The 229063-nt window shown below is 62.5% G+C and carries 209 protein-coding genes, 2 tRNA genes, 1 other RNA gene and 1 CRISPR repeat array (1 of these 213 cut by a window edge); of the genes, 118 read left to right on the top strand and 94 right to left on the bottom strand.

From position 1 onward, the window contains the following. The 4 genes from BC443_RS06210 to smpB form a co-directional block, all read right to left on the bottom strand. A protein-coding gene (locus BC443_RS06210) for a hypothetical protein (RefSeq protein WP_071230965.1) crosses the window boundary here: on the bottom strand, positions 1 to 145 show its beginning. The gene continues 455 nt to the left of window position 1, outside the view; only the first 145 of its 600 coding nucleotides appear in the window; the start codon lies at positions 143 to 145; the stop codon falls past the left edge of the window. After that, positions 142 to 1371: a tyrosine-type recombinase/integrase gene (locus BC443_RS06205; RefSeq protein ID WP_071230964.1), complete on the bottom strand. Its 1230-nt coding sequence runs from the start codon at positions 1369 to 1371 to the stop codon at positions 142 to 144. Before BC443_RS06205 ends, BC443_RS06210 begins: the two co-directional genes overlap by 4 nt. Positions 1372 to 1536: 165 nt before the next feature. Next, positions 1537 to 1916: a transfer-messenger RNA gene (ssrA, locus tag BC443_RS06200) on the bottom strand. Between the two features lie 83 nt (positions 1917 to 1999). Next, positions 2000 to 2479 carry an SsrA-binding protein SmpB gene (gene smpB / locus BC443_RS06195; protein ID WP_071230963.1) on the bottom strand — a complete coding sequence of 160 codons (480 nt, stop codon included), beginning with the start codon at positions 2477 to 2479 and terminating at the stop codon, positions 2000 to 2002. Positions 2480 to 2700: 221 nt separating this feature from the next. Here smpB and BC443_RS06190 point away from each other — a divergent pair, with 221 nt between their 5' ends. Both BC443_RS06190 and BC443_RS06185 read left to right on the top strand, forming a co-directional pair. Then, the gene (locus tag BC443_RS06190) at positions 2701 to 3135 is read left to right on the top strand and encodes a type II toxin-antitoxin system RatA family toxin (RefSeq protein ID WP_071230962.1); all 435 of its coding nucleotides are present in this window, start codon (positions 2701 to 2703) and stop codon (positions 3133 to 3135) included. 11 nt (positions 3136 to 3146) lie between these two features. Further along, on the top strand, positions 3147 to 3443 hold the full coding sequence (locus BC443_RS06185) for an RnfH family protein (RefSeq protein WP_071230961.1): 297 nt from the start codon (positions 3147 to 3149) through the stop codon (positions 3441 to 3443). A gap of 32 nt (positions 3444 to 3475) precedes the next feature. Here BC443_RS06185 and BC443_RS06180 read toward each other — a convergent pair whose 3' ends face one another. Next, positions 3476 to 3898, bottom strand: a complete 423-nt coding sequence (locus BC443_RS06180; RefSeq protein WP_071230960.1) for an outer membrane protein assembly factor BamE — start codon at positions 3896 to 3898, stop codon at positions 3476 to 3478. Positions 3899 to 3970: 72 nt separating this feature from the next. Here BC443_RS06180 and fur point away from each other — a divergent pair, with 72 nt between their 5' ends. Further along, on the top strand, positions 3971 to 4420 hold the full coding sequence (gene fur, locus BC443_RS06175) for a ferric iron uptake transcriptional regulator (RefSeq protein ID WP_071230959.1): 450 nt from the start codon (positions 3971 to 3973) through the stop codon (positions 4418 to 4420). A 154-nt stretch (positions 4421 to 4574) separates the two neighbouring features. On the opposite strand, the gene recN is transcribed toward fur, so the two are convergent. Continuing rightward, entirely contained in the window at positions 4575 to 6248 is a 1674-nt protein-coding gene (recN, locus tag BC443_RS06170; RefSeq protein WP_071230958.1) for a DNA repair protein RecN, read from the bottom strand. Between the two features lie 231 nt (positions 6249 to 6479). Here recN and grpE point away from each other — a divergent pair, with 231 nt between their 5' ends. From grpE to BC443_RS06150, 4 genes are all read left to right on the top strand, one after another. After that, the gene (gene grpE / locus BC443_RS06165) at positions 6480 to 7112 is read left to right on the top strand and encodes a nucleotide exchange factor GrpE (RefSeq protein WP_071230957.1); all 633 of its coding nucleotides are present in this window, start codon (positions 6480 to 6482) and stop codon (positions 7110 to 7112) included. Positions 7113 to 7280: 168 nt separating this feature from the next. After that, positions 7281 to 9221, top strand: a complete 1941-nt coding sequence (dnaK, locus tag BC443_RS06160) for a molecular chaperone DnaK (RefSeq protein ID WP_071230956.1) — start codon at positions 7281 to 7283, stop codon at positions 9219 to 9221. A 95-nt stretch (positions 9222 to 9316) separates the two neighbouring features. After that, positions 9317 to 10459, top strand: coding sequence for a molecular chaperone DnaJ (gene dnaJ, locus BC443_RS06155; RefSeq protein ID WP_071230955.1), 1143 nt, complete (start codon positions 9317 to 9319; stop codon positions 10457 to 10459). A gap of 116 nt (positions 10460 to 10575) precedes the next feature. Then, the gene (locus BC443_RS06150) at positions 10576 to 11196 is read left to right on the top strand and encodes a LysE family translocator (protein WP_071230954.1); all 621 of its coding nucleotides are present in this window, start codon (positions 10576 to 10578) and stop codon (positions 11194 to 11196) included. Here the strand turns inward: BC443_RS06150 and BC443_RS06145 are convergent. From BC443_RS06145 to BC443_RS06130, 4 genes are read right to left on the bottom strand one after another with little or no spacing between them, the layout of a single operon-like run. Continuing rightward, positions 11193 to 11471: a formate dehydrogenase subunit delta gene (locus tag BC443_RS06145; protein ID WP_071231166.1), complete on the bottom strand. Its 279-nt coding sequence runs from the start codon at positions 11469 to 11471 to the stop codon at positions 11193 to 11195. The genes BC443_RS06150 and BC443_RS06145 overlap by 4 nt on opposite strands. 55 nt (positions 11472 to 11526) lie before the next feature. Beyond that, on the bottom strand, positions 11527 to 14421 hold the full coding sequence (gene fdhF / locus BC443_RS06140) for a formate dehydrogenase subunit alpha (protein ID WP_071230953.1): 2895 nt from the start codon (positions 14419 to 14421) through the stop codon (positions 11527 to 11529). Positions 14422 to 14423: 2 nt separating this feature from the next. Continuing rightward, positions 14424 to 15980 (bottom strand): formate dehydrogenase beta subunit, encoded by a 1557-nt coding sequence (locus BC443_RS06135; protein ID WP_071230952.1) that lies wholly within the window; start codon positions 15978 to 15980, stop codon positions 14424 to 14426. Then, positions 15980 to 16486: a formate dehydrogenase subunit gamma gene (locus BC443_RS06130; RefSeq protein WP_071230951.1), complete on the bottom strand. Its 507-nt coding sequence runs from the start codon at positions 16484 to 16486 to the stop codon at positions 15980 to 15982. The genes BC443_RS06135 and BC443_RS06130 overlap by 1 nt, the downstream gene beginning before the upstream one ends. Positions 16487 to 16683: 197 nt before the next feature. On the opposite strand from BC443_RS06130, the gene BC443_RS06125 reads away from it, so the two are divergent. After that, positions 16684 to 17763 carry a substrate-binding domain-containing protein gene (locus tag BC443_RS06125; protein ID WP_071230950.1) on the top strand — a complete coding sequence of 360 codons (1080 nt, stop codon included), beginning with the start codon at positions 16684 to 16686 and terminating at the stop codon, positions 17761 to 17763. A 55-nt stretch (positions 17764 to 17818) separates the two neighbouring features. On the opposite strand, the gene BC443_RS06120 is transcribed toward BC443_RS06125, so the two are convergent. Continuing rightward, entirely contained in the window at positions 17819 to 19477 is a 1659-nt protein-coding gene (locus BC443_RS06120) for an OFA family MFS transporter (RefSeq protein WP_071230949.1), read from the bottom strand. Between the two features lie 318 nt (positions 19478 to 19795). Here BC443_RS06120 and dapB point away from each other — a divergent pair, with 318 nt between their 5' ends. From dapB to greA, 4 genes are all read left to right on the top strand, one after another. After that, positions 19796 to 20605 (top strand): 4-hydroxy-tetrahydrodipicolinate reductase, encoded by an 810-nt coding sequence (gene dapB / locus BC443_RS06115; RefSeq protein ID WP_071230948.1) that lies wholly within the window; start codon positions 19796 to 19798, stop codon positions 20603 to 20605. 324 nt (positions 20606 to 20929) lie between these two features. After that, complete coding sequence (gene carA, locus BC443_RS06110) at positions 20930 to 22084, top strand: glutamine-hydrolyzing carbamoyl-phosphate synthase small subunit (RefSeq protein ID WP_071230947.1); 1155 nt, start codon at positions 20930 to 20932, stop codon at positions 22082 to 22084. 80 nt (positions 22085 to 22164) lie between these two features. Further along, positions 22165 to 25398, top strand: a complete 3234-nt coding sequence (carB, locus tag BC443_RS06105) for a carbamoyl-phosphate synthase large subunit (RefSeq protein ID WP_071230946.1) — start codon at positions 22165 to 22167, stop codon at positions 25396 to 25398. Beyond that, entirely contained in the window at positions 25391 to 25867 is a 477-nt protein-coding gene (gene greA, locus BC443_RS06100; RefSeq protein ID WP_071230945.1) for a transcription elongation factor GreA, read from the top strand. The genes carB and greA overlap by 8 nt, the downstream gene beginning before the upstream one ends. Before the next feature lie 133 nt (positions 25868 to 26000). Here greA and yhbY read toward each other — a convergent pair whose 3' ends face one another. Next, complete coding sequence (gene yhbY, locus BC443_RS06095; protein WP_071231165.1) at positions 26001 to 26327, bottom strand: ribosome assembly RNA-binding protein YhbY; 327 nt, start codon at positions 26325 to 26327, stop codon at positions 26001 to 26003. 253 nt (positions 26328 to 26580) lie between these two features. On the opposite strand from yhbY, the gene rlmE reads away from it, so the two are divergent. The 21 genes from rlmE to hemG all read left to right on the top strand — a co-directional run bounded on the left by rlmE (position 26581) and on the right by hemG (position 49592). Continuing rightward, a complete protein-coding gene (rlmE, locus tag BC443_RS06090) occupies positions 26581 to 27258 on the top strand; it encodes a 23S rRNA (uridine(2552)-2'-O)-methyltransferase RlmE (RefSeq protein ID WP_083387242.1) in 678 nt (225 codons plus the stop codon). 90 nt (positions 27259 to 27348) lie between these two features. Beyond that, positions 27349 to 29316 carry an ATP-dependent zinc metalloprotease FtsH gene (gene ftsH / locus BC443_RS06085; RefSeq protein ID WP_071230943.1) on the top strand — a complete coding sequence of 656 codons (1968 nt, stop codon included), beginning with the start codon at positions 27349 to 27351 and terminating at the stop codon, positions 29314 to 29316. A 130-nt stretch (positions 29317 to 29446) separates the two neighbouring features. After that, on the top strand, positions 29447 to 30331 hold the full coding sequence (folP, locus tag BC443_RS06080; RefSeq protein ID WP_247643232.1) for a dihydropteroate synthase: 885 nt from the start codon (positions 29447 to 29449) through the stop codon (positions 30329 to 30331). Further along, positions 30328 to 31713 carry a phosphoglucosamine mutase gene (gene glmM / locus BC443_RS06075; protein WP_071230941.1) on the top strand — a complete coding sequence of 462 codons (1386 nt, stop codon included), beginning with the start codon at positions 30328 to 30330 and terminating at the stop codon, positions 31711 to 31713. Before folP ends, glmM begins: the two co-directional genes overlap by 4 nt. 79 nt (positions 31714 to 31792) lie before the next feature. Beyond that, positions 31793 to 32542 carry a triose-phosphate isomerase gene (tpiA, locus tag BC443_RS06070; protein WP_071230940.1) on the top strand — a complete coding sequence of 250 codons (750 nt, stop codon included), beginning with the start codon at positions 31793 to 31795 and terminating at the stop codon, positions 32540 to 32542. Positions 32543 to 32546: 4 nt separating this feature from the next. Further along, positions 32547 to 32927: a preprotein translocase subunit SecG gene (gene secG, locus BC443_RS06065; RefSeq protein WP_071230939.1), complete on the top strand. Its 381-nt coding sequence runs from the start codon at positions 32547 to 32549 to the stop codon at positions 32925 to 32927. 82 nt (positions 32928 to 33009) lie between these two features. Next, positions 33010 to 33096 (top strand) — tRNA-Leu (locus tag BC443_RS06060). 134 nt (positions 33097 to 33230) lie between these two features. Continuing rightward, a tRNA-Met gene (locus BC443_RS06055) sits at positions 33231 to 33307 on the top strand. Between the two features lie 176 nt (positions 33308 to 33483). Next, entirely contained in the window at positions 33484 to 33945 is a 462-nt protein-coding gene (gene rimP / locus BC443_RS06050) for a ribosome maturation factor RimP (protein WP_071230938.1), read from the top strand. Positions 33946 to 34051: 106 nt separating this feature from the next. Further along, entirely contained in the window at positions 34052 to 35545 is a 1494-nt protein-coding gene (nusA, locus tag BC443_RS06045) for a transcription termination factor NusA (protein ID WP_071230937.1), read from the top strand. Positions 35546 to 35572: 27 nt separating this feature from the next. Then, the gene (infB, locus tag BC443_RS06040) at positions 35573 to 38104 is read left to right on the top strand and encodes a translation initiation factor IF-2 (protein ID WP_071230936.1); all 2532 of its coding nucleotides are present in this window, start codon (positions 35573 to 35575) and stop codon (positions 38102 to 38104) included. A 67-nt stretch (positions 38105 to 38171) separates the two neighbouring features. Next, positions 38172 to 38609, top strand: a complete 438-nt coding sequence (rbfA, locus tag BC443_RS06035) for a 30S ribosome-binding factor RbfA (protein WP_071230935.1) — start codon at positions 38172 to 38174, stop codon at positions 38607 to 38609. Further along, positions 38609 to 39541 carry a tRNA pseudouridine(55) synthase TruB gene (truB, locus tag BC443_RS06030; RefSeq protein ID WP_071230934.1) on the top strand — a complete coding sequence of 311 codons (933 nt, stop codon included), beginning with the start codon at positions 38609 to 38611 and terminating at the stop codon, positions 39539 to 39541. Before rbfA ends, truB begins: the two co-directional genes overlap by 1 nt. A gap of 150 nt (positions 39542 to 39691) precedes the next feature. Then, positions 39692 to 39961: a 30S ribosomal protein S15 gene (gene rpsO, locus BC443_RS06025; protein ID WP_071230933.1), complete on the top strand. Its 270-nt coding sequence runs from the start codon at positions 39692 to 39694 to the stop codon at positions 39959 to 39961. Between the two features lie 199 nt (positions 39962 to 40160). Beyond that, the gene (locus BC443_RS06020; RefSeq protein WP_071230932.1) at positions 40161 to 41597 is read left to right on the top strand and encodes an ethanolamine ammonia-lyase subunit EutB; all 1437 of its coding nucleotides are present in this window, start codon (positions 40161 to 40163) and stop codon (positions 41595 to 41597) included. Further along, complete coding sequence (gene eutC / locus BC443_RS06015) at positions 41594 to 42412, top strand: ethanolamine ammonia-lyase subunit EutC (RefSeq protein ID WP_071230931.1); 819 nt, start codon at positions 41594 to 41596, stop codon at positions 42410 to 42412. The genes BC443_RS06020 and eutC overlap by 4 nt, the downstream gene beginning before the upstream one ends. Before the next feature lie 129 nt (positions 42413 to 42541). Next, positions 42542 to 44056, top strand: coding sequence for a choline-sulfatase (gene betC, locus BC443_RS06010; protein WP_071230930.1), 1515 nt, complete (start codon positions 42542 to 42544; stop codon positions 44054 to 44056). 184 nt (positions 44057 to 44240) lie between these two features. Beyond that, on the top strand, positions 44241 to 45830 hold the full coding sequence (locus BC443_RS06005) for an ABC-F family ATPase (protein WP_071230929.1): 1590 nt from the start codon (positions 44241 to 44243) through the stop codon (positions 45828 to 45830). A gap of 179 nt (positions 45831 to 46009) precedes the next feature. Further along, a complete protein-coding gene (gene rnk / locus BC443_RS06000) occupies positions 46010 to 46423 on the top strand; it encodes a nucleoside diphosphate kinase regulator (protein ID WP_071230928.1) in 414 nt (137 codons plus the stop codon). A 292-nt stretch (positions 46424 to 46715) separates the two neighbouring features. Then, positions 46716 to 48059, top strand: coding sequence for an aryl-sulfate sulfotransferase (locus BC443_RS05995; RefSeq protein WP_071230927.1), 1344 nt, complete (start codon positions 46716 to 46718; stop codon positions 48057 to 48059). Between the two features lie 105 nt (positions 48060 to 48164). After that, the gene (hemG, locus tag BC443_RS05990; RefSeq protein WP_071230926.1) at positions 48165 to 49592 is read left to right on the top strand and encodes a protoporphyrinogen oxidase; all 1428 of its coding nucleotides are present in this window, start codon (positions 48165 to 48167) and stop codon (positions 49590 to 49592) included. Between the two features lie 44 nt (positions 49593 to 49636). Here the strand turns inward: hemG and BC443_RS05985 are convergent, their stop codons facing one another. The 5 genes from BC443_RS05985 to BC443_RS05965 all read right to left on the bottom strand — a co-directional run bounded on the left by BC443_RS05985 (position 49637) and on the right by BC443_RS05965 (position 54768). Next, positions 49637 to 50434, bottom strand: coding sequence for an HAD-IIA family hydrolase (locus tag BC443_RS05985; protein ID WP_071230925.1), 798 nt, complete (start codon positions 50432 to 50434; stop codon positions 49637 to 49639). Between the two features lie 125 nt (positions 50435 to 50559). Continuing rightward, positions 50560 to 51492: a glyoxylate/hydroxypyruvate reductase A gene (locus tag BC443_RS05980; protein WP_071230924.1), complete on the bottom strand. Its 933-nt coding sequence runs from the start codon at positions 51490 to 51492 to the stop codon at positions 50560 to 50562. 20 nt (positions 51493 to 51512) lie between these two features. Further along, a complete protein-coding gene (locus BC443_RS05975; RefSeq protein ID WP_071230923.1) occupies positions 51513 to 53150 on the bottom strand; it encodes a gamma-glutamyltransferase in 1638 nt (545 codons plus the stop codon). Beyond that, positions 53147 to 54232: a serine hydrolase gene (locus BC443_RS05970; protein WP_247643231.1), complete on the bottom strand. Its 1086-nt coding sequence runs from the start codon at positions 54230 to 54232 to the stop codon at positions 53147 to 53149. Before BC443_RS05970 ends, BC443_RS05975 begins: the two co-directional genes overlap by 4 nt. A gap of 71 nt (positions 54233 to 54303) precedes the next feature. Continuing rightward, positions 54304 to 54768 (bottom strand): DUF2501 domain-containing protein, encoded by a 465-nt coding sequence (locus BC443_RS05965; RefSeq protein ID WP_071230922.1) that lies wholly within the window; start codon positions 54766 to 54768, stop codon positions 54304 to 54306. A 281-nt stretch (positions 54769 to 55049) separates the two neighbouring features. On the opposite strand from BC443_RS05965, the gene BC443_RS05960 reads away from it, so the two are divergent. The 10 genes from BC443_RS05960 to BC443_RS05915 all read left to right on the top strand — a co-directional run bounded on the left by BC443_RS05960 (position 55050) and on the right by BC443_RS05915 (position 64603). Beyond that, positions 55050 to 55238, top strand: coding sequence for a hypothetical protein (locus BC443_RS05960; RefSeq protein ID WP_071230921.1), 189 nt, complete (start codon positions 55050 to 55052; stop codon positions 55236 to 55238). Between the two features lie 208 nt (positions 55239 to 55446). Continuing rightward, on the top strand, positions 55447 to 56655 hold the full coding sequence (gene ubiM, locus BC443_RS05955; protein ID WP_210766251.1) for a 5-demethoxyubiquinol-8 5-hydroxylase UbiM: 1209 nt from the start codon (positions 55447 to 55449) through the stop codon (positions 56653 to 56655). 79 nt (positions 56656 to 56734) lie between these two features. Continuing rightward, positions 56735 to 57637 carry a phosphogluconate dehydrogenase (NAD(+)-dependent, decarboxylating) gene (gene gnd, locus BC443_RS05950; protein WP_071230920.1) on the top strand — a complete coding sequence of 301 codons (903 nt, stop codon included), beginning with the start codon at positions 56735 to 56737 and terminating at the stop codon, positions 57635 to 57637. Between the two features lie 347 nt (positions 57638 to 57984). Beyond that, the gene (nrdH, locus tag BC443_RS05945) at positions 57985 to 58209 is read left to right on the top strand and encodes a glutaredoxin-like protein NrdH (RefSeq protein ID WP_071230919.1); all 225 of its coding nucleotides are present in this window, start codon (positions 57985 to 57987) and stop codon (positions 58207 to 58209) included. Between the two features lie 95 nt (positions 58210 to 58304). Next, positions 58305 to 58709 (top strand): class Ib ribonucleoside-diphosphate reductase assembly flavoprotein NrdI, encoded by a 405-nt coding sequence (nrdI, locus tag BC443_RS05940; protein ID WP_071230918.1) that lies wholly within the window; start codon positions 58305 to 58307, stop codon positions 58707 to 58709. Further along, complete coding sequence (gene nrdE / locus BC443_RS05935) at positions 58691 to 60868, top strand: class 1b ribonucleoside-diphosphate reductase subunit alpha (protein ID WP_139284247.1); 2178 nt, start codon at positions 58691 to 58693, stop codon at positions 60866 to 60868. Before nrdI ends, nrdE begins: the two co-directional genes overlap by 19 nt. Positions 60869 to 60975: 107 nt before the next feature. Further along, entirely contained in the window at positions 60976 to 61956 is a 981-nt protein-coding gene (gene nrdF, locus BC443_RS05930) for a class 1b ribonucleoside-diphosphate reductase subunit beta (RefSeq protein WP_071231161.1), read from the top strand. 342 nt (positions 61957 to 62298) lie between these two features. Then, on the top strand, positions 62299 to 63060 hold the full coding sequence (locus tag BC443_RS05925; RefSeq protein WP_071230917.1) for a hypothetical protein: 762 nt from the start codon (positions 62299 to 62301) through the stop codon (positions 63058 to 63060). Between the two features lie 166 nt (positions 63061 to 63226). Then, positions 63227 to 63847: an NUDIX hydrolase gene (locus tag BC443_RS05920; protein ID WP_071230916.1), complete on the top strand. Its 621-nt coding sequence runs from the start codon at positions 63227 to 63229 to the stop codon at positions 63845 to 63847. A gap of 108 nt (positions 63848 to 63955) precedes the next feature. Continuing rightward, positions 63956 to 64603 (top strand): tellurite resistance TerB family protein, encoded by a 648-nt coding sequence (locus tag BC443_RS05915; RefSeq protein ID WP_071230915.1) that lies wholly within the window; start codon positions 63956 to 63958, stop codon positions 64601 to 64603. A 22-nt stretch (positions 64604 to 64625) separates the two neighbouring features. Here the strand turns inward: BC443_RS05915 and BC443_RS05910 are convergent, their stop codons facing one another. Then, positions 64626 to 65879: a methyl-accepting chemotaxis protein gene (locus tag BC443_RS05910; RefSeq protein WP_071230914.1), complete on the bottom strand. Its 1254-nt coding sequence runs from the start codon at positions 65877 to 65879 to the stop codon at positions 64626 to 64628. A 93-nt stretch (positions 65880 to 65972) separates the two neighbouring features. Between BC443_RS05910 and BC443_RS18480 the strand changes: the two genes are divergently transcribed. Next, positions 65973 to 66206, top strand: a complete 234-nt coding sequence (locus BC443_RS18480) for a hypothetical protein (protein WP_139284246.1) — start codon at positions 65973 to 65975, stop codon at positions 66204 to 66206. Here BC443_RS18480 and BC443_RS05905 read toward each other — a convergent pair. Beyond that, a complete protein-coding gene (locus BC443_RS05905) occupies positions 66203 to 67438 on the bottom strand; it encodes an MFS transporter (RefSeq protein WP_071230913.1) in 1236 nt (411 codons plus the stop codon). The genes BC443_RS18480 and BC443_RS05905 overlap by 4 nt on opposite strands. 129 nt (positions 67439 to 67567) lie before the next feature. On the opposite strand from BC443_RS05905, the gene BC443_RS05900 reads away from it, so the two are divergent. Then, on the top strand, positions 67568 to 68128 hold the full coding sequence (locus BC443_RS05900) for a TetR/AcrR family transcriptional regulator (RefSeq protein ID WP_071230912.1): 561 nt from the start codon (positions 67568 to 67570) through the stop codon (positions 68126 to 68128). A 177-nt stretch (positions 68129 to 68305) separates the two neighbouring features. Here BC443_RS05900 and BC443_RS18475 read toward each other — a convergent pair whose 3' ends face one another. Beyond that, positions 68306 to 68524, bottom strand: a complete 219-nt coding sequence (locus BC443_RS18475) for a hypothetical protein (protein WP_110633982.1) — start codon at positions 68522 to 68524, stop codon at positions 68306 to 68308. On the opposite strand from BC443_RS18475, the gene mntP reads away from it, so the two are divergent. From mntP to BC443_RS05885, 3 genes are all read left to right on the top strand, one after another. Next, positions 68523 to 69104, top strand: a complete 582-nt coding sequence (mntP, locus tag BC443_RS05895) for a manganese efflux pump MntP (protein WP_071230911.1) — start codon at positions 68523 to 68525, stop codon at positions 69102 to 69104. The two genes, BC443_RS18475 and mntP, sit on opposite strands and share 2 nt — an antisense overlap. Positions 69105 to 69204: 100 nt before the next feature. Beyond that, entirely contained in the window at positions 69205 to 69357 is a 153-nt protein-coding gene (gene arfA, locus BC443_RS18130; RefSeq protein WP_083387240.1) for an alternative ribosome rescue factor ArfA, read from the top strand. Positions 69358 to 69553: 196 nt separating this feature from the next. Continuing rightward, positions 69554 to 70165, top strand: coding sequence for a cyclodeaminase/cyclohydrolase family protein (locus BC443_RS05885; protein ID WP_071230909.1), 612 nt, complete (start codon positions 69554 to 69556; stop codon positions 70163 to 70165). A 29-nt stretch (positions 70166 to 70194) separates the two neighbouring features. Here the strand turns inward: BC443_RS05885 and BC443_RS05880 are convergent, their stop codons facing one another. The 3 genes from BC443_RS05880 to rhtA all read right to left on the bottom strand — a co-directional run bounded on the left by BC443_RS05880 (position 70195) and on the right by rhtA (position 72767). After that, positions 70195 to 70800 (bottom strand): LysE family translocator, encoded by a 606-nt coding sequence (locus tag BC443_RS05880; RefSeq protein WP_071230908.1) that lies wholly within the window; start codon positions 70798 to 70800, stop codon positions 70195 to 70197. 116 nt (positions 70801 to 70916) lie between these two features. Then, complete coding sequence (locus tag BC443_RS05875; RefSeq protein ID WP_071230907.1) at positions 70917 to 71753, bottom strand: AraC family transcriptional regulator; 837 nt, start codon at positions 71751 to 71753, stop codon at positions 70917 to 70919. Positions 71754 to 71873: 120 nt separating this feature from the next. Next, positions 71874 to 72767 carry a threonine/homoserine exporter RhtA gene (gene rhtA / locus BC443_RS05870; protein WP_071230906.1) on the bottom strand — a complete coding sequence of 298 codons (894 nt, stop codon included), beginning with the start codon at positions 72765 to 72767 and terminating at the stop codon, positions 71874 to 71876. On the opposite strand from rhtA, the gene BC443_RS05865 reads away from it, so the two are divergent. Both BC443_RS05865 and ampC read left to right on the top strand, forming a co-directional pair. Further along, positions 72766 to 73437 carry an XRE family transcriptional regulator gene (locus BC443_RS05865; RefSeq protein WP_247643230.1) on the top strand — a complete coding sequence of 224 codons (672 nt, stop codon included), beginning with the start codon at positions 72766 to 72768 and terminating at the stop codon, positions 73435 to 73437. The genes rhtA and BC443_RS05865 overlap by 2 nt on opposite strands. A gap of 142 nt (positions 73438 to 73579) precedes the next feature. After that, positions 73580 to 74752, top strand: a complete 1173-nt coding sequence (gene ampC / locus BC443_RS05860) for a class C beta-lactamase (RefSeq protein ID WP_071230904.1) — start codon at positions 73580 to 73582, stop codon at positions 74750 to 74752. A 122-nt stretch (positions 74753 to 74874) separates the two neighbouring features. Here the strand turns inward: ampC and mqo are convergent, their stop codons facing one another. Next, complete coding sequence (mqo, locus tag BC443_RS05855; protein ID WP_071230903.1) at positions 74875 to 76479, bottom strand: malate dehydrogenase (quinone); 1605 nt, start codon at positions 76477 to 76479, stop codon at positions 74875 to 74877. Between the two features lie 196 nt (positions 76480 to 76675). Here mqo and BC443_RS18780 point away from each other — a divergent pair, with 196 nt between their 5' ends. The 6 genes from BC443_RS18780 to BC443_RS05835 all read left to right on the top strand — a co-directional run bounded on the left by BC443_RS18780 (position 76676) and on the right by BC443_RS05835 (position 79891). Further along, positions 76676 to 76816 carry a hypothetical protein gene (locus tag BC443_RS18780; RefSeq protein WP_170835850.1) on the top strand — a complete coding sequence of 47 codons (141 nt, stop codon included), beginning with the start codon at positions 76676 to 76678 and terminating at the stop codon, positions 76814 to 76816. Then, positions 76813 to 77337, top strand: coding sequence for a DUF6438 domain-containing protein (locus tag BC443_RS05850; RefSeq protein WP_071230902.1), 525 nt, complete (start codon positions 76813 to 76815; stop codon positions 77335 to 77337). The genes BC443_RS18780 and BC443_RS05850 overlap by 4 nt, the downstream gene beginning before the upstream one ends. A gap of 131 nt (positions 77338 to 77468) precedes the next feature. Continuing rightward, complete coding sequence (locus tag BC443_RS18775) at positions 77469 to 77642, top strand: hypothetical protein (protein ID WP_157957066.1); 174 nt, start codon at positions 77469 to 77471, stop codon at positions 77640 to 77642. Between the two features lie 198 nt (positions 77643 to 77840). Then, the gene (locus BC443_RS05845) at positions 77841 to 78377 is read left to right on the top strand and encodes a gamma carbonic anhydrase family protein (protein ID WP_071230901.1); all 537 of its coding nucleotides are present in this window, start codon (positions 77841 to 77843) and stop codon (positions 78375 to 78377) included. 203 nt (positions 78378 to 78580) lie between these two features. Continuing rightward, complete coding sequence (locus BC443_RS05840) at positions 78581 to 78907, top strand: thioredoxin family protein (RefSeq protein ID WP_071230900.1); 327 nt, start codon at positions 78581 to 78583, stop codon at positions 78905 to 78907. Positions 78908 to 78958: 51 nt separating this feature from the next. Beyond that, positions 78959 to 79891: a DUF808 domain-containing protein gene (locus BC443_RS05835; RefSeq protein WP_071230899.1), complete on the top strand. Its 933-nt coding sequence runs from the start codon at positions 78959 to 78961 to the stop codon at positions 79889 to 79891. 42 nt (positions 79892 to 79933) lie between these two features. Here BC443_RS05835 and BC443_RS05830 read toward each other — a convergent pair whose 3' ends face one another. Then, positions 79934 to 80509: a gamma-glutamylcyclotransferase gene (locus BC443_RS05830; RefSeq protein ID WP_071230898.1), complete on the bottom strand. Its 576-nt coding sequence runs from the start codon at positions 80507 to 80509 to the stop codon at positions 79934 to 79936. A gap of 206 nt (positions 80510 to 80715) precedes the next feature. On the opposite strand from BC443_RS05830, the gene BC443_RS05825 reads away from it, so the two are divergent. Beyond that, the gene (locus BC443_RS05825) at positions 80716 to 81366 is read left to right on the top strand and encodes a hypothetical protein (protein WP_071230897.1); all 651 of its coding nucleotides are present in this window, start codon (positions 80716 to 80718) and stop codon (positions 81364 to 81366) included. Between the two features lie 4 nt (positions 81367 to 81370). Here BC443_RS05825 and BC443_RS05820 read toward each other — a convergent pair whose 3' ends face one another. The 3 genes from BC443_RS05820 to BC443_RS05810 all read right to left on the bottom strand — a co-directional run bounded on the left by BC443_RS05820 (position 81371) and on the right by BC443_RS05810 (position 83682). Then, on the bottom strand, positions 81371 to 81643 hold the full coding sequence (locus tag BC443_RS05820) for a hypothetical protein (RefSeq protein WP_071230896.1): 273 nt from the start codon (positions 81641 to 81643) through the stop codon (positions 81371 to 81373). Between the two features lie 100 nt (positions 81644 to 81743). Then, entirely contained in the window at positions 81744 to 83129 is a 1386-nt protein-coding gene (locus BC443_RS05815) for a nucleobase:cation symporter-2 family protein (RefSeq protein WP_083387238.1), read from the bottom strand. Positions 83130 to 83235: 106 nt separating this feature from the next. Continuing rightward, entirely contained in the window at positions 83236 to 83682 is a 447-nt protein-coding gene (locus tag BC443_RS05810; RefSeq protein ID WP_083387237.1) for a YkvA family protein, read from the bottom strand. Between the two features lie 315 nt (positions 83683 to 83997). Here BC443_RS05810 and BC443_RS05805 point away from each other — a divergent pair, with 315 nt between their 5' ends. Then, a complete protein-coding gene (locus BC443_RS05805) occupies positions 83998 to 85233 on the top strand; it encodes an MFS transporter (protein WP_139284244.1) in 1236 nt (411 codons plus the stop codon). Positions 85234 to 85371: 138 nt separating this feature from the next. Then, entirely contained in the window at positions 85372 to 87036 is a 1665-nt protein-coding gene (pgm, locus tag BC443_RS05800) for a phosphoglucomutase (alpha-D-glucose-1,6-bisphosphate-dependent) (RefSeq protein ID WP_071230894.1), read from the top strand. A 98-nt stretch (positions 87037 to 87134) separates the two neighbouring features. On the opposite strand, the gene BC443_RS05795 is transcribed toward pgm, so the two are convergent. Together BC443_RS05795 and stpA are read right to left on the bottom strand one after the other, a co-directional pair. After that, positions 87135 to 88583 (bottom strand): NAD-dependent succinate-semialdehyde dehydrogenase, encoded by a 1449-nt coding sequence (locus BC443_RS05795; protein WP_071230893.1) that lies wholly within the window; start codon positions 88581 to 88583, stop codon positions 87135 to 87137. Between the two features lie 48 nt (positions 88584 to 88631). Then, positions 88632 to 89954: a glucosylglycerol 3-phosphatase gene (gene stpA / locus BC443_RS05790; protein ID WP_071230892.1), complete on the bottom strand. Its 1323-nt coding sequence runs from the start codon at positions 89952 to 89954 to the stop codon at positions 88632 to 88634. 252 nt (positions 89955 to 90206) lie between these two features. On the opposite strand from stpA, the gene BC443_RS05785 reads away from it, so the two are divergent. Next, complete coding sequence (locus BC443_RS05785; protein WP_071230891.1) at positions 90207 to 90695, top strand: pyridoxamine 5'-phosphate oxidase family protein; 489 nt, start codon at positions 90207 to 90209, stop codon at positions 90693 to 90695. 113 nt (positions 90696 to 90808) lie between these two features. Then, a complete protein-coding gene (locus tag BC443_RS05780) occupies positions 90809 to 91846 on the top strand; it encodes a CNNM domain-containing protein (protein WP_071230890.1) in 1038 nt (345 codons plus the stop codon). A gap of 28 nt (positions 91847 to 91874) precedes the next feature. Here the strand turns inward: BC443_RS05780 and phnE (BC443_RS05775) are convergent, their stop codons facing one another. The 4 genes from phnE (BC443_RS05775) to phnD form a co-directional block, all read right to left on the bottom strand. Then, a complete protein-coding gene (gene phnE, locus BC443_RS05775) occupies positions 91875 to 92687 on the bottom strand; it encodes a phosphonate ABC transporter, permease protein PhnE (RefSeq protein ID WP_071230889.1) in 813 nt (270 codons plus the stop codon). After that, positions 92684 to 93502: a phosphonate ABC transporter, permease protein PhnE gene (gene phnE, locus BC443_RS05770; protein ID WP_071230888.1), complete on the bottom strand. Its 819-nt coding sequence runs from the start codon at positions 93500 to 93502 to the stop codon at positions 92684 to 92686. Before phnE (BC443_RS05770) ends, phnE (BC443_RS05775) begins: the two co-directional genes overlap by 4 nt. Continuing rightward, positions 93499 to 94296 (bottom strand): phosphonate ABC transporter ATP-binding protein, encoded by a 798-nt coding sequence (phnC, locus tag BC443_RS05765; protein ID WP_071230887.1) that lies wholly within the window; start codon positions 94294 to 94296, stop codon positions 93499 to 93501. The genes phnE (BC443_RS05770) and phnC overlap by 4 nt, the downstream gene beginning before the upstream one ends. A gap of 66 nt (positions 94297 to 94362) precedes the next feature. Next, on the bottom strand, positions 94363 to 95373 hold the full coding sequence (gene phnD, locus BC443_RS05760; RefSeq protein ID WP_071230886.1) for a phosphate/phosphite/phosphonate ABC transporter substrate-binding protein: 1011 nt from the start codon (positions 95371 to 95373) through the stop codon (positions 94363 to 94365). Between phnD and BC443_RS05755 the strand changes: the two genes are divergently transcribed. From BC443_RS05755 to BC443_RS05745, 3 genes are all read left to right on the top strand, one after another. Beyond that, on the top strand, positions 95372 to 95707 hold the full coding sequence (locus tag BC443_RS05755) for a hypothetical protein (protein ID WP_071230885.1): 336 nt from the start codon (positions 95372 to 95374) through the stop codon (positions 95705 to 95707). The two genes, phnD and BC443_RS05755, sit on opposite strands and share 2 nt — an antisense overlap. A 76-nt stretch (positions 95708 to 95783) precedes the next feature. Then, positions 95784 to 97109: a methyl-accepting chemotaxis protein gene (locus tag BC443_RS19200; RefSeq protein ID WP_071230884.1), complete on the top strand. Its 1326-nt coding sequence runs from the start codon at positions 95784 to 95786 to the stop codon at positions 97107 to 97109. Between the two features lie 161 nt (positions 97110 to 97270). Next, on the top strand, positions 97271 to 98374 hold the full coding sequence (locus BC443_RS05745; RefSeq protein ID WP_071230883.1) for an NADH:flavin oxidoreductase/NADH oxidase: 1104 nt from the start codon (positions 97271 to 97273) through the stop codon (positions 98372 to 98374). 33 nt (positions 98375 to 98407) lie between these two features. Here BC443_RS05745 and BC443_RS05740 read toward each other — a convergent pair whose 3' ends face one another. The 9 genes from BC443_RS05740 to BC443_RS05705 all read right to left on the bottom strand — a co-directional run bounded on the left by BC443_RS05740 (position 98408) and on the right by BC443_RS05705 (position 107385). Beyond that, the gene (locus BC443_RS05740; protein WP_071230882.1) at positions 98408 to 100330 is read right to left on the bottom strand and encodes a propionyl-CoA synthetase; all 1923 of its coding nucleotides are present in this window, start codon (positions 100328 to 100330) and stop codon (positions 98408 to 98410) included. A gap of 148 nt (positions 100331 to 100478) precedes the next feature. Then, complete coding sequence (locus BC443_RS05735; protein WP_071230881.1) at positions 100479 to 101174, bottom strand: SDR family NAD(P)-dependent oxidoreductase; 696 nt, start codon at positions 101172 to 101174, stop codon at positions 100479 to 100481. A 67-nt stretch (positions 101175 to 101241) separates the two neighbouring features. After that, positions 101242 to 101415 (bottom strand): hypothetical protein, encoded by a 174-nt coding sequence (locus tag BC443_RS18770; RefSeq protein WP_170835847.1) that lies wholly within the window; start codon positions 101413 to 101415, stop codon positions 101242 to 101244. A gap of 205 nt (positions 101416 to 101620) precedes the next feature. Beyond that, positions 101621 to 102490, bottom strand: coding sequence for an aldo/keto reductase family oxidoreductase (locus tag BC443_RS05730; protein ID WP_071230880.1), 870 nt, complete (start codon positions 102488 to 102490; stop codon positions 101621 to 101623). Positions 102491 to 102748: 258 nt separating this feature from the next. Further along, entirely contained in the window at positions 102749 to 103591 is an 843-nt protein-coding gene (locus BC443_RS05725; RefSeq protein WP_071230879.1) for a metal ABC transporter permease, read from the bottom strand. Then, positions 103588 to 104538 carry a metal ABC transporter permease gene (locus BC443_RS05720; RefSeq protein ID WP_083387265.1) on the bottom strand — a complete coding sequence of 317 codons (951 nt, stop codon included), beginning with the start codon at positions 104536 to 104538 and terminating at the stop codon, positions 103588 to 103590. The genes BC443_RS05725 and BC443_RS05720 overlap by 4 nt, the downstream gene beginning before the upstream one ends. A gap of 14 nt (positions 104539 to 104552) precedes the next feature. Further along, positions 104553 to 105488, bottom strand: a complete 936-nt coding sequence (locus tag BC443_RS05715; protein WP_282097193.1) for a manganese/iron ABC transporter ATP-binding protein — start codon at positions 105486 to 105488, stop codon at positions 104553 to 104555. After that, on the bottom strand, positions 105485 to 106426 hold the full coding sequence (locus BC443_RS05710) for a metal ABC transporter substrate-binding protein (RefSeq protein ID WP_282097192.1): 942 nt from the start codon (positions 106424 to 106426) through the stop codon (positions 105485 to 105487). Before BC443_RS05710 ends, BC443_RS05715 begins: the two co-directional genes overlap by 4 nt. 332 nt (positions 106427 to 106758) lie before the next feature. Continuing rightward, a complete protein-coding gene (locus tag BC443_RS05705; protein ID WP_071230878.1) occupies positions 106759 to 107385 on the bottom strand; it encodes an HAD family hydrolase in 627 nt (208 codons plus the stop codon). Positions 107386 to 107578: 193 nt separating this feature from the next. On the opposite strand from BC443_RS05705, the gene BC443_RS05700 reads away from it, so the two are divergent. Next, the gene (locus BC443_RS05700; RefSeq protein WP_071231156.1) at positions 107579 to 107821 is read left to right on the top strand and encodes a plasmid stabilization protein; all 243 of its coding nucleotides are present in this window, start codon (positions 107579 to 107581) and stop codon (positions 107819 to 107821) included. Positions 107822 to 108285: 464 nt separating this feature from the next. Further along, on the top strand, positions 108286 to 109317 hold the full coding sequence (locus BC443_RS05690; protein ID WP_071231155.1) for a histone deacetylase family protein: 1032 nt from the start codon (positions 108286 to 108288) through the stop codon (positions 109315 to 109317). Positions 109318 to 109342: 25 nt separating this feature from the next. Here BC443_RS05690 and BC443_RS05685 read toward each other — a convergent pair whose 3' ends face one another. After that, on the bottom strand, positions 109343 to 109897 hold the full coding sequence (locus BC443_RS05685; RefSeq protein ID WP_210766250.1) for a flavin reductase family protein: 555 nt from the start codon (positions 109895 to 109897) through the stop codon (positions 109343 to 109345). Between the two features lie 212 nt (positions 109898 to 110109). Here BC443_RS05685 and BC443_RS05680 point away from each other — a divergent pair, with 212 nt between their 5' ends. After that, positions 110110 to 110319, top strand: a complete 210-nt coding sequence (locus BC443_RS05680) for a hypothetical protein (protein ID WP_071230877.1) — start codon at positions 110110 to 110112, stop codon at positions 110317 to 110319. Positions 110320 to 110501: 182 nt separating this feature from the next. Continuing rightward, positions 110502 to 111362, top strand: coding sequence for a glycine betaine ABC transporter substrate-binding protein (locus tag BC443_RS05675; protein WP_071230876.1), 861 nt, complete (start codon positions 110502 to 110504; stop codon positions 111360 to 111362). A 140-nt stretch (positions 111363 to 111502) separates the two neighbouring features. Here BC443_RS05675 and BC443_RS05670 read toward each other — a convergent pair whose 3' ends face one another. Next, positions 111503 to 112198, bottom strand: coding sequence for a peroxiredoxin (locus BC443_RS05670; RefSeq protein ID WP_282097191.1), 696 nt, complete (start codon positions 112196 to 112198; stop codon positions 111503 to 111505). A gap of 147 nt (positions 112199 to 112345) precedes the next feature. Next, positions 112346 to 112915, bottom strand: a complete 570-nt coding sequence (locus BC443_RS05665) for a C40 family peptidase (RefSeq protein WP_083387235.1) — start codon at positions 112913 to 112915, stop codon at positions 112346 to 112348. A gap of 226 nt (positions 112916 to 113141) precedes the next feature. On the opposite strand from BC443_RS05665, the gene gloA reads away from it, so the two are divergent. Continuing rightward, on the top strand, positions 113142 to 113675 hold the full coding sequence (gloA, locus tag BC443_RS05660) for a lactoylglutathione lyase (RefSeq protein ID WP_071230874.1): 534 nt from the start codon (positions 113142 to 113144) through the stop codon (positions 113673 to 113675). 54 nt (positions 113676 to 113729) lie between these two features. Here the strand turns inward: gloA and BC443_RS05655 are convergent, their stop codons facing one another. After that, positions 113730 to 114986, bottom strand: a complete 1257-nt coding sequence (locus tag BC443_RS05655) for an alpha-hydroxy acid oxidase (RefSeq protein WP_071230873.1) — start codon at positions 114984 to 114986, stop codon at positions 113730 to 113732. Positions 114987 to 115238: 252 nt separating this feature from the next. Here BC443_RS05655 and BC443_RS05650 point away from each other — a divergent pair, with 252 nt between their 5' ends. Continuing rightward, on the top strand, positions 115239 to 116888 hold the full coding sequence (locus BC443_RS05650) for a glucan biosynthesis protein (RefSeq protein ID WP_071230872.1): 1650 nt from the start codon (positions 115239 to 115241) through the stop codon (positions 116886 to 116888). A 168-nt stretch (positions 116889 to 117056) separates the two neighbouring features. Here the strand turns inward: BC443_RS05650 and BC443_RS05645 are convergent, their stop codons facing one another. The 3 genes from BC443_RS05645 to BC443_RS18885 all read right to left on the bottom strand — a co-directional run bounded on the left by BC443_RS05645 (position 117057) and on the right by BC443_RS18885 (position 119582). Next, positions 117057 to 118265, bottom strand: coding sequence for a sulfotransferase (locus tag BC443_RS05645; protein WP_210766249.1), 1209 nt, complete (start codon positions 118263 to 118265; stop codon positions 117057 to 117059). Further along, the gene (locus tag BC443_RS05640) at positions 118262 to 118990 is read right to left on the bottom strand and encodes a hypothetical protein (protein WP_071230871.1); all 729 of its coding nucleotides are present in this window, start codon (positions 118988 to 118990) and stop codon (positions 118262 to 118264) included. Before BC443_RS05640 ends, BC443_RS05645 begins: the two co-directional genes overlap by 4 nt. A 229-nt stretch (positions 118991 to 119219) precedes the next feature. Beyond that, positions 119220 to 119582 (bottom strand): hypothetical protein, encoded by a 363-nt coding sequence (locus tag BC443_RS18885; RefSeq protein ID WP_071230870.1) that lies wholly within the window; start codon positions 119580 to 119582, stop codon positions 119220 to 119222. Between the two features lie 352 nt (positions 119583 to 119934). On the opposite strand from BC443_RS18885, the gene BC443_RS05630 reads away from it, so the two are divergent. Together BC443_RS05630 and BC443_RS05625 are read left to right on the top strand one after the other, a co-directional pair. Continuing rightward, positions 119935 to 121293, top strand: a complete 1359-nt coding sequence (locus BC443_RS05630; protein WP_071230869.1) for a Na+/H+ antiporter family protein — start codon at positions 119935 to 119937, stop codon at positions 121291 to 121293. Positions 121294 to 121427: 134 nt separating this feature from the next. Then, entirely contained in the window at positions 121428 to 122564 is a 1137-nt protein-coding gene (locus BC443_RS05625) for a M42 family metallopeptidase (protein ID WP_071230868.1), read from the top strand. 89 nt (positions 122565 to 122653) lie between these two features. Here BC443_RS05625 and BC443_RS05620 read toward each other — a convergent pair whose 3' ends face one another. The 4 genes from BC443_RS05620 to BC443_RS05605 all read right to left on the bottom strand — a co-directional run bounded on the left by BC443_RS05620 (position 122654) and on the right by BC443_RS05605 (position 126802). After that, positions 122654 to 123598, bottom strand: a complete 945-nt coding sequence (locus BC443_RS05620; protein WP_071230867.1) for an efflux RND transporter periplasmic adaptor subunit — start codon at positions 123596 to 123598, stop codon at positions 122654 to 122656. Positions 123599 to 123611: 13 nt separating this feature from the next. After that, positions 123612 to 123827, bottom strand: a complete 216-nt coding sequence (locus BC443_RS05615) for a DUF1656 domain-containing protein (protein WP_071230866.1) — start codon at positions 123825 to 123827, stop codon at positions 123612 to 123614. Next, complete coding sequence (locus BC443_RS05610) at positions 123817 to 125898, bottom strand: FUSC family protein (protein WP_071230865.1); 2082 nt, start codon at positions 125896 to 125898, stop codon at positions 123817 to 123819. Before BC443_RS05610 ends, BC443_RS05615 begins: the two co-directional genes overlap by 11 nt. A 307-nt stretch (positions 125899 to 126205) precedes the next feature. Then, entirely contained in the window at positions 126206 to 126802 is a 597-nt protein-coding gene (locus BC443_RS05605) for an OmpW family outer membrane protein (protein ID WP_247643237.1), read from the bottom strand. A gap of 252 nt (positions 126803 to 127054) precedes the next feature. On the opposite strand from BC443_RS05605, the gene BC443_RS18765 reads away from it, so the two are divergent. From BC443_RS18765 to BC443_RS05570, 8 genes are read left to right on the top strand one after another with little or no spacing between them, the layout of a single operon-like run. Next, the gene (locus BC443_RS18765; RefSeq protein WP_170835849.1) at positions 127055 to 127225 is read left to right on the top strand and encodes a hypothetical protein; all 171 of its coding nucleotides are present in this window, start codon (positions 127055 to 127057) and stop codon (positions 127223 to 127225) included. A gap of 47 nt (positions 127226 to 127272) precedes the next feature. Further along, the gene (locus BC443_RS05600) at positions 127273 to 128415 is read left to right on the top strand and encodes a transporter substrate-binding protein (RefSeq protein WP_071230863.1); all 1143 of its coding nucleotides are present in this window, start codon (positions 127273 to 127275) and stop codon (positions 128413 to 128415) included. Next, positions 128412 to 128999 carry an ANTAR domain-containing protein gene (locus BC443_RS05595; RefSeq protein ID WP_071230862.1) on the top strand — a complete coding sequence of 196 codons (588 nt, stop codon included), beginning with the start codon at positions 128412 to 128414 and terminating at the stop codon, positions 128997 to 128999. Before BC443_RS05600 ends, BC443_RS05595 begins: the two co-directional genes overlap by 4 nt. Next, positions 128996 to 129844, top strand: coding sequence for an ABC transporter permease (locus BC443_RS05590; protein ID WP_071230861.1), 849 nt, complete (start codon positions 128996 to 128998; stop codon positions 129842 to 129844). The genes BC443_RS05595 and BC443_RS05590 overlap by 4 nt, the downstream gene beginning before the upstream one ends. Beyond that, complete coding sequence (locus BC443_RS05585) at positions 129844 to 130770, top strand: ABC transporter permease (protein ID WP_071230860.1); 927 nt, start codon at positions 129844 to 129846, stop codon at positions 130768 to 130770. Before BC443_RS05590 ends, BC443_RS05585 begins: the two co-directional genes overlap by 1 nt. Positions 130771 to 130789: 19 nt before the next feature. Then, complete coding sequence (locus BC443_RS05580) at positions 130790 to 132406, top strand: ABC transporter substrate-binding protein (protein ID WP_071230859.1); 1617 nt, start codon at positions 130790 to 130792, stop codon at positions 132404 to 132406. Beyond that, positions 132406 to 133353 (top strand): acetamidase/formamidase family protein, encoded by a 948-nt coding sequence (locus BC443_RS05575; protein ID WP_071230858.1) that lies wholly within the window; start codon positions 132406 to 132408, stop codon positions 133351 to 133353. The genes BC443_RS05580 and BC443_RS05575 overlap by 1 nt, the downstream gene beginning before the upstream one ends. 4 nt (positions 133354 to 133357) lie before the next feature. Next, positions 133358 to 135136: an ABC transporter ATP-binding protein gene (locus BC443_RS05570; RefSeq protein WP_071230857.1), complete on the top strand. Its 1779-nt coding sequence runs from the start codon at positions 133358 to 133360 to the stop codon at positions 135134 to 135136. A 39-nt stretch (positions 135137 to 135175) separates the two neighbouring features. Here the strand turns inward: BC443_RS05570 and BC443_RS05565 are convergent, their stop codons facing one another. From BC443_RS05565 to BC443_RS18760, 5 genes are all read right to left on the bottom strand, one after another. Continuing rightward, a complete protein-coding gene (locus BC443_RS05565) occupies positions 135176 to 136438 on the bottom strand; it encodes a crosslink repair DNA glycosylase YcaQ family protein (RefSeq protein ID WP_071230856.1) in 1263 nt (420 codons plus the stop codon). 209 nt (positions 136439 to 136647) lie between these two features. Then, a complete protein-coding gene (locus BC443_RS05560; RefSeq protein ID WP_071230855.1) occupies positions 136648 to 137655 on the bottom strand; it encodes a zinc ABC transporter substrate-binding protein in 1008 nt (335 codons plus the stop codon). Positions 137656 to 137689: 34 nt separating this feature from the next. Next, on the bottom strand, positions 137690 to 138574 hold the full coding sequence (locus BC443_RS05555; protein WP_071230854.1) for a metal ABC transporter permease: 885 nt from the start codon (positions 138572 to 138574) through the stop codon (positions 137690 to 137692). Continuing rightward, positions 138571 to 139269: a metal ABC transporter ATP-binding protein gene (locus BC443_RS05550; RefSeq protein ID WP_071230853.1), complete on the bottom strand. Its 699-nt coding sequence runs from the start codon at positions 139267 to 139269 to the stop codon at positions 138571 to 138573. The genes BC443_RS05555 and BC443_RS05550 overlap by 4 nt, the downstream gene beginning before the upstream one ends. An 11-nt stretch (positions 139270 to 139280) precedes the next feature. Beyond that, on the bottom strand, positions 139281 to 139427 hold the full coding sequence (locus tag BC443_RS18760; RefSeq protein WP_167404608.1) for a hypothetical protein: 147 nt from the start codon (positions 139425 to 139427) through the stop codon (positions 139281 to 139283). Between the two features lie 173 nt (positions 139428 to 139600). On the opposite strand from BC443_RS18760, the gene cas1f reads away from it, so the two are divergent. The 7 genes from cas1f to BC443_RS05515 all read left to right on the top strand — a co-directional run bounded on the left by cas1f (position 139601) and on the right by BC443_RS05515 (position 156046). Next, the gene (cas1f, locus tag BC443_RS05545) at positions 139601 to 140584 is read left to right on the top strand and encodes a type I-F CRISPR-associated endonuclease Cas1f (RefSeq protein ID WP_322528133.1); all 984 of its coding nucleotides are present in this window, start codon (positions 139601 to 139603) and stop codon (positions 140582 to 140584) included. Then, positions 140581 to 144006: a type I-F CRISPR-associated helicase Cas3f gene (gene cas3f / locus BC443_RS05540; protein ID WP_071230852.1), complete on the top strand. Its 3426-nt coding sequence runs from the start codon at positions 140581 to 140583 to the stop codon at positions 144004 to 144006. Before cas1f ends, cas3f begins: the two co-directional genes overlap by 4 nt. A gap of 402 nt (positions 144007 to 144408) precedes the next feature. Further along, positions 144409 to 145761: a type I-F CRISPR-associated protein Csy1 gene (csy1, locus tag BC443_RS05535; RefSeq protein WP_071230851.1), complete on the top strand. Its 1353-nt coding sequence runs from the start codon at positions 144409 to 144411 to the stop codon at positions 145759 to 145761. Beyond that, positions 145758 to 146768 (top strand): type I-F CRISPR-associated protein Csy2, encoded by a 1011-nt coding sequence (gene csy2, locus BC443_RS05530; protein WP_071230850.1) that lies wholly within the window; start codon positions 145758 to 145760, stop codon positions 146766 to 146768. The genes csy1 and csy2 overlap by 4 nt, the downstream gene beginning before the upstream one ends. A gap of 19 nt (positions 146769 to 146787) precedes the next feature. Continuing rightward, positions 146788 to 147819: a type I-F CRISPR-associated protein Csy3 gene (gene csy3, locus BC443_RS05525; protein ID WP_071230849.1), complete on the top strand. Its 1032-nt coding sequence runs from the start codon at positions 146788 to 146790 to the stop codon at positions 147817 to 147819. 3 nt (positions 147820 to 147822) lie between these two features. After that, entirely contained in the window at positions 147823 to 148392 is a 570-nt protein-coding gene (gene cas6f / locus BC443_RS05520) for a type I-F CRISPR-associated endoribonuclease Cas6/Csy4 (RefSeq protein ID WP_071230848.1), read from the top strand. A gap of 130 nt (positions 148393 to 148522) precedes the next feature. Continuing rightward, positions 148523 to 155514: direct repeats of the CRISPR family, unit length 28 nt; unit sequence GTGCGCTGCCGCCCAGGCAGCTCAGAAA. Positions 155515 to 155671: 157 nt separating this feature from the next. Beyond that, the gene (locus tag BC443_RS05515) at positions 155672 to 156046 is read left to right on the top strand and encodes a hypothetical protein (RefSeq protein WP_071230847.1); all 375 of its coding nucleotides are present in this window, start codon (positions 155672 to 155674) and stop codon (positions 156044 to 156046) included. Positions 156047 to 156263: 217 nt separating this feature from the next. Here BC443_RS05515 and BC443_RS05510 read toward each other — a convergent pair whose 3' ends face one another. Beyond that, the gene (locus BC443_RS05510; protein WP_071230846.1) at positions 156264 to 157382 is read right to left on the bottom strand and encodes an NAD-dependent formate dehydrogenase; all 1119 of its coding nucleotides are present in this window, start codon (positions 157380 to 157382) and stop codon (positions 156264 to 156266) included. A 434-nt stretch (positions 157383 to 157816) separates the two neighbouring features. Here BC443_RS05510 and BC443_RS05505 point away from each other — a divergent pair, with 434 nt between their 5' ends. Continuing rightward, positions 157817 to 158191 (top strand): hypothetical protein, encoded by a 375-nt coding sequence (locus BC443_RS05505; RefSeq protein ID WP_071230845.1) that lies wholly within the window; start codon positions 157817 to 157819, stop codon positions 158189 to 158191. Positions 158192 to 158344: 153 nt separating this feature from the next. Here the strand turns inward: BC443_RS05505 and BC443_RS05500 are convergent, their stop codons facing one another. The 4 genes from BC443_RS05500 to BC443_RS05480 all read right to left on the bottom strand — a co-directional run bounded on the left by BC443_RS05500 (position 158345) and on the right by BC443_RS05480 (position 161505). After that, positions 158345 to 159727, bottom strand: coding sequence for a trehalose-6-phosphate synthase (locus BC443_RS05500; protein ID WP_071230844.1), 1383 nt, complete (start codon positions 159725 to 159727; stop codon positions 158345 to 158347). A gap of 217 nt (positions 159728 to 159944) precedes the next feature. After that, positions 159945 to 160748, bottom strand: a complete 804-nt coding sequence (gene otsB / locus BC443_RS05490) for a trehalose-phosphatase (protein ID WP_083387230.1) — start codon at positions 160746 to 160748, stop codon at positions 159945 to 159947. A 198-nt stretch (positions 160749 to 160946) separates the two neighbouring features. Further along, positions 160947 to 161123, bottom strand: a complete 177-nt coding sequence (locus BC443_RS18755) for a hypothetical protein (protein WP_170835848.1) — start codon at positions 161121 to 161123, stop codon at positions 160947 to 160949. Between the two features lie 76 nt (positions 161124 to 161199). Further along, the gene (locus BC443_RS05480) at positions 161200 to 161505 is read right to left on the bottom strand and encodes a hypothetical protein (protein ID WP_071230841.1); all 306 of its coding nucleotides are present in this window, start codon (positions 161503 to 161505) and stop codon (positions 161200 to 161202) included. 249 nt (positions 161506 to 161754) lie between these two features. Between BC443_RS05480 and BC443_RS05475 the strand changes: the two genes are divergently transcribed. Further along, positions 161755 to 162957, top strand: a complete 1203-nt coding sequence (locus tag BC443_RS05475; RefSeq protein WP_071230840.1) for an ABC transporter substrate-binding protein — start codon at positions 161755 to 161757, stop codon at positions 162955 to 162957. Between the two features lie 148 nt (positions 162958 to 163105). Here the strand turns inward: BC443_RS05475 and BC443_RS05470 are convergent, their stop codons facing one another. From BC443_RS05470 to typA, 5 genes are all read right to left on the bottom strand, one after another. Beyond that, positions 163106 to 164431, bottom strand: a complete 1326-nt coding sequence (locus BC443_RS05470) for a branched-chain amino acid ABC transporter permease (RefSeq protein WP_071230839.1) — start codon at positions 164429 to 164431, stop codon at positions 163106 to 163108. Further along, positions 164431 to 165429, bottom strand: a complete 999-nt coding sequence (locus tag BC443_RS05465) for a branched-chain amino acid ABC transporter permease (protein ID WP_071230838.1) — start codon at positions 165427 to 165429, stop codon at positions 164431 to 164433. Before BC443_RS05465 ends, BC443_RS05470 begins: the two co-directional genes overlap by 1 nt. Before the next feature lie 100 nt (positions 165430 to 165529). Continuing rightward, on the bottom strand, positions 165530 to 166234 hold the full coding sequence (locus BC443_RS05460) for an ABC transporter ATP-binding protein (RefSeq protein ID WP_071230837.1): 705 nt from the start codon (positions 166232 to 166234) through the stop codon (positions 165530 to 165532). Positions 166235 to 166322: 88 nt separating this feature from the next. Then, a complete protein-coding gene (locus tag BC443_RS05455) occupies positions 166323 to 167093 on the bottom strand; it encodes an ABC transporter ATP-binding protein (RefSeq protein WP_071230836.1) in 771 nt (256 codons plus the stop codon). Between the two features lie 312 nt (positions 167094 to 167405). Further along, positions 167406 to 169259, bottom strand: a complete 1854-nt coding sequence (gene typA, locus BC443_RS05450) for a translational GTPase TypA (protein ID WP_071230835.1) — start codon at positions 169257 to 169259, stop codon at positions 167406 to 167408. A 280-nt stretch (positions 169260 to 169539) separates the two neighbouring features. On the opposite strand from typA, the gene BC443_RS05445 reads away from it, so the two are divergent. Beyond that, positions 169540 to 170145 carry a nucleotidyltransferase family protein gene (locus BC443_RS05445; protein WP_247643229.1) on the top strand — a complete coding sequence of 202 codons (606 nt, stop codon included), beginning with the start codon at positions 169540 to 169542 and terminating at the stop codon, positions 170143 to 170145. Between the two features lie 53 nt (positions 170146 to 170198). Here BC443_RS05445 and BC443_RS05440 read toward each other — a convergent pair whose 3' ends face one another. After that, positions 170199 to 171194 (bottom strand): hypothetical protein, encoded by a 996-nt coding sequence (locus BC443_RS05440; RefSeq protein WP_071230833.1) that lies wholly within the window; start codon positions 171192 to 171194, stop codon positions 170199 to 170201. A 421-nt stretch (positions 171195 to 171615) separates the two neighbouring features. Here BC443_RS05440 and glnA point away from each other — a divergent pair, with 421 nt between their 5' ends. From glnA to BC443_RS05415, 5 genes are all read left to right on the top strand, one after another. Further along, a complete protein-coding gene (gene glnA / locus BC443_RS05435; RefSeq protein ID WP_071230832.1) occupies positions 171616 to 173022 on the top strand; it encodes a glutamate--ammonia ligase in 1407 nt (468 codons plus the stop codon). A gap of 151 nt (positions 173023 to 173173) precedes the next feature. Continuing rightward, positions 173174 to 173743 (top strand): DUF4124 domain-containing protein, encoded by a 570-nt coding sequence (locus tag BC443_RS05430; protein ID WP_071230831.1) that lies wholly within the window; start codon positions 173174 to 173176, stop codon positions 173741 to 173743. A gap of 141 nt (positions 173744 to 173884) precedes the next feature. Continuing rightward, positions 173885 to 174928 (top strand): nitrogen regulation protein NR(II), encoded by a 1044-nt coding sequence (glnL, locus tag BC443_RS05425; protein WP_071230830.1) that lies wholly within the window; start codon positions 173885 to 173887, stop codon positions 174926 to 174928. A 216-nt stretch (positions 174929 to 175144) separates the two neighbouring features. Continuing rightward, positions 175145 to 176554, top strand: coding sequence for a nitrogen regulation protein NR(I) (gene glnG, locus BC443_RS05420; RefSeq protein WP_071230829.1), 1410 nt, complete (start codon positions 175145 to 175147; stop codon positions 176552 to 176554). Between the two features lie 87 nt (positions 176555 to 176641). Continuing rightward, on the top strand, positions 176642 to 178384 hold the full coding sequence (locus tag BC443_RS05415; RefSeq protein WP_071230828.1) for an alpha-amylase family glycosyl hydrolase: 1743 nt from the start codon (positions 176642 to 176644) through the stop codon (positions 178382 to 178384). Positions 178385 to 178442: 58 nt separating this feature from the next. Here BC443_RS05415 and BC443_RS05410 read toward each other — a convergent pair whose 3' ends face one another. Beyond that, positions 178443 to 179555, bottom strand: a complete 1113-nt coding sequence (locus BC443_RS05410; RefSeq protein WP_071230827.1) for a cobalamin-independent methionine synthase II family protein — start codon at positions 179553 to 179555, stop codon at positions 178443 to 178445. Between the two features lie 355 nt (positions 179556 to 179910). On the opposite strand from BC443_RS05410, the gene BC443_RS05405 reads away from it, so the two are divergent. The 5 genes from BC443_RS05405 to BC443_RS05385 all read left to right on the top strand — a co-directional run bounded on the left by BC443_RS05405 (position 179911) and on the right by BC443_RS05385 (position 187617). Next, the gene (locus BC443_RS05405) at positions 179911 to 180774 is read left to right on the top strand and encodes an oxaloacetate decarboxylase (RefSeq protein ID WP_071230826.1); all 864 of its coding nucleotides are present in this window, start codon (positions 179911 to 179913) and stop codon (positions 180772 to 180774) included. A gap of 254 nt (positions 180775 to 181028) precedes the next feature. Further along, complete coding sequence (locus tag BC443_RS05400; RefSeq protein ID WP_071230825.1) at positions 181029 to 182363, top strand: deoxyguanosinetriphosphate triphosphohydrolase; 1335 nt, start codon at positions 181029 to 181031, stop codon at positions 182361 to 182363. A 787-nt stretch (positions 182364 to 183150) separates the two neighbouring features. Next, positions 183151 to 185214, top strand: a complete 2064-nt coding sequence (betT, locus tag BC443_RS05395; protein ID WP_071230824.1) for a choline BCCT transporter BetT — start codon at positions 183151 to 183153, stop codon at positions 185212 to 185214. A gap of 149 nt (positions 185215 to 185363) precedes the next feature. Continuing rightward, positions 185364 to 186989, top strand: a complete 1626-nt coding sequence (locus tag BC443_RS05390; RefSeq protein ID WP_071230823.1) for a sodium:solute symporter — start codon at positions 185364 to 185366, stop codon at positions 186987 to 186989. After that, on the top strand, positions 186982 to 187617 hold the full coding sequence (locus BC443_RS05385) for a hypothetical protein (protein WP_071230822.1): 636 nt from the start codon (positions 186982 to 186984) through the stop codon (positions 187615 to 187617). Before BC443_RS05390 ends, BC443_RS05385 begins: the two co-directional genes overlap by 8 nt. On the opposite strand, the gene BC443_RS05380 is transcribed toward BC443_RS05385, so the two are convergent. Together BC443_RS05380 and BC443_RS05375 are read right to left on the bottom strand one after the other, a co-directional pair. Continuing rightward, complete coding sequence (locus BC443_RS05380; protein WP_071230821.1) at positions 187614 to 188594, bottom strand: sugar kinase; 981 nt, start codon at positions 188592 to 188594, stop codon at positions 187614 to 187616. The genes BC443_RS05385 and BC443_RS05380 overlap by 4 nt on opposite strands. Positions 188595 to 188719: 125 nt before the next feature. Next, positions 188720 to 189643 carry a nuclease-related domain-containing protein gene (locus BC443_RS05375; protein ID WP_071230820.1) on the bottom strand — a complete coding sequence of 308 codons (924 nt, stop codon included), beginning with the start codon at positions 189641 to 189643 and terminating at the stop codon, positions 188720 to 188722. 221 nt (positions 189644 to 189864) lie between these two features. On the opposite strand from BC443_RS05375, the gene BC443_RS05370 reads away from it, so the two are divergent. Then, the gene (locus BC443_RS05370) at positions 189865 to 190725 is read left to right on the top strand and encodes an NAD-dependent protein deacetylase (RefSeq protein WP_071231149.1); all 861 of its coding nucleotides are present in this window, start codon (positions 189865 to 189867) and stop codon (positions 190723 to 190725) included. A 55-nt stretch (positions 190726 to 190780) separates the two neighbouring features. Here the strand turns inward: BC443_RS05370 and BC443_RS05365 are convergent, their stop codons facing one another. The 13 genes from BC443_RS05365 to BC443_RS05305 all read right to left on the bottom strand — a co-directional run bounded on the left by BC443_RS05365 (position 190781) and on the right by BC443_RS05305 (position 203815). Then, positions 190781 to 191773 (bottom strand): aldo/keto reductase, encoded by a 993-nt coding sequence (locus BC443_RS05365; RefSeq protein ID WP_071230819.1) that lies wholly within the window; start codon positions 191771 to 191773, stop codon positions 190781 to 190783. An 88-nt stretch (positions 191774 to 191861) separates the two neighbouring features. After that, entirely contained in the window at positions 191862 to 192281 is a 420-nt protein-coding gene (locus BC443_RS05360) for a YbaY family lipoprotein (RefSeq protein ID WP_071230818.1), read from the bottom strand. A gap of 130 nt (positions 192282 to 192411) precedes the next feature. Continuing rightward, positions 192412 to 192786: a translation initiation factor Sui1 gene (locus tag BC443_RS05355; protein ID WP_071230817.1), complete on the bottom strand. Its 375-nt coding sequence runs from the start codon at positions 192784 to 192786 to the stop codon at positions 192412 to 192414. Between the two features lie 210 nt (positions 192787 to 192996). Continuing rightward, positions 192997 to 193677 (bottom strand): HAD family hydrolase, encoded by a 681-nt coding sequence (locus BC443_RS05350; RefSeq protein ID WP_071230816.1) that lies wholly within the window; start codon positions 193675 to 193677, stop codon positions 192997 to 192999. Positions 193678 to 193933: 256 nt separating this feature from the next. Beyond that, entirely contained in the window at positions 193934 to 195241 is a 1308-nt protein-coding gene (locus BC443_RS05345) for a TRAP transporter large permease (RefSeq protein ID WP_071230815.1), read from the bottom strand. Next, positions 195238 to 195846, bottom strand: coding sequence for a TRAP transporter small permease (locus tag BC443_RS05340; RefSeq protein ID WP_071230814.1), 609 nt, complete (start codon positions 195844 to 195846; stop codon positions 195238 to 195240). The genes BC443_RS05345 and BC443_RS05340 overlap by 4 nt, the downstream gene beginning before the upstream one ends. 12 nt (positions 195847 to 195858) lie before the next feature. After that, complete coding sequence (locus tag BC443_RS05335) at positions 195859 to 196857, bottom strand: TRAP transporter substrate-binding protein (RefSeq protein ID WP_071230813.1); 999 nt, start codon at positions 196855 to 196857, stop codon at positions 195859 to 195861. Continuing rightward, positions 196854 to 197912, bottom strand: coding sequence for a LacI family DNA-binding transcriptional regulator (locus BC443_RS05330; RefSeq protein WP_071230812.1), 1059 nt, complete (start codon positions 197910 to 197912; stop codon positions 196854 to 196856). Before BC443_RS05330 ends, BC443_RS05335 begins: the two co-directional genes overlap by 4 nt. 556 nt (positions 197913 to 198468) lie before the next feature. Further along, positions 198469 to 199455 carry a D-glycerate dehydrogenase gene (locus BC443_RS05325; RefSeq protein WP_071230811.1) on the bottom strand — a complete coding sequence of 329 codons (987 nt, stop codon included), beginning with the start codon at positions 199453 to 199455 and terminating at the stop codon, positions 198469 to 198471. A 211-nt stretch (positions 199456 to 199666) separates the two neighbouring features. Beyond that, positions 199667 to 200305 carry a protein-methionine-sulfoxide reductase heme-binding subunit MsrQ gene (gene msrQ, locus BC443_RS05320; RefSeq protein ID WP_071230810.1) on the bottom strand — a complete coding sequence of 213 codons (639 nt, stop codon included), beginning with the start codon at positions 200303 to 200305 and terminating at the stop codon, positions 199667 to 199669. Then, positions 200305 to 201336 carry a protein-methionine-sulfoxide reductase catalytic subunit MsrP gene (gene msrP / locus BC443_RS05315; RefSeq protein ID WP_071230809.1) on the bottom strand — a complete coding sequence of 344 codons (1032 nt, stop codon included), beginning with the start codon at positions 201334 to 201336 and terminating at the stop codon, positions 200305 to 200307. The genes msrQ and msrP overlap by 1 nt, the downstream gene beginning before the upstream one ends. 154 nt (positions 201337 to 201490) lie before the next feature. Continuing rightward, entirely contained in the window at positions 201491 to 202870 is a 1380-nt protein-coding gene (locus tag BC443_RS05310; RefSeq protein ID WP_071230808.1) for an SLC13 family permease, read from the bottom strand. 75 nt (positions 202871 to 202945) lie between these two features. After that, positions 202946 to 203815, bottom strand: a complete 870-nt coding sequence (locus tag BC443_RS05305; protein ID WP_071230807.1) for an EamA family transporter — start codon at positions 203813 to 203815, stop codon at positions 202946 to 202948. 210 nt (positions 203816 to 204025) lie between these two features. Between BC443_RS05305 and BC443_RS05300 the strand changes: the two genes are divergently transcribed. Further along, positions 204026 to 204850, top strand: coding sequence for a sugar phosphate isomerase/epimerase family protein (locus tag BC443_RS05300; protein WP_139284242.1), 825 nt, complete (start codon positions 204026 to 204028; stop codon positions 204848 to 204850). A 17-nt stretch (positions 204851 to 204867) separates the two neighbouring features. Here the strand turns inward: BC443_RS05300 and BC443_RS05295 are convergent, their stop codons facing one another. Further along, positions 204868 to 205809, bottom strand: coding sequence for an AEC family transporter (locus tag BC443_RS05295; RefSeq protein ID WP_071230805.1), 942 nt, complete (start codon positions 205807 to 205809; stop codon positions 204868 to 204870). Positions 205810 to 205904: 95 nt separating this feature from the next. After that, positions 205905 to 206690: an IclR family transcriptional regulator C-terminal domain-containing protein gene (locus tag BC443_RS05290; protein WP_071230804.1), complete on the bottom strand. Its 786-nt coding sequence runs from the start codon at positions 206688 to 206690 to the stop codon at positions 205905 to 205907. A gap of 344 nt (positions 206691 to 207034) precedes the next feature. Between BC443_RS05290 and BC443_RS05285 the strand changes: the two genes are divergently transcribed. From BC443_RS05285 to BC443_RS05240, 10 genes are all read left to right on the top strand, one after another. Further along, positions 207035 to 207886 carry a CoA-transferase gene (locus tag BC443_RS05285; RefSeq protein ID WP_071230803.1) on the top strand — a complete coding sequence of 284 codons (852 nt, stop codon included), beginning with the start codon at positions 207035 to 207037 and terminating at the stop codon, positions 207884 to 207886. After that, positions 207883 to 208689, top strand: coding sequence for a CoA-transferase subunit beta (locus BC443_RS05280; RefSeq protein WP_071230802.1), 807 nt, complete (start codon positions 207883 to 207885; stop codon positions 208687 to 208689). Before BC443_RS05285 ends, BC443_RS05280 begins: the two co-directional genes overlap by 4 nt. Then, entirely contained in the window at positions 208686 to 209891 is a 1206-nt protein-coding gene (gene pcaF / locus BC443_RS05275; protein ID WP_071230801.1) for a 3-oxoadipyl-CoA thiolase, read from the top strand. Before BC443_RS05280 ends, pcaF begins: the two co-directional genes overlap by 4 nt. Positions 209892 to 209953: 62 nt before the next feature. Then, positions 209954 to 210976, top strand: coding sequence for a TRAP transporter substrate-binding protein DctP (gene dctP, locus BC443_RS05270; protein WP_071230800.1), 1023 nt, complete (start codon positions 209954 to 209956; stop codon positions 210974 to 210976). A 45-nt stretch (positions 210977 to 211021) separates the two neighbouring features. After that, on the top strand, positions 211022 to 211549 hold the full coding sequence (locus BC443_RS05265; RefSeq protein WP_071230799.1) for a TRAP transporter small permease subunit: 528 nt from the start codon (positions 211022 to 211024) through the stop codon (positions 211547 to 211549). 1 nt (position 211550) lies between these two features. Continuing rightward, positions 211551 to 212861 carry a TRAP transporter large permease gene (locus BC443_RS05260; RefSeq protein ID WP_071230798.1) on the top strand — a complete coding sequence of 437 codons (1311 nt, stop codon included), beginning with the start codon at positions 211551 to 211553 and terminating at the stop codon, positions 212859 to 212861. A 10-nt stretch (positions 212862 to 212871) separates the two neighbouring features. Then, entirely contained in the window at positions 212872 to 213504 is a 633-nt protein-coding gene (locus BC443_RS05255; RefSeq protein WP_071230797.1) for a glutathione S-transferase family protein, read from the top strand. Between the two features lie 3 nt (positions 213505 to 213507). Next, on the top strand, positions 213508 to 214077 hold the full coding sequence (locus BC443_RS18120) for a carboxymuconolactone decarboxylase family protein (RefSeq protein ID WP_083387228.1): 570 nt from the start codon (positions 213508 to 213510) through the stop codon (positions 214075 to 214077). Further along, entirely contained in the window at positions 214077 to 214949 is an 873-nt protein-coding gene (locus BC443_RS05245; protein ID WP_071230795.1) for an amidohydrolase family protein, read from the top strand. Before BC443_RS18120 ends, BC443_RS05245 begins: the two co-directional genes overlap by 1 nt. A gap of 56 nt (positions 214950 to 215005) precedes the next feature. Continuing rightward, positions 215006 to 215806, top strand: a complete 801-nt coding sequence (locus BC443_RS05240) for an SDR family NAD(P)-dependent oxidoreductase (protein ID WP_071230794.1) — start codon at positions 215006 to 215008, stop codon at positions 215804 to 215806. Between the two features lie 303 nt (positions 215807 to 216109). Here BC443_RS05240 and BC443_RS05235 read toward each other — a convergent pair whose 3' ends face one another. The 6 genes from BC443_RS05235 to BC443_RS05210 form a co-directional block, all read right to left on the bottom strand. Further along, positions 216110 to 217609, bottom strand: a complete 1500-nt coding sequence (locus BC443_RS05235; RefSeq protein WP_071230793.1) for a sodium:solute symporter family protein — start codon at positions 217607 to 217609, stop codon at positions 216110 to 216112. Between the two features lie 2 nt (positions 217610 to 217611). Further along, positions 217612 to 217848 (bottom strand): hypothetical protein, encoded by a 237-nt coding sequence (locus BC443_RS05230; RefSeq protein WP_071230792.1) that lies wholly within the window; start codon positions 217846 to 217848, stop codon positions 217612 to 217614. Between the two features lie 222 nt (positions 217849 to 218070). After that, the gene (gene shiA / locus BC443_RS05225) at positions 218071 to 219372 is read right to left on the bottom strand and encodes a shikimate transporter (RefSeq protein ID WP_071230791.1); all 1302 of its coding nucleotides are present in this window, start codon (positions 219370 to 219372) and stop codon (positions 218071 to 218073) included. A 153-nt stretch (positions 219373 to 219525) separates the two neighbouring features. Then, positions 219526 to 220566 carry an ABC transporter substrate-binding protein gene (locus tag BC443_RS05220; RefSeq protein ID WP_071230790.1) on the bottom strand — a complete coding sequence of 347 codons (1041 nt, stop codon included), beginning with the start codon at positions 220564 to 220566 and terminating at the stop codon, positions 219526 to 219528. Beyond that, positions 220563 to 221981, bottom strand: coding sequence for a sensor histidine kinase (locus tag BC443_RS05215; protein WP_071230789.1), 1419 nt, complete (start codon positions 221979 to 221981; stop codon positions 220563 to 220565). The genes BC443_RS05220 and BC443_RS05215 overlap by 4 nt, the downstream gene beginning before the upstream one ends. Beyond that, on the bottom strand, positions 221978 to 222682 hold the full coding sequence (locus BC443_RS05210; RefSeq protein WP_071230788.1) for a response regulator transcription factor: 705 nt from the start codon (positions 222680 to 222682) through the stop codon (positions 221978 to 221980). The genes BC443_RS05215 and BC443_RS05210 overlap by 4 nt, the downstream gene beginning before the upstream one ends. A 189-nt stretch (positions 222683 to 222871) precedes the next feature. Here BC443_RS05210 and BC443_RS05205 point away from each other — a divergent pair, with 189 nt between their 5' ends. The 6 genes from BC443_RS05205 to BC443_RS05180 all read left to right on the top strand — a co-directional run. Further along, the gene (locus tag BC443_RS05205) at positions 222872 to 223861 is read left to right on the top strand and encodes a tripartite tricarboxylate transporter substrate binding protein (RefSeq protein WP_071230787.1); all 990 of its coding nucleotides are present in this window, start codon (positions 222872 to 222874) and stop codon (positions 223859 to 223861) included. Beyond that, positions 223858 to 224316, top strand: coding sequence for a tripartite tricarboxylate transporter TctB family protein (locus BC443_RS05200; protein ID WP_071230786.1), 459 nt, complete (start codon positions 223858 to 223860; stop codon positions 224314 to 224316). Before BC443_RS05205 ends, BC443_RS05200 begins: the two co-directional genes overlap by 4 nt. Then, positions 224317 to 225822, top strand: a complete 1506-nt coding sequence (locus BC443_RS05195; protein ID WP_071230785.1) for a tripartite tricarboxylate transporter permease — start codon at positions 224317 to 224319, stop codon at positions 225820 to 225822. A gap of 288 nt (positions 225823 to 226110) precedes the next feature. Continuing rightward, on the top strand, positions 226111 to 227139 hold the full coding sequence (locus tag BC443_RS05190; RefSeq protein WP_071230784.1) for an Ldh family oxidoreductase: 1029 nt from the start codon (positions 226111 to 226113) through the stop codon (positions 227137 to 227139). 27 nt (positions 227140 to 227166) lie between these two features. Next, a complete protein-coding gene (locus tag BC443_RS05185; RefSeq protein ID WP_071230783.1) occupies positions 227167 to 228051 on the top strand; it encodes a LysR family transcriptional regulator in 885 nt (294 codons plus the stop codon). A 164-nt stretch (positions 228052 to 228215) separates the two neighbouring features. Then, the coding region (locus BC443_RS05180; protein WP_083387227.1) for a tripartite tricarboxylate transporter substrate-binding protein at positions 228216 to 229063 on the top strand (848 nt) is incomplete at its 3' end.

Below are 229063 nucleotides of genomic sequence, written 5' to 3'. Positions count from 1 at the left end.
GACTTTGCTTGCCTTGCCAAGAGAAATTCCAGTTATGCAGCGAGCGGACTACGAAGTCCCGAAGCTGGGGAGAATCCTTTAACTCTGAGCTGCGATAGTCGTCAAAGAAGCGAGCTAAAAAATCGTTCTCAATGGTTAATCTCATGCCCGCCTCACCAGTTCCACGACATTGCCTTTCTCTAGTTGATCCAGATGGTCGGCGTACCACTGAACCATGTGGCGGCGCTGCTCCAGATAGACCGCCTTGTTATAGACACCAGCCACACCATCCTTGACGTGGGATAGCTGCGCTTCGATGTGATCGGCGTTGAATCCCTGCTCATTCAAGATCGTACTGGCGATATGTCGGAAGCCGTGGCCTGTCTGGCGCCCCTGATAGCCCAGACGGCGCAATGCCATGATGAAGACGGTATTAGAGCGGGGCGTCGTCTTGTCGTTACGACCGGGGAATAGTAGTGGCTGGTAGCCGGTCAAGCGCTGGAGATGCTGGAGAGCGTCAATCGCCTGCTCTGGCAATGGTACGACATGTTCGCGGCGGCGCTTCATGCGGTGCGCGGGTATTGTCCACAGCGCCTTGTCGAAGTCGAATTCATCCCAGCGGGCTTCGCGTAGCTCAGATGGCCGAACGGCCAGGCGGGACAGCAGAAACAGACCTAGACGCACGTCATCGGCGTGTGGGTAGGCGGAGATGGCGCGCAGCAAAGCGGGCAACTCGTCACGGCTGACGTGGGAATAGTTCTCTGCTCGCCGTGTGGTGAGGTGCTTGTGCAGCCCCTCAAGCGGATTGTAATCGGCGCGGCCAGTCACCCAAGCAAGATCATAGACATCCTTGCAGATACCACGGATGCGGCTGGTCTGCTCGATGATGCCGGTCCTCTCCAGTTCGCGCAGGAACTCCAGCCATTCCATCGGCTTGATCTCACGATAGGCACGCTTACCGAACACAGGGAAGACATGCTTCTCCAGTGCTCCTTGCACTCTACTGGATGTGCCATCGCTCCAGCTCTGGCGTTTGCCTTGATACCACTCGATAGCGATAGCCTCGAAGGTGCTATTGCTGGCTTCCAACTCTCGGGCCTTGCGTTCCTGCTTCGAGATGATGGGATTCTCGCCGTTGGCTGCGTCTGCCTTGGATTCCGCCGCCTTCTCACGTGCCGCGCTACCGCTGACATCGGGGTAACTGCCCAGACCAATCCACGACCATTTGCCATCCGGCTTCTTGTATCGCAGCTCCCACGACTTCAAGCCGTTGGGCTTCACGCGAAGATAGAGGCCGTTCCCGTCATGCTCACGGTAAACCTTCGCTTCCGGCTCCAGTGCGGCCAGCACGGTATCTGCCAAGGGGCGACGCTTGATCTGGGATCGCTTCATGCCTGTATGCTCGTGGTTCTATTATTCTTGAAGCATACGCCACGGCATACACGAAGGGCAAGATATACGTCAGCACTGGTAAGCACTAGAAAACAAGAAGCCCCGCACAGGGCGGGGCTTTGAAGGGGATTCAGAGGCGTTGGTAAGCATCTGAATTTTGGTGTTTGGTGGAGGCGGGGGGAATTGAACCCCCGTCCGCCGGCACTCGCCCATCAGCTCTACATGCTTAGTTCCGTCTTTTGATTTAACGCAGTGCACTCCGACGGGCAGGATGGCACCTTGCGATCTCTCTAAGGTTTAACGAATGTCAGGAGAGCGCTGACATCCGCGGTCCCATCAGCTTTAGCTCGTATCCCCGCCACGATGAATGGGCACATCGCTTTGGGGCCAGGCTAACAACTAGCAGTTTTTACGCTGCCAGTGCGCCCTGAGCGTAGTTTTCGTCGTTTGCGACTATTCAATTGCAACGTTGGATTTACGAGATACGTTACGCTCTCGGCATGCACCTCAGGGATTGTCACCGGCGTCGAAGCCATGTCGCCCCCGTACAACTCTTTCATTCTACCAGATGGTGGCGACCCCACGCCATATCAAGTGCAATCTCGAACATTCAGGGTAAATATCATGCTCAAGCGTGATCTCGCATGACCCGTGCCTTTTCGCGATTCCAGTCGCGCTCTTTCTCGGTGGCACGCTTGTCGTGAAGTTGCTTGCCGCGTACCAGGGCCAGTTCGCATTTGACCAGGTTCTGCTTCCAGTAGAGCTTGAGCGGCACGCAGGTGTGGCCCTTTTCCTGCGTCTTCGAGAAGATCTTGGCAATCTCCTTGCGATGCAGGAGCAGCTTGCGTGTCCTGGTCGGGTCCGCCAGAACGTGGGTGCTCGCCGTATTGAGCGGCATGATATGGCTACCCAGCAACCAGGCCTCTCCATTCTTGACCAGAATGTAGGTGTCGGTCAGTTGAGCCTTGCCGGCGCGCAGACTCTTGACCTCCCAGCCTGCCAGTGCCAGGCCGGCTTCGAAGGTTTCGTCGATGTGATACTCGAACCGAGCCTTCTTGTTCTGGGCGATCGTGTTGCTGCTTGGCGCGTTGCCTTTTTTCTTACCCATGACACCTCTTTACGGCGATATCCGGTATGCCCTCGGGCGGTATGATGAATGGCTGCACTCTGGCACGCCGCGTTCTGCGCTTCATGACGCCAGACGCCAGAGAGCGGCATTGGCGAGTATCGTGTGAAGCCTGGTTATGAGGGCAGCCGTGATACCATTCAAGCATCGAAAACGGTGCCCCATGATACGCATGTCGGGGCGATAAATCAGTGGAGACCTCTATGCCCAATGTGAATCGGTCTGCATTCGTTCGGCATACACCGGAACAGATGTTTGAACTGGTCAATGATTTCGAACGCTATCCCGAGTTTCTGCCCGGATGCCGGCGAGCCAGCGTCGTCGAGCAGGGAGAGGACTACCTGGTCGGTCGAATGACCCTGGCCAAAGGCGGTGTGGAGCAGAGCGTGACGACCCGCAACGATCTCGAGCGTCCCGAACGCATCGATCTGTCGCTCGTCGATGGCCCCTTCAAGCGGCTGAGCGGCTGCTGGTACTTCCGTGCGATGGGAGAGGATGCCTGCAAGATAGAGCTCGAAATGAGTTTCGAGTTCAGCAATCGGCTGCTGGGCATGGCGTTTGGCCGGTTGTTCCAGCAGGTGGCGGGCCAGCTCGTCGACGCCTTCACGCGGCGTGCCGATCAGATCTACGGGCGTTAGGAGGCAATCTGATGACGAATGTCGAAGTCGCGTTCGCGACGCCGGAACATCAGATCATCGTGCGGCTCTCGCTCGAGCCTGATATGTCCGCCAGGCAAGCAGTCATGCTCGCCGACTTGCCGACCAGACACTCGGCATGGGCAGGCTTCGACTTCGCGACGGCACCGCTGGGCATATTTGGCGAGCGCCTGCGAGCACCGGAAGACTATTCGCCGCTCGAGGGAGAACGGATCGAAGTCTACCGGCCGCTCGAGATCGATCCCAAGCAGGCAAGACGCGAGCGGGCAGCCAGCGTGACTTCACGCTAGCCGCCCATTCATTGCCGGGAATCGTCAGCGCTTCAGATGCCGCTAGGGCCGATCTGCGGTACCGGTGCGCCTTCGCCGGCTCCTTCGACTGCCGGCCCGGGGCCGCCGTCCTGGTTCAGTTCGACGTCCGAATCCATATCGCCGGACTTGGCGATATCGGTCAGTTGGTCGTTCTGGAACGTCAGCGTCAGGCGTTTCTGCACGGTGCCGCCGTAGGCTTTGTCGAGGTAGAAGACGTAGTCCCACTGATCCGACGAGAACGGGGCTTCCATCAGAGGCGTACCCATGATGTAGGCGACCTGTTCACGGCTCATGCCGGTGTGCAGTTGCGACACCATATCCTGCGTGATGAGATTGCCTTGCGGGATGTCCCTCTTGTAGACGCCCAAGTAGCTGCAGCCTGCGACGAGAGAGACTGCGAGGAGGAGTACGACCGTGCTGATCAGTTTTTGCATTTGAGTCCGTCTTTCACTATCGTTGCGTGGATTGATCATACCCGACACAAGACGCTACTGCGAAGAGCGACCATGGCCGACGAAAACCAAGAATTGCGTAAGGCAGGCCTGAAGGTCACGCTGCCGCGCGTCAAGATTCTGCAAATCCTCGAAGCGACTCGCATGGAAGAAGAACTCCATATGAGTGCAGAGGACGTCTACAAGGCGCTGCTGGAGTCGGGTGAAGATGTCGGACTGGCCACGGTATACCGTGTCTTGACGCAATTCGAGGCGGCTGGGCTGGTCGTGCGACATAACTTCGACGGCGGTCACGCGGTTTTCGAGATGTCCCAGGAAGAGCACCATGATCATATGGTGGATCTGGAGTCGGGAGAGATCGTCGAGTTCTATGACGAAGAGATCGAGCGTCGTCAGCGCGAGATCGTCGAGGAACACGGGTACGAACTGGTCGAGCACGCGCTGGTGCTTTATGTTCGCCCCCGCGGCTCCAAGGCCACGCGCCAGGATGGCATCAAGAAGTAAGACTGTCAGACCGTATTGCAAGACGCCGACCCGAGGGTCGGCGTTTTTCGTTTGGGTGTCTGTACAAGCCCATGTTCGGGTTGGTGTCCGGCTGCCGCCGATACCGGGTCGAATCAGTGCCTGACGGAGCGGTGTGTGACTCGCAACGTGCGAGTCAATGCGTCGAGCCTTGGCTGGCCGCCAGCATTTCGCGCGCGTGAGCCAATGTCTGGTTGGAAAGCTTCACTCCGCCCAGCATTCGCGCCAGTTCGCGGACCCGCCCGGCATCGTCGAGCTGGAACATTTGAGTCCGGGTCTCGTTGTCGCTGGAGCGCTTTTCGATATGCAGGTGCTGATGCGCCTGCGCGGCGACTTGCGGCAGGTGAGTCACGGTCATGACCTGGGCATCGCTCCCCAGCCGGCGCAGCAACTGGCCGACGATTTCGGCGGTCGCGCCGGAGATGCCGACATCGACCTCATCGAAGACCAGCGTTGCCAGCGTGCTGTGACTCGCGGCCACGACCTGGATCGCCAGGCTGACGCGCGAGAGCTCGCCGCCGGACGCCACCTTGGCCAGCGGGCGCGGGGGCTGCCCCGGGTTGGCGCTGATCTGCAGACTGACCCGATCCAGGCCGTGGGGCTGGGGTGTTTCCAGCGGCGTGACATCGACGGCGAAGCGAGCCTTGTCCATGCCCAGGAACGCCAGTTGCTCCTGAACCTGCTGGGCGAAAGCCGTGGCGGTGCGCTGGCGTGTTTCGCTGATCTGCTTGGCGGCGTCGCGGTACTGCTGGCGCAGGTCGTCGAGCCTGGCTCTCAGCGTTTCGAGATCGTCGCCGCCGCTATCGAGCGCTTCCAGCTCGCCGCTCAGCCGGCGGTGCAGGTCGTGCAGCTCTTCCGGCATGACGTGATGCTTGCGGGCGATACGATGAATCTCGCCGAGCCGTTCGTCGACCCAGGCCAGGCGCTGCGGGTCGAGCTCGGTCGACTCGACATAATAATGGAGCTCGCGAGCGGCCTCCTCGAGCTGGATCTGTGCATCGTTCAGCATCACCAGGGCCTCGGACAGGCTGCCACGGTCGCTGCCAGGCACCCGGGATAGCCGCTGGGTCGCCTGGGACAAGAGAGTCAACGCGCCGCTCTCGTCGTGATCGCAGCTGTCGGCGGCGAACTGCGCCTCGCGCAGGCTCTCCTCGAGATGCGCCAGCGTCTCCTGCTCCTGTTCCAGGCTCCCCAGCTCGTCGGCCTGCAGATCGAGCTGATCGAGCTCCTCGACCTGATAGCGCAGCAACTGGCGCTTGGCCTGACGTTCCTCGTCGTTCTCGCTACGCTCGCGATACTGTCGGCGCAATGCGTGCCATTGACGGTGCAGCTCGCCGAGCTCGGCCACCGCCTTGTTGTGACCTGCCGCATCGTCGAGCAGGCGGCGGTGAGTGTCCTCGTTGAGCAGCGCCTGGTGCGCATGCTGGCTATGCACGTCGATCAGGCATTCGCCGAGTTCGCGCAGATCCGCGATGGTACAGGGCTGGCCGTTGATCCACGCCTTGGAGCGTCCGCTGGCGGTGACGACGCGTCGCAGCAGGCAGTCGTCCGTGGCGAGCTCCCGCGCCGCCAGCCAGGCCTTGGCGTCTTCCCGCGCGGTGATATCGAAGCGGGCGCTCAGATCGGCACGGTCGGCACCATGGCGAACGCCGCCGGCGTCGGCGCGCTCTCCCAGGCAAAGCCCCAGCGCCCCGAGCAGGATCGATTTGCCGGCGCCAGTCTCGCCGGTGATGGCGGTCATGCCGGCCTGAAACTCCAGGTCCAGAGCGTCGACGATAGCGAAGTCACGAATGGCGAGTTGGATCAGCATGCTGCCTCCCGAGGTCGATGGCGGCCATACGGTGTCTGGTCGTTGAGGTGTGATCACTGACGGTCTGGTTGTTTATACAGTAGTCCAAAAACCCCTTCAATGGCTCCTGTGATCCGCTATGCGGTCGGCGCTTGAGATCTGAATCGATAGCCCCATATAGGCAGACAACTCCGACGCTTGCCGAATCACGCTTGTCGAACAATTGTCACAACACCTTGCCAGGAGAGACTCATGGCTAGAGATCCGCAGAATCCCGTAGACGAAGAACTCGAGCGCGCCGAACGCGACGGTGAACCGCAACAGCAGACTACCAATGAGGCATTGGACGGTGACCTGGAGCAGTTCGCGGAATCGCTCGAGCACGAGGCGGATGACATCGAAGGCCAGGCCAATCCCGAAGCCGAAGTGCTGGCGGCCAGAGTCGAGGAGCTCGAGCAGGCGCTGGCGGAGGCCAAGGATCAGTCGATGCGCGCCGCTGCCGAGGCCCAGAACGCTCGCCGTCGGGCAGAGCAGGACGCCGACAAGGCAAAGAAGTTCGCGCTTGAGAAGTTCGTCAAGGAGCTGCTGCCGGTGGTCGACAGCCTGGAGAAAGGGCTGGAAAGCATGCAGGAGGTCGACGAAACGCACCGCGAAGGCGTCTCCATGACGCTCAGGATGCAGCTCGACGCGCTGAGCAAGTTCGGTGTCGAGCAGCTCGATCCCCAGGGCGAACCGTTCGACCCGCAGTTCCACGAGGCGATGACGATGGTGCCCAATCCGGAGCTGGAGCCCAACACCGTGATGGACGTCATGCAGAAGGGATACACCCTGAACGGTCGATTGATCCGGCCGGCGATGGTGGTGGTCAGCAAAGCAGCAGGCTGAGACAACAGGCCGGAGAGCTGCCATCGGTGCGAGGCGATGCCATATCGGAATCGCCGAGCAAGGACTTGAAAGGCGCTTAGCAGCCCCCACATAGCAGTCAATCGCGCAGCAAAGCGCCGTCATCAAAACGAATTCAGTCGTCAACGAATAGTTATGAGGTGAGGAATTATGGGACGCATCATTGGCATTGACCTGGGTACGACCAACTCCTGTGTCGCCGTACTCGATGGTGACAAGACCCGCGTGATCGAAAACGCCGAAGGCGGCCGCACGACGCCTTCCATCATCGCTTACACCGAAGACGGCGAAACGCTGGTCGGTCAGGCGGCCAAGCGTCAGGCGGTCACCAACCCCAAGAACACGCTCTACGCCATCAAGCGTCTGGTTGGCCGCAAGTTCAAGGACGACGTCGTCCAGAAAGACATCAAGATGGTGCCTTACGAGATCGTCGAAGCCGATAACGGCGATGCCTGGGTCAAGGTCAACGACAACAAGCTGGCGCCGCCGCAGGTCAGCGCCGAAGTGCTGAAGAAGATGAAGAAGACCGCCGAAGACTATCTCGGCGAGGAAGTGACCGAGGCGGTCATCACCGTTCCGGCCTACTTCAACGACTCTCAGCGCCAGGCGACCAAGGACGCGGGCCGTATCGCCGGTCTCGAGGTCAAGCGCATCATCAACGAGCCGACGGCTGCCGCGCTGGCCTACGGCATGGATCGCTCCACCGGTGATCGTACCATCGCGGTCTACGACCTGGGTGGCGGTACTTTCGATATCTCGATCATCGAAGTGGCCGATGTCGACGGCGAGAAGCAGTTCGAAGTACTGGCGACCAACGGCGACACCTTCCTCGGCGGCGAAGACTTCGACCTCAAGCTGATCGACTATCTGGTGCAGCAGTTCAAGAGCGACTCCGGTATCGATCTGTCCGGCGACAGCCTGGCCATGCAGCGCCTGAAGGAAGCTGCCGAGAAGGCCAAGATCGAGCTCTCTTCCGCGCAGCAGACCGAAGTCAACCTGCCGTACATCACGGCTGACAACACCGGTCCCAAGCACCTGGCGATCAAGGTGACGCGTGCCAAGCTGGAATCGCTGGTCGAAGATCTGGTTCAGCGTTCGCTCGGCCCGTGCAAGACCGCCATGGAAGACGCTGGTCTCTCCAACAGCGAGATCCACGACGTGATCCTGGTCGGTGGTCAGACCCGCATGCCGCTGGTTCAGCAGAAAGTCGCGGAATTCTTCGGCAAGGAAGCGCGCAAGGACGTCAACCCGGACGAAGCCGTGGCCATGGGCGCCGCGATTCAGGGTGGCGTGCTCGGCGGTGACGTGAAGGACGTGCTGCTGCTCGACGTCACGCCGTTGACGCTGGGTATCGAGACGCTGGGCGGCGTGATGACCCCGCTGATCGAGAAGAACACCACGATCCCGACCAAGAAGACGCAAACGTTCTCGACCGCCGAGGACAACCAGACGGCCGTGACCATTCACGCGCTGCAGGGCGAGCGCAAGCAGGCGGCGCAGAACAAGTCGCTGGGTCGTTTCGATCTGGCTGACATTCCGCCGGCGCCGCGCGGCGTGCCGCAGATCGAGGTCGCGTTCGACCTGGACGCCAACGGTATCCTCCACATCACGGCCAAGGACAAGGCGACCGGCAAGGAACAGTCGATCGTGATCAAGTCCTCCGGCGGTCTCTCGGACGAAGAGATCGACCAGATGGTCAAGGATGCCGAAGCGCACGAAGCCGAGGACAAGAAGTTCGAAGAGCTGGTCCAACTGCGCAACCAGGCCGACGGCATGATCCATGCGTCGCGCAAGACGCTCGAAGAAGCCGGCGACAAGGTCGATGCCGAGGAGAAGAGCAAGATCGAGACCGCAATCAGCGAGCTCGAGGAAGCGCTCAAGGGCGATGACAAGGATGCCATCCAGGCCAAGCTGGATGCCTTGACCGAAGCCTCCGGCAATCTGGCCCAGAAGATGTACGCCGAGCAGGGCGAAGGTGCTGGCGCGCAGGCGGGTCAGCCTGGCGACGATGCCCAGTCCAGCGGTAAGAAAGAGGATGACGTGGTTGACGCCGAGTTCGAAGAAGTCAACGACGATCAGAAAAAGCAATAACCACGACGTCTGACGCCGTGTGATCGGCAGTAGCGCGGGAGCCAGAACTCCCGCGTTGCTGTTTGCACGGCGCCGACACGGAGGCGGACTCAGTAATGTCCCAACGTGACTATTACGAAGTATTGGGCGTCGACAAGAGCGCCGACGGCAAGGACATCAAGAAGGCCTATCGTCGGCTGGCGCAGAAGTACCACCCGGACCGCAATCCGGACGACCAGCAGGCAGCGGAGAAGTTTCGCGAGGTCTCCGATGCCTACGAAGTGCTCTCCGACGACCAGAAGCGCGCGGCCTACGATCAGTTCGGTCATGCCGGCGTCGACGGCCAAGGCGGCGGGTTCGGCGGAGGCTTCGGCGGTGCCGGCGCTGGTGGCTTCAGCGATATCTTCGGCGACGTGTTCGGCGATATCTTCGGTGGCGGCGGTGGGCGTCGCAATCCGAACGCGCCGCAGCGCGGCAGCGACCTTCGCTACAACCTCGAACTCGATCTCGAGAACGCGGTGTTCGGCACGACTGTCGATATCCGTGTGCCGCGCCACGTCGAGTGCGGGCACTGCGACGGCAGCGGCGCCGAACCGGGTTCCAGCAAGGAGACCTGCCCGACCTGCCACGGCCAGGGCCAGGTACGGATGCAGCAGGGTTTCTTTGCCGTGCAGCAGACCTGTCCGACCTGTCATGGCAGCGGCCAGAGCATCAAGGTGCCGTGCCGCAAGTGTCATGGCGAAGGCCGCGTCCGCGAGACGCGCACGCTGTCGGTGAAGATTCCGGCGGGGGTCGATACCGGCGACCGCATTCGGCTCAACGCCGAGGGCGAATCCGGGCTCAACGGTGGACCTGCGGGCGATCTCTACGTCCAGGTCGAGATCAAGGCACACCCGATCTTCGAGCGCGACGGCCGGCACCTGCACTGCGAAGTGCCGATCAACTTCGTCGACGCGGCGCTGGGTGGCGAACTGGAAGTGCCGACGCTGGAAGGCCGGGTCAAGCTCAAGATCCCGCCCGAAACCCAGACCGGCAAGCTGTTCCGGCTACGCGGCAAGGGCGTCAAGCCCGTGCGCGGCGGCCCGGCCGGCGATCTGCTCTGCAAGGTGGTGACCGAGACTCCGGTCAATCTCAACGAAGAGCAGAAAGATCTGCTGCGCAAGTTCCAGGACAGCCTGGGTAGCGCCAGCCGCCACTCGCCCAAGAAAGAGGGCTGGTTCGACGGCGTGAAGCGCTTCTTCGAGGATATGAAGCCGTAACGTTCCAGAGCCGGCGTTTTGATACGAGCCCAGTCCGGTATTGCCGGGCCGGGCTTCGTTTTTATACAAGCTCGCGTTAGGCTCAAAGTCACACCCTCTCGCTCGGAAATGCTTGCATGGACCTGCTGACCTTCGTTCTAGCCGCGCTCGGTTTCGCTTATCTGCCCGGGCCGGCGATGCTGTACACCGCAGCACAGACGTTGGGGCGGGGCCGCCGGGCGGGCTGGCAGGCGGTGTTGGGCGTGCATCTTGGCTGCTATGTGCATGTGGTGGCGGCGACGCTGGGACTGGCGGCGCTGTTCGCGGCGGTGCCACTGGCCTACGTGGCGATGAAGGTGATTGGCGGGATTTATCTGCTCTGGGCGGGCGTACGGCTGTGGCGTCAGGGCCTGGGCGAGGCGCCGCAGCTCGAATCACGCGCCTCCGCACGGCGAGTGCTGCGTGACAGTTTCCTGGTCGAGGTGCTCAATCCCAAGACCGCGCTGTTCTTCGTCGCCTTCCTGCCGCAGTTCGTGCAGCCCCAGGCCGATTTCGCCATGACCTGGCAGCTGCTCTGCCTGGGCGTGGTCACCAACCTGATCTTCTCCTCCGCCGACGTCGTTACCGTACTACTGGCCGCACCGCTGCGACGATGGCTCACCGCCGACCGCCGCGGCGGTTCGCGCTGGCTGCAGCGGCTCGGTGGCGGTGTGCTGGGCGGTCTGGGCGTCAATACCCTGATCCACGCCAGCCGCTAGCCCGCGTCGGAGGTCTCCTCCCAGTCCTTGACGGTCGATGACATGGTCTTCAGCCGAGCGATCGCGAGACGCGATACCGGGCTCAACTCGCCGCCATCCGTGCCGGCATAGTCGATGATCTGGCGCTTCATGCTGCGTGCCCAGAATTTCTTGAGGTGCGCGGCGACCAGATCGGCCGCCTGGGCGTCATCACCATGGTGCAGATTGTTGGCGCTGATCTGATTGACCATCTTGATCAGCGGCGTGGTTGGCCCGCCATGACCTGAATCATTCATGCTCGAATCGCTCATCTTGCGAGCTCCCTGAGGTCGAAAGAGTGGCCGACGGCGCTCATTTGAGCGCCGCCTCGGCGGATTCCAGATAACCCTGCTGACGTTCGTCGAACCGCCGGAAATGCCGCTGCCAGGACGAGGGCTGGGAGACCTTTTCCACCTGCACCGCCGTCACCTTGTATTCCGGACAGTTGGTGGCCCAGTCGGAGTTGTCGGTGGTGATCACGTTGGCGCCGCTGCCCGGATGGTGGAAGGTGGTGTAAACCACGCCCGGCGCCATGCGATCGCTGACACGGCAGCGCAGTACCGTGCGCCCGACGCGGCTGCTGATGCCCAGCCAGTCGCCGTCGCGCAGGCCGCGAACCTCGGCATCCGAAGGATGGATCTCCAGCACGTCTTCATGGTGCCACAGGCTGTTCTGGGTACGCCGGGTTTGGGCACCCACGTTGTACTGGCTGAGAATCCGGCCGGTAGTGAGCAGCAGCGGATAGCGGCGGCTGGCACGTTCCTCGGTGGCCACGTACTCGGTGATGGCGAAGTGGCCCTTGCCGATAGGAAAGTCCCGCTCGTGCATGGTTGGCGTTCCCTCCGGGTGCGCGTCGTTGCAAGGCCACTGGATGCTGCCCAGCTCGTCCAGTTTCTTGTAACTGACCCCGGTAAACGTCGGCGTGAGCTGGGCGATCTCGTCCATGATGTCGGAGGGATGGCGGTAGTTCATTGGGTAGCCCAGGGCGTTGGACAGATCCTGTGTGACTTCCCAGTCTTCTTTCCCGGCCAGCGGCGGCATCACCTTGCGCACCCGGTTGATGCGACGTTCGGCGTTGGTGAAGGTGCCGTCCTTCTCCAGGAAGGTGGAACCGGGCAGCAGCACATGGGCGTACTTGGCCGTCTCGTTGAGGAAGATGTCCTGCACGATCAGGCAGTCCAGTGCGGACAGCGCCGCTTCCACGTGCTGGGTGTTGGGGTCGGACTGGGCGATATCCTCGCCCTGAACGTAAAGCCCCTTGAAGGTGCCGCTGATGGCGGCATCGAACATGTTGGGGATGCGCAGCCCCGGTTCGTCGTCGATCCTGGTGTGCCAGATCGCTTCGAACTTTCCACGTACCGCAGGGTTGGACACATGCTGGTAGCCCGGCAGCTCGTGGGGGAACGAGCCCATGTCGCAGGAACCCTGCACGTTGTTCTGGCCGCGCAGCGGGTTGACGCCTACGCCTTCACGGCCGAGATTGCCGGTGGCCATGGCCAGGTTGGCGATCCCCATGACCATGGTGGATCCCTGGCTGTGCTCGGTAACGCCCAGGCCGTAGTAGATCGCGCCATTGCCAGCGGTGGCGTAAGCGCGGGCAGCTTCGCGTATTTGAGCTGCCGGGACGCCGGTCTCGGCCTCCAGCGCTTCCGGCGCGTTGCGCTGTTCGCTGATGAATGCGCGCCACTGCTGGTAGGCTTCGGGCTCGCAGCGCCGGGTGATGAAATCGTGATCTTCCAGGCCTTCGGTGACTACCACATGGGCCAGTGCGTTGACCAGCGCCACGTTGGTGCCTGGCTTCAGCGCCAAGTGCATTGCCTTGCCGCCATGGGGCGTTTTGAGCAGATCGATGCGGCGCGGATCGGCGACGATCAATGTGGCACCCTGGCGCAGCCGACGGCGCATTTGCGAGGCGAATACCGGGTGAGCATCGGTCGGGTTGGCGCCGATCACAAGAATGGTGTCCGCCTTCATTACCGAGTCGAATGTCTGGGTGCCGGCAGACTCGCCCAAGGTGGTTTTCAAGCCGAATCCGGTGGGCGAATGGCAGACTCGGGCACAGGTGTCGGTGTTGTTGTTGCCGAATCCGGCGCGGATCAGCTTCTGGACCAGATAGGTCTCCTCGTTGGTGCAGCGGGACGAGGTGATTCCGCCAATGCTCTCGCGGCCGTACTTCGCCTGTGTCTCTTTCAGGCGCTTGGCAGAAAACTCGATAGCCTCTTGCCAGGACACGGTACGCCAGGCCTGGTCGATGGATTCGCGAATCATCGGCGCCTTGATGCGATCCTTGTGGGTGGCATAACCGAACGCGAAGCGACCCTTCACGCAGGAATGGCCGTGGTTCGCGTCACCACCCTTGTACGGCACCATCCGCACCAGCTGGTTGCCTTTCATCTGGGCCTCGAACGAGCAGCCCACGCCGCAGTAGGCGCAGGTGGTGATCACGCTGTGCTCCGGCACGCCCTGGTCGATTACGCTCTTTTCCATCAGCGTCGAGGTGGGGCAGGCCTGAACGCAGGCGCCACAGGAAACGCATTCGGAGTCCATGAATGGCTCGTGCTGGCCGGCGACAATCTTGGAATCGAAGCCGCGCCCGTCGATGGTCAGCGCAAAGGTGCCCTGGACTTCCTCGCAGGCCCGCACGCAGCGGGAGCAGACGATGCACTTGCTGGGATCGAAGCTGAAGTACGGGTTGGAGTCGTCGGTTTCCGCATCCAGGTGGTTGGCGCCATCGAAGCCATAGCGCACCTCTCGCAGGCCCACCGCGCCGGCCATGTCCTGTAGCTCGCAGTCGCCATTGGCGGGGCAGGTCAGGCAATCCAGCGGGTGATCGGAGATGTAGAGCTCCATGACGTTGCGGCGCAGCTTGGCGAGTTTGCCGTTCTGGGTGGTGACCGCCATGCCTTCGGTGACCGGCGTGGTACATGAGGCCGGATAGCCGCGCCGGCCCTCGATCTGCACCGCGCACAGGCGGCAGGAGCCGAAGGCTTCCAGATTGTCCGTGGCGCACAGTTTAGGGATGGTGATGCCGGCCAGTGCGGCGGCACGCATCACCGAGGTACCCTCCGGCACGGTGACGGCTTGGCCGTCGATGGTCAGCTCGACCTGTGTTGCCGATAGCCGGGCCGGCGTGCCCAGATCGCGGTCGAACCGTCTAGGATCGAACTGTCCCGGATCGAGCTGTCTCGGATCGAAATGCTGCAGCATGACTACCTCCCGCCTTCGGCTTGTCGCAGTGTCAGATCATCGGGGAAGTGCTTCATCACGCTCTGGACGGGGAACGGGGTCATGCCGCCCATGGCGCAGAGCGAACCGTCGACCATGGTTTCGCACAGATCGGCGAGCAGCGCGAGATTGGCTTTGGCATCGTCGCCGGCGCGGATACGGTCGATGACCTCCACGCCGCGCACAGCGCCGATTCGACACGGCGTGCACTTGCCGCAGGACTCGACGCTGCAGAACTCCATGGCAAAGCGGGCCTGCTCGCCCATGTCGACACTGTCGTCGAACATCACCACGCCGCCATGGCCCACAACGCCGCCGAACGCGGCGAAGCCTTCGTAGTCGATCGGCGTATCCCACTGGCTCGCGGGTAGATAGGCGCCCAGCGGGCCACCGACCTGCACGGCCTTCAGTGGCTGGCCGCTCAGGGTGCCGCCGCCGAAATCTTCCATCAGTTCCCGCAAGGTGGTGCCGAAAGCCAGCTCCACCAGGCCGCCGCGCCTGACATTACCCGCCAGCTGCAGCGCCAGCGTGCCGCGCGACTTGCCCATGCCGTAATCCGCATAGGTTTGTGCGCCCCGATCGAGAATGAACGGGATGGCGGCCAGAGTCAGTACGTTGTTGACCACGGTGGGGCGACCGAACAGGCCCTTGATCGCGGGAAGCGGTGGCTTGGCGCGGACCATGCCGCGCTTGCCCTCGAGACTGTCCAGCAACGAGGTCTCCTCGCCGCAGATGTAGGCACCGGCGCCGAGTCGGACTTCCAGGTCGAAGTGCTTGCCGGTGCCGAGAATGTCGTTGCCCAGGTAGGCGGCCTGGTAAGCGCGCTCGAGCGCGTCGTTGAAGATACGATGGGCGAGCGGATATTCCGAGCGCAGGTAGACATAGCCCTGGGTCGCGCCAACGGCCAGCCCGGCAATGGTCATGCCTTCGATCAGCAGATAGGGATCGCATTCCATCACCAGGCGGTCGGCGAACGTGCCGGAGTCGCCCTCGTCTGCATTGCAGACGATGTATTTCTGGCCGGCCGGCTCGTCGTGAACGGTCTGCCACTTGATCCCGGTGGGAAAGGCGGCGCCGCCGCGTCCGCGCAGGCCGGCATTCTTCACTTCATCGATAATGGCCTGGGTTTCCATCTCGAGGGCCTTTTCCAGCCCGGCGAAACCGCGATGGGTCCGGTAGTCGTCGAGAGAGAGCGGATCCGTGATGCCGATGCGCGAGAAGGTCAGGCGTTGCTGGCTCTTCAGGTAGGGGATTTCATCGGTCAGCCCCTGAGCCAGCGGGTGTTCCAGCTTGCCGTCGAACAGCCCCGATTCGACCAGGCCGGCCACATCGGCCGGCTCCACCGGGCCATAGGCCACACGGCCTTCTACCGTTTCGATCTCGACCATCGGTTCCAGCCAGAACAGGCCGCGGGAACCGTTGCGGATCAGCTCGATATCCAGCTGGCGATTCCTCGCCTGCTGCTCGATCAGTGCGGCCACGTCGTCGGCGCCCATGGCCAAGGCGGTGGTGTCGCTGGGCACGTAAACCGTCACGGTCATCACTGCACCTCCAGGACCGAGGTAGTGAGCCGTTCCACTAGGTGGTCGAACTTTTCGGCGGTGACCCGGCCATGGATATCGTCATCCACGCGGATGGACGGGCCGCAAGCGCAGTTGCCCAGGCAATATACCGGCTCGAGGGTGAATTCTTTGTCACGACTGGTCTGGTGGTAATCCGCCCCCAGCCGCGCCTTGACATGGGCCTCGAGCTGGCGGCTACCCACGGCCTGACAGGCTTCGGCACGACACACCTGTATGACATGGCTGCCCGCCGGGTGTCGGCGAAAGTGATGATAGAAACTGATGATGCCATGAACCTCGGCGCGAGTATGGCGCAACGTTTCAGCGATGATCGGTACGGCGGCGTCGGGTATGTAACCGAAGCGATCCTGGATAGCATGAAGTATCGGCAGCATGGCCCCGGGCTTTTCCTTCAGCGCATCGACTTCTCGCTGAAGTGATTCGTGGGTCCATGCCTGCGGCTGGCGTGTGCCGGAAGGCGTCATGGCTAGGCTCTCATCTGTTTATTGTCAGTCAGGGAAACATTGCCCAGGGCCAGCGTGAATCGCCGGTTGCGTCGTGCGCGTGTCACTGGGCGACTGTGCCGGAGCAATTTATGAACGAGCTTGCTTAATTGTCATCGCCTCAATAGGCTTTTTGTTGAAAGTAGCACGCTTGAAAAGCCTCCTGAATATGAAAAACGATGCATAAAAGAAAGCTGCAAATATCTCCGGTATGGCACTTCAAGACCGATACCGGCGAGCTACTCGATCCCGTTCTCTTTTGCCTGCTCAAGAGCGTGCGCGATAGCGGGAAGCTGACTCTGGCTGCAGAGCAGGCGGGAATTTCCTATCGGCATGCCTGGAACCTCTTCAAGCGCGGCAACGATTTCTTCGGCTTGCCACTAGTGGTGATGCGCAAGGGGCACGGTACTCAGCTGTCGCCGCTTGGAGAAAAGCTGCTGTGGTCCGAGCAGCGGATCAAGGCGCGCCTGGGCCCGCAGATCGACAGCATGGCTTCCGAGCTCAACATCCAGCTCCAACAACTGCTTGCCGGCGCCCATCCCGTGCTGCATCTTCACGCCAGTCACGGCTATGCGGTGGCATTGCTGCCGAAGTTTTCCGATTGGGTCGAACTGGATCTGCAATACACCAATCCGGCGGATGCCTTGAGCGCGCTGGCCTCGGGCGAGTCCGACCTGGCCAGCTTCCACTTTCCGGCCTGCCCGCGGTTGGCGAAACAGATCATGGAAATTTACAAGCAGCAGCTCGATCTCAAGAATCTGCGGGTGATCCGTTTCGTGACTCGCAAGCAGGGGCTGATCGTTCGCAGCGACATTCGCGAGGCAATCATCGGGCTGGAGGAGCTCACCAGGCCAGACATCCGCTTCATCAACCGCAACCGGCGCTCGGGAACGCGTATCCTGTTCAACCTGCTGCTCGATGAGCATGGCATCACCGAGCGTCAGATCCGTGGCGCCCAGCACGAGGAATTCACCCACACTGCGGTGGCCGCCTACGTTGCCGCCGGGATGGCCGATGCCGGGTTTGGCGTCAAGGCTGCTGCCGCTCAGTTCGGTCTCGAATTCCTCGATCTGACCACTGAACATTACCTGCTGGTATGTCGCGAGGAGCGCCTCCAGCAGCAAAACATCCGTCAACTGCTTTCGCTGATGACCTCGCCGCAATTTCTAGCGGAGATCGATAAGCTGCCGGGCTATGCGCCGGACCGCTGCGGCGAGATCTGCACCTTTGCCGAGTTGCTCGACAGCGATCGGCATTGACGGCCGGGCGCTGCCAAGGCGCCCGGCTTCCTCCCGGACAGCGTTGCCGTCTTTCTCAAAAGAGCGCTGCCGCTTTGGCCAGCGCGATATACAGCCCGATCAGGAAGGGCACGCCCACGCCCAGCCAGGCCAGTATGCCACCGATACCGAAGTTGCCCCGCGCCGCGGTTTGCGCATTGCCGGGGAGGCTGCTGTCGTGCTGCAGAGAACGCTCGTGCTCCACTTCCTCGTCGGTCATTTGATCCGACTCCTTTACCGGTCGTACCAGGGCGTTGCAGATCAAACCCAGAAACAGCAGGCCGGCCATGATATAGAGGGTGCGGTCATACACTTGGCTGGGGGCCAGACCGGCGTTGAGCTGGGCTTCACGCAGAGCGGCGATGATCAGTGGCCCCACGATCCCTGCCGCCGACCACGCCGTCAGTAGACGGCCGTGAATGGCGCCCACCATCTGCGTACCGAAGATATCGGCCAGATACGCCGGCACCGTGGCAAAGCCGCCGCCATACATGCTCAGAATGATGCAGATGGAAATGACGAACATCGCCGGCATGCCCAGATGCCCCCAGGTGGGGAGCAGGCAATAGACGATGATGCCGAGAACGAAGAACGTGTAGTAGGTGTTCTTGCGGCCGATCTTGTCCGACAGGGAGGCCCAGAAAAGACGGCCGATACTGTTGAACAGGCTGATCAGGCCCACCAGGCCGGCAGCGGCTGCCACGACGGCGGCTTTCTGCGCATCCGTCAGTCCCGCGGCTGTGTCCTGAATACCCACCAGCGCGCCGCCGAAGACATCCTGCAGCATCGGGCTGGCCATGGAGATGACCGCAATGCCGGCGGTCACGTTCAGAAACAGCACGCCCCAGATCAGCCAGAACTGCCTGGTCTTCCAGGCCCGGTCGAGGTGGACATGACGGCGGGTAATCATGCCGCTGCCGTGATCTTCTTCTGGCGGCGTCCAGCCTTCCGGTTTCCAGCCATTGGGCGGAACACGGAAGCCGATGGCGCCGGAAGCCATGACGACCATATAGAGTGCCCCCAGCACGATCAGGGTCATGGCGACGCCGGTGCCGTCGGTGCCGCTGAAATGACCCATCAGCAGTACCGCTAGCGGAGCGCCGACCATTGCGCCACCGCCGTAACCCATGATGGCAAAGCCAGTGGCCATGCCACGGCGATCCGGGAACCACTTGATCAGCGTGGATACCGGCGTGATGTAGCCCAGCCCCTGGCCGATACCGCCGAGAACGCCTGCGCCCAGATAAACCAGCCACAACTGGTGCATCATCACGCCGATGCCGCCAACGATCAGGCCGCCGCCCCAGCATAGCGCGGCGATGCAGCCGGCCTTGCGCGGACCGGCGTGTTCCAGCCAGCCGCCCCAGAGGGCGGCCGAAATCCCCAGCATGGCAATGAAGGTCTCGAAGATATGCGTGACCTGCGGCACCGTCCAGTTACAAGTCGTGGTGAAAAGCGCCTGAAAAAAGCCGATGTCGCCACACATCGCCGCGTCGGTATTCGCCAGGATATGGGTCATCGGCAGCCAGAACACCGAAAAACCATAGGCCATGCCGATACACAGATGGATCGCCAGAGCCGCCGTGGGCACCAGCCAGCGATTGAAGTTAGGTCCCGCTATCGTTCTTTCGCGAGAAAAGAACCCCGCGGGGTTGCCGCCACCGCTTTCCAGGACGGTCTGATCGATTCCATTCATCCGAATCCCCTTACTGGTGTCGTGTCGTTATTGTTCCAGTGATGCCGAAAGCGCGTGCTACGCCGGCCCAGAGGTTGCTATCTATGAATTGGCATTCTTGTTATCAGAGTCGTGTGCCAAGGAGGAGGAAACAGGATTGCAGTGTTCCAAGGCAACTAGCGAAAATAATTATGCTTCACCATTCCTAATTGACTGGCGGTTGCCGCAGGCGAGACAGGTGGCACCCGATGATGGCGTGTCCCTTTGATATACTGTTGATTAACGATGCCATTTGCGTAGCGCTGTTACGCAATTCGTAGCCAACGACGAGGGAAAAGCATGACGCGGATAGCCATCATGGGAGCGGCCGGTCGCATGGGCCGGATTTTGCTCGAGGCAACGCACAAGGACGAAACCGCCGAGCTGGGAGCGGCGATCGTACGCCCCGATAGTTCGCTCCTCGGGTGCGATGCCGGTGAAATGGCCGGGCTGGGCAAGCTCGACGTGACGCTGCATGGCTCGCTCGACGAGGTGCGCGACGATTTCGATGTGCTGATCGATTTCTCGACTCCCCAGTTGACCCTAGCCAACCTAGCCTGGTGCGCCGACAACGGCAAGGCGATCGTGATTGGCACGACGGGGCTCGACGAAGCGCAACTGAAGACGCTGGACAGCTATGCCGACCGTCTCCCGATGGTGTTCGCGGCCAACATGAGTACGGGCATCAACCTGACGGTGAACCTGCTCAAGACCGCTGCCAGGGCGCTTGGGGATGCCGGCTACGATATCGAAGTCATCGAGGCGCACCATCGTCACAAGGTGGATGCGCCTTCGGGCACGGCGCTGATGCTGGGCGAGGCGGTGGCCGAGCCGCTGGGCCGGGACCTGAAGACCCACGGCGTGTTCCAGCGCGTCGGACAGGTAGGGGCGCGAGATCCCAAGGAGATCGGCTTTGCCACGGTGCGCGGTGGCGATATCGTCGGCGAACATACGGTGCTGTTTGCCGCAGAAGGTGAGCGCATCGAAATTACCCACAAGGCCTCGAGCCGTCTGACCTTCGGCAAGGGTGCCGTGCGGGCGGCGGTCTGGTTGGCCGAGCGAAGCGCTGGTCGTTACGACATGCAGGACGTGCTGGGGTTGAAAGCGTAGCGTTGTCTAAATGCTGAACGCGGACATGCGGGCGCCGGGAAGCGCCGTTCAAGGCATCATTGGGTCGAATTGCGCTCGGTACTGGAGCCGGGCGTTGGTTTCCGGTATCATTTCATCAATTTGGCCGGGCCAGAGCCGTAGGCAATAGAGATTCGCCGCAGATGATGCAGCAGTCGGACAATAAGCGGGATGAAACCGGTTTTTCCGGATTTCGTCCCGCTTTTTTACGACCTTGCGGCGGCTCGCTCGGCCAATGCACGAAGCAGGGGCGTGATGCTAGACCTCGACGTAATGTGTTGATGACCAGTTAAGGAGGATGTTGCCTTGAACAGACCCGCGATACTGGCTCTCGAAGACGGCAGTGTGTTTTACGGTACTGCGATCGGAGCTGATGGGCAAACCAGCGGGGAGGTGGTCTTCAATACCGCCATGACCGGTTATCAGGAAATCCTCACCGATCCCTCCTACACCCGCCAGATCGTTACGTTGACCTACCCGCATATCGGCAATACTGGCGTCAATCTCGAGGACGTCGAATCGGATCGCATCTGTGCGGCCGGTTTGGTGATCCGGGACCTGCCGCTGATCGCCAGCAATTTCCGCAGCACGACGTCGCTTTCCGAGTATCTGACCGCGCAGAACGTCATCGGCATCGCCGACATCGATACCCGCCGCCTGACGCGCATTCTGCGCAACAAGGGGTCGCTGAATGGTGCGATTCTGGCCGGTGATGCCGCCCGGGGCGATGACGCCGTCGAGCGGGCGCTGGCGGCGGCCCACGACTTCCCGGGTCTCAAGGGGATGGACCTGGCCAAGGAAGTCTCGTGCGAGTCCACCTATGAATGGACCAAAGGCGAATGGACGCTGGGCCAGGGTTACGCCGATACCGCCAACGGTGAGCGGCCTTATCACGTGGTCGCCTATGACTACGGGATCAAGCACAACATCCTGCGCATGCTCGCCTCTCGCGGCTGCCGCCTGACGGTGGTGCCGGCCCAGACGCCGGCCAGCGAGGTGCTGGCGATGAACCCGGATGGCGTCTTCCTGGCCAACGGCCCGGGCGACCCTGAGCCCTGCGACTACGCGATCAGCGCGATCCGGGAAGTGCTCGAGACGGATATCCCGGTCTTCGGTATCTGCCTGGGCCATCAGCTGCTGGCGCTGGCTGCCGGCGCCAGGACGGTGAAGATGAACCACGGTCACCATGGCGCCAACCATCCGGTCCAGGATCTCGATAGCGGGCAAGTGATGATCACCAGTCAGAACCATGGTTTCGCGGTGGACGAGACCAGTCTGCCCGACAACGTGCGCGCCATTCATCGTTCGCTGTTCGACGGCACGCTGCAGGGCATCGAACTGACCGATCGTCCGGCGTTCAGCTTCCAGGGCCATCCGGAAGCAAGCCCGGGGCCTCAGGATGTCTCGCCGCTGTTCGATCGTTTCGTGACGATGATGCAGCGTCGTCAGCAAGCCGCTTGAGTCATCAGCAGCGGTTTGGAATTCAGTTTATCGGGTCGGCGCCAGCCGCCGACACCCTCATTTTCGACGAGTGTTAGCGCATGCCAAAACGTACGGATCTCGACAGCATTCTGATCATCGGCGCCGGCCCCATCGTTATCGGGCAGGCGTGCGAATTCGACTACTCCGGGGCCCAGGCCTGCAAGGCACTGCGTGAAGAGGGCTACCGCGTCATCCTGGTCAACTCCAATCCGGCGACCATCATGACCGATCCGGTGATGGCCGATGCCACCTACATCGAGCCGATCACCTGGCAGGCGGTGGAGCAGATCATCGAGAAGGAACGCCCGTCGGCGATTCTGCCGACCATGGGCGGGCAGACCGCGCTCAACTGCGCGCTGGAGCTCGACAAGCATGGCGTGCTCGAGAAGTACGGCGTGGAGATGATCGGCGCCAATGCCGATGCCATCAACAAGGCCGAAGATCGCGATCTGTTCGACAAGGCGATGAAGAACATCGGCCTCGAGTGTCCCAAGGCCAAAGTCGCCCATACCATGGACGAGGCGTGGGAAATCCAGGCTTCGCTCGGCTTCCCGGTGATCATTCGCCCCTCGTATACCATGGGCGGTTCCGGTGGTGGCGTGGCCTACAACAAGGAAGAGTTCGAGGAAATCTGCGGTCGCGGCTTCGAGCTTTCCAACAACCATGAGCTGCTGATCGACGAGTCGCTGCTGGGTTGGAAAGAGTACGAGATGGAGGTCGTTCGCGACAGGAACGACAACTGCATCATCGTCTGTGCGATCGAGAACTTCGACCCGATGGGCGTGCATACCGGAGACTCCATCACTGTCGCGCCAGCGCAGACGCTGACCGACAAGGAGTACCAGATCATGCGCAACGCATCCCTTGCGGTGCTGCGCGAGATCGGCGTCGAGACCGGTGGCTCCAATGTCCAGTTTGGCGTCGATCCGGACACCGGGCGCATGGTCGTGATCGAGATGAACCCGCGCGTGTCGCGCTCCTCGGCACTGGCTTCCAAGGCGACCGGCTTCCCGATCGCCAAGATCGCCGCCAAGCTGGCGGTGGGCTATACCCTGGACGAACTTCAGAACGACATCACCGGCGGCGCCACGCCGGCCTCCTTCGAGCCGTCGATCGACTACGTCGTCACCAAGATCCCGCGCTTCACCTTCGAGAAGTTCCCTCAGGCCAACGACCGCCTGACCACGCAGATGAAGTCGGTCGGCGAGGTGATGGCGATCGGGCGGACCTTCCAGGAGTCGATGCACAAGGCGCTGCGTGGCCTGGAAATCGGTGTCGACGGGCTCGATCCGAAGGTTACCGACTTCAACGCCGAGAACATGGCGCTGATCAAGGGCGAGCTGCAGGCTGCCGGTGCCGACCGGATCTTCTATATCGCCGACGCCATGCGCAGCGGCATGAGCGTCGACGAGGTCTTCGCGCTCACCAATATCGATCGCTGGTTCCTGGTCCAGCTCGAGGATCTGGTGCTGGCCGAGGCGGCCGTCGCCAAGCGCTCGCTGCACGACTTGAGCGCCGACGATCTCTACCGTCTCAAGCGCAAGGGCTTTTCCGACGCGCGTCTGGCATCGCTGCTGGGCGTCTCCGAGAGCGAGTTCCGCCAGCGGCGTCAGCAGCTCGACATTCGCCCGGTCTACAAGCGGGTCGACACCTGCGCGGCGGAGTTCGCCTCCGATACCGCCTACATGTACTCCACCTACGAGGAGGAGTGCGAGGCGGAAGTCAGCGATCGTCAGAAGATCATGGTGCTGGGCGGCGGTCCCAACCGGATCGGCCAGGGAATCGAGTTCGACTACTGCTGCGTGCATGCGGCGCTGGCCATGCGCGAAGACGGCTACGAGACCATCATGGTCAACTGCAACCCGGAGACCGTCTCCACCGACTACGACACTTCGGATCGCCTCTACTTCGAGCCGGTCACGCTGGAAGACGTGCTGGAAATCGCCGACAAGGAGAAGCCGGTCGGGGTGATCGTGCAGTTCGGCGGCCAGACCCCGCTGAAGCTGGCACGAGCGCTGGAGGCGGCCGGCGTGCCGATCATCGGCACCACGCCGGACGCCATCGACCGCGCCGAAGACCGCGAGCGTTTCCAGAAGATGATCGACAAGCTGGGTCTCAAGCAGCCGCCCAACGCCACTGCGCGCAGCTTCGAGGATGCCTTCGCCAAGGCCGAGAAGATCGGCTATCCGCTGGTCGTGCGCCCGAGCTACGTGCTTGGCGGCCGCGCCATGGAGATCGTCTACACCGCCGAAGAGCTCGAGCGCTACATGACTCACGCGGTCAAGGTCTCCAACGATTCGCCGGTGCTGCTGGATCACTTCCTCAATGCGGCGATCGAGATCGACATTGATGCGGTCAGCGACGGCGAGCAGGTGGTGATCGGCGGCATCATGCAGCATATCGAGCAGGCCGGCGTCCACTCCGGTGACTCCGCCTGTTCGCTGCCGCCATATTCGCTGCCTGCCGAGGTGCAGGACGAGATGCGCGAGCAGGTCAAGCGCATGGCGGTCGAGCTGGGCGTGGTCGGCCTGATGAACGTGCAGCTGGCCTGGCAGGATGGCGAGATCTACATCATCGAGGTCAACCCGCGCGCCTCGCGTACCGTACCGTTCGTCTCCAAGTGCATCGGTACCTCGCTGGCCCAGGTCGCGGCGCGCTGCATGGCTGGCAAGACGCTGGCCGAGCAGCAATTCACCCGCGAGATCATTCCGGGTTATTTCAGCGTCAAGGAAGCGGTGTTCCCGTTCAACAAGTTCCCGGGTGTCGATCCGATCCTGTCGCCGGAGATGAAGTCGACTGGCGAGGTGATGGGCAGCGGCACGACCTTCGCCGAAGCCTTCTACAAGGCCCAGTTGGGCGCAGGCGAAGCGATTCCGAAGCTGACCGGCGAGCGTCAGGCGTTCCTCTCCGTACGCGAGCCGGACAAGCAAGGTGTTATCGAGGTGGCGCAATCTCTGCTAGCCTTGGGCTTCAGTTTGGTTGCAACGCGTGGCACGGCCAGGGCTCTGGAAGAGGCTGGTCTGTCCGTTGCTGTCGTAAACAAGGTTTTTGAAGGCCGTCCGCATATCGTCGATCTGCTCAAGAACGACGAAATCGCCTATATCGTGAATACCACGGAAGGCCGCCAGGCGATCAACGATTCCTCGGTCATCCGGCGCACTGCGCTGGCCCGCAAGGTGCCCTATGCCACGACGCTGGCGGGAGCGCGGGCCGTGTGCATGGCGCTGGAATACGGTAACGAGATCACGGTGCGGCGGCTGCAGGAACAGCACGCAGGAGTAGTTCATGAATAAGGTCCCGATGACCGTCCATGGCGAGCAGGCCTTGCGCCAGGAATTGGAACAGCTGAAAGGCGTCGAACGCCCGCGGGTGATCAGTGACATCGCGGAAGCCCGGGAACACGGCGATCTCAAGGAGAACGCCGAGTATCACGCTGCTCGTGAGCAGCAGGGGTTCATCGAAGGGCGCATTCAGGAGATCGAAGGCAAGCTGTCGTCGGCACAGGTCATCGACGTGACCAAGATGCCGAAGACCGGCAAGGTGATCTTCGGCGTGACCGTCGAGCTGCTCAATCTCGAGACCGACGAAGAAGTGCGCTACCGGATCGTCGGCGAGGATGAAGCCGATATCAAGGCTGGCAAGATCTCGGTTACCTCGCCCATTGCGCGAGCGCTGATCGGCAAGCAGGAAGGCGATGTGGTCAACGTCCGCACGCCGGGTGGCGACGTGGAGTATGAAATTTCCAACGTCGAGCATCTTTGAGCTACGAGCTACGAGCTACGAGCTACGAGCTACGAGCTACGAGCCAAAAAAACCGCGACGATGTCGCGGTTTTTTCGTATGGAACGGTCAATGCTCATTTCGCGGCTCGCGGCTCGCGGCTCGCGGCTCGGCTTCAGTGCCGCCCGTGATGTTCTTCGGCGCGCTGGATGTTGGAAAGCTTGGGATTGACGTTGGGGTTGTGGCGATAGAGCAGTGCCACTTTGCCCAGTGTCTGGACCAGTTCCGCGCCGGAAAGCTCGACCAGTTCCTCGACCATGGCCTGGCGCTCCTCGCGCTCGGGGATCGCCAGCTTGACCTTGATCAGTTCATGATCGCGTAGCGCGCGCTCGAGTTCCTGCTGGGCGCCTTCGCTCAAACCGTTTTCACTGACGGTGACGATCGGCTGCAGGTGGTGGCCGATGCTGCGGAAGGCTTTCTTTTGTGCGGATGATAGGCTCATGATAGTCTGACCGTTGAACTTCGCGATAATTGTCAGCGGTGCTGCCATCGGTCTCACCACCGCACTGTCGAAACGCCTCATGGTACGGGTTTCGACCGCAACAGGAAAGATGTCGTCGGTTCAGAAGGCGTGTCCCGAAACCGGCAGGAATGTCCGGGACTTATGAAGGCAGCGCCTCTGGTTCTTTCGCTTCGGGCTTCGAGCCTCGCATCTCCGCTATACGTTCTTTGGCTATTCTTTCAGGTGATCATCAGTGGCGCGCTCTTCAAGCTCAGGCCCCAAATCCAGTCCCGACAAGACCGGTTCTTCTACCCGGCAGAGCAAAAGCAGCGCTGGCTGGTTGAAGGAGCATTTCGACGATCGCTACGTGCAGCAGTCATGGAAAGACGGTTATCGTTCGCGTGCAAGCTATAAGTTGCTGGAACTGGACGAGCGTGACAAGTTATTGCGCACAGGCATGACGGTGATCGATCTGGGTGCTGCTCCTGGCGGCTGGAGCCAGATTGCCGCGGAGAAGGTCGGCAGCGAAGGTCTGGTGATCGCCTCCGACATCCTGGAAATGGATGCGCTGGCGGGCGTCAGCTTCATCCACGGCGATTTCACCGAAGAAAGCGTGCTGGAATCGATTCTGGCAGAGCTTGGCGGACGCCCCGTCGATCTGGTGCTTTCCGACATGGCGCCGAACATGAGCGGCATGGCGGCGATCGACCAGCCACAGGCGATGTATCTGGTCGAGCTGGCGCTCGATCTCGCGAAACAGACATTGTCGCCCGGTGGCCATTTTCTGGCCAAGGTATTTCAGGGCGAAGGATTCGATGACTACCTGCGTGATCTGCGAGGCAGCTTCCGCAAGGTGGTAACGCGCAAGCCGGAGGCATCACGGGCCCGTTCTCGCGAAGTCTATCTGCTGGCGCAAGGATTTCAGGGCTAGGCTTGCAAGCGTGGTTGAACGCCCCCATCTGGTGTAGTGTCAGATCACGGCAAGCGCAGGCAGCAAGATTCGTACTACGAGGGTGGTGTCTTGAACGACATGGCGAAGAATTTAATTCTCTGGTTGGTCATCGCGGCTGTGCTGCTGACGGTGTTCAACAACTTTAGCGTCGATAGCTCGCCGCAGACGACGAGCTATTCACAGTTCGTGCAGCAGGTCCAGAACGACCAGGTGCGCAGCGTGACCATCGATGGCTACACCATCAATGGCGAGCGCAAGGACGGCACGCAGTTCCAGACGATCAGACCGGCGGCGCAGGATCCCAAGCTGATGGACGATCTGCTGGCGCATGACGTCACCGTGGTCGGCCAGAAGCCCGAAGAGCAGAGCCTGTGGACTCGCTTGCTGATCGCCAGCTTCCCGATCCTGCTGATTCTGGGCATCTTTATCTTCTTCATGCGCCAGATGCAGGGTGGCGGCAGTGGCCGAGGCGGCCCGATGAGCTTCGGCAAGTCGAAAGCCAAGCTGCTGAGCCAGGATCAGATCAAGTCTACCTTCGCCGACGTCGCGGGCTGTGACGAAGCCAAGGAAGAGGTCGTCGAGCTGGTCGACTTCCTCAAGGATCCGTCGAAATTCCAGCGCCTGGGCGGCCAGATTCCCCGCGGCGTGCTGATGGTGGGGCCGCCGGGTACCGGCAAGACATTGCTGGCCAAGGCGATCGCCGGCGAGGCCAAGGTGCCGTTCTTCAGTATCTCCGGCTCGGATTTCGTCGAGATGTTTGTTGGCGTGGGCGCTTCCCGCGTTCGTGACATGTTCGAACAGGCCAAGAAGCAGGCGCCGTGCATCATCTTCATCGACGAGATCGATGCCGTCGGTCGCCATCGTGGTTCCGGCATGGGCGGCGGTCACGACGAGCGCGAGCAGACGCTGAACCAGTTGCTGGTCGAAATGGACGGCTTCGAGGCCAACGACGGCATCATCGTCATTGCCGCTACCAACCGTCCGGACGTTCTGGATCCGGCGCTGCTGCGTCCCGGTCGTTTCGACCGTCAGGTCACCGTGCCGCTTCCCGACATTCGGGGGCGTGAGCATATTCTCAACGTTCATCTGCGCAAGGTGCCGATGGCCGATGGCGTGCAGGCGAGCATCATCGCCCGCGGTACGCCGGGCTTCTCCGGCGCCGACCTGGCCAATCTGGTCAACGAGGCAGCGCTGTTCGCGGCTCGCCGCAATCGCCGCACCGTCGGCATGGAGGAGCTGGAGCTGGCCAAGGACAAGATCATGATGGGCGCCGAACGTCGCTCCATGGTCATGTCGGAGAAGGATAAGCTGAACACCGCTTATCACGAGTCAGGGCATGCCATCATTGGCCTGATCATGCCGGAGCATGATCCGGTCTATAAGGTCACCATCATTCCCCGTGGCCGAGCGCTGGGCGTGACCATGTTCCTTCCCGAGGAAGATCGTTACAGCTACTCGCGCCAGCAGATCATCAGCCAGCTCTGCTCCCTGTTCGGCGGTCGTATCGCGGAAGAGATGACGCTGGGGCCGAATGGCGTGACCACCGGCGCTTCCAACGACATCAAGCGTGCTACCGAGCTGGCGCACAGCATGGTCGCCAAGTGGGGGCTGTCCGAAGAGATGGGGCCGTTGATGTACGACGAGGACGAGTCCCATCAGTTCCTCGGCGGGCCGGGCCAGGGTGGCGGCAAGCTGACCTCCGGCGAGACATCGACCCGTCTCGACAAGGAAGTGCGTCGCATCATCGACGAGTGCTACGCGATGGCGCGCAAGATCCTCGAGGACAACCGCGACAAGCTCGATCTGATGGCCGAGGCGCTGATGCAGTACGAGACCATCGATGCCGCGCAGCTCAAGGACATCATGGAAGGCCGCAAGCCGCGTCCGCCGAAGGATTGGGGCGACGACGGGCCGACTTCGGGTTCCGGCCGTCCTGTCGATGACCCGGAGCCGCAGCCGAGCGGTGAAGGTTCGCCGGATGACGAGTCGGGAAATCGACGGCCTTCGGATCCGCTGGGCGGGTCATCGGGGCTCTGATGTGGCCCATTGACGAAATGAAATGACAGACTTGCAGCGGGGCGTCAGAGATGGCGCCCCGCTGTATTTCGGACGGTTGCACAACACTCTCGGTCTGCCTAGAGTGAACGCTTTTTGAGCGACGACTCCCATGACAGATTCGGTATCCACTGGCGTCCAATTACGCTGTGGTCATCATCATCATCTCGACCTTTCACGCCCCCGCGTCATGGGCATTCTCAATGTGACGCCGGATTCTTTTTCGGATGGCGGTCGACACGACCGGCTGGATGCTGCTCGCCGTCATGCCGAGCGTCTGCTGCAGGAAGGTGCGGCCATCATCGACGTGGGCGGCGAGTCGACACGGCCGGGGGCCGAGCCGGTGACGCTGGAAACCGAACGGGAGCGCGTGTTGCCCGTGGTCGAGATGCTGGTGTCGGAGTTCGATGCGCTGGTCTCGGTCGACACCAGTGCGCCCGAACTGATGCGGGAAGTCGCCGAAGCCGGTGCCGGCATGATCAATGACGTGCGCTCGCTGACGCGCCCAGGCGCGCTCGAGGCGGCGGCGGACACTGGTCTGCCCGTGTGTCTGATGCACATGCTGGGAGAGCCGCAGACGATGCAGCAGGCGCCGCACTACGATCGCCCCGTCGAAGCGGCCGTCGGCGATTTCCTGCGCGAGCGTATCGCGGTTTGCGAGGCGGCGGGCATCGCGCGGGAGCGGCTGCTGCTGGACCCGGGTTTCGGCTTTGCCAAGACTCTGGAGCACAACCTGCGGTTGCTCAATCGCATGGATGCGCTGGAAGCGCTGGGACTGCCGTTGTTCGTGGGAATGTCGCGCAAGAGCATGATCGGACAGGTACTGGAGCGCCCCGTCGATCAGCGCTTGCCTGGCGGGCTGGCGTTGAGCGTGATGGCGGTCGAGCGGGGCGCTAGAATCATCAGAGTGCATGATGTTGCGCCCACGGTCGATGCCATCAATATGGCTTGGGCAGTACTTCAGGAACGACCAGCTTCAGGAGCGAGGCGATCATGAGTAGACGTTATTTCGGTACCGACGGGATTCGCGGCACCGTTGGAGAGTATCCCATCACCGCCGACTTCATGCTGAAGCTGGGCTGGGCCATGGGCCGAGTGCTGGCGCGCAAACTGAGCAGCCATCAGGCTCGGCAGAAGTCCGCCCAGTCGACGCGGCCCAAGGTGATTATCGGTAAGGACACGCGCATTTCCGGGTACATGTTCGAATCGGCGCTGGAAGCGGGGCTTTCGGCTGCCGGGGCCGATGTCTCGTTGCTGGGGCCGATGCCGACACCGGGCATTGCCTATCTGACACGCACGTTCCGAGCCGATGCCGGGATCGTGATTTCGGCATCGCATAATCCCTATCAGGATAACGGCATCAAGTTTTTCTCGGCGGAAGGGCTGAAGCTCGCCGACGAGGTCGAGACCGAGATCGAGAACGAGCTCGACAAGCCGCTGGAGACCATGGCGCCGAACCAGCTCGGCAAGGCGGTCCGTATCAATGACGCCGCCGGACGCTACATCGAGTTCTGCAAGTCCACGGTTCACAATCGCCTCGAGCTGCACGGTTTGCGAATCGTGCTGGACTGCGCCCATGGCGCGACCTATCACATCGCACCCAACGTCTTTCGCGAGCTCGGTGCCGATGTCAGCGTGATCGGCGGCGAGCCCGACGGTCTCAACATCAATCAGAACGTGGGCTCGACGCATACCGAACGCTTGAGCGAGGCGGTTCTGGCGCGCCAGGCCGACCTGGGTATCGCGTTCGACGGCGATGGCGATCGCGTCCTGATGATCGATCGGCACGGAAAGCTGGTAGACGGCGACGAGATCCTCTATATCATCGCTCGTGACCTGCACGCTCGCGGTAAATTGAATGGCGGCGTCGTGGGCACGCTCATGACCAATTTCGGCCTGGCGGCAGCCTTCGAGAAGCAGGGGATTCCCTTCGAGCGGGCCAAGGTGGGGGATCGTTATGTCGTCGAACGTCTGCTCGCCAACGACTGGCTGCTGGGAGGCGAGGCCTCCGGTCATATCGTCTGCCGCAACGTGCAGACCACTGGCGACGGTATCGTTTCCGCGCTGCAGGTGCTGGCAGTGATGGTGCGGGAAGAGGTGCCGCTGGAGCAGTTGCTGGAAGGCTTCGAAAAGGCACCGCAGTCGCTGGTCAACGTGCGCCTGCCGAGCAACTATGATGCCAGGACCTTGCTGGACAGCGAGGCGCTGCGCCAGACGGTGAGCTCGGTCGAGGATGAGCTTGGCGGCAGTGGTCGAGTGCTGTTGCGTCCTTCGGGCACCGAGCCGCTGATCCGAGTCATGGTAGAGGGGCGGCCGCGCTTCGACGTCCAGGCCATGGCGCAGCGAATTGCCGATAGTGTCGAAACTCTGATTGCCTGAGCCGACCAGATAGCCAAGAGCACTTGTTGTCTTGCTGTCAAGGCTCTTATACCATGTCGCACCACCGACAGGAGGTTGCATGCGCAAGCCGCTGATCGCGGGTAACTGGAAGATGAATGGCTCGGCGGAATTGATCGAGACGTTTGGCCGAGCATTTGCCGAGACGGATCTGGCGTCGTCGGTCGATGTCGTGATCCATCCTCCGTTTCCCTATCTCGATGCTGCACGCCGCGCCTTTGCGGATACGTTCGTCGGCCTGGGAGCGCAGACGCTCAATCCGTTGCATTCCGGTGCCCGGACCGGGGAAGTCAGCGGGCAGATGCTCAGCGAGTTCGGGGTCGAGTACGTATTGGTCGGCCATTCCGAGCGTCGCCAGCTCTATCATGAAAGTGATGAACAGGTTTACGAGCGCGTGATAGCGGCGCTCGGCGCAGGGCTCAAGCCGATTCTCTGCGTGGGTGAAACCCTTGAAGAACGTGATGCCGGCCGATCCGAGGATGTCGTGCTGCGCCAGGTGGGGTACGTCATGGCCCGGCTCGAGCCGGGGCAGCGCCAGCAGATGACGATCGCCTACGAGCCCGTCTGGGCCATCGGCACCGGGCGTACGGCGACGCCAGAGCAGGCTCAGCAGATGATGGCTGCGATTCGCGGCTATCAGGCCGGTTTCGATCGTGAACTGGCCGATGCATTGCGTCTGCTCTATGGCGGCAGCATGAATGCGGGTAACGCCCAGGAGTTGCTCGCGCAGCAGGATATCGACGGCGGCCTGATCGGCGGTGCGTCGCTCAAGGTCGACGATTTCATAGCGATTTGTCAGTCAGCAGGTTGATTTCATGCAGATAGCGATTTTGTTGGTTCACGTTCTGGCCGCCATTGCACTGGTGGTGCTGGTCCTGTTGCAGCAGGGCAAGGGTGCCGAGGCCGGTGCAGCTTTTGGTGGCGGATCTTCGCAGACCGTCTTCGGCTCACGCGGCAGTGGCGGGTTCCTGTCCAAGCTGACCGGCGGCCTGGCGGCGCTCTTTTTCGTCACCTCTCTGGGGTTGGCCTATTTCGCGACCAGCGCCAGCAGCGCGCCGCAGAGCGGTATTCCCGATGCGCAAGTGATCGAACAGCAACATAATGGTGCGCCGACCCTTGACGACGGCGACCAAAGCGGGAATAATGCTGCGCCAGCACTCGAGGAAGATGGCGGTCAGAAATCGTCAAATCCTTGAGTGGAAAGGAAATTCACAGCCTTCGATGAATCGGTTGAAAGCAGTGAATTGGTGTGGCGCCTAGGCGCTGCACGCCCCTGATGCCGAAGTGGTGGAATTGGTAGACACGCTATCTTGAGGGGGTAGTGACCTTACGGTCGTGCGGGTTCAAGTCCCGCCTTCGGCACCATCGTCAAGTCTTCCGGTCGAGCTGATTCGGACCTCTTAACGATACGCAAGACGATTCTTGTGAAAAGAATCAGGCGATATCGCGGCCTTCCTTGACCCATCCCAAGGTCGTTCCTATAATCGCCAACCTGATGTTGCGGGGTGGAGCAGTCTGGTAGCTCGTCGGGCTCATAACCCGAAGGTCGTCGGTTCAAATCCGGCCCCCGCTACCAAGTTTTTATGAAAGGCCCCTTCCTGAGAAGGGGCTTTTTGTTAGCAGCTTTGTCATTGTCAGCGCATTGTCGTTGTTAACGGCGCTGCTGACGTCATTGCCAGTCAGCCACCTAGCACCTTGCATTTCTCTCAACTCCCGGTCAGGTGCCTGATGCAACTGCTGTAGGAGTCGTTTGTGGTTACCAAGGACGCAGCACTGTATGCGATCATCGAGCCGGTGGTAACTGCCATGGGCTTTGAGTTGTGGGGCCTCGACTATCTGGCTCAGGGCAAGCATTCCAAGCTGATGATCTATATCGACAGCCCCAACGGGATCTCGGTTGACGATTGCGCCGACGTCAGCCGCCAGGTCAGTAGTGTCATGGATGTCGAAGATCCGATCTCGGGCAACTACAACCTGGAGGTGTCTTCTCCGGGACTCGATCGCCCACTCTATACGCTCGATCATTTTTCGCGCTTCAGCGGTCACGTGGTGCAGCTCAAGTTGCGCACGGCGTTTGACGGTCGACGCAAGTTCCAGGGGCGCCTGGCCGGCATCGACGGCGACGAAGTGCTGCTGCATATCGACTCGGAAGAGTACTGCTTTCCGATAGAAAGCATCGATCAGGCTCGTGTCGTCCCGCAGTTCGACGATTGATTCGACCACCTATCATTTGGTGACCCAGTTATTCGTGGCTGACTCAGGATTCGACACCGATTCAGTTATTCGAGATCAAGAACCGGTTTTTCGGCGAGGCATAGGCATGAGCAAAGAGATACTGCTGGTCGTTGACGCCATCTCCAACGAGAAGAGCGTGCCCCGAGACGTCATTTTCGAGGCTGTCGAAGCGGCGTTGGCCAGCGCGTCGCGCAAGCGTTTCGAAGGTCAGGACGTCAGTATTCGCGTCCAGATTGATCGCCGCACCGGCGAGTACGATACTTTCCGTCGCTGGATCGTGGTCGAGGACGAAGAGTACCTCAGCGAAGATCGTGAAATTCCGCTCTCCGAGGCAGAAAAGCGCGAGCCGCCGCTGGCGGTGGGCGATGCCGTCGAAGAACAGATCGAATCGGTGGCTTTCGGGCGTATCGCGGCGCAGACCGCCAAGCAGGTCATCGTGCAGAAGGTGCGCGAAGCCGAGCGTGCCCAGATCGTCAGGCATTACGCCGAGCGAGAAGGCGAACTGGTCGCGGGTATCGTCAAGAAAACGACACGTGACGGCCTGATCATCGACCTCGGCGAGAACGCAGAGGGCTTCTTGCCGCGGGGCGAGATGATCCCCGGCGAGCGCTACCGCATGAACGAGCGGGTACGGGCCCTGTTGTGGAAAGTCGATGCGGAAGCGCGCGGTTCCCAGCTCATCCTGTCCCGGACCAAACCGGGCATGCTGGTCGAGCTTTTCAAGATCGAAGTGCCGGAAATCGCCGAACAGCTGATCGAGATCAAGGGGGCCGCCCGCGATCCGGGGGCGCGCGCCAAGATTGCGGTCAAGACCAATGACAGGCGCATCGACCCGGTCGGTGCCTGTGTCGGCATGCGTGGTTCACGCGTGCAGGCGGTATCCAACGAGCTGCGTAACGAGCGCGTGGATATCATTTTATGGGACGACAACCCTGCGCAGTTGGTGATCAACGCCATGGCGCCGGCGGAAGTCGCTTCTATTCTCGTCGATGAAGATGCCCATTCGATGGACGTCGCCGTCGGCGAAGACAACCTCGCTCAGGCCATCGGTCGTAGCGGCCAGAACGTCAGACTCGCCAGCGAGTTGACGGGGTGGACGCTCAACGTGATGACCGTTGACGAAGCCGAGGGCAAACGCGAGCAGGAAGTCGACAGCCTGGTCGAATATTTCATCAACCATCTCGAGATCGACGAAGACGTCGCCCGTATCCTGGTCGAGGAAGGGTTCACGACGATCGAAGAGCTGGCCTACGTGCCGCTCGAAGAGATGCTGGAGATCGAAGAGTTCGATGAGGATCTGGTCGAGGAACTTCGTGCAAGAGCCAAGGATGAGCTTCTCAACTTGGCCATCGCGACGGAAGAGCAATTGGATGGCGCTCAGCCCGCCGAAGACCTTCTCACGATGGACGGCATGGACCGCCACCTGGCTTTCATTCTTGCCAGCCGTGGCATCGTCACCATGGAGGACCTCGCAGAACAGTCCATCGAGGATCTGAAGGATATCGACGACGTGGACGAGGAGCGCGCAGCGGCACTGATCATGACTGCCCGTGCGCCTTGGTTTCAGAGCGAAGAGTAACGTGGTCACGGGTTCAGGAGGGTCGTAATGTCAGACATGACCGTAAAAGAGTTTGCCGGCAAGGTGGGACGCGATGTGTCCCGCCTGCTTGAACAGATGAAGGATGCGGGTCTGCCGCATCAGAAGGAAAGCGACGCCGTCTCCGAAGAGGACAAGCAGCGTCTGCTCGATCACCTGACCAAGAGTCACGGTGGGGGACGCGGTCCGCGTAACCGCATCACATTGACGCGCAACACCCGCAGCAAGATCCGCTCGGGCGATCGCGGCAAGACCATTGAAGTGCAGGTGCGCAAGAAGCGTACCTATGTCAAGCGGGAAGAACCGGCCGAAGAAGCGCCGGTCGAAGAGACTGGTCCGCGTCAGTTGGTTGGCGACATGGCCGATCAGGCACAACAGCAGGCCGCCGAGCAGGCTAGTGCCCAGGCTGCGGCGGCGAGCGAAGCGGCTCAGAATCAGACCGCAGGTCAGGAAAGCTCCAACAAGGCTGCCGCGCCGGCGCCTCAGCCCCAGGCACCCGGGGATGACATTCCCGATGAGCCGCAGGTCGAGGACGACGAGCCGACTTCCAACAGTCAGCCGTTCGTCGAGCCGCCGCCCAAGGAGCCGCGCACCGAAAATCGTCGCGCCCATCCGAAGAAGGACAAGGAGCGTGATCAGGGTCGCCGTGGGCGCCGTGATGACGACGACGACCGTTCCGAGCGTCGCCGTGGCGGCGGGGCCAAGAAGGTCAAGCGTGCCGAGCGTCGCGGTAGCCGTCGTGGTCGTGGCGACAACCAGCACGGCTTCCAGAAGCCGACCCAGCCGATCGTGCGCGAAGTCGCGCTGCCGGAATCGATCAGCGTTGCCGAACTGGCCGACAAGATGTCGATCAAGGCCAACGAAGTGATCAAGGCCATGTTCAGCATGGGTGCGGCGGTGACCATCAACCAGACCATCGATCAGGATACTGCCGCGATCGTGGTCGAGGAGATGGGTCACAAGCCGAAGCTGGTCAAGGAAGATGCGCTCGAGACCGAAGTGCTCGAAGGCATCTCCTACGAAGGTGACGAAATCACCCGCTCGCCGGTCGTCACTGTCATGGGTCACGTCGACCACGGCAAGACCTCGCTGCTCGACTTCATCCGTCGCACCAAGGTCGCTACTGGCGAAGCCGGTGGCATCACCCAGCATATCGGTGCCTACCACGTCGAAGGCGAACATGGTGGCGTCACCTTCCTGGATACGCCGGGTCACGCAGCGTTTACCGCCATGCGTGCTCGTGGTGCCCAGGCGACCGATGTCGTCATCCTGGTGGTGGCCGCCGACGACGGTGTCATGCCGCAGACGATCGAGGCGATCGAGCATGCCAAGGCTGCCGGCGTACAGCTGGTCGTCGCGATCAACAAGATCGACAAGGAAGGTGCCGACCTCGACCGGATTCGCAACGAGCTGTCACAGCACGGCGTGATCTCCGAAGAGTGGGGCGGCGACACCCAGTTCGTTCCGGTCTCGGCGAAGACCGGCGAAGGCATCGATCAACTGCTGGAGTCGGTGCTGCTGGTCTCCGAAGTGCTTGAGCTCAAGGCCGTTCCGGAAGCGCCGGGTAAAGGCGTGGTGGTCGAGTCTCGCCTCGACAAGGGGCGCGGTCCGGTTGCTACCGTGCTGGTCCAGAACGGTACGCTCAAGCGTGGCGACATCGTCCTTGCCGGCCTGCACTACGGCCGTGTGCGGGCGCTGACCAACGAACTCGGCAAGCAGGTCGAGTCGGTCGGCCCGTCCATGCCGGTCGAGATCCAGGGTCTCGACGGCACGCCGGAAGCCGGTGAAGACTTCATGGTCCTGGCCGACGAGAAGAAGGCGCGTGAAATCGCCAACTTCCGTCAGGGCAAATACCGTGAAGTTCGCCTGGCGCGTCAGCAGAAGGCCAAGCTGGAGAACATGTTCAGCCAGATGGGCCAGGACGAAGTGGCCAAGGTCAATGTCGTCCTCAAGGCCGACGTCCAGGGCTCGCTCGAGGCGATTCGCGGTGCGCTGGAAGAACTTTCCACCGATGAAGTGCAGGTGGCGGTCGTCTCTTCCGGGGTCGGCGGTATCACCGGTACCGACGCCAACCTGGCGCTGGCCAGTGAAGCGATTCTGGTCGGCTTCAACGTCCGTGCCGATGCTTCCGCCCGTGAGATCGTCGAGCGTGAAGGGCTGGATCTGCGCTACTACAGCGTCATCTACCAGCTGATCGACGAGGTCAAGCAGGCCATGAGCGGCATGCTGGCGCCGGAGTGGAAGGAAGAGATCGTCGGTGTCGCCGAAGTGCGCGACGTGTTCAAGGCGCCGAAGATCGGTGCCATCGCTGGCTGTATGGTCATCGAGGGCTCCGTCCACCGCAACAAGAAGATCCGCGTCCTGCGCGACAACGTGGTCATCTACGAAGGCGAGCTGGAATCCCTGCGCCGCTTCAAGGATGACGTCAACGAAGTCCGCAACGGCATGGAGTGCGGTATCGGCGTCAAGAACTACAACGACGTTCAGGTCGGCGACAAGATCGAGGTCTTCGACCAGGTCAAGGTCGAGCGTACCCTGTAAGCGACAGGATCCCGCCGGCGTCTAGGTTTTCACGAAATAGGCGCCTGCGGGATCTCGAGAGGCAACGATGCGCGAATTCAAACGAACCGATCGGGTCGCCGACCAGCTGCAGCAGGAACTGGCCGTGCTGATCCAGCGCGAGATCAAGGATCCGCGTCTGGGGATGGTCACGGTCAGCTCGGTCACGGTCAGTCGGGATCTCGGCTACGCCGATATCTACGTGACGCTGCTGGGCGAGAACGATCCGGCTCGGGTCAAGGAAAACCTGGCCGTGCTCAAGCGGGCTGCCGGCTTTCTGCGTTCGCAGATCGCGCGCCGCATCAAGCTTCGTCACGTACCCGAGCTGCGTTTTCACTACGATGAAAGCGTGGTGCGTGGGCACAAGCTGTCGGCACTGATCGACGAGGCCGTCGCCAGCAACCGCCCGCAGGAGAGTGACGAAGCGGCGCCGCAGGATGAAGCGCGGGAAAGCGATCCTCGAAAAGAGGATGGAGAGCCACGCTGATGGCACGCCGTCGCAAGGGGTTGCCCATCAACGGCGTGCTGCTGCTCGACAAGCCCAAGGGCGTGTCGAGCAATCATGCGCTCCAGCGTGCCCGGCGGCTGTTTCAGGCGCGCAAGGCGGGCCATACCGGGACGCTGGACCCGATGGCGACCGGGCTGTTGCCGGTCTGCCTGGGTGAGGCGACCAAGTTCTCCGCCCATCTGCTCGAAGCCGACAAGGTCTACCGCACCCGGATCCAGTTTGGTGCAGTGACCGATACCGGAGACGCCGAAGGCGAAGTGGTGGAGCGTCGTCCGTTGCCCGAGACGCTGGATCGTGACGCCGTCGAAGCCGTGCTCGAACGCTTTCGCGGCGAGATCGAGCAGGTGCCGCCGATGTACTCGGCGCTCAAGCATCAGGGCCGCAAGCTCTACGAGCTCGCGCGCCAGGGTGAAACGGTAACGCGTGCGCCTAGGCGCGTGACGATATATGATATGCGCCCGCTCGAGTGGGAGTCCGATGGTGTCTGGTTGCAGGTTCGCTGCAGCAAGGGCACCTATATACGGACGCTGGCCGAAGATATCGGCGCAGCACTCGGCTTCGGCGCGCATATCACGGCATTGGAGCGCCTGGAAACGGGTCCCTTCGACAGTGCAGCGCGGCTCTCTTTCGAGACGCTCGAGGCGATGAGCGACGAAGAGCGGCTGGCGCAGCTGTTGCCGGTCGATGTCATGCTCGAGCATCTGCCGACGCTCAGCGTGGCGGAGACGGTGGCCCAGCGCTTGTTGCTGGGTCAGCGGGCATCGCTAGCGGATACCGAGCTGACGCCGGGCACGACGGCAAGATTGTATCGCGACGAATCCTTTCTGGGATTGGTCGAACTGACCGCGCCGGGGGAAGTCACTCCCCGGCGTCTGGTCGACACGACAGCATTGAATGCGGTTCAAGCCTGAGCCGGGATCGAAACCCGACAGGTGAAGCCGATCGATCTGTCAGCATCGGTTCGATGCACCCCGTCCCCGTGACGGTCAACCGGGAGGCTGCAAATATGCGTGGTCTCCGACATTCATCATTCAGGCATATTGCTTGCTGGAGAGTTTTTCATGGCATTGACTGCTGAAAAGAAAGCCGAGATCGTCAAAGAGTTTGGTCAGGGCGAAAGCGACACCGGTTCCCCGGAAGTCCAGGTTGCACTGCTGAGCGCCAACATCGACGGTCTGCAGAGCCACTTCAAGGATCACAAGCAGGATCACCACTCTCGTCGTGGCCTGATCCGCATGGTCAACCAGCGCCGTAAGCTGCTGGACTACCTCAAGGGCAAGGACTTCGATCGCTATCAGTCGCTGATCAAGAAGCTCGGCCTGCGTCGCTAAATCGCTCGGCCGTCGAATCCGGCGGCTCATGCATCCGCGACAACCGATGGCCTCGTGCCATCGGTGACAAAAGCCCTACCGACCCGTTCGGTAGGGCTTTTTCTTTGTCTGGGACTCCACATTTCCTGTCGCGAGCGAAGTCTTGCTCATGGCATAAACTGAGACGACCGTATAAAGACAACGATCACGGGGTTTCTCCATGGCCGAACATGCAATTGACATCGGCGGTCGTCGCTACCGCTTCGACAGCCTGGGCACGTTGATGGCCGCCGCTTCGCCGCGCCGTTCCGGTGACGAGTTGGCCGGCATCGCTGCCAGCAGCGCGGAAGAGCGGGTCGCCGCCCAGATGGCGCTGGCGGAACTGCCATTGACCACCTTTCTGGAAGAGCCGCTGATTCCCTACGAGGAAGACGAGGTCACGCGGCTGATTCTCGATCGTCATGATCGTGCCGCGTTCGCGCCGGTTGCCTCGCTGAGCGTCGGCGAATTCCGCAACTGGCTGCTCTCCGAGCAGGCTGATGGTGAATCGCTGAAGGCGCTGGCCTCCGGCCTGACGCCGGAGATGGTCGCAGCGGTCTCCAAGCTGATGCGCGTGCAGGATCTGGTGCTGGTAGGCCGAAAGTGCGAGGTCATCACGCGCTTTCGCAACACCATCGGCCTGCCCGGACGGCTGTCGACGCGGCTGCAGCCCAATCATCCCACCGACGACGCTTCCGGCATCGCGGCCAGCATCCTCGATGGCCTGCTTTACGCCAGCGGCGACGCCGTGATCGGCATCAACCCCGCCACCGACAATACCTCCACGGTGGTGACGCTGTTGAAGATGCTCGACGAGATCATCTCCCGCTACGAAATCCCCACCCAGAGCTGCGTGTTGACCCATGTCACCACCGCCATCGAGGCGATCGAGCGCGGCGCACCCACCGATCTGGTATTCCAGTCGATCGCCGGCACCGAGGCTGCCAACCGGGGTTTCGGCATCGACCTGGCCCTGCTGCGGGAGGGGCGCGAGGCGGCACTGTCGCTCGGTCGCGGAGGTCTGGACAGCAACGGCCTGGGCAATAACGTGATGTACTTCGAAACCGGGCAGGGCAGCGCGCTCTCCGCCTATGCGCACCACGGAATCGATCAGCAGACGCTGGAAGCGCGCGCCTACGCGGTCGCGCGGGAGTTCGAGCCGCTGCTGGTCAACACCGTGGTCGGCTTCATCGGCCCCGAGTATCTGTTCGATGGCAAGCAGATCATCCGCGCCGGGCTGGAAGATCACTTCTGCGGCAAGCTGCTCGGCGTGCCGATGGGCTGCGATATCTGCTACACCAATCATGCCGAGGCCGACCAGGACGACATGGACATGCTGCTCACCTTGCTGGGGGCGGCGGGCTGCAACTACATCATGGGCATTCCCGGCTCCGACGACATCATGCTCAACTACCAGACCACGTCGTTCCACGACGCGCTCTACCTGCGCCAGGTACTCGGTCTGCGCCCGGCGCCGGAGTTCGAGGCCTGGCTCGAGGCCAGCGGCATCTATCGCCACGACCAAGGCATCGCCTTCGATCGAGACTTGCCGTCACGCTTCCAGCACCTGTTGGGGTCAATGGGCTCGGGCACGGTTGATACGGGAACGGCACGATGAACGACGAGGATTTCCACGATGGCGATACGGATATCACCGTCATTAATCCTTGGCAGCGGCTACACGAGCTGACCGACGCCCGGATCGGATTGGGTCGAGCCGGCGGCAGCCTGCCCACGGCGGCGCAGCTGGCCTTTCAGCTCGACCATGCCCGCGCACGCGATGCCGTGCACATGGCGCTGGATACCGAACGCCTGATGCCGGAGCTGGACGCGCGCTTCCCGCTGGCGCTGCGTCTGCACAGCCGCGCCATTGACCGCGACGAGTACCTGCGCCGGCCGGATCTCGGCCGGCAGCTGTCCGAACAAGCGAAGCAGGAGCTTGCCCAGCTCTCGCTCGAACCCTGCGATGTCTCGATCTGCATAGTCGACGGCCTTTCCGCGCGGGCGATTCACGAGCAGGCCATCCCGTTTCTCGACGCCGCGCTACCGGAGATCGAACGGCTGGAGCTGTCGCTGGGGCCGGTCGCGCTGGTGGAGCAGGGCCGGGTCGCGATCGGCGACCCCATCGGCGAGGCGTTGGGCGCCCGTATGAGCGTGGTGCTGATCGGCGAGCGTCCCGGACTCAGCTCGCCGGACAGTCTCGGGCTCTATTTTACCTGGGCACCCCGGTCGGGCCGGCGCGACAGCGAGCGGAACTGCATCTCCAACATTCGCCCGCGCGGTCTGAGTTACGCCAATGCCGCCAGGCTGCTGGCTTATCTGATGCGCGAGGCACAGGTGCTGGGCGCCTCCGGCGTTGCATTGAAAGACGACAGCGAAGTCGACTCCCACCTCGGCGATGGTCGGCAGGGCAACTTCCTGCTGCCGCCCTAGACGTAGCCCGCGTTCAGCCCAAGCCTGCCTTGGCCTCAGGCGTCGAATTGATCGTTTGTGCTAATCCATGCGTGGCGCGCAAGCTGGGCGTATCTCGAATGTCCAATACAACGACGCAGGGAGGGGAGCATGACGCGACCGAATATTCTGGTGCTGATGGCGGATCAGGTGAACGGCACGCTGTTCAAGGATGGGCCGGCGGATTTTCTGCACGCGCCCAACCTGAAGAAGCTGGCCAGGCGGGCGGTCAATTTCAACAACACCTACACGCCGAGCTATCTGTGCGCGCCGGGTCGGGCGGCCTTCATGTCGGGCCAGTTGCCCTCGCGTACCGGCGTCTACGACAATGCCGCCGAATTTCGCTCCGCCGTGCCGACCTGGGCTCATCATCTGCGTCGCGCCGGCTACTCCACCTGTCTCTCCGGCAAGATGCACTTCGTGGGGCCGGACCAGTTGCACGGTTTCGAGACCCGGCTGACCACCGACGTCTATCCTGCCGACTTCGGCTGGACGCCGGACTATCGCAAACCCGGCGAGCGCATCGACTGGTGGTATCACAATCTGGGCTCGGTCACCGGCGCCGGCGTGGCCGAGATCTCCAACCAGATGGAGTACGATGACGAAGTCGCCTTTCATGCTGAGCAGAAACTGTTCGACCTCTCCCGCGGGCACGATTCGCGGCCGTGGGCGATGTGTGTGAGCTTCACCCACCCGCACGACCCGTATGTGGCGCGGCGCAAGTTCTGGGATCTCTACGAAGATTGCGAGCACCTTGATCCAGAGCAGGAGGTGGTGCCCTTCGACGAGCTCGACCCGCACAGTCGGCGGATCTTCGAGGCCAACGACTACACGAAATTCGATATCCAGCCTGAAGACGTGCGCCGGGCACGGCGGGGGTATTTCGCCAACATCTCCTACATCGACGACAAGGTCGGCTCGATTCTGGACGTGCTCGAGCGCACCCGGATGCTCGACGACACCATCATCGTGGTGACGTCCGATCACGGCGACATGATTGGCGAGAAGGGGCTGTGGTTCAAGATGAGCCCGTTCGAAGGCTCGTCGCGCGTACCGCTGATGATCGCCGCGCCGGGGCTGGAGCCGCGCTCGGTGGAGACGCCGGTGTCGACCATCGACATCAACGCGACGCTGGCCGACCTGGTGGGCATCGATCTCTCCGAGATCGAACCCTGGACCGACGGCGAGTCGCTACTGCCCCTGGCTCGCGGCGGTACGCGCGAGGCGCCGGTCTACATGGAGTACGCCGCCGAAGGCACGCAGGCACCGCTGGTGACGATTCGCGAAGGCAAGTGGAAGTTCAATCACTGCGAGATCGACCCGCCGCAGCTGTTCGATCTCGAGACCGATCCTCACGAGACCCGCAATCTGGCCGAGGACCCGGACTACGCCGAGACACTGGCGGAATTCCAGGCCAAGGTTCGCGAGCGCTGGGACATGCAGCGCTTCGATGCCGAGGTCCGCGAAAGCCAGGCGCAGCGGCTGATCGTCTACCAGGCGCTGCGCAACGGTCACTACTATCCGTGGGATCACCAGCCGTTGCAGGACGCCTCCCAGCGCTACATGCGCAACCATATGGATCTCAATATCGTCGAGGCGTCCCAGCGCTTCCCGCGCGGCGAGTGACATCGTGGCCGCCGGGTGCCGCGGCGTGAATCATTTCGCTCGCGGCGTATGAGCGGCCACCGCATCCGCGTATAATCCAGCTAATACGAACGTCCAAGAGGGAAGTCGAGCTCGCCTCGGCTTTCGTCGTTGTATCGATACTGTCGTCGCTCCATTCACGCCGTTTCCCGCGAGATTCCCCGCTGTGCTCTCTACTGCCAACATCACCATGCAGTTTGGCCCCAAGCCGCTGTTCGAAAACGTATCCGTCAAATTCGGCGGTGGTCATCGCTATGGCCTGATCGGCGCCAACGGCTGCGGCAAGTCCACCTTCATGAAGATTCTGGGCGGTGACCTGGAGCCGACCGGCGGTCAGGTGATGAAGGACGTCACCACGCGGCTGGGCAAACTGCGCCAGGATCAGTTCGCGTTCGAGAACGAGCGCGTGATCGATACCGTGATCATGGGCCACGAGGAGCTGTGGGGAGTCACGGCGGAGCGTGAGCGCATCTATTCCCAGGCGGAGATGAGCGACGAGGACGGCATGAAGGTCGCCGACCTGGAAGTGCGCTTCGCCGAGCTCGAGGGCTACACCGCCGAATCCCGCGCCGGCGAGTTGCTGCTGGGGCTGGGCATTCCGCTGGAGCAGCATTATGAGCCGATGAGCGTGGTGGCGCCGGGCTGGAAACTGCGTGTGCTGCTGGCCCAGGCGCTGTTCTCGGACCCCGACGTGCTGCTGCTCGACGAGCCCACCAACCACCTGGATATCAACACCATCCGCTGGCTGGAAGAGATCCTGCGGGCGCGCAGCTCGACGATGATCATCATCTCCCACGATCGCCACTTCCTGAACAGCGTCTGCACCCACATGGCGGATCTCGACTACGGCGAGCTGCGGCTGTTCCCGGGCAACTACGACGAGTACATGATCGCCGCGACCCAGGCCCGCGAGCGCCTGCACGCCGACAACGCCAAGAAGAAGGCCGAGATCGCCGAGCTGCAGCAGTTCGTCAGCCGCTTCTCGGCCAATGCGTCCAAGGCCAAGCAGGCCACCTCGCGCCAGCGCAAGATCGACAAGATCCAGCTCGAGGAGGTCAAGCCCTCCTCGCGTGTCAGCCCGTTCATCCGCTTCGAGCAGAGCAAGAAGATCCACCGTCACGCGCTGACGGCGGACAAGCTCTCCAAGGCGTGGGGCGACAACGTGTTGTTCGAGCGTTTCGGCCTGCAGGTCGAAGCCGGCGAGCGGGTGGCGATCATCGGCCCCAACGGCATCGGCAAGACCACGCTGCTCAACTGTCTGGTCGGCACGATGACGCCGGATGCAGGCGAGGTGAAGTGGACCGATGCGGCGGAAGTGGGCTACTTCGCCCAGGATCACGCGGCCGACTTCGAGGGCGGCGAGACGCTGTTCGACTGGATGCGCCAGTGGACCACCGAAGGCGAGCAGACCGTGCGCGGCGCGCTGGGGCGGATGCTGTTCTCCAACGACGATATCGGCAAGTCGGTGAAGGTGATCTCCGGTGGCGAGCAGGGGCGGATGCTGTTCGGCAAGCTGATCCTGCAGAAGCCCAACGTGCTGGTGATGGACGAACCCACCAACCACCTCGACATGGAGTCGATCGAGGCGCTCAACCTGGCGCTGGACAACTACCCGGGCACGTTGATCTTCGTCAGTCACGACCGGGAATTCGTCGGCTCGCTGGCCACACGCATCATCGAAATGAAAGAGGATGGTATCGTCGACTTCAGCGGCAGCTACGACGACTATCTGCGCAGCCAGGGTGTTTACGGCTAGGGGACGGGCCCTGGTGACAATGCTTTTGTAGACTTGACCAGCCGAGTCTTGCGGCATAGCTTCAACTCAATTTGACACGTAACGGTCCTCCGCTTTCGGGCGGAGGGCCTTTTTTATGGAACAAGGCCCTGCCCGTGACGAGGCCTTGATTCTGGCGCCGAAAGCAATGAGGTTTGCATATGTCGAGCGAGACTTATCTCATCATCAACCGGCTTGATGCCGAACGTTTGCGACGTTTGATAGAGCATGCCGATGACAAGGATCTCGAGGTGGCCGAATATCTCGATGCCGAGATCGAGCGGGGCGACGTGGTCGAACCGGAGGACGTGCCCCATGATGTGACGAGCATGAACAGCAGGATAAGCTTCACCGATCTCAGCCGCGGTACTCAATTGACCAGAACACTGGTTTATCCTCAATCGGTCGCCAAGCATGAGGATGGTCTGTCAGTGTTCGCCTCGATCGGCGCCGCGCTACTCGGGGTGCGGGTCGGTGATACCACCAAGGGGCCCCTGCCGGGTGGCCGCGAAGTTGAGCTACGGGTGGACGAGCTGCTTTACCAACCCGAGCGGGCAGGGGAATTTCACCGTTGAGCGAGCCAGGGGCGAGTCGTCGCAAGTATGGTTTCCAGCGGTGACTGGATCGCGAATCGACTATGTTGAGGCTTGATCGAAGCACTGACGCTGCAGGCCGGCTTTCTGCCCAACTGCTGCGTGGAATCGACCATGCGCACCGGCTACGAGAAAGGCCGTTAGCGATAGTTTGCTATCATCATCATCGGCCAAGCTGATATCGCCGACACACCGAAGTGTCGGCCAAACCCGCGCATGGCGGGACTCGACGAAGGAGCGACGAGCGATGATGTCACGGACAGGATCCGTTTCGATGTTACTGGGTGCCCTGTTGACGGCAACGGCAACCGCAGCGGTCGCCTTGCCCAGCAGCTTCCCCACCGGCACGACCTACTACGATCCCGAGCGGGCCTACAACGGCTTCGTGCTGTTTCCCGGCGGCGACGGAAAGACCCATCTGATCGACATGAACGGCAACGAGGTTCACCGCTGGGACTACGAAAGCTTCCCGCCGGTGGCCTTGAGTGCCGACCAGACCAACGGCGAAAAAGGCCGCCTGCTGGTGCAACTGGCACGGGCGAAAGAACTCCCGGAACACGCCAGCCCCGGCAATGGGCTGACCAACGCCTCGGTCGCCGAGGTGGACTGGGACGGCGAAGTGCAGTGGCAGTGGGGCAGCCAGCAGAACCCGGTCTATCAGCACCACGACATGCGTCGCCTGACCAACGGCAACAACCTGGTGATGACCGCCGAGATGCGCGAGCTCAACGGGTTCGACTACCCGATCATCGAAAACGGTATCGAGGAGGTCGACGACGATGGCCGGGTCGTCTGGGAATGGAAGGCGGGCGACCATCTCGACGAGATGGGCTTTTCCGACGCCGGCCTGCGGTCGCTCAAGGATTCCGAGGATCCCGACTTCCTGCATCTGAACACGGCGGTGCCCGTCGGGCCCAATCACTGGTACGACGCGGGGGACGAGCGTTTCGCGCCGGACAATATCCTGGTCAACTCCCGCAACGCCAACGTCACTTTCATCGTCGACCGGCAGAGCGGCGAGATCGTCTGGCGCATCGGCCCCGACCTGCCGGCACTACAGCTCAACGGCAAGCTCGGACGCCCCGTGGACCAGACCGTGGGCTCCCACGATGTTCATCTGATCCCTGAAGGGTTGCCGGGCGCGGGCAACATGCTGATCTTCGACAATCAGGGCAATGCCGGCTTTCCGCCTGCCAAGCAGGGGTTCTTCTCGTCCTCCCGCGTGATCGAGGTCGACCCGAGCAGCGGCAAGATCGTCTGGCAATACACCGGCAACATGTCGGGAGGTTCGCCGTATACCTTCTACAGCTCGTTCATCTCGAGCGCGCGGCGACTGCCCAACGGCAATACGCTGATCGATGAAGGCCAGAACGGCCGCCTGTTCCAGGTCACCCCGGAAGGCGAGATCGTCTGGGAGTACGTGAGCCCGTTCTTCGGCAAGTCGATGCCGAGCGACGACTACGTCACCAACCAGGTCTACCGTGCGCAGCTGGTCGATTACAACTGGGCGCCGGACGGCACGCCGCACGAGGAAACCGCGGTGAAGGCGGACTGCAGCCTCTATCCGGCGGCGCCTGGCTGCCATCCGGGCGAGTCCGACGATTCGTCCCACGGCTGAGCCGCGCGATCGGCTGGCGTGGCGGCAAGTCGTCGCATGCCGGCCGGATGCAGGTTGCGTGGTGTCTGCGTAGACTGCCAATGACATTTTCTCGTGCGAGTCATCATGGACAGTCAGGCTGCAGACGTTTCGACCGCGACGCCTCGTTCCCCCAGCGAGGCCCTTTCCGATACCTTGATCGTCGGCGCTGGCGCTACCGGGCTGGCGGCGGCCTGGGCGCTGGCCAGCCGTGGCCGGCGTGTCACCCTGCTGGAGAGCAACTCCCAGGTCGGCGGTAACCTTCGCACCGAGCGCGACGGCGAGTGGCAGATCGAACACGGGCCCAACACCGTCATCATGAAGCCACCGCTCTACGCGCTGCTGGACGAGCTCGATCTGCTCGACGAGGCGCAACCCGCCAATGCCGTTGCCAACAAGCGTTATGTCGTGATGAACGGCGAGCCGGTGGCGCTGCCGATGAAACCGCTCGACGCCCTGACCAGCCCGCTCATCGGCTGGCGTGGCTGGGCACGGCTGGCTCGCGAGCCGTTCATCGGCCGTTCGAGCGCGCAGGAGGAAACCCTGGCCGCCTTCGTCGAGCGGCGGCTCGGTCCACGGATTCTCGCGCGCATGGTCGATCCCTTCGTTTCCGGCGTCTATGCGGGCGATCCGCGCAGGCTGTCCGTTCAGGCCGCCATGCCGCGTCTGGCCGCCATCGAGCAGGAGCATCGCTCGCTGATCATCGGTGGGGTGACGCGCCTGCGGCAGTCGCGTCGCGACCCCGCGGGCGTTCCCGCCGAATGGTGCGGCAAGCTGGTGAGCTTCCCGCAGGGGCTGCAGCATCTGGCCGATAGGTTGGCGGAGCGCATCACGGCCCAGCCGACGGCCGCCATCCACACCGATTGCCCCGTGCAGAGCATCCGTCGCGACGGCGAGCAGTGGATCGTCACGGATGATCACGGCGGGGAGTGGCGAGCCAGGTCGCTGATGCTGGCGGTGCCCGCACCGGTCGCGGCCCGCCTCCTGCAGCCGCTGGACCCGGCGTTGGCGGAGCCGCTCCAGCGCATCGTCTATCCGCCGGTCAACGCCATCGCGCTGGGCTTTCGCGAGCAGGACATCGCCCATCCGCTGGACGGCTTCGGCGTGCTGATCCCACGCGCCGAAAAGCGGCGCACGCTGGGCGCGCTATTCTCGTCGACGCTGTTCCCTAACCGCGCACCGGCCGGACACAAGCTGCTCAATGTGTTCATCGGCGGGCGGCAGGATCCGTCGGCGGCGGACGGCGACGACGACACGCAGGTCGCGCGGGTGCTCGATGAGCTGCGCGATCTGCTGGGCATTCGCGGCGAACCGGTATGGCAGAAGGTGACGCGCTGGCCGCAGGCGATTCCGCAGTACGAGGTCGGCCATCTGGCCCGAATCGAGGCCTTGGACGATGCGCTGCGGGCGCATCCCGGCTTGCATCTGGCGGGCAACTGGCGCGGCGGTATCGCGGTGGGGGACTGCCTGGAGAATGGCCGACTGCTGGGTGAGCGTCTGCTGTCGGAGGCTTGAGCCGAGGCGGCGCGGGAAACGCCGCCTCGACTAGACAGCTAGCGTTACTTGTCCACCAGCTCCGCCACCGACGACAGGATCTCCTTGGGCCGGAACGGATAGCGCTCGATATCGGCCTTGTCGGCGATGCCGCTCAGCACCAGCACCGTGTGCATGCCTGCCTCGATACCGGCGACGATATCGGTATCCATGCGGTCGCCGATCATGCCGGTGCCATCGGAGTGCACGCCCAGCTTGTTGAGCGCCGAACGGAACATCATCGGATTGGGCTTGCCGACGATATACGGCTTGCGCCCCGTCGCTTCGGTGATCAGCGCGGCGACCGCCCCGGTGGCCGGCAGCACGCCTTCCTGGCTGGGCCCGGTGGCGTCCGGATTGGTGCAGATGAAGCGCGCACCCTGATTGATCAGGCGGATCGCCTTGGTGATCGCCTCGAACGAGTAGGAGCGGGTTTCGCCGATCACCACGTAGTCCGGCTTGGCATCGGTCATGATGAAGCCGGCTTCATGGATCGCCGTGGTCAACCCGGCCTCGCCGACGACGAAGGCCGAGCCGCCCGGTGCCTGGTCGCGCAGGAACGCTGCCGTGGCCAGCGCCGAGGTCCAGATCTTCTCCTCCGGGACTTCGAGGCCGCTGTGCCGCAGGCGCGCGCTGAGATCCCGCGGCGTGAAGATCGAATTGTTGGTCAGCACCAGGAACGGAATCTCCCGCTCCCGCCATTGGTTGATCAGGTCCGCCGCGCCGGGGATGGCCTTGTTCTCGTGCACCAGCACGCCATCCATATCGGTCAGCCACGATTTGATGTTGTGACGACTCGTGGTGTTGTCCTTTTTGCTAGCCATATGTCCCCTTAGCATGCGCGTGAAAGGTTGGTCGATATCCCGCTCATCTGTGGCGCCAGTTTAGCAAGTTGTCGCCTTGGCGTGCGGCCGAGGTTACTGCCGGCCACCGCTGATCGATGGCGCCATCAATATCCACGTTCGGCGTCGGCCAGATCCTCGACGTGCCCGGTCATCTCGAAGCGTTCGATATTGGCGGCGACGATGCGACTGCCGGTCGGCGCGTCGATCAGCGAGGCGATGTGCGGCGTGACCGTGATGGCGGGATGCGCCCAGAAGGGATGTTCGCTCGGCAGCGGCTCGACGTGGAAGACGTCCAGCGTGGCGTGGCTCAACTGGCCGCTTTCCAGCGCGTCGAGCAGGTCGTCTTCGACCAGGTGAGGCCCGCGACCGGCGTTGATCACGCTCGCACCCCGCGGCAGTCTGGCGAAAAGGTCGGCGTCGAGAATCCCCGTCGTCGCCTCGGTCAACGGCAGCAGGCAGACCAGGATCTCGCAGCGCGCGAGGAAGTCGGCGAACTCGGCTTGACCGGCATAGGTGGTGACCCCGTCAATCTCGCGCTTCGTGCGCGACCAGCCCAGCGTCTCGAAGCTGAGCGAGGCCAGCGTGCGCGCCGCAGTGCCGCCGAGATTGCCCAGACCCATGACGCCCACGCTGCGCTGCGTCGCTGGCGGCACCACCAGCTGTGCCCAGCGCCGCTCGCGCTGATTGGCGCTGATAGCCGGCATGTCGCGGTGGTGGCGCAGCACGTGCAGCGCCACGTATTCGCGCATGCGCTGGGTCAGATCCGTACCCACGGTGCGGATGATCGGCACCTGGCGCGGCAATTCGGCATCGGCCAGCACGTGGTCGATGCCGGCGCCCAGCGACACGATCGCCTTGAGATTGGGGAAGGGCAGGAAAGCGCCGGTTGCCGGCTTCCAAACCACGGCATAGGTGACTTTCTCGACATCACCCGGGTCGTGAATGGGGCGGATCGTCCAGCGCGGGAGCAGGGCCTGAAGCTGCTCGATCCACCAGTTCGTTTTATCCACACCCGGTATTGATACAACGATAGACATCTCGGAATCCTGGTAGTGAATCAGGGGCGCACGACCGGCTCGTCGTCGAGCGGTTCAATCTGAAACGGCGCCGGTGCGGCACCGCCGCCGATCGGCTGGGTCGGGTCGTTGATGCCGATGCACTCGCCGTTTTCGGAAGCTCGCGACACGGCCGACACGCAGGCGTAGAGCTTGGGAAATACCAGTTGCTGGGCGATCTCCAGCTCGAAGCGCTCGCCCAGCTTCGCCAGCGTCTCGGGATCGAAGCGCGGGTCGACACGGATCGAACCGCGATAGCTGGCGTCCAGGCGCGGATGATGCACGGCATCTTCCAGACTCATGTCGAAGTCCATCATCAGCGCGGCAACCTGGGTCACTGCCGGCATGATCAGGTTGCCGCCGGAGGCGCCCACCGAGAAACGTGCCTCGCCGCCCTTCACCGCTACCGTCGGGCACATGTTCGAGGAGTTGATGCGCTTGCCGCCTTCCATCGTCGTGGGATAGCCGGGGCGCGGGTCGAAGTAGCTGACGCTGTCGTTCATCAGCATGCCGGTGGAGGGCAGCGTGACGCCGGAGCCGAAGCGGTTGAGCAAGGTATAGGTGAGCGCCACCATGTTGCCTTCGGCGTCCACTGAGGACATCGACGAGGTACAGGCGCCATTCTCGATATCGATGCCACCGAAACCGCCATCCGTGGGCGACAGCACGCCGTTGCGAATCTTGTGCCGCTTCCAGCAGTGTTCCAGCGCCTCGGCGTAGGCGAGCCAGGTCTCCGGTGTCGGCGTTTCCGGCGGGGTCGGCATCGCCTCCAGCGCGTACGCCAGCATCTCGCGCTGGCGCAGGCCGCCGGAAACCTCGCCCGGCGTATAGAGCGTGTAGCCGCGATGCGCGGCGGCCATTGGCTCGTATTCGAACACCTCGTAGGCGGCAAGATCCTCCCGCGAGATGCGCGAGCCGCCCGCTTGCAGATCGCCAACGATCTTCTCGGCCAGGGCGCCGCGATAGAAGGTGTCGGCGCCGCTCTCGGCGATCTCGCGCAGGGTGTCGGCCAGTTGCGGAATGCGCAGCCGGCTCTCCGGCGTCGCCGGATGCCCGCCGGGCAGATAGATCGAACGTGATACCGGATCCCGGGCCAGCGTTCTGGCGCAGACGCCGATCTGCAGGCTGGTGAACCAGTCGACGTGCAGGCCCCGTTCGGCCAACTGGATCGCCGGGGCCATGACCTCGGCGCGCGGCTTCGAGCCGAAACGGGCGAGCGCATGCTCGAGCCCGGCCACGGCACCGGGGACGGTGATCGAGCGGTAGCCTTCGATATTGGCGTTGTCGACCACCCCAGGAAAACCCATCGGCGTCGCCGGCAGGGCCGGATCGACCGGATAGTCCTCGAGTCGCGTATCGCCGGCGAGCACGCCCTGGAAATCTAGCGCCACGGCGCGCTGCTCCTTCGCCAGCCAGATCACCATGAAGCCGGCGCCGCCGAGACCGCACATCCATGGCTCGACGGCATTGAGCGCATAGGCGGTGGCGACGATGGCATCGACGGCGTTGCCGCCGACGTCCAGTTGCGCCGCACCCGCCTGCGCCGCCATGCGGTGTTGCGAGGCCACCGCGCCGCGTGTCGATCGTGCGGCGGGTGTGGTCAGCGTCCAGTTGTCGCGTTCTCGGTGGGGATGTTTCACGTGGAGGTTTCCTGATTGGGAGGATTGGTCGCCTCGATCAACTCGGCAACCAGCGCTTCGACGTCGTCCAGATAGTCGCTGCCGCTGGAAGGCGGCGTCGGATCCGAAGTCATCACCACGGTCATGGCGCGAGACGGCATCACGTAGAGCAACTGGCCGCCGTAGCCCCAGCCATAGTAGACGGGCTGGCCGGCGATGCGGGTGATGAACCAGCCATAGCCGTAGTCGTCGCCGTTGAAGAACGAGCGGGTGCGCGGCTGCCAGGAGCGTTCGATCCAGTCGGTCGAGAGTACCGTGCGGTCGTCGGGGGTACCATGCTGGCGGATCATCTCGCCGAAGCGCAGTAGCGCCTGCGGTGTCAGGCCCATCTCGTTGCCGCCGAAATAGATGCCCTGCGGGTCCCGTGTCCAGGGAGGAATCGAGATGCCCAGCGGATCGCCCAGCCAGTCGCGTGCCAGTGCCAGGGTGCTGCGGCCGGTCGCTTCGGTGAGCGCCGCCGAGAGCAGGTGGCTGTTACCGGTAGAGTAGAGCATGCGTCCGCCGGGTTCGGCGACGAAGGGGCGTTCCAGCGCATCGGCGACCCAGTTCGAACTCGCCACCCAGGCGCCATAGTTGCCGCCGGAGGTGCGTTCGAGCCCCGCCTGCATCGAGAGCAGGTTGCCGACGGTGATATCGCTCACTCGTGGGTCGATATCCGTAGGAACCCGGTCGCCCAGCAGTTCGACCACCGGCTGATCGACGCTCTCGATCACGCCGCGGTCGATGGCCGCGCCGACCAGCGCCGAGATCAGCGTCTTGGAAAGCGACTTGATGTTGGCCGTCTCGTCCGTTTCGTGGCCGCGAAAGCCTTCGTCGATCACGGTGTCGCCATCGACGGCGACCAGCAGGGAGTGACTGCGCGGCAGAGTGCCCGCCTGCTCGGCGATGCTGTCGCGAGCGGCCTCGGGCAGCGGGGCGGCCAGGGCCGGCGACGCCAGCGTCGCCAGCAACAGGAAAACGGCGAAACGCCGCCCGCGGGAACGGGCGGCGACGGTCGGGAATCGAAACGAGGGCAGTATCGGCATGCGTCCAGTCTGGCGCATGCCGTGGCGTTCTTCCATGACGCCAGGGCCGTGGCGCCGGATTGCAGCAGCGTACGATGCGCCGGCGGGCATCAGCCGCCGAGGAAGGAGGACATGGCCTTGTCGGCAATCATGCCGCAGGCGCGCTCGCCGACCTGATCCTTGAGGTTGGTCAGGCTGAAGGTCTGGCCGTTGCCGCTATCGAGCAGCCCGCCCAGCCCCTTTTGGTAGCCGTCGCTCTCCTCGGCCTGGCTCTGGCCGCCGATCTGCTCGAGCAGGCGGTTCTTGACCTTGTCGGTGGTGCTTTCGGTATAGCCCTGTTCCTGGCAATAGCCGAGCACGCCGGCCACGTTCTGCATGCTGCCCAGGTTCAGGGAGCCGGAACTCAGCGCGCCGAGCAGCGAGGCGCCACCGGCGGACTCGGTGTCCTGAGAGGACTGGCCGGACAGCATTTCGCCGGCGCTCTTCTTGACGCTATCGAAGCTCACGGCCGCGGCCATCGGGGAGGCGACGACGGAAGCGGCCATCAAGGCGGCGGAAAGGAAACGAAGATTCATGAGTTAACACTCCTGGCGGAAAAGACACCCTGCAAGCGAGGGTTCGATGAAGCGATCCGCGAATGGTGACGACAGGGCGATGAGGCGCCGCGCTAGCGCCATCCTGCGCTAGGGTGACCATGGTCGGTGGTTCGGGGATGGGTAGCAACGGTCATTCTGTGACCGAATGACACGATGGCGAAACGCCGCCCGGCCTCATGGTCTAGTCTTGGGGTATCGGGAGGCGTTCGACGTTCCCTCGGACGTTTCCTCGAACCGTTCCCTCGAAAAAAGGAGAGGTCATGATCATTACCGTTGGCGAATTCAGGAAACTGCTCGAAGAGTACGATGACCAGCTGGAACTGAGCTTCAGCGGTCTGGAGTACCACCGCCTCCGAGCCAAGGGCGAAAAGCATCTGGAGGTCGAGTTCGAGGAGAAGGTTTTCAAGGACAAGCTGGGCCACGTCAAGGTTCACAGCGAAAAGCAGTGAACGCGCCTGTCGGCCTTGGAATCGCATCGGCTCGAACACCGCTGGCGTGAACACTGCCAGTTCGAACGCCGGTAGAGGCAATATGGGCCATCCGATGCCGAACCGGCGGGATGATGGCGGCGTTGACCCGGGATGCGACGGGTGAGGCTTCGCCGTGGCACCTTTTTCCGTTACCGTTACGCCCCATTGACGCTAGGGAGCGGCACGAATGGATGATTCAACCCCTGTGACGCAGGTCGACGTCGCCATTGTCGGTGCAGGGCCGATCGGCCTGTGTTTTGCCAATGCGCTGTCGCGTCATGGCGTGAGTTCGGTGCTGATCGATCGTCAGCCGCGGTCGGCGATGGTGGAGCCGGCCAGCGACGGGCGGGAGATCGCGCTGCCCCGGGCTTCCCAACAGATTCTCGACAAGCTCGGCGTATGGTCGCGAGTCGAGCCGGACGAACGCGCCCGGATGCGTGCCGCCAAGGTCTTCGATGGTCAGTCGCTGTTCGCGATGGAAATTGCGCCTGGCGCTTCTCGCAACGAGCCCCTCGGCTGCTTGGTGCCCAACCAGGTGATTCGACGTGCCGCCTATGCGGCGTTGCCGGCCGGCTCGGCGGGCGCGGGAGAGATCCTGTGGCGGGATGAACGGCAGATCGAGCGGTTCGAGGCCCGGGACGACGAGGTCGATATCACTCTCGCCGGCGGCGAGCGGCTGCAGGCCTCGCTGCTGGTGGCGGCGGACAGCCGCTTTTCCACCACCCGCCGTGCCATGGGCATCCCCGCCTATACCTACCAGCACGGTCAGCATATGCTGGTCTGCCGGATGCAGCATGAAGAACCGCACGACCAGACGGCCTGGGAGTGGTTCGGCTACGGCCAGACGCTGGCGCTGTTGCCGGTGGATACGCACTGCTCGTCGCTGGTGCTGACGCTGTCACCGGCAGAGATGGAGAAGCAGCTGTCATTGAGCGACGAGGACTTCAACGCCGATATCACGCGGCGCTTCGGTGGCCGGCTGGGCGCCATGCGCCGGGTCGCGGCGCCTCATCGCTATCCGCTGGTCAGTGTCTATGCCGAACGCTTCGTCGGGCACCGCCAGGCGCTGATCGGCGATGCCGCCGTGGGCATGCATCCGGTAACCGCACATGGATTCAATCTCGGGCTGCAGGGGCTGTCGCGACTGGCAGACCTGATCGGCGAGGCGCGAACGCGAGGGCAGGATATCGCCTCGCCAACGCTGCTGGCACGCTATCAGCGCGAGCAGCGTCTGGCGACGGCGCCGCTGTTCGCCGCCACGCTGGCGATCGTCGGCCTCTACACCGATGACCGCACCCCGGCCAGATGGCTGCGCAAGGCGGTACTGCGCGCCGGTGAAGCGGCCTGGCCGGCCAGACGCCTGATCGCGAGTCATCTGACACGCTCGATCGGCTAGCCTCACACGCCAACCGTAGGCGCCGAGCGCGAGGAGCATCTCGGCCAACGACGCCTTTCTCGACTCAGGAGGAGTTCGTATGGATCTTGCAATGGTGGGACTCGGGCGCATGGGCGCCAACATGGCGGAGCGCCTGGTGCGCGGCGGGCACCGAGTGGTGGGGCACGACCCCAGCGCGGAAGCGATGGCGAAGGCGGCGGAGAAAGGGATCGAGCCGTCGGACTCGCTGGCGGCGGCGATCGACGCCCTGCCGTCGCCCAGAATCGTGTGGCTGATGGTGCCGGCCGGCCCTCTGGTCGATACGCTCATCGGCGAGCTCGAACCGCTGCTGTCGAAGGACGACATCGTCATCGACGGCGGCAACTCGATGTACAAGGACACGGTGCGCCGGGCCGAGACACTGCGCGAGCGCCACCTTCATTATGTCGATGTCGGTACCAGCGGCGGTGTCTGGGGCCTGCAGGAGGGCTACAGCATGATGGTCGGCGGCGAGACGCCGATCGTCGAATCGCTCAGGCCGCTGTTCGAGCGTCTGGCGCCGGCCGCCGACAAGGGCTGGGGCCATGTCGGTCCCAGCGGCTCGGGCCACTTTACCAAGATGGTCCACAACGGTATCGAGTACGGCATGATGCAGGCCTATGCCGAAGGTTTCGCGATCATGGAGCGCAAGGATTTCGATCTCGATCTGCATCAGGTCGCCGAGATCTGGCGTCATGGCAGCGTAGTGCGCTCCTGGCTGCTGGATCTGACTGCCAACGCGCTGGAGAAGAATCCGTCGCTGGAGGGCATCGCGCCCTTCGTGTCGGACTCCGGCGAAGGACGCTGGACCGTGGCGGAAGCCATCGAGCTTGACGTCAGCGCACCGGTGATTACCCTGTCGCTGCTCGAGCGCCTGCGCTCCCGCGAGCAGGATTCCTATGGCGACAAGCTGTTGTCTGCCATGCGTAGCGAATTTGGCGGACACGCGATCAAGAAGGGGTGATCTGGGCTCTGCTGTCGATACCGGATCACTCCTTTCCTGCTACCACATAGTGTGTTTCGACGCGCCGGTTTGGCACAAGCCACCGGCGCGTTTCCGGTTACGGGGTGGGGCGTTTTTATCCTTGACATGACGGAAAGCGGGCTACCATGCGGGCTCCGCGAGGGTGAAAAGTTGTCTACAGGAAATTAACAGAAAAACAGCACATCTATGCTTGGAAAAAGACGCGGCTACCATATATAGTATTTTGCAGAAGCGGCGGACACGCGCAAAAACGCGTGATTCCCACGTCGCCCCCAAGCCAGCACCATCGATCTCGATGGCGTCTTTCCCAGTCAAGGATGGTTATCATGAGCATCACGATCTATAGCAAACCTGCCTGCGTCCAGTGCAACGCCACCTATCGCGCTCTGGACAAGCAAGGAATCGACTATACCGTGGTCGACCTGACGCAAGACGCCGATGCGATGCAGCGCGTCCAGAACCTGGGCTATCGCCAGGTGCCGGTCGTGGTCGCGGGTGAAGATCACTGGGCCGGGTTCCGCCCGGACAAGATCAGCACGCTGGTTGCCTGATCCGACGATTTCGAATTTTTTGACTCGAATCTTTCCGGCTGGCGCGGCATTCGAATCGCGCTGCCGAGAACCGCGCAGGGCGCAGGAGACTCGTCATGGCCGGGCTGGTCTACTTTTCGACCAAATCAGGCAATACGCGTCGCTTCGTCGAAAAGCTGGGTTTGCCGGCCAGCCGGATTCCATTGAACCGGAGCGACCCACCGCTGCGGGTTGAAACACCCTATATTCTCGTTGTACCGACCTACGGTGATGGCGACCCGCGTTCTGCGGTGCCGTCACCGGTCATTCGCTTTTTGAATGACGAACATAACCGGTCCCTGATTCGCGGCGTCATCGCTGGCGGCAACACCAACTTCGGTGCCTCCTTCGGGCTGGCCGGACGGGTCGTCGCGGAGAAATGTCAGGTACCGCTTCTCTACCGTTTTGAACTGATGGGCACCGTAGACGATGTCCACCGAGTCCTTTCAGGGGTGAACGAATTTTGGAAACGCTCAGCCTAGAGTCAGAGACGTCAGCACGCCCTGCTGCCGGCGCTGAACACAACGCCAAGACGCTCGACTATCACGCGCTCAACGCCATGTTGAACCTGTACGACGCCAATGGCCGTCTACAACTCGACAAGGATCGCGAAGCGGCGCGTCAATATTTCCTGCAGCACGTGAACCAGAATACGGTGTTCTTCCACTCGCTGAAGGAAAAGCTCGATTACCTGGTGGAAGAGGGCTACTACGAGCAGCAGGTGCTCGATCAGTACGACTTCAGCTTCGTCTCGGCGCTGTTCGATCAGGCCTACGCGGCGAAGTTTCGCTTCCAGAGTTTCCTGGGGGCGTTCAAGTACTACACCAGCTACACGCTCAAGACCTTCGATGGCAAGCGCTACCTCGAGCGCTTCGAGGATCGTGTCTGCATGGTCGCGCTGAGCCTGGCGCGAGGCGACGAGGTGCTGGCCAGACAGCTGGTCGACGAGATCATCCACGGCCGTTTCCAGCCGGCGACGCCGACCTTCCTCAACTGCGGCAAGCGTCAGCGCGGTGAGCTGGTGTCGTGCTTCCTGCTGCGCATCGAAGACAACATGGAGTCCATCGGGCGCTCCATCAACTCGGCGCTGCAGCTCTCCAAGCGCGGCGGTGGCGTGGCGTTCTCGCTCTCCAACGTGCGCGAATCCGGTGCTCCGATCAAGCGCATCGAGAACCAGTCCTCTGGCATCATCCCGATCATGAAGATGCTGGAAGACGCCTTCTCCTACGCCAATCAGCTGGGAGCGAGGCAGGGCGCGGGCGCGGTCTATCTCAACGCCCACCATCCGGACATCCTGCGGTTCCTCGATACCAAGCGCGAAAACGCCGACGAGAAGATCCGTATCAAGACGCTGTCGCTGGGCATCGTGATGCCGGACATCACCTTCGAGCTGGCCAAGCGCAACGAGGACATGTATCTGTTCTCGCCCTACGACGTGGAGCGCATCTACGGCGTGCCGTTCGGCGACATCAGCGTGACCGAGAAGTACGAAGAGATGGTCGCCGACGGGCGCATTCGCAAGAAGAAGATCAACGCCCGCGAGCTGTTCCAGACCATCGCCGAGCTGCAGTTCGAATCCGGCTATCCGTACCTGATGTTCGAGGACACGGTCAATCGTGCCAACCCGATCCATGGCCGGATCAACATGTCGAATCTCTGCTCGGAGATCCTGCAGGTCAACACGCCCACCGAATACGACGACGACCTCGGCTATCGTCACATCGGCGAGGACATCTCCTGCAACCTGGGCTCGCTCAACATTGCCAAGACCATGGACTCGCCGGACTTCGGCACCACGGTGGAGGCGGCCATTCGCGGTCTGACCGCGGTCTCCGAGATGAGCAACATCACCTCGGTACCGTCGATCGCCGAAGGCAACGCCAAGTCCCACGCCATCGGCCTGGGGCAGATGAACCTGCACGGCTATCTGGCGCGTGAGCACATTCTCTACGGTAGCGAGGAAGGGTTGGATTTCACCAACATCTACTTCTATACCATCGCGTTCCATGCCATCCGGGCGTCCAACCGCATCGCCATCGAGCGCAACCAGCGCTTCGCCGGCTTCGAAAAGTCGACCTATGCCAGCGGCGAGTACTTCGACAAGTACACCGAAAAGGCGTGGGAGCCGAAGACCGAGAAAGTGCGCGGCCTGTTCGAGAAGAGCGGCATCGAGATCCCGACCCAGGACGACTGGCGCGAGCTGAAGGCCTCGGTCATGGCTCACGGCCTGTTCAACCGTAACCTGCAGGCGATCCCGCCGACCGGTTCGATCTCGTATATCAACAACTCCACCTCGAGCATCCACCCGGTGACGGCCAAGGTCGAGATCCGCAAGGAAGGCAAGCTGGGGCGCGTCTACTACCCGGCGCCATACCTGACCGACGAGAACCAGGAGTACTACCAGGACGCCTACGAACTCGGCCCCGAGAAGATCATCGACACCTACGCCGAGGCGACCCAGCACGTCGACCAGGGGCTGTCGCTGACGCTGTTCTTCCGCGACACGGCGACGACTCGCGACGTCAACAAGGCGCAGATCTACGCCTGGCGCAAGGGCATCAAGACGATCTATTACATTCGTCTGCGGCAGGCCGCGCTGGAAGGCACCGAGGTGGAAGGTTGCGTTTCCTGCACCTTGTGACGCCTGTCTCTCGATAACGACCGACTTTGCGTGAACGCGCCGGGGCCCGATGTCTCATGAGGCATCACCCGCCCCGGCGCCAACCGAACGAGAACACTCCCATGGATATGCCCGCTACCGCCGCCGCCCGCCGTCTGAGCCGGGTCGACGCGATCAACTGGAACCGTCTTCAGGACGACAAGGATCTGGAAGTCTGGAACCGGCTCACCGGCAACTTCTGGCTGCCGGAGAAGATCCCGCTTTCCAACGACATCCCGGCCTGGAACACGCTGACCGAGCACGAACAGCAGCTGACCATTCGCGTCTTCACCGGCCTGACCCTGCTCGACACGATCCAGGGTACGGTGGGCGCGCCGACACTGATCGAAGATGCGGTCACGCCGCACGAAGAGGCGGTGTTTACCAACATCAGCTTCATGGAATCCGTTCACGCCCGCTCCTACAGCTCGATCTTCTCGACGCTGTGCGCGACTCGCGATGTCGACGACGCCTACCGCTGGAGCGAGGAGAACCCGTTCCTGCAGAAGAAGGCGGAACTGATTCTCGAGCGTTACCGCGCCGAGGACCCGCTGATGCGCAAGATCGCCAGCGTGTTCCTGGAATCGTTCCTGTTCTACTCCGGCTTCTACCTGCCGATGTACTGGTCCAGCCGCGCCAAGCTGACCAACACTGCCGACCTGATCCGCCTGATCATTCGTGACGAAGCGATCCACGGCTACTACATCGGCTACAAGTTCCAGCGTCAGCTTGCTCAGCTGCCGGCAGAGCGTCAGGAAGAGATCAAGATCTACGCCTACGAGCTGCTCCACGAGCTCTACGACAACGAGGTCAAGTACACCGAAGCGCTCTACGACGATGTCGGCCTGACCGAAGACGTCAAGAAGTTCCTGCACTACAACGCCAACAAGGCGTTGATGAATCTGGGCTTCGAAGCGCTGTTTCCGGCCAGCGTCACCGACGTCAGCCCGGCGATCCTCGCCGCGCTCTCGCCCGGTTCCGACGAGAACCACGACTTCTTCTCCGGCTCCGGCTCCTCCTACGTGATCGGCAAGACCGTCAGTACCGAGGACGAAGACTGGGCGTTCTGAGACACCTGGACGAACCGAAAATGCTGGCGAGGTCGATCAGGTTGGTTTTGCCACTCTAATGACGCCTGCCAGATGGTGCTGGACGACGGTCACCCGTGCCGGATCTTGCGTCAGGATGACGCAAGAGGCGCGTTGGGCAGGATGCCCTTTCGCGCCGACCCGAGCGCGGGCGATTGACGTTCAGGGTTCCGCTGTCTGTGGCGTTCTGCGCAGGCGGTTCCGTTACCCATCTTTTGACGATTTCGTGATTCAGGCTTCCTTGTTCGCTGCACACTGTCTGCAAGAAACAACGCGATAGTGTTCCTGCACCGCGTCTCGGTGCGCAACCAGGAGCGTGAAGTCATGAATTTTTCGAAAAAGAACCTGTTGGCGCTGGCCGTTGCTGCCTCCATCCTGTCACCGCTCGCTCAGGCCGCGCAGACCGAACAACCCCGACCGCCAGTTGCCCATGGTGAGTACAAGCCGCACGCCGATCCGCTCAAGGATGCCGTGGTCGCCAGCTGGAATCTCGATAAAGACCAACTGGCCAGCCTGGCGCAGGCCGACAGCGATTTCCGTACCGGCCTCCAGCAATTGCGTCATGACAGTGACGACAAGGCAGCGCCCGAACAACGTCGCGCCGCGATGGAGTCGCTGCTCGAGCAGCAGCGCGAGCAACTGGCCGACGTACTGACCGACGAGCAGTTGCACGCCTACCAGATGCTGGAGCGTCCGCGCCCGCCGATGATGCACCATCGCAGTGGCCCGAAGATGGACCCCGAGCGGATGACGGCCGGGTTGGAGGATCGCTACGCGCCGTTGTTCGCCACCTGGAACCTGAGCCAGGAGCAGAGTGCCGCCGTGCTGAATGCCGAGCGCACCTTCTTCGACGGGCTGCATCAGCTGAAGCGTCCCGATGGCAAGTCGGACGAAACGATAACGATGAAGGATTCACGAGGCGCGCAGTTCAAGCAGCTGCTGGAGCAACGTCACAGCGCACTCTCCGAGGTGCTCGACGACGAGCAGCTCGCCGCCTTCGAAGCGCTGACGAAACCGCCTCGCGGCATGCACAAGGGGCCTCGCCACGGTCCGCAGCCGGAAGGCGAAGCGCCCACGGCCGGCTGATACGGTCGAATGCCTCTTGCGTCGATCACACTGTATCGACGCGCACCACACGAGCCCTTCTCCGGAAGGGCTTTTTCGTGCCTGATGCCGCCACTGCCTGACGTTGTCGGCCGCAGTTGTTAGTCTTCAGGTGAACGTTACCTACCCCTGAATCGGAAACCGCCTCATGGAAGATCAATGGCTCGCCTGGGCCAAACGGCTCTCGGCACTCGCCGACACCGGGCTGCACTATTGCCGCGACAAGTTCGACCGCGAGCGCTATGAAGAGGTCGCCGAGATTTCGACGTCGATGATGGCGGTGCTGGGCGATATCCCCATCGGCCGCGTGAATCTGGCGCTGGGTGCCGGCGAAGGGCACGTCACGCCCAAGATCGACGTGCGCGCGGCGATCATCGACGACGGCAGGATCCTGCTGGTCAAGGAGAAGATGGACGGAGGCTGGACGATGCCCGGCGGCTATGCCGAGATCGGGCTGTCGGCGGTCGAAAACACGGTCAAGGAAGTGTGGGAAGAAGCCGGTGTCAGGGTCGAGGCCAGGCGGCTCTATGCCGTTCGCCACAAGGCCAAGCACGCCTACCCGGCGGACGTGCTCGATTTCTACAAGCTGTTCTTCCTCTGCGAGCGGCTCGATACCAAGCCGCTCGACCCCGGTCATGAAGTGCACGATGCGGCCTACTTTTCTCCCGATGAACTGCCGCCGCTCTCCGAGCCTCGAGTCATCGTGCGGGACATCTTTGATGCCTTCGCGTTTCACGCCGATCCCCGGCGCCCGGCACTGATCGATTGAGCGAATCGACGCCAAGCGTTAAACCTCCTCGCCCCGAGACGGTCTATAGCAGTGCGAGACGGTCTATAGCAGTGCGGAACATTCAGGCAACGGGGTAATGGAGGATCGATGAACGCGCAGAAAATTCTTTCGCAGATCATGAAACAGGCTGGCAGCAGCCGGAAAACGTCGTCGAGCGGTGGCGGTTTCGATGCCAAGTCGCTGCTGGGTGGCGGTGCGCTGGGCATGCTGGTTGGCAGCAAGCGGGGTCGCAGCATGGGCGGCAAGGCGATCAAGTACGGTGCGCTGGCCGGACTGGGGGCGTTGGCCTGGAAAGCCTGGCAGGCGCATCAGAATAAATCCGATGCGGCTTCCTCCGCTGGCGAAGCCGATCGGCCGCTGGAGCAGCTCTCCGGCGATCGGCAGGAGAGCCGCAGCCTGGTCATCCTGCGTGCGATGATCGCCGCCGCGCGGGCCGATGGTCATATCGACGCCGCCGAGCGGGCCGCACTGGCCGAGCAGATCGACGCGCTGGGCGCGGACGCCGAGCTGCATGCCTGGGTCGAGCAGCAGATGTCCGCGCCGCTGGACGCCGAGGCGATCGCCCGCGATACCGATTCGCCGCAGGCTGCGCGGGAAGTCTATCTGGCCAGCGTGGCGATCATCGACGAGCAGAACCCGATGGAGCGGGCCTGGCTCGATCAGTTGGCGGCGGCGCTCGATCTCGATGGCGATCTCTGCCGTACGCTGGAGCGCCAGGCGGCAGACGCTTCCTGAATCTGGGCGGGAAAGGCGGAGGCTAGAACGTCTCCCACTCGTCTTCTTCCTGACGCGCGCTGGCCGGCAGGGGTTGGTTGCCGGATTGGTTGCCGGGCTGGGGTCGTGTCGGCTGCGGCATCGCCGGAATGGCGGCGCCTTTGCTGGCGCTTTCGCTGGCGCTGAGCCGGAAGACCGCCACGGCGGCCTGCAACGCCTCCGACTCCCGCTCCAGCGCGCGGGCATTGTCGGCTGCCTGCTGTACCAGCGCCGCATTCTGTTGCGTGACCTGGTCCATCTGCGTGATCGCCTGGTTCACCTGGTCGATGCCATGGCTCTGCTCCTCCGAAGCCGTGGCGATTTCATGCATGATGGCGTCGACATTGCCAATGGCCGTGACGATCTCCTTCATCGTCGCCCCCGCCTTGTCCACCAGCCGGGCGCCATCCTCGACGCGCTCCGCTGAACGCTGGATCAGTTCGCGAATCTTCTTCGCCGCATCGGCGGAGCGGGTCGCCAGCGTCTGGACTTCATGGGCCACGACGGCGAAGCCGCGCCCCTGCGCTCCGGCCCGGGCGGCTTCCACCGAGGCGTTGAGCGCCAGAATATTGGTCTGGAATGCAATCGAGTCGATCGTATCGAGGATTTCCACCACCTGGCGCGACTGGTCGCTGATGTCATGCATGGTGGTGACCACCTTGCCCACCACATCGCCGCCCTCGCGAGCGACGGCCGAGGCATCGTCGGCCAACTGACTGGCCTGGCGGGCGTTATCGGTATTCTGGCGTACCGTCGAGGTCAGCTGCTCCATGCTTGCCGCGGTCTCTTCCAGCGCCGCCGCCTGCTGTTCGGTGCGCGCCGACAGGTCGGTATTGCCCTGGGCGATTTCTATGGCTCCCTGATGAACGTTGTCGCTGGCATCCCGGGTATTGCCGACGGTGTGCAGTAGATGCGCCTGGGTGCGCTCCAGTGCGGCGAACAGGCGGCCGATCTCGTTGTTGCCCCGGCTTTCGATCTCGCCGGAAAGATCGCCCTCGGCCAAGCGCTCGAAATGCTCGACCAGACGTTTCAGCGGTCGAATGACGTTGACGGCTACGCCCCAGAGAATGATCGCGACCAGAACCAGCGTGAACACGACGGCGGTGCCGATGGCGAGGTTCAACCAGCCCGTCGACACCGTGCGGCCAGCGTTGGCCGCATAGGCGGCAAGCCCGGCAACGCTGAGCACCAGGAAGGTAAAAGCCAATATCACCAGTAGCCAACTGGTTTTAACCGTCAGGTCGTCGAGTCGTTTCATGCGATAACATCCCAAGGAGTGGAAAGCCTGCCAGGCCATGCGTAGCCTGCCGGCACGATCGTTACACGCTGGTTACCTGACGAATTATCGGCATTGCCCGTGAAGACTTGCAACGAGTCTGGCGAGACCGGCGGCTTCGACCGCCTGGAGGGAGAGGGAGAGAGCGGTATTTTCGACGATTTTGGCAGGATATTGGCGCTGAAGAAGAGGATTCGTCGCGATTATGCGGCGCATCCGGGGCGACGAAATGTCACGGCACGGCGACTGATCGATGATTTTCGTCGTGTGCCGCAACGCCAGCGGAAGAGATTTGCAGATGCCGGTTAGGCGGGGGTGCGGCTGCAAGCCCGGGGCCGGGACTCGGGCTGGCGCTGCGTCAACGTGCCGACGAAGGCGGCGAGAGAGAGCAGGGCCACCAGGCTGCCGTAGACGTAGGTGGTGGGGATCAGCCCCAGATGCTGGGTCGCGATACCGCCGCACAACGCCAGCGTGCTCGCGGAGAGATAGCAGATCACGTAGAACGCCGCCATCAACGCCGAACGCTCGGTGGGTGGCGCCAGGGGCATGACGACGCGCATGGCGCCCATGAACGCGGCGCCGAAGCCGATACCAGCGATCGCCGTACCCGCCAGCAGGATCGCGACCGACTGCTGATGGACACCCAGCAGCAGCCCCAGCATGCCGACGATCAGGCAGGCGGTGCCGAGCAATACGGCCAGCCTTGGCGGCCTGGCGCGAAGCGTCAGCACGCTGATACCGCCGATGAAAGGCAGCAGGAAGGTAATCAGGCAACCGACCAGCGGATTGTGAACGCCGCTGATTCTCTCCACCAGCGTCGGCCCCAGCGACAGCGAAAAGCCGCCCAGCGCCCAGGAGGAAACCACCGCCGGGATGACACGAAACAGCGGGCCGCGCACTGCCGGTGGAATATGCGCGCGCGGACGCAACGCCGCCAGCGCACCGGGCCGCGGTGTCACGCTCTCCGGAATCCGCGTGAGCCATAGCCCCATCACGACGAGCAACACCATCAATATCAGATAGACCAGACGCATCGGCGCCGGTGCGTAAGCCACCAGCACGCCGGCGAACAGCGCCCCGATTCCCATGCCCGATAACGGCGCGATGCTTGCCAGTACCGGGCCGCGAGTATGGTCGCTGTCGAGCATCGCCGCTGCCAGCGCGCTGGTCACGATCCCGGTGGCCATGCCTTGCAGGATCCGGGCCGCCAGCACCCATGCCAGCCCGTCGGCAACCAGGAACAGCACCAGCGACAGGAGCTCGCCCACGATCGCCATGGCGACGACCGGCCGCCGGCCGATGTAGTCGGACAGCGAGCCGGTGGTCAGCAACGCCAGCAGCAGCGCGAACACGTAACTGGCGAACACCAGCGTCAACCAGGTGGTCGAGAAATGCCAGGTCGTCTGGTAGAGCTGATACAGCGGCGTGGGTGCGCTGGAGGCCGCAAGAAACGTCACCATCAAAATCGCGTAGTAAACCAGTGAACCGAGACGAGGAGACGGATAGACATTGGTCTTGGGCGCAGACGCGGGCGGTGACATCGAGGAATCCATTAATGCTAAAATTTTGCGTTAGCGGAGTTTGAGCTTAGCAGGCTCATAAAGCAAATATTTTGCGTTTGTGTCTTTCGCAGAGTCCTTTCGTATAGTTCTTTCGTGTAGTGGATAGTCATGCCGATCAAAGAAGCCGTCAGACCGGGCGGCCGCAGCGCCCGGGTGCAGGAAGCCGTTCACCAGGCCGTTCGCGAACTGCAGGCCGTGACGCCACGCGACGAACTGACGGTGCCCCGAATCGCGGAGCGAGCCGGTGTCACGCCATCGACGATCTATCGCCGCTGGGGCAACCTTTCGGAGCTGGTTGCCGATGTCTCGCTGGAGCGGATGCGCCCCGACGACGACCCCGTGGATACCGGTACGCTGGCCGGCGACCTGCAGGCCTGGGGCGAGCAGTATCTCGAGGAGATGACCTCGGTGCCGGGGCAGCGCGCGCTCAACGACGTCATGGCCAGCGCCGACGGCGGGCGCCGGGAGCGTTGCTATCGCTACGGCGAGTCGCTCATGGGCACGCTGCGAGAGCGGGCCCTGGTGCGCGGTGAAGGCGCGCCCTCGGTGGCACGGCTCATCGACGGCATCATCGCGCCGATGACTTATCGGCTGCTTTACGATCCGGAAGCGGCCACGACCGACAACCTGCAGCGATGGATCGCCGGCACGTTGACGAACGAGGAGTGAGTCGGCACCGAGACGGCCATCGCAGCATCCCAAGACCATGGCTCGCGGTCGTCCGGTTGCGCATCGGCGAGCCAGAACTGTCGAGTTGGCAACCCGGCGATCAAAGTCCAACCCGCGTTAACTTGATTAACGTCAACGACACGAATTAACCAGGGTGAATTTTTTCTTTAAATTCAATCATTTATTGATATCTGGCGGGCAGGCGTCTATAGTCTGAACCCTCCTTGGGGAGTAGCCGATCACCGCCGACCAGACCTCGGCGGTGATGTTCGTGTCAACATGCTCGGCGATGCCGTGGCACGAACGCCGGATCCGGTTGGCGAGACCATGGACATTCGCGGTGCAGAGTCGGGCACGGTGGATGTCGTGGTGATACCACCGGCTGGATAAAATCATGAACCCTGCTTCTCTCGTCATACTCGCCTTTGCCATGTCGACCGATGCGTTTGCCGCGTCGATCGGCAAGGGTGCTGCTCTCAGACGTACTCGCTTCCCCGAAGCGCTTCGTATCGGCGTCATCTTCGGCACGGTCGAAGCGATCACACCGGTCATTGGCTGGGCCATCGGGCTGGCGGCGACTCGCTTCGTCTCCGAGTGGGATCACTGGATCGCGTTCGTGCTGCTGGGCGCGCTCGGTACCCACATGATCTGGGAGGGGTTCAAGCCCGTCGAGCCAGAGGCGAACGACGAGCAGGCGCCGGAGCGAAAGTCGGTCTGGCTGCTCGCCGTCACGGCCCTGGCGACCAGTATCGATGCCATGGCGGTGGGAGTGACGCTGGCGTTCGCCGACGTGAATATCGTGGTGGCGGCGGTAGCGATCGGGCTGGCGACGACGCTGATGGTTACCATCGGCATCATGCTTGGCCGTGCGATCGGCTCGCTGATCGGCAAGCGCGCCGAAATCGCGGGTGGCGTGGTGCTGATCGCCATCGGCATCACGGTCGTCTACGAGCATCTGTTCGTCCAAGTGGGTTGAAGCGCCGCTTCCCGGCCCATACCTTCCTGCCACGGCCGCATGACCATGCGGTCGTGTCGTGTCTGATACTTCGACATTCTCCCGCTATTCAGGAGCCGATATGAAACCGCATCCCATCCGGGACAACGCGCTCAAGGCGGCGTTGCGCTCGCCTCAATTCCGTCAGCAGCAACAGAAGCCCAAGAAAGGCAAAGGCAGCTATTCGCGCAAGGGGCGTGCGCCTCGGGGAGGGCACTATCGCCAAGCGGCTTGAGGCAATTTCGGTCTCGGGCTGTTTCGCCATGGTGCCTTCCCCTCTCTCTTTTTCTGCTGCTATCTCTCCGTCCGCTTCCTCGTCATCTGCTACCGCTCCACCCGCGCTCTCCCGGCTCGCATTCACCTCCTCTGGATTTGCCATGCTTCGCGTGGCGGCGTCTATGCTGAGACATCGATCATCTCCGGGAGTCCCCATGTCGACCTCGTCTTCGCTCTGGCAGAGCTCGCTTGCCGATTTTCAGCACGCCGTCGAAACGCGCTCCACCCCGGGCTGTGGCGCCGCTGCGGCGCTGAATGGATGCCTGGGATTATCGTTGATCCTCAAGGGAGTACGGTTGCATCGCGGCGAATCCGACCGCGACCTTCACCGCCAGCGGGTCGCCGAGGGCGATGCGCTTCATAAAGCGTTGGCCAGCGCCGTGGATGACGATGCCGCGGCGTTTGCCGGCTATCTCGACGCGCAGCATCTGCCGCACGATACCGATGCCGAGGCGAGCCGGCGTGATTCGGCGCTGCGCGAGGCCCGCGACGCCTCGATCCGGATTCCGCTGGCTGCCGCCGAGCGGTGTCGTGACGGGCTGGCGCTGGCGGTCGAGGCGTTGCCTCTGACATCCAAGGCGATGCGCAGCGATACCCTGGCCGGCGCCACGATGCTCAGGGCGGCCCTGGAGGCGTTGGTGATCGGCGTGGAGGCCAACCTGGAAGCACTGGCCGACCAGGCGTCGCGCCGGGAGCTGGAGGCGCGCTGTGATGCGCTTCGTGCCGACGCTTGCGCCTACTGTCGGCGGCTGGGCCTGGATGCCTGATCGTGGCGTTGCGCTGTCGGCGATCTGTTTCAGCCCGGTATCGATACGCTCCACCACGCCACGCTCAACAGCAGAAAAGCCAGCCCCCGGTTGAACCATTGCCACTGACGCGAGGTGCGAAACAGCCGGCCGACGCCGCTGCCCATCAGCGCCCAGCACGCCAGACAAGGCACGGCGATGCCGCCGAAGATGAGCGCCAACACGGCAATATGTATCGTGCTGGTGGTGCCATCGGTGAACACGCCGACGACCGAGAACGCCATCATCCAGGTCTTGGGGTTGACCAGTTGCAAGCCGGCGGCCTGCAGGGCACCGAAATGCGGTGCCCGGCCAGATGCCTCGCTCTCCAGCGTCGGTGGCGGGCTGCGATAGAGCTTCCAGGCTAGCCAGCTCAGCCAGGCGACCCCGGCGATTGCCATGACTTGGCGAATGAGAGGGTAGGCAAGCAGGGTCTGCGCCAGGCCGCCGCCGACGACCAGCACGATCATCGCGGCCGCCAGGCTGGCGCCGAATACCGCGGGTAGTGCGCGCTGCCAGCCCCGGCGCGCGCCTTGCGTCAGGATCAACAGGTTGGTCGGCCCCGGCGTGATCGAGGCGACGAAGGCGAAAAGGGTGAAGGGCAACCAGGACGACATGACAACTCCTCGAAAGGCGGGAGCGTCACTATGACGTCGGCGGGCGTTGGCGTCTGGAAGGTTTGAGCAGCCGTGCGGCACGAGCGGGCTGAACGACTCGATCCCGTGAGCCATTGTCAGCGCGATGGCCGGCAACGACGGCGATAGTCGGCCGGCGTCAAACCGTAGGCGCGGCGAAACCAGCGGCCCAGATGGCTCTGGTCGGCGAACCCCAGTTGGCTGGCCACGATGGCGGGTGACTCGCCGGTGGCGAGACGCTGGCGGGCGAGACTCAAGCGCAGCTGGATCAGATAGGCATGGGGCGCCAGGCCGAAGGCAGCCTTGAAGGCGCGGGTCAGGCGGAAACGGTCGACGCCGCACTCTTCGGCGAGCGTCTGCAGACCGATATCGCTGTCACAATGGGCGTGCAGATACGCTTGGGCACGTCGCGCCACGCGGGGCAGGCGCGGGTCGTCGTCCCGGCGTCGCCGGCGCCAGCCCAGATGCGGAAGCATGCCCTGCAGCAGGGTGTCGAGCGCAGCGTCGCGCTGCAGCCGCGTGCCCGGCTCGCGCAGCGTGGTAAAGGCATGGGCGACGGCGGCGATCAATGGCGCGTCGTCGACCAGGGTCGTGGTAAAGCCCGGCTCCCCCGAGGCGAGGCCTGGCGTACCGAACTGGCGCAGTTCGCGTTGCAGCCAGGCCGCATCGATGTAGAGCATGGAGTAGGTGAAGCCGCCGCTGGCCGGTGCGTGTCCATCATGGATCTCCCCCGGCTCGACAAAGAAGAGGCGGCCCGGCGTGCTGTCGTGTCGCGAGTGTCGGCAGTGGAACTGCTGCACGCCCTGTTCGGTGAAGCCGACCAGGTAGCTGTCGTGCCAGTGCGGATCGTAGGCATGGCCCTCGAAATGGGCGCGGATCGTCTCGATGCCCGTATCGCCATCCTGTTGCAGGTCGATCCAGTTCGTCGATGTCATGCTGCCTCCCGCCCCACGGTCGATGCGGTATGCCGTCTCGATCCGTCAGCATGCCAGCACGAGCGATGCTTGTCTGGAACGTTCGTGCAGCTAAACCTTCGAGCCAGCTCCCGAGGCGCCTCAGTCCGGGGCCGGGGTCTCGAAGGTATCGCGTCGGCGCACCGTCAGCGTGGTGCCGATCGAGGCGACGATGATCAGGCCGATGGCCAGCCACTGCAGGCCGCTCAGGAGCTGGCTCAGGAACAGCAGGCCGGAGAGCGCGCCGATCGCCGGCTCCAGGCTCATCAGCGTGCCGAAAGTCTGGGTCGGCAGGCGCGGCAGCGCCACCATTTCGAGCGTGTAGGGCAGGGCCGTGGAGAGCACGGCGACGGCGAATGCCAGCGGGAGGACTTCCGGGGCGAAAATCGCCGGGCCGACGTCGATCAGGCCGACGGGGGCGATCACTATCGCCGCGATGGTGATGCCCAGCGTGGCGCTCTGGGCCCCGTTGATCGAGCCCGCCTTCTGGCCGAACAGGATGTAGAGCGCCCAGCAGACGCCGGCTCCCAGCGCGCAGGCCGCGCCGTAAGGGTCGACCGGGCCGTTGCTGTCATCGCCCAGCAGCAGGAGACACGCCAGGCCGAACACGGCGAATGCCACCCACAGCAGGTCCAGCCAGCGTCGCGAGGAGAGCAGCGCCACGGTGAGCGGCCCGGTAAACTCCAGCGCCACCGCGATCCCCAGCGGCACCGTCTGCAGCGCCTGGTAGAACAGCAGGTTCATGATGCCGAGCGCGACGCCATAGACGAGCGTCGACTTCCAGGCGCGGCGGCTCAGTGGCTGGCGCCAAGGCCGCATCACGATCAGCAGGATCAGCGCAGCGAGAATCAGGCGAATCGAGGTCGTGCCGGTGGCGCCGATGACCGGAAACAGCGATTTGGCGATGGACGCGCCGGTCTGGATCGAACACATCGCCACGATCAGCATGGCCACCGGCCAGGCTCTGGCCACGAATTCACGCATGGCGACTGACATGACACCTCCTGAGGTCTGCGGCATGATGGCTCGCCAGACGTTGCCACTCGCCGAACCGGCGGTCGAGGGGCATTCGACGAGAGCCGCAATTGTACGGATGGGCAATATATTGCACAAGTCTAGCGAGCGCCCCGACGTGCTGGTTCATGTGGCGGCCAACGTCCGGCGCCTGCGTCAGGCCGCGGGGCTGAGCCAGCAGGCGCTGGCGGATCAGGCCGGCGTGAGTCGGCGCATGCTGGTCAATATCGAGAAGGGCGATGTCAACGTCAGCCTGAGCACGCTGGATCGCCTCGCTGAAGCGCTGGGCGTGCTGTTCTATGCGCTGGTCCAGCCGCCGGGCAGCGAGGATTCGGCGCGCATCGACGAAGTCGCCTGGGTGGGACGTTTCCCCGAGAGTCATGCCCGGCTGCTGGCGAGCAAGCCGGCGCGGCAGGAGGTCGAGCTGTGGTCCTGGTCAATGGAGCCGGGGGAGGTCTACGAGTCGGCCGCCGACGACACCGGCTGGCACGAGATGCTGGTGGTGATCGAGGGCACGCTGACCCTGGAGCTGGACGATCGCTGCGTGACGATCGAGGCCGGCGACTTCCATGTCTATCCCAGCGACCAGTCCTACCGCTACCGCAATGAAGGGCCGGGTCGGCTGCGCTTCATCCGCAACGTGGTGCACTGAACAGCCAGCGCGCAGGCCGTGGAGGGTGTCGCTTTAGCAGGCTGGCGGTTCCGGTTCATGGCCTTTTCGCGCATGATGGGCGGCACCGTTTTTTGCGCCCGACGATGCCCGTCGGCGCACAGTGCCGAGGATCGAAATCGTCATGAAAGGAATCGTGCTAGGGGTGTCATTGTTGCTGCTGGGTTCGTCGGCCGCCGTATCGGCACAGAGCGACGGAGCGGATATCCGGGAAGCCGTCGATCCGGTCATCGAGTCGCTGATGCGCCAGCAGAGCATTCCCGGCATGGCGGTGGCGGTGATTCGCCCGCAGGGGACGCAGATCCTGAATTACGGCGTCGCCGACCGCGATGGCAGCACACCGGTCGACGATGACACCCTGTTCGAGCTCGGCTCCATCAGCAAGACCTTTACCGCGACACTGGCTTCGCTCGCCGCCGTCCAAGGCAAGCTCGACCTGGACGCGCCGGTCAGCCGTTATCTGCCCGAGCTCGAGGGCAGCGCCTTCGACGAGACCAGCGGGCGCAACCTGGGCACGCACACCACCGGCGGGCTGCCGCTGTTCGTGCCCGACGAGGTGACGGACCGCGACTCGCTGATGGCCTGGTATCGTCAGTGGCAGCCGACCGAGCCGATCGGCGAAAGCCGCACCTACTCCAACCTGGGCATCGGGCTGTTGGGCCTGGAAGCCGCCGCCAGTCTCGATCAGGCATTCGGGCCGGCGATGCAGGCTCGCGTGCTGGAGCCGCTCGGGTTGGCGCACACCTTCTACGATGTCCCCGAGGCGCAGATGGCGCATTACGCCATGGGCGAGGACAAGCAGGGCGAGCCCATTCGCGTGGCGCCCGGCGTGCTCGATGACGAGGCCTACGGCATCAAGACGACCGCCGGCGATCTGGCCCGATTGGTGCAGGCCAACCTCGGTCTGCTCGAGATCGATGACGATCTGCAGCGAGCGATTGATGCTACGCGCCAGGGTTATTTCCAGGTCGGCGACATGACCCAGGATCTGATCTGGGAGCAGTACCCGCTGCCGGTCTCGCTCGATACGCTGCTGGCGGGCAACGGCTACGACATGATCCTGAAGCCCAACGCGGCCGAGGCGATTCAACCACCGCAAGCGCCGCGCAGCGATGTCTGGATCAACAAGACCGGCTCCACCAATGGCTTCGGCGGCTACGTGGTCCTCGTGCCCGGCAAGCAGGTCGGATTGGTCATGCTGGCCAACCGGAACTATCCCAACGACGCGCGAGTGAAGGCGGCCTACGAGATGCTGTCGAAGCTGAATGTGATCGACGCCAGCAGCGCCATGGAATAGCTAGTCTCGGGACGTTGTGGGGGCGAGCCCGCCCGCAACGGAAACTCAGGTCTGCCAACGCAAACCGCCCGCCTCGGCTTGGCCGAGGCGGGCGGTCGTCGCTGCCGGAGACGCGATCCATATCAGCTGCCGCTGATTTCCGGCTCCGAGGTCGAGGCGGGGGTCGTGGTCAGGTCCGGCTCGCTCAGCTCCAGCAGCTCACGTGACATGGCGCGCACGTCGTAGAGCAACTGAGGATTGTCGGCCAGTGCCTTGCCGTAGGAGGGTATCATCGCCTTCAGCTTGGCCTGCCATTCGTCGCTGGCCACCTGTTCGGGGAAGACTTTCTCGAGCAGCGTCAGCATGATCGAGGGTGCCGTCGAGGCGCCAGGCGAGGCGCCCAGCAGCGCGGCGATGGAACCTTCCGCGCCGCTGACCAGTTCGGTGCCGAACTGGAGCGTGCCACCCTTGCCTTCGATGTCCTTGATCGTCTGCACCCGCTGGCCGGCGGTCCACAGCTTCCAGTCTTCACGGTTGGCTTGTGGATAGTAGTGCTGAAGCTCCTTGAACTGGCCGCTTTCGGACATGCGCAGCTGGCTGATCAGATACCGCACCAGATCCATGTTGTTGATGCCGACCTTGGTCATCGGCCACAGATTGTTGGGCGTGATCGAGCGCATCAGGTCGGTCCAGGAACCGTTCTTGAGAAACTTGCTCGAGAAGGTGGCGAACGGCCCGAACATGATCGCCGGAGTGCCGTCGAGAATGCGCTTGTCGATATGCGGTACCGACATCGGCGGCGAACCGGCGGGCGCCAGACCGTAGACCTTGGCGTCGTGCTTGGCGACGACTTCCGGATTGGTAGTGAAGAGGAACTGACCACCGACCGGAAAACCACCGTACTGCCGGGCTTCCGGAATGCCGGATTTCTGCAGCAGGCGCAGCGCCGCACCGCCCGCGCCGATGAACACGAAGCGGGCATTGACGGTGCGCTCGTTACCACCGTCGCTGGTGTTGGCCACGGTGACTTTCCAGGTGCCGTCCACGTTGCGCTCCAGGTCCTGCACCTGGGTATTGACGGACAGATGGAAGTTATCGCGGCGGGCCAGCGCGTTCATCATCTGGCGAGTAATCTCGCCGAAATTGACCTCGGTGCCGATCGGCATCCGCGTCGCGGCCACGGGCTCGCTGGTATCGCGCCCGGTCATGACCAGCGGTATCCACTCCGCGATCTTCTGGGGATCCTCGGAATATTCCATGCCGGCGTAGAGCGGGTTCTGGCGCATCGCCTCGAAGCGGGTCTTCAAGAACGAGACGCGCTCGCCGCTCCAGACGAAGCTCAGATGCGGTACGGTATTGATGAAGGAGCGCGGATTGGCCAGTACGCCTTCGCGAACCTGGCTCGCCCAGAACTGACGCGACACCTCGAACTGCTCGGTAATCTTGACGGCACGTTGAATGTCCACGCTGCCATCGGGCTGAGGCGAGGTGTAATTCATCTCGGCGAAGGCCGAGTGGCCGGTGCCGGCGTTGTTCCAGACGTTGGAGCTCTCTTCGGCTGCCTTGTCCAGACGCTCGTAGAGGTGGATGGTCCAATCGGGCTGCAGTGACTGGAGCAGGGTTCCCAGGGTGGCACTCATGGTGCCGCCGCCGATGAGGACGACGTCGACGTTTTGGGTGTCGCCGGATTCGGCTCCAGGCTGGGTCTGCAGGCTGGAACAGAATGTCATGCCGTGACGCAATTTCATGAAGGTTCTCTGTCTGATGGATACGGACAGGCGCGAACGCGACTAGGACGACAGTTTAATGAGGTCGTGGCGTTAGTGCCATGATTATGACGGCCCCGGTTTGGCGACGAGCGCGGTGTGAACTCCTTTTTTATCTTATCAATCAATAATCTATTGTTGAATTACGGAATTTTTACAACATTGAAAGGAGCGCGGGATGAAGACGGATCCAGACGGCTGGACGCTGGCGGACCCGGAGACGGCACCGAACGCCCGCATTGCCTCGTCGAATGCTGGCGCCAGCCGGAGCATGTTGATCGGGCTTCACATCATCGAAACGTCGAGGAAAACGCCATGACACGACAAGCGGCACGCTATCTGATGACGGCGATCACGATTCTGCTGGTTGCCGGATGCACCCAGTCGCGAACACTGCCGGACGGCGAAACGGCAGGTAGCCATCCGGCCCGCAGTGGTCAGGCCGTGACCAATATTCGTTACCAGCTCGGCCCCTGTCACGGCATGTGCCCGGTTTACGGCGTCGATATCAGCGAGGATGGCACGACCCGATTCACCGGGGAGCGGTTCACGGCCGTCGCGGGCGAGCGTGTTCGCATCAACGATCCCGAGCGATTCACGCTGGTCGAGAGGCGGCTCGCCCCGTGGCAGCCGGCGATGGGGACGACGACCGCCACGCCGGACTGCGGCCCGCGCGCGACGGATCTGCCCCATTACACCGTGACGTGGACGAATCGCGACGGAGAAACGGCGACCCTCGAGCATGACAGTGGCTGCCATTCGGCGGATGCTCGCGAGTTGACGCAGCAGCTTCGCGCTCTGCCCCAGGCGTTGGGCATCGAGTCCTGGGTCGAGCGCTGACCGACCATCGGGGAACGACGAGGCCAGAGACGCTACGACTATTCTGTGCTTGACGAGGGGATATTCGTTTAGCATGCTAATTAGGCGTCGCGACAAAACGTCGCAGGGAGTCCATTACCGAAGGAGTGGTCATGAAAGCGTTCAATAAATTGTTTTCGATGTTGGCCGCCATCGTCGTCTCCGCCGTGTTGCCGTTTTCCATGGCTGCGGAGAGCGAAGCCAGCCAGCACCAGAGTTCCTACAGCGGCACCAGCGTCAATTCCTCCGTGGTCAGCGAGGACAAGCAGGACGACGAGTCGGCCTGAATATCCCTGGATTCTGAATGCCGCGATGAAGTACCCGAATGACGACAAAGTCCCGATGTCGACACGATATCGGGGCTTTTCGTTTGCGCAGGATATGACGTGTGTCGCTATAAGGCAGATTCTCTGGGCCTAAAGTCGGCTGGCAGCCGATGCGGCCGCAGGCGAGGATGATGTCACCTTTCAGCCGGAGTCATGCCCATGCCTGTCTATGCCTATTTCGATGCAGTGCCGAATCTGCCGGACAAGGGGCGCTACTGGGTCGCGCCTAGCGCTCACGTCATCGGGCAGGTCGAACTGGGAGAGGACGTGGGCGTCTGGTTCAACGTGGTGATCCGGGGCGACAATGACCGGATCCTGATCGGCGAAGGCAGCAATATCCAGGAAGGCTGCATGCTGCACACCGATCCCGGCTTCGTGCTGCGCGTCGGCCGTGGCTGTACCATCGGCCACCACGCGATTCTCCATGGCTGTACCCTGGGCGACAACACGCTGATCGGTATGGGGGCGACCGTGCTCAATGGCGCGCAGATCGGCAATAATTGCCTGGTCGGCGCCAACGCGCTGGTGACCGAAGGCAAGTCTTTCCCCGACAATTCGCTGATCGTCGGCGCGCCGGCAAAGGCGGTGCGCACACTGGACGACAAGGCAATCGAGGGGCTGAAGGCCTCGGCAGCGCATTACGTCGAACGCTGGCAAGCCTTCTCCCGAGGTTTGAAACCGATCGACATCGATTGACATTCGAGGGCTATCCAGCCCCTGATCCAACCCCGATAAGCCTATTCCGCTTTCCTGCTTCTTCCCGAATATCGGCATGAAACCCTTGTCATCGGCGAGGGTTTTGTCATTTGCGACTATCTTGTATTCAACACGGCGAGCTTGTGTTCGACATAGCGAACTTGCGCTCAATATTGCGAGAAACCGGTTCCCAGGAGGATGCCATGACGAGCCAGTACACGACCGACGAACCCGCCCGGGAGGCGCTGTACGACATCGCCGGGCCCGCCGTGATCGAATTCGGCGCGCCCTGGTGTCCGTGGTGTCAGGCGGCCCAGCCGCTGATCGCCGAAGCGTTCGAAGGCGCGCAGGAGCTACCGTACTTCAGGATCGAGGATGGCAAGGGCCGGCCGCTGGGGCGGGCCTTTCGAGTCAAGCTCTGGCCGACGCTGGTCTTTCTGCGTGACGGCGAGGAGGTCGCTCGCTGTGTCCGGCCGGAGTCGACGGCGCCCTTGAAGCAGGCGCTGGCGAAAGTCGTCACGCCATCGTGAGGATTTCCGCTACGCTTGGCGCATTCCTGATTCACCGATAGAGGACTCTTCGTGGCCGCAGGCAGTCTACTGACACTACTCGACGATATCGCCACGTTGCTCGACGACGTTTCCCTCATGACCAAGGTGGCCGCCAAGAAGACGGCGGGCGTGCTGGGTGACGATCTGGCGCTCAACGCCCAACAGGTCACCGGCGTTCGCGCCAGCCGCGAGCTGCCAATCGTGTGGGCTGTGGCGAAAGGGTCGCTGCGCAACAAGCTGATTCTGGTGCCGGCGGCGCTTCTGATCAGCGTGATCGCTCCCTGGCTGATCACCCCGCTGCTGATGCTGGGCGGCGCGTTTCTCTGTTACGAGGGCGCGGAAAAACTGGCCCACAAGTTTCTGCACGGTGGCGCCGAGGCGAGCAAGGAAGATGTCCGCGCCGCCGCGAAGCTGAAGACGAAGGAGGAGCGGCTGGCGTTCGAGAAGGATAAGATCAAGGGCGCCGTGCGGACCGACTTCATCCTCTCGGCGGAAATCATCGCCATTACGCTGGGCACGGTGGCCAGCGCCAGTTTCACCCAGCAGGTCGTGGTCCTGGCGATCATCGCCGTCGCCATTACCGCGGCGGTCTACGGCCTGGTGGCCGGCATCGTCAAGCTCGACGATCTCGGCGTCTATCTCACCGAACGCTCGGCGAGCTTCGCCCAGTCGATCGGTCGCGGGATTCTGTGGGCGGCGCCCTATCTGATGAAGCTGCTGTCGATCGTCGGCACCATCGCGATGTTCCTGGTCGGCGGCAGCATCCTGACGCATGGCGTGCCCTTCATTCACCATGCCATCGAGAACCTCGCCGAAGTGCCGGCCGATATTCCCGGCGTGGGCGCGATCATCCAGCCGCTGACGCCCATGCTGCTCAACTTCGCTTGCGGCCTGCTGGCGGGAGCGGTGGTGCTCGGCGTGGTGCAACTGATCAAGAAGCTCCGGTCCGGCGGCGGCCACTGACAAGGCAAAGCGCTGCCCGTGAGAAGCGGGCGAACTCACGGATCAACCCGCGAGCAGGGCGCGCTCCAGGGCGAAGACATGGGCGTCCTCGAATCCCAGCTCGCGCAACGCGGCAGCCAGGTTGAGCAGGTAGTCGCGGTTGGGGCCGCTCGGGCCGTGAGACGCCGCGATCTGGCGCGCGATCTCGGCTTCCGAGGCCGGGCCGAGATAGGCAGCGTTGTCCTCTCCCGCCAGGTACACCACGCCCTCGGCACGGCTGGCATGACCCGAGGGCGCGTCCTCGAACTTCATCTCGGTAATGACGCGCAGATACCCGTTCTTCTCGCGGATATCCAGCGGTTCGAACACGCGGGGAGAGATGCGATAGGCCATGCCGTGGCAGATTGCATCGGCATCCGGCGTAAGCGTCACCACCCGCCCCGGCGCTTCCGGCGTGCCGCGATGATCGTGGGAGCCTTGCCAGAAGCGCCGCGTCCAGCCGCGAATCGAGGCCGGGCGGCGTTCTAGGTAGTCGAAATCCGCCTTCCAGATCAGCGAACCGTAACCAAATAGCCATACCGATTCGTGATCGTCGAAGTAGGTCATCCGGCGATTGTGGGCAGTGGTATCGAAAGACATGGGACTCCGGTGTTGAAGACTGGCGAACGGGCGTGTGCCGTGGCGGGGGAATAATATGCGGCGGCGCGCGGTCGATCTCAAGGCCGGCGGGGCGCGCGTTTCCGTCATTCGTCGTGGTGGTCCCTGCCGATTTGACAGTTGGCCCGGCGATGCCATGTTGAAGTTCCATCACCATTGAAATGCCGTCATCGCTCTCGGGAGTCATCATGGCCAGTCAAAAACGGATCATCGCGGCACTGATGCAGCGTCATGGACGCACCTTCGCCAGCGAACTGGGGATCGACCTGCGCAAGAACACGCCGTCGCCACTGTTTCGTCTGCTCTGCTATTCGCTGCTGACCAGTGCGCCGATCAGTGCCGAGCTGGCGATGCGTGGCGCCAGGGCGATGGCCGGGGCCGGCTGGACGACGCCGCAGAAACTGCAGGCGAGCGACTGGGAAACCCGAGCGCGGGTACTCAACGAGTCCGGTTACGCACGCGTCGACGAAAAGACCGCCACGCAGCTGGCGGACATGAACGCCGCACTGCTGGAGACCTACGGTGGCGATCTGCGCAAGTTGCGCGAGGCGGCGGGAGGTAGCCCCAAGGCGTTGCGGAAACGGCTCAAGGCCTTCAAGGGAATCGGCGGCACCGGTGCCGATATCTTTCTGCGCGAGATCCAGTTGGTGTGGGACGAATGCTACCCCTATGCTGACAAGGCCGCGCTCTCCGCGGCCGAGAAACTGGGGCTCAAGGCCAACGCCGACAAGCTGGCCGACAAGGTATCCCGCGAGGATTACCCCAGGCTGATGGCCGCGTTGGTGCGTTGCAAGCTGGAGAAGGATGTCCAGGGCGTGCAGGATGCGGCCAAGGGCTGAGCGTCTACCACTGGCGCTTCGGGTCGCTCAGCCACTTGCCCACCGGCCCGATCCCGTCCGTACACCAGGGCTCGCTCAGCCGGGTGATGAAAAAGCGGGGCTGCTTGCCGAACGCCCGGTTCAACCGCGAACGCAGAAACTCGATCGGATCGGTCGACTCGATCAGCCAGGTCGTGCGAAACAGCGGGATGGATTCGAACCGTCCGAGCATCGACTCCAGGCGATGGCTATCCATTCTTCCCAGCGGTCTGTCGAAGGTCAGGCAGTAAATGCCCATGGCATGCTCCTTGCTGCCGAATTAGCCAACTCTCATCCAGCGTAGACCGACCGGCGACGGCTTGTCCTTGTCCCCGATCGAATCCGTTGGTCATGGGCGCTCAGAATGCCGGATCATCCGCCTTTGCCGATTCGTCAGCGGCCTTTGGCAGGATCAGGTTGAGCACGATCGATACCAGCGCGCCGGGGATCAAGCCGGATTCCAGCAATACGCCGATCTGATCGGGCGCGCCCGCGTAGAGCCCGCTCTGGGCCGGCAAGCCGATGGCGACGGCCAGCGAGACGCCGACGATCAGCATGTTGCGCTTGTTGAACGCGGCATGGGAAAGCATCTTCACCCCCGCGCTGGCGATCATCCCGAACATGATGATCACTGCGCCGCCCAGCACCGCGGCGGGAATCGCCGAAACCACCGCGCCGAGCTTGGGAATCAGCCCCGCCAGCACCAGGAAGCCGCCGCCAATGGCGACCACGAAACGGCTGGCGACACCGGTCAGGGCAACCAGCCCGACGTTCTGGCTGAAGCTGATCTGCGGGAAGGCACCGAACAGTGCCGCGAAACTGCTGGAAAGACCGTCGGCCATCACGCCACCGGACAGCTCTCGCGGCGTGGCCTCGCGCTCGGCGCCGCCAATCGCCGTACCGGAAATGTCGCCGATCGACTCGGCGCAGGTCACTACCGCCATCAGCGTGATCGCCAGAATCGCCGCCGGATCGAAACTCAGCCCGATCTCGAAGGGGACCGGCAACTGGAACCAGCTGGCATCGGCGACCTTGGAAAAGTCGAGCAGGCCGAGCGGCGCGGCTACCGCACAGCCGACGAGGATGCCGATCAGCACGGCGGCCTCGGAGAGAAATCCGCGACAGAACTGATGAAACGCCACGGTGACGATGAAGACCAGCGCGGCCAGCAACAGATGATGCGGTGCCCCGAAGTCCTCGGCACCGACGCCGCCGCCGACATAGGCGAAGCCCACCGGCAACAGCAGGATGCCGATCAGCAGCACGAAGGTGCCCGAAACCACGGGCGGGAAGAACACGCTCAAACGCTTGTAGAAGACGCCCACCACTGCCATTGCCAACCCGCCGATCAGTGCGCCGCCGAAGACCGCCGGCAGCCCTTGGCTGGCAGCGATCGGAATCATCACCGGCACGAAGCCGAAGCTGGTGCCCATGACGATCGGCAGACGCGCGCCCAGCGGCCCGATCCCCAGCGTCTGGACCAGGGTGGCGATCCCCGCCACGAACATCGCCATCTGTACCAGGAAGACGGTATCCGCCCCTGAAAGGCCCGCCGCGCCAGCGATGATCAGCGGCACGGCGGCATTGCTGACGAACATCGCCAGCACATGTTGTATACCAAGTGGAACCGCCTTTCGGAGCGGTGGGAAGTAGTCGATATCGCGTAGCCGACTATCGTTTTCGTTGACGTGAAGGCGGCATTCTTCCTTGGAATGACGGCTTGCCGCGGTGGTGTCCTGATTCATCGAATACTCCAGAGTCCGTTGTTGTTGTCTACCTTTGTCGAACTACTCTAGAGCGTTTTTGTGTACAAAAAAACCGGTAAAGCGAAAGGCTTGGGCGACGCCGGCTTCAGTTCCCGTTGTCCTCCGGCCACCAGCGTGCCAGCGCGGACTCCGCCTGGCGCTTGATGTCCTCGTCGATATAGATCGATACGGCCACCAGCGCGGCGGCCAGTACGCTGGCGTCATCGGTATAGCCGACACCGGCGACGAAGTCGGGGATCGCATCCAGCGGCGAGATGAAATAGCCCAGCGCCCCGATGATCGTCGACTTCGCCCAGAGCGGAACATCGGGTCGCTTGAGCACGAAATAGAGCTGGAGCGCCTTCAGCGCCACCGCGCGCCCGGCGCGCTTGCCGAAGCGGGTCAGCTTGCGCCAGAAGCGCTCATCGCTGTAGCTGTCCTGGTGCTTGGCGGGTGCTTCGGAACCGGACGGTAATTCGACCGCCACGTCAGCGGGCAGATAAATGGTGTCGTCGTGCTCGATACGGCGGGAGTAGCGAGAGAAAATCTTCATGATCGGGCTCCGTCATTGCGGGCGGTATCCCAGTCTAGGCAGAGGATCGGCCGGCGCCCAGTCTCTTCGAGTGCCGTCTCTTCGAGTGCCGGCCGGCACGGGCGGAAGCCTCGAGGGCGATCCTCGGCCCAGACCCATGAGCCAGTCGCGCCAGAGTCTGGCGGCGACAGCGAGCGGCGGAAGCGTTCGACGAATGCCGAGCTGCATTTTCGGACTTTTGGTCAAACATGCCGGAGCTTTAGTGATAGAGGGTCTTGCGATACTACTTTAGTCTAGGCGCCATCCCAAGTCTTGATCGGAAATCTCGAAATGACGATGCAAGAACCTCGACACTCGACTCAGACGGTGCCAGAGCCCTCGCGCTGGATCGCCGTATTCTCGCTGACGATGGGCGTGTTCAGCCTGGTGATGGCGGAATTTTTGCCGGCCAGCCTGCTGACGCCGATGGCGGAGTCGCTCGCGATCAGCGAAGGGCAGGCCGGGCAGGCCGGGCAGGCCGTTACCGTAACGGCGATCGTGGCACTGCTTTCAGGATTGCTGGTGACGGCAGTGACCCAGCGGCTCGATCGCCGACATGTGCTGCTGGCGTTCTCCGTACTGATGATCGCCGCCAACCTGACGGTGGCGTTCGCGCCGCATCTGGCCTGGCTACTGCTCGGGCGGGTATTGCTCGGCGTGGCATTGGGTGGGTTCTGGGCGCTCTCGACCGCGACGGTCATGCGGCTGGTGGCCGAGCATGACGTGCCGCGCGCGCTGTCCGTGATCTTCACCGGCGTGCCCATCGCCACCATCAGCGCCGCGGCACTGGGCAGCTATCTCGGCGATGTGATCGGCTGGCGCAACGTTTTCCTGCTGGCGACGGCGCTCTCGGTGGCGACGCTGGTACTGCAGTATGTCACCTTGCCGCGGATGACGCCCGAGCGCCCGACACCGCTCGGTACCCTGGTCAGCGTTCTCAAGCGGCCGGGCATGGGCGCGGGCATCGTCGCCATCGTGCTGGTGTTCTGCGGTCACTTCGCTTTCTTCACCTACGTACGTCCGTTCCTCGAAGGCGTCTCGGGGATGGGGATCAACCAACTCTCCTCGACGCTGCTGGCCTTCGGCGTGGCGAACTTCGTCGGCACACTGGCTGCGGGATTTTTGCTCGAGCGCAGCCTGCGGCTGACGCTGCTGCTGATGCCGCTGGTCATGGGCGTGCTGGGCTGGATGCTGGCGACCCTGGGCGGTTTCTCGATGGGTACCGACGCCATCATGGTAGCGGTATGGGGCTTCGCCTTCGGCGCGGTGCCGGTCGCCTGGTCGACCTGGATCACCCGTGTCGTCCCGGACGAAGCCGAAAGCGGCGGCGGCCTCATCGTGGCCTCGATCCAGCTGGCGATCGCGCTGGGCGCTGCCGTCGGCGGCGTCATGTTCGATATCAGCGGGGTCCTGGGCGTCTGTGCGACGGCCGGCACACTGCTGCTGGCCGCTGCGGCGCTGATCCTGGTGGCGGTCAGGACGCGGCCGGAGGCGTCGGTCGATCGCGACGCCATAGCGGCAACCTGTCAGTAAAACGTGAAAGCATCGGCAGCCCGGCCGGCGGTGCCGGGGTATCGGTCGGGAGGATGGGCGAGCTCATCTTGCTTGTCGGGCAGAGATGATGGTCTGCTATAAGGAATCCGCCCCAAGGACCATCGAAAGGAACCGACGATGAGTATCGATCCCCAAGCAGGACGCTTGCCCGATGAACACAGTCTCGCCAATCTGCCGCGTCTGGTGTCGCGCTATTACAGCGAACGCCCGGACGCCAGCGATCCCGGCCAGCAGGTCGCCTTCGGCACTTCGGGCCATCGCGGCTCGTCGCTGAAGACGAGCTTCAACGAGTGGCACATCCTGGCGACGACCCAGGCGATCTGCGAGTACCGCGAGGCCCAGGGGATCGATGGGCCGTTGTTCATCGGCATGGATACGCATGCGCTGTCCGAGCCGGCATTCGTCTCCGCGCTGGAAGTGCTGGCGGCCAACGACGTCGAGACGCGGATCGACGCCGGCTGCGAGGAGACCGGCGGTGAGGTCGGTTACACGCCGACGCCGGCAATCTCCAACGCCATTCTGGTCTACAACCAGGGGCGCACCAGCGGTCTGGCTGACGGCATCGTGATCACGCCGTCGCATAACCCGCCGGTGGATGGCGGCTTCAAGTACAACCCCACCAACGGCGGCCCCGCCGACACCAATGTCACCAAGTGGATTCAGGAGCGCGCCAACGAGCTACTCGCCGGCGGGCTCGAGGGCATTCGCCGCGTCAGCTACGCCGAAGCGCTGAAGGCGCCGACCACCCAGCGCTTCGATTTCATCGACAGCTATGTCAGCGGATTGGACAAGGTCATCGACATGGCCGCGATTCGCGATTCCGGACTCAAGTTCGGCGTCGATCCGCTGGGCGGCGCCGGGGTGCACTACTGGCCGCGTATCGCCAAGCGCTACGATCTGCCGCTGGAAGTGATCTCCACCACCGTCGACCCGACCTTCCGCTTCATGCGCGTCGACTGGGACGGCAAGATCCGCATGGACTGCTCGTCGCCTCACGCCATGGCAGGGCTGATCGAGAACAAGGATCGCTTCGACGTCTCGTTTGCCTGCGACACCGACCATGATCGCCACGGCATCGTCGCGCGCTCGACCGGGCTTCTGAATCCCAACCACTACCTGGCCGTCGCCATCGAGTATCTCTTCACTCATCGTCCGGACTGGGGCGACAAGGCCGCCATCGGCAAGACGCTGGTGTCGTCGTCGATGATCGATTACGTCGCCGAAGGCCTGGGCCGGGACGTGGTCGAGGTGCCGGTGGGCTTCAAGTGGTTCGTCGATGGCCTGATCGAGGGCACTCTCGGCTTCGGCGGCGAGGAATCCGCCGGCGCCTCGTTCCTGACGCGGGACGGCAAGCCCTGGTCCACCGACAAGGACGGCATCATCCTCGGCCTGCTGGCCGCCGAGATCACCGCCGTGACCGGCAAGGATCCGGGCGAGCGCTATCAGGCGCTCACCGAGCGCTTCGGGGCGCCGGTCTACGAGCGCGTGGACGCGCCGGCCAACCGCGAGCAGAAGGCCAAGCTCGGCAAGCTCTCGCCGGAACAGGTCACCGCCGATACGCTCGCCGGCCATCCGATTACCCGCAAGCTGACCGAAGCGCCTGGCAACGGCGCCGCCATCGGTGGTTTGAAAGTAGTCACCGACGCCGGCTGGTTCGCCGCGCGCCCCTCCGGCACCGAGGACGTCTACAAGATCTACGCCGAAAGCTTCGAGGGCGAGGAGCATCTCAAGCGGATTCAGGAAGAGGCCAAGGCGCTGGTCGACCAGGTACTGGCGGGCTAGATCCGGCGACGAGACGACCCTGCAGGAAAAACAAGAGCGGGCTGCGCATGCAGCCCGCTCTTTTTTGCGTTTAAACCCTACCCATCACGTCATGCCAATCACCCCATATGGGTGACCAGCTTGGTGGTGAGATAGGCTTCCAGCGCTTCGCTGCCGCCTTCGGAACCGTAGCCGGAATCCTTGATGCCACCGAAAGGAAGTTCAGGCAGCGCGATGCCCAGATGGTTGATGGTCAGCATGCCCGCCTCCAGCCGGTCGCTGAGCGCCTGGGCGGTCTTCGACGAGGCGGTGAAAGCGTAGGCGGCCAGCCCGAATGGCAGGCGGTTGGCCTCGGCCAGTGCCTCTTCCAGATCGTCGAACGGAACCAGCAGTGCCAGCGGGCCGAACGGTTCTTCGTTCATGGCACGCATCTGCGGCGTCAGCCCGGTCAGTACCGTCGGTTCGAAGAAATAACCGGGGCCGTCGGAGCCCTTGCCGCCGAGCTGGACGGTCGCGCCCTGGCTGCGGGCATCGTCGATCAGGGCTTCCAGTGCCGGACGACGGCGCTCGTTGGCCAGCGGCCCCATGGTCACGTCGGGGTCGAGTCCGTTGCCGACCTTGATCTCGCGGGCCAGAGCGACGAAGCGTTCGAGGAAAGTTTCGAACACGCCGCGTTGAATCAGGAAGCGGGTCGGCGAGACGCAGACCTGACCGGCATTGCGGAATTTCGAACCGACCAGAAGCCGTGCGGCCTGTTCGACATCGGCATCGTCGAAGACCAGCGCCGGCGCATGGCCGCCCAGCTCCATGGTCGCGAGCTTCATGTGCTCGCCGGCCATGGCGGCCAGTTGTTTGCCGACCGGGGTGGAGCCGGTGAAGGTGACCTTGCGGATCGTCGGATGAGGAATCAGGTAGCTGGAAATTTCCGACGGTACGCCGTAGACCAGACCGATGACGCCGGCCGGTACGCCGGCATCGGCGAAGGCGCGAATCAGCTCGGCGGGAGAGGCGGGGGTCTCTTCCGGCGCCTTGACGATGATCGAACAGCCGGTGGCGAGCGCCGAGGAGAGCTTGCGAACCACCTGGTTGATCGGGAAGTTCCACGGCGTGAAGGCCGCGACCGGGCCGACCGGCTGGCGGACGATACGCTGCTCGACGCCGGCTGCCCGGGCCGGCACGATGCGCCCGTAGGTTCGGCGGCCTTCCTCCGCCAGCCAGTCGATGGTATCGGCGGCGGCCAGGGTTTCACCGCGTGCCTCGGCCAGCGGCTTGCCCTGTTCCTGGGTCATCAGCCGTGCGATGCCATCGGCGCGTTCGCGCAGCAGCTCGGCCGCCTTGCGCATGATCTTGTAGCGCTCGAACGCGGAAGTGGCGCGCCAGGTCTGGAAGCCGCGTTCGGCGGCGGCCAGGGCAGCGTCGAGATCGCTGGTGGCGGCATGCGCGACCCGGCCGATCACCTCGCCGGTAGCGGGATTGATCACATCGATCTGGCGACCATCCTGGCCTTCGCGCCATTCGCCGTCGATATAGAGTCTTACGTCGGAGTAGGATTGTGTTTCGAGGGACATGCGATGCTCCTTGTGGATGTGTTGTTTGTCGGTGCCATGTGTCGCCGTTCAGCCATCATAACCGCTTGGCGCCGGCTGCGGAGCCGTGCTTGCCCAGCGTGCGGTCAGCGTACAAAAGAAGTCGATGTACTGGCTGTGGCCGTGGGGAAAGATTACGTCCAGCGTCAGCGGATCGTCGGCATCGCTGATCCCTTCCAGTGCCGGCCAGACATCGATATCCGGATTCTCGGCATGGCGTGACAGCCGCTCGATATCCACCCCGGCGCGCCGCACCTCGCCGCCGCTGCTGTCGACGTAGAGCACCCGGTTGCCGCTGTCGAATGCATCCCCCAGCTGCTGGACCAGAGTCAGGAAGCCGCGATCGCTGCCGCCGCGCTGGCGCTCGGCCTGCGGGTCGTCCGGCTGGATGAACGAGGTCACGGTATCCCCGACGCCGACGATACGCGGCATCAACGCGGGATCGAAATGCTCGCGAGCCAGCTGCAGCAGTGCGGCGTGGTCACGAGGCGCTTCCCGGGCGTTGAAGGCCTCGCCCAGCGGGTAGTGACCGGTATGGCGATGGTAGTAGCGGTTGAGGATGACCAGCACGCCGACTTCCTTGACGGCGCCACGCAGCATCAGCTGGAAGTCGGTGGTGCCGGCGTTGCCGCCATTGCTGCCATCGTCGACGCTCTCCCGCAGGCGCTCGTTGCCTTGCGCGTCCCGCCCGGCATTGGGGGCGTAGTGGATGAAAAAGGCGTCGTCGAGGCCGGCCTGGCCGGCGGCTTCCAGGCGTTCGCGCATGAAATCGGCAGCGGCGATCTGCAGCGCTCGATAGCGCGCGGGAGCGTCCCGCCAATGGCGGTAGAAGACGTTGAGGTTGAGTGTCGGCGACGCCAGGTTGTCGAGCACCGCAGCGGCGATCAGGTCGCGCCGCACGTCGGCCGGCAAGCCGTAAGGCGGCCGGGACAGCAGCGCATCGAGAAAAGCCTCGGCCTGAGCGGGGAACGCCTCGAGGAACGCCAGTTCGGCATCGGTGACGCCGGGATGACTGACGCTGCCGAAGCGATCCTGCCACTGCACCCCGCCGGCCGCCAGGCCCGGCAGATAGCGACCCTGTTCGCCGGCTCGGTCGGGCGTCTCGAACAGCGCCTCGACGATGCCGTTCACCCCGCGCGAGCCGATATGCTCGCCGTTGGTCAACACGAAGAAGTGGCCGTCGAGCTGGCGCGCGGCATCGAGATAACGGCGTTCCAGGCGCCGGGTCAACGGGTCGCCGACCAGCCCCATGCAGACGCCGTCCAGATCCTGGATGATCAGCAGGTTGTCGGTAGCCGCCAGTTCGTCCAGCAGGCGGGCGTGATCGAGCGAAAAGGGGCGAGTCGGGGGCATGGTCAACGTCTTGTTCGGCGGCGCATGGCAATGACGCGGAAATCGCGGTTCGCCACCAGTATAACGTCAGGCTTCGAGACGAATAGCCGCGGTTTGCCCGACCGGAAAGCCGCGACTAGGCTGCTAGGAGTCGTCGTGATCGCAAGACGCATAGGCGATCCAGAAAGCGGCGATCCAGAAAGCGCAACACGCTCACGTCCGGATGGCGTGATGAGAGAGCCCGGTCAGGGCAACCTTGGCAAGGAGGCAACGATGTCCAGTCCCGAACACAAGCAGAAGATCTGGAAGCTGATCGAGAAGATCAAGGTCGGCATGTTGGTGACCCTCGACGATGGCGTGCCGCGTTCCCGCCCCATGCATCTGGTGCAGGATGCCTACGACGGCAAGCTCTGGTTCTATACGCGACGCAGTGCGGAGAAGACGTTCGAGGCGCAGGCCGATCAGGATGTCTGTATTTCCTTTTCGGACCAGGATGACGGCATTTATGTCTCGATGTCAGGTACGGCACGCCTCAATCACGATCCCGAGCTGATCGAGAAATACTGGAACCCGTTCGTGGCAGCCTGGTTTACCGGCGGCAAGGAGGATCCGGATCTCACCATGATGGAGATCGACGTCCATTTCGGCGAACACTGGCAGTCGCGGGAGAGCAAGACGTTCCAGCTCTACGAATTCGCCAAGGCCAACGTGAAGAAAGACCACCAGCCCAATATTGGCGAGAACGAGAAGTTCGGTCACTGAAGCTGGCCGCCGCCAGCATCGATCGGCGCTGGCGGCTTTATGCATTCCAGATCATTGACAGTAACGCGCCAAGTCAGGATAAAGAGTCCTCATTAGTCACATAGCGACCCCCCATGTTTCTGCTGACGGCATTCGTCGTTCTCTCGATCGGTTTCTCCTTTGTCTGTTCGGTGCTGGAAGCCGCGCTGCTCTCGCTGACGCCAAGCTATATCGCGCAGCTCAAGGACTCCCGTCCCAAACTCCACGACAAGCTCAACAAGCTCAAGTCCAATATCGACCGCCCGCTGGCGGCGATTCTGACGCTCAACACCATCGCGCATACCGTCGGTGCCACCGGTGTCGGTGCGCAGGTATCGATCGTCTTTGGTGACGCCCACGTGGCGATCGCTTCGGCGCTGATGACGTTCGGCATCCTGGTGTTCTCGGAGATCATTCCCAAGACCATTGGCGCGACCTATTGGCGAGCGCTGGCGCCGTTGCTGCCGCGCATCCTGAACATCATGGTACGCACGCTGCTGCCGTTCATCTGGCTCTCCGAGATGATCACCAACCGTATCGCCAAGAACGAGAACGATGTCGACATGCGCGGCGAGATCAAGGCGCTGGCGCGTATCGGACTCGACGAGCAGGCGCTGGACCCGGACGAAACACGCACTATTACCAACATTCTCAACCTGCACGAGATCCCGGTGAAGAGCGTGATGACGCCGCGGACGGTGTGCGAGACGGTAACGCCGGACATGACCGTGGCCGAGTTCGATCAGCGTTACGGCAAGACCCAGTTCACGCGCTTTCCGGTCATGGATGGCGCCGAGGATGCGCTGGGTTACGTGCATAAGGCGGATACCTACCACGCCGAGGACGGAGAGACGCTGAAATCGGTGATGCATCCGGTGGCTATCGTCGACGAAGCCGATAGCGTCGAACACGTCTTCACCGCGATGCTCAAGGACCACAACCATCTGCGCGTGGTCTACGACGACCACGGCAACTGGGTGGGCCTGATCACTATGGAAGACGTGATCGAGACGATCCTGGGGCAGGATATCGTCGACGAGACCGACAACGTGCATAACCTGCGCAAGTACGCCAAGCAGCGCTGGCTGAAGCGGATCAAGCGCGGCGAATCCGCCCAGCCGCCGCCGGGCTGATGTTGATGATCGATAGCCCGGCGCGCGATCAGATGACCTTCTTGCGTAGCCAGGCCGCCAAGGCCTCGCCCAGGATGACCAGCACGATGATCGCCAGCAGGATGGTGGCGACGGTCTGCCAGGCCAGGGTGTCGATGGCGCCCTGGAGAATCACGCCGATGCCGCCGGCGCCGACCAGACCTAGCACGGTCGACTCGCGCAGGTTGATGTCCCAGCGCAGGATGCCGACCGCGAAAAACGTCGGCATGACCTGCGGCACGATGGCGTAGAGCACTACCTTGGCCCGCGACGCGCCGGTCGCTTCCAGCGCCTCTACCGGGCGACGGTCGATCTCCTCGATCGCCTCGCCCAGCAGCTTGCCGAGAAAGCCGATCGACCGGAACATGATCGCGATGATCCCGGCCAGCACGCCGGGGCCGAAGATCGCCACGAACAGCAGCGCCCAGATCAGCGTGTTGACCGACCGGCTCGAGACCAGAATGAAACGGCCCAGCCACAGCGTGAAACGGTTGGGCGTCGTGTTCTGGGCCGCGATGTAGGCGATCGGCAGCGACATGAACACGGCGACGAAGGTGGCGATCGTGGCGATGTTGAGCGTCTCGACCAGCGCCCAAAGAATGGCATGCAGGTTGCTCACGTCCGGCGGCACCATGCGGCCGAACAGGTCGCCGACCTGGGCGGGAGCATCCCACACCCAAGGCCAGATGATATCGATGCTCTCCACTGCCCAGACTACGGCGGCAACCACCGCCAACAGCGTGACGAAGCGCTTCCAGCGTTGTTGCGGGGTATAGCGCGCCCAGGTGCGTTCGGCAACGGTCGGGGTCGTTCGCATGGTCATCCGATGTTCCTCCTGATCCGACCGCTGACCGCTTCACTGACCAGAATCACGCCGATGATCACCATCGTGATCGCCAGCGCAAAGTCGTAATCGTAGCGGCCGAAGGCATTCATCAGCGTGGAGCCGATACCACCGGCGCCGACGATGCCGACCACTGCCGAGGCGCGCAGATTGCTGTCGAGCTGATAGATGCCGAGGCCGATCTGGCGCGGCATGATCTGCGGCAGCACGGCGAACTGCAGCACGCTGATATAGGGTGTGCCGCTGGCGCGCAGCGCTTCCACCTGCCCCCAGTCGATCTCCTCGATGCGCTCCGCCAGCATCTTGGCGACGAAGCCGATCGAGTAGAGCGTCAGGGTCAGAATGCCGGCCACCGGGCCGAAGCCGACCGCCTTGACGAACAGGATCGCCACGATCACCGGGTGAAAGCTGCGTGCCACGATGATGATCGCCCGGCCCAGCAGATAGATCGGCTTGGCGGCGATGTTGCGCGCCGCCATGAACGCGATGGGCACGCTCAGCGCGAGGCCCAGCAGCGTCGCCAGAATGGCGATCTGCAAGCTTTCGAGAAAGCCGTCGATCAACAGCTCGTAACGGTCGAAGTTGGGCGGGAAGGCACCGGAAAAAATCCGCGCGGCACGGGTCATGCCCTGGCTGATGCGATCGAGATCGAATGGCAGGATCGAGATCGCCCATACGGCATAGATCGCGACACCGATGACCAGCCCCCAGCGCAGCAGCGGGTTGGCGATGAACGGCGGCTTGCGCCAGTGTCGGCGCGATGACGGGGCTCCCCGTTCGGCGCTCGTGCTCATGACGTGACCGCCCGAGTCTGCGCCGGGCCAGCGTCGGCTTGCTGGCGCTCCTCGCCCGGCGTGCCGCTGTAGACGGCATCCATCGCTTCCTGATCCAGATCGGCCGGGACGCCGTCGAAGATCAGCTTGCCGAAGCGCATGCCGACGATACGCTGGGTGTACTCCCGCGCCTCGGCTACGTTATGGATATTGATCAGCACCGGTAGCGACAGCTCCTGGGACAGGTTCTGCAGAAGCTCCATGATCTGGCGCGAGCTGACCGGGTCCAGCGATGCGGTGGGTTCGTCGGCCAGCAGAATTTCCGGTTGCTGCATCAGCGCACGCACCACACCGACACGCTGGCGTTCGCCGCCGGAAAGCGCGTCGGCGCGCTTGTTGGCGTAATGTGCGATGCCGACGCGCTCCATCAGGTGATAGGCGCGTTCGATATCCTCCGCCGGATACTTGCGCAGCGCCGCGCGCCAGTAGGGAATGTAGCCCAGGCGCCCGCACTGGACGTTCTCCATCACCGTCAGCCGGTCCACCAGATTGAAGCCCTGGAAGATCATCCCGATCCTCCGACGTGCCTTGCGCAGCTCTTCCCGTCCGAGATGCGTGAGTTCCAGGCCGTTGAGCTCGATGCTGCCTTCCGTAGGCTCCACCAGCCGGTTGATGCAGCGCAGCAGGGTGCTCTTGCCCGCCCCGGAAGCCCCGATGATCGACACTACCGATTCGCCGGGAACGTCGAGATCGAGCCCGCGCAGCACCGGTTCGCCATGGCCGTACCGTTTGACCAGATTCTGAATGCGCAGCATGGAAGATCCTCTTCTGACGGCGCCATCGCCTTTCATGGCGGGCGGCGCCGTCTGGCGTTGGCAGGCTTATTCGACGTTTTCCTGGGAGTAGACGACGCCGTTGGCATCCTGGATGTCGCGGATCACTTCCCAATCTTCCTGATAGGTGACCGGCACGAACTTGGTCACGCCGTCGAATTCCTCGCCCAGCTCGGTCCCTTTCATGTCGAAGCTGAAGAAGGCCTTCTTGATCTTGTCGATCAGTTCGGGCTTGAGATTGTGGGCATAGGTGTAGGAGGTGGTGGGGAAGCGCTTGGATTCGAACACGATCTTGACCTCTTCCGGGTCGTAGAGCCCGCGCTCGGCCATGCGATCGACCACTTCGGAGGCGACCGGCGCGGCGTCGTAGTCACCCGCGACCACGCCCAGCATCGATTGGTCGTGGGAGCCCGAGTAGACCACTTCGTAATCCTCGTCCGGGGTGATGCCCTGCTTGGGGAACAGCGCGCGAGGCGCCAGATTGCCGGAGTTGGAAGTGGGCGAAGTGTGGGCCACGCGCTTGCCCTTGAGATCGCTCAGCTCGTCGATGCCGCTGTCCTTACGAGTGTAGACCTGCAGGGTGTAGCCGAATTCGCCGTCGTCGCTGCCCATGATCGCGAAAGGCACGGCACCGGCCAGATTGACCGCGAACGGCGTCGGCCCGGTGGAGAAGCCGGCGACCTGAATGCGGCCGCTGCGCATCGCCTCTATTTCTGCCGCATTGGATTGCACGGCATAGAAACGCACGTCCTTGCCGGTCACGTCGCGCAGATGCTCGATGAACGGTTCCCAGATATCGGCATAGATTGCCGGATCCTCGACCGGGGTGTAGGCGAAGACCAGCGGATCGGGGTCGAGATATTGGGATTCGTCGGTCGGTGCGTCGGCGACCAGATCGCCATTGGCGTCGCAGTACATCGGCGCCAGATCGCCGCGCTGTGGGCATTCTTCGGCGGCCTGGGCCGTGAAGGCAAGGCCGCAGCCGAGCGTCAGCGTGGTCAAGAGCGAGAGGGGCAGGCGTAGCGAGCGAGACTGGGATCGTTTGAGGCGTCGTAGCATGGCGAAATCTCCTGAGACGGAGGTTGTTATAAGCGACACCGACCGCGCGATTTTGTATGTCTCGTTAGGCCGCGTTCAGTGTCATGGTTTTGTCACAGTGTGGGCAAAATCTGCCAAAAAGCGCATTCGACTTTCGCTAATAACGGCATTGATGTTCGTTTCCGAGCAAAGAACGGCAAGGATGTTGTTTTTTTCCAAATATATATTGCTCGCTTGCGCTGATTTTCATACCAGCCTGCCCGGCGTTGGCCTGCTGATTCATGCGCCTCTCCGGTCGATGCCTAAAATCTCGGTCGATGCGGTCGATAGTAGTGGCAACGTACTCAGGATTTAGGCATTTCATGCGCGTACTCACCGAACCGCCAATGGCTCGCAAAGCGCTCGACGAACCGTAAAAAGGAACGCAGGACATGCCCCTATTTCGTTCGCCGCACCACCATGAAGCCGTGCTCGATGCGATTCATCGCGCCATGGCGGTCATCGAGTTCTCCCTCGACGGCACCATCCTTTCCGCCAACACCAATTTTCTCGACATCACCGGCTTCCATGCCGATGACTTGATCGGCCAGCACCATCGCCGACTCTGCGATCCCGAGCTGATCGCGAGCCGGGAGTACGCGGCCTTCTGGGAGCGACTGCGTCAGGGCGAGTTCATCGCCGGGCGCTTCAAGCGCAGAACCTGCGATGGCCGCGCGCTGTGGCTGGAGGCCTCCTACAATCCGGTCATCGATCGCTATGGCAAGGTCATCCGGGTGGTCAAGACGGCGATCGACATTACCGCGCGGGTACGTGACGAGCAGGACATGCACAGCCGGCTCAGCGCCATCGACCGGTCCATGGCGGTCATCGAGTTCACCCCGGACGGGTACATCCTCAACGCCAACGCCAATTTGTTGAGCACGGTGGGCTACGCGCTCGATGAAATCCAGGGGAAGCATCATCGAATCTTCTGTGAGCGCGACTATGCCGCCAGCCAGGCGTACCGCGACTTCTGGACCCACCTGAACGCCGGCGAATTCATGTCGGGACAGTTCAAGCGACTCGACAAGCAAGGCCGGACGCTGTGGCTCGAAGCGAGCTACAACCCGGTCTTCGATGCAGAGGGGCGGCTCTACAAGGTGGTCAAGTTCGCCACCAATATCACCGACCGCGTGACACGTGAAAACGAAAGCACCCGGATGGCCTATCGCATCTCGTCGAATACGGAAACTTCCGCCAACGACGGCTCTCGCATCATCAACGAGACCATCACTGAAATTCGTCGTATCGCCAGTCAGGTCGCGACCACGTCGCAGCAGCTCGATACCCTGGCGCAGCGCTCGACCGACATCAATGCGGTGATCGAAACCATTCGCGAGATCGCCGAGCAGACCAACCTGCTGGCACTCAACGCCGCCATCGAAGCGGCCCGCGCCGGTGAACATGGTCGTGGTTTCGCGGTGGTGTCCCACGAAGTACGCCAGCTGTCGATACGCACCTCGCAAGCCACCCGCGACATTGCCGCCACCATCGCCAGCCTGCGCAACCTCACCCAGGAGGTGAGCGGCGGCATGCAGGCCTGTCTAGGCAGCGTGGAAAACGGCGTTCGCATGGCGGGTGAGGCGGGCAATGCCATCGACAGGATTCGCGCCGGAGCCAACGACGTCGTCAGTGCCATCGCCCACGTTGCCTCGACGCTGCACGACCTCGAAGCCTCCAAAGGTCCGGCGTCCGCGCCGACCACCGCGCGCGCCTGAGATATCCGCTCACTGCCGTTTCGCACCGGCCTGTAGGAGCAAATGGTTGGCCCCGCTCGAATCGGCGGGTATTGCTCGCGGCTGCCGGTCGGGGATAGGCATTGCCAAACAATTATTAGCCAGCTACATTTTTGCCATCATTCATCCCAGGAAGCGCATTCATGGCATCCCCCAAGCTTTTCACGCCGCTCACGCTCGGCGAGCTGGAACTTCCCAATCGCATCGTCATCTCGCCAATGTGCCAGTACTCCGCCGATACGCATGGCAACATGACCAGCTGGCATACCATCCACCTCGGCAACCTGGCGCTCTCCGGCGCCGGGCTGTTGATCATCGAGGCCTCGGCGGTCGCGCCGGAAGGGCGGATCACGCCGGGCGACGTGGGTCTCTATTCGGACGACAACGAGCAGGCGATGGCGCGCATGCTCGAGTCCGTGCGCGCCCATTCGCCGATGCCGATCGGTATCCAGCTCGGCCATGCCGGCCGCAAGGCCTCCTGCCAGGCGCCGTGGGAAGGCGGGGCGCAACTGGGGCTCGACGAGGGCGGTTGGGAAACGGTGGCGCCGTCCGCCGTGCCCTATTCGGAAGGCCAGCGTCCGCCGCAGGCGATGAGCCTCGATGATATCGAACGGCTCAAGGCGGATTTCGTCGCCGCGGCCAGGCGCGCCGGCCGTCTCGGCTTCGAACTGATCGAGCTGCACGCGGCTCACGGTTACCTGTTGCACGAGTTCCTGTCGCCGATCTCCAACCAGCGAGACGACGAATACGGCGGCAGCCTGGAAAACCGCATGCGGTTGATTCTCGAGATCTTCGATGCCGTTCGCGAGGTATTTCCGAGCGAGAAGCCGGTGGGCATTCGCATCTCGGGCAGCGACTGGGTCGAAGGCGGCTGGGATCTGGAGCAGAGCGTCGCGCTGGCGCGAGCGCTTGATGCCCGCGGCTGCAGCTTCATCGACTGCTCCGGCGGCGGCCTCGATCCGCGCCAGGCGCTCGACGTCGGTCCCAACTATCAGGTGCCGTTCGCGCGCCGCATGAAGCAGGAAGTCGCCATGCCGGTGATCGCGGTCGGCCTGATCACCGAGCCGGAGCAGGCCGAAGGCATCGTCTTCAGCGGCGAGGCGGACGCCGTCGCCCTGGCACGCGGCATTCTCTTCGATCCGCGCTGGCCGTGGCACGCCGCCGCCAGGCTCGGCGCCAGCGTGCACGCGCCGAAGCAGTACCTGCGCAGCCAGCCGCATACGCTGAAGAACCTGTTCGACGCCTGAGCGTCATTCACGGGCGCATCACTCGCGGGAGTATCATTGGCGGGGAGGCGAAGCGGCAGCGGCGTCGTCATCAGATGGCCTGAGCGCTTCGATCGCTTGCCTCGCGTCCTCCAGGCTGGTCGGATCGTCGATGGTCGAGGGCGTATCGAACGCCTCGCCATCGGCGATATGGCGCAACGCCTTGCGCAGGATCTTGCCCGAGCGGGTCTTGGGCAGGCGCTCGACCACCAACACCTGCTTGAAGCAGGCCACCGGGCCGATACGTTCTCGCACCAGTGCGACCAGCTCTTGCTCCAGCGTCGTCGTGTCGCCTTCGAAATCCGCCCTGGGAATGACCATTCCCAGCGGCAGTTGCCCCTTCAATGGATCCTGGGTGCCGATCACCGCGCACTCCGCCACCGCCGGATGCGAGCCGAGAACCTCTTCCATTTCCCCGGTAGAGAGCCGATGTCCGGCGACGTTGATCACATCGTCGGTACGTCCCATCACGAACAGATAGCCATCCTCGTCGAAGTAACCGCTGTCTCCGCTGAGGTAGTAGCCGGGGTGCGCCTTCATGTACGCCTGCGCCATGCGTTCGGGATCGCCCCAGATGCCGCTCAGACAGCCCGGCGGCAGAGGGTGCTTGATCACGACGCTGCCGTGGGTAAGGGCGGGAACCTCTTCGCCCCGGCGATCGAGAATGCGCACGTCATAGCCCGGCACCGGCATGGTGGCCGAACCCGCCTTGGTCGGCATCGGCGTGAGTCCGAGCGGATTGGCGGCGATCGGCCAGCCGGTTTCGGTCTGCCACCAGTGATCGATCACCGGCACTTGGAGGTGCGACTTCAGCCAGTGATAGGTCGGTGGATCGAGACGTTCGCCAGCGAGAAACAGCGATCGCAGACTGGTGATGTCGTACTCCGCCAGCAGCCGCGCATCGGGATCTTCCTTTCTCACCGCGCGGAAGGCGGTGGGCGCGGTAAAGAAGCTCTTCACGTTGTATTCCGAGATCAGCCGCCAGAAGGCGCCGGCATCGGGCGTGCGTACCGGCTTGCCTTCGTAGACGACGCTGCTGCAGCCAGCGAGCAGCGGAGCGTAGACGATGTAGGAGTGCCCCACGACCCAGCCCACGTCCGAAGCGGAGAAGAACACCTCGCCCGGCGCCATCGCGTAGATCGCTTCCATCGAGTAATGCAGCGCCACGGCATAGCCGCCGGTATCGCGTACCACGCCCTTGGGTTTGCCCGTGGTGCCGGAGGTATAGAGGATATAGAGCGGATCGGTGGCCGCGACTGCCACACAGTCCACCGGCCTGGCCGATGCCATCGACTCCTCCCAGTCGTGGTCACCGGGGCCGAGCTCGGCGCGCACGGCGTCACGCTGCAGATAGAGGCAGCCTGACGGTGCATGGGCGCTGTGGCGGAGTGCGTCCGCCACGATCGGCTGATAAGGCACCACACGATCCACTTCGACACCGCAGGAAGCGCTGATCACCAGCTTGGGTCGCGCGTCGTCGATGCGCAGGGCCAGCTCGCGCGAGGAGAAACCCCCGAACACGACCGAATGGATGGCGCCGAGCCGGGCGCAGGCATACATCGCGATCAGTGCCTCCGGCACCATCGGCATGTAGATCACCACCCGGTCGCCTTGGGTCACGCCAAGTTTTTGCAACGCACCGGCGCACAGCGCGACCTGGTCGCGCATCTCGCGGTAGGTCAGTTGCCGTTTGCCACGCGTCACCGGCGAGTCCCAGTAGATCGCGACCTGATCGCCTCGCCCCTGATCGACATGATGATCGAGGGCGGCATGGCAAAGGTTGAGCTCTCCGTCGGCGAACCAGCGGGCATGTCCTCCGTCGCCGGTGGTGAGTGCCTGGGTCGGAGGCCGGAACCAGGGGATACGCGCCGCCTGATGCATCCAGAAGGCGTTGGGGTCATCGAGCGAGCGGCGATAGTCGTCTTGATAGCGGTTCATGCAAACCCCCGGAGGCAGTGATCGTTCCTCCACCACGGGGAGGCGTCAATGACACTCTAGGGCCGAAGCGAAGCTTTCAGACTTCAACCATCGGCTAATTTCGACGAATGGATGCGTAACGAGGCTCTCCGGCGGAGGAAGATTCTGCTCACACCGTGTCCTCGATCCGCCAGTTGACCGGCACTTCGGCAATGCTGGCCGACGGCGGCAGTTCCAGCAGCAGGCGAACGATGCGTGCGACGTCCTCGGGCTGAGTGACCTCCTCGGCGTCGACATCGGCACCCGCCGCCATGTCGGTGGCGACGAAGCCGGGGCAGATCGCGGTGGCGCGCACGCGGGTCTCGGCACTACAGTGGCGCAGGCCGTGAACGAACGCCTGCGCCGCGAACTTGCTCATGGCGTAAAGCCCCGACCCCGGCGAGCGCACCCGCTTGCCCGAGAGCGACACGATCGACACCACCTTGCCCTGCCGGGCGTCGACCAGATGCGGCCAGGCCTGCTGGGTCAGCAGCATGGGCGCCTTGGCGTTGACCGCCATGACCCGGTCGAATTCGTCGCCGTCCGCTTCCAGCACCGAAGCGCGGCTGAGCACGCCGGCGTTGTTGACCAGTGCATCGATACCGCCGAACACGCGTACCGTCTCCTCGACCCAGGATCGGGCGCTCTGCGAATCCAGCGCATCGTAGTGGCAGACCAGCCAGTCATTGCGCTCCGGGCGTTCGGCGGGCTCGGTCCGACAACCGAGGCTGACGCGCCAGCCGGCGGCGTGAAGAGTCTCGGCGATGGCGGCACCGATGCCGCGATTGGCACCGCTGACCATGACCACGGGGGCGTCGTTGGACATCTCTGGTTCCTCGAGTGGAGACGGAAGGTGGCGGGCCGAGTGACAGGCCGCCGACTTCCCGGTCAGCCTAGCGGGGCGTTGCCCATCCCGCGAGCGAAGCCGCCAGCGCGTCGCTCAGTCTGTCCACGTGTTCCCGGGCGAATACCAGCGGTGGGCGGATCTTGAGCACGTTGCCGTAGGGGCCGGTGGCGCTGATCAGCACACGGCGCTCGCGCAGCAGGGTGGCGGGGCTTCCGCTCATTCTGACGGAGTCGGAATGGCGCGAAGGGCAACTGGTCCGAGCCCTCGAACCGGTCCGGGATATTCCCGTCGAGATTCACACGACCCGCGCCAGGACTTCGCTGCCGGCTTTTGCCGAGGCGTTCTGGCAGCGCCTGACGACGTTGTCTTCGACCGTCACGCTGCGTTCGAGCTTCCCTGAGCCGGATGCTCCGACGCCGGCCCCGTTACTCGCCTCCGATCCGTTCCAGCAACGCCATCTGCGCAGCGGGAATCTCCAGCGTCGCCGCCTCGATGTTCTCGCGCAGATGCTCGGGCGATGAGGTGCCGGGGATCAACAGGATATTGGGCGAGCGCTTGAGCAGCCACGCCAGCGCCACCTGCATCGGGGTCGCGTCGAGGGTCTGCGCCACCTCGGACAGTGTTTCCGACTGCAGGGGCGTGAACCCGCCCAGCGGGAAGAACGGCACGTAGGGAATGCCCTCCGCGGCCAATTGATCGATCAACGCATCATCGGCGCGATTGGCTAGGTTGTATTGATTCTGCACGCAGACGATGGGCACGATCTTCTGGCCATCGGCGACCTGCGTGGCGGTGACATTGCTCAGCCCGATGTGCTTGATCAGACCTCGTTCCCTGAGTTCGGCGAGCGTCGTCAGCGGCGCCTCCAGCGAGCCTTCCGCCGGCCCGTGGACGTCCAGCATGCTGCGCAGGTTGACAACTTCCATCTGTTCCAGCCCCAGATTGCGGAGGTTGTCTTCTACCGCCCGGGTCAGCTCGGCTGGCGAGAGCGCGGGCAGCCAGGCGCCGGTCTCGTCGCGTCGGGCGCTGACCTTGGTGACGATGCAGAGTTCGTCGGGATAGGGATACAGCGCCTGCTTGATGAGCTGGTTGGTAACGTGCGGACCGTAGAAATCCGAGGTATCGATATGGTCGATGCCGGCGGCGAGCACGTCCTTGAGCACCTGAATGGCGCGTGCTGGATCCTTGGGCGGACCGAACACGCCGGGGCCGGCGAGCTGCATCGCGCCGTAGCCCAGGCGCTTGACCCGACGATCGCCGAGGGCATATGTACCGGCCTTGTCGATGAGAGACATGGTTCACTCCTGTATCGAATAACGAATGGTGGACACTCTTGTGAGTCCCGCATGGTAGGCCTGCCGATGCTGTGCGACTATGCCGATCGATCCAGACAGGCCGCCCGGCTGCCCCAAAATCGAAAAAGTGGAACAGGCGCTGGATGCGATCGACGAGTTTCGAGGCCTTGCCGGCTGTCATGATCGGTCTGTCACCTGGCAGGCGCTGGGCTACTTTCTGCCGCTGTTCGCACTGGATACGGTTAGGGCCGAAATGCCTTACCCCGCGTCCGCTTCTCTTCTCGCCGTACGCCGGTTGGAAACGACGAAGGCAATGCCGAAGACGATCGAGAACAGCAGCACGATGGTCGGAGCCGGCGCGCTGTCGATGAAGAACGAGAGATAGACGCCGAGAAAGGCGATGACTGCGGACAGCGTCACCGAGAGCAGCAGCATGGTGGCGAAGCGTCGGGCCAGCAGGAAGGCGATGGCGCCGGGCGCGATCAGTAGCGCGATGGCGAGGATGATCCCGGCGGCTTTCAGGGCGCCGACGATGGTCAGCGAGATCAGGCAGAGCAGGCCGTAGTGCAGTGCCCGGGTTCGCAGGCCCACCGCCCGGGCCTGGGTCGGGTCGAAGGCGTGGAGCAGGAAGTCCTTCCATTTCAGGCCGATGACGCCGACGGTGACCAGGGCGATCAGCGCCGATTCCAGAATGTCGCGCCAGCCGACCCCGAGGATGTCGCCGAACAGAATGTGGTCGAGATGCACCGTCGTCTGGATCTTGACGTAGAGCACCAGGCCGGCGCCGAACATGCCGGCGTAGACGATGCCCATCACCGTGTCCTGCTTGATCCGGCTGTTCTCCTCGAGGAAGCCGGTCGCGACGGCGCAGAACATGCCGGCGACGAAGGCGCCGATGGCGTAGGGAATGCCGACGAGATAGGCAATCACCACGCCCGGGAAGACGGCATGGGAGATGGCATCCCCCATCAGCGACCAGCCCTTGAGCACCAAAAAGCAGGAGAGCAGGGCCATCGGCACGGTGACCAGCACGGCGATGATCATGGCGTTGATCATGAAACCGAACTGGAACGGCATCAGCAGCGTATCGAGCCAGCTCATGGACGCGGCTCCTCGTCGGGTTCTTGCGATTCTGATAGAGGCGCTGACGATAGCGGTTGGCGTGCTGGCTCACGAGCCAGCGACGCCGCGGCACGACGTCTTGCCGCCAGCATCCCGTGCTTGGGCGCGAACACGAACGCCATGAGGAAGATCGTCGTCTGCAGCACCACGATGATGCCGCCGGTGGCGCCGTCGAGGAAGTAACTGGCGTAGGCGCCGACGAAGCTGGTCAGCGTGCCGATCGCCACCGCGATGATCAGCAGCCGCGGGAAGCGGTCACTCAGCAGGTAGGCCGTGGCCCCCGGGGTGATGACCATGCAGATCACCAGAAACGCGCCCACCGTCTGCAGTGCCGCGACGGTCGATGCCGCCAGCAGGGTGAAGAACAGGATCTTGAGCGCGGTGGGATTGAGCCCGATCGAGCGGGCGTGGCTCTCGTCGAAGAACGTCACCATCAGATCCTTCCACTTGGCCAGCAGGATGACCAGCGACACCACGCCGATCGCCACCAGCTGCAGCGTGTCGGCGGGCGTGATTGCCAGGATGTTGCCGAGCACGATGGTCTGGATGTTCACCGAGGTCGGCGACAGCGACACCATGAACAGCCCCAGGCCGAAGAACGAGCTGAAGATCAGCCCGATGATGACGTCCTCTTTCAGCTTGCTGCGCTGATTGAGAAACAGCATCGCCGCCGAGGCGAGCCCGCCGGCAAGGAAGGCGCCGAGAGAAAACGGCAGCCCCAGCATGTAGGCACCGGCGACACCGGGCACGATCGAATGCGATAGCGCATCGCCGATCAGCGACCAGCCCTTGAGCATCAGGTAGCAGGAGAGAAACGCGCAGACGCCGCCGACCAGCGCCGACACCCACATGGCGTTGCGCATGTAGCCATAGCCGAAGGGTTCGACTAGCTGGCCGAGCGGCTCCAGCAGCAGGTCGGCTGACATGAGCAGGGCCTCCATCAGCCGGGATCTCCCTCGCCGCCTTGACGCCGCGCGGCGATGCCGTTCTGCAGCACCAGCGGCCGCTCGTCATCGGTGAACACGCCCACGGCGTGGGGTGGCGCGCCGGCCGGCTGGGACTGATCGAGCACGAAATGGCGCAGCACGCCGCCGAAGGCACGTTCCAGGTTACGCTGGGTGAAGATCTCGTCGGTGGGGCCGTAGGCGAGTACCGTGCCCTTGATCATCACCGTCCGGTCGCAGAACTCCGGCACCGAGCCGAGATTGTGGGTCGAGACCAGCATCACCCGGCCTTCGGCGCGCAGCTCGCGCAGCAGCTGAATGATCTGGTCTTCGGTCTGGACGTCGACCCCAGTGAACGGCTCGTCGAGCAGGATCACCCGGCTATCCTGGGCCAGCGCGCGGGCCAGGAAAACGCGCTTCTTCTGGCCGCCGGAGAGCTCGCCGATCTGGCGCTGACGGAACTCGCTCATGTTGACGCGTGCCAGCGCGGTGGTGACCGCCTCGTGGTCGGCGCGTTTGGGGATCCGCAGCATTCCCATGTGGCCGTAGCGCCCCATCATCACCACGTCCTCGACCAGCACCGGGAAGTTCCAATCGACCTCTTCCGACTGCGGCACGTAGGCGATCAGGTTGCGCTTGAGCGCTTCGCGCGCTGGCAGGCCCAGCACGCGTATCTCGCCCCGGGCCAGACGCACGAAACCCATGATCGCCTTGAACAGCGTCGACTTGCCGGAACCGTTCACGCCCACCAGCGCGGTGATCGTGCCGGTGGGAATCTCGAAGCTGGTATCGCGCAGCGCGGTATGACCGTTGCGGTAGGTCACGGCGGCATCGACGACTCGGAGTCCGGCGCCGGCCTTTTCACGATCGACGGATGTCTGCTCGGGACCGGCGAATGTCGTCCCGGCCATCGTGCCGGCATGCCTCGTCATGATGAAGCCCCTCGGGTCAGGCCTTTCACGATCGTCTCCGAAGTGACGCGCAGCAGGTCGATATAGGTCGGCACCGGGCCGTTGGGTTCGCTGAGGGAGTCGACGTAGAGCACGCCGCCATAACGGGTGCCGGTCTCGCGGGCGACCTGCTGCGCCGGCTTGTCGGAGACGGTGCTCTCGCTGAAGATCGCCGGAATATCGTTGGCGCGGATCACATCGATGACCTTGCGAACCTGCTGTGGCGTGCCCTGCTGATCGGCGTTGATCGGCCACAGATAGCGCTCTTTCAGGTCGAAATCCCGCGCCAGATAGGAGAACGCGCCTTCGCTCGTCACCAGCCAGCGATCCTCCTCGGGGATCTGCGCCAGCGACTCGCGGATGGGCGCGACGGCGGCTTCGATCCGCTGTTTGTAGCGCTCGGCGTTGTTGCGGTAGATCTCGGCATTGGCGGGGTCGTGCTCGACGAACGCATCGCGGATGTTGTCGACATAGATCAACGCGCTCGTCGGCGACATCCACGCATGCGGGTTGGGCTTGCCGTCATACGGACCCTCGGCGATGCCGATCGGCTCGATTCCCTTCGATACCACCACGCTCGGCACGTCCTCCAGGTTGTGGAAGAAGCGTTCGAACCAGCGTTCCAGATCGAGCCCGTTCCACAGGATCATGTCCGCATCCTGGGCGCGGAGGATGTCGCGCGGCGTCGGCGCGTAATTGTGGATCTCCGCGCCCGGCCGCGTGATCGACTCGACGATGGCCGCGTCTCCGGCCACGTTCTGCGCCATATCCGCGATTACCGTAAAGGTGGTCACGGCCTTGAACTTGTCCTGGCCCACGTCTTGCCCGGTGTCCTGCGCGCTGGCGGGCAGCGACATCGACAGCAACGCCAGCGCAGCGGTCGCCAGGCGCATCCAGCGGCGGTGCATCAGCCTCGGCATATGATTTTCCTCGATCGACAGGAAACGGCGGCAGAGCCGCGGGTTAGATAATCGTCCGCTATTCCCGTTGCTTCGATAGCGAACCGTTAGCACGATTGCATTTTATACCTCGGTTAAACAGTATTCCCTTGGTTTCGATGTATAGCACTGGTTGATTCGGCTGTGAAGTCGAGCAAAGGCGACAAACGCAAAGGACAGACGCGAAGAGAAGAAGAGGCGAGACAAGGAGCGGGGCGGGGAAAGTCATCAAGCCGGCACGGAGCCGGTAAAGGAAGAGCCGGTAAAAACATAGAAGCGCGCGCTGAGCGACGCATGCCTGCGGGAATCGAAACTCAGAGCTGTGCCAGCAGCTGCCGGCAATCCTGATGATGCCAATCGGCGAGTGCCGGCCAGCGGTTCTCCGCCACGTTGACCAGAATCGTGCGGGTACCGGCGGCCCGACCACATTCGAGATCCAGCCGGCTGTCGCCCACCATCACCACCTGCGAGGGCGCCACTTGCCAGCGGCGGATGAAATGATCGAGCCCGCCGGCGTGCGGCTTGGGCGGCGCCTCGTCGCGACCGAGCACCTCGTCGGCGGCAAAGCAGCCGTCCAGACCGATCGCTTCCAGCGTGATGTGCGCCAGCTCCTTGGCGTTGCGGGTCAGAATGCCGAGGCGGCAGCCGCGCTCGCAGAGCGCCTGAACCAGTTCGACCGCCCCGGTCGCGGCAGTCGAACGCATGGCGAGTTCCCGTTCGTGCTCGAGCAGCCAGGCGTGCTTGGCGTCGCGCTCGGCGGCGGGCAGCGTCTCCAGGTGATGCAGGATATCGGCGCCATCCGGGATCTCCAGCTTGCGCCGGATCGCCGGGAAGTCATGCACGCCGACGGTCAGCGTGCCATCCATGTCGAAGACCCAGTGGGTCAGGCGAGCAAGGTTGACGCTGGGGGAATTTGCATCCGTGGCGTTCGATAGCGTCATGGCAGCCTCTTCTGATGAGGGATCGATCGTGCCCATCTTCGCATGCCGAAGCCGGTCTGCGTCGAATGTGTTCGAATACTGGGGGTTCTCATGTTCCGTATTCGCGCCGACGCTCACGTTCCCGGCAAGCCGTGGCCCGAGCTATATGTGGTAGCAGCGAGTGCTATCATTGATATCATCCATGGGAGGTCTCATGGCATCGATCACTATCCGTAACCTGGACGAGCAATTGAAGGCTCAGCTCCGCATGCAGGCGGCCAGCCATGGTCGTTCCATGGAAGAAGAGGCGCGTATCATTCGGCGTGGTGCCCTGAGTCGAGCGCCACAGGAAGGCCTGGGAAGCCGTATACGGAGGCGGTTTGGCGAAGCGAAGGGCGTCGAACTGGAATTGCCGAACCGGTCCGACAGACCGCGCGACCCAGGACTCGACACATGATCCTGCTGGATACCAACGTGCTCTCCGAGCTGATGCGGCCCGCGCCGGACTTGCGGGTCGTCGAGTGGCTGGATCGCTAGAACGCGGACGCGGTGACGATCTGCTCGATCACCGTCGCGGAAATCCTCTACGGTATCGAACGGTTGCCCGAAGGCAGGCGCAAGCGTGATTTCTCGGCAATGGCGGCGGCCATGTTCGAGGAAGATTTCGCCGACCGTATTCTTCCGTTCGATAGCGGGTCGTGGCTTACGAGCGGCCATTGCGATAGCGCATGGGCGCTGGTGCGATTCGGTTGCCCGAAGTCACCGCACTCAGGGCTTCTCTCTCCCGAAACATCTCCACTATCCGCTGCTGGGCGATGCCGATGGCGCGACTGGACGAAGATCGATTACCGGCGAGCCTGGTGGATCGCCACGCGGGTTATTGAGTTCGAGATGGATGGCGGAACAACAAGGACAACATCGATGAAGACATTCTTTCACGACGATCAACTGTTGCACCAACCGCAGATCTATTTCTCGCGCGGCAAGATGCGCAAGCCCCAGGAAGTGCGCGACCGCGCCGAACATTTGCTGGCGGCGGCCAGGCGGCTCGGCTTCGAGACTCAGGCACCCAAGGACCACGGAGTCGCGCCGCTGCGGGCGGTGCATTCGCTGCCGTATCTGCGCTTTCTCGAGAGCGCCTATCGGCGCTGGCACGATGTCAGCGAGAACGGGGGCGAAGATTGGGGCGAGGAGGTGATCTCCAGCATCTTCGTGCGTTCGCCCAACGCGCTGCGCGGAATCCTCGCTGAGGCCGCGCGCTATCTGGCGGATGGCAGCGCGCCGGTGGGCAAGCACACCTGGCAGGCCGCCTACTGGGCGGCACAGAGCGCGGTGGCCGGGGCCGAAACGCTGCTGGCGGGCGACCGCTTCGCCTATACGCTGTCGCGCCCGCCGGGGCACCACGCCGGCATCGACTCCGCCGGGGGCTTCTGCTTTCTCAACAACGCCGCCATTGCCGCGCAGCATCTGACCTCACGCTATCCGCGCGTCGTCGTGCTGGACACCGACATGCATCACGGTCAGGGCGTGCAGGAGATCTTCTACGAGCGCGATGACGTCATGTACATCTCGATCCATGGCGACACCACCAACTTCTACCCGGCGGTCACCGGCTTCGAGAACGAGCGCGGGCGCGGCGCGGGGCTGGGTTACAACCTCAATTTGCCGATGCCCCACGGCTCCCCGGAAGCGGTGTTCGTCGACCGCCTCGAAGAAGCCTGCCAGGCCATCCGCCTGTTCGAACCGGACGCGCTGGTACTGGCGCTGGGCTTCGATATCCACGAGAAGGACCCCCAGGCCAGGGTGTCGGTCTCCACGCCGGGCTTCGGCCAGCTTGGGCGCGAGATCTCCGGTCTCGGGTTACCAACGCTGATCGTGCAGGAGGGCGGCTACTACCTGGAAGGGCTCGAAGCCAACGCAGTGAGCTTCTTCGAGGGGTTGTTGGAGCGCTGACAGATTGGTTTCGTAAGATAGCCGCCTAGAGATTCTGCGCCCGGAAATCCCTCGATCGGTCGATCTCGTCGCCGGCGACCATGAAGCGGCCGTGGCCACGGTAGTGGAGCGTCCGGGGGAGTTCGATAGAGGTGTCGACGTGGGCCTTGACGATTTCCCAGATGAACAGCTCGTGGCGGTCGATCTGGCTGTCGTCGACCAGCCGGCATTCGAAGCTGGCATAGCACTCCGCCACCAGCGGCGCCGAGACGATTCCGCCTGAAACCGGTGTCAGCCCGAAGGCGTCGAACTTGTCGAGTTCATCGCCATCGCTGTTGCCCACGCCTACCACGGCATCGACGAGATCCAGCGTCGGCACGTTGATCGTGCATTCTCGGCTTTCCCGCACCAGCCGGTGGCTATAGTTGCCGGCGCTGATCAGGCAGCCGAAGTGGGCCGGCGAGAAGCCGAGCATCATGTGCCAGCCCATCACCATCAGATTGCGTTCGCCCTGCCACTGAGAACCGACCAGTACGATCGGCCCGGTTTCCAGGTGGCAGCGGCATTGATCCAGTGGGAATTCGGTTCTGTTTGGTCTCAAGAGTGGTGCCTTTTTGCCGATACGGTGGTTCCAGCATAGATCACCGGCGTCGATGTTCACCGGCATCTGTGATTACTGAAATCCGTGATCACTGACATCGATGACTCGTATATCGGCTATCGATGCCTTCAATTTTTCGTCACATTCGTGTGGTTCTATCCTAGCTGCCATCCCCCCGGACGACAGGCACCCCCGACTCAAGGAGAAGCAGCGTGAAGATTTCAGGGCGCATCAAGGCGTTGATCGTTATGGCAGTGGTTGTCTACGTGCTCGCGCACGTGGTGCGTGCCATGCTGATGACGCTGGTCCGCTCGAATGCGCTGCTTCATCCCTCGCGCCCATCGCCGAGAGTGTCGCGACCCACGTCCAGGCACGGCGAGCGTGATGATGTCGAAACGCTGAAGCAGTGCACGCGCTGCTGACGCACGCGATCTCGACACATCGGTATCCGCGAACCCGGCCGCTCAGGCCGGGTTCGTTTTTTTGTGTCATTAGTGGTGAGGTTTGACATCGCACGGCCACCATGTCGGCTATCATGAAAGCCAGCCGTAGCACTGCGTTCCGCCTACGGTGACGACGCCCCGACGCCAATGACAGGATTTCCATGCAACCCATCAAGACCGCCCTGATCGGCGCTGTCTTCTGTAGTGCGGCCGCCCAGGTCGCCGCGGCGGATAGCATCACCATAGGAACCAACAACTGGGCCGAGAACATCGCCGTCTCGCATCTGTGGCAGCTGCTGCTCGAAGAGCAAGGTATCGACGCCACGTTGAAAGAGGTATCCAAGCCGCTACTGTTCGGCGGGCTGGCGGAAGGCGACATCGACGTCTCCCTGGAATTCTGGCTGCCGAGCGACAACTCCTATTTGACCCCTTACAAGGACCGGATCGAGCTGCACGGCACCTGGTACGACGATGCGTTGGACGCGTTGGTGGTGCCGGCCTACATCGACGATATCGATACGGTGGCCGATCTCAAGGCGCATGCCGAAGCGTTCGAATATCAGGGGCAGCCGACGATCTTCGGGATCGAGCCGGGGTCGGCGATCTACGAGGAAACCGAGACGGCGATCGAGCAGTATTCGTTGCCTTTTCGTCAGTTGAGCAGTAGCGAAACGGCAATGCTGGCCCAGCTCGAGGAAGCTTGCCGCCGCAAGGAGCCGATCGCGCTGACGCTCTGGCAGCCGCATTGGGTCTTTGCGAAATACGACCTCAAGATTCTGGACGATCCCAAGGGCGCACTGGTTTCTGGCCAGCAGGTCAAATGGCTCGCCGAAAAAGGCTTCGATGAATCGCATCCGGGCGTCGCCGCGATGCTGGATGCCTGGCACATGACGCCGGAGCAGCTTTCCACGCTGATGTTGGAGATCGAAAAAAACGGCGATCCTGACCAAGGCGCTGCGCAATGGATCGACGACAATCGAGAGCTGGTCGACGGTTGGCTGGCGGCGGACGACGACGGTTGAGCGTCAGCTCACCTTCTTTCCACTCCATATTTCCACCATACCGCGCTCGTCATCAAAAACGCCCGCATTCCTCTCGAGGAATGCGGGCGTCGTCGCTTCTGCTTGGCATCGGCTGCGTCACTGACGCGATGCCGCCGCGGTCACTTGTTCGGCTGCTTGGTGACGCGCAGGTAAGGCTTCTTCTCGTCCCAGCCGTTAGGGAAGAGTTCCTTGGCCTTCTCGTTGTCGATCGAAGGCACGATGATCACGTCGTCGCCGTCCTGCCAGTTGACCGGCGTGGCGACCTTGTGGCTATCGGTCAGTTGCAGGCTGTCCAGCACGCGCAGGATCTCGGCGAAGTTGCGGCCGGTGCTGGGCGGATAGGTGATCGTCAGGCGCACCTTCCTGGCCGGGTCGATGATGAACACCGAGCGCACGGTATTGGTACCGCTGGCGTTGGGGTGAATCATGCCGTAGGCCTCGCTCACCGAGCGGTCGGCGTCGGCCAGCAGCGGGAAGTTGAGCCCGCAGCCCTGGGTTTCCTCGATGTCGCCGACCCAGCGGGTGTGATCGTCGAGCGGGTCGACGGAAAGGCCGATCGCCTTGGTGTTGCGACGCTCGAATTCCGGCTTGAGGCGCGAGACTTCCCCCAGCTCGGTGGTGCAGACCGGCGTGAAATCGGCCGGGTGAGAAAACAGAATGACCCAACTGTCGCCGGCCCACTCGTGGAAATTGATCGGGCCGTCGGTGCTTTCCTGGGTGAAATCGGGAGCGGTATCGCCAAGTTGCAAAGCCATGACTTTCTCCTGTTGCCGTTGACGGCTTCTGTGCGAAGCCTCGAGTCGAGTGCTTATCATGACGGGCGAGAGCAGTGTCGTGAAACAATCGATAGCACTAACGACATGCCAACGCTCGTGATGTGTGAGTGACCTACCTATAACGTGGTAGCCAAGGCCCGATATCTCAAGGGCGAGGCCGTTTTTCCCTTCGCCGTCGCGTTCGGGTCAATTCGCTGGCGCGGCCGCCCCCAGGTAGTGCTGGCGCCAGTAGCGAATATCCAGCGACGAAACGCTGACCGTGCGGCCGCTACCGGGAGCGTGGATCATCTGGCGATCGCCCATGTAGATGCCGACATGGGTCGCGCGATTGCCGGAGCCGAAGAACAGCAGGTCGCCGGGCCGGGCGACATCGATCTCGTCGAGGGCGTGGAACTGTTCGTTGGAGGTGCGTGGCAGCGAAATGCCGATCTTGCCGTAGGCCATCTGGACCAGGCCCGAGCAGTCGTAGCCACTGGGTGTGGTGCCGCCCCAGCGATAAGGCGTGCCGAGCGCCTCCTTGGCCGCCGACATCACCAGAATGCGATCAATGGAGAGGTTGTTGCCATCGATGGCCGGGCCATCGTCGCGGGTGACGATGGTCTTCTGCGAGCTGCAACCGGCGAGCAGCAGCAGGAACAGGCCGATGAACAGCAGGCGCGGATGGGAGAGCGTTGCCTGGCGATTTGATCGGGGCGAGGGAGTCTGCCGCGCCGCGGTGAATCGAGAGAAATGGTGGGGGGGGGTGCCTGTCGCCATGCCCGCGGGCCCTGTCTGCCGGTTTCAACCGAGTGTAGAGCAGGGGCCCGGTGCTGCAAAGTCGTCCGGTTCAGGCGTTTCGGTATGCGGTCGTCGTGGTTCTCTTCGAGCCGAGGGCGGGAACCGCGACGCTTGAGAGCGGCAGAGGTTGCCCCCACTGTCTGGTGTCGCCCATCGGCGTTTCGGCTGTCTGTCGATATCGTCATCCGGACCACAGGAGGATCCCATGTCCATTGCCGAAGACCAGGTTCCCGGCGTGCAAGCCGCCCCTACGGAAACGCGAGGCTTCGTGTTCAACCACACCATGTTGCGCGCCAAGGACCCCGAAGTTTCGCTTTCCTTCTACACGCGGGTGTTCGGCATGCGTCTGCTGCGCAAGCTCGACTTCCCCGAGATGCAGTTCACGCTCTATTTCCTGGCGCGTGTCGATGACGCCGACGCGATTCCCGAGGATGACGGCGAGCGCACCGCCTATACCTTCTCCCAGAAGGGCGTGCTGGAACTGACCCACAACTGGGGCAGCGAAGAGGATCCCGATCTTTCGTATCACGATGGCAACGCCGAGCCGCAGGGCTTCGGGCATATCTGCTTCTCGGTGCCGGATCTCGCGGCGGCGGAGCAGTGGTTCGATGCCAACGATGTCGAATTCAAGAAGCGTTCGGACCAGGGCAAGATGAAGAACGTGATCTTCGTCAAGGACCCCGACGGCTACTGGATCGAGGTCGTACAGCCCTCGTTGTCGAAAGGGCTGGGAGCCTAGTCGTTCGACGGCTCCTGCCGTCATCGCTTTTTTGTTCGAAGTAGCTCGAGACGCCTAGGGCACGTCCCCCGGCGTTTCCCCACCCGGCAGGGCATCGCTCGGGCGTTGGGGCGAGTCGCCTCGGGTCGAGGCATAAGGGGAGCGCCGCAGGCAGCTGGCATCGAGCTGGGCGAGCGTGGGCCGGCCGAGCTGGGCCATCAGGTTATGCAACTGATCCTTGAGCAGGTCTATGGCATGGGCCGCGCCGGCCTCTCCGCCCAGCGCGAGGCCGTAAAGGGTCGCGCGCCCGCACAGCACGCCCTCGGCGCCCAGTGCCACGGCCTTGGCGATGTCGCTGCCGCGCCGGATGCCGCTATCCAGCAGTATGTGCATCGAATCTCCCACCGCGTCGACGACCTCGGGCAGAGCATCGAGCGTCGCCGGTGCACCGTCGAGCTGGCGCCCGCCGTGGTTGGTGACGACCACGCCGTCGGCGCCGATGCGCCTGGCCTCGAGTGCATCCTCGGCGTTGAGAATCCCCTTGATCAACAGCTTGCCGGGCCAGCGCTCGCGGATATCGGCCAGCACTTCCCAGGTCAGCCGGCGCGTCATGCGCTGGTTGATATAGCCGGCGGCGCTGCCCGCGCTCTGCTGCTCCCTGGGCAGATACTTCACCAGATTGCCCAGCGTCGGCAGCCCCTGGGGCCAGAGCGCGCGATAGGCCCATTGCGGATGCAGGCCGGCATCCAGCAGGTAGGGCCACGCCAGGCGCCGGGGGTTGAGATAGCTTCTCGAATCCCATTCGCGGCGCCCCAGCACGACGGTGTCCGTCGTCACCATCAGCGTCTCGACGCCGACGTTCCTGGCGCGTTCGAGCATGTCGTTGCGTACGGCTTCGTCGTCCAGCACATAGAGCTGAAACCACAGCCGCGCGTCCGGCACGGCGGCGGCGAGGGTTTCCAGGCTGGCACATGAGACCGTGCTGAGCGTGAAAGGGATGCCACGACTGGCCGCGGCCCGTGCCAGGGCGATATCGCCATCCCGCCACAGCATGCCGTTGTAGCCGGTGGGAGCGATGGCCAGCGGCAGTTCGGCAGGGCCATCCAGCAGTCGGGTACGGCTGTCTCTGGCCTCGACATCGACCAGCGTGCGCGGTTGCCAGCCCCAGGCGGCGAAGGCACGGCGGTTGTCGCCGAGCGTGGTTTCGTCCTCGGAACCGCCGTGGACATACTCCCAGGCGAAGGCCGGGAGACGTTGGCGCGCCATCCAGGCGAGTTCATCGATGCTCTGCGCGCGGCGCCACGCATAGTGGGAGGAGTAGCGACGTTTCACGAAACCTCTCGATATCGGCAGGGGATCAGGGCGTCCCGATACTCTCGACGTTAGCACGCCCTGCATTCGTCGACGATGTCACCAAGGGCGGGGTGAAAGGTGGCCTGGCCGTCACCAGGTGAGTCGCGATTCGGCCAGGGAACCTGCCCGGCGCGAAGACGTCTTATGAACGATTCTCTTCGGTGCAGCCTGATTCGCGATGATCGGGTATGCTGCCAGTTCGACTGCCGACACACAAAGGAAGGGGTGTTCATGGATCGTAGAAGTGTGCTGAAAAGCGCGATTGCCCTGGCTGCCTGGTACGGCTTGCCCTCAGCGCCACTGTTCGCGGCGGCGCGCGCCACCAGCGATATCGCCGACGGTGAGTCCGAAGCCTTCAGTTTCGATTGGCTGCAGCAATTCGCCAGGGATCTGGCATCCAAGGCGTATCAGAGCAACGTCGAGAAACTGCCGCCGACCCTGGCCAATCTCACGCCGCAGAACTACAACGCCATCGGCTACGATCCGCAGCATTCGTTGTGGAACAGCATGAATGGTCCGCTGGACATCCAGTTCTTTCATGTCGGCATGGGATTCAACCAGCCGGTTCGGATGTACTCCATCGACCCGCAGACCCAGCAGGCCAAGGAGATCCATTTCCGCCCCGACCTGTTCGAATACGCCAGGGCCGATGTCGACGTCTCCCAGCTCGAGGGGCTGGGGGATCTCGGCTTTGCCGGGTTCCGCGTGTTCAAGGAGCCGTCGCTGACCGAGCGCGACATCGTCTCCTTCCTCGGTGCCAGCTACTTCCGGGCCGTCGACGACACCTACCAGTACGGCCTGTCGGCACGTGGCGTGGCGGTCAACACCTATACCGACGGCAAGACCGAGGAGTTTCCGGCGTTCACCCGCTTCTGGTTCGAGACGCCCAAGCCGGGTTCGACGACCTTCACCGCCTATGCGCTGCTCGATTCGCCGAGCCTGGCCGGTGCCTATCGCTTCGTCATCCACTGCGAGGAGGAGCGCGTGGTGATGGACATCGACAAGCACCTCTATCCGCGGGAGTCGATCGCCCAGCTCGGCATCACGCCGATGACCAGCATGTTCAGCTGCGGCACCCAGCAGCGCGACATGTGCCTGACCTTCCACCCGCAGATCCACGACTCCGACCGGCTGTCGATGTGGCTCGGCAATGGCGAGTGGGTCTGCCGGCCGCTCAACAATCCGCCGCGGGTCCAGTTCAACACCTTCGGCGACGACAATCCCAAGGGGTTCGGGCTGTTGCAGACCGATCACGATTTCGAAAGCTACGAGGACATCGTCGCCAACTACCACAAGCGCCCCAGCCTGTGGGTCGAGCCGAAAGGCCAGTGGGGCAAGGGCGAGATCCAGATGCTGGAGATTCCCACCACCGGGGAGACCATGGATAACGTGGTCGCGTTCTGGAAGCCGGAAAAGGCGATCGAGCCGGGGCAGGAACTCAATTACGGCTACAAGCTCTACTGGAGCGCACAGCCGCCGGTGAAGCCCGAGCTGGCGCGCGTCCGCAAGACGTTTACCGGCATCGGCGGTTTCCCCGAGGGCTGGGCGCCGGGCGAGCACTACCCGACAGTCTGGGCCCGGCGCATCGCAGTGGATTTCGTCGGCGGCGAGCTCAAGCACTTCTACGGCAACGACATCGATATCAAGACCCAGCTCGACGTACCGGAAGGCGACGTCAAGCAGCTCGATATCCTGTGGGTCAAGGAGATCGAAGGCTTCCGTATCCAGTTCGACTGGTACCCGACCAGCGACTCCACCGATCCGATCAACATGCGCCTGAACCTGACCGCCGACGGCAAGACGGTGAGCGAGACCTGGCTCTACCAGTACTTCCCGACGCCGCCGGAGGAGCGGGAATATCCGGCGCATCCTGCAAGCTAGGTCAGACGCAAATCTGCAACAACCCACGGGGCGGCCATCTGGTCGCCCCGTTTCTTTCAGGTGTCGTTAGCGCCACTTTCACCGCGCCACGAACCTGCGCAGCCCGAAGCCCGAAGCCCGAAGCCGCTTTTTAAGCGCCCCGAAACCGGCGCAAGCCGAAGCCCGCGACTAGTACCCGAACCGCGCCGCGACGGGGCCGGTGATCTCGGCGATCGTCGCCACTTCCGCATCGCTGAACCTGGGCTTGTAGTAGGTCGGCGCGTGCAGGCCGCTGGCGGCTTCTTCCAGCGCTTGCGGCTCGAGTTCGAGCTCGGCATGGTCGAAAACCGCCTGCAGGCTCTCGCGAGGCGTGCCGCAGAGATCTTCGTAGCGCACGACGAGACACGCCTTGCGCAGCTCGGGATCGTTGTCGAGCGTATCGGCGACGTGAGCGTAGATGGCGGCCCAGTAGCGCGCCCATCCCTCGACTTCGTTGCCGGCTTCCCACAGCGCGGTGATGCGCCGGGTTGCCTCGTCGTTACCCACGTTGATCGCCCGCCGGTCGAGACCGAACTCGTAGTGCCCTACCCGGCGCATGTGCTCCAGCGCGCGTGGTTCGCTGGTCTCGCCGGCCACGAACAGCGCCTGCTGCTTCATCAGCGAGGCGATGTGCCAGACCGGGTCGCGAATCACCAGCACGAACTTCGCCTGCGGATAGAGCCGGTGCAGATAGCCCAGCCGCACCAGGTTGTAGTTGCCCTTGGCGACGTAGCGCTGACGCTTGCGCACCGTAAGCAGCTTGCGGATATGTTCGTCGTAGAAGCGCTCGAAGGCGGGATGCTCGGCATGGCGTCCTTTCACCGAGTTCTGGGTCGGATCGTGGGTCTCGGGAAAGAACGCCATCCACAGCATCTCCTCGAACGCCTCCGGGCTCTGCGAGGTCACTTCGATGCCGTCCTTATGGGCGCGTTCCTGGGCCTGCTCCTGCTCTTTTTTTTGAGTCATGGGGACCAGCGCCAGCCAGCGGTTCCACCAATAGGGCGTCAGCAGCGGCGGAAAATCGACGTAGCGATGGGTCGCCACGGCGGGGTGGGAGGCGAGATGCTCGAGCAGAATGGTCGTGCCGGAGCGGGCGAGGCCGGCGACGTAGACGGGGCGATCCACGCGTCTATCGGCGATCGTGTCCTGCACCGCTCGCGTTTCCAGGTTGCCGAGCTTGATCCAGGTGCCGGGCTTGCGGTGAATCCAGCCCCCCAGCCAGTGCATCCAGCCGGGTACCACGAAGCCGGGGTCGCTGACCTTGCCGCTGGCGGCCGGGCTGGTGCTCGCGTTGCCGGTACCTGCGTTGCGGGATTCGACCGGCCGAGAGGTCGAATTGTCGGAATCCGAGGTGCTCATTCGATTTTCGCCCAGCGATAAGTGAGAAGAGACACGATCGTCATGATCGGAAAGAAAATGGCGAGCCAATGGCGCATCCAGCCCGGCCCGAACGACAGATATTCGGGTTGGGGCAGGTCGAAGGTGATGCGCTCGATGGGGCTCTCCGCCGGCAGGTAGCCCAGCGGGTTGGCGGCCAGCCAGTTCCACCAATGGCGCTTTTCGATCACCGGGATAGGGGCAGTCATGGCAACGTTGGCCAGCTCGCTGCTGGCGTCGTTGACGATCACTCGCAAACCACCGCCTTCCCGAGTCCATCGCGCGTCGTAGGGGGTGTCGCTGTTTTGCGGAGTCACTTCCACGGAGGGCGTCACACCCGCTGCCGGCAGCGCGTGGGCGTAGTGGCTCTCCAGCCAGGTCAGTAGCGCCAGCAGCGGCAGGATCGAGACGAACGTGGGGAGAAACACCAGCCCGAGATGCCGGAAGGCGCTGGTGAACTGGTCGCGAATCAGCGGGCCGGCATCGCTGAACTCCCCGTCGAAGTCATTGAGTCGCCTGCGCGCCGTGCGCGCTTCCCGTTTGGCATTGGCGATCCTGCCTTGCGGTGACACCAGCCGATACAGGAACAGCGTGCCGACACCGGCGATCGCCGCCCATACCACCAGCCGCAGCGTGGCGGGCAGGACGCTTTCCATCCCGCCATCGATGGCGGCGAAGATCGGATCGGGCAGATCCAGTAATCCCATGTGTCCTCCTGACACCGGCCCATCGTCCGCGCGTCACTGGCTACCGAAGCCGAATGCCCCGGCAGGATGACGAGCGCGCAACGCGGGCATTTGAATCCAGGCTTCTAAACTCAAGCTTCCAACCCAGGCTTCCAACCCCAGGCTTGCTGGAAGAGACGGGCCGACGGCGACGCCGTGCCGGCCCGCTTTGCGGGTATTAAAGGGATGGTATTGCCAAGGCGTGACGCGGCTAGGAGCGATGTCCGGCGTGGGGCGCTCCGCGCTGGCTCTCCTCGACGCGGGTGGTGGTCGGTGGCGACTCCGGATCCTGCGCGGTGCGGGCCTGGGCCGTGCTCGAACCGCTCTCGGCCGCGCCGCGTTCCGCCGAGGCGGCGGCTTCGGCCTTGCGTCGGCGCCGCATGCGCCGGATCGGCCACATGATGACGAAGAACAGCGCCATGCCAATCGCGGCGATGATGCCCCACAGCGCGGTCAGCAGGCTCAGCCCCGCGCCCGGGCCCACATAGGCTTCCGCGGCGAGTGGCAGGGTAGCGCCGATGGCGATGAGGACGGTCGGCAGGCGTGTGGCGTGTCGTTGGGTCGGTCGAGTCATGACGGTTACCTCTCAGTGGCTGAATCAGCCCCTTCAATCACCCCGAGGGCACCCCGACGTCGATGTCGTCACGTGGGGCCACTCCAGCCGACGCTTGTGGCGTCGATCATTATGGTCGGTTCAGCTTAAGCGGCGTCAGCCGGAAATTGAATGAGGTTTTTTGTTAGCACGTTCGCCGACATTGGCGGCATTTTGTAATCAAGAGTGAGCTGGGTAACCGTGAGTTTTATGGTCGGCCGGTTCTCGCTTCCGGAATTTTTCTGGCGTTCGCCGACTGGGCCGATATCATCGGCGGCTTCGTCTGCCGGCTGCGCTCGGCAGGCATGGTTCACGGTTTGAAATGGGGCGATGCATGAATGCTGTAGTGCTGGCCATTCTGATAATGGTCACGTTGAGTCTGGCGCGGGTCTCGGTGGTGTTTGCGCTGATCGTCGCGGCGCTCGTGGGCGGGCTGTATGCCGGCATGCCGCTTGGCGGGATTCTCGATGCCTTCAACGACGGGCTGGGCAATGGGGCGACGGTGGCGATCTCCTACGCGGTGCTGGGGGCGTTCGCGGTAGCCCTGTCACGCTCCGGCATCACCCAGGGGCTGGCCCGCCGCGCCGTCCGGCGATTTCATCTCGAGGGCTCCGGCCTGCGCCAGCGCCGCGTGGTACTGGCCCTGCTGGGTTGCCTGCTGCTGGCGGCGATCAGCTCGCAGAACCTGATTCCCGTCCACATCGCCTTCATTCCGATCCTGGTGCCGCCGCTGCTGGCGCTGATGAACCGGCTCCGGCTGGATCGCCGCGCGGTGGCCTGCGTCATTACCTTCGGGATCACGGCGCCCTACATGCTGTTGCCGGTCGGGTTCGGAGCGATCTTTCTCAACGACATTCTGCTCAACAATCTCAACGCCAGCGGTGCGGAATTCGGCCTGCAGATCGAGGCGGCCCAGGTGCCGCTGGCGATGGCGATCCCGATCGGCGGCATGGCGTTGGGCCTGCTCGTTGCCGTCTTTTTCAGCTATCGCCGCCAGCGCACCTACGAAGACCGGCCGCTGGTAGGCCAGCAGGACAGCGAGGAGTCCGCGTCGTCCGGCGCCGATCGATCCCTTCGCGGCTGGCAGAAGATCGTGCTGGCCGCGTCGTTGATCGGCACCGTGGTCGTCCAGCTGCTGACGGATTCGATGGTGCTGGGCGGTCTGTTCGGCTTCGCGCTGCTGTCGCTGAGCGGCGTGTTCCGCTGGCGGGATCAGGATGACGTGTTTACCGAAGGCATGCGGATGATGGCGCAGGTCGGCTTCATCATGATCGCGGCGGCCGGTTTCGCCGGCGTGATGCAGGCGACCGGCTCGGTGGACAGCCTGGTGACCAGCTCCGCGGCGATGATCGGCGATCACAAGGGCCTGGCCGCGCTGATCATGCTGCTCGTAGGCCTGTTCATCACCATGGGGATCGGCTCCTCGTTCTCGACCATTCCGATCATCGCCTCGCTCTACGTGCCGCTGGCGCTGAGCTTCGGCTTTTCGCCGCTGGCGACCGTTGCGCTCGTCGGCACGGCGGCAGCGCTGGGCGATGCCGGCTCGCCGGCCTCGGATTCCACCCTGGGGCCGACCGCCGGGCTCAATGCCGACGGCCAGCACGACCATATCTGGGACAGCGTGGTGCCGACCTTCCTGCACTACAACGTGCCGCTGCTGATCTTTGGCTGGATCGCGGCGATGGTGCTTTGACCTCGGGCTTCGAGCGGCGGGAAACGGGAAGCGAGAGCCGGCTTCGGGGATGCGAAGAGCAGCGTTGGCGGGTGGTGCCTGTTAAGCTGGCTGACTATTAGCGGAAACACATTGCCTGAAACAAGGAGCTCGAGATGAGCAAAAGCGCTGATAAAACGCCCAAGAATACCAAGACGACCAAGCGCAACGCAGCGCCGCTCGACGCGGATGCGATGACGTTTCTGGAGCGCTATCTCAACAATGCCTCGCCCACCGGCTACGAGTGGGAAGGCCAGAAGCTGTGGATGGAGTATCTGCGCCCCTACGTGGATGAATTCATTACCGACACCTACGGCACCGCCGTCGGCGTGATCAATCCGGAAGCCGAGTACAAGGTGGTGATCGAGGGTCACGCCGACGAGATCTCCTGGTACGTCAACTACATCACCGACAACGGCCTGATCTACGTCATCCGCAACGGCGGCAGCGACCATCAGATCGCGCCCTCAAAACGGGTCAACATCCATACCGACAACGGCATCGTGCCGGGCGTGTTCGGCTGGCCGGCGATCCATACCCGCCGTCAGGGGCCGAAGGAGAAGCCGCCGGAGCTCGACAACATCTTCATCGATGTCGGCGCGAGCACCAGGGACGAGGTCGAGGCGCTTGGCGTTCACGTCGGCTGCGTGATCACCTATCCCGACGAATTCTTCGTCCTCAACGGCGACAAGCTGGTCTGCCGCGCCATCGATAACCGTATCGGCGGCTTCATGATCGCGGAAGTGGCGCGGCTGCTGAAGGCGCGCAAGCAAAAGCTCGATTTCGGCCTCTACATCGTCAACGCGGTGCAGGAAGAAGTGGGCCTGCGCGGCGCGGAGATGATCGCCGAGCGCCTGAACCCCAACGTCGCCATCGTCACCGATGTCAGCCACGACACCTCGACGCCGATGATCGAGCCCAAGCGCGAAGGCGCCAACAAGATCGGCGACGGCCCGGTGATCTGCTACGCCCCGGCGATCCAGAACAAGCTGCGCGAGCGGCTGATCAAGGTCGCCCAGGAGCAGAAGATCCCGTTCCAGCGCCTGCCGCGTTCGCGGGCCACCGGCACCGATACCGACGCCTTCGCCTACAGCAATTCCGGCGTCGCCTCGGCGCTGATCTCGCTGCCGCTGCGCTACATGCACACCACCGTCGAGATGGTCCACAAGCAGGACGTCGAGAACGTGATCGAGCTGATCTACCACGCCCTGCTCGACATCAAGCCCGGCGAGACCTTCAGCTACTTCGATTGAATGGCTTTCGATTGAACGGCTTCGATTGAGCGGCGTTTACCCCGCTGCCCGCGCCCCGACGAGCGATCGTCGGGGCGCTTTCGTAGGGCTCAGATACTGATCAATCCTTCCCACCACTGGCGAATCGGCTTCCACCAGTCTGGCGCCTGCTCGCGGCCCTGGCGGTCGCTGTCGAGATAGACCGTGGCGGTGAGGCCGGCGGAGAGCTTGGTGCCTTCGGGAATGTCATCCAGCGCGATGCGCACGGGAATGCGCTGGGAAAGGCGTACCCAGTCGAACGAGGCGTTGACCGAGGCTAGCCCGTTTTCCTGGCTGCTCAGGCTGCTGTCGCTGATACCGCGGGCGAAGCTGTCGACATGCCCCCAGATGGGCTCGTCGCTGGAGAGCAGTTGGACCCGAACGGGCGCGCCGACATCGATGCTGTCGAGCTTGGTCTCCTCGAAGTAGCCCAGCACGTAGAAGCTTTTGGCATCCACCAGGGTCATGGCATCGGTGCCTACGGTCACGTATTGCCCGGGGCGCAGCAGCAGGTTGGTGACGTAGCCGTCGACCGGTGCGCGAACGGTGGCGCGTTCCAGATCCAGCTCGGCCTGGTTGACCTCGACTTTCGCCTGTTCGACGGCGGCCTGGGCCGTGGCCAGTGCGAAGCGGGCGTTGTCCTTGTCCTCCTGGGAGACGTAATTCTTCAGACGCTGGCGACGGCTGTTGGCGGCCTGTGCTTCGTCGCGCTGCTGCGTCAACTGGTTGAGATTGGCCCTGGCTTCGTTCAGCGCCAACTGGTAACGCTGCTGGTCGATGGTGAATAGCACATCGCCTTTTTTCACCAGCTGGTTGTCGTGCACCTCGAGACTGTCGACGAGGCCGGCGACATCGGTGCCGAGGTTGACCACATCGGCACGAACGCGACCGTCGCGGGTCCACGGGTCGTGCATGTAGTGATCCCAGATCTGGGCAACGGCGACGATCGCGGCAATCACCAGAGCGATGGTCAACAGTAGCCGCAGGGTCTTGCGGAGTCCGGTAGGCCAATTCATGAAGGTCTTTTCCTCATCCAGCGATCGGCAGCGAGCCCGTCAGGGCGAGTACCGACCACAACAGCAAAGCGTAAATCGCGATATCCAGCAGTACTGGTTGCCAGAACCAGTGATAGAGCCCCAGGCGCACGAACACGCGCCGCAGGATCAGATAGAGCCCGAGGGCCAGCAATACCGGCACCGTCAACGGCGGTATCAGGAACCCCAGGAACGACCATTCAGCGAGCATGTCGAGTGTCTCCGGTGGTTGCCTTGGGCGCATCGTGTTCTTCGTCCGCGCGGGTCTCGAGTGCCACGCCCGGCGCCGCGCGCATCAGATGCCCCAACATGGCGATCTCGCCGATGCTGGCGATCGGCAGGCGGGTTTCATGATAGAGCCGCTCGACCCAGGCAATGGCCTCGTCGGCCAGCTCGCGCCAGACGGCCGGGTCATGATGGCGGCGCGATACCACGCGAGCGCCGATGTCGCCGAGCCAGGCTTCGATCTCCGTGCGGTGAGGGCCGAGCGCGTCGCGCAGGCGCCGGATTCGCCACACGCACAGCGCCATGGCATGGAGGTCGATGGCTTCGCGTATGGCCTGGTCACTGCCCCCCAGCGCAACCAGTTTGCCAAGGCGGTCGTAAAGGCGGCTTTCCAGGCGGGCGCGATTGGGGAGCGACTTCTCCCGCAGCAGCCGGCCCAGGCCACGCCAGTAGGCTGCCATCAGCGTTTTGATACGCCCCCCGGCAGAGCGTTGGCGCAACAGTGAATAGGTCGCCATGGCCGCGATGGTGCCGATGATCGAGGCGAGTCCGCCATTGATGTAACTCGTCGGCGCGAAGTTGTAGGTCGAATGCAGATTGAGCAGCGTCATCATCGTGATGGCCCCGGCCAGCCCTATCGCGGACCAGCGTGGGTGCGGCGTGAGCAATGTGCCGATGGTCACGGGAACCGCGACCGCAATGGCGAGCAGAGGAAAGCCACTGATGGCCGGCATGACGAGAAACAGAAGTATGCCGCCGAAAAATACCGCCGCGATCGATCCCCACAGAAACTGATAGACGACGGCTGCCGGGTTCGGAGCCTTGGCGAACAGCATGGTGAACACGCCAAGCAGCATCATTGCCAGATAGCCCGAATGCCAGCCACTGTGAATCCAGAATTGGCCCAGCAGTTCGAAGGCGATGAATACGCGAAAGGCGTTGAAGCGGGCGATGAAGTGTTCATTGTGGGTGGCACGGGAGCGGCGCTCGCGGGGCAATGTCTTGATCTTCGACGAAGCGGGATCATTCAAGGCATGGCGTAGCCGACGGCCATGCTGTAGTAAGCCGATCACCTCGCCCAGACGCTGGCGGACCAGCTCGGCACGGGTGCGGGTACGTGGCTCCACCGTCGCTTCGTCCCACTCGAAGTCGGCCATCAGCAACCGCTCGCTCGGCTCGCCATCCGGTCGTTGTTCGATTTCCTGCAGCAGGGGAACGACCTGCCGGGTCAACTGCGAAAGCCAGCGCTCGCCGTCGTCACAGTCGCGCAGATAGTCCAGTGCCGTTTCCAGCTCACGGACGGCGGTAATCAGCGCCAGGCTATCGCTGGCGAAGCGATCCAGCGCGGGGATGAAATGGCTCAGACGGCGGGTTTCCAGCCGCGTCAGTCCGCGCAGCTTCTCGAACTGCTGATAATGCTGGAACAGTGTCTTCAACTGGGCGTCGCGATCGTCGCGAGCGCGAGGTTCGGCGAGCGTCGCCAGCGTTTCGGTAGCGGCCTGCGAGAGAAACCGGGAAAGCGCGCTCGGCAGGGCATGACTGCCATAACGCGGGGCAATGACCACGTGCATCAGCAGCCCACAGCCGATTCCCAGTGCCGTTTCGGTGAAGCGCCCCTGCGCCACGGACCAGACATTCTCGATGCCGGTACCGATCGCGGTCAGCGACACCAGCGTCGAGGTGTAGCCGCTGAGCATCATCACGTAGCCGAGATACTCGTCCTGCTCGAGTATGACCCAGTACATGCAGAAGGCCAGCCACGCGCCGGCAAACAGCAGATAGAGCATCGGCTGCTGGCCGAATAGCGCGATCAGCACCAGGCCGACGATAGCGCCGAACAGTGTGCCGAACAGGCGCGCCAGGCTGCGGCCGATGATGATGCCGATCGGCGGCGTACCGCCGGTGAACATGACCGGCTGCAGGGTCACGATCATCACCGCCAGAATGGCCCAGGCAGGCTGGTAGAGATCGAGGCGCATGGACAGGAACAGTGCCAGCCAGACGGCCAGCACCGTTCGCAACGCCAGTAACCAGTGATCGGCAGGAATTCGAATCATAAATGACCAAAACCCGTGAATGCGGGCATCCACGGGGCATGTCCATGGACACATCCACGGGACATTCATTCCACGGGGCAGTGTATTGAAGCGCGATGGATGCGTATCAAAGCGCCATAAAAGTTAGGCTGCGAATGATCACATTGTCTTCGACCTATGTCTATAGCTTTGTGCAGAACAGCTTGCGCAGAACAGCCGGTTCCAGGCGGAAGCGCCAGAAAGGTTGGACGGTACGGAGGGGGAGAACGAAAAATGGCCACCGAGTGGTGGCCATGAGATTACCGGTTTGGGTCCGAATACGGCGGCTTCAAAAACGGTAACCGATGCCGCCCATCACCACCCAGGGGTCGATGTGAACGGTGGTGTCATAGGATTGGCCACCGACCTCGGCGGTCGCGTCGGAGTCGATGTCGATATACCAGGCGGCGGCGTTCATCGACCAGTGATCGTCGATCAACAGGTCCACCCCCAACTGGCCGGCAGCGCCCCAGGAGTCGTCGAGATCGAGGCTGCCGCCGTCCAGGTCTTCATCGGAGAAATGGGTGTAGTTCACGCCCGCGCCGATGTAGGGCTGCACCCGCGACTGGGTGCCACCGAGCGGATAGTACTGCAGCGTCAGGGTCGGCGGCAGATGCTTGGTCGAGGCCATCTCGTTGCCGTTCAGGTTGATATCGTGCTCGAACGGTTCGGCGGCCAGCAGTTCGACGCCCCACTTGTCGAGAAAGCGGTAGCCCAGCGTGAAGGCGAAGCCGGTGTCGTCGTCGACATCGACATCCATGCCCAGACCATCGAAGTGGCCATTGTCGCTCTTGGGCGAAACCTTGGCGATACCGAAATGGGTGAACAAATCACCGGCACCATAGGCAAAGGCGTTGCCGGCGCCCAGCGCGGTGACCAGCGCCATCCCGGCGACGGAGAAGCGGCGAAGGATCGTGTTCATGATGATGCTCCCTTGTCCTTGTGACTGACATTGACTCGCCTCGGCAGCGGTAGCCTCGAAGACGATGATGTCAGCATATGCGTAATAACCTTATTGTTCGTGTGGTTATTTGCCGCAAGGTCGTCTTTGAGCGATCCATTTTGGTGCAGATGGACTCAAGATGGAGCAACTTTGGTGCACAGAGCTTCGAGGTTTATCACATGACAAGAGACAAAAATGATTAACTATTTGTTTTTGAAAGGGGGGATAGGTGTTGGCACGTTTTTACCATATAGTTCAATAGAAAGTGGTGTCTTGTTTACAATATATTTCAATGGCAAGTGGGGCTTGGTTAGCCAGCCTGTAAATCTTGTACAGAACAGCGCGCCGCTAGGCGCTTGGCAATGAAGCCCGGATGTCCTCCCGACGTCCGGGCTTTTTTTGTGGAAACGACCATGACATTCACGTTACCCATCGGGATGCTCTACTCGACGACCGGCACCTACCAACGCATCAGCAAGAATGCGCGCAGCGGCGCCTTGCAAGCGGTCACTGATATCAATGCCGACGCGACATCGGGCGTGACGCTGGTGGTGCATGAGTACGATCCTCATGGCGAACTCGAAGCCTATCATCAGGGTGTCGAGGCCTTGCTTGCGCGGGGCGTGCGTCACGTAGTGGGCACCACGACCTCGGCGAGCCGCAAAGATATCGTGCCGGATGTCGAACGCGACGATGCCCTGTTGTGGTACGCCTGCCCCTACGAAGGCTTCGAGTGCAGCGAAAACGTGCTCTATTCCGGCGGGTGCCCGAGCCAGAATCTGGTGCCGCTGTTGGCCTATGCCCTGCGCGAGCACGGCAAGCGTGGCGTGCTGATCGGCTCCAACTACGTTTGGGGCTGGGAGAGCAACCGCATTGCCCGCGAACTGGTGGAAGCCGCCCATGGCCGCATCGTGGCGGAGAAGTACTTCCACTTCGGCGATTGCGACTTCGACGCCATCATCATCCGGATTCTGGAAGGCGTCACCGACTTCGTGCTCAACAACCTTGTCGGCGAGTCCTCCTATGCCTTCCTGGCTCAGCTCGATGCCGCCTGTGAGCGCCAGGGCACCACCATCACCGTACTCAGTTGCAACTTCACCGAGTGCGAGCTGCCGGCGATTCCTCGCTTACGGCATGTGCGCCTGTTGTCGTGCGGGCCATGGTTCGATCATCCCGGCAACGGCTTCAGTGCGCGCCAACGGGTGCGTCATGGCGTGCAGATCTATTCGAGCTGTTATACCAACGCCTACAACGCCGTGCAGTTGCTGGCGCGAAGCTGTGCCGCGGTGGGCAGCGACGACCCCGCAGCGGTGCTGGCGTGGCTGCATGCGAACTCGCATACCACCTTGATGGGCGAGTTGGCTTTCAATCCGAGCAACAACCATCTGGCGCTGCCGTGCTGCATCGCCGAAGCAGGGGACGAAGGGTTTTGCATCGTGCATCGCGAAAGCGGTGTGCTGGACGCCGACCCTTACCTGACCCGCACCGGTATCTCCCAGTTCCGCGACGTGGTCGGTGCCGCACCCACGTCGCCCCGCTTGAGGGTCGTGAAATGAAAGCGGAAACCTTGACTCCACGGCTGCTGCTGGTGGATTGCGAGCCGCGCTCGCAGGCGATGCTCGACAAGAGCCTGGCGCGCCTGGGCTTGCACGGCTGGACCGTGGCCGAGGATGCCGAGATCGCCCTGACGGATGTCGATGGCGTGATCGTCGAATTGGATCACTTCGCCAGCCCGCGCCTGCTTGAGGCGGCTCGCGCGGCAGGCCTGCCGATCGTGGCGATGACCCACCACCAGACGCTGTCGCAGATCCAGCGCGCGCGGCGGCTGGGCGCCACGGCTATCCTCAACAAGCCAATTACCCAGCATACCGTCTATACCACGCTGGCCATGGCGCGGACATTGCGCGAGCGGCTCACCGAGCTCGAAACCGCTCATGATCGGCTGGCCGCGCAGGTGGACCAGCAGGGGCTCATCGCCCGGGCCGTGGCGCGCATCATGGTCAGCGCCGAGCTGGATGAAGCGCAGGCGTTCGAGCGGTTGCGCAGCGATGCCATGTCACGACAGCTCACCCTGGTGCAGGCCAGCGAGCGGCTGCTGACGCAGATGGCACCCGCACGGCGTCAGGGAGGAGCGTCATGACGGTGCTAAAGGCATTGCTCAAACGCAAGACCGTGGCCATCGCGCTGTTCTATATCCTGATCGTGGTCGTGGCGGCGGTCTTCGCCCCTTGGTTGGCACCGCACGATCCCACCGAGCAGTTCTTCGAAGGGCTTTCGCTGGAAGGCGCGCCGTTACCGCCCGGCGGCGAGTTCTGGCTGGGCACGGACCTGCTGGGGCGCGATTTGCTTTCGCGGGTCATCTACGGCGCGCGTACCTCGTTGATCATCGGCATCGTCTCCAACGGTATCGCGGTAGTGATCGGCACGCTGGTGGGCGTGACCGCGGGCTTCGTGCGCGGCTGGCTGGGCTCGGTGCTGATGCGCCTGACCGATTTGATGATGGCCTTTCCTGCCTTGCTGCTCGCCATCGCGCTGGCGGCGATCCTGCAACCCAGCCTGTGGATCGTGGCGATGGTCATCGCCATGGTGAACTGGGTACAGATCGCGCGCGTCATCTATTCGGAGACCATCTCGCTGTCGTCGAAGGATTTCGTGGCGGTCGAGCGCACCATCGGGGTCAGCGCGCCGCGCATCCTGTTCTCGCATCTCCTGCCGCATTTGCTGCCGACCATTCTGGTCTGGGCGACCCTGGGCATCTCTACCACGGTACTGCTCGAAGCCACGTTGTCCTTCCTGGGGGTCGGCGTGCAGCCGCCCATGCCGAGCTGGGGCAACATCATCTTCGAGAGCCAGACCTATTTCATCTCCGCCATGTGGCTGGTGCTGTTCCCCGGCATCGCCATCATCGCGCTGTCGTTGAGCTTCAACCTGGTCGGCGACGCGCTGCGCGACGAGCTCGACCCGACACTCAAAGGAAGACGCTAATGGTCTGGTACATCGCCAAGCGCATCGCCTATTCGCTGCTCATCCTGCTGGGCGTGACTTTCATCACCTACCTGCTGCTCTACATGATTCCGGCCGACCCTGCGCGGCAGATCGCCGGTCGCAGCGCCACCGCCGAGGTGGTGGCCAACATCCGCCACCAACTGGGGCTGGATCTGCCGTTCTACGAGCAGTACGTCCGCTATCTGGGCAACCTGCTGCAGGGCGACCTGGGGCGCTCCTACGTGCAGCGCTCGGAAGTCTCGACGCTGCTCGCCTCGCGGGTGGGCCCGACGCTGCAACTGATGGCCGCCGGCATCGGCTTCGAGCTGCTGATCGGCATCACGCTGGGTATCGTCGCGGCGCTCAAGCGCAATTCGGTACTCGATCAGGTGCTGATGGCGTTCTCGTTCATCGGCGTGTCCTCGCCGCATTTCATCGCCGCGATGCTGGCGCTGTATTTCTTCGCGGTCTATCTCGGCTGGTTCCCATTGGGCGGCTACGGCGGCGTCGAGCACTTGCTGTTGCCGGCCATCACCCTCGGTGTGCTGGGCAGCGGCTGGTACTCACGCATGGTGCGCTCGTCGATGATCGAGGTGCTGCATCAGGACTTCATTCGCACTGCGCGCGCCAAGGGGTTGGGACGGGCGCGCGTCCTGCTGCGCCACGTGCTGCCCAACGCCATCGTGCCGGTGATCCCCATGATCGGGATCGACATCGGCATCTTCATGAGCGGGCTGGTCGTCGTGGAGTCGGTGTTCGGCTGGCCGGGCCTGGGGCAACTGGCCTGGCAGGCCATCCAGCAGGTGGATATCCCGATCATCGTGGGCGTCACCATGCTCTCGGCGGTCGCCATCGTGCTGGGCAATCTCGTGGCCGATCTGGCCGTGCTGTTCGTCGATCCGCGCATCGACGTCACCCAAACCTGAACCTCAAGGGAACAATGCCATGAACAACAAATTGAAAGGCTTCGCACTCACCGCCCTGTGCGCGACGATCTCGAGCCAGGCAATGGCGCAACAGACACCCCAGGAAGGCGGCGACATCGTGGTCACCTACCAGAACGACGTGGCCACGCTCGACCCGGCGATCGGCTACGACTGGCAGAACTGGTCGATGATCAAGAGCCTGTTCGATGGCCTGATGGACTACGAGCCAGGCACTACCACGCTCAAGACGGATCTCGCCAAGGATTACGAGATCTCCGACGATGGTCTGACCTACACCTTCCATTTGCGTGAGGGTGTCACCTTTCACAACGGCCGCGAAATGGTCGCCAGCGACGTGAAGTACTCCCTGGAACGGGCGGTCAATCCCGAGACACAGAGCCCCGGCGCCGGCTTCTTCTCCTCCATCGAGGGATTCGATGCCGTGGCCTCGGGCGAGTCGACGACATTGAGCGGTATTACCACGCCCGACGATCACACCGTGAAGATTCAGCTGTCGGCGCCGGATGCGACCTTCCTGCACATCATGGCCCTCAATTTCGCCTCGGTGGTGCCCAAGGAAGCAGTCGAGAAATGGGGCCGCGATTTCGGCAAGCATCCGGTGGGCACGGGGGCCTTCGAATTGCAGGGCTGGGCGCTCGGCCAACGTCTGACCTTCGTCAAGAACGACGACTACTACCGCGAGGGCATTCCGTATCTCGATAGCATCGATTTCGAGATCGGCCAGGAACCCAACGTGGCCCTGATGCGGTTGCAGCGTGGCGAGGTGGACGTCGCCGGCGACGGCATCCCGCCCGCGCAGTTCCTGCAATTCCGCAACGATCCCGATTTCAAGGATCTGATGGTCATCGGCAACCAGTTGCATACCGGTTACTTGACCATGAACGTCACCATGCCCCCGCTGGATAAGGTCGAAGTGCGCCGCGCCATCAACATGGCGATCAACAAAAAGCGCATCGTACGCATCATCAACGGTCGCGCGATTCCCGCCAATCAGCCACTGCCGCCGGCGATGCCCGGTTATGACAAGGAATACAAGGGCTACCCTTACGATGTCGCGAAGGCCAAGGCGCTGCTCGAGGAAGCCGGCTACGGCGATGGGTTCGATACCGAGATCTATGTGATGAACACCGACCCGCAGCCGCGTATCGCCCAGGCAATCCAACAGGACCTGGCGCAGATTGGCGTGCGCGCCGAGATCAAGTCGCTGGCGCAGGCCAACGTGATCGCCGCGGGCGGCGACAAGGATCAGGCGCCGATGGTGTGGTCGGGCGGCATGGCGTGGATCGCCGACTTCCCCGATCCCTCCAACTTCTGGGGGCCGATCCTGGGTTGCGAGGGCGCGGTGCCCGGCGGCTGGAACTGGGCGTGGTACTGCAACGAAGAGCTGGACGCCGAGGCCGCTGCCGCTGACGCCATGGTCGCACCGGACCAGCAGCAGGCACGTGCCGAGCGCTGGGGCAAGATCTTCACCACGGCGATGGATGACGCTCCCTGGGTGCCGATCTTCAACGAGCAGCGTTTCACCGTGCACTCGGCGCGCATGGGTGGTGACGATGCTCTGTACGTGGATCCGGTCCACATTCCTGTCAACTACGACTACATCTGGGTGAAATGATGTGTGATAACGGACTGATCAAGACCATTCACGGGCACCATTGCCACCTGGGATGGGATAATGCCATCGCCCCGGCCGCGCACGTCGCGCCGGGGACCCGGCTGACGTTCGCCTGCAATGACTCCTCGGGCGGACACTTCACGCCGACCTCGGATGTCTCGGCAGTGGCCAACATGCCATTCGACCGGATCAACCCAGTGACCGGACCCATCTTCGTGGACGGCGCCGAGCCTGGCGACATCCTCGTGGTCCATATCGACGACTTCGCCCCGTCCGGCTTCGGCTGGACGGCCAACATCCCCGGCTTCGGGCTGCTGGCCGACCAGTTCGAAACGCCCGCGCTGGCTTTGTGGCACTACGATACACAGGCCATGACACCGGCTGCATTCGGCACTCACGCACGGGTGCCGCTGAAGCCGTTCGCCGGGACGCTCGGCGTCGCGCCGGCGGCGCCGGGCACGCACTCGATCGTGCCGCCGCGCCGCGTGGGGGGCAATCTCGACGTGCGTGACCTCGGCGCCGGCAGCACGCTCTATCTGCCGGTGGAAGTCGCCGGGGCCTTGTTCTCGATCGGCGATACCCACGCCGCCCAGGGCGATGGCGAGGTCTGCGGCACGGCGCTGGAAAGCGCCATGGATGTCTCCTTGCGTCTCGACCTGATCAAGCAGACGCCCCTGGCGATGCCGCGCTTCTCCACGCCGGGGCCGGTGACCCGCCATCTCGACGGCGCCGGCTACGAGGTCTTCACCGGCGTCGGACCGGACCTGATGGAAGGCGCGCGGCAGGCCTTGAGCGGCGCCATCGAGTGGCTGGTCAAGACCCGCAACATGCCGGCCGAGCAGGCTTACATGCTTTGTTCGGTGTGCGGCGATCTGCGCATCAACGAGATCGTCGACATGCCCAACTGGGTGGTGTCGTTCTATGTGCCACGCATCGTGTTCGAGTGAGGGGATGGCGATGACAACTCAGCCGGGGCCGGGTGATGGACGCGTGCTCTCCGTCGAGCACTTGTCGATCGACATTTCACACGAGCATGACACGCAGCGCGTGGTCGACGACCTGAGCTTCACCTTGCGTGCCGGTCGCACGCTGTGCATCGCCGGCGAGTCGGGCAGCGGAAAGTCGCTCTCCTCGCTGGCGATCATGGGCCTGCTGCCCAAGGTGGCGCGGTTGCCGAGCGGCGCCATCCTCTATGGCGAGCGGGATCTGCTGGAGCTGCCCGAACGCGCCATGCAGCGCCTGCGTGGGCGCGACATCGCGATGATCTTTCAGGAACCGATGACCTCACTCAATCCAATGATGACGGTCGGGCAGCAACTGGAAGAAACCATTCGCCGCCACAAGCTGGCCGAGGGCGGGCAGGCCCGTCGCCGCGCCCTCGAGATGCTCGACGCGGTACGGGTGCCGCATGTCGAGCAGCGGCTCAAGCAACATCCGCACGAGCTGTCCGGCGGCATGCGTCAGCGGGTGATGATCGCCATGGCGATGGTCTGTCATCCCAAGGTGCTGATCGCCGACGAGCCGACCACGGCGCTGGACGTGACGATCCAGGCACAGATTCTCGAGCTGATGCGGGAACTGCAGCGCGAGTTCGATACCGCGCTCCTAATGATTACCCACGACATGGGCGTTGTCGCCGAGATGGCCGACGACGTGGTGGTGATGAACCGTGGCGTCGTCGAGGAGTCCGCCCCGGCGCGTGCGCTGTTCACCGACCCGCAATCGGCGTACACGCGCAAGCTGCTGGCGGCGGTGCCCCGCCTGGGCACGGCCGCGGTACGGCCATTGGCTAGCGAGACGCACGCCCCGGTGCTGACGGTGGAAGGGTTGCGGGTGCGCTTTCCGGTCAAGCGGCGCTCGCCGTTCGAGACTCGTCGCGAGGTCTGCGCGGTGGAAGACGTCAACTTCACGCTGAACGCCGGGGAAACGCTGGGCATCGTCGGCGAGAGCGGCTGCGGCAAGTCGACCACCGGCAAGGCGTTGATGAACATGCTCGACTACACGGGCAGCGTCAGGTTCGAAGGGCGCGAACTCAACGGCTTGCGCGGCGCCGCGCTCAAGGCCGTGCGCCGCGACATCCAGATGATCTTTCAGGATCCCTTCGCTGCGCTCAACTCACGCAAGAGCGTGGGGGACCTGATCGGCGAGCCGTTGCTGGTGCATGGCCTGGCCGACGCCGCCGAACGCCGGCGGCGCGTGGCCGAACTGCTCGAACAGGTTGGACTGCCGGCCGAGGTGGCACTGCGTTATCCACACCAGTTCTCCGGCGGGCAGCGTCAGCGCATCTGTATCGCCCGCGCGCTGGCGCTCAATCCCAAGGTGATCATCGCAGACGAAGCGGTCTCGGCGCTGGACGTCTCGGTACAGGCTCAGGTGCTGGCGCTGCTGGAGGATCTGCAGCAACGCTTGAACCTGAGCTACCTGTTCATTTCCCACGACATGGCGGTCATCGAGCAGATCAGCCACCGTGTCGCGGTCATGTATGCCGGCCAGATCGTCGAGATCGGCAGCTGCCAGCAGGTGCTGCACGATCCGCGCCATCCCTATACCCAGCGCCTGCTCTCCGCCGTACCCATGCCGGATGTGGACGCCAAGCGCGACTTCGCCACATTGTTGCAGGCCACGGAGGTGCCCGATCCCATCAAGCTCCACGGCCATCGGTTGCCCGCGCTTCGCTACGCTGAGCTACAGACGGGGCACTTCGTCGCGCTGTCCGCCGCCAGCGCATGAAAGCCAAGGCTAACCGGGTGTTCGACACCGGTTGCGACGTCAGTACAACAGGTTGTGCCGGCGGCTGACATCCACCGGCCACAGGGCGCTCAGGCGCTGGGCAAGGGGTCGCTCGCAGGCCAGATGAATACGCGGTAACCCGAGCCAGCGTGCCAGCCGTTCGAGCTGGCCGGCCAGCGCGTCGAGTTCGGCGTCACGGAACGTCACGGCGGGCTCGGGATGGATGGCGAGAACGCTCAGCTCCCCGTCGGCGCGCCGGGCACGCAGGTCGAGCCGGGCGATGAGCCGGTCGCCGTGGAGGAACGGCATGACGTAGTAGCCGTAGGTTCGTTTGGCCGGCGGGACGTAGAACTCCAAGCGGTAGTGAAAGCCGAACAGGCGCTCGGTGCGCTCGCGATACCAGATCAGGGAGTCGAACGGCGAGAGCAGCGCGGCGGTCTCGACTCGGCGGGGGATGCGCGGCTCGCCGACGACATAGGCCGGCTGCCGCCAGCTTTCTACCTCGACCGGCGTCAGCGCGCCGTCCTTGATCAGCGTCTGCAGTGCGGCACGGGTATCCTGCGGCGCCAGCCGGTAGTAGTCCCGCAGGTCCTTCTCCGTCGCCACGCCCAGCGCCTCGGCAGACCGGAGCAACAGCTGGCGATGCGCCTCGAGCAGATCGGGTTCGGCCTGGTTCAGGACGGCGCTCGGCAGCACCCGTTCCGGCAGGTCGTAGAGCCGTTCGAAACCCCGGCGGCGGGCGACGGTGACCTCGCCAGCAGCAAACAGCCACTCCAGTGCGTGTTTCTCGTCGCTCCAGTCCCACCACGGGCCGGCGGGGCCTTCCCGCGTGTTCAGCGCGCCGGCGCCCAGCGGGCCATGTTCGCGCACGTTGGCCAGCACGCGTTCGATCACGTCCCGCCGTTCACGGCCGAATCGCGCCAGATGCTTGTAGATGCCGATGCCTTCCCGCGCGCGGCGCATGCGCCAGCGCATCGCCGGGTAGAGCGAGAGCGGCAGCAGCGACGCTTCGTGGCCCCAGTATTCGAACAGCGACCGATGGCGATTGCCCGCCCAGGCGGCTTCGTCGAGGTGCTCGGTCGGATAGGGGCCGAGGCGCGAAAAGGCCGGCAGATAGTGGGAACGTGCCAGCGCGTTGACGGAATCGATCTGCAACACGCCGAGACGATCCACGAGGCGCCGAAGATGGCCGCGGTTGACGGACTCGGGGGAGCGGGACGTGAAACCCTGCGCTTTCAGGGCGAGACGACGCGCCTGGGAGAGCGTGAGGCGGCGTTGCGGCGGCGGGATGGCTGACGACATGCGAGACGACACTTCTCGGTAGAGGCTTGAGCGGATGCTGCCCGGAAAGTGTCGTTCAGTCTTGAAGAAGAGGGAAGAGGGAAGAGGGAAGAGGGAAGAGGGAAGAGAGCAGGGAGCAGGGAGCAGGGAGCAGGGAGCAGGGAGCAGGAATTAGAGAGTAGGAAATAAAAAGTAGGCCAGCGCCGCCGTCGCGGGCTGGCCTGTCGGGGTCAGTCGTCGGCTTCCAGCGCGTCGAGCAGGGTGTCGACGTTGTGCTGGAACATGCCGAGGTAGGTGCTGCCTTCGCCCTCCGCCGTCAGCGCGTCGGCGTAGAGGGTGCCACCGATGGCGATGCCGGTCTCTTCGTGCAACTGGTTGATCAGCGCCGGGTTGGTCATGTTCTCCAGGAACAGCGCCCTGGCGTGGCTGGACTCGATCTGCTGGATCAGATGGCCCATGTCGCTGGCGCTGGGTTCCGCCAGCGTGTTGATGCCCACCGGCGAGAGCAGCTCGAGATCGTAGGCGTCGGCGAAGTAGCCGAAGGCATCGTGACTGGTGATGATCAGCCGGTCGGCCGCCGGAATCCGCGATAGCCGCGCTTTCGCCTCCTTGTCGAGCGCTTCCATCTCATCGATGTAACGCTCGGCGTTGGCGCGGTAGGCGTCGGCATGAGCCGGATCGGCCTTCACCAGCGCATCGCGGATGTTGCGTGCGTACTGCTCGCCATTCTCCAGATCCTGCCAGGCATGGGGGTCGACATCGCCGTGGTGGTGATGCTCCTCTTCGCCGTCGGCCGCATGATCGTGGTCGTCATGGTCGTCATGGTCGTCATGGTCGTCATGGTCGTCATGGTCGTCATGGTCGCCCTCGTCCTCGTGCCCCTCGAACGAACGCGTGTCGATACCGTTGCTGGCGACCACGACTTCGCCCTCGTAACCGCTGGCGTCGATCAACCGGTCGATCCACCCCTCGAGCTGCAAGCCATTGACCACGATCAGATCGGCATCCGCGAGCGACTGGGCATCGGCGGGCCTGGGCGAAAAGGCGTGAGCATCGCCATCGGGTCCGACCAGCGACGTGACGCTGACGTGATCGCCACCGATCGTCGACACCATGTCATCGAGAATGCTGAAGCTCGTGACCACCTGCAGCGGTTCCTGGGCATGAGCGATGTTGGCCGAAAGCGCCGAGGCGCCGAGTGCGCCCATCAGCACGGCGCGAAGGGAAACGTGAGCCATGATGTAACGGTCCTTGTGGCGAGAGAAGGAAGGGTCAGCCGTGGGCATCGGGCGGCAGCATGGGCTGCACGCGCCGTCGCCAGCGGGCGAAGACGCTGTGGTAACGCCCGAACAGGGCGGAAAGCAGATAGATCACGCCGGCCAGCAGGATGATGCAGGGCCCCGAAGGCAGGCCGGCATGATAGGAGAGCAGCAGCCCGCCCACGCTGGAGACCATGCCGATGGCGATCGCCAGCCCCATCAACCCCTCGAGCCGCTTCGACCAGAAGCGCGCCGCCGTCGCCGGCAACATCATCAGGCCGACCGCCATCAACGTGCCGAGCGTCTGGAAGCCGGCGGTCAGGTTCAGCACCATCAGGCCCAGAAACAGCCCGTGCACCGCGCCACCGCGAATCCCCTGGCCGCGCAGGAACAGCGGGTCCAGGCACTCGACCACTAGAATGCGGAAGATCGCCGCTAGCACGATCAGCGTCAGACTCGACACGCCGACGATCAGCCACAGCGCGGTGCTGTCCACCGCCAAGATCGAGCCGAACAGCACGTGGGTCAGGTCGACGCTGCTGCCGCGCATCGAGATCAACATCACCCCGGCCGCCAGCGAAATCAGATAGAAGCTGGCGATTGCCGAGTCTTCGCGGTGGCCGGTCAGGCGCGACACGCTGCCCGCCAGCCCCGCCACCAGCAGCCCGGCGAGCAGGCCGCCGAAGCTCATCGCCGGCAGAGAGAAGCCCGCCAGCAGAAAGCCGACCGCCACGCCCGGCAGCACGGCGTGCGCCATGGCATCGCCGACCAGGCTCATGCCGCGCAGCGTGAGGAAGACCCCCAGCGGCGGGGCGACCAGCGACAGCGCCAGCCCGGCTACCAGCGCGCGGCGCATGAAACCGAAATCCACCAGCGGAGAGAACAGCCAATCGATCATGCCAACGTCTCCGCCGATGAAGAGGAATCACCGATCATCGCGGGCGTGGACCAGATCCCGTGCCCGCGTTCCAGCCGCAGGACGCGATCGGCCAGCCGCGTCATCTGATCGTGATCGTGCAGCACGATGATGATCGCCGCGCCCTCGGCCGCCATGGCGCGAAGCACATCGATCAGGACCTCGACGGTCGCCGCATCGACATTGGCGAACGGCTCGTCGAGCAGCAGCAGCTGAGCCTCCTGCATCAGCGTACGGCCGAGCAGCGCGCGCTGGCGCTGGCCGCCGGAGAGTTCACCCAGCGGGCGGTGTTCGAACGACTGCAGGCCGAGGCGCTGCATCACCGCCTGGCCGCGACGATACTCCGCCGGCCCGTAGCGCTTGAAACTGCCGTGGGTCGGCCAGCAACCGCTCATGACCAGCTCTTCGACGCTCATGGGGAAGGTCAGATCCAGCGCCAGCTGCTGCGGCAGCCACGCGCGCCGCGCATTGGGAACCTCGCAGCGAACAAGGCCGCTGACCGGGCGCAGCTCGCCCATGATCCCCTGGACCAGCGTGCTCTTGCCGGCCCCGTTGGCCCCCACCAGCGCGGTGATGGTGCCGGCCTCGAAATGGCCGTCGATATTCTCCAGCACCATGCGATTGCCCTGCGCCAGCGACAGGGATTCCAGCGTCAGCAGCGTGTCGGGCTTTGCCATCGAACGAGCCATCAACCGAACACCCCGGCAGCCCAGCCCGCGACGAGCCACAGCACGGCCAGCGGCAACAGCGCGAGCAATACCCGCCGTCCGGCGCCAAGCGACATCAAGGAAAAATGACACGGCCCATCCGGGCGGTGACGGTGACGATGTGACATGAACAGATCTACCTGAAGAAAGCAGACGGAAAGGTTATATCATAACAAAAGTGGTGCCAAGCGGAGATTGGCTGACACCATTTGTAAGAGATCCCTGACAATCCTTTTGGCGGGCTTGTCGCGCCGTCAAAACTGCGTTACCAACGGTTACAAGACAACTGGCAGGTGACGCCATGATGGAAGATCTCTCTTCAAGCGATCTCAAAACGATCCTGCACTCGAAGCGTGCGAACCTGTACTACCTGCAGCACTGCCGCGTATTGGTCAATGGTGGGCGTGTCGAATACGTCACCGACGAAGGCAAGCGCTCGAAATACTGGAACATCCCCATTGCCAATACCACTTCGCTGCTGCTGGGAACCGGCACCTCGATTACCCAGGCGGCGATGCGCGAGCTGGCCAAGGCCGGTGTGCTGGTCGGCTTCTGCGGCGGTGGTGGTACGCCGCTGTTCGCAGCCAATGAAGTGGACGTGGATGTCGCCTGGCTGACCCCACAGAGCGAATATCGGCCGACGGAGTATCTACAGTACTGGGTTCGCTTCTGGTTCGACGACGACAAGCGGCTGGAAGCGGCCCGATGTTTCCAGCGTGCCCGGCTCGCTCAGGTCGAACGCCTCTGGACGGCGCCGCGTTTCCAGCGCGATACCGGCTTTACCCCCAGCAAGGCAGAACTGGACGCATTGCTCACGCGTAGCCGGCAGGCGATCGACTCGGCTCCCGATACCACTGCGCTACTGACCGAAGAAGCTCGGCTCACCAAGCAGCTGTTTCGGCTGGCAAGCCATGCTGCCCAGTATGGTGAGTTTATCCGCGTCAAGCGCGGGCAGGGCGCCGATCCGGCCAATCGCTTCCTCGATCACGGCAATTATCTGGCCTACGGGTTGGGCGCTACCGCGACCTGGGTGCTGGGGATTCCACATGGCCTCGCGGTGCTGCATGGCAAGACACGCCGGGGTGGCCTTGTCTTCGATGTCGCGGATCTGGTCAAGGACGCCGTGATCCTCCCACAAGCGTTCATCTCGGCCAGCCGCGGGGATGAAGAACAGGAATTCCGCCAGGCGTGCATCGATAGGCTCACGCAGGTGGAAGCCCTGGATGTGATGATCGATACCCTGAAGGCGACGGCCGAACGCCTCGGCCATGGGATCACACCATGAACGTGCTGTTGGTGTCGCAATGCAGCAAGAACGCGCTCAAGGAAACGCGCCGTATTCTCGACCAGTTCGCCGAACGTCGCGGCGGACGCACCTGGCAGACCTCGATTACCCAGGCCGGGCTCGACACACTACGCAAACTGTTGCGCAAGACGGCCCGCAAGAATACCGCCGTGGCGTGTCACTGGATTCGCGGCCATGACCACAGCGAGCTGATGTGGGTGGTAGGCGATGCCTCGCAGTTCAACACCCGGGGCGCGACGCCGACCAATACCACACGGCGCAATATTCTGCGTACGGAAGATGAGAATGATTGGCACACGGCAGAAGATATCCGCTTACTCGCGCAAATGGCGGCGTTATTGCACGACTTGGGAAAAGGGAGTGTTGCCTTCCAGGACCGTCTGGATGGCAAGCTAAAGGAGAAAAACCTTTACCGGCATGAGTGGGTGTCGCTGCGCCTGTTCCTGGCTTTCGTCGGTCTGGATGATGATGAAGGCTGGTTACAGCGGCTAGCGGATCGAGACGGTTTCAATGAACGGGAATGGATCGCTTCTGGCCGTTATCAACGCGATGGGCTGGATGCTGACAACAAGTATCCGTTCCGTGACCTGCCTCCACTGGCTGCCGCCATTGCCTGGCTGATTGTAAGCCATCACCGCTTGCCGGTAGTGCCGGTCAAGAATGCCGATGGGACACAAGAGCGGCTTGGAAAACGCTCGCAAAGTCACAACTCGCTCTGGTTGGAAAAACCGCTCTCGCTGGTCGCCCACGATTGGAACGAGATCCGCCAATCTGCCGAGCGTGCGCAAATCAAGCCCTACTGGCAATTTGCCGGTTCGCTGCCGATGAGTGAACCAAAGTGGCGTGAGATAGCGGCACGGCTCGCCAGGCACCTCTTGGCGTTACGTCAGCGTCGTAACGACGAGTGGCTCAGTAACCCCTATGTCATGCACTTGGCCAGGCTTAGTCTCATGCTGGCCGACCATTATTATTCGGGGCTGGGCTTGGACAAGGAGGATAAGCCTGTTTGGGAGCGTAAGCGGTTCCTGGATTCCGAAGCATCGCTGATGGCCAACACGACACGAGACCGACATGGTTCTACGGTAGCGAATCAGTCGTTGAACGAGCACCTGCTTGGCGTGACTCACACGGCAGGCTTGATGGCTCATGCTCTGCCCGGTTTCGAGCGTTATCTACCACGATTGGCCAACCACCGTGGGCTGCGCAAACGAAGCAAGGTCGATCGTTTCAGGTGGCAGGACAAGGCAGCCGATGCCGCCACGGCGTTGCGCGAGTCGGCACGCGAAAATGGCGCCTTTATCGTCAACATGGCTTCTACCGGCTGCGGCAAGACCCTCGCCAATGCTCGCATCCTCTATGCATTGGCTGACCCTCAGCAAGGCATGCGTGCTACCTACGCTTTGGGCTTGCGTACCCTGACGCTCCAGACGGGGCGTAGCTATCGCACCGACCTTCATCTCGGTGATGACGAACTGGCTGTTCAGGTTGGCGGTTCAGCCAGCCGCAGTCTGTTCGAGTTTTACGAAGCACAAGCCGAAGCGCATGGTTCAGCATCGGTGCAGAACCTGATCGAGGAAGACAGCTACGTTCTCTACGAAGGCGTCACTGCCGATCATCCGTTACTGTCACGCGCGATGAGAGATAGCAATATCCACAAACTGCTGTCGGCACCGATACTGGCCTGTACCGTGGATCACATGGTGCCAGCGACCGAATCGCTGCGTGCCGGTCGTCAGATCGCCCCCATGCTGCGCCTGATGAGCAGCGATCTGATACTGGACGAACTGGACGATTACGATCTCAATGACTTGCCCGCGCTGACCCGATTGGTGCATTGGGCAGGCATGCTGGGTACACGGGTAGTGCTCTCTTCGGCGACCTTGCCGCCTTCGCTGGTGACCGGCATGTACCAGGCCTATCGCGCCGGACGTCAACAATATCGGCAGAACCGAGGCCGCGACGGCGGCCGTACCGACGCAATGGTAGAAGTGCCCTGTCTATGGACCGATGAGTTTGGTGTGCATACCGCCTCCTGCTCCAATGGCCGCGAGTTCCTCAGCGAGCACAACACGTTTGTCGGTAAACGCGCCACACAACTGGTAAACGCAGAGAAGAAAAGTGGGCCTTTGCGGCGCGGTGCAATCCTTCCCCTGACTATTGCCACCAATCTTCCAGGCGAAAAGATACACGCCGAGTTCGCTCGACAGGTGCGGGAGGCCTGCCTGCGGCTACACCAGGACCACGCCGAAACCGATCCCGTCAGCAGTAAGCAAGTCAGCTTCGGCTTGGTACGCATGGCCAACATCGACCCGCTGTTCGATGTGGCGCAAACCTTGTTCGCTCTCGGTGCGCCGGATGATACCCGCATTCATCTATGCGTTTATCATGCTCGCTTCCCGCTGGTACAGCGCTCGGCTATCGAGTATCAACTCGATGCCGCTTTCAACCGACGTGGCAAGGAAGGACAAGCGGTATACGAGTTGCCCAGCGTTCGCAATGCACTGGATGCTTATCCTGAAAAACATCATTTATTTATTGTCTTAGCGAGTCCTGTATGTGAGGTAGGCAGAGATTGGGATGCCGGCTGGGCCGTGGCAGAACCTTCATCAATGCGCTCGTTGATTCAGTTAGCGGGGCGCGTACAGCGGCATCGCGGCAAGTGCGGCGATAAACCCAACATGCTGATCTTCGACACCAACTTGAAGCATTTCAAGAAAGGCGCTCGGGATGGCGTGGCATATATCCGGCCGGGATTCGAAAAAACGGGAGGTGGTGAGCGCGCACACCATTTTCAGTTATCTACCCACCGATTGAGTGAGCTATTGACCGAGGAAGAGTACCGGGCAATCAATGCGTTGCCACGTGTCTTTCCCCGCCCAACAGAGGCTTGGCAACCTAACCGTAGTCTGGTCGATCTCGAACAGGCCAGAACGGCCACCAGCATGCTGCCACCCGCCCGCAAGCCCGGCGCCGAAGCGCCCCCTTTGGAGCTGGATGCAGCCTTCGCTACTTGGAAATACCCCGGCGCAGCCCTGACAGGTGTACTTCCTCAGCAACAACCCTTTCGTGACGATCCTTCTCGAACCACCACGCTGGTCTTCCTGCCGGATGACGAAGAAGAGATGTTGAAGCTGCACCGCATCGAAGATGACAAGACACGACGAGGCCAGAAGCTCTACCCGCTTGTCGAAGGCAACCAGCGTCACGATGTGGTGTTTGAATTTGGGGAACGTATCGGTCCGTGGGGCGAGTTTGACTTGATGAAGCTGCTGGCCGAGCAGGCTGACTATCTCGATTTGCCACTGTGTGATTGCGCTAAACGCATGGCAACAGTGGAAGTGCCTGCCAACGATGAAGGGTGGCGGTATCACCCGCAACTGGGCTTCGGAAAAAAACGGTAGGGGCCTTGCGGCCCCAGGCTGCCTGTGCGGCAGCTAACGTGCATGGACAGCATCAGCCATACAGTTTTCTGAGCGACCTATCCGGCCGTTAAGCAAATGTATCGCATTAACCAGACAGTGGTAAAGCATTAGTCAGACAGTGGCATTGACAGGCGGTAGGCAGGGTGTCAGGCTTAAGAACGCTCAGGAATCGCGCTAACGATTCCTGAGCTTAACAGCAAGCCGATTGAGCCCGGCTCCTACCCTACGCAAGCAGAGCTAAGGAGGAAGTGTGTTTTACCAACACATGATCAGAAGCGCCAAATAAAAGACTTTGGTCTTTTAGCAACGCCTCTACGGCGGCTTGCTGCCGTAGAGATTCTACATGCACGACCCGTTAGGGTCGAATGCAATGGAGTCTCAATGAGTAAAGAATCGAAACGTTCCGGGCACTTTCGCTCAGCCATCGCCGCCTTTATCGAGGCACGACGCGAGGTCAAGCTGAAAGGCAAGGAAGACGATGCCGAAGCGGCCGCAAAATATGAGTATGCGGCTTGGCTGGCCGATGCTGCCCGGCGGGTCACCCAGATTCAGGCTGTCACCCATGTACTCAAGGCCTCTCACCCCGACGCACGCGGTAGCAGCTTACACGCCGAACCTGAAACATTGCCTAGCCATGCCGAAGTTGGCTCCCATCTGTTGAGGGATAGCTACTCTGAGGACATCGTCGGCAATGCGGCAGCCTTGGACGTGTTCAAATTCCTCAAACTAGAGGTGGAGAACCGTCGCCTGCTGGATTGGATGCGGGATGGCGATCCCGATCTTCGGGACGCCCTGAGTGCTGATGCCGAGCTTGCTTCCGGCTGGATGGAAGCTTTTAGCAGCCTGGTGCGCAGTAATACCGCCCCTGTCTCGCATGAAATGGCTAAGCAGGTCTATTGGTTGATTGGCAATGAGCCGGCACGCAATGATCAGTATCACCTGCTACAACCGATGTTCTCCAGCAGCTTGGCACATGCCGTTCATGCCGACATTCAGGATGCACGCTTCGGTGAAGCCAACAAACTGGCACGACAGGCCTTCCGCGCAAAAGAAACTTATAACGAAGAGTATCGTGATTATCGCAATCTCATTGCGCGCAAATTAGGCGGCACCAAGCCCCAAAATGTCAGCCAGTTAAATAGCGAACGGGGAGGGGTGAACTATCTGCTGGCATCGCTTCCTCCCAAATGGCAGCAAGAACGTAAACCAAGGCTGCTCAATCTGGATTCGGCCGTAGAGCGGTTCGCGTGGTACGAGGGAGTGCCATTCCTGCTGCGCAAATTGGCAGCTTTCCTGAAATCCGTTGCCGACAAGCCACGCAATATGGATCTCGTCGAGAAGCGCGAAGCCATCGAGCAGGCATTGGGACAGCAACTGGCCCTTTTTGCCGTATCCATCCGCGCCAGCCTTGAACCGGGCTGGACCCGAGACCCTGACTGCACGCTGCCCTTGTGCGAAAAACTGTGGCTGGACCCGGAGCGCACCGAACTTCCTCTTCGCCGCGATCCCGAGCAGGCTGATGATGACCGTGCATTCAACGCAGCTTATACATTCGGCGACTGGCCGGATGAGGTCGCCGGCCGTTTTGCCAACTGGGTCAATGAGCGGCTGCGCGAAGCCGGGCTTACGGCGGTAAGCGAAGTCGAGTACCGGCATTGGGCCAAGCAGGCCATTATTGATGCCGCCTGGCCGGTGCCTATGCAACGGCGTGCCTCCGCGGGAGGTGAAGCATGAGCACCTGCCCGAACTTCAACCATTTGCTGGTACTGCCTCGCCTGCAGGTACAAAACGCCAACGCCGTTTCCAGCCCGCTGACCCACGGCTTTCCCTCGATGACGGCCTTCCTCGGTTTGATGTGGGCGTTGGAGCGCAAAGCGCATTCGGCGGGGTTGGACCTCAAGTTCAAAGCGGTCGGCGTGGTTTGCCACGACTACCAGGAACTCGTTACCGAGAGCGGATTCGTAAAGGCTTTCCGTCTGACTCGCAATCCCGTTGGCAGGGACGGCAAGCCGCCCGGCATCGTCGAGGAAGGCCGTATCCACCTGGATCTGAGCCTGGTGCTGGCGGTCGAAAGTAACCATTGGCAAAAGGAGCCGGAAGCTCGCCAGGACGATGCTGCGGCCGTGGCGGAATTACTTGCCAGCATGCGCATTGCCGGCGGTACGCTGATACCTCCAGCCCACCCTGGGCTTCCTCGTTATCAACCCTATGTACTCGACTTGACCGGCACGGAAGCCGATTGCGATGCCATTTTCCGCAAGGCACGCATGCGCTTACTGCCCGGCTTTACCTTGGTCTCCCGCGATGACCGGCTGAAAGAACGCTTGACCGAAATGCAGGCAAATGACCCGAAGGCCAGCCCGCTTGATGCCTGGCTTTCCTTGTCGCGCATCAACTGGCATTACGAAGTAGACGAGGAAACAGGTAAGGGTAAATGGCTCAACGATCGCCGGGGAAAAGGTTGGGTCGTGCCGATCCCCATTGGTTACGGTGCACTTGGCGAACTACATCCGGCAGGCAGCGTCAGCAATGCACGTGATGCCGAAGTTCCATTCCATTTTGTTGAAAGCCTCTATTCCGTAGGCGAATGGATAAGCCCACACCGTATCCAGTCTGCCCGGCAACTCCTCTGGTACGCCGACAGCCAGCCGGAAAATGACTTGTATCGCTGCCGCAACGACTATGACCAGGCCGCTGATAGCGAAGAGCCCGCTTACCACTTCGAATTCGATCTCGACTGACTAGACAAGGAATTTCATCATGGCTAAATCCAATAATGCTTTGACAACTGCCTCCGTCCTCGCCTTCGAACGCAAACTCGACCCCTCCGATGCGTTGCTCTACGCCGGACAGTGGGCGCAACGTAGTGATCTCGATGCCTGGCAGCCGATCGAAGTCCGCGAAAAATCTGTGCGCGGCACCATCTCCAATCGCTTGAAAGCCAAGGATCAGGACCCTGCTAAACTGGACGCCAGCATCCAGAACCCCAACCTGCAGACTGTCGATGTCGCCACCCTGCCCCATGAGGCTGATACGTTGATGGCGCGTTTCACTCTGCGGGTGCTGAGCGGTGCCGGCACCCCCTCGGCCTGCAACAATGCCGACTATCAGGCCAAGTTACAGCAGACCGTAGCGGGCTATGTAAATGAACACGGCTTCAGCGAACTCGCACGGCGCTACGCCCACAACCTCGCCAACGGGCGCTTCCTATGGCGTAACCGCGTCGGTGCCGAGCAGGTTGAGGTACGCATCCGGCATATGGAGCGTGGTCAGGTTGCCCAGGAATGGACATTCGACGCGCTGTCCCTTTCGTTGCGTGACTTCGGTGATGATGGACAGACAGCCGCACTGGCACAGTTGATTGCTGATGCGCTGGGAGGTAAACGCTATCTACTGCTCGAAATCGTTGCCTTCGCGCATGTCGGTGCCGGTCAGGAAGTCTTCCCCTCGCAAGAGCTGATTCTGGATCGCGGACGCGGCGACAAGAGCAAGACGCTCTATCAGGTCAATGGCATTGCCGGCATCCACTCCCAGAAGCTGGGTAATGCCCTGCGCACCATCGATACCTGGTATCCGGCGCCGGAAGACGGCAGCGACCTTGGCCCCATCGCCGTCGAACCTTACGGCTCCGTGACTACTCAGGGCACTGCCTATCGCCAGCCGAAGCAGAAGAAGGATTTCTACAACCTGCTCGATAACTGGCTACTCAAGGATCAGGCTCCCGCCCCCGAAGACCAGCACTTCGTGATGGCGACGTTGATTCGCGGCGGTGTCTTCGGCGACGCGGGGTAAGTCATGGACCACTACATCGACATTCGCCTGCGCTCCGATCCGGATTTCCCGGAATCGATGTTGATGGGCGCGCTCTACGGCAAGCTGCATCGGGCGCTGTTTGACCTGGAAGCGAACGATATCGGCGTCAGCTTCCCTGATCACAAGATCGGTGTGCGCGCCCGTACACCAGGTGATCGGCTGCGGTTGCATGGCAGCAAGGAACGGCTGGAGCAACTGATGGCGATGCCGTGGCTCGCCGGTATGCGGGATCATGTACAGCTAGAAGCCGTTCAGCCGGTGCCCGCCGAGGTGAGCTATCGGATCGTCCGGCGCAGGCAGTTCAATACGGGCAGCCCAAGCCGGGCAAAACGCTATGCCAAGCGCCATGGCATCGAGTTCGACGAAGCGCAACGCCTGATGGAGAAGCCCGCCGAACGGCAAATCGCCTTGCCCTTCGTACAAGTCAGTAGCCGATCCAGTGGCCAGCGTTTTGCGCTGTTCATCGAACACGGCGAGACGCAGTCGCAGCCCACTGCCGGTAGCTTCAATCACTACGGCTTGAGCTCGGAAGCCACAGTGCCCTGGTTTTGACCCTTTTTTATAGAATAAATATGGGTCTTTAAAAATCAATCATTTAGCGGCATTGCTCGAAAAAGGGGAATGTCGCTTTTTTTCATCCAAAGCTCTTTAACAATCAGGACGTTATTTGTAGTAATCTCTAGTGCGCTGCCGCCCAGGCAGCTCAGAAATGGAGATAGTTACTCAGATTGCCATACAGATCGTGCGCTGCCGCCCAGGCAGCTCAGAAAACCGACACCCAACTGCAGGAGTGGACCGCATGGTGCGCTGCCGCCCAGGCAGCTCAGAAAGCCGAAACCAGCAACCTTGACTGGACCGAGGGGTGCGCTGCCGCCCAGGCAGCTCAGAAACGATCGCGAGCGCGCCCTCCAGGTCACCGATAGTGCGCTGCCGCCCAGGCAGCTCAGAAACTGGCTGGCGTCCGTGACCTGCTCGAGCGCGTCGTGCGCTGCCGCCCAGGCAGCTCAGAAAAAGATCAACGGCCAGCAGACACGGCTGACGCGGTGCGCTGCCGCCCAGGCAGCTCAGAAAAGTGGCGCCAGATCGTGACGATCGAGGATGCCGTGCGCTGCCGCCCAGGCAGCTCAGAAATCGCGAGCATGTCTGTGGCGAGTTCGTCGAAAGTGCGCTGCCGCCCAGGCAGCTCAGAAAGTTGTGGCCATCGTGATAAGGAAGAGAAACCCGTGCGCTGCCGCCCAGGCAGCTCAGAAATTCGGCTCGCTCACTCATACCGCACCTCCGCCGTGCGCTGCCGCCCAGGCAGCTCAGAAAGTACTCATCCGCCCAGTAGCCGGCGTTTTCGTGTGCGCTGCCGCCCAGGCAGCTCAGAAAACCATCGGCAACCAGGCCGCGCCGGTCATCGTGTGCGCTGCCGCCCAGGCAGCTCAGAAATGGAAGAACGCCCGCTCGCACCTGTACCGCATGTGCGCTGCCGCCCAGGCAGCTCAGAAACGGGGCCGGTTCGGGCCTCGACGCCGACAAGCGTGCGCTGCCGCCCAGGCAGCTCAGAAATCGACGGACAAGGCCCAGGCGAGATACGGCAGGTGCGCTGCCGCCCAGGCAGCTCAGAAAGGCATCGCTCTGCGCGACGTAGTCGATCGCGAGTGCGCTGCCGCCCAGGCAGCTCAGAAATGATCGGCGCCGCCCTGCCCGTGGGCGTGACCGTGCGCTGCCGCCCAGGCAGCTCAGAAAGCTGGGCTACGTGCGATCGAGGGCGTCAAGACGTGCGCTGCCGCCCAGGCAGCTCAGAAAGAACGCTACGACGCGATAGCGACCGTCAAGGCGTGCGCTGCCGCCCAGGCAGCTCAGAAACGCCAGCATTACCGCCAGCTACTGCATACCCCGTGCGCTGCCGCCCAGGCAGCTCAGAAAAACTGGACGTCGACGCCCCAGCGTGCCTTCTGGTGCGCTGCCGCCCAGGCAGCTCAGAAAAGACCAGCACCTCGTATTTCCTCAATATGTAAGTGCGCTGCCGCCCAGGCAGCTCAGAAAAGTACGGCACCACGTTCGATAGCTCGCTGGCCGTGCGCTGCCGCCCAGGCAGCTCAGAAAATGGCAAACAGCGACCAGCCAGCGGCGAAGTAGTGCGCTGCCGCCCAGGCAGCTCAGAAAGCCGCGATGGCCTGGCAGCAACGCTGCGCAGTGTGCGCTGCCGCCCAGGCAGCTCAGAAATCTTCCGGTTGCCGTGTCATACCCTATGTAGCGTTCGCTGCCGCCCAGGCAGCTCAGAAACCGGACATGTCGCACAACCAGCACTCGTCGCGGTTCGCTGCCGCCCAGGCAGCTCAGAAAAGAGGCTCTAAACCCGTTTCCGCGCTACGCGCGTTCGCTGCCGCCCAGGCAGCTCAGAAAGTGATGAGAATGCCAAAGCTCGATGAGGTCAGGTTCGCTGCCGCCCAGGCAGCTCAGAAAAGTCTCAACCGGCAGTTATCCGACTACCAGATGTTCGCTGCCGCCCAGGCAGCTCAGAAAATTGGGCGAGCGGTACCCAGGCGTTGGATAGCGTTCGCTGCCGCCCAGGCAGCTCAGAAATCAAGGACGCGACGGCGCTGACGGGGGAGCAGGTTCGCTGCCGCCCAGGCAGCTCAGAAATTTAACCTTGCCCTGCCCCCGCTTGCTGAGCAGTTCGCTGCCGCCCAGGCAGCTCAGAAAATCCATCTGCGGCTGGCCTTCCACCTTCAACCGTGCGCTGCCGCCCAGGCAGCTCAGAAAATCTCGATCGGCGTGCCGAAGTAAGGCTTCGAGTGCGCTGCCGCCCAGGCAGCTCAGAAATACCGGCGGGGCATCACCCACCGCAGACAGCGGTGCGCTGCCGCCCAGGCAGCTCAGAAAATACCATCGTGCGATTACTTCCCTCGCGACTCGTGCGCTGCCGCCCAGGCAGCTCAGAAAATTGTGGTCCCTTCCATATAAATACACCGTGAGTGCGCTGCCGCCCAGGCAGCTCAGAAACAGTTCAGCAGAGCCATAGGCTCTAACCCCGTGTGCGCTGCCGCCCAGGCAGCTCAGAAATGATTTTCATAAAATCCCCAAATTCTGATGTAGTGCGCTGCCGCCCAGGCAGCTCAGAAAAGAAACGTTTCGTCGGGCCGCCAACCTTGCACGTGCGCTGCCGCCCAGGCAGCTCAGAAATCGAAACCAACGCGCGGTTACGCTCTCCGCGAGTGCGCTGCCGCCCAGGCAGCTCAGAAAGCCGATCGCCTGCGCCGGCTCAATGCGATTGCGTGCGCTGCCGCCCAGGCAGCTCAGAAAACGCCGATCGCATAGTCACGGATGTTGCCCGAGTGCGCTGCCGCCCAGGCAGCTCAGAAAATGTTAATACCGGCGCTTGTAAGTTATATCAATGTGCGCTGCCGCCCAGGCAGCTCAGAAACGTGAGGTGCGCCGTTTCATGCGCGACTATGTGTGCGCTGCCGCCCAGGCAGCTCAGAAAAGTTATTAGCCAATATATTGCTCAGCTTAGCCGTGCGCTGCCGCCCAGGCAGCTCAGAAAACCTCACGACCCGGCCGGCGCCGTGGGCAGCTGTGCGCTGCCGCCCAGGCAGCTCAGAAAATGAAGCCCTGACAGCCTTCGGCGCCCTGTTCGTGCGCTGCCGCCCAGGCAGCTCAGAAATGATCGATACCTTCACCAACGAAGATGGCGCAGTGCGCTGCCGCCCAGGCAGCTCAGAAACGACACCGCGTGCCATCGGTCGTGATGCACGGGTGCGCTGCCGCCCAGGCAGCTCAGAAATGGACGAGAAACCGAGAGTGGTCGGTCTGATCGTGCGCTGCCGCCCAGGCAGCTCAGAAATTTGCTGCCCGACGCTGGCAGAGATACACGTCGTGCGCTGCCGCCCAGGCAGCTCAGAAATCGAGCGCCATGACCGTACGAGCGCGTAGCTCGTGCGCTGCCGCCCAGGCAGCTCAGAAAAAGTCGGGCGATGGCACGCCGTCACACGAGGTGTGCGCTGCCGCCCAGGCAGCTCAGAAAGGCGTCTTCTCCTGCGCCTGCCGCTGATCCTGGTGCGCTGCCGCCCAGGCAGCTCAGAAACGGCTGATGGCGCAAAACGCCGAGCTGCTCAAGTGCGCTGCCGCCCAGGCAGCTCAGAAACTTGTTCTTCGGCGCATACTTCTCGCCAGCCTTGTGCGCTGCCGCCCAGGCAGCTCAGAAAAACAACGTCGACGCGCTGCGCGATCTCGTCGAGTGCGCTGCCGCCCAGGCAGCTCAGAAATTGGCGGGCGCCTTGGCCTGGGGTTTGGGATTGTGCGCTGCCGCCCAGGCAGCTCAGAAATCAATAGTAGATCTGCGGTCGAGAGCCGACTCGTGCGCTGCCGCCCAGGCAGCTCAGAAAGCGCGCACCGACGAGCAGTGGGACAGCGGCTGGTGCGCTGCCGCCCAGGCAGCTCAGAAACAGTAGGGATCGATGAGATCGCGAGAGTGATCCGTGCGCTGCCGCCCAGGCAGCTCAGAAATGCCTTGCAGCGAGAACAGCCGCGCCTACTGCGTGCGCTGCCGCCCAGGCAGCTCAGAAAGGATGACGCATAGAGAGAGCCACGGGGAGAGCGTGCGCTGCCGCCCAGGCAGCTCAGAAAATGACAATAAATCCTGCCCCATTTGCGGGAGAGTGCGCTGCCGCCCAGGCAGCTCAGAAAAACAAAAAAGGAGCCCCGAAGAGCATTATTATGTGCGCTGCCGCCCAGGCAGCTCAGAAAAGCAAACGATCCTCAGCAGATCCAAAAGACAAGTGCGCTGCCGCCCAGGCAGCTCAGAAAGTCGCGCTGGGGGCGTGCTGATAACGTGTTCGGTGCGCTGCCGCCCAGGCAGCTCAGAAAAAAGCGATCATGGACTTTGCGCGACTCCTGCAGTGCGCTGCCGCCCAGGCAGCTCAGAAATGTCATATCGTCGATGCCAGGTGTTGTCCGTAGTGCGCTGCCGCCCAGGCAGCTCAGAAAACCACGCAATAGGCCGTAACAGATGCCCAAATGTGCGCTGCCGCCCAGGCAGCTCAGAAAAACAAAAAAGGAGCCCCGAAGAGCGTTATTATTGTGCGCTGCCGCCCAGGCAGCTCAGAAACTCGAGACCTGCAGCCGGGGCGGCATTAACCGGTGCGCTGCCGCCCAGGCAGCTCAGAAATGAGCGGCCAGACGATCCGCTTCCTGCTGCTCGTGCGCTGCCGCCCAGGCAGCTCAGAAAGGACGACTGGGAGCGAGTCAGCGCGAAGATTCGTGCGCTGCCGCCCAGGCAGCTCAGAAAGGACGACTGGGAGCGAGTCAGCGCGAAGATTCGTGCGCTGCCGCCCAGGCAGCTCAGAAAGGACGACTGGGAGCGAGTCAGCGCGAAGATTCGTGCGCTGCCGCCCAGGCAGCTCAGAAAAATCAGAAAAAACTACCCGCCTGGTTTGTTCAGTGCGCTGCCGCCCAGGCAGCTCAGAAAAACATAACAATATGTTTTACCGCCGGTTGTAAGTGCGCTGCCGCCCAGGCAGCTCAGAAACTCGGAGATAGTCTCGCCAGACGCCGGATCGAGTGCGCTGCCGCCCAGGCAACTCAGAAAATAATCAAAATTAACAGGATCAGACCTTGAACGTGCGCTGCCGCCCAGGCAGCTCAGAAATGAGCAATTCCCCATGACATTTGCAACACCCAGTGCGCTGCCGCCCAGGCAGCTCAGAAAAAACCATACGTAAGGACTTGCCCGCCCCCGGCGTGCGCTGCCGCCCAGGCAGCTCAGAAAAGCGCGTCAAACTGCAGGTTCAGTCGATCAGCGTGCGCTGCCGCCCAGGCAGCTCAGAAAAGATCGAGATCGACAAGGAGCGTGGCCGGCTGGTGCGCTGCCGCCCAGGCAGCTCAGAAAGAGCAGCTCGAGATCGGCGGCACTTACGTGATGTGCGCTGCCGCCCAGGCAGTTCAGAAAAGCGCGTCAAACTGCAGGTTCAGTCGATCAGCGTGCGCTGCCGCCCAGGCAGCTCAGAAAAATCGATAAAGTTGGCTGGCTAACTCTAACTAGTGCGCTGCCGCCCAGGCAGCTCAGAAAAGGCAGACGGCAATCGACCAGCTCGATCAGTTGTGCGCTGCCGCCCAGGCAGCTCAGAAAAGATCGAGATCGACAAGGAGCGTGGCCGGCTGGTGCGCTGCCGCCCAGGCAGCTCAGAAAGAGCAGCTCGAGATCGGCGGCACTTACGTGATGTGCGCTGCCGCCCAGGCAGCTCAGAAAAGCCAGTAGATCTGCGCGCGGCGGATCTGTTGGTGCGCTGCCGCCCAGGCAGCTCAGAAATTGCACCTGGTGAGCGATGTCGGTCAGCATCGGTGCGCTGCCGCCCAGGCAGCTCAGAAACATCTCCGAAACACGGCCTCCCGCTGCCCTTTGTGCGCTGCCGCCCAGGCAGCTCAGAAAGCGCCCCGCGCCCTGCCCCATAACGTCGACGAGTGCGCTGCCGCCCAGGCAGCTCAGAAAGTCCCGCTGGGAGCCCGTGCATGAGCTCGCCCGTGCGCTGCCGCCCAGGCAGCTCAGAAAAGTCTGATCGAGCGCTATGCCGACTACGACGCGTGCGCTGCCGCCCAGGCAGCTCAGAAAATGTTCCCTGCACCTCGCTATATCGAACATCGGTGCGCTGCCGCCCAGGCAGCTCAGAAAACAGCACGCCGAAGATCACAGTGCCGGCCAGGGTGCGCTGCCGCCCAGGCAGCTCAGAAAATCAAGCGGAACCTGGAGCGTTATGGATATCTGTGCGCTGCCGCCCAGGCAGCTCAGAAATAACAAGGCTAAGCTCACCTTTTTTAACTATTGTGCGCTGCCGCCCAGGCAGCTCAGAAATGGCTGATTCGTGAGCGACCCCAGATCAGGCGGTGCGCTGCCGCCCAGGCAGCTCAGAAAGCCGATACGGCCAGGTGATCTCCCCGTGGTGAGTGCGCTGCCGCCCAGGCAGCTCAGAAATGGCGAATCCACTGCGCAGGCACAACATGATGGTGCGCTGCCGCCCAGGCAGCTCAGAAATCGTAGCGCCGTCGACCTGCCTCCCGATCTTTGTGCGCTGCCGCCCAGGCAGCTCAGAAATTGATGCGTTCATGCCATATGGTTTCGCAGGTGTGCGCTGCCGCCCAGGCAGCTCAGAAATGATGGACACGCAGTACGGGGTCAACGGCTACGTGCGCTGCCGCCCAGGCAGCTCAGAAAGCGATAGCTGGGCGGCGCAGATCAAGGATGCCGTGCGCTGCCGCCCAGGCAGCTCAGAAATTTTCGAGCGTGCGCTTGGTGGCCTCGCAGCGGTGCGCTGCCGCCCAGGCAGCTCAGAAATGCTTGCTGAGAACGAACGCCCGCGCTTCCAGGTGCGCTGCCGCCCAGGCAGCTCAGAAAACGCTTCCCACGCGCACTGAACGTGATAAAGCGTGCGCTGCCGCCCAGGCAGCTCAGAAATGTAATGTGCCTCGCAGTAATGCAGATCAGGCGTGCGCTGCCGCCCAGGCAGCTCAGAAAATCTACGCCGCTGCCGACGGCAACCTGCAGGCGTGCGCTGCCGCCCAGGCAGCTCAGAAAGGACTATCGCGGGCGAACGCCGGTCGGCACCGGTGCGCTGCCGCCCAGGCAGCTCAGAAAGGTTAATCCCCACGTTTGCGGGGAACGGATCGTATGCTGCCGCACAGGTAGTTCAATAGCATGGCAGGGGGTATGGCGGGCAGTTGGTGCCCATCAATCCCGCTGATACTCGACTTTGTGCCAATTTATTAGCCACCTAATTAGTTGGCCTCCATAATCTCGTCATCGGTTAGGCCAAGGGGCCTGCCACGCAAACGCAGATATTGGAGTGTCATCATGAAAACTCGCATTCTCGCCGCTATCGCACTGGTCGTTGCACTGCCTGCCGCCGCTCAGGCCAACAGCGTCATGGAAGAGCGCGCATTCGCCCAACAGCACGAAGCGCTGAATACCCAGACGACTTCCGGCTATCAGTTGCTGCCGACCGACTATCGCATCGATACCGTCAGCGGTGGTCATAGCACCGCAGCCGACCATTCACTGGCCTATGTCGCGGCAGTCACGCAGCGAGCAACCGATATCGCTGGCGGCAACGTTGGGCTCGTCGGCCAGGGTCAGAGCGTGGCCGCGGCGCAGGCGCTGCAGAACGTGAACGGTGGCGCCGATGCCGGCCAGGGCAATGTCGAAGTGACCTTCGCCAGCCTCGACTGATCGCGCCATATCAACGGTTGGCGCCCGAGAGGCGGGCGCCGAGCAGCGTGTCCCTCGATTTCCCCCATACCTCCAACTTCCCCGGTCCATCCCTTGGTCCGGGGCTTTTTATGGCTGGTGTTCGGGAGCTTCGGGATGCGCTGGCGTCAATGGGAGTCTAAGGAGCTGTTCGGGTTATCGCCGACCGTTCCCTCAGCGCCTCGCGGCCGGTCGGCGATCAAGGGTCGCCGACTTTTACATACTCTTCGCGAATGGGCTGACCGGCGAAGTAGGCTTCGAGAATTTCCCGTACGCCAGCGGCGTAGCGCGCCTGGGCCGGCAGCGTCGAGCCCGAGACGTGCGGCGTCATGTTGTTGTGCGGCATGGTTCGCCACGGATGATCCTCGGCCGGCGGTTGCGGATACCACACATCGCCTGCGTAGCCGGCGAGATGGCCGCTCTCCAGCGCCTCGACCACCGCGTCGCGATCGCATAGCTCGGCGCGGGCCGTGTTGATCAGATAGGTGCCGCGCTTCATCTTGCTGATCATCTCGGCATCGACGATATGCCGGGTCTCCTTGGTCAACGGCGCGTTGAGGGTGATCACGTCGCAGGTTCTGGCCAGTTCCTCCATGTTGTCGCACCAGGTCAGGCCATGTTCCTTTTCGAGTTCCTCGGAACGGCGATGGTGCGAGTTATAGTAGAGCTCGACGTCGAAGGGCTTGAGACGCTTGAGCACGGCGAAGCCGATTCGGCCGAGCGCCAGCGTGCCGACCTTCATGCCTTCCAGATCATAGGCGCGCTTCACGCAGTCGGCGATGTTCCAGCCGCCATCGACTGCCCACTGATGGGAAGGGACGAAATTGCGCACCAGGCTCAGGATCAGCATCACTACGTGTTCGGCCACGCTGATGCTGTTGGACTGAGTGATCTCGACGACTTTCACGCCGTGCTTCTCCGCGGCGTCCATGTCGACATGATCGGAGCCGACCCCGGCGGTGATCGCCAGCTTCAGCTGCCTGGCCTTTTCCAGCCGTTTGGCATCGAGATAGGCCGGCCAGAACGGCTGGGAGATGACGATATCGGCCTCTGGCAGCTCGCGCTCGAACTCCGAATCCTCGCCGTCCTTGTCGGAGGTGACGATGAGTTCATGACCGTTGTCCTCGAGGAATCGGCGTAGCCCCAGCTCGCCCGACACGTCGCCCAGCAACTCGCCGGGCGTGAAGTCGATATGGCTCGGCTTGGGCATGGCCTGACCGTCCGGATACTTTTCGAGCTTGGGGATGTCCTCACGGGCATATTCGGTGGGGTGCCCATCGATGGGATCGTCATACAGAACACAAAGCACTCTTGCCATAGCCTGCCTACCTCCTTGTAGAGAGTGAAACCGCACGCTGACTTTCAGTCGGCTGTCTTCATGCGGTCTAGATAGGCAGCGTAGAAAAGGATGGCGGGATTGATACACGCGCAGCGCGTAAAACAGGATTCAAAATGTATCTCGGTCAATAACCGGATACGACTGAACCGATCGAGCCGGAACCGCCAGTGATCGGCGATGGAGCCTATCGCTATCCCGCCCTACGCCTGGAGTGAATCGCTTCGAACGCCGGGCGCTCTGCCGCCAAGGCAGCGCGAAGTGGCAAGACGCTGACAGCGAGCCGCTATCCATCAATCCCGCTGATACTCGACTTTGCACCAACTGATTAGCCACCTAATGAGTAGACCTCCATAATCTCGTCATCGGTTGGGCCAAGGGGCCTGCCACGCAAACGCAGATATTGGAGTGTCATCATGAAAACTCGCATCCTCGCCGCTATCGCACTGGTCGTTGCACTGCCTGCCGCCGCTCAGGCCAACAGCGTCATGGAGCAACGGGCATTCGCTCAGCAGCATGAAGCGCTGAATACGCAGACGACTTCCAGCTATCACGTGCTGCCGACCGAGTATCGTGTCGACACCGTCAGCGGTGGTCATAGCGTCGCAGCCGATCGCGCTCTGGCAAGCGTCGAAGACTCGACCCGGCACGGGACGCATCTCCTTGGCGGCAATGGCGAACTGGTCGGCCAGGGTCAGAGCGTTGCCGCGGCTCAGGCGCTGCAGAACGTGAACGGTGGCGCCGATGCCGGCCAGGGCAATGTCGAAGTGACCTTCGCCAGCCTCGACTGATCGCGCCGTATCAACGGTTGGCGCCCGGGAGGCGGGCGCCGAGAAGCGTGTCCCTCGATTTCCCCCATACCTCCAACTTCCCCGGACCCTCCCCTGGTCCGGGGCTTTTTTGTGCCTGGCCTTCGTCATTCCGGCAGGCCTCGTGATTCCCGGTCAGGTGGCGTCCGTGTTCTGCTGGCTCAGGTGTTCGATGAAGCGCCGGCGCCATTCGAGCAGGCTGTTGCGCCTGAGCACGCCGATCATCTGCTGGTAGCGTTCCTGGCGTTCCTCGAGCGGCATGTTCAGGGCCTGTTCGATGGCGCTGGCGATGGCATGCACGTCGTAGGGATTGACCAGTAGCGCGCGGCTCAGCTCTTTGGCGGCGCCGGCCAGCTCGCTGAGTACCAGTACGCCGGGGTCTTCGGGATCCTGGGCGGCGACGAACTCCTTGCAGACCAGGTTCATGCCGTCGCGAAGCGGGGTCACCAGGCCGACCCGGGCGGAACGGAACAGGCCGATCAGCGCGTCGCGGGGGAAGGTCTGGTTGAGATAGTGCACTGGCATCCAGTCGAGATCGGCGTAGGTGCCGTTGATATGCCCGGCCATCTCCTCGAGTTGGCGGCGCAGCTCGTCATACTCGGGGATCGCGCTGCGCGAGGGGCTGGCGATCTGCATGAAGATCGTCTTCTGGCGGCGATGCTCGAAGTTGGTGAGCAGCGCCTCGATGGCGTTGAAGCGCTGTACCAGGCCCTTGGAGTAATCGAGCCGGTCGGCGCCGATGATCAGGTCGCGTTCGCCGAGATCCGCCTTGAGCTGACGCGCCTGTTCGTTGTCGCGGGAGTGCTCGGCTTCGGCGGTTAGCTCGTCGACATCGATACCCACCGGGTAGACGCCGGTACGAATCTTCTGGCCGTTGCACTCGATGGTGTCGCCGGAAATCTCGGCGCCGAAGGTTTCGATCGCGGCCTGGCGGAAGGCGTGCAGATCGTTGTTGGTCTGGAAGCCGATCAGGTCGTAGTGGAGCAGGTCGTCGAGCAGTTCGCGGTAGCCGGGCATTGCGCGCAGCAGGTCGTAGCTGGGGAAGGGGATGTGCAGATAGAAGCCCATCGGGTCCTTGACGCCTTCCTTGCGCAGCGCCTTGCCCAGCGGCAGCAGGTGATAGTCGTGCACCCAGATCAGTTCGCCACCTTCGAGCAGGCTGCTCAGGGCGCCGGCGAAGCGGTCGTTGACCCGCTGATAGGCCTTGGCGTACTCCAGCCGGAAGTCCATGGCGCCAAGGTTGAAGTGGAAGACGGGCCAGAGGACTTCGTTGGAGAAGCCCAGGTAGTAGTCTTCATAGTCTTCCCGGGATAGCGGCAGGGTGGCGTAGGTGATGTTGTCGCGCTGAACGGTGGTGGGCTCGCTGACGGCCGTTTCGCTGACCTCGCCGTCCCAGCCGAACCAGAGCCCGCCGTATTCGTCGAGGGCGCCGGTGATCGCCACCGCCAGGCCGCCGGCCTGGGACTTGTCGGGTTCCGGGATGGATACGCGATTGGAAATGACGACGAGACGTGTCATATGGCCTCCTCCCGGTTACGACTGAAATGTGTTGCCGAGTCGGTCAACTCGACCATGCGGCAGGTCTGCGGGGAGAGGCTCCACGGTTCGTGATTCCCGGTGTGGAGGCCTTCGGAGAGCCGTCCTTTGCCGTTCCCCTGGTCCGGGAGCCGTGCGCCGATCCGAGGGTTGTCGATGAGGCCGGGTTCGAAAGTCCGGCCCGCATGACGAAGCGGGGTCAGGGATCTGGCGTTGTCAGAGTCTCCAGCCATGTCAGTACCTCCTGTACTGATTGCAGATGATAGGTTGCGGCAGTCTCATCCTGGCTGCCGACGCGTACGGAATGGCCACCGCGAGCGTTGACGGTGCGAAAGGCGTCTTCGTCGGTGACATCATCGCCGATGAACACCGGCGTGCGGGTCTGGAACGTTGATTCTTCATCGAGCAGGCGGGCAACGGCGGTTCCTTTATGATAGCCGCTGGGACGCAGCTCGAAGACGCACTTGCCGGGGATCAGCTCGAAGGTATCGCCAAGTGCGCGATGCTGGGCCTCGATGAACTCGCGACATGTCTCGGCGAGTTCGGGCGCGGTGCGGTAGTGCAGGGTCAACGAGACGCCCTTGTCTTCGTAGTGCAGGCCTGGGTGGGCCTCGACGAAGGATGCCAGGGCGTCACGACAGGAGGCCAGCTGGGCGGGCTGATCGACCGCCGTGTGCCGCGTGCCGTCGGGGTTGCGCCATTCCAGCCCGTGAATGCCTGCCATCGGTAGCGACACCGGTGCGAGCAGACGCTCGAGCTGGTCCAGCGGGCGCCCGCTGACCACGGCCACGGCGCCGTCGAAGGCTCTGTCGAGTTGACCAAGCAATGTCTTCAGGCGCGGCGATACGTGAACGTCGTCGGGATGGGCGGCAAGCGACACCAGAGTGCCGTCGAAATCCAGAAACAGCGCCCAGTCGCGGCTTGGCAGGGGGAGCTGCGAAGAAGGGCGTCGTGACGGAGAAGGGCGTCGCGACGAAGAAGAAGGCGTCGAAGATGTGGGCATTGGCTTGCGCGAACTCCTCTGGGTGAAAGGGCGGGTTCGTCTCCGTATCTTGCTCGGGTCGCTCCAGGAGAACGCCAGGCGCGGGCTCCATGATGAACGACTCGAGATGACGGTCGGCAACGCCGACCAGATTGCCAGCGCTGCCCTGGCGCGCCCTCGCCTTGGGCGCGAACCCGGTGGATGAGCGTGCCGTGCGGCCTAGTGCTCGGCCTGCTCGAATTGCTCGGCGGCACGCAGCGCCTCTTCCTGGCTTGCATGCTCGGAGACGACGTTCTCGTTGTCGGGCTGGCTTTCGTCGATGACCACCCAGCCGGTAATCGTCTCTTTCAGGTCGCTGCTGTCGAAAACCGGTTCGACGCGGGCTTGCTTTTGCATTCTCTCTTCCTCCATGAAGCAATAGGAAACCATCGTCTTGATGGCTTGATCGGGATTGGCGGCGTAGCCAGGCCGCTCAATCGTCTTCGTCATCGGCTGGCGCCTGGAAGGCCCGCTTGTCATCGGGGAGCCTTACCATATCGCCGAGACCGAGTCCGCCGTGGCTATCGTGACGTTTGCCGTCGTCATCGATCAGGGCGGCGACCTTGCCGATGCTGACGCCGTCCTTGTAGGCCTCGACCTGAACACGCACCGTGGCACCGTGATAGCGAGCGGTCAGCATCATGCCTGGCTGCGGGGTAACGCGATGCTGCTCATCCTTGGCGTAATGGGCATCGACACTGGCGCCGCCCGGGGTATCCCACTCGATATGCTTATGCATGTCGCTCTCCTTGTCATTGATGTGGATTCAGCGTAGCTGCCAATCGGCTGATTTGCTGCCAGTATAGCGTTCTCCCCGGCGCTCTCGGCGCAGTGAGGGCGCCGTCGGGAAAGTGGTCGGACACGCCGAAAGCCAAAGACACGAACAGTTACGAACGCTTGTCTTTTGGTCGGCGTGCCAGCAGAGTGAACATTGTCTTTCAATAGCCAATACAGTCTTTTTGCAACCCAACAAAGAGTGACAACAACGATGAAGAAGACAGTACTCGCCCTTGCCATTGCTGCCACCACGGCATGTGCCGGTGTTGCGCAGGCGGACGTCAAGGTAGGATTTCTCGGCGGCTTCACCGGAGGTATCGAAAGCCTGACACCGCCGATCTTCGATGGTGCCAAACTGGCGGTAGCCGAGGTCAACGAGCAGGGCGGCCTGCTGGATGGCGAAGATATGGTGATGCCCTCCGGCGATACGACCTGCTCGGATGCGTCTGCGGCATCCAACGCTGCCGACCGGCTGGTGAACAGCGAGAAGGTGACCGCGATCGTGGGGGCGCTGTGTACCGGTGCGACGATCGCCGCAGCCAACAATGCCGCAATCCCCGGTGGCGTGGTGATGGTGTCGCCGGCTTCCACGGCGCCGGCGGTGACGGATCTGGACGACAACGACCTGGTCTTCCGTACCGTGCCTTCCGATGCGTTCCAGGGCGTGCAGCTGGCCAAGCTGCTGCTGTCCAAGGGGATCGAGGACGTGGCGGTGACGTTTGTCAACAACGACTACGGTCAGGGGCTCGACGACGCTTTCACCAAGACCTTCGAAGCCGAAGGCGGCACGATTTCCGCCAACCTGGCGCATGAAGACAACCGCGCCGACTATCGTTCGGAGATCGGCCAGCTTTCGTCCGGCGGTTCACAGACGCTGGTCGTGCTGGCCTACGCCGACACGTCCGGCCAGACGATCCTGCGCCAGGCCTATGAAAGCGGGGCGTTCACCCAGTTCGCCGGCGGCGACGGCATGGTCGGCAACTCGCTGGTCGATGCCGTGGGGGCGGACGTGCTCGAGGGCATGATCGCGACACGTCCGGGCTCGCCGGATGTGCCGGGGGCGGATGTCTTCAACGGTCTGGCCGAAAAGGCCGGCATCGACCCGAGTGCGGTGTTCGCGGCGCAGTCCTACGATGCCGCCTTCCTGCTGGCGCTCGCCATCGAGAAGAACGGCAGTGCGGATCGCGAAGGGCTCTCCGCGGCGCTGCGCGATGTTGCCACGGCGCCGGGCGAGACGATCCTGCCGGGCGAGTGGGAAAAGGCCAAGCAGTTGATCGCCGAAGGCAAGGAGATCGACTATCAGGGTGCTTCCGGCAACCAGGAGTTCGATGACAACGGAGACGTGCCGGGCATCGTGGTCGAGATGGCCGTGGAAGACGGCAAGTTCGTGACCAAGGGGGCGATCGAGAAATAATCCTCGTCGATTTCAGGCGTCGACTCCAGGGCAACGCCCGGGAAGACAGCGCCAGGACCCAAAAGCCAAGACACAAAACCCCGAGCTCAGGCTCGGGGTTTTTGCGTTCTGGTGTTGCGGTTCGCGTTCGGCTGTTCGAGCGTCGCGATCAGTCGTGATGCTTGACCTTCTCAGGTATCAGCCCGCGCGGCGCGAAGCGCAATACCAGCAGGATCAGCAGGCCGATCACGAACACTCTCGCCTGCAGGGCGCGGCTGTCGAGGTTGCCCGGCTGCCAGTCGAACCAGTGGGCGCCCAGTGCCATGAAGGCGTGCATCACGGCCAGCGCCATCGGCCCCGACATGATCCAGATCACGTAGACCAGCACGGCGCCGAACAGCGTCCCCAGATTGTTGCCGGGTCCGCCGAGAATCACCATCACCAGCACCAGGAAGGTGTGGTTCAGCGGCAGGTAGCCCTGCGGGTCGAACAGGCCGTTGAAGCTGGTCAGCGCCGCACCGCCGATCCCCATCAGGATACAGCCGAAGACGAAGATCTCCTGGCGGCGGCGATTGATCGACTTGCCCATGGCGGCGGCGGAGACTTCGTTGTCGCGGATGGCACGGATCATGCGACCCCAGGGCGCGTGATAGGCGCGATGGAGCAGGAAGAAGATCACCGCGATCATCACCACCGTGACCGACAGATAGAGCGCGCGGGCGGTCAGAAAGCCGACTTCGCCCGGATCCGATACCGGCCAGGGCAGCGGCGAGATGGTCGCGGTGCCACGGGTCAGCCAGTCGGAATTCTTGAGAAACGCCTTGATGATCTCGGCGATGCCCAGCGTGGCGATGACGAGATAGTCGCTGCGCAGGCCGAGACAGATGTGGCCAATGAAGTAGCCGACGCCGCCGGCCAGCGCGCCCCCGACGATCCAGCCGAGCCACACCGGCAGGCCCAGGCCACCGATGAATTCCACCTGGGATTCGATATCGCCGGTGACGCTGCGCAGCCAGCTGATCACCACCAGATAGCCGACGAGCCCGGCGACGACGGCCAGAATGGTGCGCAGCAGCCTGGGAACGCCGATGCGGTCGAGGCGGCTGATGCCGAAGACGATCGCCGTAACTGCCACCATCGCCAGCAGCACCCAGCCCAGGCGTCCGGGCAGGTCGCTGGCCCAGAACGCGGGATTGACGGGAATGCTGAAGAAGGTGGCCGAGAAGCCGCCCAGGGCGACGAAGCCCATGATGCCGGCGTTGAACTGGCCGGCGTAGCCCCACTGGATGGTCAGGCCGAGCGCGAGGATGGCGTAGCAGGATGCTTCCACCAGCATGCGGGTGGAGTAGGCCGGCCCCATGATCGCGAACACGGCGAGGACGACGATGGCCAGCCCGCCGAACAGCAGCAGCTCGCGAGCGGGGAGCGCGCGGCGGGAAGCGGAGTGCGACGAGGCCGAGTGCTTGGAGGTCGGAGTCTTGGGAGTCGAATTCATCAGATCACCTTCCCTTTGAAGATGCCGGTCGGACGCCAGATCAGCACCGCGACCAGAATGAAGAAGGGTACGACGATCTTGTATTCGGTACCCACCAGCGCCAGGTTGTTCGGCAACTCCAGCCAGGTCGGCAGGCTATCGCGTATCGGCCTGAGCAGCACCGACCAGTTGAACACGGCCAGGGTCTCGGCGAAGCCGACCAGAAAGCCCCCGGCGATGGCGCCATACGGATGGCCGACACCGCCGACGATGGCGGCGGCGAAGATCGGCAGCAGCAGGAAGAAACTGAGATCCGGCTTGAACGCGACGTCCAGCGACAGCAGGGTGCCGGCTATCGTGGCCAGCGAGCCGGCGATGATCCAGGTCAGAGTGATGATCAACTTGGTGTTGATGCCGGAGGCCCGTGCCAGATCGGGATTGTCGGACATCGCCCGCATCGCCTTCCCCAGTCGCGCCCGGGTCAGGAACAGATGCAGCCCGACCACGGCGACGATGGTGACGATGAACAGGATGATCTGCGGCTCGGTGAGAATGATCGGCCGGGTGACGCCGGGCAGGTCGATGCGGAAGATCTCCTTGCGCGCATCGATGTAGAGGCTCTGTGCGCCGGTGCCGGAGAACAGTCGGATCAGGCCCTGCAGCATCAGGGTGACACCCAGCGAGGCGATCACCATCACGATCGGCTTCACGCCGTGGCTGCGCAACGGCTGGTAGAACGCGCGGTCGATACCGACGGCAATCAGCGAGGTGGCGGCCATGGCGATCGGCAGCATGACGATGGCGGTGGGCAGGCCCAGCGCATCGCCGGCATGGGGAAAGGCCATCGTCAGCAGCAGGACGATAAGGGTGCCGAGGGTCATCATGTCGGCATGGGCGAAGTGGGCGAAACGCAGAATGCTGTAGATCAGCGTCACGCCGACGGCGCCGATGGCGTAGATGCTGCCGGTGACGCTACCGGCGACCACGACGTAGTTGAAGAAGTAGATCAGCTCATTCACGACGAAATCTCTGTTGGAATCGGTTTGACGCTAGGCCTGATGTCTTCGAGCTTCGAGCTTCGAGCCGGGTCGCGAACCTCGGGCGCTCCAGAACGCGGCCTCAGCCGCCGAGGAAGCTCTTGGCCACCTGCGGGTCGTTGAGCAGTGCCTCGCCGGTATCGGTAAATCGATTCTGACCGGCCGCGAGCACGAAGCCCTTGTGGGCGATCCGCAGCGCCTGCTTGGCGTTCTGTTCGACCATCAGCACCCCGACGCCGGCGGCATTGATGGTCTTCACCCGATCGAAGATTTCGTTCATGTAGCGCGGCGACAGCCCGGCAGTGGGTTCGTCCAGCAGCAGCACGCTGGGTTCGTTCATCAGCGCGCGCCCCATCGCGACCATCTGCCGCTGACCGCCGGAAAGCTCGCCGGCCGGCTGGCGGCGCTTCTCCTTGAGCGGGGGAAAGAATTCGTAGATCTGCGCCTTGAGGCGGGACGCGGTGGCGGGTTTGAGAAACGCGCCCATCTCCAGGTTCTCCTCGACGGAGAGACTCGGGAAGATGTTCTTCTCCTGCGGCACGAAGCCCATCCCCATCTCGACCAGCTTGTGCGGCGAGAGGTTGGTGATGGCTTCGCCGCGCAGGCGGATCTCGCCCTGGGTGATCGTCAGCAGGCCGAAGACGGCCTTGAGCATGGTCGATTTGCCGGCGCCGTTGGGCCCGACGATGACGCCGATCTCATCGGACTCGATCGTCATGTCGACGCCATTGAGAATGTTCATGCCGCCGTAGCCGCCATGAACGTCGATTGCTTCGAGTAGTGGCATTGTGTGCTCTGTTTATTGTTGAACGCTGAATCTGGTAAGTGTCTGCGCTCGCCGACTTTTTCGTCGATGGAAACAGGACCTCGGAACCTCAGGCCGGTTCGGCGCCGAAGTAGGCCTCGATCACTTCCGGGTTGTTCTGGATCTCGGTGATCGAGCCTTCCATCATCACCTGCCCCTGGGCCAGCACGATGACGGGGTCGCACAGCCGTCCGATCATGTCCATGTCGTGCTCGATGACCAGGAAGGTGTAGCCCAGCTCGCGGTTGAGCCGCTCGATGTTGCCCATCAGGTCGCCGAGCAGCGTGCGGTTGACGCCGGCGGCGATCTCGTCGAGCAGCACGACCTGGGCGTCGGTCATCATGGTGCGGCCGAGCTCGAGCAGCTTCTTCTGGCCGCCGGAGAGATTGCCGGCCAGTTCGTTGCGCACGTGCGAGAGGCCGACGAAATCGAGCACTTCGAGCGCCCGCCGACGCACCTCGTCTTCCTGACGGCGGACTTCACCGGGCTTCAGCCAGGTGCTGAACAGGTTCTCGCCCTCCTGGCGGGGCGGCACCATCATCAGATTCTCCAGCGAGGTCAGGTGGCTGAATTCGTGGGCGATCTGGAATGTGCGCAGCAGCCCTTTGTGAAAGCGCTGGTTGGCGGAAAGGTGAGTGATCGCCTCGCCGTTGAGCAGCACTTCGCCGCTGTCGGGCGCAAGGCTGCCGGCGATGATGTTGAACAGCGTCGATTTACCGGCACCGTTGGGGCCGATCATGCCGGTGATCGAACCCTTGGCGACCTGAATCGAGCAATCGTCGATGACCGTCAGGCCCCCGAACGACTTGCGGATATTGCGGACATCGATGATGGGCGTCATCGCGTCTCCCCTGCAGCGTTGTTGCTATTGTTCACGAGGGCGCCGGTGTCAGCGCTCCTGGCTTCGTTGTTTCTGTCGTTTCTGTCGTTGTTTCTATCGTTGTATCCGTACTGCCTGCGGCGGGATGCCCGAGTCGGTACGGCCCACGCACGATGACGGCGGCCGTTACCCGGGCATCCGGGCTGTTGCCGATTGTACAGTCGTCTATCGGCACGAGTCGTGTTTCTTGAAGTCCGAAGAGTCAACGCTACCGGCCCCAAACGACGACACCCGCCGAATGGCGGGTGTCGTGGAAGCTGCAGTAGCGCGCGATCAGCCTTTCTTGCCGGCCCGCTTGCGCTCGTTCTCGGTCAGGTGCTTCTTGCGCAGACGGATGTGCTGGGGGGTGATTTCCACCAGCTCGTCGTCGTCGAGGAACTCGATGGCCTGCTCGAGGGTGAAGCGGATCGGCGGCGTCAGCACGATGTTTTCATCGTTGCCGGAAGCGCGCATGTTGTCGAGCTTCTTGCCCTTGGTCGGGTTGACGACCATGTCGTTGGCCCGGTTGTTGATGCCGATCAGCATGCCTTCGTAGACCTCGGTGCCGTGGTCGACGATCAGCTTGCCGCGTTCCTGCAGGGTGTAGAGCGCATAGGCCAGCGCCTTGCCGGGAACCATCGATACCAGCACGCCGTTGCGACGCTCGATGGCGGCATCGGGCTTGAGCGGGCCGTAGTGATCGAAGCGGCTGGTCAGGATGCCGGTGCCGGAGGTCAGCGTCAGGAACTGGCCGCGGAAGCCGATCAGCCCGCGCGCCGGGATGATGAAGTCCAGGCGCACGCGACCCTTGCCGTCCGGGTTCATGTTGGTCAGCTCGCCCTTGCGGTAGCCGAGCTCTTCCATGACCGCGCCCTGGTGCTGCTCTTCGCAGTCGATGATGACTTCTTCGTACGGCTCCTGCTTGACGCCGTCGATCTCCTTGATGATGACCTCGGGGCGGCCGACGGCCAGCTCGAAGCCTTCACGACGCATGGTTTCGATCAGCACCGACAGGTGCAGTTCGCCGCGTCCGGAAACCTTGAATTTCTCGGCGGACTCGCCCTGTTCGACACGTAGCGCCACGTTGTGGATCAGCTCCTGGTCGAGACGATCCTTGATGTTGCGGCTGGTGACGTACTTGCCGTCCTTGCCCGCGAACGGCGAGTCGTTGACCTGGAAGGTCATGGAGACGGTCGGCTCGTCGACGGAGAGCGGCGGCAGCGCTTCGACGTTGTTGACGTCGCACAGCGTGTCGGAGATCGCCAGGTTGTCGATACCGGTGATGCAGACGATGTCGCCAGCGGTGGCTTCTTCGGTCTGCACGCGCTCCAGGCCCATGTGGGTCATGACCTGGCCGATCTTGCCCTTGCGGACCGCGCCTTCCTTGGTGATGACGCTGATCTGCTGGCCGGGCTTGACGCTGCCGCGCTTGATGCGACCGAGGCCGATGACGCCGACGTAGCTGTTGTAGTCCAGCGCGGAGATCTGCATCTGGAACGGGCCGTCGAGTTCGACCTTGGGCGGCTCGACGATGTCGACGATGCTCTTGAACATCGGCGTCATGTCATCGGCGAGCTGGTCCGGTTCCATGCCGGCGATGCCGTTGAGCGCCGAGCAGTAGATGATCGGGAAGTCGAGCTGCTCGTCGGTGGCGCCGAGGTTGTCGAACAGATCGAAGATCTGGTCGATGACCCAATCCGGACGCGCGCCGGGGCGATCGATCTTGTTGACCACGACGATCGGCTTGAGGCCCTGGGCGAACGCCTTCTGGGTCACGAAGCGGGTCTGCGGCATCGGGCCATCGACGGCGTCGACCAGCAGCAGTACGGAATCGACCATGGACATGACGCGTTCGACTTCGCCACCGAAGTCGGCGTGTCCCGGGGTGTCGACGATATTGATGTGGTAGTCGCGGCCGTTGCCGTCGTTCCAGCGGATCGCGGTGTTCTTGGCCAGGATGGTGATGCCGCGTTCCTTTTCCTGGTCATTGGAGTCCATGATCCGGTCTTGGCCTTCGGCCTTGCGATCCAGCGTGCCGGACTGGCTCAGGAGCTTGTCGACCAGTGTCGTCTTGCCATGGTCGACGTGGGCGATAATGGCAATGTTCCTAATGCTCTCGATGCGAGCGTTAGAGGCGTTGTCACTCATGGGGCGGTTTCCATCGTAAAATGTGTGCGCCCATGTCTAAGTCGATGATCCATGCTCTAGCGCTGGATCGACGAGTCCCCTGGGCACTGAGTAGGAGGGTCGGGCGCGCATTGTACAGGCAAGCGCGCGACACTGGCTACTTTAGTCTATCGGCGTAGCGCAAGATCTTTTTTCACGCCGACTCCGCGAGAGCGGCGGCAGCTCGCTCGACCCTGGGTTTTCTTCTGTCGTCGTTTCAAGTCTTTGAAAAGAAAGTTTTTTCTATTGCTGCGAGGGGCGCGTGGAAAACGCTGAACAGGCTGGCGAACAGATAATGAGCTGGATTCGTGCCGATATCTGGCGCATGGACGCACTGCGCCAGGCACGGTCGCTGCGCCTGCCCGACTGGTGGCTGGCGGCCGGCTTCGTGCGCAATCTGGTCTGGGATCGCCTGCACGGCTATTCGTCATCCACGCCGCTGAACGATATCGATCTGGTCTATTTCGATCCGGACTATTTCAATCCGGACTATTTCGATCCGGACTATTTCGATTCGGTTCAGGTCGGCAAGCGTGTCGATCGCGAGCACGAACGGCACCTCGAGCGCGCCTCAGCGCTGCCCTGGTCGGTCAAGAACCAGGCTCGCATGCACGAGCGCCACGGGCATCGTCCCTACCTCTCTATAGAAGAAGCGTTGAGTGTCTGGGTCGAACGGGAAACCGCGGTGGGCGTCACGCTGGGCGACGACGATCGCCTGCGTCTGATCGCGCCGTTCGGCGTGGGTTCGCTATTGGCCGGGCGGGTCACGCACAATCCCCGACATGGCGATCGCGAAGTATTTCGGCGTCGGGTCGCCGCCAAGGGGTGGCTACGACAGTGGCCGAAGCTCGACATTCCCGAGCTGTGAAGCCGGGCTCGGCGGCGATCTCTGGGCGATCTCAGCACGATTTCAGGACGAACTCAGGAATTGAGATTGCCCAGCAGCCAGTCGAACAGCCGCCCGGGGCTGTTGGCGACCGGCTGCGTGATGACGAAACGGGGCAGGAGTACGGTATCGACGGACGGCTCAAGCCAGCCTGCACGGCGAGTCAGGACGTGTTCGATGCCTGCGCCGGTCGCGAGCCGGGCTAGGTCGTCGTCCGCGATGGTGCCGACATCGGCATCGGCCGCGATGGGCAGCGGATGACGACACAGAATGGCCAGCTGGTGCTGGCTCTCGCGTAGCCGAGCCAGCGTCCCGGCGTCTCGTGTCGTGAATCGTGGCGGTATCAGGCTGCCGAAACGAAAAAGCCCGCATTGCTCGAGCCGCCGGATGCTGAACGCGTCCAGCGACTCGCCGGAGACAATCGCGTCGGCGTTCAGCGTCGCGGCGACACCATGCAACATGGCCGGCTTGTACGACTGGTCGAGCTCGTCGATGTAGGTCTTGATCGCCTGGCTGTAGTGCTCGTCCCGGCGGCCGATGCAAGCCGGCGGGACGGGCAGACCGGACTCGACCAGGTGCCGGGCGGCACGCTCGGCCGTGTCTTCATGCCATAGCGCTTCGCCGAGAGCTTCATGCCAGGAACTCCACGCCCGCTGGGCGATGGGGCAGGGGAGGAAGACATTGGCCGGCAGCGCCATGCGCTCCAGCGTGGGCGACACCTGCTTGAGCGTGTCGCGCCAGCCGCCATCGAACGTGAGTGCGATGCGGGGCAACTGATCGTGATGAAGCTGCAGCGCGCTTTCCAGACTGACGATCTGGGCGCTGTCGCTGAGACTTTCCAGCAGCTGCTGAAAGCTGTCCGGGCCCAGGCACCAGTCGGCGCGATGAGGCAGGCGTGCCTCGGCTTCATCATCCAGTACCCGGCGCAGTGCCAGAATGGCGCTTCGGCCCCATAGCGGCTCGCTGAGATTGAGACGCCAGTGACCGCGTAGGCGCTGTACCACATCCTGTGTGCGATCCAGCCTGGGCATGGGTAGTTCCATTACTGAGTCATTGATCGCCATGAGTCACGGCGCGTAAGAACAGTATCCGTCGGGTATCGGATTTCGGCAAAGTTTCCTGTCGTGACTTTATGTTCCGTTTTGGTGCATATGGCGAAAGTCATGCGCCAAATTGGTGCTTTTAGCAATTCCTGTTGATGCATGATTGACGATCGGTGCACACCCGAGGGGCATCTCGCATTCAGAGGCCAATCAAAATTATCTTTTTCGTCATGCGGTTATATCAGGCGCTCACTATTCTGCTTCATTTTGGCACATTCTCTGCATGACTATGTAAAAACGGCGTGCGCGTGGGCAAGAGCGCTAACTTCGTGCTACAAAACACGCATGCCAAAAAACGGTGTTGGATATTCGCCAACGAATCGAGCCATGGCTCACAGTGGAGGACAACATGTCTGAGAAAACCCTCGCCCTTATCGAAGAACACGACGTCAAGTGGGTGGATCTGCGCTTTACCGATACCAAGGGCAAGGAGCAGCACGTCACGATTCCTGCCAGTGCTGTCGATGCGGAATTCTTTGAAGATGGTCAGATGTTCGACGGCTCCTCCATCGAAGGCTGGAAGGGCATCAACGAGTCCGACATGATTCTGCGTCCGGAAGACGGGACCGCCTTCCTCGATCCGTTCACCGAAGACTCCACGCTGATCCTGCGCTGCGACATCATCGAGCCGGCCACCATGCAGGGCTACGAGCGCGATCCGCGCTCCATCGCCAAGCGTGCCGAAGCCTATCTGAACAGCACCGGCCTGGGCGACACCGCTTTCTTCGGTCCGGAGCCCGAGTTCTTCATCTTCGACGAAGTGCATTGGAAGACCGATATCGAAGGCTCCATGTACAAGATCTCTTCCGAAGAGGGCGCCTGGTCCACCGATCGTCAGGTCGAAGGTGGCAACCTGGCCCACCGTCCGCGCGTCAAGGGTGGCTATTTCCCCGTGCCGCCGGTCGACAGCTTCCACGATATCCGCAGCGCGATGTGTAACACGCTGCAGGCGATCGGCCAGAGCGTCGAAGTGCATCACCACGAGGTGGCCAACGCCGGTCAGAACGAAATCGGCGTCAAGTTCAACACCCTGGTGAAGAAGGCCGACGAAGTTCAGGAGATGAAGTACGTCATCCACAACGTGGCGCACGCCTACGGCAAGACGGCAACCTTCATGCCCAAGCCGCTGGTCGGTGACAACGGTTCCGGGATGCACGTTCACCAGTCCTTCTGGAAAGATGGCCAGAACCAGTTCGCGGGCGACGAGTACGCCGGTCTGTCCGAAATGGCGCTGTACTACATTGGCGGCATCATCAAGCACGCACGCGCGCTGAACGCCTTCACCAATGCTTCGACGAACTCCTACAAGCGTCTGGTGCCGGGCTTCGAAGCGCCGGTCATGCTCGCCTACAGCGCGCGTAACCGCTCTGCGTCCATTCGTATTCCGTACACTTCCAACCCGAAGGGCAAGCGCGTCGAGACTCGCTTCCCCGACCCGACCGCCAACCCGTACCTGGCGTTCGCGGCGATGCTGATGGCCGGTATCGACGGCATCAAGAACAAGATCCATCCTGGCGACGCCATGGACAAGAACTTGTACGATCTGCCGCCGGAAGAAGGCAAGAAGGTCCCGACCGTGGCCACCAGCCTCGATCAGGCGCTGGCAGCGCTCGATGCCGATCGCGCCTTCCTGACCGAAGGCAACGTGTTCACCGACGACATGATCGATGCCTATATCGAGCTGAAGAACGAAGACGTCGAGCGCCTGCGTCTGGCGACGCATCCGGTCGAGTTCGACCTCTACTACAGTGTCTGAGGTTCACACCTTGGCCTGACGAAAAGCCCCACCTCGGTGGGGCTTTTTTTGTCGGCAGGGGAGCGGCACCTTCAAGCTCTGCGGTTCCTGGCCGCTGCTGGCCGTTGAGCCGGGATATCATGCCCGGCAGGCGAATAAGGAGGGAAGAACGATGCAAGCACGACGGGTTGGATGGATGATCGGCGGCGTGGCGCTGCTGCTGGCGTTGCCGGCACTGGCGGCCCCGGTCTATCGGCATGTCGATGCCAACGGCAACGTGGTCTATAGCGACGAGCCCGGACAGGGCAACCGGGTCGATCTCAAGCCCATTACGGTGGTCGATCCGGCAGAGGTCGAAAGCCGCTCGCGCCCGGCCGAGTCGACGCCGACATCGCCTTCGGCGGTCGACTACGAGCGCTTTGCGATCACCAGCCCGAGCAATGGCGAGACCCTGCCGACCGGCCAGGGCGGCAACGTTCAGGTGCAATTGGCGATCGAGCCCGAACTGCAGCCGGGCGACCGCGTTCAGCTCCGGGTCGACGGCAAGGTGAGTCAATCGCCGATGCATACCAGCGTGTTCGCGCTGAGCCAGCTCGAGCGCGGCGAGCACCAGATCCAGGCTGAGCTGCTGGACGCTCAGGGCCAGGTGCGGCTGTCGACGCCAGCGGTGACGCTCTACGTCCAGCGGGCCAGCGTCAACCTGCCCGCCAATCCCAATAACCCGAATTCGAATAATCGATAGGCAGCGATTTGAGAATTGCACCATTTTGGTGAATGAAGGCTTGGTTGCTATCGAGCGTTTCCCGGTCCTGAGCGAAATCGGGGAGTGGCGCGGTTTTTGCACTGTATAAGCACATACCGGATCACCACGATGGAACGACGCATGTATCAACGTTTGCTGGAGCACTTGACGACCGCCGTCCTGCTACTCGACGAACATCTGCACGTGCGCTGGCTCAACCCTGCCGCCGAGGCGCTACTGGCCGCGAGCCGGCCCCGGGTGGTCGGCCATTGGCTGGAGTGCCTGAACGGCGAGGACGGCAGCATCCGACAGGTACTGCTCAAGGCGATGCAGGAGTTTCATCCCTACACGCAGCGGGAAGCGGCGATGGTGCTGACCGCCGGGGAAGTGATCACGGTGGATTTCACCGCGACGCCGATCACCAGCCGCGAACTGCTGCTCGAGATCGAGCCGCGGGATCGGCTATTGCGAATTTCCCGCGAGGAGGCGCTGATCGCGCGCCAGGAGACGGTCAAGGTGCTGATGCGCGGCCTCGCCCACGAGGTCAAGAATCCACTGGGTGGCATCCGCGGCGCCGCGCAGTTGCTGGAGCGGGATCTCCCCGATCCGCAGTTGGCCGAATTCACCCGAATCATCGTCGAGGAGGCGGATCGCCTGCGGGATCTGGTCGATCGCATGCTGGGCCCGAATACGCTGGTGCACCACGAGCCGCTCAACGTTCACAAGGTGCTGGAGCGGGTGCGGGCGCTGCTCGAGGCGGAGCATCATCAACTGAGCTTCGAGCGCGATTACGACCCCAGCATGCCGGATCTGGTCGGCGACGAGCCGCAGTTGATCCAGGCCGTTCTCAATATCGCGCGCAATGCGGTGCAGGCCATGGAGGAGTTCGGAACGCCCGAGCCGCGCCTGCTGCTGCGTACCCGGGTTCGCCGTCAGTTCACCCTGGGCGCCGAGCGCCACCGGCTGGTGTGTGAAGTCGCGATCGTCGACAACGGCCCGGGCATTCCGGAGCACATCCGCGAGACGCTGTTCTTCCCCATGGTCTCCGGTCGCGCCGAGGGTAGCGGCCTGGGATTGTCGATCGCGCAGTCGATTCTGCATCAGCACCAGGGGTTGATCGAATGCGAATCCCAGCCGGGCGCCACGGAGTTCCGGCTGCTGATCCCGTTCGAGGCGCAGCAGTGAGATCGGCCGCATCCCTTCTTCGTACGCGAGCGCCTCGACCGGGTCGTGCGCGCGGGCCGTTGGCCCATGTTGTCGAGAGTATCGACGTTGTCGTGGGTATCGAAGCTATCGAGGGTACCGAAGTTATCGAGAGTACCGAAGTTGTCAGGGTACCGAAGTTATCGAGAGTACCGAAGTCGCTGAGAGCGCGATTCACCGTTCTGCTGGAGAACTGCCATGACTGAAGTCGCTCGTATCGCGATCGTCGATGACGATCGTGCGATTCGCTGGGTTCTGGAAAGGGCACTGGCACAGCCGGACCTGGAAGTGCAATCCTTCGAGCGGGCCGATGCCGCGCTCGAGTCGATCGAACGCAACCCGCCGGACGTGCTGCTGACCGACATTCGCATGCCGGGGCTCGACGGGCTCGATCTGATGGCAAAAGTCCGCCAGATGCATCCCGACCTTCCCGTGATCGTGATGACGGCGCACTCCGACCTGGACAGCGCCGTGGCGTCCTATCAGGGCGGCGCGTTCGAATACCTGCCCAAGCCGTTCGATGTCGACGATGCGCTGGCGCTGGTTCGGCGCGGGGTGGCGCACGCCCGCGAGCGGCGTTCTCCCGCGGCGATGCCGGAGGGTCTGTCCGCCGAGATCATCGGTGAAGCGCCGGCGATGCAGGAGGTGTTCCGGGCGATCGGCCGGCTGTCGCAGTCGCACATCACGGTGCTGATCAATGGCGAATCGGGCACCGGCAAGGAGCGCGTCGCCCAGGCGTTGCACCAGCACAGCCCGCGTAGCGGGCACCCGTTCATCGCGCTCAACATGGCCGCGATCCCCAAGGATCTGATGGAATCCGAGCTGTTCGGCCACGAAAAGGGCGCGTTTACCGGCGCTGCCGCCCAGCGTCGCGGGCGTTTCGAGCAGGCCGATGGCGGCACGCTGTTCCTGGACGAGATCGGCGACATGCCCGCCGATACCCAGACGCGCCTGCTGCGCGTGCTGGCGGATGGCGAATTCTACCGGGTCGGCGGGCACGTGCCGGTCAAGGTGGATGTGCGGATCATTGCCGCGACGCACCAGAACCTGGAAAAGCTGGTGACGGAAGGGCGCTTCCGTGAGGATCTGTTCCACCGGCTCAACGTGATTCGCGTTCATCTGCCCCGGCTGTCGGAGCGCCGCGAGGACATTCCGCGCCTGGCCCAGCACTTTCTCGCCGAGGCCGCCAAGGAACTCTCCGCCGAGTCCAAGGTGCTGACCAAGGAGGCCGAGACGCATTTGACACGCCTACCCTGGCCCGGCAACGTTCGACAGCTGGAAAACACCTGTCGCTGGCTTACCGTGATGGCGTCCGGTCGCGAGGTGCTGGTCGACGATCTGCCGCCGGAGCTGCGCGAACTCGAAGGCAACGAGACGCCGAGCGGCGACTGGCGCAACGCGTTCCGCGAGTGGGCCGATCGAGCATTGGCCTCGGGGCATACGCACCTGCTCGAAGAGGCGGTGCCGGATTTCGAGCGCATCCTGATCGAGACCGCCCTGAAGCACACCGGCGGACGCAAGGGCGAGGCTGCCGAACTGCTGGGCTGGGGGCGCAACACGCTGACGCGCAAGGTCAAGGTGCTGTTGCCGGCACTGGCCGACGAATAGCCCGGTGGGCATCGGGCATGGCCGGGGGTTGTAGCAAGGCCGCAGCCGGCACGGCCGTGATCAAACGACATCAATGTGGGAAGTCCCATGTTCGACTCGACCCAATGGTGGCGTGGCAGCGTCATCTACCAGATCTATCCACGAAGCTTCATGGATGCGCGCGGCGACGGCATCGGCGATCTTCCCGGTATCACCGCCAAGCTGGACTACGTGGCCGAACTGGGCGTCGATGCGATCTGGATTTCACCGTTCTTTCCGTCGCCGATGAAGGATTTCGGCTACGACGTGACCGACTATCGCGGCGTCGACCCGATGTTCGGCGCCTTTCACGATTTCCAGATGCTGCTCGAGCGCGCCCACGGTCTGGGGCTGAAAGTGATCATCGACCTGGTGCTGAGCCATACCTCCGATCAGCACCACTGGTTTCTGCAGAGCCGAAGTTCCCGCGACAATCAGCGCGCCGACTGGTACGTCTGGGCCGATCCCAAGCCCGACGGCACGGCGCCGAACAACTGGCTGTCGTTCTTCAGCGGCAGCGCCTGGACCTTCGATAGCCGGCGACGCCAGTACTACCTGCACAATTTCCTGTCCTGCCAGCCGGATCTCAACTTCCACAACCCGGCGGTGCGCAAGGAGCAGCTCGACAACGCCCGTTTCTGGCTCGATCTCGGCGTCGACGGCTTCCGGCTGGATACCTCGAACTTCTACTTCCACAGCCTGGGGCTGCAGGACAATCCGGCGCTGGGCAGCGGTGAGCTGAAGACCCCTAGCGTGCCGGCATCGAACCCCTATTCGATGCAACGCCATCAATTCGACATCAGCCAGCCGGAGAACATCGGTTTCCTGAACGAACTGCGCGCGCTGATGGACGAGTATCCCGGCACCATGACGGTGGGGGAGATCTCCGACGACCGGCCGCTGGAACGCATGGTCGAGTACACCATCGGTAATGACCGGCTGCACATGGCGTATACCTTCGATCTGTTCGATGCCGAATTCAGCGCCCAGCGACTGCGCGACATCATCGAGCATTTCCAGTATTACGCGGGCGATGCCTGGCCCTGCTGGGCGCTCTCCAACCATGACGTCATGCGCGTCGTGTCGCGCTGGACCGAGCACGAGAACCTGGAACAGCACGGGCCGCTGGTGGCCAAGGTCGCGACGGTCATGCTCTGCTCGCTCTACGGCAGCATCTGTCTCTATCAGGGCGAGGAACTGGGATTACCGGAAGCGGACGTGCCCTACGAGCGGCTGGTCGACCCGTATGGGCTGGCGCTGTGGCCGGATTACAAGGGGCGTGACGGCTGCCGCACACCGATGCCGTGGACGAGCGGCGAATACGGTGGCTTCACGTCGGTGGAGCCGTGGTTGCCGGTGGATGGACATCATCGCCAACTGTCGGTCGAGAAGCAGCACACCGATGCGGAAAGCACCCTGAACGTGACGCGTCAGTTCCTGCGTTGGCGCAAGTCTCAATCGGCGATGGTCGACGGCACGCTGATCCTGAGCGACTTCGACGACGAGCTGCTGGGCTGGCTGCGGGTCTCTCACGACCAGGCGATCCTGGCGGTCTTCAATCTCACCGATGAATCGCGTTCCACCAGTCTGCCGGCCGGTGCCGGCGAGATCGTCTATCAGGCCGGGTTCACGGCGCACCTGGGCGAGGACGGGCTGACGCTACCGCCCTTTCAGGCAGCGTTCGTACATATCGACCGGGAGAGCATCGATCCCAGGGCGCTGATCGAGCAGGAGCCCGATCCCGAGCGGAAGGGCTTCCTCAGCCGTCTGCTGGGGTCGCTCATCCGCCACGACGAAAGCGAGCCCCGCTAGCCGGCGGCCCTGCCGGGGAGACGCCATGTTTCCCCGGCAGGGCCGATCTTCCGGGCTTTCAGCCCTGGCCCCAGTAGGCGTTGGCGATCTCCAGCGTCAGCCGGATCTTTTCCCACTGCGCCTGCTCGGCAAGGTTATTGCCTTCTTCGGTGGAGGCGAAGCCGCATTGCGGGCTCAGGCAGAGCTGCCGCTTGTCGACGAACTGCGTGGCCTCGTCGAGACGCGCCCGGACGGCCTGCGGATCCTCGAGTTCGCCCACCTTGGTGGTGATCAGGCCGAGCACCGCCTGTTGGTGGCCTTCCGGAATGAAGCGCAGCGGATCGAAGCTGCCGGCACGGTCGCTGTCGTATTCGAGGAACCAGGCATCCACGCCGACCTTGCCGAACAGCGTCTCCGCCACCGGCTCGTAGCCACCTTCGCTGATCCAGGTGGAGCGGAAGTTGCCGCGGCAGACATGGAGCGAGATGTAGAGGTCGTCCGGCTTGTCGGCCAGGGCGTGATTGAGCATCTCGGCGTAGATCGCCTGCAACTGGTCGGGGTCGTCGCCGCGGTCCCGCGCGGCCTGCAGCTCCTTCTCGGAGCAGAGGTAAGCCCAGACGGTGTCGTCGAGCTGCAGGTAGCGGCAGCCGGCGTCGTAGAATGCGCGGATGGCATCGCGATAGGCATCGGCAGTGTCGGCGAAGAAGGCATCCAGGCTGGGGTAGACGCCGCTGTCGATCTTTTTGCGACCGCCACGGAAGTGCAGCACGCTGGGGCTTGGGATCGTCATCTTGGGCATGACGTTGGCGACGCCGGCCAGATAGCGGAAATGATCCAGCATCGGGTGTTCGGGATTGAATCCGACCTTGCCGTCGACGCGGATCTGCTTGGCACTCGTCTGCACGCCCTGGAACTGGATGCCCTGATCGCCCTGGTATCCCGTGACGCCGTCGAGCTGCTCGAGGAAATCGAAATGCCACCAGGCCCGGCGGAATTCGCCGTCGGTCACCACCTGAAGACCGGCAGCTTCCTGCTGTTCGACCACGCGACGAATTTCGTCATCCTCGATCTTTTGAAGTACCGAGGCATCGATGGCGCCGCGCTGAAACTGGAGGCGGGCTTCCTTCAATGCAGCCGGACGCAGAAAGCTGCCGACGATATCGGCTCGGAATGGGGGATGCGTTTGCGACATGGGATTTCCTTTCGAGAGACGCCGACCCGATGGTGGCACGTGGATCAAATATCGATACTGAGGCCGCTAATGATGCGGGTTGGAGGGAATTTCGGCCAATGAAGCGCGCTCACGATCATCATGCATGACATTCATCGATCGTCAGGCGGCGCCCGGTACCAGCGTCGTTTCTCAAACTTTAGTGGTAGGATTGTCGGTCCGCGCCGATGCCTTCATCGCGGTTTCATCGGCTATCGGCGGGCGCCCGAGTGTGCCAAGGGCGAAAGCATCGCCTTCATGAAAACCATGTTTCCCGGGTGAAAGAAAGGTCCCCAGGGAAGCAAAGCCCGCAAGGGTGATGAGATAGGAGTGTTTCGTGACAACCCCCTCGCAACACGATTTGCGTAACGCGTTCCGCAAGCTGCTGGCCAGCGACGCGTGCTACTACACGGCGTCGGTCTTCGATCCGATGTCGGCTCGTATCGCCGCCGATCTCGATTTCGAAGTCGGCATTCTCGGGGGCTCGGTCGCCTCGCTGCAGGTACTGGCAGCACCGGACTTCGCCTTGATCACGCTGAGCGAGTTCGTCGAGCAGGCGACCCGCATCGGCCGCGTGGCCCGCCTGCCGGTGATCGCCGATGCCGATCACGGCTACGGCAATGCGCTCAACGTGATGCGCACGATCACCGAGCTCGAGCGGGCCGGCGTGGCGGCGTTGACCATCGAGGACACGCTGCTGCCGGCGCAGTACGGCCACAAGTCGACCGATCTGATTCCGGTCGAAGAGGGCGTCGGCAAGATGCGTGCGGCACTCGAGGCGCGTATCGATCCCGCCATGTCGATCATCGCGCGCACCCATGCCGGCCAGCTCGACGACGATGCCGCCATTGCGCGCATTCGTGCCTACCAGGCCGCCGGTGTCGATGCCATCTGTCTGGTCGGCGTGCGGGATTTCGAGCATCTGGAAAAGCTCGCCGCACCGCTGACGGTGCCCTTGATGCTGGTCACCTACGACAACCCGGCGCTGCGCGACCGCGAACGGTTGGCGAGGCTCGGTGTACGTATCGTCGTCAACGGCCACGCGGCCTACTTCGCGGCGATCAAGGCGACCTACGACTGCCTGCGCGAGCAACGCAACATCGCCACCAACGATCTGGATGCCTCGCAGCTGTCGACGCGTTATTCGACACTCGATGAGTATAGGATCTGGGCGCGCGAGTACATGGACGTCAAAGAATAACGAGCTACGAGCTACGAGCTACGAGCTACGAGCTACGAGCTACGAGCTACGAGCTACGAGCTACGAGCCAAGAGCCAAGAGCCAAGAGCAGGGATGATGGGCCGCAAGCCGGGCGTGGATGCTTTTCTTTCCGCGACCCGGGCGGCATCCTAGTCGGTTCGAAGCCCGAAGCCCGAAGCCCGAAGCCCGAAGCCCGAAGCCCGAAGCCCGAAGCCCGAAGCCCGAAGCTGCCTTTACTGTCAACGGAGACCAAGATGACCACCATGCAATGGGAGCGCCTGCTCGATCCCGTCCGTCTGCACGATGCCCGGACTTCGCGTGGTGAAATCGGTCGTAGCCCTTTCCACAAGGACTACGATCGTATCGTCTTCTCCGGCTCCTTCCGCCGGCTCGGGCGCAAGACCCAGGTTCACCCGCTGACCGACAACGATCATATCCACACCCGGTTGACGCATTCGATCGAGGTGGGCTGCGTCGGCCGCAGCCTGGGGATGATCGTCGGCGAGCAGCTGCGCGACAGCCTGCCGGGCTGGGTGACCCCCGCTGATCTCGGCGTGATCGTCCAGGCGGCCTGCCTGGGGCACGATATCGGCAATCCGCCGTTCGGCCACGCCGGCGAGTACGCGATACGAGACTGGTTCAAATGGGCCGAGCTGCAGGGCAGTGGCCTGCTGGAAGGGCTCGACGACGCGCAGCGCCGCGACCTGCTGACCTACGAGGGTAACGCCCAGGGTTTCCGGGTCGTGACCCAGATCGAGTACAACCAGTTTCGGGGCGGCATGCGGCTCTCCGCCGCGACGCTGGGCACCCTGCTCAAGTATCCGTGGACGGTCGAGCACGGTGGTCAGATGGGCAAGTTCGGTTGCTACCAGTCCGAGAAGCAGCTACTGGTCGAGGTGGCCGAGCGTCTGGGGCTGAAGGCGGTCGACGAGTCGAAGTGGTGCCGGCATCCGCTGGCCTACCTGGTCGAGGCCGCGGACGATATCTGCTATGCGCTGCTCGATCTGGAGGATGGTCTGGAAATGGGCATCCTGCGCTACGAGGAAGTGGCGCAGGTGCTGCTGCAGATCGCCGGCGAGCCGCCGGCCGGCTACGAGCAGATGGCCGCCGATGGCGTCTCCCAGCGTCGGCGTATCGCGGCGCTGCGGGGGGCGGCGATGGAGCGGGCGGTCAACGAGGTCGGGGATGTCTTCGTCCAGCACGAAAGGGCGCTGCTCAATGGCACGCTGAACGATGATCTGCTCGAGCTGTGCCACCCGGACCTGACCTGGGGCGTCTCCTCGGCCAAGCAGTTGGCTCGCGAGCGCATCTTCCAGAACGAGCGCAAGGCCAAGCTCGAGATTGGCGCCTACACCACGCTCGGCATTCTGCTCGAGGCATTCATCGGGGCGGCCCACGAGCTGCATCACACCGGCCATTCATCCTTCAAGCATCAGCGTGTGCTGGCGCTGATCGGCGAGAATACGCCGAAGCCGAACTGGCCCCTTTACGACAGTTACCGCCGGATGCTCGATTTCATTGGTGGCATGACCGACCACTATGCCGTCGAGCTCGCTCAGGAAATGGGTGGGCGCCTCAAGGCCGAGTAAGTCCGCGTTCTCTTTTCATCTCTCTTTCAACTCCTTTTCCCTTCCCTTTCCCTTCCCTTTCCCTTCCCTTTTGCTTCCCTTTTGGTTCCCGCTGCGACGTCGGATCCGTATCCGGCGTCGTCGCTTTCGGTGCTCTGGCCCTCGCGGCTGCTCGAGAGTCTGACGGTGTGGCTGTTGAAAGTTGATTCATAACGCCGTATTTTAATTGAACGATCAATCAATAAAAATCACGTCATCGGTAGCGTCGTCGATACCGAATGGCGCCGACGCCAGTATGCGTCGAAACCGCGTACCAACCTGCCGAGCCTTCGAGAGTTCGATGTGAAGCGCTTTGTCACGAAGGGCTTTGACACGAAGGGCTTTGACACGAAGCGCTTTGACACGGAGCGCTCGACGGCAAGAGCCGATGAGGCAAAGCGCTGGGAATTCGAGCGGTGAAATAGCACTCGCATTTGTGCCGCAATGGATCATAGTTCAAGCATTGGCTCGGCCCGATACCGGGCGATTACAGGAGCATCGGCAGTGGTAGCGATTCCCTGGTCAGGTGGTTGCAGGACAAGGCAAGAGGCCGGGGAGAGTGGATCGGGTCGGCGACTTTCGTTGAAGACAGCGATGGATTCGACGACCGAATCGATCTGACTCGATCCGAGGTCGCAAGGCCTCGCGGCGGTAACACGGAAACGAGTGAAGGGCCATTATCGCGCAGCGACCCCCGCAGGCCGGTACGGGCTTCCGGGGCGCCCTGACCTCTCGTCAACGCAAACTATCTGAACATGATGGGAGCCGCATGAGTACAAGCCCCGATAATAATTCCACGACCGAGGACAGGCTGAATCCAGTCGTCTTCTATGGGTCGGTCATTGGTATCGTCCTCTTCTCGCTATGGGCGATGGTCGCTACCGAACAGGCCAGCGGCATCATCAATGCGCTGCTGGGTTGGATCTCCAACACTTTCGGCTGGTATTACTTTCTGACGGTCGTCATCTATCTGGCGTTCGTGCTGTTCGTGGGGGTGTCCCGCTTCGGCAGGATTCGCCTCGGGCCCGAGCATTCGCGACCCGATTTCAACATCTTCTCCTGGTCGGCAATGCTGTTCTCCGCCGGTATCGGGATCGGGGTCATCTTCTTCGCCCTGGCGGAGCCGCTGACCCAGTTCTACAACGCGCCCAATGCCCCCGATGACCAGATCGCGGCCGCGCGCCACGCGATGCAGCTGACCTTCCTGCACTGGGGGCTTTCAGGGTGGGGCATCTATACCCTGGTGGGGATGTCGCTGGCCTTCTTCAGCTATCGCCACAACCTCCCGCTGACCATCAGTAGCGCCCTCTATCCCATTTTCGGCAAGAAGATCTACGGCCCCGTTGGCCACGTGGTGGATATCGCCGCCGTGCTGGGAACCGTGTTCGGCATCGCCGCCAGTCTCGGGATCGGTGTCATCCAGCTCAACTACGGTCTGAACTTCATGTTCGGTATCGCGGAGAGCGCCTGGACGCAGACGATCCTGGTCCTGCTGATCGTGCTGTTCGCCACCATTTCGGCGGTGACGGGTGTCGAGAAGGGGATCCGTCGGCTTTCCGAGTTCAATGTCCTGCTGGCCATCGCGCTGTTGCTGTTCGTGCTGTTCGCCGGCAAGACGGTGTTCCTGCTCAACGCGCTGGTGATGAACGTCGGCGACTATCTGTCCAACTTCATCTCGATGTCGTTCGACACCTACGCCTTCGACCGCCCGACGGAGTGGCTGAACGGCTGGACCCTGTTCTTCTGGGCCTGGTGGATCGCCTGGGGCCCGTTCGTCGGCCTGTTCCTGGCGCGCATCTCGCGTGGCCGCACGATTCGTACCTTCGTGGCCGGTACCCTGACGCTGCCGATCGCGTTCATGATGATCTGGATGTCGATCCTCGGTAACAGCGCCCTCGACATGGCGATGAACGGGGCGGCGGACTTCGGCCAGCAGGTCATGGAAACGCCGCCGGCGGGGATCTATCTGTTCCTGCAGGAATATCCGTTCCCGGTCATCACGACCGTTGCCGTGAGCATTCTGGCGATCGTGTTCTTCATCACCTCCGGCGACTCGGGTGCCCTGGTGCTGTCGAATTTCACCTCCAAGCTCAAGGACGTTAACAGCGACGCGCCCATCTGGATGCGTATCCTGTGGTCGGCCGTGATCGGGATTCTGACCCTGTCGCTATTGCTTGCCGGGGGGCTGTCGACGCTGCAGAGCGCGGTGGTCATCACCGGGCTGCCCTTCTCGATCGTGCTGTTCTTCATGATCGCCGGGCTCTACAAGGCACTGAAGGTCGAGGCATTCAAGGAAGACAGCCATCGCCTGAGCCTGTCCGGCTCGCTGTCGGGCCGAATGTCTACCGGTGGCCGCGATCGCCCTTACGACTGGAAGATGCGACTCAAGCGCGCCATGTCCTTCCCCAATCGCCAGCAGGCGCAGCAGTTCCTGGAATCGACCGGGCGCCCGGCGATGGAAGCGGTGCGTGAAGAGCTGTTGAAGCAGGGCGTTCAGGTCGACATCAGCGATGGCAACCAGAACGACGACGACTACCTGTCGCTCTACGTCGATCTCGGCAACGAGCAGAACTTTGCCTACCAGATCTGGACGCATCCGTTCTCCACGCCGTCCTTCGCCATGCGCACGCCGCGGAGCAGCAACCGTTACTACCGTCTGGAGGTGTATCTGCTGGAAGGGAGTCAGGGTTACGACCTGATGGGTTATACCCGTGAGCAGGTCATCGATGACATTCTCGACCAGTACGAGCGCCATCTGCAGTTCCTGCACCTCAACCGCATGGAGCCGGGCAGCATCAACATGCCCGACAGTCCCGAGCAGCCGCCAGGCTGAGATCGCTCCGTGTTGCACCGACTCCGACTCCGACCCCGGCCACCTGGCCGGGGTTTTTCGTTTCAGCAGTGCCGGCGAGCGGGTCCGGTCACACCGGAAACGACGTGCTACGCTGAATTTGTCGATAACAAAAAAGCGAGGACTCGGATGTGGGAGCCTTTACCTGGTGGGACACCGTCGTTCTGATCGTCTACGTGGTGGGGATCGCCTGGGTGGGCGCCCGCTTCGGCAAGGATCAGGAGAGCACGCAGGACTACTTCCTCGGTGGTCGCAAGATTCCCGGCTGGGCCATCGGACTGTCGGTCATGGCGACGCAGGCCAGTGCCATCACGTTCATCGGCGCGCCCGGCTGGGGTTTCGAAGGCGGGCTGGAGCGCCTGGCGACGTTCATCAACGTACCGCTGGCGATGGCGGTGCTGATCGTGATTCTGGTGCCGATCTTCCACCGCGCCGGGATCTACAGCATCTACGAGCTGCTCGAACGTCGTTTCGGGGCGCTGACGCGATCGCTGGCTGCGCTGCTGTTCCTGGTCGCCCGAGGCCTCGCCACCGGCGTCGTGCTTTACGCGCCGGCGCTGGTGCTGTCGGTCGTCACCGGCTGGGACGTCAATCTGACCATCGTGCTGATGGCGGTCATCGCGGTGAGCTATACCGTGCTGGGCGGTATCAGCGCGGTCATCTGGACCGACGTCATCCAGATGTTCGTGCTGTGGCTGGGGGCGATTCTTAGCATGGTGCTGATGGTCTCGAGCCTGCCCGGTGGCTGGAGCGACGTGTTCGCCTACGGCGCCGCCAACGGCATGTTCGATACCATCGATCTGTCGCTCGACCCCACCGTGACCTACTCGCTATGGGCCGGGTTGATCGGTGGCGTGGTCATGCACATCGCCTATTTCGGCACCGACCAGAGCCAGATCCAGCGGGTGCTGACCAGCCCGTCGATCGCCGAAGGGCAGCGCTCGCTGCTGATCGGCGGCTATCTGCTGGTGCCGCAGATGCTGCTGTTCCTGTTCATCGGCGTAATGCTGGCGGCCTACTACCAGCAGCATGGCCTGACCGCACCGGACAACCTCAACGAGCTGTTCCCGCGCTACGTGGTCAACGCTTTCCCTGTCGGAATTACCGGGCTGGTGATTGCCGGCGTTTTCGCGGCGGCGATGTCGAGCCTGGATTCCGCGCTCAATTCGCTCTCCGCGGTGACGGTGCGCGATTTCTATGCCCGCTACGTCAAGCCCGATGCCGACGAGAAGCACTATCTGAAGGCGTCGCGCTGGGCCACCATCTTCTGGGGGCTCTATGCCACGATGTTCGCGTTCTTCGCCGGTAATCTCGGGCCGGTCATCGAGGCCGTCAACCGCATCGGCTCATGGTTCTACGGGGCGCTGCTGGGCACTTTCCTGCTGGCCGTGCTCAGCCATCGCAGCAACGGGCGCGGGGCGGTCGCCGGTATCGTCCTCGGGATGGCGGCGGTGTGGGCCGTCTCGCAGACAGACGTCTCCTGGCTCTACCAGAACTTCGTCGGGCTGATCGTGTCGGTGGTCGTCGGCTATGTCGTGAGTTTGACCGCGCCGGCGCCCTCGGTGGCTCAGCTGTCGGATGTGGTGATCGACGAAACCGCGCCGGACATGCAGGCGATGCTCAAGGGCCGCCATGACGGTGCCGTCGAGATCGGCCGTGATGCCCGCCTGACGCGGCGCCGCTGCATCGGGTTGGTGGTGTGGTTCTTCGTCTCGCTGATCGTGCTGGGGCTGTTGCAGGGCTGGGCCAATGGCTGAGCGAAAGGCCGTGCCGCCGGAACCGCTGGTGCGTCTGCCCCGGCGCGTGAACGCTACCGACGCCGAACCCAGGCTGCGCCGCTTTGGCGCCGAGCGGTTCGAACCGGCGTGGCTGTCGCTGTGGGCCGTGGCGATCGGCCGCGAGGCGGCAACGCCGCTGGCCTGGCTCCTGGCCGCCGAGAACCTGCCCCGGGCGTTGTTGGTGGCGGGGGAGCTGGACCTGCAGCCGGCAGAGGACGATGACGCCCTTGCGCTTGGCGGCGGCCAGCGGCCGACGGTTGCGCAGTTCGAGCGCTGGTGGCTCTGGGAGCGGCTGGCCCGGCCACGCCGCTGGTCGCTGCGTGTACAGCCGTCGACGATGCGCGCCGTCGAGCTGCCTTTGTGGCTGGGTTATTCCCAAGGGCGGCCGGGCTATTCGCAAGGGCGACAGGGCTATTCGCAAGGGCAACAGAGCTATCGGCAGCGCCGCCAGACGCGGCTCATCGTTCTCAGCGGGCTCTCGGGCGAAGCGCTGGGAGCGCTCAAGCCCGCGGTGCTGGCGGGGCTTCGCGATTGCCTGAACGCGAAGCCGTACGCCACGAATCATACGAGCCGGCAGGTTCGCGACGACGACCCCGTGCCGGGTTAGATCGCCTCGCCGCTGCGCTCCATGGCGACCAGCTGCTCCCGGCTGGGCAGGCCTTCCATGTCGCCGATGACCTGCACCTGGCGGGCGCCGATCAGGTTGCCGCGATGCAGCGCGGCCCGCCAGTCCAGCCCATCCAGATAGGCGCTGACGATGCCCACCGCGAAGCCGTCGCCGGCGCCGACGGTATCGATGACCTGCTTGACGGGCGAGCCCTCGACGGTGCCTTCGCTGTCGGCGGTGCGGAAGTAGCTGCCTTCCGGGCCCAGCTTGATGACCACGACCTTGGCGCCCCGGTCGAGATAGTCTCCGGCGATGTCGTAGGCCGTGTCGCGGCCGGTCAGCAGGCGCCCTTCGCTGAGCCCTGGCATGACGATGTCGGCCTCGGCGGCCAGCGCGTTGAGCGTTTCGATCATGACCTTTTCGCAGGGCCACAGGCTGGGCCGCAGGTTGGGATCGAACGAGATCGACAGGCCGGCGCTGCGCGCCCGGCGCAACAGATGAAACGACAGCTCTCGCGCCGACTCGGAGATGGCCGGCGGGATCCCGGTGGCGTGAAGGTGGCGCGCGGATTCCAGCGCCACGCCTTCGCTGTCGGCGACGTTGAGGTAGCTGGCCGCGCTGCCCCGGCGAACGTACTCGACGTGAGGGTCGGCACCGTCGACGGCGCGCTCCTTGAAGACCAGGCCGGTGGCGTGGGTGTCATCGCGCTGCACATGGCGGCAGTCCAGCCCTTCAGTCTCCAGCGCCCGCTGCAGGAAGGTGCCGTTGTGATCCGCGCCGACGCGACTGAGCCAGCGCACATCGAAGCCCAGTCGTGACAGCCCGATCGCCACGTTGGTATCGGCACCGGCCGTGCGGCGGTGGAATCGCGTGACCTGGTCCAGCGGGCCGTCGTCGTCGGCGACGAACAGGGCCATGGCTTCACCGAAGGTCAGCACATCGTAGCGAGAATCGTGGCGGGAATCGGAACGGGGCATGGCGTCTCCTGGCTTGTGGAAAAGTTTTTGGGCCTCTTTGAGAGGTCGTTTTGAAGCTTTTGTTTGAAGCCCTCGTTTGAAGCGCTCTCTGGAAAAAGCCTGGGAAAAGTCCGAGGCGGAGACTTTCAGGCTCCGTCAGTTGGCCGGCGCTTGCTCTCGAAGCGCCGATAGCGGGCATTCAGGGTATCCACCAGATGCTGGCGCTGGGCGTCGTCGATGACTTCGACCTGGGCGGTGCCGAGCTGGGTGGCGAGATCGACGCCGTCGACCACACGAATGTCGCGGCTGTCGCCGAGATGCTCGGTTTCGTCATCGATGATCCAGCCCGGAAGCACGAGGATGCCTCTCACCGGCACGCTCAATTTGGCGTGGCGCGACAGCCACTGGCGCAGCCAGACCGTCGACAGCTGAACCTTGCGCAGGATCTGACGTTCGCTCCAGCCGCGGAAGCGCAGGCGTTCGTTCTCTACCGATACGGTGTTGATGGGGTGACCCTCGAGATCGAGCGGAAAGTCGCGGGCCACGGTCTGGATCACGAACACGCCCTGGGGCGTTACCAGCACGTTGTCGATACTGTAGCTGTCGGCGGGAAAATCATGAAAGACGAAGTAGGGCTTGGCCAGCGGCCGGATCAGATGATCCAGTGCCTGGCCGACCGCCAGCTCGCAGGCCAGACTGCGCGTCAGGCGACGGAGACGCTGCACGTCGCGCAGGATCAGAAAGCAGAACAGCATGGCCAGCAGCGTGCTGACGACGCCATACAGCGACCATTCCAGCCAGCTCTGTCTTTCGGCGAACAGCATGCGGCCCATGCCGTAAACCAGTGGCATCAAGGTGAGCGTCGGCGCCAGCGTGGCATCGAGGAAGAACGTCATACGGGCTTTCTCGAGACGGTCGCGATGGGCCTGGGCGATCTCGCGAATGGGCTTGCCGTCATGCGGAGAGCGAAGGCCGACGGTCTGCACGTCGCGCAGAGTGATCGCCACCAGGGCGGCGGCGCCCAGGGGAGCGAGGAAGATCAGCGGCAGCACGTACTCCAACCAGGCCATGAGCGGGTGTCCTTGCGGCGTGGGCGGGAAGAGGCCCCATTCTAGCCGAGGTCGAGCATCGTCTGCGATGTCGATGGATTCGCCGGTCGAACCGTGGCGATGCCCGGCGGCTCATCACGACGGCATGATGCGGGGGCCGGTGCGACATGATCGGCCATCCGGCATGCTACGGTGAATACTGCAAGCGGGTCGATGAGAAACGTCTTTCGATGGAAAACATCATGTTCGAAGATACCAGCCAGGACGTCGAGGCGCTGGCCGAGTTTGTCTCGCGCCATCGACGGCTGTTCGTGCTCACGGGGGCCGGGGTGAGTACCGATTGCGGCATTCCCGACTATCGCGATGCGCGCGGCGACTGGAAGCGGCCGCCGCCGGTCAGTCATCAGGCTTTCATGGGCAGTCACGGCGTGCGGCAACGCTACTGGGCCCGCAGCCTGGTCGGCTTCCGGGCGCTGGCGGCCGCCCATCCGGGCAAGGCGCACGCGGCATTGACCGCGCTGGAGCGTCAGTCGCGAATCACTTCGCTGGTGACCCAGAACGTCGATGGCCTGCATCAACGCGCCGGCGCCCGCCGCGTCATCGACCTGCACGGTCAGGCCGATGTGGTGAAGTGCATGAACTGTGACGCGACCCTGATGCGTCATGCATTGCACGACGAACTGGCACGACGCAATCCCGAGTGGCTGTCATTGAGCGCCGAGGTGGGGCCGGACGGCGACGCCGATCTCGACGGTTACGACTTCTCGACGTTCGACGTGCCGAGCTGCCATCGCTGCCGCGTCGGCGTCTTCAAGCCGGATGTGGTGTTCTTCGGCGACAACGTGCCCAGGGCCCGTGTCGAACAGGCTTTCCAGGCGCTGGAGGAGGCTTCGGGGATGCTGGTGGTCGGCTCGTCGCTGATGGTCTATTCGGGGTTTCGCTTCGCCCGTCAGGCAGCCAAGCTCGGCAAGCCGATCGCCTGCGTCAATCTCGGCAAGACGCGCGCGGACGCGCTGTTCGATCTCAAGGTCACCGCACCGATCGGCCCGACCCTGACGGCACTGATCGACGCGCTGGAGCCGCTGCAACGCCTGGCGCGCTGAAGCGACAGAACCCGGCCGAGGCCGGGTTCCAGATTGGCAATGAATCACTTCACGTTCATTGACGCGTCGGCGGCGCCATGAATTCGGGGCCGACTGGATCCTTGACGTGCCGGGTCAGAATGGCATCGATGTCGGCCATGTCCTCGTCGCTCAGCTTCCAGCCGGTGATATTGCCCAGCGGTTCGACCTGCTCCGGCTTGCGGGCGCCCCACAGCGCGACGATGTTGGGAGAGCGATCGAGAATCCAGCGCACGGCCAGCGCCAGCACGCTCTTGTCATGACGCGTGCGAGCCAGTTCGGCCAGCGCATCGACGGCGGCCAGATACTGGGCGAATCGCGGCGACTGGAACTTGGGATCGCTGTTGCGCAGATCGTCACCGTTGAAGGTATAGCCTTCGTGCATCTTGCCGGTGAGCAGCCCGCGGCACAGCGCGCCGTAGGTCAACAACGTCAGGTCGTTGTTTTCGGCGTAGGGCAGGATCTCGCGGTCGATGTCGCGCTCGAACAGATTGTAGGGCGGCTGAAGGGTATGCAGCGGCGCCGTCTGGCGGAAGGTGTCGCACTGCTCGGGGGAGAAGTTGCTGACGCCGATCGCCCGGATCTTGCCCGCGCGATGGAAGCGTGCCATCGCCTCGGCGGTCTCCTGAATGTCGACCAGCGGGTCCGGCCAGTGGATCTGGTAGAGATCGATGTGATCGGTGTTCAGCCGACGCAGCGAATCGTCGAGCTCCTTCTCGAGCCGCTTCGCCGTGGCGTTGCGGGCGACGCTTGCGTCGTCGTACCACTCGAGGCCCGCCTTGGTCGCCAGCACCAGCTTGTCACGCTGGCCGGCCTGGGCGACGGCCTTGCCGACGACCTCTTCCGAGTGACCGAAGCCATAGGCCGGAGCGGTATCGATCAGGTTGACGCCCTGGTCGATGGCGGCATGAATGGTGCGGATGGCGTTGGGATCGTCGGTGCCGCCCCACTGGCGGCCGCCCATGGCCCAGGTGCCGAGGCCAATGCGCGATGTGACGATATCCGTACCCGGTAATGTCAATGTTTCCATCTTGTCCTCTTTGACGATGAATCGAGTCCCTACAGAGTGGCGGGGCATGTCGTCTTCGGCAAGCCGTACCTTGGGCGAGTCAGGCGCTTCAGCGGTTCGTTTCGACACCCGTGGTCGACACCGGAATGTCCGGCTCGGCAGGATCGCCGTCGGCGAAGACCGATACCGGCTCCGGATTCAGGTAGAGAATGCGGTCGTCGTCGCGGATCTGCGCGCTGAGGCGGTAGAGATCGTCCGGGTCGATCGCCTCGGTGGCGTACTGCAGGGTGATCGGAATCGGCAGCTGGCCCAGCCGTTCATAGCGGCTGCTGGCCAGCACGTCTCCCGTGGAGATGTCCTTCAACTGGACCTCCAGCGTGGCGGACTCGGGCAGCGTGATCGGCTTCTCGGATACCACGCGGGCGGCCAGCGTGTCGAACTGGGGCCCGCCGGCGCAGCCCGCCAGCACGACGAGCGCGAACAGGATGGTGACGAGACGCAAAAGTCGCGGAACCGTGGGCAAAAGCATCGGAACCCCTCGAGGTGGAACGGTGGAACTTGGGAAAGTCGGCGTCGAAGCGGGCGGCACGACGACCGTGCGGCTATGACAAGCCAGCGTGCGGGAAATTCCCGGTGGCGGGAAAAGCGACGAGCCCCGATCAGCCGCCGGCGAGCTTGACCTTGAAACCGCGCGACTCCAGCTCGGCCTTGAGCACGTCGCGATGATCGCCCTGGATTTCGATCACGCCATCCTTGACCGCGCCACCGGTGCCGCAGCGCTTTTTCAGCGTCTTGGCCAGGGTTTTCAGCTCGTCGCTGCCCAGCGGGACGCCCTGGATCGTGGTGACGCCCTTGCCCTTGCGACCGCTGGTCTCGCGCCGAATGCGCACGATACCGTCGAGTGCGGCGATGCGTTCGGCTTCCTCGCGGTCGCGGCATTCGCACTGGGCCACGGGTTGGCGGCAGTCGGGGCAGGTCTCGCCGTGTTCGGTCGAGTAGACCAGGCCGCGCAGCTGATCCTGTAACGAAGGCATGGGAACTCCGAATCGAGACATGAAAGCCACATGATAACGCGGCGATCCGCCTGCGAACGACCACTCGAAGCGAACGAATCGATATCGAACGGGCCAAAACGACCGTGCCAAAAACGATCGCGGCCCGAGCGTTTGGCTCGGGCCGCGATCATCGTTCTGCCATTGAGGCTGGTCGGTGAGGCTGGCCGGCGTTGGCTGAAACGACAGCCCCTAAAGGTTGCTCACGGCCAAGGCTGGCATCAGCTTGTCGATCACGGCCGGCAGCTCGCGCATGTCGCGAATGCCGATAGCGCCGGCCGGGGTGGGTTCGAGATCGGCAAAGCGGTTGATGTGAACGACCCGCATGCCGGCTGCCAGCGCGGCGCGTACGCCGACCTGGGCGTCATCGATCACGATGCATTCGCCCGGCTCGAAGCCCATGTCGCGGCCGGCATGAAGGAAGAGCCCCGGCGCCGGCTTCCAGCTGCCCACGGTGTAGGCGCTGTAGATATTGTCGCCGAAGAAGCCGCGCAGTCCGGTGCTGTCCAGGGCGCGGCGAATCTTGGTCTCGGGGCCGTTGGAAGCGACGCAGCGCGGCAACGAACCCAGTGCGTCTAGCGCTTCCCGCACGCCAGCGATCGGCTCGAGCTCGTCCGCCATGCGCTCGTGCATCTCCTGGCGCATCGCTGTCTCTATCCGCTGGCGAACGGCGTCATCGAGATTCCCGTGCACCCGCTCGAGATGGGAGACGATGCTGGCGAATCGCGCGCCGCGAAAATCCGTCATGTAATCATGGGGCTGAAAGGGCAGGCCGGCCTGATTCAGATACTTCGCCATGACTTCGGCGAGAAGCGGTTCGCTGTCGACCAGGGTGCCGTCGCAATCGAAAAGCAAGCAGAGGGGATCGGGCATGATGGGTCGCCTCGAGGGCGCTGTCAGTGAATAGGTACGCAGGTCGTCGATAAAGCGGCCTGCCGATGACTGGCTCCAGTTCTGTCGTTTCCAGTTCCGTTGTTCCAGTTCTACCCTTATCGGCATCGCAATCCGGAAATGCAGGATTATGGAACACTGTTTTCAATCTATCTTGCAACTTTAGTCGCCCCGACTGTCGTTGACAAGCCGGAGCGAATGACTCCCCAGAAATTGCACACTTTATGATCGGCTGGTTTCAGCCCGCGTCCGGACCGAAAGTCTGAGGCAGATAGAGCGTCAGCTCGGGGAAGGCGATCAGCAGGCCGATCACCACCAGCATCACCAGCAGGTAGATCATCGTCGTGCCCAGCGCCTTGAGCAGGGGGATACCGCCGATCTTGGCCGAGATCATCAGGCAGAGCCCGTAGGGCGGGGTGATCAGTCCCAGACCCAGTGCCATGACGCTGATCACGCCGAACTGCAGCGGGTCGACGCCGGCCTGGGCCGCCAGGGGCTGGAAGATTGGCGCCAGGATCGCCATTGCCGGCAGCGAATCCATGAAGGTGCCCACCAGCAGCATGACGATGGTCGCGATGATCAGCAGCGTGGTCGGATCGCTGATTTCCACGCCGGCCATCAGCTGCGGTGGAATCCGATAGAAGCTGATCAGGTAGCCGAAGATCGCCGCGCCGACGAGACTGAACAGCGACAGCGAGCACAGGCGCACCGTGTCGGTGGAAGCGTCGAGAACGCTCTTGAAGGTGAGTTCGCGATAGACGATGAAGCCCAGCAGCAGCGCGTAGAGCACCGCCATGACCGCGGCCTCGGTGGGCGTGACGATGCCCAGGGTGATACCGCCGATGATCAGCACCGGGATGCCGGCGGCGAGCAGGCCATCCTTGCCGGAACTGGCCAGTTGCCTGAGCGTGGCGCGCTTTCTTGTCGGCACGTCATAGCGGCGTACGTAGCCGAGGTTGAGCAGCAGCTGCGCGGCGGCGATCAGAATCCCCGGCACGATGCCGCCGAGAAACAGCCCGGCGATCGAGGTGCTGGTGAGCGCGCCCCACACGATCATGTTGATCGACGGCGGAATGATGATCCCCATCACCGAGGAGGCGGCCGTCACCGCGACGCTGAAGTGGGTCGGATAACCCTCTTTTTTCATGGCCGGAATCAACACCGTACCGATGCCTGCACTGTCGGCCGTCGATGACCCCGAAACCCCGGCGAACAGCATGCTGACCAGCACGTTGACGTGGGCCAGCGCCCCTTTGACATGCCCGACCAGATGCAGGCAGAGCGTGATCAGGCGGTCGGTGATTCGGGCGGCATTCATCAGGTTGCCGGCGAGCAGGAACAGCGGCACCGCCAGCAGCACGAAGGAGTCCATGCCGTAGTACATGCGCTGGAACAGAATCCACGGCGTCAGGCGCGGATCGAGCACGATGATGCCAAACGAGGTGAGCACCAGCGACATCGCGATCGGCACGCCCAGCACGATGAGGACGCCGAGCAGCGCGAACAGCAGCCACGGCAGCAGGTAGAGCCAGTCGGCAGGCATCATCGCGAGGTCTCCTTCTCGTGTGACGAGGGCAAATCGAATTCTTGCGTGGGCGGGGCGCTCGCATGGTCCGGATCAATGAGCTCGTCGATCTCGGAAGGCGTGTTGAGCTCGCTCTCCATGGCATCGACGCCCTGGCTGGCGGTCACCAGCAGGCGCTGCAGGCTGAACAGCACGATCAGCACGCCGCTGACGAGGAAGGTCGAATAGGTCACGACCATCGGCAGCTGCGAGGCGCTGGCAATCCGGTTGAAACCGGAAATGGCGAAGGCCTGGCCGAAGACGACGAAGATCAGCCCGACGATCAGGCAGGCGACATCGCGGATCACCCGGGTCACCCGGTCGGGGCGGGAGCCGCGGGGGAAAGCCTCGAGCACGAAGTGATCGGCATGCAGCACGCCGATCGCGGTGCCCAGCATGATCATCCACTGGAAGGCGAAGCGGCTCATCTCCTCGGTCCAGTAGAGCCTCGGCAGGAAGCCCAGGTTGCGGCTGACGATCTGATAGACGATCAGCAGGATGAAGCTGGCCAGCAAGAACAGCAACACCCCGTGAAGGAGGCGTTCCAGCTGGCGGTTGACGCGGCCCAGGGCCGTTGCGAATGCCATGACACCACTCCTTTACTGGGTATTGATGATGAGTTCGTAGAGATCGCGCAGCCCCATGTCATTGATCACCTGGCCCAGCGGGCCGGCGACGATCTGCTGCATGCGCTCGCGATCCATCGAGTAGAAGGTGGCGCCTTCGGCCTCGAGCTTGTCGCGGGACTCCTTGTCGAGGCGGATCTGCAGGTTCCGCGCGTACTGCTCGCTCTCGTCGGCAGCGGCCTGTACCGCCTGCTGCTCGGGCGGCGTGAGCGAGTCCCAGGTATCGTCGGAAATGGTCAGCAAGCGCACGGTGATGTCGTGCTCGGAAAGTCCGATATAAGGCGCGACTTCATGGAAGCGCATGCGGTAGATCCACTCCGCCTCGTTGAGCAGGCCGTCGATGGCGCCCAGCTGCAGCCCGGTGTAGATCTCCTTGTAGGCCATGACCGTGGGCTGGGTGCCCAGCGCCGCCCAGGCCGTGATCACCGGCCGGGTCGGGTTGGTGCGCAGCTTCATGCCCTTGAGATCGTCGAGCGTTTCCAGCGGGCGGGTGCTGACGATCTGGCGGGTGCTGCCGCCGTAATAGGCGAGTACCTTGACGCCGGTTTCCGCCTCGATGCGCTGGGCGATCTCCTGGCCGGCCTCGCCATCCAGCACGTGCCGCCAATGATCGAGATCGCGATACAGAAACGGAATCGAGAAGATGCTGGCGGTATGCGAGAACTCCGAGATCAAGCCGGGATTGATGATCGAGAAATCCAGCGCACCAGCGGTCTGCTGCTCGAACATCTCGGTTTCATGACCGAGCACCGAGTTGCTGTAGAGGTTCACCGTGAGTTCGCCGTCGGTTTTCTCTTCCAGCAACTGTTTGAAGCGCTCCGCGCTCAGGTGGTAGGCGGTATCCTCCGTGGCGCCGTGGCCGAAGATCAGCTCGCGGGCTTCGGCCGGCGTGGCGAGCGCGGCGAAAAGAAGGCCCGTGGCGACGATGAGCCGCCAGCCGGACAGATAGCGTGGAACCTCGTGAAATCTCATGGTGACTCCTGGGGGCGAGCGAGCGAGGGTTGGGAGCTGGCGCGAACCATCAAGGGTGCCTCGAGAACGATGCGTTCGCGTTCGCCGTCGGGCGTCCGTATCCGCTTCAGGGCCAGTTCGGCGGCGCTGCGGCCGATCGACCGCGGGTGGGTCGCGATACTGGTCAAGGCGGGGTCGGTGAGGGCGGCTTCATCGATGTCGTCGACGCCGACCACCGCGCAGTCCTGCCCCGCGCGCAGGCCAAGATGGGAAAGCGCCAGCAGCGCCCCCAGCGCGACCAGATCGTTGTGGCAGATCAGGGCCGTGGGCGCGTCGTCGCCACGCATCAGCTCGAGGGTGGTCTCGCGCCCTGCGCAACGGGTCAGGGGGCCGCGAACGATGCGCGACAGGTCATCGAGTCCGGCCTCGCTCATGGCCTGGCGGTAGCCCGCGAGCCGTTCGCGGTCGGCGGAATGGTCGGCGGTCCCCGCCAGAAGGGTGATACGACGATGCCCCAGGGCGACCAGGTGACGAACGGCGTTGGCGATGCCCGTCCGGAGATCCGCGCCGACGTAGTCGCCGAGCGGTGACGGGCCGACGTGCCGCATGACCTCGATGCAGGGCATGCCCCAGTCGGCGATCGTTTCGATCAACGACGCAGGCGTCTCCTCCGCGGGGCACAGCAACAGCGCATCGACCCGATGTTCCCGCATGCGTGCCAGAAAACGCGCCTGGCGGGTCAGGCTGTCGCCGCTGCTGACCAGAAAGGGAACGTAATCGGCGTCCTGCAGTGTTTCGTCGATGCCCGCCATCAGGGCACCGAAGAACGGATTGGCGATATCGTGAACCACCACGCCGATGGTCGCGGTACGTGGACTGCGCAGCGTGGCGGCGCCACGGTTGTAGACGTAGCCCAGTGCGTCGATGGCATCCCGCACTCGCTGGCGTGTGGACTCCGCCACCAGCGAGCTTTCCTGCATCACCAGCGACACGGTCGAGCGCGAGACGCCGGCATGGGCCGCGATATCTCTCAGCGTGACGCGAGGGCGGGAAGAGGTTCTGACGTTTTCGGGCATGCTGCATTCCGTTTTGGATCGATCCAAAAAGCTGTCAGCAGATTAGTCGCGCCCCGGGAATGCGCCTATTCGTCTTTAGTGGCAAACGATGTCGGTGAACTACAGCAGTGTCCGAGCGGGGATCTTCGTCACGAGAGACAGGCAAGGGCATCACGGACTTCTGTCACGCCATGTCTCGATGGCGTGAGGGCGAGACGTGGGCGACGAGCTGCCGCCCACGCAATTTGCATGCTCGCTACTTCTTGCATGCTTGCTACTTCGTCTGACATTCCGCTTCGGCCTTGGCCGAATTGGCACAGTCATCCGTTTCTCCCCAGTGGGAGATCATGTAGATACAGCCAATCAAGCTCAGCACTAAAACCACGATGGCTATTTTCATGGTGTCCCTTAGTCGCTATTGGACGTCACTATCGGAAAGACTCAATCATCGTAGTTCAAGTCCGATAGAAGCCACCCGGCATCTTGCCCATTCGTAAACGCGATTCCCGAATCATGAAGGTCGCGTTTTACCTTGATCAATGGCCAGGCGCCGCTTTCCATGAAACGGGAGGGTGTATCAGTTCAGCCTGTCGCTCCAGGCTTCCTCGTTGAACGGGCTGATCGGTCGTTTGCCGTCCAGCGCGAGCATGATGTTGTCGACCGCGCGCTGGGCCATGGCGGTGCGGGTCTCGTGAGTGGCGGAACCGATGTGCGGCAGTGCGACCACGTTGGGCATCTTGGGCAGCGGAGAATCCGCCTGCAGCGGTTCCTGCTCGAACACGTCGAGACCGGCGCCGCGAATCTGGCCGCTTTCGAGGGCCTGGATCATGGCCTGTTCGTCGACCACCTGCCCGCGGGAGATGTTGATGAAGATGGCGCTCTCCTTCATCAGCTCGAACTCGCGGGCACCGATCAGCTGGCGGGTCTCCGGGGTCAGCGGCACGATAGCGCAGACGAAGTCGGACTGCTGCAGCAGCTCGTCCAGTTCGCAGCGGCGGGCGCCCAGTTCCGCTTCCAGATCCGGTTTGGGCGAGGCGTTGGAGTAGAGGATCTTCATGCCGAAACCGAGAGCGCCGCGGCGGGCCACCGCCTGACCGATGCGTCCGAAGCCGACCATGCCCAGCGTCTTGCCATGAACGTCGCTGCCGAACTGTTCGGGGCCGATGCTGGACTTCCAGTCGCCGCGCTTGACGTACTCGGCCAGTTCCACCACCCGGCGGGCACTCGCCATGATCAGCGAGAAGCCGGTATCGGCGGTGGTTTCGGTGAGCACGTCCGGCGTATTGCAGAGCAGGATGCCGCGACGGGTCAGCTCCTCGACCGGATAGTTGTCCACACCCACCGAGATACTGGCGATCGCTTCCAGGTTGGGCGCGGCATCGAGCAGTTCCGGGGTCATGTTGACCCCCGCGCCGATCAGCCCGTGAGCTTGCCCCAGCGCCTCGCGGAATGCCGGATCGTCGGCCGATTCGAGCTTGCCGAAGTAGTCGACGTGAAAGCGTTCGCGTAGCTGGTCGAGTTGCTGGTCGTTGAGGCGACGGTACGCCAGGATGCGCTTGCTCATGAAAGACTCTCCGGCTGAAAAATCGAATATCCGCAGGCGACGACATCGCCGCCTGCGAGGTGAGGGACGCACGAGCTTACCGACAAACCCGGCCCCATGAGGCAGTGCTTCGACGAAAGTCTAGCGGGAAAGGCGCAGCCGGGGGCAAGTCCGAGCGGAGCAATCGGGGTGCCTGTTCCCGGTCATGCGCCCGCCAGCGGCGCTCGATGCGTTATACGGAGGCCCGCCCGGGCCGCTTGATCAGCTGGCGGAATTTCGGCAGCTGCCGGGCGATGGGCGGCAGGCGCAAGATCATCAGCAGCGCGCCGACGACGGCGTAGAGGCTCCACTGCTCCAGGTCGGCACGAACCACCCAGAGAAAGTGCAGCAGGCCGAGCCCGAGCACCAGATAGACGACCTTGTGCAGCGTCTTCCAGCGCTTGCCCAGCTTGCGCATGGACCACTTGTTGGAGGTCACGCCCATCGCGATCAGCCCGACGAGAGCCAGCATGCCGACGATGATGTAGGGCCGGCGGACGATCTCGCTGCCGAGCCGGGAGAGGTCCAGCCCGAGGATGAAAACGGCGTAGCAGAACAGGTGCAGCAGGGCGTAGGTCAATGTCCACAGGCCGAGCTGGCGGCGGATCAGGGTGAAGCCTTTCCAGCGCGTCAGCTTGGTCAGCGGGGTCAGGCTGAGGGTGGAAAACAGCATCCACAGTATGCCCTGGCCGATGTTGAGCAGCAGGTAGCGACCGGGTTCCGGGCCGGCGGCGTTGATGGCGACCTGCGAGCTCCACCAGGCCAGCGGCACCAGCGCGGCGATGAACACCGCGATGCGCCAGAGCGTCAGCGTGTAGCGGGGCGTCGGCATCAGAAGTGCTTCCTCAGATCCATGCCCTGATAGAGACTCGCGACCTCCTCGGCGTAGCCATTGAACATCCGTGTATCGATGATGTTGGGGTTGAACAAGCTGTTGGGCAGCCGGCGCTCGGTGGCCTGGCTCCAGCGCGGGTGGTCGACCTCGGGGTTGACGTTGGCGTAGAAGCCGTACTCGTCCGGGGCGATCGCCTGCCAGGAGTTGACCGGCTGCTCCTCGACCAGCGATATCCGCACGATCGACTTGATGCTCTTGAAACCGTACTTCCACGGCACGACCAGGCGGAAGGGCGCACCATTCTGGTTGGGCAGTTCGCGCCCGTACATGCCGAGCCCGAGAATCGCCAGCGGATGCATCGCCTCGTCCATGCGCAGGCCCTCGGTATAGGGCCAGTCGATCAGCGCGAACGAGGAGTCCTGCCCCGGCATCTGTTCCGGTGCGACCAGTGTCTCGAACTTGACGTACTTGGCCTTCGACGTGGGCTCGGCGCGTTTGATGACATCACCCAGCGGAATTCCCAGCCACGGGATCACCATCGACCAGGCCTCGACGCAGCGCAGCCGGTAGATGCGCTCCTGCAGGCGGGAAGGCTTGGCGATATCCTCGAGATCGAAGCGCCCGCCGTTATTGACCTCGCCGTCGATCACCACGCTCCAGGGTTGCGTCTCGAGCGAGTCGGCGTTGCGCGCAGGATCGCCCTTGCCGGTGCCGAATTCGTAGAAATTGTTGTAGTGGGTGGCGTCGTCGAAAGGCGCGAGCTTGTCCAGCTCTCTATCGGCGGGTACCACGCTATTCCACTCGGCATCTTTGAGCTCGGAGTCGAACCAGCCTGGCGGATTGCCGGCCGGTACGTCCTGATAGTCGGAGGCGGCGGCCTGGGCTCGCCCGGCCAGCGCCAGGCTAATGCTCAGGCCCGCTCCGACGCCCGCCAGACCGCCCATGAAGCGGCGACGCGAGAGATAGATCGATTCCGGGGTGACGTCCGATTCGCGCAGGTCGCCGGGTTTGGCAATCTTGATCAACATGATGAGTCTCCAACCGCCGATGATGGCATAGGGTGGATACGCGGACGGTGCGCGCCTGGATGCGTGCACCGAGGCTCCGGCGTACACCGTGACACCGCATGACGCTCAGTTTAGGTGATCCATGCCCCGTCCTGTCGGAAAACGCCGGTCGCGTTCAGATCACTCCCAGCCAGCGCCACCAGATGAAATCGAGCGGCCACAGCAGCAAAATCGTCATCAGCGCGAGCGGCAGCGTGATGCGCATGGCCTGACGGATGCTGACGCCGGAGGTGAGCAGGCCGATGATCAGCGGCGGCGACTGATAGGGGAACACCACGGTCGAGAATCCGATCACCTGAGACATCACCACGGCGGATGGCGACCAGCCGGTGACATCGGCCAGTTGCGGCGCCAGCGGTGTCATCACCGCGGGAACACCGGGCAGCGTGACCAGCATGCCCAGGATCGTGGCGATCACCGAGAGCCAGGCGAAGTTGCCGACGGTCGATTCCGGCGATAGCGGCAGCACGTCGAGAAGCTGGCCGGCGATCGCCTCGCCCAGCCCGCTATCGTGCGCCAGCGCACCCAGGCTGACGATCCCGGCGACATAGATGAACGGTTCGAGGTTCATCTGCTGCAATGGCCTGGCCGGCAGCAGGCCGCTGCCCGGGAACAGGCAGACCAGCCCCACCAGCATGCCGATCCAGGCCGGCGAGATGCCGTGCCAGGCATCGGTCATCCACATCACCACGGCGAAGGCCAGCAGCACGCTCATCAGTCTGCCGCCGCGGTCGAGCCCGGACGACGTCTCGGCCGTGAAAGGGGATGGCGCCGCGGCGCGGAACTGCCACAGGATCAAGCCCATGATCAGCCCCCACTTGAGCAGCCCCAGAACCGGGAAATGCAGCAGCAGATATTCGCCGTAGCTGGGCGAGAAGCCGAGCACCGCTTCGCTGGCCCCCATCAGCACATTGTTGGGGACATTGGCGGGCAGAATGGTGAAGGTGGGCAGAAAGCTCGACATGATACCGCTGAGCAGGACGCCGGCTCGGCCAGGATTGCCGGGCTCGTAGCCGAACCGTTCGACCAGGGTCAGAAGAATCGGCACCAGCAGTACGATCCGGCCCATCGCCGACGGCATGACGAAGGAGGCGATCAGCCCCAGCAGGCCCACGCCGACAACCGCCTGTGGATAACCTGACGCGAGATGAGGTCCGATCCGGGCGGCGACGCGTTCGCCCAGGCCGGTGTGATTGATCGCGGCGCCGATCACCATGCCCGAGAACACCAGCCAGGTCGCGGCCGACTCGAAACCGGCGAACGCCGTCGAGGCCGGCGCGACCTTCGCCACGGTGCACAGCGTGAAGAAGATCAGCGCCGTCAGCCATTGCGGCAGCCAGCCGGTGGCCCACAGGCCGATGCACAGCACCACGACGATGCCGGCCTGCAGGACCGAGCCGTCGGCGCTGCCCAGCAACAGCCAGCCGAGCGCACCCAGCAGAGCCAGCAGTGACATTCCCTGACGCCAGGGGAGAACGGTAATCGAAGATGACATCACGACAGATCCGAAGGCGAGCGAGGCGGCAGTATACCAGCGTGAAAAGCGACCATCGGTCGAATCGGGGGTGGGTCAGCGCTGCAGGCTCAGCAGCGTAATGGTGACCAGAATGATCGCCATGCCGAAAAGTTGCAGCGGGGCGAGCGTCTGTCCCAGCACGACGAATCCGAACAGCGAGGCCGTGACCGGCTCCACCATGGCGATCATCGAGGCCGCCGAGGGGGACGTCCGTCTCAGCCCGGGCAGATAGAGATAGAAGGAGATGCCTGCGCCGAACAGGCCGAGCAGCAGGAATCCGTAGGCGTCGTCGGTGAACGGCACTTTCTGCATCTGCCCGACGTCGACGAACGCGAACAGCAGCAGCGTCAGGGTCAGGAAAGCGATCGTCAGGACCGCCTGCGCGGGGCCTTGGGTCCTGGCGTAGCGAAAGCCGAAGATGAATAGCGCATAGGACAAGCCGGAAAGCAGGCCGCAAGCGATGCCCCAGACCGAAACCTGGCCCGTGCCGCTGCGCAGGATGTCGGTCAGCAGCACGATACCCACCATCACCGCCGTGATCGACGCCCATTTGCCCAGCGTCGGCTTCTCCAGACCGCATGCGAACGACACCAGAAAGACGAACAGCGGCGCGGTGTACATCAGGGTGGCGGCGATCGCCACGTTGGCGTTCGAGATGCTCAGGAAATAGAAGGTGAAGTTGCCGGCCACACCGACGCCAGCCACGACCGACCAGGCGATGAGCCGCCAGTCGAATCGCAGGTTGCGCAGCGGATGGAGGACGAACCAGGCCAGCATGCAGATCAGGCCGATCGCGCCGCGATAGAACGAGATGACGTAAGGGTTCCAGCCCTCGTCCATCAGCAGGCTCGCAAGGCCGCCCGACAGGCCCCAGAACATGGCCGCAAGCGTGATGTAGACGGTGCCCTTCACCGAACTCGACATGGTTTGATGCCCTCCTTGGCAGATGTTGTCTGTCGCCAGCGCTTCAGTCTGTCGCCAGCGCTCCGGATTGCGCCGGCTCGGGCGCGCGACCCCGCCGTCAGCGTAGATGAGGAATCGGATTCGCGAACCTGTGGCGTCGTGACGGTTTCCTTCTAGGCTGAATATCCAGACGAGCCAGATTGGTGGCTCCTGCCAGCCAGGAGAGAACGCGTGAAGCAGGTAACGACAACCGCGATGGCGACGCTCTGTCTGAGCGGAGGATTGACGAACAAGCTGGAGGCTATCGCGCGGGCTGGCTTCGACGGCGTGGAGATTTTCGTCGACGACCTGCAGTCGAGCGGTCTGGCGCCGCGAACCGTGGGGGAGCGTTGTCGGGAGCTCGGGCTGACGGTCGTCGCGCTGCAGCCGATCCACGATGTCGAAGCGCTGCCGCCGGCACTGCATCGGCAGATGCTGGAGGAGGCCAGGCGCCAATTCGATACGCTGGCCGATCTCGGCGGCGACTTCCTGCTCGCCTGCAGCAATACTCGCGAAGAAGCCGAGAACGACCGGGGCCGAGCCGCCGACAGTTTGCGCGACCTGGCCGAGCTGGCGGCCGAACGGGAGATGCGCGTGGGCTTCGAGGCGCTGGTCTGGGGGCGGCATGTCTTGGACTATCGCGAGGCGTGGCGGATCGTGCAACAGGCGGATCATCCGGCACTTTCCATCGTGCTGGACAGCTACCATATCCTGGCTCGCGAACTCGAGCTGGAAACGCTTGCCTCGATCCCCGGCGACAGGATCGGCCTGGTGCAGCTGGCCGACTCGCCGTGGCCACGCGGGCAGGATCTGCAATCACTGAGCCGCCACCGACGGGCGTTTCCCGGCGACCGTGAATTACCCCTCGAACGCTTCATGGAAGCATTGGGCAGGACAGGGTATGCCGGGCCGCTGTCGCTGGAAATCTTCAGCGATGCGCTGGCGGTCATGCCGACGGGAATGGCGGCGCTCCAGGGCAAGCACGCGCTGGATTCGCTACTGGCTTCGCAGCCGTGACAACGCCTCGTTCGGCGCTATACCAGCCACAGATGGCTCAGCCAGATTCCCAATGCCAGTGTCAGCGCCGACAGCACCGTCGCCATCACCATCGCCGCCGTGCCCAGCTCGCCGAACCCGTAGCGCTGGCCCAGCAGCGGATACATCGAGAGCATCGGCGCGCAGGCAAAGATGATGGCCGCGGTGGCGAATACCGGATCGAGCCCCGGGATCAGCAGTACCATCAGCAGTATGCAGAGCGGGTGCAGGGAGAGCTTGGCGAGCGCGATTCGAGTCACACGCTTGACCATGCCGCGCACGCGCAGGCCGCATAGCGTGCCACCGATCACGAACAGCGCCACTGGCGAGGACGAGGCGGCGAGCATCTCGAGCACCCGGGCAATCGGGGCCGGCGGATGCAGATTCAGCGCGGCGAGCTGCGTGCCCACGGCGATGGCGATGATCAACGGGTGGCGCAGAATGCGCACGGCCACCGGCTTCACCGTCTCCCACACGCCGCCCTGGGCCTGGCGACCGAGCTCGGCGAGTACCAGCGCCGTAGGGATCACCAGCAGATTCTCGATCAGCATGTTGAGCGCCAGGGCAATGCCCGCCGTGGGGCCGACCACCAGTACCGCCACGGGATAGCCGATGAAGCCGCTGTTGGAGGCCGACGTGCCCAGGGAGTACATTGTCCGGCGTTCCAGCGGCGCATTGCCGCGCAGCGTTACCATGGCGAAGGTGATGGCGAAGGCGAGCCCGGAACCCAGTCCGTAGACCAGCAGGTAGGGCACGTTGAAGACCTCGCCCAGCGGGCGCTGGAGCAATGCCTGGATCACCAGAGCGGGCAGGGCGATGTTGATCACGTATCGTCCCATGCCCTGGATATGGGCCTTGTCGACGATGCGCTTGAGCACCGCGATATAACCGATGCCCAGCAGGATGAAGATGGGGACGATGGCGCCGAAGATGGTGTTCACGCAGGCAACTCTCGCTCTATGTCATGGATCCTCTGGCTGGCGTTGGATGTCTTCTTGTTATCTGTCGCGTGTTCGCAACGCGCATAACAAGCCCTTCAATTGACCTGCTGCGCGATCAGTTTTGCCTTTTCCCGAAGCAACGGCAGGAAGTCTTTCGTCAATCTCGATATGTCGATGCGTGCCGCATTGGTGCTGATGTTGATGGCGCCCAACAGCTCGCCATTGGCGTCGAAGGCTGGGATTGCCAGCGAGCGGAGCCCCGAGTCCAGTTCCTGGTCCACAATACAGTAACCCTGTTCGCGAATCTCGACGAGGTGCGCCGCCAGCTTTGCCTTGTCGGTGATGCTGTGTTCGGTGTGCCGCGAGAGAGTGACCTGCTCAAGATAGGCGGCGCGCTCCGCGTCCGGCAACTGCGCCAGCAGGATTCGACCCATGGAGGTATACGCCGCTGGCAGACGCGTGCCGATCGACAACGAAATGGACATCAAGCGGTGATGGGCTGCCGAACGCGCGATATAAGTCACCTCGTCACCATCGAGTACGCCCATCGACGAAGATTCGCCCGTGGCATCGGTGATGTCTTCGAGGTGCTGTTGAATGACGCTGCGATAACCGTTCGAGGAGAGAAAGGCATAACCCAGCTGTAGCGCCTTGGGGGCCAGCTCGAACGAACGATGTTGTTTACGCACGTAGCCCAGCGCGTGCAGCGTCAGCAGAAACCGCCGTGCACGCGCACGATTCATTCCCGTCTTGGCAGCGACCTCGCTCAATGTCATCCGTGGTGACTGCTGATCGAACGCGAGTATCACCTCGAGCCCGCTGGCCAGCGCGGTGACGAAGTCGCGGTCTTCGGTGGTAATGGCTTCATCCAAGTCGTTCATGTTTCTGAGCGTCGCCTCCTTGCCAAGTGTGGGATCTATCCTGACACCAGACCCTATCATGTTGTTCGCTAGGCGAATATTGATTCGCTGATATGAGAAGCTTCCAATCAATGCGCTTTCGGCTGCCCTGATTGTTATTAATGGCTGTCAAGGAGGCGAGGTCTAAATTTTATAACGCGGGTAAATATTTGATTTAAATAATAAATTCTATTTTCAATGGTTTTTTGAATATTGTCTGAAATTTCTCATTCGACTTTTGTCTGTGTTGACCGATTTCCGCATAGCTGACTAAATTGTTCGTATAGAAAATTAATGTTCGCAATACGAACAATGGGTGTTTTTTGATGGCTGAATTTTTAGCGTTGCACGACTCCGTTGAGCGTTACGTCGAGAATGGCGCGACCCTTGCCATGGAAGGGTTTACCCATCTGATTCCGTTTGCCGCGGGTCACGAAGTAATTCGTCAGCAAAAGCGTGACCTGACCCTGATCCGCATGACGCCGGATCTGCTTTACGATCAGATGATTGGTGCCGGTTGCGCCAAACGGCTGATCTTCTCCTGGGGGGGCAATCCCGGAGTCGGCTCGCTACACCGGTTGCGCGATGCGGTCGAGAAGGGCTATCCACACCCGATTGAGATCTTCGAGCACAGCCATGCGGCCATGGCCTGTGCATTTGAAGCTGGCGCTGCCGGATTGCCACTGGCCGTGTTGCGCGGCTATGTCGGTAGCGATCTACCCAAGGTCAATTCTCAGATCAAATTCATCGAATGCCCGTTCAGTGGTGAGCGCCTGACGGCAGTGCCATCGGTTCGCCCCGACGTGGGTATCGTCCACGCTCAGCGGGCTGATCGTCAGGGCAACGTACTGGTCGAGGGCATCATCGGCGTGCAGAAGGAGGTCGTGCTGGCGGCCAAACGCAGCATTGTCACCGTCGAGGAGATCGTCGACGACTTGGGCGTTGGTGCCAATGCCTGTGTCATTCCCGGATGGGCGATTGACGCAATCTCAGTGGTCGAGCAGGGCGCCTATCCCTCATACGCTCATGGCTATTACCCACGAGACAACGCCTTTTACAAGGACTGGGATGCGATTGCTCGTGGCCGGGATACCTTTAATGCGTGGATCAAGGCCAACGTTCTCGATGCCAACGTTCTCGATGCCAATGTTCTCGATGCAGGAGGAGCCGCTCAATGAGCCAGTACACTTCCTCGGAAATGATGACGGTCACGGCAGCGCGGGCGCTGGAAAACGGCATGACCTGCTTTGTGGGCATTGGTCTGCCCAGCGAGGCCGCCAATCTGGCGCGTCTGACGCATGCTCCGGATGTGGTGTTGATCTACGAGTCCGGCACGCTGCAGACGAAACCCAACGTGCTGCCGCTGTCCATCGGTGATGGTGATCTTTGTGAAACAGCGCTAACCACGGTTTCCGTGCCCGAAATGTTTCGCTACTGGCTGCAGGGTGGGCATGTTGACGTCGGCTTCCTCGGTACGGCGCAGATCGACCGTTACTGCAATTTGAATACCACGCTGATCGGCGACTACACCGAACCTAGGGTACGCCTGCCGGGTGGCGGCGGTGCGCCGGAGATCGCCACTAATGCCGGTGAAGTCTTCATTACGCTGAAGCACTCCCAACGAACGTTCGTCAAGGATGTGGACTTTGTCACCACGCTGGGTTTCGGTCGCGATGGTACTGCCCGAGACGGTGTCCCCAACATCGGTCGCGGGCCGACACGTGTCATCACCGATCTGTGCGTGATGAAGCCGGACCCCGAGACTCGGGAGCTGGTGGTGGTTTCATTGCACCCCGGGGTGACTCGAGAGCAGATCATCGAGGCGACCGGTTGGGAGATTCACTTTGCCGATACTCTTGAATCCACGCCGGAACCCAGTGATAACGAACTGACGATACTGCGCGAGCTCAAGGCGCGAACCGACCGTCATCATTCGGGTGAACAGGCTGATAGTTACACGACCGAGGGAGCCCGGGCATGAACGAGGTCTTTCTGTGCCAACCGTTGCGCTCGCCGGTAGGCCGTTTCGGTGGTGCGCTGGCCAGCGTGCGTCCTGACGACCTCGCCGCGCGTCTGCTCGAGGCCGTACTGGCGCAGCATCCGCAGGTTGACCCGGAGGCGATCGACGATGTGATTCTTGGCTGCGCCAATCAGGCCGGAGAAGACAACCGCAGCGTGGCGCGCATGTCAGCGCTGCTCGCCGGGCTGCCGACGTCGGTTCCCGGGTCGACGGTCAATCGTTTGTGCGGTTCCAGCATGGATGCCATCGGCACCGCGGCGCGCGCCATTCGTTGCGGCGAAGCTGATCTGATGTTGGCCGGTGGGGTGGAGTCGATGTCGCGTGCACCTTATGTCATTGGCAAGGCGTCTTTACCCTATTCCCGGAGCCAGCACATGGAGGACACCACCATCGGCTGGCGCTTCATCAATCCGTTGATGGAGAAGCGCTACGGCACGCACTCGATGCCGGAAACCGCCGAGAACGTAGCCGAGCAGTTCCACATCTCCCGGGAGGACCAGGACCGCTTCGCCTATCGCTCTCAGCAGTTGGCCAAGGCCGCGCAGGAAGCCGGTCGCCTCGGTATCGGCATGGTGCCGATCGAGATTCCACGGCGTAAGCAGGAGCCATTAACTGTCGATCGCGACGAGCATCCGCGCCCGGAGACCACGCTGGAGCAACTGGCCAAATTACCCACTCCCTTTCGCGAGAATGGCACGGTCACTGCCGGCAATGCTTCCGGGGTCAACGATGGTGCAGCAGCGATGTTGGTTGCCAGTCAGGCCGCGGTCGAGCGCTACGGGCTGGAACCGGTCGCACGGATTCACGGCATGGCCACGGCGGGTGTCGAGCCACGGATCATGGGCATCGGCCCCGTTCCGGCGACGCGCAAGCTGCTCGACAAGCTGGGCATGAGCCTCGACCAGATGGACGTGCTCGAGCTCAACGAGGCCTTTGCCGCCCAGGCGCTGGCGTGTCTGCGCGAGCTTGGCGTTGACGACGACGATCCCCGAGTTAATCCGAACGGTGGTGCCATTGCATTGGGACATCCGTTGGGTATGTCCGGCGCGCGCATTATCGGTTTTGCCGCCAACGAACTGGTACGCAGCCATAAACGCTTTGCGCTCTGCACCATGTGCATTGGTGCTGGACAGGGAATCGCCACTGTGATCGAGCGAGCCTGACGCGCGATGAAAGAGCGCTCTTGGGCTTTCTCGCCATCCATCCATTAGCTCGGTGGAGCCATATGAAACATCCTGTTTTTCAAAAATCCTGCGCAGCACTATTCGGCGTGGCGTTGCTTCTGGGAGGTATCTCTTCCGCCAGTGCTGATACTTATCGATGGTTAACGTTCAAGCCCGAGGGGGCGAACGACGCGCAATCTCGCTCCACCAAATGGTTGATTCAGCAGTTCAATGAACGGACGCCGGATGACACCAGTATCAAACCCTATTGGGGAAGTAGCGTTGCCAGTACAGAAGAAGTTCCCGATTACGTAGGCGGAGGGGTAGGGGATTTAGGCGATATCATCACGCCCTATTTTCCCGATCGATTTTATCTCAACAATGCTGTGGGTTTTTTTATCCCCCAGCCGCTGTCAGTCACCGAAATAGCCGAGTCGATGGAGAAGTGGCATGAGAAATACCCTGCTTTTGGCGAAGAGATGGAAAAAAATAACCTGAAAGTGATTGGATATAGACCGCTTGAGAAATATGGGCTTTTTTGTACGCATCCAATAAGAACCATGAGTGACTTTGAGGGGCTCAGGATTCGGAGTTATGGATTTGCTTATCCACGCTTGATCGAGGCCATGGGGGCAACGCCAATTTCCATTTCCACGGCTGAAACTTATGAGGCCCTTGAGAAGAACATTATCGACTGCACGCCGGTAGGCCCCGCTCTAGCGCGTGGGTGGAAATATGATGAAGTCGCAAAATATTATATTGAAATTCCTTTCGGTGCCTCTTTTGGCCACTTGTTGGTGATTAATCTGGATACCTACCGCGCCATGGATGACGCCACTCGCGCGGTTGTCGATGAGCTTGGGCATGAGTACGTTTATCAGTACGCTGGAATGTTGCAGGACGATATTCGTGACGTTCGAAAAGAGTGGAAGGAATCGGGTGTCGAGATCATAAAAATTCCTGATTTTGACATGGAGCAACTGGTACAGAGCCCGCAGGTCAGGGGAATTCGCCAGGAATGGATTGAACATGCCGATGAGTTGGGCGTGCCAGCAGAATCTATCGCAGAGCAACTGCGCCCTTGAACAATCCAGTATCGATTTTGCCGTTTTCCTGATCCGGGGTGAATTATGCATCGAATTGAAAGGTTCAGCGCTCTATACGCGCGCTTTCTGTATTTTTCGGGACTGGCTGCCGGAGCCGTCGTCTTTCTGATGATGGTTTTAATCGTCGTGAATATTTTGGCTCGCTTCCTGTTCAACTCTCCAATCGCCGGTACTCTGGAAATCACGGAGTCTCTGTTGACACTGTTGATTTTTCTGGCAATTGGATTAACGCAGCAGGAAAAGAAACATATTCAAGTGACGTTGCTGTTCGATCGTTTTGGTCTTCGAACCAGGAAAGGCTTCAGGGTGCTGACATACGCTATTGGGTTTATGTTCCTGGTCTGGTGTTCGACAGCGGCCTGGGAGTTTTTCTTTCAATCATGGAGAATCGGTGAGCAGGAGTGGGGGAGTATTCGTTACCCGCTTTATCCTGTTAAATTCATCGTTTTTGTTGGGCTTTTCCTCCTTGCCATTCAGTTTTTTTTCGACACGCTACTGGCCGTCATGACTCCGGCCAGCGATGCATCGCCCGATTCCAGGAGGGAAGGCTAATATGTCTGATATTACTATTGGATTCATGGGCGTCGTGGCGCTATTTGTTTTTATCCTGGGCGGGTTAAATGTCTTTGTTGCCCTGGGATTAACGGGTGCCCTAGGAATTTTGGCCATGGTTGGTTTACATGGTGCCAGTACAGTGATTGGCGCTGTCTTTTTCGAAACGACCCACGCGTTTCATTTTAGCGTCATCCCCATGTTCCTGTTGATGGGGTTTTTTGCCATGCGTGCAGGGCTTGGCAAGGATATGTTCGAAGCAATGACGACATGGTTTGGCAATCTTCGAGGTGGGTTGGCGATCTCCAGTACTCTGGGTGCCGCAGCTTTTGGTGCCGCATCCGGCTCCAGTGTGGGGACGGCCACGGTCTTCACCAAACTGGCTCTACCGGAAATGCTTGACCGTGGTTACGATAAAAAATTGGCTTCTGCATCGATCGCTATCGCTGGCACGTTGGCCGTGATGATTCCTCCAAGTGCGTTGGTCGTCGTATATGGCATTTTGACGGATTCCAGTATTAGCCGACTACTGGTAGCAGGTATCATTCCAGGTATTATCTTTGCAATACTGCTTTGCCTGGCGACCTATCTACGCGTGCTGGGACAGCCGGATTTAGCGCCTCGTCAGCATGTTACGGTGTCTCTACACGATAAAATCTTCTCGCTACGGCTTGCCGGGCCAATGATGATACTGGTGGTATTTATCATTTCAGGGCTCTACGCCGGCATCTTTACGCCCACAGAGGCAGGAGGGGTTGGTGCCTTTCTGACATTGTTGATTGCCATTATCCGACTTCGTAGCTTCCGTCAGTTGGAACTTCGGAACTCTCTTTTGGATACCGTGCGCACCTCTGCCATGATCTTCGGCGTGATTATTGGGGCCTTGATTTTTTCCAAATTTCTAGCTCTGAGTGGCGTGGCAGATCTGATGGGGAGCTATCTGACGTCGCTGGACGTCAATCGCTGGGTAGTTGTATTGATGATCGTCGGGATTTATCTGGTTTTGGGCATGATGATGGATGCACCCGGACTACTCGCGATAACGCTTCCGATCACGCACCCCGTAATGATGCAACTGGGTTTCGACCCTATCTGGTTCGGTGTATTCGTTGTGTTGCTAGTTGAGATCGGTGCCGTCACACCGCCGGTTGGGATAAACTGTTTCGTTGTTCAGGCCGCTTCTGATAATCGGGTGCGCCTTGAAGACGTTTTCAAGGGATTGCTGCCCTATATTCTTGCTGCTTTTCTGATGCTGGGACTGCTCTGTGTCTTCCCGCAGTTGGCCCTCTATTTGCCATCAACAATGCAGTGAGATTATCGCCATGATTAACAGTACGAGTGTCCTCGATGATGCAGTGTTAGTCACTACTCTGACCTCTCCCTATGGGAAGAAGGTGAGAATGGTGGCCTCCGAGTTAAGTCTTATGGACAACCTGACGATTCGCCCCGCCGATACGAGAGACGCTGATGATCCTCTTCGTGATTATAATCCACTCGGCAAAATGCCGTGTCTGTTGCTGAATCATGGGGAGCCTGTTTTCGATAGTAATGTGATCATCGGATACCTGCTTGAGCATAGTGGCGACGTCTCTGGAAGGCTCTACCCCGAGGAATCCAATTGGCGCTGGCAGACCCGACGAGCACTCGCTGATGGTGTTATCGATGCGGCCTTATTGATGGTATATGAGGCGCGCTTTCGTGAGGCCGAACAGGTTTCAACCGTTTGGTTGAATCATCAACACGGAAAGATCGAAAGAGCGCTTGAATGGTTTCAAGCCAATCCTCCTGGCTTGACGCCGGACCTGCCCAATATTTCCCTGGCTTGCGCGCTAGGCTATCTGGACTGGCGTCAGCCGCTGAACTGGCGCGCGACCTGTCCAGCGCTGATCGCCTGGCTGAGTGCTTTCTGCAATGAATCACCAGCGTTGGGCCGAATTCTTTATCCGGAGGAGTGAATCATGACCCGATTGTCGCCACCTGATCAGGCGAGCCTTGATCAGGAGCAGAGACGTATTTACGAAGCCATCATGTCTTCACCGCGAGGGCGGGTTGGAGGGCCACTGGCGCTCTGGCTACATCGGCCTGAACTGGCGGATCGTGCGCAGGCTCTGGGGCGTTATTGTCGCTACGAGACCCTGTTGTCAGCGCGCCTGTCGGAATTGGTTATTCTGGTGACTGCGCGAGTTTGGGGCGCCGAGTATGAGTGGCAGGCTCATGAGCCCAAGGCACGGGAGGCAGGACTTCCCGACGCGGTTATCGAAGCCATTCGAGTGAATATCGAACCTGATTTTGAACATCATGATGAATATGTCGTCTATCACTTTTCCCGTGAGATGCAGCTGAAAAGACGAGTAGACGATCGGCTTTATCATGAGGCGGTCGATGTTCTGGGCGATATGGCTGTCGTCGATCTGGTGGGGGTTCTCGGGTATTACGGGTTGATCTCCATGACTATAAACGCCTTCGATGTCGCCCCGCTTGATCCCGATGCATTGCAACTTTCTCGACCCGATACTGGAGTTTCATAATGGAGAATGGGGAACGTACTTATCATGATAAACCCTCTCGTCCTCTATTGACATTGCCGGCTGGCGCCTGTGATAGCCATTGTCACGTCTTTGGGCCGACAGGAACTTTCCCTTACGCGGAAGATGCCCGATTTCGGCCCGGAGAGGCTCCCAAAGAGAAACTCTTTGCGCTGCATGATCTGCTCGGTATTCAGCGCTGCGTCGTGGTGCAGTCCGGGTGCCATGGTTACGATAACCGTGCGATTGAAGATGTCGTGGCGTCACGCCCTGGGCGCTATCTGGGAATTGCCCTGGTCCCGCTGACAATCAGTCATGCAGAGATTGCTCGCCTGGCAGGGAGTGGTATCCGAGGGGCTCGTTTCAATTTCATGCCTCACCTCCAGAAGGGGGCTGATCCTGATGAGCTTATGGATTTTTCCACTCGTATTCAGGCACATGGCTGGCATTTACAGCTGCATGTGCATGCCGATCTCATTGAAGAGATGACCCCTCTGCTGAAGAAACTACCCGTGGATGTGGTTATCGACCATATGGGGCGTATCGACGCTACCGGTGGCATTCAGCAGCCAGCCTTCCAGGCATTATTGCGGTTGTTGGATCACGAGCATGTGCGTGTCAAAGTTAGCGGTTGTGAGCGAAGCTCAACACAGGGTCCGCCCTGGGTCGATGCCGTTCCATTGGCGCGTAACCTGGTGGAGCGTTTCAGTGACCGGGTGCTTTGGGGAACCGACTGGCCACACCCCAATCTGGGCACAGAGCCGCCGGATGATGGCCGGCTGGTCGAACTGATTGGAGAGATCGCGCCGACTTCAGCCTTGAGACAAGCGCTTCTCGTCGACAATCCCATGAGCTTTTACCGTTTCGAGGCCTGATATCACCGTAAGTCCTGGCTTGGAATCACTGATTAAAATGATCGAGAGGTTATGTCATGTCAGCTCGTTTAAACGATAAAGTGGTCATTGTCACTGGGGCCGGCTGCGTCGGGCCTGGTTGGGGAAACGGTCGTGCCGCGGCCGTTCGTTGTGCGGAAGAGGGCGCCAGGGTCTTTGCGGTAGACCTCAATGAGGAGGCATTGACGGAAACCGTGGAACGCGTCGAGTCGATCAATGGTTCGGTTACCGGATTTTGCTGCGACGTGACCGACTCTGCACGGGTGAAAAGCATGGTCGATGCCTGTGTCGAACGTTTTGGCCGAGTCGATGCCCTGGTCAACAATGTCGGTGGCTCCGCCAGGGGAGGAGCCGAAGCGATGAGTGAGGAGGTTTGGCACCAACAGATGGCCTTCAACCTCGATAGCGTGTATCTCACATGCAAACACGTATTACCGTTTATGCGTGAGCAGGGGCATGGCGCGATCGTCAATACCTCGTCGACCTCGGGGCTGCGTTGGACAGGCGCCGCTCAGGTAGCCTATGCCTCCAGCAAGGCGGCGGTTATCCAGTTTTCGCGAGTGACGGCTGTTGAATACGCTCCCATGGGTATTCGCGTGAACACCATCGTACCAGGTCAACTTCATACACCGATGGTTGAGGCCAGACTGGCCGGGCAGCGAGCCGGTGGTGACGTGAAAGCACTGCTTGATCAGCGCCTTGCCAGGATCCCACTCGGTTTCATGGGAGATGGACGCGATACCGCCAACGCTGCTCTGTTCTTGATTTCCGATGAAGCGCGCTTCATTACCGGAACGGAAATTGTCGTCGATGGCGGCATGTCCGTGAGATGTGATTAGTTTCTATACCGCACGACTCAAGAGTCACAATCAACGGCCAATGATTTCTTGATGGACCTTGTGGCGACCCTCCGTGATCGGAAGCTCCGAGACAGGCTTGACGACGATCGCCGAAAACTATGTGGGACTACCTCATGAAACCTTGGCGTAACTCAGTGACGACGATGGTCCGAAAGGGCTCATACCCGATAGCCGCTGCCCTCAGGCGCTACCAGCAGTGGCTCGAACGGCATCTTCGGGATGCCGATCACGAGCCGCTGTTCTGGCTGTGATCGCCATCCCGGGATTGACGATCCATCAAGCTCAGCGCTGCCAGCCGATGACCTCCAGCGCTCGCTGGCGGTGCGCTTCGGTCACCTGACTCATCAAGCTGCCGCCGACGCACAGCACCAGGTTGAGTAACAGCCCCCACAGACCGCTGTAGACCCCCAGCGGGCGATAGCCGGCGAAGGTGAAGGCGGCGGCGAGAACGGTGCCGGCGAGCATGCCGATAAAGACGGCCTGGGTATTGAGCCGGCTCCAGTAGAGGCCGAGGATCAGCGCCGGTGCGGTCTGGATCAGCACCTCGAACTTGAGCACGAAGATCTGATAGAGCGTGCCCGGCGGGTACCAGGCGATCAGCACCAGCACGACGACCGCAGCGACCCCCACCAGTTTGCCCACCAGAATCTTGCGCGATTCATCGGCGTTCGGCGCGATGTAACGTCCGTAGAGGTCGTTGGAAACGATCGATGAAAACGTCAGCAACACCGAGTCGGCGGTCGACACGATCGCCGCGATCACGCCGCCGAACAGCAGCACCATCGTCCAATAGAAAAAGGCATTCTGGTTGGCGAGCGCATTGGCCATCATGCCCACCAGCTGTTCGGATTCCGCCGTGGTCAGGTCGGGAAAGGCGGAGATGCCAATGATACCCACCATGAAGACGACGCCAGCGGTCAGGAACGGCATGTAGGCCATGCGGATGAAAGAGCGCTTGAGCGTACGTTCGCTGCGCGCCGCGAAAATCCGCTGGAAAGCGTGGGGATAGATCGCCGCGCCGATGCCGACCAGCACCAGCAGGCAGAACCAGGTGGTGAGGCTGCCGCCGGTTGGCGCCCCCAGTTTTTCCGGTGCCTCGGCGATCATCGTCTCGGCTGCGGTGGGGAGCCCGCCCAGGTAGATCAGCGAGCCGATCAGCAGCGTGAACACGCCGAACAGCAGTGCCAGCCCCTGAATGGTGTCGGTATAGGCCACCGAGCGCATCCCGCCCAGCCAGCTGTAGGCGACCATGATCACGATGAAGAACACCACGCCGACCTGATAGGGAATCGTGCCGCCAGTGAGACCGGAGACGCCCTGACCGATGGCGACGAACTGCTCGAGGAGATAGTTGCCCAGGCCATAAAGCATCAGGATCGCGGCCAGAATCGTGACCTTTTTCGAGCGGAATCGAAGGTCGATCCAGTCCACCGGCGTCAGCAGATTGAAGCGTCGACCCAGCGCATAGAGCCTGGGCGCGAACAGCAGATAGACCATGATGATCATGATGAAGAACGGCACCGACACCAGGTATTGGTAACCGAGACGATAGGCCGTGGGCGGATAGCCAACCACGGTATTGCCGCTGTATTGGGTGGCGAAAAAGGTGAAGAAAAGCACCATCACCCCGAGGCCACGCCCGCCGAGATAGTACTCGTCTAAGCTCTCGCGAACGCCTCGATTGCGCAGGAAGGCGTAGACGCCCACGGCAAGCATCAGACCGCCGTAGAGCATCAGCACCAGAATGCCGGACCACCCGCTGAAGGCCAGTTCCACTTCCATCGTCACAGCTCCTCGTCTTCGTCGGCACCGGTTTCCCACTGCGTCATCACCACCCAGGTGATGAAGATCGACAAGGCGAGCGAGGCGATCAGGATGATCAGCGCCCAGTAGGGAACGCCGAAGAACAGTGGCGACCAGGAGCCATCGGGAAAATACCAGGGATTGATCAGGGCAAAGAGAATGACGAAGCCGATCCAGACCAGTGGTTTCTTGACCGGTTCACTGATTCTTTTCTTCATGAAAACACCTCGATGACGTGCGCGGTGGCGATGCGAATTCAGGCAAGAGACGGCCAGAATACGCCAGCGGCGGCAAGCGAGGGGACTATAGCCATCCGTGGCGACGGATGGCCATTATCGTTTGGGAAAGCGGGGCTTCGTCTACGGCGAAGATCTGCGACATTGGTCGCAGATCTCTTGGGAGTAAAAGGGGCTGAGCACTAGCTGGCGGTTACTGCGCCGTTACCGCTTCCGCAGCATCCAGACCGCGCCTACGGCAGAAACCAGGCAGCCGGCGGCCAGATAGACGGCGACCGGCGTCCAGCTGCCGTCGTAGAGATCGACCAGCGCTGCGGCGATGAAGGGGGTAAAGCCGCCGCCGATCACGCTGGCGACCTGATAGCCGACCCCGGCGCCGCTATAGCGGTAGGCGGCGCCGAACAGCTCGGCGAAGATCGGTTGCTGTACGCTGACCACCATGTCGTGGGCGAGATTGGCCAGTGTCACGGCGAAGATCACGATCCACAGGATCGAGCCGGCCTGTAATGCCATGAAGAACGGGAAGGCGGCCAGCACGCCGACGATAGCGCCGGTGATATAGACGCGCCGCCGCCCCAGCGTGTCGGCCAGCCAGGCGAACAGCGGAATGGTGACGCAACTGATCGCGCCGACCAGCAGACCGATATGCAGAAACAGATCCCGCGACAGATCGAGATAGCCGGTGGAGTAGCTCAGCGCGAAGGTGGTCACGATATACATCGTGAACAGCTCGGCCAGGCGCATGGCGATGATCGTCACGAAGGCGCCGGGGTGGCGTTTGAGCGCTTCGAGTATCGGTGGTCTGGCCGGCTTCTGGTCGCTGCGCTCGACCGCTTCGACGAATTCCGGCGACTCTTCGAGGCTTGAGCGGATCTTCAGCGCAACCAGCACCAGCACCACGCTGAACAGGAACGGCAGGCGCCAGCCCCAGGCCGTGAAATCGGCGTCGCTCAATCCGTAGCTGAGCAGCGAGACGCTACCGGTAGCCAGGATCAGACCCACGCCGTAGCCCACCTGCACCCCGCTCGAATAGAACGCGCGACGGCCGCGTGGTGCGCTTTCCACCGCCATCAGCGCCGCACCGCCCCATTCGCCGCCCACGGCGAAGCCCTGGATCGCGCGCAGCGTGACCAGCAGAATCGGCGCCCACACGCCGATCTGGGCGTAGGTCGGCAGCAGGCCGATCAGCGCCGTCGCGCCACCCATCAGGATCACGGTCAGGATCAGCATGCGCTTGCGTCCCAGGCGATCGCCGAAGTGGCCGAAGACCAGGCCGCCCAGCGGGCGAAACAGAAAGCCGACGCCAAAGGTGGCCAGCGCGGCCAGCGTGCCGGCGGCGGGGCTGACGTTGGGGAAGAACTGCGAATTGAAGACCAGCGCGGCGACGATGCCGTAGAGCAGAAAGTCATACCAGTCAACCACGGCACCGACGAAGCTGCCGATGGCGGCGCGTTTGGCCTGGTTTGTCGACTGGGCGGGGGCGGTGGTCGCTGCGGTTACGCTCATCCGGAACTCTCGGTCATCGGTGTCTTGGCATCGAGGCGCCTGCTTCGGGCACTGCATCGATGTGGCGGCGCCGTATCTTACGGCATTGCGACGACGGGCACAGGGGCAATTCGGGAGCCGTCGCCATATCGGTATCGCCCATTCCGACATCCCTCATTCTGAAAGGATCTGGATCTCGCGATCCCAGCGGCGCAGGAACGCCTGGCGGCGCAGCGGGTCGACGAATGCCAGCAGCGTGGCGTTGATCGGAATCGGGTAGAGATGGTCGCCGACCTGATCGCGCAGCCGCTGGGCGGTGTAGGGGCCGACGACATCGTCGCGCACGCTGAACAGCGGCGTCTGGCCGGCCAGGATGTGCTGGCCGCGCCGGCTCAGAAGGAAGCGGACGAAGCGTCTGGCGGCAGCCGGGTGCGGTGCATCGCGATGGACGAATGCCATCCGCATCAGCACCAGCGAGTAGTCGTTGGGGACCTGGACGATGATGTCGGGATGGGTCTGCGCCCAGAGCATCGCATAGGAACCCAGCAGATTGTAGCCGAGCCAGTAGCGGCCCTCGCTGAGCCCGGCCAGCATGCGCTGGGTGGTGGTTTCGAGATTGATGTTGGCCGCTCCCATGGCGGCGATCAGATCCCAGGCGCGGGGCGTATAGCGGGCATCCTGCTGGAACAGGGTGTAGCCGACGCCGCTTTCTCGAGGCGAGTAGCTCACCACGCGACCATCGAGCCAGTGACGATAATGGGTCAGCAGATCGAGCAGGTCGCGATGGGTTTCCGGTGGCGGCATGTGCGAGGCGAGCTCGAGGCGATAGGCCATCACCACCGGCTCGAAGGTGAAGCCGAACACCTCGTTTCGCCATTTCGCCCACGCCGGCCACTGGTCGACTTCCGGCGCGTCGAGGGGCTGGGCCATGCCTTCGTTGCTGAGCGCCAGTTGCCACGGCATGGCGGAACTGATGACCACGTCCGGCGGCGATTCACGGTCCCGGGCACGTCGGTCGACCTCCAGCGTCGAGCGGTCGCGATAGTCGAGATCGATCTGCGGATTCTCGGCGGCGAAGGCGTCGAGTACCGGATCGACGATCTGGCGATCCAGCGCGGCTTCGATGATCAGCTTTTCGGCGGCCCGGGCGGTGCCAGTGCCGACAAGACCCAGCCACAGAGCAAGGCCGAGCATCACCTGCAGACATCGTTTCATGTCCTGCTCTCCTCGGGTGGCCGACAGCGGGCCAGCGTCAAGGTGACCCGGAATCCTCGCGGCTGCCGGTTGGAGACCGCTAGCTGGCCGCCATGGCGCACGGCGATGGATTCGGCAATGGCGAGCCCCAGCCCGGAGCCACACGTATCCTGGCGCCGGCCGCGTTCGAACGGCTGGGTCAGCCGGCTGAGCGACTCGGCATCGACGCCGGGGCCGTTATCTTCGAGCGTGAGCGTGACCTGCTCGTCGTCGCCGTCGTCGTGGGCGAGTCCCAGCGTGATTTCGCTGCCGGGCGGCGTGTAGCGGCAGGCATTGTCGATCAGGTTGTTGAGCAGTTCGTGCAGTGCCCAGCTTTCCCCTTCGACCCATACCGGGGTGGGCATGTCGATGACCAGGCCGAGATCGTGATCGCGGCTGTCCTGGCGATCGGCCCAGTCGGTGGCGACCTCGCGCATCAGCCGATCCAGCGCCAGCGGTTGACGCTCATGCCCCGGCCCCAGGTGCTGAAGTCGAGTCAGGCTCAACATCTGGCCGGCGAGGCGGCTGGTGCGTTCGGCGCTGTCGTGGACGGCTTCGAGCGCCTGGTGCCAGATGGCCGGCTCGCGGCTGGAGAGCGCCAGTTCGCTGGTGCTCTGCAGCCCGGCCAGCGGGGTCTTGAGCTGATGCGAGGCGTCGGCGATGAAGCGCAGCAGCGCATCGCGATGATGACGCTGGTCGGCGAACAGCCGGTTGAGGGTCTCGACGAGTTCGTGCATCTCCTTCGGCACGCCGAGCCTGAGCGGGCTGATGTCGTCGGCCCGCCGATCGCGAAGTGCCTGGCGCAGACGACGCAGCGGCGCCAGCATGGTATGCATGGCGATCGCTACCAGTGCGGCAGTGATCAGCACCATCGCGGCAAAGCGGGTGGCGCTCTTGCGGAACAGTTCCTGCGCCAGCAGGTCGCGGCCGCGCCGGGTATGGCCCACCCAAAGCTGCACCGGCTCCTGGGTGTCCCAGCCGGCGGAATCCACCTCGCGACCGCTGAGACGAATCGGCTGGCCGTCGTAGACGGCGTCGAGATAGACCGGCTGGCGCCTGGCCTCGGCCTGCATCGAGGCGGTGATCGGCAGATCGGCATTCTGGGTGATGGAAAGGCCGTTATCCGCCTGCAGCCAGTAGAACACCCGTTCCTGCCAGCGGGTGGCGAGGATCTGCAGCGCCGAGGCGGGCATTTCCAGGGTTGGCTTACCCTCCGGCCATTGCAGCGATTCGGCGATGGTCAGGCTGGCGGCTTCCAGTTGACCGTCCATGGCTCGATCGGCGGCCTTGCGCGCGCTGGTATAGGCCTCGATCAGCAGCAGCGTCCCCAACCCCGCGACGATGGCGATGAGCCATAGCGCCAGGCGCCGCTTGAGCGATGTCTGCGGCGGTATCACTCGGGGCGTTCCTTCGGTGCGCCAGGCTCATGTTTGTCCGCTGTCTCTTCCAGTCGATAGCCCAGACCGCGCAGTGTACGAATCGACAGGCCGGAGCCCGCCAGGCGCTTGCGCAGCCGGCTGACATAGACATCGAGCGCGTTGGCGCCCACCGCCTCGAAGCCGAACAGCCGGTTCTCCAGCGCCTCGCGCTGCACGATTCGCCCGGCGTTGAGCATCAGCGCCTCCAGCAGGCTGAATTCCCGTCGTGGCAGATCCAGCGAGGTCTCGTTCAGCCAGGCACTGGCAGAGCGGGTGTCCAGTTTCAAACCGCCGAAGCGCACGCTGTTGTCCAGCCGCTGCTGGCTGCGACGCAGCAGGGCGCGAACCCGCGCTTCCAGCTCGGTGATCGAGAACGGCTTGGCGAGATAGTCGTCGGCACCGAGATCCAGCCCGCGGACTCGATCCTCCAGCGCATCCCGCGCGGTCAGAATCATTACCGGCGTGGGGTCGGCGTGGGCGCGTAACCATTCGAGCACGCCGAGACCGCTGCCATCGGGCAGGCCGAGATCGAGCAGGACCAGGTCGAAGCGGCCCTGGCGTAGCGCCTGGATGGCGTCGTCGACGCGTGATAGTGCATCGACAGTGTAACCGTGGCGAGTCATTGCCTGGCTCAGCGAGCGTGACAGCAGCGGATCGTCTTCGATCACGAGCAGGTGCATGGCGGTTTCTCGAGGTCATCTGCTAGCCATGTCTTGTACGACTAATGTCCTATACGACAAAGGCTTAGATGACAGGTTGATGAAAGGTTAGCGCTCTAGCATCGCGCCGTCGGTAGGCAAAACCGGCCCGAGTCCGGTGCCCGCCACGAGATTTTGCGAGCATAACAACCCAGGTAGGAGACGCACAGCATGCCCAACTCTCGATTCCTTTCTCGCTGGCTGGTTGCCGCCGTGACCGGCGGCGCGCTGCTGGCCGGCGCCGTTCAGGCCCAGGCCAAGCCGCCCGAGTGTATCGCACCAGCCAAGCCGGGTGGCGGTTACGATTTGACCTGTCGTCTGGCGGCCAACGGCCTGCAGGACGCCAAGCTGATCGACGAGCCGATGATGGTCAGCTACATGCCGGGCGGTATCGGCGCCGTGGCTTATAACCATGTCACCGGCGTGCGCGACGACGATCCCAACCTGATCGTGGCCGCAAGCACCGGCGCTGCGCTCAACCTGGCGCTGGGCAAGTTCGGTCTCGAGCACAAGGTCGACGACGTTCGCTGGCTGGGTGCGCTGGGTGTCGACTACGGCGCGATCGTGGTCCGCAAGGATGCGCCGTGGAACAACCTCGATGAGCTGATGAAAGCGCTGAAGCAGGACCCGTCCGGCGTGGTGATCGGTGCCGGCGGCACCGTCGGCAGCCAGGACTGGATGAAAGCGGCGCTGATGGCCAAGGCCGACGATGTCGATCCGCGCAAGCTGCGCTACGTCTCCTTCGAGGGCGGCGGTGAAGCGCTGGCGGCACTGCTGGGCGAGCACATCCAGGTGTTCACTGGCGACCTGGCCGAGCTGAAACCGCAGCTCGACAGCGGCGAGATCCGCATTCTGGCGGCGCTCTCCGAAGAGCGCATGGGCGGGCCCTACGCGGACATCCCCACCGCCAAGGAGCAGGGCTACGATGTCGAATGGCCGATCTGGCGCGGTTACTACATGGGGCCGAACGTCAGCGACGAAGCCTATCAGCAGTGGGCCGATCGCCTGCGCGAGCTGAACGACACCGAGAGCTTCAAGGCGTTGCGCGAGGGTCGCGGGCTGTTCCCGATGTCCAAGTTCGGTGACGACTTCCATCAGTACGTGAAGCAGCAGGTCGCCGACTTCCAGCAACTGTCCAAAGAAGTGGGTTTGACGAAATGAGACTCGCCGCCGACCGAATCCTGAGTTTGCTGTTGCTCGGTCTGGCGGCGTTCATCGCCGTCCAGGCCTGGCAGCTACAGGTGCCGTTCAGCTACGACCCGGTCGGGCCGAAAGCATTTCCGCTGCTGCTGTCGGGTCTTCTGGCGGTTCTGGCGATCGTGCTTTTCATCCGTCCCGGCGCCAGCGGTCAATGGCCGAGCGGCGCGTTGCTGTTGCGCCTGGTCATCACCATGGCAGTGCTCGGCATCTATGCGGCGCTGTTCATCAATCTGGGTTATCTGGTGACGACCGCTCTGGTCAGCATCGTCATCGCCTGGCTGTTCGGCGCCACACCGATGAAAGCGATCATCGGCGGATTGCTGCTGGCGCTCGGCAGCTATCTGCTATTCACCTACGGATTGGGGATCTCGCTGCCGACCGGTAGCTGGATCGAGCCGCTGCTGGGGAGCAACTGAATGTTCGATTTTCTGATCCAGGGCTTCGGTGTCGCCCTGACCCCGCTCAATCTGGGGCTGGCCTTCCTGGGCGCGCTGCTCGGTACGCTGTTCGGCGCCCTGCCGGGCATCGGGCCGATCAACGGTATCGCCATCCTGATGCCGCTGGCCTACACGCTGGGGCTGCCAGCGGAGTCCGCGCTGATTCTTCTCGCCGGCATCTACACCGGCTCCGAGTATGGCGGGCGCATGTCGAGCATTCTGCTCAACGTACCCGGCGACGCCGGCGCGGTCATGACCACGCTGGACGGCCACCCGCTGGCCAAGAAGGGCCTCGCCGGGCCGGCCCTGGGTCTGTCGGCGGTCAGTTCGTTCATCGGGGCGACTATCGCCATCGTCGGTCTGACGCTGTTCGCGCCGCTGCTGGCGGTCGTTGCCGTCAAGTTCGGCCCTGCCGAATTCTTCGCACTGATGATCTTCGCCTTCGCCTCGATGTCCGCGATGATGGGCAAGGATCCGCTCAAGACGTTGATCGGCGCCGTACTCGGGGTATTGATCTCTACCGTCGGCGTCGACTCCGGCACCGGCGTGCTGCGCTTCACCTTCGACATGCCCGAGCTCTACGACGGCATCGATTTCGTGGTGATGATCATCGGCCTGTTCGCGGTCAGCGAGATCCTGCTGATGCTCGAGCACGCCTTCCGTCACGACCAGGAAGGCGAGATGGCGCCGATCGGCCGTGTCATGGTCAAGATGAGCGAAGTGCTGTACTGCAAGTGGGCGATCCTGCGCTCCAGCGTGATCGGCTTCGTCATCGGCGTGCTGCCGGGCACCGGCGCCTCCGTCGCCAGCGCCGTGGCCTATACCACCGAAAAGCGCATCAGCGATCACGACAACAGCTTCGGCACCGGCAACATGCGCGGCCTGGCCGCGCCGGAAGCGGCCAACAACGCCTCCGCCGCCGGCTCGTTCGTCCCCATGCTGACGCTGGGCATTCCCGGCTCCGGCACCACCGCGATCCTGCTCGGCGCGCTGATGCTCTACAACATCAATCCGGGCCCGATGATGTTCCGCGAGCAACCGGTGGTGGTGGGCGGTCTGATCGCCTCGCTCTATATCGGCAATGTCATGCTGCTGCTGCTGAACCTGCCGCTGGCCGGCGTATTCGCCCGCGTGTTGCAGGTACCGCGCTGGCTGCTGGTGCCGAGCGTGGCGATTCTCGCCTTCGTCGGCGTCTATCAGCTGCATTCCGATTTGATGGCGATCTACCTGATGCTGGTCATCGGTGTGTTCGGCTACCTGCTTCGCAAGTTCGGCTTCTCGCTGGCGCCGGTGGTGCTCGGCTTCGTGCTCGGCGGGCTGATGGAAGAGAACCTGCGTCGGGCGCTGTCGATCAGCGGAGGCGACGTCGGCATCCTGTTCCAGTCCGGCCTCTCCATCGGGCTATGGATCGCCGCGGCGTTAGTGGTGGTGGTGCCGATGTTCGCCGGCAAGCTCAAGGCAAAGTTTATACCTCAGAAAATCTGATCTCAGTTGTACCCGGTCAATTTAGCCTCGTAGAAACGAGGCTTTTTTTTGTTTTTATATAGTGGATCAACTGAGTTGGATTTCCCTTTTTGCCTATATCTGTAAGTTGCCTCTCGAGTAATAGCTTTTCTTCGAAGAAATAATCTTCCGTTATGGCGGCGGTAGGAACGTCGAGTCAGGTTTGCTTTTTCAGTGAGAGAAACCTCCTTTTCCCAGAAAGAAATTCTCAGAAAAGAGAAGTGCGGATAATCTGACAAGTCTCAATGGCTCACTAAAGGTGGAACAGCTATGACGGATGTGAAGAAGACAAAGGTAGACCAAGCGACTCTGAAAAAAATCGCCATCGAGTCACTTGGACGACTTGAAATCAAGGGAAGTGACGCTGATGCCGTGGCGGATGTGTTGGTCATGGCTGACATGATGGGGATCCATACTCACGGTGTTGCCAGGATCCTGTCGTATGGGGAAAGAATTAAAGTAGGAGGGATCAACGCTAAGCCTGATATTAAGGTTCGTCAGTCCTACCCCACAGTTGCGACCATGGATGGCGATAACGCGATTGGCCCTCTATTAGGCAGTAAAGCAATTTTCCATTCGATGGAAATGGCATCTGAGTTCGGTATGGGGATGGTATTCGTCAATGGGAGCAATCATTTTGGCCCTATAATGCCATATTCTTTCATGGCAGCCGAACAAGGGTATATGAGCTTCATTGCCAGTAACGCAACGACAACGATAGCCCCCTACGGCGGTACAGTGCCGAAACTGGGAAATAATCCGCTGGGCTTTGGCTTTCCCCATCCCAAAGGTGAGCACTTCCTGCTTGACATGGCACTGAGTACGGTAGCTCGTGCGAAAGTTCGAGCAGCGAGAGATCAACAAAAATCGATTCCGCTCGACTGGGCAACGGATTCCAATGGTATTCCGACTAGCGACCCTAATGAAGCGCTGTCTGGTATGTTGCAAACGATTGGTGGCTATAAAGGTTATGGCCTTGCTTTGGCTGTTGACATGCTGGCGGGCGTCCTGTCGGGAGCCGCTTATCTCAATCATGTAAAAGCGTGGGATAAGCAACCTGACCAGCCTCAAAATCTAGGCCATTTTTTCCTGACGATAAATACTAAAGGATTAGGAGAAAATGATTGGCTTGGCGAAAGAATGGTCGATTTTTCTAGTATCATTCATGATACACCGCCCATCGATGTCAGTAATCCAGTGCAGCTCCCGGGCGAGAGAGAACTACGAGCTTTGCGCCACCATAGAGAGTACGGGGTGGCGTATGATACGCAACAACTGAGGGCGCTTCAGGAATCTTAGCCTCAGTATCGTCATCAAGAGGAAACGGTGAAGTACGATCTTGCTTCGTTGAATATTTTCCTCTGCGTGGCGGAGGAAAAGAGCCTGACACGGGCTTCCGTGAGAGCCCACATTGCTGTTTCCGCGGTCAGCAAGAGAATTGCCGAGCTCGAAGACAGAGTTGGAACCCCTCTCTTTGTGCGGTTTGCGCGCGGCGTTGAGCTGACGACGGCGGGCGAAGCGCTGTTAGTTCATGTACGTCGCGTCTTCATCAGCATCGGTGAAATGGATGAGGAGCTGTCCAGTTTTTCCGATGAAATCAGGGGAAGCGTCAAGGTTTGCGCTACGACCTCGGCGCTTTCGCAATTTCTGCCGTTCGATATTGCCTCCTTCTCACGTAAGTACCCCAAAATAAATTTGAATATCGAGGGGAGAGTAGGAGGGGCTATTCTTCGTCTTTTGAAGAGCGGTGATGCCGATTTAGGTGTATTCGCCGTGCAGTCCATTCCTTCGGATATCGAAATTTTTCGCTATCGCACTTATAAGTTGGCGGTAGCAGTTCCCTTGGGCCACCCTTTAATCAAAAGTTCTTCAGTCAGATATGAAGCGCTAGCCGGTTACTCGGTTGTCGCTCAGCATGCGGACAGTTTGCTGTACGAACTTTTGGACAAAGAGGCCGAAATTTGCGGATTCAAGCTAAAAGTCAGTGTCAGAGTCAGTAGCTTTGACTGTATGTGTCAGCTGGTGGCCTGTCAGTATGGTTTGGCGATCATGCCCAGAGAAACGATTGAGGTCTATGCAAAGTCCATCCCTATTGCTGCGGTTGAACTGGATGAAGCTTGGGCCAGTCGTGACCTCGTTATTGGCGTCAAGGCGAACCGGATTTTGGATCCTGCCGTTAAGTCTTTAGTGGAACACTTAAAGAACACTTGATCATTAAGCCCTTGTAGTCATGGAGCTTTCTGGTCGCGGAAACGCTAGGTTGCCTGATTGCGAATTCTCAGTGTTTCTTTGCTTGTTTAGTCTTTCGATGCCTCCAATATTTCCAATCTCGTAGCGGTGATATTGGTAATGATAGATAATCGAGGGGTTAGACGATGAAACATGCAATCAAAAAAATATTTTTTCCCTTTTTCCTCTTGGCTCTGAGTCCGCTTGCCTTGGCTTATGAGCCGGGTAACAAAATAGAGTGTATTGCGCCGGCGGACCCGGGTGGTGGTTGGGACTTTACTTGTAGAAACGCAGCTAATGTCTTCAAGGAATTGGAACTCGTACCGAAGACCATGCAAACCATCAACATGGCTGGCGCTGGGGGCGGAGTCGCTTTTGCACATACGGTAAGTAAGCGCAGCGGAGACAATGATCTACTCGTTGCAGCATCCACCTCGACCGTCACTCGCCTGGCGCAAGGTCAATTCCCGGGTATGGACGTCAGTATGGTGAACTGGCTGGGAACAATTGGTGCCGATTATGGCGTGATAGCCGTTTCCAAGGACTCGCCTTATCAAAACTTAACGGAACTCATGAATGCGCTGGAGGAGGATCCGCGTTCGGTCAAGTTCGCCGGCGGTAGCGCCAATGGCGGATGGGATCACCTCAAGGTACTGATCGCTGCCAAGGCCGCCGGTGTAGATGACCTGCCACGTATTCCGTATCTCTCCTACAACAACGGCGGCGAAGCCATTACTCAGCTCATCGGTGGTCATGTAGGGGCTTTCACAGGGGATATTACGGAAGCCACGGGCTTTTTCGAGTCGGGTGATCTCCGCGTATTGGCCGTGCTGTCCGAGGAGCGTCTGCCTGGTGAGTTTTCAAGCATTCCGACAGCGAGAGAGCAAGGGATTGATGCGATAGGGGCCAACTGGCGCGGTTTCTACATGCCGGCCGACATCGACGAAGACGCCAAGCAGTACTGGGTCGATGCCGTCGACAAGCTCTATGCCAG

The organism is Salinicola sp. MIT1003 (assembly GCF_001858555.1).
Classification (GTDB): domain Bacteria; phylum Pseudomonadota; class Gammaproteobacteria; order Pseudomonadales; family Halomonadaceae; genus Salinicola; species Salinicola salarius.
The sequence above is the reverse complement of the archived record's forward strand: the minus strand, read 5'-3'. Positions and strand labels throughout refer to the sequence as shown.

Excerpts from the sequence above, each read along its gene's own strand:
- BC443_RS06205 (WP_071230964.1), bottom strand. The coding sequence starts at position 1,371 with ATGAAGCGATCCCAGATCAAGCGTCGCCCCTTGGCAGATACCGTGCTG.
- smpB (WP_071230963.1), bottom strand. The coding sequence starts at position 2,479 with ATGGGTAAGAAAAAAGGCAACGCGCCAAGCAGCAACACGATCGCCCAG.
- BC443_RS06190 (WP_071230962.1), top strand. The coding sequence starts at position 2,701 with ATGCCCAATGTGAATCGGTCTGCATTCGTTCGGCATACACCGGAACAG.
- BC443_RS06185 (WP_071230961.1), top strand. The coding sequence starts at position 3,147 with ATGACGAATGTCGAAGTCGCGTTCGCGACGCCGGAACATCAGATCATC.
- BC443_RS06180 (WP_071230960.1), bottom strand. The coding sequence starts at position 3,898 with ATGCAAAAACTGATCAGCACGGTCGTACTCCTCCTCGCAGTCTCTCTC.
- fur (WP_071230959.1), top strand. The coding sequence starts at position 3,971 with ATGGCCGACGAAAACCAAGAATTGCGTAAGGCAGGCCTGAAGGTCACG.
- recN (WP_071230958.1), bottom strand. The coding sequence starts at position 6,248 with ATGCTGATCCAACTCGCCATTCGTGACTTCGCTATCGTCGACGCTCTG.
- grpE (WP_071230957.1), top strand. The coding sequence starts at position 6,480 with ATGGCTAGAGATCCGCAGAATCCCGTAGACGAAGAACTCGAGCGCGCC.
- dnaK (WP_071230956.1), top strand. The coding sequence starts at position 7,281 with ATGGGACGCATCATTGGCATTGACCTGGGTACGACCAACTCCTGTGTC.
- dnaJ (WP_071230955.1), top strand. The coding sequence starts at position 9,317 with ATGTCCCAACGTGACTATTACGAAGTATTGGGCGTCGACAAGAGCGCC.
- BC443_RS06150 (WP_071230954.1), top strand. The coding sequence starts at position 10,576 with ATGGACCTGCTGACCTTCGTTCTAGCCGCGCTCGGTTTCGCTTATCTG.
- BC443_RS06145 (WP_071231166.1), bottom strand. The coding sequence starts at position 11,471 with ATGAATGATTCAGGTCATGGCGGGCCAACCACGCCGCTGATCAAGATG.
- fdhF (WP_071230953.1), bottom strand. The coding sequence starts at position 14,421 with ATGCTGCAGCATTTCGATCCGAGACAGCTCGATCCGGGACAGTTCGAT.
- BC443_RS06135 (WP_071230952.1), bottom strand. The coding sequence starts at position 15,980 with ATGACCGTGACGGTTTACGTGCCCAGCGACACCACCGCCTTGGCCATG.
- BC443_RS06130 (WP_071230951.1), bottom strand. The coding sequence starts at position 16,486 with ATGACGCCTTCCGGCACACGCCAGCCGCAGGCATGGACCCACGAATCA.
- BC443_RS06125 (WP_071230950.1), top strand. The coding sequence starts at position 16,684 with ATGCATAAAAGAAAGCTGCAAATATCTCCGGTATGGCACTTCAAGACC.
- BC443_RS06120 (WP_071230949.1), bottom strand. The coding sequence starts at position 19,477 with ATGAATGGAATCGATCAGACCGTCCTGGAAAGCGGTGGCGGCAACCCC.
- dapB (WP_071230948.1), top strand. The coding sequence starts at position 19,796 with ATGACGCGGATAGCCATCATGGGAGCGGCCGGTCGCATGGGCCGGATT.
- carB (WP_071230946.1), top strand. The coding sequence starts at position 22,165 with ATGCCAAAACGTACGGATCTCGACAGCATTCTGATCATCGGCGCCGGC.
- greA (WP_071230945.1), top strand. The coding sequence starts at position 25,391 with ATGAATAAGGTCCCGATGACCGTCCATGGCGAGCAGGCCTTGCGCCAG.
- yhbY (WP_071231165.1), bottom strand. The coding sequence starts at position 26,327 with ATGAGCCTATCATCCGCACAAAAGAAAGCCTTCCGCAGCATCGGCCAC.
- folP (WP_247643232.1), top strand. The coding sequence starts at position 29,447 with ATGACAGATTCGGTATCCACTGGCGTCCAATTACGCTGTGGTCATCAT.
- glmM (WP_071230941.1), top strand. The coding sequence starts at position 30,328 with ATGAGTAGACGTTATTTCGGTACCGACGGGATTCGCGGCACCGTTGGA.
- tpiA (WP_071230940.1), top strand. The coding sequence starts at position 31,793 with ATGCGCAAGCCGCTGATCGCGGGTAACTGGAAGATGAATGGCTCGGCG.
- secG (WP_071230939.1), top strand. The coding sequence starts at position 32,547 with ATGCAGATAGCGATTTTGTTGGTTCACGTTCTGGCCGCCATTGCACTG.
- nusA (WP_071230937.1), top strand. The coding sequence starts at position 34,052 with ATGAGCAAAGAGATACTGCTGGTCGTTGACGCCATCTCCAACGAGAAG.
- infB (WP_071230936.1), top strand. The coding sequence starts at position 35,573 with ATGTCAGACATGACCGTAAAAGAGTTTGCCGGCAAGGTGGGACGCGAT.
- rbfA (WP_071230935.1), top strand. The coding sequence starts at position 38,172 with ATGCGCGAATTCAAACGAACCGATCGGGTCGCCGACCAGCTGCAGCAG.
- truB (WP_071230934.1), top strand. The coding sequence starts at position 38,609 with ATGGCACGCCGTCGCAAGGGGTTGCCCATCAACGGCGTGCTGCTGCTC.
- rpsO (WP_071230933.1), top strand. The coding sequence starts at position 39,692 with ATGGCATTGACTGCTGAAAAGAAAGCCGAGATCGTCAAAGAGTTTGGT.
- BC443_RS06020 (WP_071230932.1), top strand. The coding sequence starts at position 40,161 with ATGGCCGAACATGCAATTGACATCGGCGGTCGTCGCTACCGCTTCGAC.
- eutC (WP_071230931.1), top strand. The coding sequence starts at position 41,594 with ATGAACGACGAGGATTTCCACGATGGCGATACGGATATCACCGTCATT.
- betC (WP_071230930.1), top strand. The coding sequence starts at position 42,542 with ATGACGCGACCGAATATTCTGGTGCTGATGGCGGATCAGGTGAACGGC.
- rnk (WP_071230928.1), top strand. The coding sequence starts at position 46,010 with ATGTCGAGCGAGACTTATCTCATCATCAACCGGCTTGATGCCGAACGT.
- BC443_RS05995 (WP_071230927.1), top strand. The coding sequence starts at position 46,716 with ATGTTACTGGGTGCCCTGTTGACGGCAACGGCAACCGCAGCGGTCGCC.
- hemG (WP_071230926.1), top strand. The coding sequence starts at position 48,165 with ATGGACAGTCAGGCTGCAGACGTTTCGACCGCGACGCCTCGTTCCCCC.
- BC443_RS05985 (WP_071230925.1), bottom strand. The coding sequence starts at position 50,434 with ATGGCTAGCAAAAAGGACAACACCACGAGTCGTCACAACATCAAATCG.
- BC443_RS05980 (WP_071230924.1), bottom strand. The coding sequence starts at position 51,492 with ATGTCTATCGTTGTATCAATACCGGGTGTGGATAAAACGAACTGGTGG.
- BC443_RS05970 (WP_247643231.1), bottom strand. The coding sequence starts at position 54,232 with ATGCGCCAGACTGGACGCATGCCGATACTGCCCTCGTTTCGATTCCCG.
- BC443_RS05965 (WP_071230922.1), bottom strand. The coding sequence starts at position 54,768 with ATGAATCTTCGTTTCCTTTCCGCCGCCTTGATGGCCGCTTCCGTCGTC.
- BC443_RS05960 (WP_071230921.1), top strand. The coding sequence starts at position 55,050 with ATGATCATTACCGTTGGCGAATTCAGGAAACTGCTCGAAGAGTACGAT.
- ubiM (WP_210766251.1), top strand. The coding sequence starts at position 55,447 with ATGGATGATTCAACCCCTGTGACGCAGGTCGACGTCGCCATTGTCGGT.
- gnd (WP_071230920.1), top strand. The coding sequence starts at position 56,735 with ATGGATCTTGCAATGGTGGGACTCGGGCGCATGGGCGCCAACATGGCG.
- nrdH (WP_071230919.1), top strand. The coding sequence starts at position 57,985 with ATGAGCATCACGATCTATAGCAAACCTGCCTGCGTCCAGTGCAACGCC.
- nrdI (WP_071230918.1), top strand. The coding sequence starts at position 58,305 with ATGGCCGGGCTGGTCTACTTTTCGACCAAATCAGGCAATACGCGTCGC.
- nrdF (WP_071231161.1), top strand. The coding sequence starts at position 60,976 with ATGCCCGCTACCGCCGCCGCCCGCCGTCTGAGCCGGGTCGACGCGATC.
- BC443_RS05925 (WP_071230917.1), top strand. The coding sequence starts at position 62,299 with ATGAATTTTTCGAAAAAGAACCTGTTGGCGCTGGCCGTTGCTGCCTCC.
- BC443_RS05920 (WP_071230916.1), top strand. The coding sequence starts at position 63,227 with ATGGAAGATCAATGGCTCGCCTGGGCCAAACGGCTCTCGGCACTCGCC.
- BC443_RS05915 (WP_071230915.1), top strand. The coding sequence starts at position 63,956 with ATGAACGCGCAGAAAATTCTTTCGCAGATCATGAAACAGGCTGGCAGC.
- BC443_RS05910 (WP_071230914.1), bottom strand. The coding sequence starts at position 65,879 with ATGAAACGACTCGACGACCTGACGGTTAAAACCAGTTGGCTACTGGTG.
- BC443_RS05905 (WP_071230913.1), bottom strand. The coding sequence starts at position 67,438 with ATGTCACCGCCCGCGTCTGCGCCCAAGACCAATGTCTATCCGTCTCCT.
- BC443_RS05900 (WP_071230912.1), top strand. The coding sequence starts at position 67,568 with ATGCCGATCAAAGAAGCCGTCAGACCGGGCGGCCGCAGCGCCCGGGTG.
- mntP (WP_071230911.1), top strand. The coding sequence starts at position 68,523 with ATGAACCCTGCTTCTCTCGTCATACTCGCCTTTGCCATGTCGACCGAT.
- BC443_RS18475 (WP_110633982.1), bottom strand. The coding sequence starts at position 68,524 with ATGATTTTATCCAGCCGGTGGTATCACCACGACATCCACCGTGCCCGA.
- arfA (WP_083387240.1), top strand. The coding sequence starts at position 69,205 with ATGAAACCGCATCCCATCCGGGACAACGCGCTCAAGGCGGCGTTGCGC.
- BC443_RS05885 (WP_071230909.1), top strand. The coding sequence starts at position 69,554 with ATGTCGACCTCGTCTTCGCTCTGGCAGAGCTCGCTTGCCGATTTTCAG.
- BC443_RS05880 (WP_071230908.1), bottom strand. The coding sequence starts at position 70,800 with ATGTCGTCCTGGTTGCCCTTCACCCTTTTCGCCTTCGTCGCCTCGATC.
- BC443_RS05875 (WP_071230907.1), bottom strand. The coding sequence starts at position 71,753 with ATGACATCGACGAACTGGATCGACCTGCAACAGGATGGCGATACGGGC.
- BC443_RS05865 (WP_247643230.1), top strand. The coding sequence starts at position 72,766 with ATGACACCTCCTGAGGTCTGCGGCATGATGGCTCGCCAGACGTTGCCA.
- rhtA (WP_071230906.1), bottom strand. The coding sequence starts at position 72,767 with ATGTCAGTCGCCATGCGTGAATTCGTGGCCAGAGCCTGGCCGGTGGCC.
- ampC (WP_071230904.1), top strand. The coding sequence starts at position 73,580 with ATGAAAGGAATCGTGCTAGGGGTGTCATTGTTGCTGCTGGGTTCGTCG.
- mqo (WP_071230903.1), bottom strand. The coding sequence starts at position 76,479 with ATGAAATTGCGTCACGGCATGACATTCTGTTCCAGCCTGCAGACCCAG.
- BC443_RS18780 (WP_170835850.1), top strand. The coding sequence starts at position 76,676 with ATGAAGACGGATCCAGACGGCTGGACGCTGGCGGACCCGGAGACGGCA.
- BC443_RS05850 (WP_071230902.1), top strand. The coding sequence starts at position 76,813 with ATGACACGACAAGCGGCACGCTATCTGATGACGGCGATCACGATTCTG.
- BC443_RS18775 (WP_157957066.1), top strand. The coding sequence starts at position 77,469 with ATGAAAGCGTTCAATAAATTGTTTTCGATGTTGGCCGCCATCGTCGTC.
- BC443_RS05845 (WP_071230901.1), top strand. The coding sequence starts at position 77,841 with ATGCCTGTCTATGCCTATTTCGATGCAGTGCCGAATCTGCCGGACAAG.
- BC443_RS05840 (WP_071230900.1), top strand. The coding sequence starts at position 78,581 with ATGACGAGCCAGTACACGACCGACGAACCCGCCCGGGAGGCGCTGTAC.
- BC443_RS05830 (WP_071230898.1), bottom strand. The coding sequence starts at position 80,509 with ATGTCTTTCGATACCACTGCCCACAATCGCCGGATGACCTACTTCGAC.
- BC443_RS05825 (WP_071230897.1), top strand. The coding sequence starts at position 80,716 with ATGGCCAGTCAAAAACGGATCATCGCGGCACTGATGCAGCGTCATGGA.
- BC443_RS05820 (WP_071230896.1), bottom strand. The coding sequence starts at position 81,643 with ATGGGCATTTACTGCCTGACCTTCGACAGACCGCTGGGAAGAATGGAT.
- BC443_RS05815 (WP_083387238.1), bottom strand. The coding sequence starts at position 83,129 with ATGAATCAGGACACCACCGCGGCAAGCCGTCATTCCAAGGAAGAATGC.
- BC443_RS05810 (WP_083387237.1), bottom strand. The coding sequence starts at position 83,682 with ATGAAGATTTTCTCTCGCTACTCCCGCCGTATCGAGCACGACGACACC.
- BC443_RS05805 (WP_139284244.1), top strand. The coding sequence starts at position 83,998 with ATGCAAGAACCTCGACACTCGACTCAGACGGTGCCAGAGCCCTCGCGC.
- pgm (WP_071230894.1), top strand. The coding sequence starts at position 85,372 with ATGAGTATCGATCCCCAAGCAGGACGCTTGCCCGATGAACACAGTCTC.
- BC443_RS05795 (WP_071230893.1), bottom strand. The coding sequence starts at position 88,583 with ATGTCCCTCGAAACACAATCCTACTCCGACGTAAGACTCTATATCGAC.
- stpA (WP_071230892.1), bottom strand. The coding sequence starts at position 89,954 with ATGCCCCCGACTCGCCCCTTTTCGCTCGATCACGCCCGCCTGCTGGAC.
- BC443_RS05785 (WP_071230891.1), top strand. The coding sequence starts at position 90,207 with ATGTCCAGTCCCGAACACAAGCAGAAGATCTGGAAGCTGATCGAGAAG.
- BC443_RS05780 (WP_071230890.1), top strand. The coding sequence starts at position 90,809 with ATGTTTCTGCTGACGGCATTCGTCGTTCTCTCGATCGGTTTCTCCTTT.
- phnE (WP_071230889.1), bottom strand. The coding sequence starts at position 92,687 with ATGACCATGCGAACGACCCCGACCGTTGCCGAACGCACCTGGGCGCGC.
- phnE (WP_071230888.1), bottom strand. The coding sequence starts at position 93,502 with ATGAGCACGAGCGCCGAACGGGGAGCCCCGTCATCGCGCCGACACTGG.
- phnC (WP_071230887.1), bottom strand. The coding sequence starts at position 94,296 with ATGCTGCGCATTCAGAATCTGGTCAAACGGTACGGCCATGGCGAACCG.
- BC443_RS05755 (WP_071230885.1), top strand. The coding sequence starts at position 95,372 with ATGGCGAAATCTCCTGAGACGGAGGTTGTTATAAGCGACACCGACCGC.
- phnD (WP_071230886.1), bottom strand. The coding sequence starts at position 95,373 with ATGCTACGACGCCTCAAACGATCCCAGTCTCGCTCGCTACGCCTGCCC.
- BC443_RS19200 (WP_071230884.1), top strand. The coding sequence starts at position 95,784 with ATGCCCCTATTTCGTTCGCCGCACCACCATGAAGCCGTGCTCGATGCG.
- BC443_RS05745 (WP_071230883.1), top strand. The coding sequence starts at position 97,271 with ATGGCATCCCCCAAGCTTTTCACGCCGCTCACGCTCGGCGAGCTGGAA.
- BC443_RS05740 (WP_071230882.1), bottom strand. The coding sequence starts at position 100,330 with ATGAACCGCTATCAAGACGACTATCGCCGCTCGCTCGATGACCCCAAC.
- BC443_RS05735 (WP_071230881.1), bottom strand. The coding sequence starts at position 101,174 with ATGTCCAACGACGCCCCCGTGGTCATGGTCAGCGGTGCCAATCGCGGC.
- BC443_RS18770 (WP_170835847.1), bottom strand. The coding sequence starts at position 101,415 with ATGAGCGGAAGCCCCGCCACCCTGCTGCGCGAGCGCCGTGTGCTGATC.
- BC443_RS05730 (WP_071230880.1), bottom strand. The coding sequence starts at position 102,490 with ATGTCTCTCATCGACAAGGCCGGTACATATGCCCTCGGCGATCGTCGG.
- BC443_RS05725 (WP_071230879.1), bottom strand. The coding sequence starts at position 103,591 with ATGAGCTGGCTCGATACGCTGCTGATGCCGTTCCAGTTCGGTTTCATG.
- BC443_RS05720 (WP_083387265.1), bottom strand. The coding sequence starts at position 104,538 with ATGTCAGCCGACCTGCTGCTGGAGCCGCTCGGCCAGCTAGTCGAACCC.
- BC443_RS05715 (WP_282097193.1), bottom strand. The coding sequence starts at position 105,488 with ATGACGAGGCATGCCGGCACGATGGCCGGGACGACATTCGCCGGTCCC.
- BC443_RS05710 (WP_282097192.1), bottom strand. The coding sequence starts at position 106,426 with ATGCCGAGGCTGATGCACCGCCGCTGGATGCGCCTGGCGACCGCTGCG.
- BC443_RS05705 (WP_071230878.1), bottom strand. The coding sequence starts at position 107,385 with ATGACGCTATCGAACGCCACGGATGCAAATTCCCCCAGCGTCAACCTT.
- BC443_RS05700 (WP_071231156.1), top strand. The coding sequence starts at position 107,579 with ATGGCATCGATCACTATCCGTAACCTGGACGAGCAATTGAAGGCTCAG.
- BC443_RS05690 (WP_071231155.1), top strand. The coding sequence starts at position 108,286 with ATGAAGACATTCTTTCACGACGATCAACTGTTGCACCAACCGCAGATC.
- BC443_RS05675 (WP_071230876.1), top strand. The coding sequence starts at position 110,502 with ATGCAACCCATCAAGACCGCCCTGATCGGCGCTGTCTTCTGTAGTGCG.
- BC443_RS05670 (WP_282097191.1), bottom strand. The coding sequence starts at position 112,198 with ATGATAAGCACTCGACTCGAGGCTTCGCACAGAAGCCGTCAACGGCAA.
- BC443_RS05665 (WP_083387235.1), bottom strand. The coding sequence starts at position 112,915 with ATGGCGACAGGCACCCCCCCCCACCATTTCTCTCGATTCACCGCGGCG.
- gloA (WP_071230874.1), top strand. The coding sequence starts at position 113,142 with ATGTCCATTGCCGAAGACCAGGTTCCCGGCGTGCAAGCCGCCCCTACG.
- BC443_RS05650 (WP_071230872.1), top strand. The coding sequence starts at position 115,239 with ATGGATCGTAGAAGTGTGCTGAAAAGCGCGATTGCCCTGGCTGCCTGG.
- BC443_RS05645 (WP_210766249.1), bottom strand. The coding sequence starts at position 118,265 with ATGAGCACCTCGGATTCCGACAATTCGACCTCTCGGCCGGTCGAATCC.
- BC443_RS05640 (WP_071230871.1), bottom strand. The coding sequence starts at position 118,990 with ATGGGATTACTGGATCTGCCCGATCCGATCTTCGCCGCCATCGATGGC.
- BC443_RS18885 (WP_071230870.1), bottom strand. The coding sequence starts at position 119,582 with ATGACTCGACCGACCCAACGACACGCCACACGCCTGCCGACCGTCCTC.
- BC443_RS05630 (WP_071230869.1), top strand. The coding sequence starts at position 119,935 with ATGAATGCTGTAGTGCTGGCCATTCTGATAATGGTCACGTTGAGTCTG.
- BC443_RS05625 (WP_071230868.1), top strand. The coding sequence starts at position 121,428 with ATGAGCAAAAGCGCTGATAAAACGCCCAAGAATACCAAGACGACCAAG.
- BC443_RS05620 (WP_071230867.1), bottom strand. The coding sequence starts at position 123,598 with ATGAATTGGCCTACCGGACTCCGCAAGACCCTGCGGCTACTGTTGACC.
- BC443_RS05615 (WP_071230866.1), bottom strand. The coding sequence starts at position 123,827 with ATGCTCGCTGAATGGTCGTTCCTGGGGTTCCTGATACCGCCGTTGACG.
- BC443_RS05610 (WP_071230865.1), bottom strand. The coding sequence starts at position 125,898 with ATGATTCGAATTCCTGCCGATCACTGGTTACTGGCGTTGCGAACGGTG.
- BC443_RS05605 (WP_247643237.1), bottom strand. The coding sequence starts at position 126,802 with ATGGCGCTGGTCACCGCGCTGGGCGCCGGCAACGCCTTTGCCTATGGT.
- BC443_RS18765 (WP_170835849.1), top strand. The coding sequence starts at position 127,055 with ATGATTAACTATTTGTTTTTGAAAGGGGGGATAGGTGTTGGCACGTTT.
- BC443_RS05600 (WP_071230863.1), top strand. The coding sequence starts at position 127,273 with ATGACATTCACGTTACCCATCGGGATGCTCTACTCGACGACCGGCACC.
- BC443_RS05595 (WP_071230862.1), top strand. The coding sequence starts at position 128,412 with ATGAAAGCGGAAACCTTGACTCCACGGCTGCTGCTGGTGGATTGCGAG.
- BC443_RS05590 (WP_071230861.1), top strand. The coding sequence starts at position 128,996 with ATGACGGTGCTAAAGGCATTGCTCAAACGCAAGACCGTGGCCATCGCG.
- BC443_RS05585 (WP_071230860.1), top strand. The coding sequence starts at position 129,844 with ATGGTCTGGTACATCGCCAAGCGCATCGCCTATTCGCTGCTCATCCTG.
- BC443_RS05580 (WP_071230859.1), top strand. The coding sequence starts at position 130,790 with ATGAACAACAAATTGAAAGGCTTCGCACTCACCGCCCTGTGCGCGACG.
- BC443_RS05575 (WP_071230858.1), top strand. The coding sequence starts at position 132,406 with ATGTGTGATAACGGACTGATCAAGACCATTCACGGGCACCATTGCCAC.
- BC443_RS05570 (WP_071230857.1), top strand. The coding sequence starts at position 133,358 with ATGGCGATGACAACTCAGCCGGGGCCGGGTGATGGACGCGTGCTCTCC.
- BC443_RS05565 (WP_071230856.1), bottom strand. The coding sequence starts at position 136,438 with ATGTCGTCAGCCATCCCGCCGCCGCAACGCCGCCTCACGCTCTCCCAG.
- BC443_RS05560 (WP_071230855.1), bottom strand. The coding sequence starts at position 137,655 with ATGGCTCACGTTTCCCTTCGCGCCGTGCTGATGGGCGCACTCGGCGCC.
- BC443_RS05555 (WP_071230854.1), bottom strand. The coding sequence starts at position 138,574 with ATGATCGATTGGCTGTTCTCTCCGCTGGTGGATTTCGGTTTCATGCGC.
- BC443_RS05550 (WP_071230853.1), bottom strand. The coding sequence starts at position 139,269 with ATGGCAAAGCCCGACACGCTGCTGACGCTGGAATCCCTGTCGCTGGCG.
- BC443_RS18760 (WP_167404608.1), bottom strand. The coding sequence starts at position 139,427 with ATGTCACATCGTCACCGTCACCGCCCGGATGGGCCGTGTCATTTTTCC.
- cas1f (WP_322528133.1), top strand. The coding sequence starts at position 139,601 with ATGATGGAAGATCTCTCTTCAAGCGATCTCAAAACGATCCTGCACTCG.
- cas3f (WP_071230852.1), top strand. The coding sequence starts at position 140,581 with ATGAACGTGCTGTTGGTGTCGCAATGCAGCAAGAACGCGCTCAAGGAA.
- csy1 (WP_071230851.1), top strand. The coding sequence starts at position 144,409 with ATGAGTAAAGAATCGAAACGTTCCGGGCACTTTCGCTCAGCCATCGCC.
- csy2 (WP_071230850.1), top strand. The coding sequence starts at position 145,758 with ATGAGCACCTGCCCGAACTTCAACCATTTGCTGGTACTGCCTCGCCTG.
- csy3 (WP_071230849.1), top strand. The coding sequence starts at position 146,788 with ATGGCTAAATCCAATAATGCTTTGACAACTGCCTCCGTCCTCGCCTTC.
- cas6f (WP_071230848.1), top strand. The coding sequence starts at position 147,823 with ATGGACCACTACATCGACATTCGCCTGCGCTCCGATCCGGATTTCCCG.
- BC443_RS05515 (WP_071230847.1), top strand. The coding sequence starts at position 155,672 with ATGAAAACTCGCATTCTCGCCGCTATCGCACTGGTCGTTGCACTGCCT.
- BC443_RS05510 (WP_071230846.1), bottom strand. The coding sequence starts at position 157,382 with ATGGCAAGAGTGCTTTGTGTTCTGTATGACGATCCCATCGATGGGCAC.
- BC443_RS05505 (WP_071230845.1), top strand. The coding sequence starts at position 157,817 with ATGAAAACTCGCATCCTCGCCGCTATCGCACTGGTCGTTGCACTGCCT.
- BC443_RS05500 (WP_071230844.1), bottom strand. The coding sequence starts at position 159,727 with ATGACACGTCTCGTCGTCATTTCCAATCGCGTATCCATCCCGGAACCC.
- otsB (WP_083387230.1), bottom strand. The coding sequence starts at position 160,748 with ATGCCCACATCTTCGACGCCTTCTTCTTCGTCGCGACGCCCTTCTCCG.
- BC443_RS18755 (WP_170835848.1), bottom strand. The coding sequence starts at position 161,123 with ATGCAAAAGCAAGCCCGCGTCGAACCGGTTTTCGACAGCAGCGACCTG.
- BC443_RS05480 (WP_071230841.1), bottom strand. The coding sequence starts at position 161,505 with ATGCATAAGCATATCGAGTGGGATACCCCGGGCGGCGCCAGTGTCGAT.
- BC443_RS05475 (WP_071230840.1), top strand. The coding sequence starts at position 161,755 with ATGAAGAAGACAGTACTCGCCCTTGCCATTGCTGCCACCACGGCATGT.
- BC443_RS05470 (WP_071230839.1), bottom strand. The coding sequence starts at position 164,431 with ATGAATTCGACTCCCAAGACTCCGACCTCCAAGCACTCGGCCTCGTCG.
- BC443_RS05460 (WP_071230837.1), bottom strand. The coding sequence starts at position 166,234 with ATGCCACTACTCGAAGCAATCGACGTTCATGGCGGCTACGGCGGCATG.
- BC443_RS05455 (WP_071230836.1), bottom strand. The coding sequence starts at position 167,093 with ATGACGCCCATCATCGATGTCCGCAATATCCGCAAGTCGTTCGGGGGC.
- typA (WP_071230835.1), bottom strand. The coding sequence starts at position 169,259 with ATGAGTGACAACGCCTCTAACGCTCGCATCGAGAGCATTAGGAACATT.
- BC443_RS05440 (WP_071230833.1), bottom strand. The coding sequence starts at position 171,194 with ATGCCCAGGCTGGATCGCACACAGGATGTGGTACAGCGCCTACGCGGT.
- glnA (WP_071230832.1), top strand. The coding sequence starts at position 171,616 with ATGTCTGAGAAAACCCTCGCCCTTATCGAAGAACACGACGTCAAGTGG.
- BC443_RS05430 (WP_071230831.1), top strand. The coding sequence starts at position 173,174 with ATGCAAGCACGACGGGTTGGATGGATGATCGGCGGCGTGGCGCTGCTG.
- glnL (WP_071230830.1), top strand. The coding sequence starts at position 173,885 with ATGTATCAACGTTTGCTGGAGCACTTGACGACCGCCGTCCTGCTACTC.
- glnG (WP_071230829.1), top strand. The coding sequence starts at position 175,145 with ATGACTGAAGTCGCTCGTATCGCGATCGTCGATGACGATCGTGCGATT.
- BC443_RS05415 (WP_071230828.1), top strand. The coding sequence starts at position 176,642 with ATGTTCGACTCGACCCAATGGTGGCGTGGCAGCGTCATCTACCAGATC.
- BC443_RS05410 (WP_071230827.1), bottom strand. The coding sequence starts at position 179,555 with ATGTCGCAAACGCATCCCCCATTCCGAGCCGATATCGTCGGCAGCTTT.
- BC443_RS05400 (WP_071230825.1), top strand. The coding sequence starts at position 181,029 with ATGACCACCATGCAATGGGAGCGCCTGCTCGATCCCGTCCGTCTGCAC.
- betT (WP_071230824.1), top strand. The coding sequence starts at position 183,151 with ATGAGTACAAGCCCCGATAATAATTCCACGACCGAGGACAGGCTGAAT.
- BC443_RS05385 (WP_071230822.1), top strand. The coding sequence starts at position 186,982 with ATGGCTGAGCGAAAGGCCGTGCCGCCGGAACCGCTGGTGCGTCTGCCC.
- BC443_RS05380 (WP_071230821.1), bottom strand. The coding sequence starts at position 188,594 with ATGCCCCGTTCCGATTCCCGCCACGATTCTCGCTACGATGTGCTGACC.
- BC443_RS05375 (WP_071230820.1), bottom strand. The coding sequence starts at position 189,643 with ATGGCCTGGTTGGAGTACGTGCTGCCGCTGATCTTCCTCGCTCCCCTG.
- BC443_RS05370 (WP_071231149.1), top strand. The coding sequence starts at position 189,865 with ATGTTCGAAGATACCAGCCAGGACGTCGAGGCGCTGGCCGAGTTTGTC.
- BC443_RS05365 (WP_071230819.1), bottom strand. The coding sequence starts at position 191,773 with ATGGAAACATTGACATTACCGGGTACGGATATCGTCACATCGCGCATT.
- BC443_RS05360 (WP_071230818.1), bottom strand. The coding sequence starts at position 192,281 with ATGCTTTTGCCCACGGTTCCGCGACTTTTGCGTCTCGTCACCATCCTG.
- BC443_RS05355 (WP_071230817.1), bottom strand. The coding sequence starts at position 192,786 with ATGCCTTCGTTACAGGATCAGCTGCGCGGCCTGGTCTACTCGACCGAA.
- BC443_RS05350 (WP_071230816.1), bottom strand. The coding sequence starts at position 193,677 with ATGCCCGATCCCCTCTGCTTGCTTTTCGATTGCGACGGCACCCTGGTC.
- BC443_RS05345 (WP_071230815.1), bottom strand. The coding sequence starts at position 195,241 with ATGATGCCTGCCGACTGGCTCTACCTGCTGCCGTGGCTGCTGTTCGCG.
- BC443_RS05340 (WP_071230814.1), bottom strand. The coding sequence starts at position 195,846 with ATGGCATTCGCAACGGCCCTGGGCCGCGTCAACCGCCAGCTGGAACGC.
- BC443_RS05335 (WP_071230813.1), bottom strand. The coding sequence starts at position 196,857 with ATGAGATTTCACGAGGTTCCACGCTATCTGTCCGGCTGGCGGCTCATC.
- BC443_RS05330 (WP_071230812.1), bottom strand. The coding sequence starts at position 197,912 with ATGCCCGAAAACGTCAGAACCTCTTCCCGCCCTCGCGTCACGCTGAGA.
- BC443_RS05325 (WP_071230811.1), bottom strand. The coding sequence starts at position 199,455 with ATGAGCAAGCGCATCCTGGCGTACCGTCGCCTCAACGACCAGCAACTC.
- msrQ (WP_071230810.1), bottom strand. The coding sequence starts at position 200,305 with ATGCCGACGCCCCGCTACACGCTGACGCTCTGGCGCATCGCGGTGTTC.
- msrP (WP_071230809.1), bottom strand. The coding sequence starts at position 201,336 with ATGTTGATCAAGATTGCCAAACCCGGCGACCTGCGCGAATCGGACGTC.
- BC443_RS05310 (WP_071230808.1), bottom strand. The coding sequence starts at position 202,870 with ATGTCATCTTCGATTACCGTTCTCCCCTGGCGTCAGGGAATGTCACTG.
- BC443_RS05305 (WP_071230807.1), bottom strand. The coding sequence starts at position 203,815 with ATGTCGAGTTCGGTGAAGGGCACCGTCTACATCACGCTTGCGGCCATG.
- BC443_RS05290 (WP_071230804.1), bottom strand. The coding sequence starts at position 206,690 with ATGAACGACTTGGATGAAGCCATTACCACCGAAGACCGCGACTTCGTC.
- BC443_RS05285 (WP_071230803.1), top strand. The coding sequence starts at position 207,035 with ATGGCTGAATTTTTAGCGTTGCACGACTCCGTTGAGCGTTACGTCGAG.
- BC443_RS05280 (WP_071230802.1), top strand. The coding sequence starts at position 207,883 with ATGAGCCAGTACACTTCCTCGGAAATGATGACGGTCACGGCAGCGCGG.
- pcaF (WP_071230801.1), top strand. The coding sequence starts at position 208,686 with ATGAACGAGGTCTTTCTGTGCCAACCGTTGCGCTCGCCGGTAGGCCGT.
- dctP (WP_071230800.1), top strand. The coding sequence starts at position 209,954 with ATGAAACATCCTGTTTTTCAAAAATCCTGCGCAGCACTATTCGGCGTG.
- BC443_RS05265 (WP_071230799.1), top strand. The coding sequence starts at position 211,022 with ATGCATCGAATTGAAAGGTTCAGCGCTCTATACGCGCGCTTTCTGTAT.
- BC443_RS05260 (WP_071230798.1), top strand. The coding sequence starts at position 211,551 with ATGTCTGATATTACTATTGGATTCATGGGCGTCGTGGCGCTATTTGTT.
- BC443_RS05255 (WP_071230797.1), top strand. The coding sequence starts at position 212,872 with ATGATTAACAGTACGAGTGTCCTCGATGATGCAGTGTTAGTCACTACT.
- BC443_RS18120 (WP_083387228.1), top strand. The coding sequence starts at position 213,508 with ATGACCCGATTGTCGCCACCTGATCAGGCGAGCCTTGATCAGGAGCAG.
- BC443_RS05245 (WP_071230795.1), top strand. The coding sequence starts at position 214,077 with ATGGAGAATGGGGAACGTACTTATCATGATAAACCCTCTCGTCCTCTA.
- BC443_RS05240 (WP_071230794.1), top strand. The coding sequence starts at position 215,006 with ATGTCAGCTCGTTTAAACGATAAAGTGGTCATTGTCACTGGGGCCGGC.
- BC443_RS05235 (WP_071230793.1), bottom strand. The coding sequence starts at position 217,609 with ATGGAAGTGGAACTGGCCTTCAGCGGGTGGTCCGGCATTCTGGTGCTG.
- BC443_RS05230 (WP_071230792.1), bottom strand. The coding sequence starts at position 217,848 with ATGAAGAAAAGAATCAGTGAACCGGTCAAGAAACCACTGGTCTGGATC.
- shiA (WP_071230791.1), bottom strand. The coding sequence starts at position 219,372 with ATGAGCGTAACCGCAGCGACCACCGCCCCCGCCCAGTCGACAAACCAG.
- BC443_RS05220 (WP_071230790.1), bottom strand. The coding sequence starts at position 220,566 with ATGAAACGATGTCTGCAGGTGATGCTCGGCCTTGCTCTGTGGCTGGGT.
- BC443_RS05210 (WP_071230788.1), bottom strand. The coding sequence starts at position 222,682 with ATGCACCTGCTCGTGATCGAAGACGATCCGCTGCTGTCACGCTCGCTG.
- BC443_RS05205 (WP_071230787.1), top strand. The coding sequence starts at position 222,872 with ATGCCCAACTCTCGATTCCTTTCTCGCTGGCTGGTTGCCGCCGTGACC.
- BC443_RS05200 (WP_071230786.1), top strand. The coding sequence starts at position 223,858 with ATGAGACTCGCCGCCGACCGAATCCTGAGTTTGCTGTTGCTCGGTCTG.
- BC443_RS05195 (WP_071230785.1), top strand. The coding sequence starts at position 224,317 with ATGTTCGATTTTCTGATCCAGGGCTTCGGTGTCGCCCTGACCCCGCTC.
- BC443_RS05190 (WP_071230784.1), top strand. The coding sequence starts at position 226,111 with ATGACGGATGTGAAGAAGACAAAGGTAGACCAAGCGACTCTGAAAAAA.